Origin of the sequence: Oxobacter pfennigii (genome assembly GCF_001317355.1) — a bacterium.
GTDB lineage: Bacteria > Bacillota > Clostridia > Clostridiales > Oxobacteraceae > Oxobacter > Oxobacter pfennigii.
This window is the reverse complement of the sequence record NZ_LKET01000068.1, coordinates 1-230686: the sequence shown is the minus strand read 5'-3', so window position 1 is coordinate 230686 and position 230686 is coordinate 1. Positions and strand designations below refer to the sequence as shown.

The 230686-nt window shown below is 38.0% G+C and carries 234 protein-coding genes, 6 tRNA genes, 1 other RNA gene, 3 pseudogenes, 5 riboswitches and 4 other annotated features (1 of these 253 cut by a window edge); of the genes and pseudogenes, 197 read left to right on the top strand and 47 right to left on the bottom strand.

Annotation, left to right across the window (positions count from 1 at the left end):
• From OXPF_RS20515 to OXPF_RS20420, 20 genes are all read left to right on the top strand, one after another.
• On the top strand, window positions 1-1686 hold the 3' portion of the coding sequence (locus OXPF_RS20515; RefSeq protein WP_160317281.1) for a hypothetical protein. 144 nt of this gene lie to the left of the window's left edge; 1686 of the gene's 1830 nt are visible here — the last part of the coding sequence; the start codon falls outside the window, past its left edge; its stop codon occupies window positions 1684-1686.
• Between the two features lie 165 nt (window positions 1687-1851).
• Window positions 1852-2901 (top strand): S1C family serine protease, encoded by a 1050-nt coding sequence (locus OXPF_RS20510; protein ID WP_054877071.1) that lies wholly within the window; start codon window positions 1852-1854, stop codon window positions 2899-2901.
• 25 nt (window positions 2902-2926) lie between these two features.
• A complete protein-coding gene (locus tag OXPF_RS20505; RefSeq protein ID WP_054877070.1) occupies window positions 2927-4708 on the top strand; it encodes a hypothetical protein in 1782 nt (593 codons plus the stop codon).
• Window positions 4709-4896: 188 nt separating this feature from the next.
• Window positions 4897-5907 (top strand): 3-deoxy-7-phosphoheptulonate synthase, encoded by a 1011-nt coding sequence (aroF, locus tag OXPF_RS20500; RefSeq protein WP_054877069.1) that lies wholly within the window; start codon window positions 4897-4899, stop codon window positions 5905-5907.
• 347 nt (window positions 5908-6254) lie between these two features.
• Complete coding sequence (locus OXPF_RS20495; protein WP_054877068.1) at window positions 6255-7358, top strand: ABC transporter ATP-binding protein; 1104 nt, start codon at window positions 6255-6257, stop codon at window positions 7356-7358.
• Window positions 7355-8221, top strand: coding sequence for an ABC transporter permease (locus OXPF_RS20490; protein WP_054877067.1), 867 nt, complete (start codon window positions 7355-7357; stop codon window positions 8219-8221). The genes OXPF_RS20495 and OXPF_RS20490 overlap by 4 nt, the downstream gene beginning before the upstream one ends.
• Window positions 8218-9012, top strand: coding sequence for an ABC transporter permease (locus tag OXPF_RS23695; RefSeq protein WP_152967821.1), 795 nt, complete (start codon window positions 8218-8220; stop codon window positions 9010-9012). Before OXPF_RS20490 ends, OXPF_RS23695 begins: the two co-directional genes overlap by 4 nt.
• A gap of 67 nt (window positions 9013-9079) precedes the next feature.
• Window positions 9080-10168: an ABC transporter substrate-binding protein gene (locus tag OXPF_RS23690; protein ID WP_201779749.1), complete on the top strand. Its 1089-nt coding sequence runs from the start codon at window positions 9080-9082 to the stop codon at window positions 10166-10168.
• Window positions 10169-10357: 189 nt separating this feature from the next.
• The gene (locus OXPF_RS20475) at window positions 10358-12106 is read left to right on the top strand and encodes a sensor histidine kinase (RefSeq protein ID WP_054877066.1); all 1749 of its coding nucleotides are present in this window, start codon (window positions 10358-10360) and stop codon (window positions 12104-12106) included.
• A 342-nt stretch (window positions 12107-12448) separates the two neighbouring features.
• The gene (locus tag OXPF_RS20470; RefSeq protein WP_242854471.1) at window positions 12449-13405 is read left to right on the top strand and encodes an ABC transporter ATP-binding protein; all 957 of its coding nucleotides are present in this window, start codon (window positions 12449-12451) and stop codon (window positions 13403-13405) included.
• A gap of 1 nt (window position 13406) precedes the next feature.
• The gene (locus OXPF_RS20465; RefSeq protein WP_242854470.1) at window positions 13407-14411 is read left to right on the top strand and encodes an ABC transporter ATP-binding protein; all 1005 of its coding nucleotides are present in this window, start codon (window positions 13407-13409) and stop codon (window positions 14409-14411) included.
• Window positions 14412-14415: 4 nt separating this feature from the next.
• Window positions 14416-15378: an ABC transporter permease gene (locus tag OXPF_RS20460; RefSeq protein ID WP_054877064.1), complete on the top strand. Its 963-nt coding sequence runs from the start codon at window positions 14416-14418 to the stop codon at window positions 15376-15378.
• A 5-nt stretch (window positions 15379-15383) separates the two neighbouring features.
• The gene (locus tag OXPF_RS20455; RefSeq protein ID WP_054877063.1) at window positions 15384-16226 is read left to right on the top strand and encodes an ABC transporter permease; all 843 of its coding nucleotides are present in this window, start codon (window positions 15384-15386) and stop codon (window positions 16224-16226) included.
• Window positions 16227-16238: 12 nt separating this feature from the next.
• Window positions 16239-17843 carry an N-acyl-D-amino-acid deacylase family protein gene (locus OXPF_RS20450; RefSeq protein WP_054877062.1) on the top strand — a complete coding sequence of 535 codons (1605 nt, stop codon included), beginning with the start codon at window positions 16239-16241 and terminating at the stop codon, window positions 17841-17843.
• A 28-nt stretch (window positions 17844-17871) separates the two neighbouring features.
• A complete protein-coding gene (locus OXPF_RS20445) occupies window positions 17872-19506 on the top strand; it encodes an ABC transporter substrate-binding protein (protein WP_054877061.1) in 1635 nt (544 codons plus the stop codon).
• Window positions 19507-19539: 33 nt separating this feature from the next.
• Complete coding sequence (locus tag OXPF_RS20440; protein WP_054877060.1) at window positions 19540-20739, top strand: dipeptidase; 1200 nt, start codon at window positions 19540-19542, stop codon at window positions 20737-20739.
• A 19-nt stretch (window positions 20740-20758) separates the two neighbouring features.
• Window positions 20759-21964, top strand: coding sequence for a dipeptidase (locus tag OXPF_RS20435; RefSeq protein WP_242854469.1), 1206 nt, complete (start codon window positions 20759-20761; stop codon window positions 21962-21964).
• An 83-nt stretch (window positions 21965-22047) separates the two neighbouring features.
• Window positions 22048-23790, top strand: coding sequence for a M28 family peptidase (locus OXPF_RS20430; protein WP_054877059.1), 1743 nt, complete (start codon window positions 22048-22050; stop codon window positions 23788-23790).
• A 64-nt stretch (window positions 23791-23854) separates the two neighbouring features.
• Complete coding sequence (locus OXPF_RS20425; protein WP_054877058.1) at window positions 23855-25930, top strand: sigma-54 interaction domain-containing protein; 2076 nt, start codon at window positions 23855-23857, stop codon at window positions 25928-25930.
• A 27-nt stretch (window positions 25931-25957) separates the two neighbouring features.
• On the top strand, window positions 25958-26521 hold the full coding sequence (locus OXPF_RS20420) for a nitroreductase family protein (protein WP_054877057.1): 564 nt from the start codon (window positions 25958-25960) through the stop codon (window positions 26519-26521).
• 76 nt (window positions 26522-26597) lie between these two features.
• Here OXPF_RS20420 and OXPF_RS20415 read toward each other — a convergent pair whose 3' ends face one another.
• Window positions 26598-27185, bottom strand: a complete 588-nt coding sequence (locus OXPF_RS20415; protein WP_054877056.1) for a TetR/AcrR family transcriptional regulator — start codon at window positions 27183-27185, stop codon at window positions 26598-26600.
• A 279-nt stretch (window positions 27186-27464) separates the two neighbouring features.
• On the opposite strand from OXPF_RS20415, the gene OXPF_RS20410 reads away from it, so the two are divergent.
• Window positions 27465-29282 carry a flavocytochrome c gene (locus OXPF_RS20410; RefSeq protein ID WP_054877055.1) on the top strand — a complete coding sequence of 606 codons (1818 nt, stop codon included), beginning with the start codon at window positions 27465-27467 and terminating at the stop codon, window positions 29280-29282.
• Window positions 29283-29395: 113 nt separating this feature from the next.
• Here OXPF_RS20410 and OXPF_RS20405 read toward each other — a convergent pair whose 3' ends face one another.
• Window positions 29396-30070 (bottom strand): P-II family nitrogen regulator, encoded by a 675-nt coding sequence (locus OXPF_RS20405; RefSeq protein ID WP_242854468.1) that lies wholly within the window; start codon window positions 30068-30070, stop codon window positions 29396-29398.
• Window positions 30054-31550, bottom strand: coding sequence for a DUF1538 domain-containing protein (locus OXPF_RS20400; RefSeq protein WP_054877054.1), 1497 nt, complete (start codon window positions 31548-31550; stop codon window positions 30054-30056). The genes OXPF_RS20405 and OXPF_RS20400 overlap by 17 nt, the downstream gene beginning before the upstream one ends.
• A gap of 479 nt (window positions 31551-32029) precedes the next feature.
• On the opposite strand from OXPF_RS20400, the gene OXPF_RS20395 reads away from it, so the two are divergent.
• The 8 genes from OXPF_RS20395 to OXPF_RS20360 all read left to right on the top strand — a co-directional run bounded on the left by OXPF_RS20395 (window position 32030) and on the right by OXPF_RS20360 (window position 43014).
• Window positions 32030-33091 carry a carbamoyl phosphate synthase small subunit gene (locus tag OXPF_RS20395; RefSeq protein ID WP_054877053.1) on the top strand — a complete coding sequence of 354 codons (1062 nt, stop codon included), beginning with the start codon at window positions 32030-32032 and terminating at the stop codon, window positions 33089-33091.
• Window positions 33091-36288: a carbamoyl-phosphate synthase large subunit gene (carB, locus tag OXPF_RS20390; RefSeq protein ID WP_479724486.1), complete on the top strand. Its 3198-nt coding sequence runs from the start codon at window positions 33091-33093 to the stop codon at window positions 36286-36288. The genes OXPF_RS20395 and carB overlap by 1 nt, the downstream gene beginning before the upstream one ends.
• Window positions 36289-37145: 857 nt before the next feature.
• Complete coding sequence (locus OXPF_RS20385) at window positions 37146-38339, top strand: acetyl-CoA C-acetyltransferase (RefSeq protein WP_054877051.1); 1194 nt, start codon at window positions 37146-37148, stop codon at window positions 38337-38339.
• Window positions 38340-38375: 36 nt separating this feature from the next.
• The gene (locus tag OXPF_RS20380; protein WP_054877050.1) at window positions 38376-39155 is read left to right on the top strand and encodes a short-chain-enoyl-CoA hydratase; all 780 of its coding nucleotides are present in this window, start codon (window positions 38376-38378) and stop codon (window positions 39153-39155) included.
• A gap of 13 nt (window positions 39156-39168) precedes the next feature.
• Window positions 39169-40308, top strand: a complete 1140-nt coding sequence (locus tag OXPF_RS20375) for an acyl-CoA dehydrogenase (protein WP_054877049.1) — start codon at window positions 39169-39171, stop codon at window positions 40306-40308.
• Between the two features lie 15 nt (window positions 40309-40323).
• Window positions 40324-41103: an electron transfer flavoprotein subunit beta/FixA family protein gene (locus OXPF_RS20370; protein WP_054877048.1), complete on the top strand. Its 780-nt coding sequence runs from the start codon at window positions 40324-40326 to the stop codon at window positions 41101-41103.
• Between the two features lie 18 nt (window positions 41104-41121).
• Entirely contained in the window at window positions 41122-42129 is a 1008-nt protein-coding gene (locus OXPF_RS20365) for an electron transfer flavoprotein subunit alpha/FixB family protein (RefSeq protein ID WP_054877047.1), read from the top strand.
• A 33-nt stretch (window positions 42130-42162) separates the two neighbouring features.
• Window positions 42163-43014, top strand: a complete 852-nt coding sequence (locus OXPF_RS20360; RefSeq protein ID WP_054877265.1) for a 3-hydroxybutyryl-CoA dehydrogenase — start codon at window positions 42163-42165, stop codon at window positions 43012-43014.
• Window positions 43015-43120: 106 nt separating this feature from the next.
• Here the strand turns inward: OXPF_RS20360 and OXPF_RS20355 are convergent, their stop codons facing one another.
• Window positions 43121-46555 carry a pyruvate carboxylase gene (locus OXPF_RS20355; protein ID WP_152967830.1) on the bottom strand — a complete coding sequence of 1145 codons (3435 nt, stop codon included), beginning with the start codon at window positions 46553-46555 and terminating at the stop codon, window positions 43121-43123.
• 332 nt (window positions 46556-46887) lie between these two features.
• On the opposite strand from OXPF_RS20355, the gene OXPF_RS20350 reads away from it, so the two are divergent.
• The 4 genes from OXPF_RS20350 to OXPF_RS20335 all read left to right on the top strand — a co-directional run bounded on the left by OXPF_RS20350 (window position 46888) and on the right by OXPF_RS20335 (window position 50938).
• Entirely contained in the window at window positions 46888-47526 is a 639-nt protein-coding gene (locus OXPF_RS20350) for a cobalamin B12-binding domain-containing protein (protein ID WP_054877045.1), read from the top strand.
• Window positions 47526-48890: a uroporphyrinogen decarboxylase/cobalamine-independent methonine synthase family protein gene (locus OXPF_RS20345; protein WP_054877044.1), complete on the top strand. Its 1365-nt coding sequence runs from the start codon at window positions 47526-47528 to the stop codon at window positions 48888-48890. Before OXPF_RS20350 ends, OXPF_RS20345 begins: the two co-directional genes overlap by 1 nt.
• A 222-nt stretch (window positions 48891-49112) precedes the next feature.
• Window positions 49113-50123, top strand: coding sequence for a type I glyceraldehyde-3-phosphate dehydrogenase (gene gap, locus OXPF_RS20340; protein ID WP_054877043.1), 1011 nt, complete (start codon window positions 49113-49115; stop codon window positions 50121-50123).
• 185 nt (window positions 50124-50308) lie between these two features.
• A complete protein-coding gene (locus OXPF_RS20335) occupies window positions 50309-50938 on the top strand; it encodes a DedA family protein (RefSeq protein ID WP_054877042.1) in 630 nt (209 codons plus the stop codon).
• Window positions 50939-51007: 69 nt separating this feature from the next.
• Here OXPF_RS20335 and OXPF_RS20330 read toward each other — a convergent pair whose 3' ends face one another.
• Both OXPF_RS20330 and serC read right to left on the bottom strand, forming a co-directional pair.
• Entirely contained in the window at window positions 51008-52180 is a 1173-nt protein-coding gene (locus OXPF_RS20330) for a 3-phosphoglycerate dehydrogenase family protein (protein ID WP_054877041.1), read from the bottom strand.
• Between the two features lie 11 nt (window positions 52181-52191).
• On the bottom strand, window positions 52192-53268 hold the full coding sequence (gene serC, locus OXPF_RS20325) for a 3-phosphoserine/phosphohydroxythreonine transaminase (RefSeq protein ID WP_054877040.1): 1077 nt from the start codon (window positions 53266-53268) through the stop codon (window positions 52192-52194).
• A 94-nt stretch (window positions 53269-53362) separates the two neighbouring features.
• A riboswitch (glycine riboswitch) is annotated at window positions 53363-53456 on the bottom strand.
• 380 nt (window positions 53457-53836) lie between these two features.
• Between serC and OXPF_RS20320 the strand changes: the two genes are divergently transcribed.
• The 3 genes from OXPF_RS20320 (at window position 53837) to OXPF_RS20310 (ending at window position 57163) form a co-directional block, all read left to right on the top strand.
• Window positions 53837-54745: a DMT family transporter gene (locus tag OXPF_RS20320; protein ID WP_054877039.1), complete on the top strand. Its 909-nt coding sequence runs from the start codon at window positions 53837-53839 to the stop codon at window positions 54743-54745.
• A 19-nt stretch (window positions 54746-54764) separates the two neighbouring features.
• Complete coding sequence (gene greA / locus OXPF_RS20315) at window positions 54765-55247, top strand: transcription elongation factor GreA (RefSeq protein WP_054877264.1); 483 nt, start codon at window positions 54765-54767, stop codon at window positions 55245-55247.
• Between the two features lie 527 nt (window positions 55248-55774).
• Window positions 55775-57163 carry an MFS transporter gene (locus OXPF_RS20310; RefSeq protein WP_054877038.1) on the top strand — a complete coding sequence of 463 codons (1389 nt, stop codon included), beginning with the start codon at window positions 55775-55777 and terminating at the stop codon, window positions 57161-57163.
• 97 nt (window positions 57164-57260) lie between these two features.
• Here the strand turns inward: OXPF_RS20310 and dmpI are convergent, their stop codons facing one another.
• Both dmpI and OXPF_RS20300 read right to left on the bottom strand, forming a co-directional pair.
• Window positions 57261-57455, bottom strand: coding sequence for a 4-oxalocrotonate tautomerase DmpI (gene dmpI / locus OXPF_RS20305; protein ID WP_054877037.1), 195 nt, complete (start codon window positions 57453-57455; stop codon window positions 57261-57263).
• A 288-nt stretch (window positions 57456-57743) separates the two neighbouring features.
• Complete coding sequence (locus tag OXPF_RS20300; RefSeq protein WP_152967820.1) at window positions 57744-59507, bottom strand: FAD-dependent oxidoreductase; 1764 nt, start codon at window positions 59505-59507, stop codon at window positions 57744-57746.
• A gap of 577 nt (window positions 59508-60084) precedes the next feature.
• Here OXPF_RS20300 and OXPF_RS20295 point away from each other — a divergent pair.
• From OXPF_RS20295 to OXPF_RS20240, 12 genes are all read left to right on the top strand, one after another.
• A complete protein-coding gene (locus OXPF_RS20295) occupies window positions 60085-62091 on the top strand; it encodes a sigma-54-dependent Fis family transcriptional regulator (protein ID WP_054877035.1) in 2007 nt (668 codons plus the stop codon).
• A 238-nt stretch (window positions 62092-62329) separates the two neighbouring features.
• Window positions 62330-62803, top strand: a complete 474-nt coding sequence (locus OXPF_RS20290) for a Na+/H+ antiporter subunit E (protein ID WP_054877034.1) — start codon at window positions 62330-62332, stop codon at window positions 62801-62803.
• Entirely contained in the window at window positions 62800-63066 is a 267-nt protein-coding gene (locus tag OXPF_RS20285) for an MrpF/PhaF family protein (RefSeq protein WP_054877033.1), read from the top strand. The genes OXPF_RS20290 and OXPF_RS20285 overlap by 4 nt, the downstream gene beginning before the upstream one ends.
• Entirely contained in the window at window positions 63063-63383 is a 321-nt protein-coding gene (gene mnhG / locus OXPF_RS20280) for a monovalent cation/H(+) antiporter subunit G (RefSeq protein ID WP_054877032.1), read from the top strand. The genes OXPF_RS20285 and mnhG overlap by 4 nt, the downstream gene beginning before the upstream one ends.
• Window positions 63367-63609 carry a hydrogenase subunit MbhD domain-containing protein gene (locus OXPF_RS20275; protein ID WP_341443046.1) on the top strand — a complete coding sequence of 81 codons (243 nt, stop codon included), beginning with the start codon at window positions 63367-63369 and terminating at the stop codon, window positions 63607-63609. The genes mnhG and OXPF_RS20275 overlap by 17 nt, the downstream gene beginning before the upstream one ends.
• Window positions 63606-64316 (top strand): hydrogen gas-evolving membrane-bound hydrogenase subunit E, encoded by a 711-nt coding sequence (gene mbhE / locus OXPF_RS20270; protein ID WP_054877031.1) that lies wholly within the window; start codon window positions 63606-63608, stop codon window positions 64314-64316. The genes OXPF_RS20275 and mbhE overlap by 4 nt, the downstream gene beginning before the upstream one ends.
• Window positions 64316-64678 carry a sodium:proton antiporter gene (locus OXPF_RS20265; RefSeq protein ID WP_278308413.1) on the top strand — a complete coding sequence of 121 codons (363 nt, stop codon included), beginning with the start codon at window positions 64316-64318 and terminating at the stop codon, window positions 64676-64678. Before mbhE ends, OXPF_RS20265 begins: the two co-directional genes overlap by 1 nt.
• Window positions 64679-64680: 2 nt before the next feature.
• Entirely contained in the window at window positions 64681-66150 is a 1470-nt protein-coding gene (locus tag OXPF_RS20260) for a complex I subunit 5 family protein (protein WP_054877030.1), read from the top strand.
• A 9-nt stretch (window positions 66151-66159) separates the two neighbouring features.
• The gene (locus tag OXPF_RS20255; protein ID WP_054877029.1) at window positions 66160-67416 is read left to right on the top strand and encodes a complex I subunit 5 family protein; all 1257 of its coding nucleotides are present in this window, start codon (window positions 66160-66162) and stop codon (window positions 67414-67416) included.
• 15 nt (window positions 67417-67431) lie between these two features.
• Window positions 67432-69390 carry a complex I subunit 5 family protein gene (locus OXPF_RS20250; RefSeq protein WP_054877028.1) on the top strand — a complete coding sequence of 653 codons (1959 nt, stop codon included), beginning with the start codon at window positions 67432-67434 and terminating at the stop codon, window positions 69388-69390.
• Window positions 69391-69481: 91 nt separating this feature from the next.
• Complete coding sequence (locus OXPF_RS20245; RefSeq protein ID WP_054877027.1) at window positions 69482-70186, top strand: DUF8091 domain-containing protein; 705 nt, start codon at window positions 69482-69484, stop codon at window positions 70184-70186.
• A gap of 120 nt (window positions 70187-70306) precedes the next feature.
• Window positions 70307-72589 carry a transglycosylase domain-containing protein gene (locus tag OXPF_RS20240; protein WP_054877026.1) on the top strand — a complete coding sequence of 761 codons (2283 nt, stop codon included), beginning with the start codon at window positions 70307-70309 and terminating at the stop codon, window positions 72587-72589.
• A 242-nt stretch (window positions 72590-72831) separates the two neighbouring features.
• Here the strand turns inward: OXPF_RS20240 and OXPF_RS20235 are convergent, their stop codons facing one another.
• Together OXPF_RS20235 and OXPF_RS20230 are read right to left on the bottom strand one after the other, a co-directional pair.
• The gene (locus tag OXPF_RS20235) at window positions 72832-73908 is read right to left on the bottom strand and encodes an NAD(P)H-dependent flavin oxidoreductase (RefSeq protein WP_054877025.1); all 1077 of its coding nucleotides are present in this window, start codon (window positions 73906-73908) and stop codon (window positions 72832-72834) included.
• A 118-nt stretch (window positions 73909-74026) separates the two neighbouring features.
• Entirely contained in the window at window positions 74027-74707 is a 681-nt protein-coding gene (locus tag OXPF_RS20230; RefSeq protein ID WP_054877024.1) for a YjbE family putative metal transport protein, read from the bottom strand.
• Window positions 74708-75060: 353 nt separating this feature from the next.
• Here OXPF_RS20230 and OXPF_RS20225 point away from each other — a divergent pair, with 353 nt between their 5' ends.
• On the top strand, window positions 75061-76419 hold the full coding sequence (locus OXPF_RS20225) for a citrate/2-methylcitrate synthase (protein WP_054877023.1): 1359 nt from the start codon (window positions 75061-75063) through the stop codon (window positions 76417-76419).
• Between the two features lie 104 nt (window positions 76420-76523).
• Here OXPF_RS20225 and OXPF_RS20220 read toward each other — a convergent pair whose 3' ends face one another.
• The 3 genes from OXPF_RS20220 to OXPF_RS20210 form a co-directional block, all read right to left on the bottom strand.
• Window positions 76524-77513, bottom strand: coding sequence for an O-antigen ligase family protein (locus tag OXPF_RS20220; RefSeq protein WP_160317280.1), 990 nt, complete (start codon window positions 77511-77513; stop codon window positions 76524-76526).
• A gap of 451 nt (window positions 77514-77964) precedes the next feature.
• Window positions 77965-78543, bottom strand: a complete 579-nt coding sequence (locus OXPF_RS20215) for an HD domain-containing protein (protein WP_054877021.1) — start codon at window positions 78541-78543, stop codon at window positions 77965-77967.
• Window positions 78544-78665: 122 nt separating this feature from the next.
• Window positions 78666-79664 (bottom strand): peptidoglycan DD-metalloendopeptidase family protein, encoded by a 999-nt coding sequence (locus OXPF_RS20210; protein WP_054877020.1) that lies wholly within the window; start codon window positions 79662-79664, stop codon window positions 78666-78668.
• 5 nt (window positions 79665-79669) lie between these two features.
• Window positions 79670-79797, bottom strand: a riboswitch (cyclic di-AMP (ydaO/yuaA leader).
• Between the two features lie 230 nt (window positions 79798-80027).
• Between OXPF_RS20210 and ndk the strand changes: the two genes are divergently transcribed.
• The 15 genes and pseudogenes from ndk (at window position 80028) to OXPF_RS20140 (ending at window position 91519) form a co-directional block, all read left to right on the top strand.
• A complete protein-coding gene (gene ndk / locus OXPF_RS20205) occupies window positions 80028-80426 on the top strand; it encodes a nucleoside-diphosphate kinase (RefSeq protein WP_054877019.1) in 399 nt (132 codons plus the stop codon).
• Between the two features lie 214 nt (window positions 80427-80640).
• The gene (locus OXPF_RS20200) at window positions 80641-81051 is read left to right on the top strand and encodes a PspC domain-containing protein (protein ID WP_054877018.1); all 411 of its coding nucleotides are present in this window, start codon (window positions 80641-80643) and stop codon (window positions 81049-81051) included.
• Window positions 81048-81362: a LiaI-LiaF-like domain-containing protein gene (locus tag OXPF_RS20195; RefSeq protein ID WP_054877017.1), complete on the top strand. Its 315-nt coding sequence runs from the start codon at window positions 81048-81050 to the stop codon at window positions 81360-81362. Before OXPF_RS20200 ends, OXPF_RS20195 begins: the two co-directional genes overlap by 4 nt.
• Window positions 81363-81568: 206 nt before the next feature.
• Window positions 81569-83491 carry a PrkA family serine protein kinase gene (locus OXPF_RS20190; RefSeq protein ID WP_054877016.1) on the top strand — a complete coding sequence of 641 codons (1923 nt, stop codon included), beginning with the start codon at window positions 81569-81571 and terminating at the stop codon, window positions 83489-83491.
• 6 nt (window positions 83492-83497) lie between these two features.
• Window positions 83498-84664: a sporulation protein YhbH gene (gene yhbH / locus OXPF_RS20185; RefSeq protein WP_054877015.1), complete on the top strand. Its 1167-nt coding sequence runs from the start codon at window positions 83498-83500 to the stop codon at window positions 84662-84664.
• 1 nt (window position 84665) lies between these two features.
• Window positions 84666-86027, top strand: a complete 1362-nt coding sequence (locus tag OXPF_RS20180; protein WP_054877014.1) for a SpoVR family protein — start codon at window positions 84666-84668, stop codon at window positions 86025-86027.
• 135 nt (window positions 86028-86162) lie between these two features.
• Entirely contained in the window at window positions 86163-86669 is a 507-nt protein-coding gene (locus OXPF_RS20175; RefSeq protein WP_054877013.1) for a flavin reductase family protein, read from the top strand.
• 174 nt (window positions 86670-86843) lie between these two features.
• Window positions 86844-87011 (top strand): annotated as a pseudogene (locus OXPF_RS20170) (zinc-ribbon domain-containing protein); the annotation flags it as partial.
• A gap of 192 nt (window positions 87012-87203) precedes the next feature.
• Window positions 87204-87617 (top strand): DUF6762 family protein, encoded by a 414-nt coding sequence (locus OXPF_RS20165; RefSeq protein WP_054877011.1) that lies wholly within the window; start codon window positions 87204-87206, stop codon window positions 87615-87617.
• Window positions 87618-87649: 32 nt separating this feature from the next.
• The gene (locus tag OXPF_RS20160; RefSeq protein WP_054877010.1) at window positions 87650-87958 is read left to right on the top strand and encodes a hypothetical protein; all 309 of its coding nucleotides are present in this window, start codon (window positions 87650-87652) and stop codon (window positions 87956-87958) included.
• A 76-nt stretch (window positions 87959-88034) separates the two neighbouring features.
• Window positions 88035-88958 (top strand): M15 family metallopeptidase, encoded by a 924-nt coding sequence (locus OXPF_RS20155; RefSeq protein WP_054877009.1) that lies wholly within the window; start codon window positions 88035-88037, stop codon window positions 88956-88958.
• 146 nt (window positions 88959-89104) lie between these two features.
• Window positions 89105-90079 carry an asparaginase gene (locus OXPF_RS20150; RefSeq protein WP_054877008.1) on the top strand — a complete coding sequence of 325 codons (975 nt, stop codon included), beginning with the start codon at window positions 89105-89107 and terminating at the stop codon, window positions 90077-90079.
• A 13-nt stretch (window positions 90080-90092) separates the two neighbouring features.
• On the top strand, window positions 90093-90872 hold the full coding sequence (locus tag OXPF_RS20145) for an HpcH/HpaI aldolase family protein (RefSeq protein ID WP_054877007.1): 780 nt from the start codon (window positions 90093-90095) through the stop codon (window positions 90870-90872).
• An 88-nt stretch (window positions 90873-90960) separates the two neighbouring features.
• Window positions 90961-91138: non-coding RNA, 6S RNA (gene ssrS / locus OXPF_RS21990), on the top strand.
• Window positions 91139-91312: 174 nt separating this feature from the next.
• The gene (locus OXPF_RS20140; protein ID WP_054877006.1) at window positions 91313-91519 is read left to right on the top strand and encodes a DUF378 domain-containing protein; all 207 of its coding nucleotides are present in this window, start codon (window positions 91313-91315) and stop codon (window positions 91517-91519) included.
• 50 nt (window positions 91520-91569) lie between these two features.
• Here OXPF_RS20140 and OXPF_RS20135 read toward each other — a convergent pair whose 3' ends face one another.
• On the bottom strand, window positions 91570-91767 hold the full coding sequence (locus OXPF_RS20135; protein ID WP_054877005.1) for a DUF378 domain-containing protein: 198 nt from the start codon (window positions 91765-91767) through the stop codon (window positions 91570-91572).
• A gap of 306 nt (window positions 91768-92073) precedes the next feature.
• Window positions 92074-92223, top strand: a riboswitch (cyclic di-AMP (ydaO/yuaA leader).
• Window positions 92224-92227: 4 nt separating this feature from the next.
• On the opposite strand from OXPF_RS20135, the gene OXPF_RS20130 reads away from it, so the two are divergent.
• Together OXPF_RS20130 and OXPF_RS20125 are read left to right on the top strand one after the other, a co-directional pair.
• A complete protein-coding gene (locus OXPF_RS20130; protein ID WP_054877004.1) occupies window positions 92228-93091 on the top strand; it encodes a cell wall hydrolase in 864 nt (287 codons plus the stop codon).
• Between the two features lie 115 nt (window positions 93092-93206).
• Window positions 93207-94112 carry a diacylglycerol/lipid kinase family protein gene (locus OXPF_RS20125; RefSeq protein ID WP_054877003.1) on the top strand — a complete coding sequence of 302 codons (906 nt, stop codon included), beginning with the start codon at window positions 93207-93209 and terminating at the stop codon, window positions 94110-94112.
• A gap of 79 nt (window positions 94113-94191) precedes the next feature.
• Here the strand turns inward: OXPF_RS20125 and perR are convergent, their stop codons facing one another.
• Both perR and OXPF_RS20115 read right to left on the bottom strand, forming a co-directional pair.
• Window positions 94192-94620, bottom strand: a complete 429-nt coding sequence (gene perR, locus OXPF_RS20120; protein ID WP_054877002.1) for a transcriptional regulator PerR — start codon at window positions 94618-94620, stop codon at window positions 94192-94194.
• 97 nt (window positions 94621-94717) lie between these two features.
• A complete protein-coding gene (locus tag OXPF_RS20115) occupies window positions 94718-96787 on the bottom strand; it encodes an ATP-dependent helicase (protein WP_054877001.1) in 2070 nt (689 codons plus the stop codon).
• 274 nt (window positions 96788-97061) lie between these two features.
• On the opposite strand from OXPF_RS20115, the gene OXPF_RS20110 reads away from it, so the two are divergent.
• On the top strand, window positions 97062-98138 hold the full coding sequence (locus OXPF_RS20110; RefSeq protein ID WP_054877000.1) for an undecaprenyldiphospho-muramoylpentapeptide beta-N-acetylglucosaminyltransferase: 1077 nt from the start codon (window positions 97062-97064) through the stop codon (window positions 98136-98138).
• A gap of 15 nt (window positions 98139-98153) precedes the next feature.
• Here the strand turns inward: OXPF_RS20110 and asnB are convergent, their stop codons facing one another.
• Window positions 98154-100064 (bottom strand): asparagine synthase (glutamine-hydrolyzing), encoded by a 1911-nt coding sequence (asnB, locus tag OXPF_RS20105; protein WP_054876999.1) that lies wholly within the window; start codon window positions 100062-100064, stop codon window positions 98154-98156.
• Window positions 100065-100366: 302 nt separating this feature from the next.
• Entirely contained in the window at window positions 100367-100933 is a 567-nt protein-coding gene (locus tag OXPF_RS20100; RefSeq protein WP_054876998.1) for a biotin transporter BioY, read from the bottom strand.
• 207 nt (window positions 100934-101140) lie between these two features.
• On the opposite strand from OXPF_RS20100, the gene OXPF_RS20095 reads away from it, so the two are divergent.
• Together OXPF_RS20095 and OXPF_RS20090 are read left to right on the top strand one after the other, a co-directional pair.
• Window positions 101141-102364, top strand: a complete 1224-nt coding sequence (locus OXPF_RS20095) for an arginine deiminase (protein ID WP_054876997.1) — start codon at window positions 101141-101143, stop codon at window positions 102362-102364.
• Window positions 102365-102400: 36 nt separating this feature from the next.
• Window positions 102401-102946 (top strand): hemerythrin domain-containing protein, encoded by a 546-nt coding sequence (locus OXPF_RS20090; protein ID WP_054876996.1) that lies wholly within the window; start codon window positions 102401-102403, stop codon window positions 102944-102946.
• A gap of 45 nt (window positions 102947-102991) precedes the next feature.
• On the opposite strand, the gene OXPF_RS21985 is transcribed toward OXPF_RS20090, so the two are convergent.
• Complete coding sequence (locus OXPF_RS21985) at window positions 102992-103153, bottom strand: MerR family DNA-binding transcriptional regulator (protein WP_242854467.1); 162 nt, start codon at window positions 103151-103153, stop codon at window positions 102992-102994.
• Between the two features lie 346 nt (window positions 103154-103499).
• On the opposite strand from OXPF_RS21985, the gene OXPF_RS20085 reads away from it, so the two are divergent.
• Window positions 103500-103763: a hypothetical protein gene (locus OXPF_RS20085; protein ID WP_054876995.1), complete on the top strand. Its 264-nt coding sequence runs from the start codon at window positions 103500-103502 to the stop codon at window positions 103761-103763.
• Window positions 103764-103777: 14 nt separating this feature from the next.
• Here the strand turns inward: OXPF_RS20085 and OXPF_RS20080 are convergent, their stop codons facing one another.
• The 5 genes from OXPF_RS20080 to OXPF_RS20060 form a co-directional block, all read right to left on the bottom strand.
• Window positions 103778-104551 carry a DUF72 domain-containing protein gene (locus OXPF_RS20080; protein ID WP_278308418.1) on the bottom strand — a complete coding sequence of 258 codons (774 nt, stop codon included), beginning with the start codon at window positions 104549-104551 and terminating at the stop codon, window positions 103778-103780.
• Between the two features lie 34 nt (window positions 104552-104585).
• Entirely contained in the window at window positions 104586-105056 is a 471-nt protein-coding gene (locus tag OXPF_RS20075; RefSeq protein ID WP_054876993.1) for a flavodoxin, read from the bottom strand.
• 755 nt (window positions 105057-105811) lie between these two features.
• Window positions 105812-106123, bottom strand: a complete 312-nt coding sequence (locus OXPF_RS20070) for a hypothetical protein (RefSeq protein ID WP_054876992.1) — start codon at window positions 106121-106123, stop codon at window positions 105812-105814.
• A 287-nt stretch (window positions 106124-106410) separates the two neighbouring features.
• Window positions 106411-106734, bottom strand: coding sequence for a hypothetical protein (locus tag OXPF_RS20065; protein ID WP_054876991.1), 324 nt, complete (start codon window positions 106732-106734; stop codon window positions 106411-106413).
• Between the two features lie 69 nt (window positions 106735-106803).
• Window positions 106804-106890: transfer RNA gene (locus OXPF_RS20060), tRNA-Leu, on the bottom strand.
• Between the two features lie 171 nt (window positions 106891-107061).
• Between OXPF_RS20060 and OXPF_RS20055 the strand changes: the two genes are divergently transcribed.
• The 22 genes from OXPF_RS20055 to OXPF_RS19950 all read left to right on the top strand — a co-directional run bounded on the left by OXPF_RS20055 (window position 107062) and on the right by OXPF_RS19950 (window position 128483).
• Entirely contained in the window at window positions 107062-108003 is a 942-nt protein-coding gene (locus tag OXPF_RS20055; RefSeq protein ID WP_054876990.1) for a metal-dependent hydrolase, read from the top strand.
• A gap of 81 nt (window positions 108004-108084) precedes the next feature.
• Entirely contained in the window at window positions 108085-109221 is a 1137-nt protein-coding gene (aroC, locus tag OXPF_RS20050; protein ID WP_054876989.1) for a chorismate synthase, read from the top strand.
• A gap of 58 nt (window positions 109222-109279) precedes the next feature.
• A complete protein-coding gene (locus OXPF_RS20045; protein WP_054876988.1) occupies window positions 109280-109861 on the top strand; it encodes an RNA polymerase sigma factor in 582 nt (193 codons plus the stop codon).
• Between the two features lie 21 nt (window positions 109862-109882).
• Window positions 109883-110776 (top strand): anti-sigma factor family protein, encoded by an 894-nt coding sequence (locus tag OXPF_RS20040; protein WP_054876987.1) that lies wholly within the window; start codon window positions 109883-109885, stop codon window positions 110774-110776.
• Between the two features lie 92 nt (window positions 110777-110868).
• Window positions 110869-113511 carry a DNA polymerase I gene (gene polA, locus OXPF_RS20035; protein WP_054876986.1) on the top strand — a complete coding sequence of 881 codons (2643 nt, stop codon included), beginning with the start codon at window positions 110869-110871 and terminating at the stop codon, window positions 113509-113511.
• 8 nt (window positions 113512-113519) lie between these two features.
• Window positions 113520-114119 (top strand): dephospho-CoA kinase, encoded by a 600-nt coding sequence (gene coaE / locus OXPF_RS20030; RefSeq protein WP_054876985.1) that lies wholly within the window; start codon window positions 113520-113522, stop codon window positions 114117-114119.
• 12 nt (window positions 114120-114131) lie between these two features.
• Window positions 114132-114734 (top strand): lytic transglycosylase domain-containing protein, encoded by a 603-nt coding sequence (locus tag OXPF_RS20025; protein ID WP_242854465.1) that lies wholly within the window; start codon window positions 114132-114134, stop codon window positions 114732-114734.
• A 128-nt stretch (window positions 114735-114862) separates the two neighbouring features.
• Window positions 114863-115417, top strand: coding sequence for a GNAT family N-acetyltransferase (locus OXPF_RS20020; RefSeq protein WP_160317279.1), 555 nt, complete (start codon window positions 114863-114865; stop codon window positions 115415-115417).
• A gap of 307 nt (window positions 115418-115724) precedes the next feature.
• On the top strand, window positions 115725-116675 hold the full coding sequence (locus OXPF_RS20015) for an SPOR domain-containing protein (protein ID WP_054876983.1): 951 nt from the start codon (window positions 115725-115727) through the stop codon (window positions 116673-116675).
• Between the two features lie 208 nt (window positions 116676-116883).
• Entirely contained in the window at window positions 116884-117141 is a 258-nt protein-coding gene (locus OXPF_RS20010) for a DUF4321 domain-containing protein (protein WP_054876982.1), read from the top strand.
• A gap of 18 nt (window positions 117142-117159) precedes the next feature.
• Window positions 117160-117747 (top strand): Maf family protein, encoded by a 588-nt coding sequence (locus OXPF_RS20005; RefSeq protein ID WP_054876981.1) that lies wholly within the window; start codon window positions 117160-117162, stop codon window positions 117745-117747.
• 1 nt (window position 117748) lies between these two features.
• Complete coding sequence (gene radC, locus OXPF_RS20000; RefSeq protein ID WP_054876980.1) at window positions 117749-118444, top strand: RadC family protein; 696 nt, start codon at window positions 117749-117751, stop codon at window positions 118442-118444.
• A gap of 23 nt (window positions 118445-118467) precedes the next feature.
• On the top strand, window positions 118468-119499 hold the full coding sequence (locus OXPF_RS19995) for a rod shape-determining protein (RefSeq protein WP_054876979.1): 1032 nt from the start codon (window positions 118468-118470) through the stop codon (window positions 119497-119499).
• Between the two features lie 26 nt (window positions 119500-119525).
• A complete protein-coding gene (mreC, locus tag OXPF_RS19990; RefSeq protein ID WP_160317278.1) occupies window positions 119526-120377 on the top strand; it encodes a rod shape-determining protein MreC in 852 nt (283 codons plus the stop codon).
• Window position 120378: 1 nt separating this feature from the next.
• The gene (gene mreD / locus OXPF_RS19985; protein WP_054876977.1) at window positions 120379-120882 is read left to right on the top strand and encodes a rod shape-determining protein MreD; all 504 of its coding nucleotides are present in this window, start codon (window positions 120379-120381) and stop codon (window positions 120880-120882) included.
• Window positions 120883-120898: 16 nt separating this feature from the next.
• A complete protein-coding gene (locus OXPF_RS19980; RefSeq protein ID WP_054876976.1) occupies window positions 120899-123316 on the top strand; it encodes a penicillin-binding transpeptidase domain-containing protein in 2418 nt (805 codons plus the stop codon).
• A 183-nt stretch (window positions 123317-123499) separates the two neighbouring features.
• The gene (locus OXPF_RS19975; RefSeq protein WP_054876975.1) at window positions 123500-124120 is read left to right on the top strand and encodes a septum site-determining protein MinC; all 621 of its coding nucleotides are present in this window, start codon (window positions 123500-123502) and stop codon (window positions 124118-124120) included.
• A 27-nt stretch (window positions 124121-124147) separates the two neighbouring features.
• Entirely contained in the window at window positions 124148-124948 is an 801-nt protein-coding gene (gene minD, locus OXPF_RS19970; RefSeq protein ID WP_054876974.1) for a septum site-determining protein MinD, read from the top strand.
• Between the two features lie 15 nt (window positions 124949-124963).
• Window positions 124964-125239 (top strand): cell division topological specificity factor MinE, encoded by a 276-nt coding sequence (gene minE, locus OXPF_RS19965; RefSeq protein WP_054876973.1) that lies wholly within the window; start codon window positions 124964-124966, stop codon window positions 125237-125239.
• A gap of 224 nt (window positions 125240-125463) precedes the next feature.
• Complete coding sequence (gene rodA / locus OXPF_RS19960) at window positions 125464-126558, top strand: rod shape-determining protein RodA (RefSeq protein WP_201779748.1); 1095 nt, start codon at window positions 125464-125466, stop codon at window positions 126556-126558.
• A 29-nt stretch (window positions 126559-126587) separates the two neighbouring features.
• Window positions 126588-127421, top strand: coding sequence for a DUF5301 domain-containing protein (locus OXPF_RS19955; protein ID WP_054876971.1), 834 nt, complete (start codon window positions 126588-126590; stop codon window positions 127419-127421).
• A 12-nt stretch (window positions 127422-127433) separates the two neighbouring features.
• Window positions 127434-128483, top strand: coding sequence for a DMT family transporter (locus OXPF_RS19950; protein ID WP_054876970.1), 1050 nt, complete (start codon window positions 127434-127436; stop codon window positions 128481-128483).
• Window positions 128484-128511: 28 nt separating this feature from the next.
• On the opposite strand, the gene OXPF_RS19945 is transcribed toward OXPF_RS19950, so the two are convergent.
• From OXPF_RS19945 to OXPF_RS21980, 3 genes and pseudogenes are all read right to left on the bottom strand, one after another.
• Window positions 128512-129477, bottom strand: a complete 966-nt coding sequence (locus OXPF_RS19945) for a type I phosphomannose isomerase catalytic subunit (RefSeq protein WP_054876969.1) — start codon at window positions 129475-129477, stop codon at window positions 128512-128514.
• Window positions 129478-129589: 112 nt separating this feature from the next.
• Window positions 129590-130420, bottom strand: a complete 831-nt coding sequence (locus tag OXPF_RS19940; protein ID WP_054876968.1) for an ABC transporter permease — start codon at window positions 130418-130420, stop codon at window positions 129590-129592.
• Window positions 130410-130598: pseudogene (locus OXPF_RS21980) on the bottom strand (spermidine/putrescine ABC transporter ATP-binding protein); the annotation flags it as partial. The gene OXPF_RS19940 and the pseudogene OXPF_RS21980, both read right to left, overlap by 11 nt.
• A 77-nt stretch (window positions 130599-130675) precedes the next feature.
• Window positions 130676-130803, top strand: a riboswitch (cyclic di-AMP (ydaO/yuaA leader).
• A gap of 3 nt (window positions 130804-130806) precedes the next feature.
• On the opposite strand from OXPF_RS21980, the gene OXPF_RS19935 reads away from it, so the two are divergent.
• From OXPF_RS19935 to OXPF_RS19910, 8 genes are all read left to right on the top strand, one after another.
• On the top strand, window positions 130807-131826 hold the full coding sequence (locus tag OXPF_RS19935; RefSeq protein WP_054876967.1) for a peptidoglycan DD-metalloendopeptidase family protein: 1020 nt from the start codon (window positions 130807-130809) through the stop codon (window positions 131824-131826).
• 95 nt (window positions 131827-131921) lie between these two features.
• Window positions 131922-132476 (top strand): YqaA family protein, encoded by a 555-nt coding sequence (locus OXPF_RS19930; RefSeq protein ID WP_054876964.1) that lies wholly within the window; start codon window positions 131922-131924, stop codon window positions 132474-132476.
• 149 nt (window positions 132477-132625) lie between these two features.
• Window positions 132626-132766 carry a hypothetical protein gene (locus OXPF_RS22705; protein WP_160317277.1) on the top strand — a complete coding sequence of 47 codons (141 nt, stop codon included), beginning with the start codon at window positions 132626-132628 and terminating at the stop codon, window positions 132764-132766.
• 17 nt (window positions 132767-132783) lie between these two features.
• Complete coding sequence (locus OXPF_RS19925; protein ID WP_054876966.1) at window positions 132784-134286, top strand: recombinase family protein; 1503 nt, start codon at window positions 132784-132786, stop codon at window positions 134284-134286.
• A 109-nt stretch (window positions 134287-134395) separates the two neighbouring features.
• Window positions 134396-134523: riboswitch (cyclic di-AMP (ydaO/yuaA leader) on the top strand.
• Between the two features lie 3 nt (window positions 134524-134526).
• On the top strand, window positions 134527-135546 hold the full coding sequence (locus tag OXPF_RS19920; protein WP_054876965.1) for a peptidoglycan DD-metalloendopeptidase family protein: 1020 nt from the start codon (window positions 134527-134529) through the stop codon (window positions 135544-135546).
• 95 nt (window positions 135547-135641) lie between these two features.
• Entirely contained in the window at window positions 135642-136196 is a 555-nt protein-coding gene (locus OXPF_RS19915) for a YqaA family protein (protein ID WP_054876964.1), read from the top strand.
• Between the two features lie 149 nt (window positions 136197-136345).
• The gene (locus OXPF_RS22700) at window positions 136346-136486 is read left to right on the top strand and encodes a hypothetical protein (protein WP_160317277.1); all 141 of its coding nucleotides are present in this window, start codon (window positions 136346-136348) and stop codon (window positions 136484-136486) included.
• A gap of 17 nt (window positions 136487-136503) precedes the next feature.
• The gene (locus OXPF_RS19910) at window positions 136504-138006 is read left to right on the top strand and encodes a recombinase family protein (RefSeq protein WP_054876963.1); all 1503 of its coding nucleotides are present in this window, start codon (window positions 136504-136506) and stop codon (window positions 138004-138006) included.
• A 14-nt stretch (window positions 138007-138020) separates the two neighbouring features.
• Here OXPF_RS19910 and OXPF_RS19905 read toward each other — a convergent pair.
• A pseudogene (locus tag OXPF_RS19905) lies at window positions 138021-138587 on the bottom strand (ABC transporter ATP-binding protein); the annotation flags it as partial.
• 59 nt (window positions 138588-138646) lie between these two features.
• Window positions 138647-139717 (bottom strand): ABC transporter substrate-binding protein, encoded by a 1071-nt coding sequence (locus OXPF_RS19900; protein ID WP_054876962.1) that lies wholly within the window; start codon window positions 139715-139717, stop codon window positions 138647-138649.
• A 152-nt stretch (window positions 139718-139869) separates the two neighbouring features.
• Window positions 139870-140089: a binding site (T-box leader), on the top strand.
• Between the two features lie 296 nt (window positions 140090-140385).
• Between OXPF_RS19900 and OXPF_RS19890 the strand changes: the two genes are divergently transcribed.
• The 6 genes from OXPF_RS19890 (at window position 140386) to OXPF_RS19865 (ending at window position 147384) form a co-directional block, all read left to right on the top strand.
• Window positions 140386-143037, top strand: a complete 2652-nt coding sequence (locus tag OXPF_RS19890; protein ID WP_054876960.1) for a valine--tRNA ligase — start codon at window positions 140386-140388, stop codon at window positions 143035-143037.
• Between the two features lie 58 nt (window positions 143038-143095).
• Window positions 143096-144388, top strand: coding sequence for a bifunctional folylpolyglutamate synthase/dihydrofolate synthase (locus OXPF_RS19885; protein ID WP_054876959.1), 1293 nt, complete (start codon window positions 143096-143098; stop codon window positions 144386-144388).
• 67 nt (window positions 144389-144455) lie between these two features.
• Complete coding sequence (locus OXPF_RS19880) at window positions 144456-144692, top strand: hypothetical protein (RefSeq protein WP_054876958.1); 237 nt, start codon at window positions 144456-144458, stop codon at window positions 144690-144692.
• Between the two features lie 99 nt (window positions 144693-144791).
• Window positions 144792-145655, top strand: coding sequence for an AraC family transcriptional regulator (locus OXPF_RS19875; RefSeq protein ID WP_054876957.1), 864 nt, complete (start codon window positions 144792-144794; stop codon window positions 145653-145655).
• A 283-nt stretch (window positions 145656-145938) separates the two neighbouring features.
• Entirely contained in the window at window positions 145939-146214 is a 276-nt protein-coding gene (locus tag OXPF_RS19870; protein ID WP_054876956.1) for a hypothetical protein, read from the top strand.
• Between the two features lie 219 nt (window positions 146215-146433).
• The gene (locus OXPF_RS19865; RefSeq protein WP_054876955.1) at window positions 146434-147384 is read left to right on the top strand and encodes a YncE family protein; all 951 of its coding nucleotides are present in this window, start codon (window positions 146434-146436) and stop codon (window positions 147382-147384) included.
• 4 nt (window positions 147385-147388) lie between these two features.
• Here the strand turns inward: OXPF_RS19865 and OXPF_RS19860 are convergent, their stop codons facing one another.
• Together OXPF_RS19860 and OXPF_RS19855 are read right to left on the bottom strand one after the other, a co-directional pair.
• Window positions 147389-147919, bottom strand: a complete 531-nt coding sequence (locus OXPF_RS19860; RefSeq protein WP_054876954.1) for a DUF4364 family protein — start codon at window positions 147917-147919, stop codon at window positions 147389-147391.
• A 247-nt stretch (window positions 147920-148166) separates the two neighbouring features.
• Window positions 148167-148409 carry an alpha/beta-type small acid-soluble spore protein gene (locus OXPF_RS19855; RefSeq protein WP_054876953.1) on the bottom strand — a complete coding sequence of 81 codons (243 nt, stop codon included), beginning with the start codon at window positions 148407-148409 and terminating at the stop codon, window positions 148167-148169.
• Window positions 148410-148748: 339 nt separating this feature from the next.
• Here OXPF_RS19855 and OXPF_RS19850 point away from each other — a divergent pair, with 339 nt between their 5' ends.
• The 7 genes from OXPF_RS19850 to OXPF_RS19820 all read left to right on the top strand — a co-directional run bounded on the left by OXPF_RS19850 (window position 148749) and on the right by OXPF_RS19820 (window position 155164).
• A complete protein-coding gene (locus tag OXPF_RS19850; RefSeq protein ID WP_054876952.1) occupies window positions 148749-149456 on the top strand; it encodes a 4Fe-4S double cluster binding domain-containing protein in 708 nt (235 codons plus the stop codon).
• A gap of 240 nt (window positions 149457-149696) precedes the next feature.
• Window positions 149697-150776 (top strand): polysaccharide deacetylase family protein, encoded by a 1080-nt coding sequence (locus OXPF_RS19845; RefSeq protein WP_054876951.1) that lies wholly within the window; start codon window positions 149697-149699, stop codon window positions 150774-150776.
• Window positions 150777-150806: 30 nt separating this feature from the next.
• Window positions 150807-151574, top strand: coding sequence for a prolipoprotein diacylglyceryl transferase (gene lgt, locus OXPF_RS19840; RefSeq protein WP_054876950.1), 768 nt, complete (start codon window positions 150807-150809; stop codon window positions 151572-151574).
• A gap of 69 nt (window positions 151575-151643) precedes the next feature.
• Complete coding sequence (locus OXPF_RS19835) at window positions 151644-152186, top strand: hypothetical protein (protein WP_054876949.1); 543 nt, start codon at window positions 151644-151646, stop codon at window positions 152184-152186.
• Between the two features lie 128 nt (window positions 152187-152314).
• Window positions 152315-153085 carry a polysaccharide deacetylase family protein gene (locus OXPF_RS19830; RefSeq protein ID WP_054876948.1) on the top strand — a complete coding sequence of 257 codons (771 nt, stop codon included), beginning with the start codon at window positions 152315-152317 and terminating at the stop codon, window positions 153083-153085.
• A 167-nt stretch (window positions 153086-153252) separates the two neighbouring features.
• Window positions 153253-154431: a Mur ligase family protein gene (locus tag OXPF_RS19825; RefSeq protein WP_160317276.1), complete on the top strand. Its 1179-nt coding sequence runs from the start codon at window positions 153253-153255 to the stop codon at window positions 154429-154431.
• Window positions 154432-154525: 94 nt separating this feature from the next.
• Window positions 154526-155164 carry a single-stranded DNA-binding protein gene (locus OXPF_RS19820; RefSeq protein WP_054877259.1) on the top strand — a complete coding sequence of 213 codons (639 nt, stop codon included), beginning with the start codon at window positions 154526-154528 and terminating at the stop codon, window positions 155162-155164.
• Between the two features lie 19 nt (window positions 155165-155183).
• Here OXPF_RS19820 and dapD read toward each other — a convergent pair whose 3' ends face one another.
• Entirely contained in the window at window positions 155184-155921 is a 738-nt protein-coding gene (dapD, locus tag OXPF_RS19815) for a 2,3,4,5-tetrahydropyridine-2,6-dicarboxylate N-acetyltransferase (protein ID WP_054876946.1), read from the bottom strand.
• A gap of 174 nt (window positions 155922-156095) precedes the next feature.
• Here dapD and OXPF_RS19810 point away from each other — a divergent pair, with 174 nt between their 5' ends.
• On the top strand, window positions 156096-156632 hold the full coding sequence (locus OXPF_RS19810; protein WP_054876945.1) for a cob(I)yrinic acid a,c-diamide adenosyltransferase: 537 nt from the start codon (window positions 156096-156098) through the stop codon (window positions 156630-156632).
• Between the two features lie 218 nt (window positions 156633-156850).
• On the opposite strand, the gene OXPF_RS19805 is transcribed toward OXPF_RS19810, so the two are convergent.
• The 5 genes from OXPF_RS19805 to OXPF_RS19785 all read right to left on the bottom strand — a co-directional run bounded on the left by OXPF_RS19805 (window position 156851) and on the right by OXPF_RS19785 (window position 161806).
• Entirely contained in the window at window positions 156851-158014 is a 1164-nt protein-coding gene (locus OXPF_RS19805; RefSeq protein WP_054876944.1) for an aminotransferase class I/II-fold pyridoxal phosphate-dependent enzyme, read from the bottom strand.
• An 82-nt stretch (window positions 158015-158096) separates the two neighbouring features.
• Window positions 158097-158858, bottom strand: a complete 762-nt coding sequence (gene dapB, locus OXPF_RS19800; protein ID WP_054876943.1) for a 4-hydroxy-tetrahydrodipicolinate reductase — start codon at window positions 158856-158858, stop codon at window positions 158097-158099.
• A 6-nt stretch (window positions 158859-158864) separates the two neighbouring features.
• Complete coding sequence (dapA, locus tag OXPF_RS19795; RefSeq protein WP_054876942.1) at window positions 158865-159752, bottom strand: 4-hydroxy-tetrahydrodipicolinate synthase; 888 nt, start codon at window positions 159750-159752, stop codon at window positions 158865-158867.
• A 58-nt stretch (window positions 159753-159810) separates the two neighbouring features.
• Window positions 159811-160800 (bottom strand): aspartate-semialdehyde dehydrogenase, encoded by a 990-nt coding sequence (locus tag OXPF_RS19790; protein ID WP_054876941.1) that lies wholly within the window; start codon window positions 160798-160800, stop codon window positions 159811-159813.
• A gap of 238 nt (window positions 160801-161038) precedes the next feature.
• Window positions 161039-161806, bottom strand: coding sequence for a DeoR/GlpR family DNA-binding transcription regulator (locus tag OXPF_RS19785; RefSeq protein ID WP_054876940.1), 768 nt, complete (start codon window positions 161804-161806; stop codon window positions 161039-161041).
• A gap of 236 nt (window positions 161807-162042) precedes the next feature.
• Here OXPF_RS19785 and OXPF_RS19780 point away from each other — a divergent pair, with 236 nt between their 5' ends.
• The 9 genes from OXPF_RS19780 (at window position 162043) to OXPF_RS19740 (ending at window position 165869) form a co-directional block, all read left to right on the top strand.
• Window positions 162043-163191: a M20 metallopeptidase family protein gene (locus OXPF_RS19780; protein ID WP_054876939.1), complete on the top strand. Its 1149-nt coding sequence runs from the start codon at window positions 162043-162045 to the stop codon at window positions 163189-163191.
• A 45-nt stretch (window positions 163192-163236) separates the two neighbouring features.
• Window positions 163237-163524 (top strand): alpha/beta-type small acid-soluble spore protein, encoded by a 288-nt coding sequence (locus OXPF_RS19775; protein WP_054876938.1) that lies wholly within the window; start codon window positions 163237-163239, stop codon window positions 163522-163524.
• Window positions 163525-163662: 138 nt separating this feature from the next.
• Complete coding sequence (locus OXPF_RS19770) at window positions 163663-164397, top strand: class I SAM-dependent DNA methyltransferase (protein ID WP_054876937.1); 735 nt, start codon at window positions 163663-163665, stop codon at window positions 164395-164397.
• A 17-nt stretch (window positions 164398-164414) separates the two neighbouring features.
• Window positions 164415-165302 (top strand): Hsp33 family molecular chaperone HslO, encoded by an 888-nt coding sequence (hslO, locus tag OXPF_RS19765; RefSeq protein ID WP_054876936.1) that lies wholly within the window; start codon window positions 164415-164417, stop codon window positions 165300-165302.
• 127 nt (window positions 165303-165429) lie between these two features.
• A tRNA-Val gene (locus tag OXPF_RS19760) sits at window positions 165430-165505 on the top strand.
• A 5-nt stretch (window positions 165506-165510) separates the two neighbouring features.
• Window positions 165511-165587: transfer RNA gene (locus OXPF_RS19755), tRNA-Asp, on the top strand.
• 3 nt (window positions 165588-165590) lie between these two features.
• Window positions 165591-165666: transfer RNA gene (locus OXPF_RS19750), tRNA-Phe, on the top strand.
• Between the two features lie 49 nt (window positions 165667-165715).
• A tRNA-Gly gene (locus OXPF_RS19745) sits at window positions 165716-165791 on the top strand.
• 3 nt (window positions 165792-165794) lie between these two features.
• Window positions 165795-165869 (top strand) — tRNA-Cys (locus OXPF_RS19740).
• 75 nt (window positions 165870-165944) lie between these two features.
• Here the strand turns inward: OXPF_RS19740 and OXPF_RS19735 are convergent.
• From OXPF_RS19735 to OXPF_RS19725, 3 genes are read right to left on the bottom strand one after another with little or no spacing between them, the layout of a single operon-like run.
• A complete protein-coding gene (locus tag OXPF_RS19735) occupies window positions 165945-167096 on the bottom strand; it encodes a tyrosine-type recombinase/integrase (RefSeq protein WP_054876935.1) in 1152 nt (383 codons plus the stop codon).
• 39 nt (window positions 167097-167135) lie between these two features.
• Window positions 167136-167423, bottom strand: a complete 288-nt coding sequence (locus OXPF_RS19730; RefSeq protein WP_160317275.1) for an ImmA/IrrE family metallo-endopeptidase — start codon at window positions 167421-167423, stop codon at window positions 167136-167138.
• Window positions 167424-167451: 28 nt separating this feature from the next.
• Complete coding sequence (locus tag OXPF_RS19725) at window positions 167452-167829, bottom strand: helix-turn-helix domain-containing protein (RefSeq protein WP_054876933.1); 378 nt, start codon at window positions 167827-167829, stop codon at window positions 167452-167454.
• Window positions 167830-168050: 221 nt separating this feature from the next.
• On the opposite strand from OXPF_RS19725, the gene OXPF_RS19720 reads away from it, so the two are divergent.
• The 5 genes from OXPF_RS19720 (at window position 168051) to OXPF_RS22690 (ending at window position 169406) form a co-directional block, all read left to right on the top strand.
• A complete protein-coding gene (locus tag OXPF_RS19720) occupies window positions 168051-168281 on the top strand; it encodes a helix-turn-helix transcriptional regulator (protein WP_054876932.1) in 231 nt (76 codons plus the stop codon).
• Window positions 168282-168292: 11 nt separating this feature from the next.
• Complete coding sequence (locus OXPF_RS19715; RefSeq protein ID WP_054876931.1) at window positions 168293-168586, top strand: helix-turn-helix domain-containing protein; 294 nt, start codon at window positions 168293-168295, stop codon at window positions 168584-168586.
• Between the two features lie 77 nt (window positions 168587-168663).
• On the top strand, window positions 168664-168825 hold the full coding sequence (locus tag OXPF_RS22695; RefSeq protein WP_160317274.1) for a hypothetical protein: 162 nt from the start codon (window positions 168664-168666) through the stop codon (window positions 168823-168825).
• Window positions 168826-168871: 46 nt separating this feature from the next.
• Entirely contained in the window at window positions 168872-169162 is a 291-nt protein-coding gene (locus tag OXPF_RS19710) for a hypothetical protein (protein ID WP_054876930.1), read from the top strand.
• 82 nt (window positions 169163-169244) lie between these two features.
• On the top strand, window positions 169245-169406 hold the full coding sequence (locus tag OXPF_RS22690; protein ID WP_160317273.1) for a hypothetical protein: 162 nt from the start codon (window positions 169245-169247) through the stop codon (window positions 169404-169406).
• Between the two features lie 35 nt (window positions 169407-169441).
• Here the strand turns inward: OXPF_RS22690 and OXPF_RS19705 are convergent, their stop codons facing one another.
• On the bottom strand, window positions 169442-169630 hold the full coding sequence (locus tag OXPF_RS19705) for a hypothetical protein (protein WP_054876929.1): 189 nt from the start codon (window positions 169628-169630) through the stop codon (window positions 169442-169444).
• 74 nt (window positions 169631-169704) lie between these two features.
• On the opposite strand from OXPF_RS19705, the gene OXPF_RS22685 reads away from it, so the two are divergent.
• Window positions 169705-169878 (top strand): hypothetical protein, encoded by a 174-nt coding sequence (locus OXPF_RS22685; RefSeq protein WP_160317272.1) that lies wholly within the window; start codon window positions 169705-169707, stop codon window positions 169876-169878.
• On the opposite strand, the gene OXPF_RS22680 is transcribed toward OXPF_RS22685, so the two are convergent.
• Window positions 169872-170033 carry a hypothetical protein gene (locus OXPF_RS22680; RefSeq protein WP_160317271.1) on the bottom strand — a complete coding sequence of 54 codons (162 nt, stop codon included), beginning with the start codon at window positions 170031-170033 and terminating at the stop codon, window positions 169872-169874. The genes OXPF_RS22685 and OXPF_RS22680 overlap by 7 nt on opposite strands.
• A gap of 149 nt (window positions 170034-170182) precedes the next feature.
• Here OXPF_RS22680 and OXPF_RS19695 point away from each other — a divergent pair, with 149 nt between their 5' ends.
• The 52 genes from OXPF_RS19695 to OXPF_RS21975 all read left to right on the top strand — a co-directional run bounded on the left by OXPF_RS19695 (window position 170183) and on the right by OXPF_RS21975 (window position 209402).
• Window positions 170183-170452: a hypothetical protein gene (locus OXPF_RS19695; protein ID WP_054876927.1), complete on the top strand. Its 270-nt coding sequence runs from the start codon at window positions 170183-170185 to the stop codon at window positions 170450-170452.
• A 178-nt stretch (window positions 170453-170630) separates the two neighbouring features.
• On the top strand, window positions 170631-170783 hold the full coding sequence (locus tag OXPF_RS22215) for a Lar family restriction alleviation protein (protein WP_152967816.1): 153 nt from the start codon (window positions 170631-170633) through the stop codon (window positions 170781-170783).
• Entirely contained in the window at window positions 170780-173284 is a 2505-nt protein-coding gene (locus OXPF_RS19690) for a DNA methyltransferase (RefSeq protein WP_054876926.1), read from the top strand. Before OXPF_RS22215 ends, OXPF_RS19690 begins: the two co-directional genes overlap by 4 nt.
• A 2-nt stretch (window positions 173285-173286) precedes the next feature.
• The gene (locus tag OXPF_RS19685; protein ID WP_054876925.1) at window positions 173287-173544 is read left to right on the top strand and encodes a hypothetical protein; all 258 of its coding nucleotides are present in this window, start codon (window positions 173287-173289) and stop codon (window positions 173542-173544) included.
• A gap of 12 nt (window positions 173545-173556) precedes the next feature.
• Window positions 173557-175185, top strand: a complete 1629-nt coding sequence (locus OXPF_RS19680) for a DNA cytosine methyltransferase (protein ID WP_054876924.1) — start codon at window positions 173557-173559, stop codon at window positions 175183-175185.
• Window positions 175186-175187: 2 nt separating this feature from the next.
• Complete coding sequence (locus tag OXPF_RS22675; protein WP_160317270.1) at window positions 175188-175364, top strand: hypothetical protein; 177 nt, start codon at window positions 175188-175190, stop codon at window positions 175362-175364.
• Window positions 175357-176316 carry a replication protein gene (locus OXPF_RS19675; protein ID WP_054876923.1) on the top strand — a complete coding sequence of 320 codons (960 nt, stop codon included), beginning with the start codon at window positions 175357-175359 and terminating at the stop codon, window positions 176314-176316. The genes OXPF_RS22675 and OXPF_RS19675 overlap by 8 nt, the downstream gene beginning before the upstream one ends.
• 3 nt (window positions 176317-176319) lie before the next feature.
• Window positions 176320-177633 (top strand): replicative DNA helicase, encoded by a 1314-nt coding sequence (dnaB, locus tag OXPF_RS19670; protein ID WP_054876922.1) that lies wholly within the window; start codon window positions 176320-176322, stop codon window positions 177631-177633.
• On the top strand, window positions 177634-178032 hold the full coding sequence (locus OXPF_RS19665; RefSeq protein WP_054876921.1) for a single-stranded DNA-binding protein: 399 nt from the start codon (window positions 177634-177636) through the stop codon (window positions 178030-178032).
• 19 nt (window positions 178033-178051) lie between these two features.
• Window positions 178052-178411, top strand: a complete 360-nt coding sequence (locus OXPF_RS19660) for a hypothetical protein (RefSeq protein ID WP_054876920.1) — start codon at window positions 178052-178054, stop codon at window positions 178409-178411.
• Between the two features lie 26 nt (window positions 178412-178437).
• Window positions 178438-178776 carry a hypothetical protein gene (locus OXPF_RS19655; protein WP_054876919.1) on the top strand — a complete coding sequence of 113 codons (339 nt, stop codon included), beginning with the start codon at window positions 178438-178440 and terminating at the stop codon, window positions 178774-178776.
• Window positions 178777-178817: 41 nt separating this feature from the next.
• Window positions 178818-179156: a hypothetical protein gene (locus OXPF_RS19650; protein ID WP_054876918.1), complete on the top strand. Its 339-nt coding sequence runs from the start codon at window positions 178818-178820 to the stop codon at window positions 179154-179156.
• Window positions 179157-179187: 31 nt separating this feature from the next.
• Entirely contained in the window at window positions 179188-179415 is a 228-nt protein-coding gene (locus tag OXPF_RS19645) for a hypothetical protein (RefSeq protein ID WP_054876917.1), read from the top strand.
• Window positions 179416-179664, top strand: coding sequence for a hypothetical protein (locus tag OXPF_RS19640; protein ID WP_054876916.1), 249 nt, complete (start codon window positions 179416-179418; stop codon window positions 179662-179664). It abuts the gene before it with no gap.
• Between the two features lie 382 nt (window positions 179665-180046).
• Window positions 180047-180601, top strand: coding sequence for a hypothetical protein (locus OXPF_RS19630; RefSeq protein ID WP_054876914.1), 555 nt, complete (start codon window positions 180047-180049; stop codon window positions 180599-180601).
• A 111-nt stretch (window positions 180602-180712) separates the two neighbouring features.
• Window positions 180713-180901 carry a hypothetical protein gene (locus OXPF_RS19625; RefSeq protein WP_054876913.1) on the top strand — a complete coding sequence of 63 codons (189 nt, stop codon included), beginning with the start codon at window positions 180713-180715 and terminating at the stop codon, window positions 180899-180901.
• Window positions 180898-181446, top strand: a complete 549-nt coding sequence (locus tag OXPF_RS19620) for a site-specific integrase (protein ID WP_054876912.1) — start codon at window positions 180898-180900, stop codon at window positions 181444-181446. Before OXPF_RS19625 ends, OXPF_RS19620 begins: the two co-directional genes overlap by 4 nt.
• Before the next feature lie 293 nt (window positions 181447-181739).
• On the top strand, window positions 181740-182003 hold the full coding sequence (locus OXPF_RS19615) for a hypothetical protein (protein ID WP_054876911.1): 264 nt from the start codon (window positions 181740-181742) through the stop codon (window positions 182001-182003).
• A gap of 39 nt (window positions 182004-182042) precedes the next feature.
• The gene (locus OXPF_RS19610; RefSeq protein ID WP_054876910.1) at window positions 182043-182318 is read left to right on the top strand and encodes a hypothetical protein; all 276 of its coding nucleotides are present in this window, start codon (window positions 182043-182045) and stop codon (window positions 182316-182318) included.
• A gap of 143 nt (window positions 182319-182461) precedes the next feature.
• Window positions 182462-183010: a hypothetical protein gene (locus tag OXPF_RS19605; protein ID WP_054876909.1), complete on the top strand. Its 549-nt coding sequence runs from the start codon at window positions 182462-182464 to the stop codon at window positions 183008-183010.
• A complete protein-coding gene (locus OXPF_RS19600) occupies window positions 182940-184814 on the top strand; it encodes a phage terminase large subunit family protein (protein ID WP_054876908.1) in 1875 nt (624 codons plus the stop codon). Before OXPF_RS19605 ends, OXPF_RS19600 begins: the two co-directional genes overlap by 71 nt.
• Window positions 184811-185011 (top strand): hypothetical protein, encoded by a 201-nt coding sequence (locus tag OXPF_RS19595; protein ID WP_054876907.1) that lies wholly within the window; start codon window positions 184811-184813, stop codon window positions 185009-185011. Before OXPF_RS19600 ends, OXPF_RS19595 begins: the two co-directional genes overlap by 4 nt.
• A 14-nt stretch (window positions 185012-185025) precedes the next feature.
• Window positions 185026-186549, top strand: a complete 1524-nt coding sequence (locus OXPF_RS19590; protein ID WP_083480063.1) for a phage portal protein — start codon at window positions 185026-185028, stop codon at window positions 186547-186549.
• Window positions 186476-187123: a hypothetical protein gene (locus OXPF_RS19585; protein WP_054876906.1), complete on the top strand. Its 648-nt coding sequence runs from the start codon at window positions 186476-186478 to the stop codon at window positions 187121-187123. Before OXPF_RS19590 ends, OXPF_RS19585 begins: the two co-directional genes overlap by 74 nt.
• A gap of 12 nt (window positions 187124-187135) precedes the next feature.
• Entirely contained in the window at window positions 187136-188593 is a 1458-nt protein-coding gene (locus OXPF_RS19580) for a phage major capsid protein (protein ID WP_054876905.1), read from the top strand.
• A 41-nt stretch (window positions 188594-188634) separates the two neighbouring features.
• The gene (locus OXPF_RS19575; protein ID WP_054876904.1) at window positions 188635-188964 is read left to right on the top strand and encodes a DUF2190 family protein; all 330 of its coding nucleotides are present in this window, start codon (window positions 188635-188637) and stop codon (window positions 188962-188964) included.
• Window positions 188964-189275 (top strand): hypothetical protein, encoded by a 312-nt coding sequence (locus tag OXPF_RS19570; RefSeq protein ID WP_054876903.1) that lies wholly within the window; start codon window positions 188964-188966, stop codon window positions 189273-189275. Before OXPF_RS19575 ends, OXPF_RS19570 begins: the two co-directional genes overlap by 1 nt.
• A 5-nt stretch (window positions 189276-189280) precedes the next feature.
• On the top strand, window positions 189281-189904 hold the full coding sequence (locus OXPF_RS19565; RefSeq protein ID WP_083480061.1) for a phage tail protein: 624 nt from the start codon (window positions 189281-189283) through the stop codon (window positions 189902-189904).
• A 3-nt stretch (window positions 189905-189907) separates the two neighbouring features.
• A complete protein-coding gene (locus OXPF_RS19560) occupies window positions 189908-190447 on the top strand; it encodes a hypothetical protein (RefSeq protein WP_054876901.1) in 540 nt (179 codons plus the stop codon).
• A 15-nt stretch (window positions 190448-190462) separates the two neighbouring features.
• Entirely contained in the window at window positions 190463-191920 is a 1458-nt protein-coding gene (locus OXPF_RS19555; RefSeq protein WP_054876900.1) for a phage tail sheath protein, read from the top strand.
• On the top strand, window positions 191917-192426 hold the full coding sequence (locus OXPF_RS19550; protein WP_054876899.1) for a phage major tail tube protein: 510 nt from the start codon (window positions 191917-191919) through the stop codon (window positions 192424-192426). The genes OXPF_RS19555 and OXPF_RS19550 overlap by 4 nt, the downstream gene beginning before the upstream one ends.
• Before the next feature lie 32 nt (window positions 192427-192458).
• Complete coding sequence (locus OXPF_RS19545) at window positions 192459-192806, top strand: hypothetical protein (protein ID WP_054876898.1); 348 nt, start codon at window positions 192459-192461, stop codon at window positions 192804-192806.
• 126 nt (window positions 192807-192932) lie between these two features.
• Window positions 192933-194720: a phage tail tape measure protein gene (locus OXPF_RS19540; RefSeq protein WP_054876897.1), complete on the top strand. Its 1788-nt coding sequence runs from the start codon at window positions 192933-192935 to the stop codon at window positions 194718-194720.
• Entirely contained in the window at window positions 194713-194922 is a 210-nt protein-coding gene (locus OXPF_RS19535; RefSeq protein WP_054876896.1) for a tail protein X, read from the top strand. Before OXPF_RS19540 ends, OXPF_RS19535 begins: the two co-directional genes overlap by 8 nt.
• 4 nt (window positions 194923-194926) lie before the next feature.
• Complete coding sequence (locus OXPF_RS19530) at window positions 194927-195838, top strand: phage late control D family protein (RefSeq protein WP_054876895.1); 912 nt, start codon at window positions 194927-194929, stop codon at window positions 195836-195838.
• Window positions 195838-196029, top strand: coding sequence for a hypothetical protein (locus OXPF_RS19525; protein ID WP_054876894.1), 192 nt, complete (start codon window positions 195838-195840; stop codon window positions 196027-196029). The genes OXPF_RS19530 and OXPF_RS19525 overlap by 1 nt, the downstream gene beginning before the upstream one ends.
• A 12-nt stretch (window positions 196030-196041) precedes the next feature.
• A complete protein-coding gene (locus tag OXPF_RS19520; RefSeq protein WP_054876893.1) occupies window positions 196042-196596 on the top strand; it encodes a phage tail protein in 555 nt (184 codons plus the stop codon).
• Window positions 196597-196607: 11 nt separating this feature from the next.
• Entirely contained in the window at window positions 196608-196910 is a 303-nt protein-coding gene (locus OXPF_RS19515; RefSeq protein WP_054876892.1) for a GPW/gp25 family protein, read from the top strand.
• Window positions 196907-198112, top strand: coding sequence for a baseplate assembly protein (locus OXPF_RS19510; protein ID WP_054876891.1), 1206 nt, complete (start codon window positions 196907-196909; stop codon window positions 198110-198112). The genes OXPF_RS19515 and OXPF_RS19510 overlap by 4 nt, the downstream gene beginning before the upstream one ends.
• Window positions 198112-198777, top strand: coding sequence for a phage tail protein (locus OXPF_RS19505; protein WP_083480060.1), 666 nt, complete (start codon window positions 198112-198114; stop codon window positions 198775-198777). The genes OXPF_RS19510 and OXPF_RS19505 overlap by 1 nt, the downstream gene beginning before the upstream one ends.
• 12 nt (window positions 198778-198789) lie before the next feature.
• Entirely contained in the window at window positions 198790-201186 is a 2397-nt protein-coding gene (locus OXPF_RS19500) for an SGNH/GDSL hydrolase family protein (protein ID WP_054876890.1), read from the top strand.
• Between the two features lie 150 nt (window positions 201187-201336).
• Window positions 201337-201849 (top strand): DUF4365 domain-containing protein, encoded by a 513-nt coding sequence (locus OXPF_RS19495; RefSeq protein ID WP_054876889.1) that lies wholly within the window; start codon window positions 201337-201339, stop codon window positions 201847-201849.
• The gene (locus OXPF_RS19490; protein WP_054876888.1) at window positions 201846-202979 is read left to right on the top strand and encodes a hypothetical protein; all 1134 of its coding nucleotides are present in this window, start codon (window positions 201846-201848) and stop codon (window positions 202977-202979) included. Before OXPF_RS19495 ends, OXPF_RS19490 begins: the two co-directional genes overlap by 4 nt.
• Before the next feature lie 131 nt (window positions 202980-203110).
• A complete protein-coding gene (locus OXPF_RS19485; RefSeq protein ID WP_054876887.1) occupies window positions 203111-203302 on the top strand; it encodes a helix-turn-helix domain-containing protein in 192 nt (63 codons plus the stop codon).
• A 115-nt stretch (window positions 203303-203417) separates the two neighbouring features.
• Window positions 203418-204416, top strand: coding sequence for a site-specific tyrosine recombinase/integron integrase (gene xerA / locus OXPF_RS19480; RefSeq protein WP_054876886.1), 999 nt, complete (start codon window positions 203418-203420; stop codon window positions 204414-204416).
• Window positions 204417-204464: 48 nt separating this feature from the next.
• Window positions 204465-206015 (top strand): autotransporter outer membrane beta-barrel domain-containing protein, encoded by a 1551-nt coding sequence (locus OXPF_RS19475; RefSeq protein ID WP_054876885.1) that lies wholly within the window; start codon window positions 204465-204467, stop codon window positions 206013-206015.
• Window positions 206016-206360, top strand: a complete 345-nt coding sequence (locus OXPF_RS19470; RefSeq protein ID WP_054876884.1) for a hypothetical protein — start codon at window positions 206016-206018, stop codon at window positions 206358-206360.
• 10 nt (window positions 206361-206370) lie between these two features.
• Entirely contained in the window at window positions 206371-207183 is an 813-nt protein-coding gene (locus OXPF_RS19465) for a S8/S53 family peptidase (protein ID WP_054876883.1), read from the top strand.
• Window positions 207184-207201: 18 nt separating this feature from the next.
• Window positions 207202-207477, top strand: a complete 276-nt coding sequence (locus tag OXPF_RS19460; protein WP_054876882.1) for a BhlA/UviB family holin-like peptide — start codon at window positions 207202-207204, stop codon at window positions 207475-207477.
• A 4-nt stretch (window positions 207478-207481) separates the two neighbouring features.
• The gene (locus OXPF_RS19455) at window positions 207482-208273 is read left to right on the top strand and encodes an N-acetylmuramoyl-L-alanine amidase (RefSeq protein WP_054876881.1); all 792 of its coding nucleotides are present in this window, start codon (window positions 207482-207484) and stop codon (window positions 208271-208273) included.
• 14 nt (window positions 208274-208287) lie between these two features.
• Window positions 208288-208602, top strand: a complete 315-nt coding sequence (locus OXPF_RS19450; protein ID WP_054876880.1) for a hypothetical protein — start codon at window positions 208288-208290, stop codon at window positions 208600-208602.
• Window positions 208603-208652: 50 nt separating this feature from the next.
• Window positions 208653-209402: a phage antirepressor KilAC domain-containing protein gene (locus OXPF_RS21975; RefSeq protein ID WP_083480058.1), complete on the top strand. Its 750-nt coding sequence runs from the start codon at window positions 208653-208655 to the stop codon at window positions 209400-209402.
• Between the two features lie 220 nt (window positions 209403-209622).
• Here OXPF_RS21975 and OXPF_RS19440 read toward each other — a convergent pair whose 3' ends face one another.
• The 3 genes from OXPF_RS19440 to OXPF_RS19430 form a co-directional block, all read right to left on the bottom strand.
• Complete coding sequence (locus OXPF_RS19440; protein WP_160317269.1) at window positions 209623-209976, bottom strand: hypothetical protein; 354 nt, start codon at window positions 209974-209976, stop codon at window positions 209623-209625.
• Between the two features lie 149 nt (window positions 209977-210125).
• Window positions 210126-210596, bottom strand: coding sequence for a type I-C CRISPR-associated protein Cas8c/Csd1 (locus OXPF_RS19435; RefSeq protein WP_054876878.1), 471 nt, complete (start codon window positions 210594-210596; stop codon window positions 210126-210128).
• A gap of 21 nt (window positions 210597-210617) precedes the next feature.
• Window positions 210618-210905, bottom strand: coding sequence for a hypothetical protein (locus OXPF_RS19430; protein ID WP_054876877.1), 288 nt, complete (start codon window positions 210903-210905; stop codon window positions 210618-210620).
• Between the two features lie 212 nt (window positions 210906-211117).
• Between OXPF_RS19430 and OXPF_RS19425 the strand changes: the two genes are divergently transcribed.
• Window positions 211118-212353, top strand: a complete 1236-nt coding sequence (locus OXPF_RS19425) for a DNA polymerase Y family protein (protein ID WP_054877258.1) — start codon at window positions 211118-211120, stop codon at window positions 212351-212353.
• Between the two features lie 19 nt (window positions 212354-212372).
• Window positions 212373-212633, top strand: a complete 261-nt coding sequence (locus OXPF_RS19420) for a hypothetical protein (protein ID WP_054876876.1) — start codon at window positions 212373-212375, stop codon at window positions 212631-212633.
• A 120-nt stretch (window positions 212634-212753) separates the two neighbouring features.
• Here the strand turns inward: OXPF_RS19420 and OXPF_RS19415 are convergent, their stop codons facing one another.
• The gene (locus OXPF_RS19415; protein WP_054876875.1) at window positions 212754-213104 is read right to left on the bottom strand and encodes a hypothetical protein; all 351 of its coding nucleotides are present in this window, start codon (window positions 213102-213104) and stop codon (window positions 212754-212756) included.
• Between the two features lie 436 nt (window positions 213105-213540).
• Window positions 213541-213888 (bottom strand): helix-turn-helix domain-containing protein, encoded by a 348-nt coding sequence (locus tag OXPF_RS19410; protein WP_083480056.1) that lies wholly within the window; start codon window positions 213886-213888, stop codon window positions 213541-213543.
• Between the two features lie 561 nt (window positions 213889-214449).
• Between OXPF_RS19410 and OXPF_RS19405 the strand changes: the two genes are divergently transcribed.
• The 14 genes from OXPF_RS19405 to OXPF_RS19340 all read left to right on the top strand — a co-directional run bounded on the left by OXPF_RS19405 (window position 214450) and on the right by OXPF_RS19340 (window position 229862).
• Window positions 214450-215223: a DUF6873 family GME fold protein gene (locus tag OXPF_RS19405; protein WP_054876874.1), complete on the top strand. Its 774-nt coding sequence runs from the start codon at window positions 214450-214452 to the stop codon at window positions 215221-215223.
• A 71-nt stretch (window positions 215224-215294) separates the two neighbouring features.
• Window positions 215295-216206, top strand: coding sequence for a putative sporulation protein YtxC (gene ytxC / locus OXPF_RS19400; RefSeq protein WP_054876873.1), 912 nt, complete (start codon window positions 215295-215297; stop codon window positions 216204-216206).
• 71 nt (window positions 216207-216277) lie between these two features.
• Window positions 216278-216485: a binding site (T-box leader), on the top strand.
• Window positions 216486-216536: 51 nt separating this feature from the next.
• Window positions 216537-218447 (top strand): threonine--tRNA ligase, encoded by a 1911-nt coding sequence (gene thrS / locus OXPF_RS19395; RefSeq protein ID WP_054876872.1) that lies wholly within the window; start codon window positions 216537-216539, stop codon window positions 218445-218447.
• A 53-nt stretch (window positions 218448-218500) separates the two neighbouring features.
• Window positions 218501-218623 (top strand) — a sequence feature (ribosomal protein L20 leader region).
• A 9-nt stretch (window positions 218624-218632) separates the two neighbouring features.
• A complete protein-coding gene (infC, locus tag OXPF_RS19390; RefSeq protein WP_242854463.1) occupies window positions 218633-219160 on the top strand; it encodes a translation initiation factor IF-3 in 528 nt (175 codons plus the stop codon).
• 21 nt (window positions 219161-219181) lie between these two features.
• A complete protein-coding gene (gene rpmI, locus OXPF_RS19385) occupies window positions 219182-219379 on the top strand; it encodes a 50S ribosomal protein L35 (RefSeq protein WP_054876870.1) in 198 nt (65 codons plus the stop codon).
• Between the two features lie 29 nt (window positions 219380-219408).
• Window positions 219409-219768 carry a 50S ribosomal protein L20 gene (gene rplT, locus OXPF_RS19380; RefSeq protein ID WP_054876869.1) on the top strand — a complete coding sequence of 120 codons (360 nt, stop codon included), beginning with the start codon at window positions 219409-219411 and terminating at the stop codon, window positions 219766-219768.
• Between the two features lie 122 nt (window positions 219769-219890).
• Window positions 219891-221249 carry a TrkH family potassium uptake protein gene (locus OXPF_RS19375; RefSeq protein ID WP_083480055.1) on the top strand — a complete coding sequence of 453 codons (1359 nt, stop codon included), beginning with the start codon at window positions 219891-219893 and terminating at the stop codon, window positions 221247-221249.
• A gap of 11 nt (window positions 221250-221260) precedes the next feature.
• Window positions 221261-221923: a potassium channel family protein gene (locus tag OXPF_RS19370; RefSeq protein WP_054876868.1), complete on the top strand. Its 663-nt coding sequence runs from the start codon at window positions 221261-221263 to the stop codon at window positions 221921-221923.
• Window positions 221924-221980: 57 nt separating this feature from the next.
• Window positions 221981-222790, top strand: coding sequence for a 23S rRNA (guanosine(2251)-2'-O)-methyltransferase RlmB (rlmB, locus tag OXPF_RS19365; RefSeq protein ID WP_054876867.1), 810 nt, complete (start codon window positions 221981-221983; stop codon window positions 222788-222790).
• Between the two features lie 49 nt (window positions 222791-222839).
• Window positions 222840-223047 (top strand) — a binding site (T-box leader).
• A 50-nt stretch (window positions 223048-223097) separates the two neighbouring features.
• A complete protein-coding gene (pheS, locus tag OXPF_RS19360; protein ID WP_054876866.1) occupies window positions 223098-224117 on the top strand; it encodes a phenylalanine--tRNA ligase subunit alpha in 1020 nt (339 codons plus the stop codon).
• A 12-nt stretch (window positions 224118-224129) separates the two neighbouring features.
• Window positions 224130-226511 carry a phenylalanine--tRNA ligase subunit beta gene (pheT, locus tag OXPF_RS19355; protein ID WP_054876865.1) on the top strand — a complete coding sequence of 794 codons (2382 nt, stop codon included), beginning with the start codon at window positions 224130-224132 and terminating at the stop codon, window positions 226509-226511.
• Between the two features lie 192 nt (window positions 226512-226703).
• Window positions 226704-226907, top strand: coding sequence for a hypothetical protein (locus OXPF_RS22670; protein ID WP_054876864.1), 204 nt, complete (start codon window positions 226704-226706; stop codon window positions 226905-226907).
• 10 nt (window positions 226908-226917) lie between these two features.
• On the top strand, window positions 226918-229305 hold the full coding sequence (locus tag OXPF_RS19345; RefSeq protein WP_054876863.1) for an RHS repeat domain-containing protein: 2388 nt from the start codon (window positions 226918-226920) through the stop codon (window positions 229303-229305).
• The gene (locus tag OXPF_RS19340; RefSeq protein ID WP_054876862.1) at window positions 229302-229862 is read left to right on the top strand and encodes a hypothetical protein; all 561 of its coding nucleotides are present in this window, start codon (window positions 229302-229304) and stop codon (window positions 229860-229862) included. The genes OXPF_RS19345 and OXPF_RS19340 overlap by 4 nt, the downstream gene beginning before the upstream one ends.
• Window positions 229863-230686: the final 824 nt, after the last annotated feature.

The following is a 230686-nucleotide window of genomic DNA, read 5'->3' as shown; positions in this document are numbered from 1 at the left end:
ATTTTAAATACAATAGGAGCCCTTTTTTTAGGCAATATACTAACAATTATATTTGCAGCCATAATCCTTTTGTTTTTAAAGGATAATATTAAAAAGCTAAATCAAGAAGGATTCCCGGATAAATCGGATGGTGAATATATCCGTTTTGCAACTGGGATTTTGATAGCTATAACGGGGCTTATTAATTTGTCAACTTCCCTTCCTCACTTATATTCTAATACAAAAAGTTTAATTGATTTCATGACATCTGATGTGTGGAGCACGGCGGCATTAATAACATCTATAATCAACTATTCAATTCCCGTAATAGTAACTTTATGCCAGATTGCTTTAGGATTTTACTGGATTAAAATTTTTAAAAATAATCAAGATTCAGAGCCACTATGTATTGCTTTGATGTTCACGGTAATTACAATTTTATTTTCCCTTTTAGATAAAATAATTATATTTATACCTGGAATGAGTGATGGATCTAACAGTTTTTATTTATATATAAGAAATACTTCATGGGCAGCTATGACCGTAATAATTATTGCAGTCTTAATATTAAAAATCAAAAAATCCTATAAAGCAGCTCCTTTAAAAATGCTTAAAAATGAAACTGTCATTATGACAACAGGAATAATTACGGTGATACACGGGCTGATTAGTCTGTCATTGGGATTATTATCTTTTATCAATTACATAATGGTATATTTTCATACACCTGCTTTACAGACAGCATTTGGGAAACTAATACTTTTAAATGTAATTTCCTCAATAATAGTTTTCGGTAAAATATTTTTAGGATTTTGTATGTTTAAACATCATATAACAATCAGCAAGGATAATAAAGTCAAAGTGAAGATAAACAAAACCATACTTGCCTTTTTGGCAGCTTTATTCTTATTATCAGTAAGCTCCGGACTTATGGCTTATCATTTAAAAATCAGCAGCGAAAAGGCACTACAAGAAAACAATGCCTTAATTCAAACCTGGCTTGTAGACAATATACAAAATGTCGGCAGCTATAGGTTGCTTGCAGGCATCTCAAGCCGCTATACCCAAGGTGATAAAGAAAGGCCTCAAAATATACCTCAGGACATAAATTCAGATTATACAATTGATATAATTAAATCCCAAAAGAAAGCCAGGATAGCTGCTCTTGAACCGGTAGTAAATCCCCAAGGTCTGATAAGAAGAATAAATAAAACATACTATTTATCGGTTGAGGGCGCTGAGGTTATAATTTACAGAAGTACTGACAGCGGTTTTATTAAAAAATCTTATAAGGATGAACAATTGGCAGAGGCAGTCAATATGCTGCTTTTTCCAGATGATGTAAGCATTTTTCACGGGGAAGTAGTATCGACTGGTGCTTTTGGTGGGACTTATGAAGGAATAATTGTACAAAGATCTGTTGTTGGTGTGCCTTTCAATCTCAATAATTATTTCGGCATGGAAAATCAAGAACAGGAGAGAAGCACATACTTAAATTTTCATTATAATGTTACACTGCAAACCATGAACACCCTTAATATAGATAATGATAATAGTTCTGTTTATAGGGTATTTTATAATCTTATAGCAGGTGAACAGTATAAGAACATATATACAGAGAATAATTTGAAATATGGACAGAGTCTTCGGATAAGCTTTGCTGAGGTTAAAAAAGCTGAAGATTTTGACCTTCCTCAAGTGGAATAACATAAGCAGCAATAATATACAAAAAGCTTTGTAGATATTTGCAAGGCTTTTTATATATGTTGGATAATTTCTTTCGTGTTAAAATATCAACATAAAAAGATACCATATTTTATATTAATATATTGGGGTTTTAATATGGTAAATATTTTATTGGGGGGATAAAAAATGAGAAAGGCAGGCCTATTAATTGCGGCGGTTATGCTTTTACTGACACTAAAAGCCATTCCGGCTGCTGCTCAGGAAAACATAAATAATAACAGCATAAAAGAAGCTCAGGCGGTGCAAGAGCAATTTGAAAAGGATAAAAAAGAAGTAGCGGATATAATAGAGGAAATCAACCCGACTGTTGTTGCAATCATAGGAAATAATACTAAAATTAATGAGGACGAGCAGATGTATTCAAAATACCCTGCAAATATCCAGTTTGGCTCAGGAGTTATAATAGACAAAGACGGAAGGATACTTACAAACAACCATGTCATAGACGGCCTTGAAGATATTTATGTTGTTACATATGACGGCAATGTATATAAGGCTAATCTTCTTTATACCGACAAGGATATAGATTTGGCCCTTTTAAAAATAAACAGGAGCGGTATGATAGCCATTGAGTTTGCAAAGGATGAGGATTTAAAAGTAGGCAGTGATGTGCTGGCTATAGGCACACCCATGTTCTTCAGCTACAGAAACAGCGCCACAAAGGGCATTATAAGCGGCTTGAACAGGCCGGTAGACGGAATGTATATGTACCTTCAGACAGATGCTTCCATAAACCCCGGAAACAGCGGCGGTCCCCTTATCAATATGGAGGGAAAGCTTGTGGGCATAAATACCTTAGGATATATGTTTTACCAGGGAGTAAATTTCTCCATTCCCGTCGATAACATAAATTATTTCCTTAAGCATTACGAAAACTACGGAAAAATAATGCGCTGCTATACCGGTATAGAATTTGAGGAAAATTGGGCGGCAATGCTGGGCATACCCACCAATCAGGGGCTGAAAGTTGTAGCGGTCAAAAAAGACAGCATTGCCTATGGGAAAATTAAAGAAGGGGATATGCTGGAAGCAATAGATGATAAAAAAACTTCATCCATTGCCCAGTACAATGAAATATTAAAGGATCATCTGCCGGGAGATGAAGTAAAGATGAGCGTTGACAGAGGGGGCAGCAAATTAGAGTTTACAGTAATTTTAAAAGGAATGCCTCAATAATAAAAGGATGAAGGAAGGTGAAGGTTTGAAAAGAGTTTTATATTTCATTGCTTGTATACTTATAACATTAAATATTGTTCCGGCAAGGGCTTTTGCTATAGACGATGACGGAAAAATAGATTTGTATGAGGTGTTTTCAAATAAGGAGGATATGTTAAAGAGCGAGGTGGGGAGCCAGGTATATAAATGGTCAATGTATCTTCCCGATGACGGTATAATTTATAAATCCGACAACGCCAATTTTTTTTATATGTCTACCGCAAGTTACCAATCTGAAATTCTTTTGGAGGTAAGCAAAAATGAGGAGCGCTTATCGCTGGAAGACATGCTCTACAAATTGGAAAACAGCTCCAGGAAGGATAACTATCCGGTATGGGGGGACAGGGAATTATATGTTGACATTGTATCGGATAATTCCGGTCAAAGATATATAAAAATAATAAAGACAAACACCTTTTATGATTATTATACGGTGGAGGGCTCCGGGAATGAATTCAGCGATTATGTGGAAAACAGGATATATATCGAAAATGATTACATATATAATCTATCCGTGCTGATGACAGGGGATTTTTATAAGAGTCATGAGGATATGTTTGACAAGCTTATAAATTCTTTTAAACCTTCCTACGATAATAATACCTATATAAAAGAATTGTCAGATAGGGTGAGTACAAAGAGAGAATATATAAACTCAATCTATGGCTGGAAGATTTCATTAAATCCTTATTGGAGAGCCCAAGGCATTGAAAATGGCCGCAATCAAAATTTTAGGGCCTTATACACTGATGAGGAGCTAAGTAATGAGGTAAAAGCAGAAAATATAGATAATTCTGTTATACAGGAGGGTATATCCGTAAGCCTTATAAGCTCGGCTGATATAGGTGAAAGCGCAAAGGAGTGGGCAGCTTTAGAGATTGAAAGATTAAAGGATAACTATGACAGCAATGTTTATAAAATACTAAAGTATAACCGGGAAAATAGGCGGAATATGGATGCATGGCGTGTGACGGTTACTTTTAATACCATGACAAACAATTCCTATGTTAAAGACAACCTTTATATAATAGGAAACGGTTATAAATATTTGGTATCTGCTACAATAAAGGAAGATAAATATAAGGATTCGGCTAAAAAAAGCAATATAGAAACCATGCTTGAATCCTTCGAACTGGACAGCAATTATTTAAGCAAATATTTAGGCAGAATAGCATCCTCTGAAAGCTTTTATAATTTTGATTCCGTAAAAGAGTTAAGGACGAAAAAGTATGATTTTGCAACCCAAATTACAAAGGCTTTTGACGTTTCAAAGGGCGGCAGTGAATATGAAACTGGTGGAACAAACGATGAAGACAAGGTATCTGCCTACGAACCCATAAGCCATATAAAAATAGATATGACGGCAGGATTTTATGGAAACGAAATAAAAAACACAGTATTAAATTACACGGGAAAATATTCAATTGACGGCGATATAGCAGCAGGACTGGCCCATGTTAAAATAAAATCAGCTGAAGTAAAGGGCGCTGTGATTTATAAAATACAAAAGGAATATGATATAAATGCCGTAAAAGCTTTATCCGGGCCTGCTTTTAATAAGGTTCACAATTTAGAGAGCCTTCTTAATGAATACATATATATAATAAAGGCAGGAAATGATACCTTCATACAGTCAGTTACCATCCCTGCTGCCAATGGAACGGGCAAAAACAAGGACAGGATACAAAAGCTTCAGTCGGATATTACAATCAGGGGCATAAATTATAATACGGATGAATGGACGGAACACGAGATTTCGGGCTTTTAAGCCTTAGATTTATAAATGACAAGGCCGATTAAATTCAATATACCTTAAATCCCTATATATTTAACGGTATATTGACATTTGACTTTCTTCTGGTATAATTAAAACAATTTATGGAAAACAGTATATTTTAAATAACAGGGAGATTCAAAACATGAGTCTTCCTTTTGCATACTTAAGGAGGCAAGGGTATGATAATAACTTTAAAACCAGGTACACCGGCAACTGAAATTGAAAAAATGAAAAACAGATTAGAAGAACTGGGGGTAGCGGTAAATATAATTCAGGGAACCAGTTATTGTGTTTTCGGCCTTGTAGGCGATACAACGAAAATAGACCCAAGCGTAATACAGGCCGACAGAAATGTGGAATCGCTCCTTCGGGTACAGGACCCTTTCAAGCTTGCAAACAGGCTTTTTCATCCCGAGGATACAGAAATATTGGTCAATGAAAGCAAAATAGGCAAAGATACCATGGCGATAATCGCAGGTACCTGCTCCATTGAAAGTGAGGAGCAGATATTGATTCTCTCCAAGCAGGTTAAGGAAATGGGAGCTTCATTTTTGCGGGGAGACGTATTTAAGCCAAGATCCCTTCCCTATAGAACTATTAGTGAAGAAGAAGTAATCGATATATTAAAGCTTGCAAAACATAATACAGGCCTTCCCCTTGTAACCGAAGTCATGTCGGCAAGGAATATTGAAGAAACCTCCCAATATGCCGATGTATTTACCATAGGCTCAAGAAATATGCAAAACTTTGAGCTTTTAAAGGAAGCCGGCAAGTCCGGCAAGCCGGTGATATTAAAAAGAGGCCAGTCCTCCACTTTTCAGGAGTTTTTAATGGCAGCAGAATATATAATGGCAGAAGGGAATAATAATGTAATACTTTGTGAAAGGGGAATAAGGACTTTTGAAACAAGCACAAGGAGCACTTTTGATGTAAGCTCCATACCTGCATTGAAGAAAATGAGCCATCTTCCGGTAATAGTAGACCCCAGCCATGCCTCAGGGGCATGGTGGATGGTGGAGCCATTGTCAAAGGCAGCAGCGGCTGCCGGGGCAGACGGGCTTATGATAGAAGTCCACAATGACCCTTCAAACGCAAAATGCGACGGTGAGCATTCAATACGTCCTGAGACCTTCGGAACCCTTATAAAATCCCTGAAAGAAATTGCAAAAATAAACAATAAATATATTTAAGAAGCATAAAAAAGCCTTGATTGAATTTTAATTCAATCAAGGCTTTTTTTTATGCAATATAAATAATAAATTATTGTCCTTGTTTGAATGTATATTCGACAGCACTTGAAAAAAGAAATTATCTGAAAAAGAAAAGCTAGAATATAAAAAAGATTAGCCATGAAATACTGTATAAATATACACATTTTTTTCGTTTGATTTTGTATTTAAATCCATGAAAAAGTTAAGCTGAAATATTTATTGACAATGAAAATACTAGGGAATATACTATTATTCAGTTAATATTAAATAAATGTATAAGTATGCACAGATAAACTGACAAATTACTGAACTTAGGCGGTGGATTTATGAGCGATTGTATGATTCAACTTATAAATTTAAAAAAAGTTTTTAAAGAACAGAAAACGGTAAATGAACAGGCTGCAGTTAACGATGTATCAATTAAGATTAAAAAAGGTGAATTTATAACGCTCTTAGGCCCCAGCGGCTGCGGAAAGACTACCACCTTAAGGATGATTGCGGGTTTCGAAGAACCTTCAAGCGGAAGCATATTGATCGACGGACAGGACGTGTCGTACAAGCAGCCCCATGAGCGGGATGTAAATACGGTATTTCAAAGCTATGCCCTTTTTCCTCATATGAACGTGTACAGCAATGTTGCATTCGGACTTAAAATTAAAAAGGTTCCCAATGAGGAAATAAAGAAAAAGGTAAGCGAAGTCTTAAAACTGGTGCAGTTAGAGGGATATGATTTAAGGTACCCCAACCAGTTAAGCGGCGGACAAAAACAAAGAGTTGCCATAGCAAGAGCTGTTGTCAACAGTCCGAAGGTCCTTCTTTTGGACGAGCCATTGGGAGCGCTGGATTTAAAATTGAGAAAGCAGATGCAGTTTGAATTAAAGCACCTTCAGCAGAAGCTGGGGATAACATTTATATATGTAACCCATGATCAGGAAGAAGCGCTGACCATGTCGGACAGGATTGCCGTAATGAATAACGGCAAAATCGAGCAGGTGGGAACCCCGGATGAGATATATGAAAAACCTCATACAAAATTCGTGGCGGATTTTATCGGCGAATCCAATATGTTTGAAGCAAAAGTTAAAAATTATCAGGGTGATTTGATTAATTTGGTAATAGAAGACGGGCAGGACATAAGCATAAAGGCTGATGCGGAAAAGAAAGACCTTTGTTCGGGAGAGAACATATTAATTACAATACGGCCTGAAAGAATGAAATTTTCTAAAACACCTGAAAAGGGGAAAAATTCGGTTTGCTGCACGATAAAAGAGAGGGTATATATAGGTTCTATTCAAAAGACCATAGCCCAATTAAAGAACGGAAAAGAAATAACCGTAAGCGAGCCGGCAGGATATGTATTTGATTACAATAACAATAAAGATGCATTTGTCAGCTGGGAATATGAACATGGAGTGGTGATAAAGGGATGAAAAATGAATTAGGGAGAAAAAAAGATGCAGGTCCTTTATGGACACTGTCACCTGTAGTATTGTGGCTGCTGGCTTTTTTAACGGTTCCTTTCATTATAGTAATAATTATGAGCTTTTTAACCAGGGGAGTCTACGGACAGGTTGAATATACATTCAGCGGTGAAGGCTATTTAAGGCTTTTAAACTCTACATATATAAAGATACTTGTAAATTCTCTTAAAATTTCATTGTTCACCACAGCTTTATGCCTTATATTCGGTTATCCCTTTGCTTACTATATTGCAAAGGCTCCGAAGAAATACAGGGCATTGCTTTTAATGCTAATTGTAATACCCTTTTGGACAAATTCTCTTATAAGGACATATGCATGGATAACGCTTTTAAGGACGGAAGGAATTATAAATTCCTACCTTATAAAGCTGGGATTGATATCAAACCCTATACAGATGCTCTATACCGACGGAGTAGTTTTATTAGGGCTTGTTTATACTTTATTCCCATTTATGGTGCTGCCATTGTATGCTTCCATAGATAACGTGGATAAAGCTTATCTTGAAGCTGCCAGCGATCTTGGGGCACCGCCTGTTAAAACATTTTTAAAAGTTACTCTGCCCCTTACCATGCCTGGCATTGTAGCGGGCTGCTTGCTTGTTTACATACCCACTTTGGGATTATTCTTCATACCAGACCTTATGGGAGGCAGCAAGATAATGCTAATAAGCAATCTAATAAAAAATCAGTTTTTAACAGCGAGGGATTGGCCATTTGGTTCGGCAATTTCTATAGTTGTCATTATGATTACCTTTGTATTCATAGGCGTATATTTTAAACTCAGCGGAAACAAGAGGGCCGAGGTGATATGATGAAGCAGAATAAACTGACTAAAAGCACATTTTCAATATATGCAGCTTTTGTTTACATCATATTATATATGCCAATAGTTGTTTTAATAATTTTTTCCTTCAACGATTCAACGATAAATGCGGTATGGCAGGGTTTTACACTGAAATGGTACGTAGGCCTTTTTGATAATAAGGAAGTCTTGGAGGCTATGTGGAATACAATAGTGATAGGAGTGATAAGCTCCCTGATATCAACAATGATAGGAACCCTTGCGGCTGTTGGGATGTATAAATACAATTTCAAGGGAAAGACGGTCTTGGACGGTATGCTGTATGTTCCCATAATAATACCGGAAATAGTAATGGGAATAGCACTTTTGATGTTTTTCTCACAGTTTAAGGCCATATTTCCGTTAGGGACCCTGACCCTTATATTAGCCCATATAACCTTCAGCATATCCTATGTGGTGGTGGTTGTGAGGGCGAGGTTGGAAGGATTTGACAGGTCGCTGGAGGAAGCGGCAATGGATTTGGGGGCAAATCAGTTAGAAACCTTTGTGAAGGTTACTTTGCCCATAATCATGCCGGGAATTGTGGCAGGAGCTCTATTGGCCTTTACATTATCGGTGGACGACGTTATCATAAGCTTCTTTGTATCAGGCCCGGGCTCTACAACACTGCCCCTTAAAATATTCTCCATGGTGAGATTCGGCGTAACTCCTGAGATAAATGCCCTGTCCACCATAATGCTTGTTGTTACCTTGACTATTGCTGTTTTATCCGAAAAAATCAGAATGAAATTCAGTAAATAAATTTTATAATAATATAAAATTATTATTGGATTCTAATATAAATAAAAGTGTATGGGAGGTATTAAAAATGATGTTAAAATTCCTGAAAAAGTTCAGACGAATTATGAGTTTAAGTTTATTGGCCTGCCTTGTTATATCTCTGGCGGCCTGCGGAAATTCTTCACAGCAGAACAATTCCGCATCGAATGAGACCGGCGGAGAAGTAAATGTATTTAACTGGTCCGAATATCTTCCTCAGTCAGTTATCGATAAATTCGAAGAAAAGTATAATATAAAGGTAAATTATACTACATATTCTTCCAATGAAGAAATGCTGGCAAAAATTATGGCGGGCGGTTCACAGTTTGATATTTCCGTTGCTACCGATTACATGGCAGATATTATGATAAAACAGGGATTAGCTGAAGAAATCGATATGAGCAACATCCCTAATTTCAAAAACATAGGCGACCAATTTAAAAATATGGATTATGATCCGGGAAATAAATATACAGTTCCGTATATGTGGGGAAATGCGGTTATTGCCGTTAATACAGGCAAGGTAAAGACAGATGTTAAAGGCTACAGTGATCTCTTTAATGAAGGATTTAAAAATTCACTGGTGGTTTTGGACGACCAGAGAGGAATATTGGGAATAATATTAAAGAAGCTTGGATATTCCTTGAATGAAACAGACCCTGTCAAATTGGAAGAGGCTAAGCAGGAATTCATTAAGCTTAAGGAAAATATAAAAGCTTACGACAGCGACAGCCCAAAAACAATGTTAATAAACGGAGAAGCATTAGCCGGAGTTGTATGGGGTGCTGAAGCAGTACTTGCACAGCAGGAAAATCCCGATATTAAAGCTGTGCTCCCTGAGGAAGGCATGTATTTATGGCAGGATAATTTCATTATCCCCAAGGGTGCTCCCAATAAGAAAAATGCCGAACTCTTTATGAACTTCATACTGGAGCCCGAAATCAGCGCTGAGATTTCAAAGGAATTTCCTTATGCCAATCCTAATCTTGAGGCTCACAAATTAATGGATAAGGAAACCCTCGAAAATGAAGCTATTTATCCTGGTGAAGCAGATATTGAAAAAGGCGAACATTTAAAAGATATCGGTGATGCAATAAAAATCTATGATGCCATATGGACTGATGTTAAAGCCCGGTAAAATATAAATTAGTTGAAAAAAAGGTGCTGTTGAAGATTAAATGCTTTATAACAGCATTTTTTTATGTATGAAGCATATTTATAAAAAATTAATTTTATTGACTGTAAAAATACAAATTCGTGCAGGAATATGCAAATACTTGTCGAAAATTACCAAGGGACTATCTTTGGTTGCCGGGAGATGAAGCATATGAAGAATATCAGCTTGAGGATTAAGATGTTCATTTTGATATGGGTAGCTATTGTACCTGTAGTTATATTGCATTCCATGGTAATTGCCTCCCAGTACAAAAAAGCGATTGACTTCGAACTTAAATCCGGTGAGGATTATGCCAATGCAATCAGTGTGGCTTTTACTAATTTTATTGACAGAATGTGGTATGCCGAGTTGTCAATAGGTTTATCTATACTAGAAAATTCTTCCCATGATCCGGCAAAAATAAAGGAATATCTAATTAACTGCGCTGATTCCGAACCGACAATTTTAGGAATTACATGGGCAAATCCCGATGGAGTAGCAGTTTACTCAAATAATAGCGGAGTTGCAGGCCTAGATTCACCCTTCTGGAGTTTTTACGAAAAGATCAGGAATGGTGAAGATAAGGTGATGTCAAATCTTTTTATAAGTGAGGTTTCCCAAAACCCTACATTTTTAGTTGCCAGGGCGATAAGGGAAAATGGAGTTTTAAAGGGCATAGTAACAGTAGCAATAAACGTGAATGAATTAAGAGGTATATTTCCTCCCAATAGGGTAAGTGAAACCAGCTCATTTGGACTTATAGACGAGAACGGGATGATTGTATATTCCGACAGCGTACCTGATTTGGCTTACAGCAAGAGACAGATAAAGGAAGACGGGCCGGCGTGGAAGTCACTTAAAGGCGAAGTAGTAAAGATAAGTGATTATAAAATAAATGACGGCACAAAACGTTTGATGGTAAGTGTACCTCTGTCAAAATTAAAATGGGCTGCATATGCCTCCATTGATATTGATGAAGTCATAAAAAATCCTTATAATGAAGCCGTATCAAGTGTAGTTATAATGATTTTTATAATTTTATGTTCATTTCTTATGGCTTTGTACTTGATAGTACATATATTAAAACCTGTCAGAATCTTAGAAAAGGCCGCAAATGCCATTTCAAGAAGAGACTATACTGTAAGAACCAATTTTAAAAGAAAAGATGAACTTGGTCAAACAGGCTTAGCCTTCGATCATATGACAGAACATATACAGGAACTGGAAAGCGGACGTCAGCTGTTTTTACAGACCGCAGCTCATGAATTGAGGAACCCCATGACAAGCATAAAAGGAATAGCTTCATTGATCAGCAGAAGAATAAGTGAAGGAAAACCTATAAAGGATACTGCAGAGCTTATCACAACATTGGAAAATGAAGTTAATCGCTTATCAAAGTTATTAAATATGATACTTGAGGCCTTCAAGCTTCAAAGAGATAATATAGAGATAAAAGCCAATATGAGTCCCTTGGATATAAATGATGTAGTGCAAACTGTGATAAAACCATTCATCATGGATACCAGCAATAACAGGAACTTTATTTTGAATGCTTCCCAGCCAGCCATAGTTTTTGGTGATTTTGACAGGCTGGCAGATGTGATCAGGAATTTCATTGACAATGCCATTAAATACTCAAAGGATTTCAGTGAAATAATCATAAACATAGTCATAGAAAGGGACGATGCCATTATATCAGTAAAAGATCAGGGGATGGGTATACCCGAAGACCAACTGGATAAAATATTTAGCAGCTTTTACCGGGTGAAAAATGGCTCGGAAAAGGACCCCGGAGGTATGGGGTTGGGATTATATATATGTAAGGATATTATAATAAGACATGGCGGAAGCATATGGGCGGAAAATAATTTGGATAAAGGAAGTATTTTTTATATAAAGCTGCCTTTATATAAAGAATAAGAGATATACATAAAAAAGATAAGAGAACCATCAGATTTTAATTTGGTGGTTCTTTTATCTTTTTGGTTAATAAATGAGCTTTTGGGTGACTTAATAAAACTTAAAATAACCAAAATAAACTTAAAACAGAAAAAACAAATACTTTGATTTGTAAATAATATTCTGACAAATACATTAATAAAATACAAATTGTTAAAAATTTCTTTGTATGGCGGACAATTATTGTAAAAACAATTGGATTTAGAATTGGCACGAAATTTGCAATATATATTTGCAAATAAACTCTATATATGAGATAAGTTGTTGAACAGGCTGTTTTATTGAATGGAGGGATACTTAAAAGTGGCTAAGCTTTTGGAGTTTAAGAATTACAGTATGGGTTTTAAGGATGATAATGGTACGGTATATAATCTTTTGGATAATATAAATTTCGATATCGAAGAAGGAAAAGCTGTCGGAATCGTAGGAGAATCAGGTTGCGGCAAAAGTATGACAAGCCTCTCCATCATGGGACTTTTACCTAAAAGCGCCGTGGTACAGGGCGGTGAAATAATTTACAAAGGCGGAAAGCTTTTGCAAATAAGTGAAAAGGAGATGCAGGAAATTCGAGGCAGGGAAATCGCCATGATATTTCAGGAGCCCATGACATCTTTAAATCCGGTATTAACTATCGGATTTCAAATATCCGAAGTTTTAAAAAAACATAATCCGGAGATGAGTGACGGGGAGATAAAAGAAAGGGTGATTAAGCAATTAGAACAGGTAGGCATACCCGGTCCGGAAAAAAGGCTTAATCAATATCCCCATCAATTTTCTGGAGGTATGAGGCAGCGTGTAATGATTGCCATGTCCGTAATATTAAAGCCAAACCTTTTAATTGCCGACGAGCCTACTACCGCCCTTGACGTTACAATCCAGGCCCAGGTTCTGGATATAATGCGTAAATTAAAGGAAAAGGATTCCTTGATGCTCATAACTCACAATTTAGGCATAGTTGCAGATATATGTGATGAGGTGGTAGTCATGTATGCCGGCAGGGTTGTTGAGAAAGGCGATATGGAGAAAATATTCGATAATCCATTGCACCCATATACAAAAGGCCTTATGGCAGCTATACCGACTTTATCCTCCGATAAGGAAGAATTATATTCTATACCGGGAAGCGTCCCTGTAAGCCGCAATTTCAATAAAGGCTGCAGATTTGCCGACAGATGCGGGTTTTGTCTTGAAAAGTGCATGGATAATGTACCTCCTGTAAAAGAGTCAGGCAAAAATCACTATGTACAATGCTGGCTTTAATATGAAAGGGTGTGAAAAGTCCATGAATGAAAAAATATTAAAAGTGAGCAATCTTACAAAATACTTTGATATATACAGCGGTATTTTTGGAAAAAAAGGCAGTGTACATGCTGTTGAGGATGTAAGCTTTGATTTGTATAAATCCGAAACTTTAGGGATTGTTGGCGAATCCGGCTCAGGCAAATCCACATTAGGAAGGGTAATATTAAAGCTCATAAGACATACAAAAGGCAAGGTCATATATAAGGGAAAGGACATCTTAAGCCTTAAAGGAAAGGAGTTTAGGGCTATTCGCCGGGAGCTTCAGATGGTTTTCCAGGACCCTTATGCTTCCCTTAATCCTAGGTTTAAAATAGGTGACGCCATTATTGAACCCATGCTGGCAAACAATATTGTAAAAAGCAAAGCAGAAGCCAGGGAAAAGGTAATAAAGATTCTTGAACTGGTAGGGCTTCAAGGAGAAATGTATGACAGATATCCTCATGAGTTTTCAGGAGGGCAGCGGCAGAGAATAAGCATAGCAAGAGCTCTGGCCCTGGAGCCTCTAGTACTCGTGTGTGATGAAGCGGTATCGGCACTGGATGTTTCAGTACAGGCCCAGATACTTAACCTTTTCAATCAGCTTAAGAAAAGGCTGGATTTAACTTATATTTTCATAAGCCATGATTTGGCTGTTATCAAATATATAAGTGACAGGATAATGGTAATGTACTTAGGAGAAGTAATGGAATTAGCACCGACAGAGCAGTTGTTTAAAAAGACATATCATCCTTATACTGAAGCCCTAATATCTGCAATTCCCGAACCTACTACAAAGGCAAAAAAAGAGAGGATTATTCTGGAAGGTGATATCCCCAGCCCCATTGATCCGCCATCAGGATGCAGGTTCAGGACAAGATGTCAAAAATCCATGGAAATATGTACAAAGGAACATCCGGAAATAATAGAAATAGAACCAAATCATTACGTTCGATGTCATATTTATTCCGGGAAAAAAGAGGAGTGAAACTATGGCCAACTATTTAGCTAAAAGGATATTCAAAGGTTTGCTGACAATTTTTGTATCGGTAACCATTACATTTTTCATAATAAGGCTGATGCCTTCCGACCCGGTTACGCTCCTGGTAGATCCTAAAATGAGTCCTGAGGTGCAGCAGGCCATGATGAGGCAGTTTGGGCTGGATAAACCCATAGGTGAACAATATCTGGTATTTATTCAGCAGATGATGACAGGTAATTTGGGCATATCTTTTAAGACCAGAGAGCCTGTTACCGAGGTTATTATGCAAAAGCTGCCCTGGACTTTGTTGTTGCTATTTTTGGTAGTTGTATTGTCATTGGCAATAGGCATACCAATAGGGATGCTGGCGGCAAAAAAGAGAAATTCGGTCTTTGACAAGATAATAAATGTGTTGATAACAACGGGTATATCAATTTTCATACCTTTTTTATCCTTCGCATTGCTGTATATATTCGCATATTATTTAAAGCTGTTCCCAACAGGAGGAGCCTATACGCCTCCGCCGCAAAAAGGCTTTGCATATATAGCCGACGTGGCAAGACACGCAGTATTGCCGGCGCTTACGCTTTTTATAAACAATGTTGCAGCAATAATACTTTATACAAGAAACAGCATGATTGATGTATTAAAAGAGGATTATATAAGGACTGCCTATGCAAAGGGCTGGCATGAAAAATACGTGATAAAAACCCATGCACTTAAAAATGCGTTGATTCCTACAATTACCGTAACGGGGCTTATGGTAGGTTCCATGGTAGGAGGTGCTGTTATGACAGAGACGGTGTATGCCTGGCCGGGTATAGGAAGGCTCATATACGATTCCGTAAGTTCCATGGATTTTCCCGTTCTTCAGGGTGCATTTCTTATTTTGGCCATATCCGTAGTGGTTATGAGCATAGTTACGGATTTAATCGTAGCATGGCTTGACCCGCGTATTAAGTTAGGGGGTTAAAAAATATGAAGAGCAGGACATTTATTAATTCATTTATTAGAAATAGATTAAGCATGCTGGGATTTACGGGAGTTCTTATAATAGTGCTTTTAGGTGTAATGGCACCATTAATCTCAGAATACCCCAAAGGATACGGAAGTGAAGTGCTGCTATCTCCTTCAATGAATCATTTTTTCGGCACCGACGGTTTGGGATTGGATGTTTTCGCACAAGTGGTTTGGGGCGCAAGAACTTCGTTATATGTATCTGTCATGGCGGTTTTGGTAGCAGCACTCATTGGAATTCCCGCAGGCTTGATTTCGGGATATTTTAAAGGTTATACAGGTGCAATTATTGACAGCGTTATAGATATATTTCTTACTCTTCCGGTGCTGCCTTTAATGATTGTCATTGCCGCAATTGTAGGATCATCCATAACAAACGTTGCTGTAGTAATAGGACTCTTTGCCTGGCCTTCACTGGCGCGAGTCACAAGAAACTCAACCATGAAAATCGCTGAAATGCAGTTTATAGAGGCAGCAAAATGTACAGGCATTAAAACGGTGGTTATATTATTCAAACACATATTATTAAACATAGCAGGCCCGGTCCTTGTAAACCTTACTTTGGTTATGGCGACGGCGGTGCTTTCGGAATCAGGCTTAAGCTTTTTAGGCTTAGGGGATCCCACAACCTGGTCTTGGGGTACCATTCTTAAAAAAGCCTGGGATGCAGGAGCGGTAATAGATACTCCCAATCCATGGTGGTGGTGGCTCTTCACAAGCTGTTTTATTATGCTTTATGTAATTTGCTTCAATTTGCTGGGAAACGGCATAAATGAAGCTTTAAATCCAAAATCAAGAGATTAGGAGGCTAAGTAAATGCATGATGTAGTTATCAGAAAAGGTTACATCGTAGACGGAACAGGGGAAAAAGGCTTTATCGGTGATATAGCCATTGACAAAGAGAAAATAAAAAAGATTGCGCCCGAAATTCACGAAAAGGGGGAAAAGGAAATAAATGCCTCAGGGAAGGTGGTAATACCTGGATTTATTGATCCCCATGTACACGAAGAATTTATCACACTTGTAGACAGTACCTTTGAATTATTCCTTCGCCAGGGAGTGACTACCGTTGTAAACGGTAATTGCGGCCATTCCATAGTTCCGGGTCCTAAGAAGAACATTATTGATTATTACTGGGGAAACGGACTTATGAGCACAAGACAGGTAGAGGAATACTCAAAAAGATTTCCCGAATGGTATGACTTTGAAGGGTATTCAAAAGCAGCGGAATCTAAAGGAACCAGCATCAATATGGCTACACTCTTAGGCCATGGAACCATAAGGTGGACTGTAATGGGAGGAGCATATGACAGGCCTCCTACAGAAGAAGAAAATAAAGCCATAGAAGAGATTATAAGGCGCAATATGGAACAAGGTGCCTGGGGAATTTCCTTCGGCCTTGATTATGTACCCAGCAGATATGCAAAAATGGAGGAGCTTGTTGCCGTTACTAGGTTGGTGGGTGAATATGACGGTATTGCTGCTGCCCATTTAAGGCACTCAATTGGTATAAAGGAAGCAACGGATGAATTCATTGAGGTGGGAAGAAAATCAGGCACAAAAATACAAATATCTCATTTAAAGCCAACATGTGTTGAGGCCTTTGAATCCGTTGCAAAAGCAGTTGAACAGGGTGTAAGGGTTTTAGCTGACACAATACCAAGAAGCACAGGACATTGTACAAGTAAGTCTAGGTTGCTGCAATTTGTTATGGCCCTTTCCGATGAGCTTTTTGCTTCAGGAATTGAAGGCGTAAAGGCTGCTTTAAAAACAAAAGACGGCAGAGAAATGATAAAAAAGGATGCCTATATATTTTCCGGAAATAAGTCGGAGGTATTTATCATACTCTCCCAGGATCCGCGCCTTGAGGCAAGATCTGTTGAGGATATAGCAAGAGAGCGTTTGCAGGATGCTGATGAATGCATGCTGGACTTATTAGGAGATGATTTGAATTATGTCTTCTGGCTGGGAGGTCCATCCAGAAGCGATTTTCCAAAATCGGGCCATGATGAAGCAATCGTCAGCAATCCGTACATATGTGTGGGGACCGACGAGATATTGGGAGATCCCGAAGAGCCCTATGACTGGTATGAACTGCAAAGAAGGGGCGGGTTCCCCATATTCATGAATATGTATTTACAAAAAGGAGTGGCTGTTGAAGAAATAGTAAGAAGAAATACCACTATGATTGCAAGGCATTTTGGTATAAATGACCGCGGTGAGTTAAAAGAAGGATATTTTGCAGATATTGCAATTCTTGACCTTGATAAATATTCATTTCCTTCACCTGATGAGATAGATTACACAAAACCATTAACAACGGCTAAGGGCGTTGATACGGTAATAGTAAACGGCAAGCTTGCAATCGAAGGAGAAGAGCTTAAAAGGCCATATTCAGGCAAGATATTAAAAAAAATTTAATATAAATAAAATTTGAGGAGGAGTTAGAATGAAAAGAAACAAATTGTTGGTTTTATCAGTAGTTTTGACATTGGTTATGACGATTCTGGCAGCCTGTACAGGAGGTCAGAGCAATCAGCAGCCGACACAAGGGGCTCAAAGCGGCCCTCAGGTAGGCGGAAGCCTGGTAATAGGAATTACAGGGGACCCCTATAATATAGCAACCTGGTTATCGAATGATTTAAACGCTTCAATGGTTATGAATCTTGCAATGCCGCCTCTTATGGCAACCGATGACAATGGTAACAAAGTTCCGTATATAATTGAAGACTACGATATAAGCGATGACGCAAAGGTTTACACAGTAAAGATACACGACGGTTTAACATGGCATGACGGTAAGCCCTTTACCACCGATGACCTCGCATTTACCTGCGAATATGTCGCAAAGTATAAATTGGGCTACGGTGCCGACATGTACGGCGGTGTTGAAAAGACAGAAATAGTGGACAAGACAACGATCAAATATTATTTGAAACAGCCTCAGGTTAACTTTTTGTCCCAAATAGGCTTCTGGGTGGATGTAATGCCAAAGCACATTTACGAAACTGTCACAGATCCTATGAACTTCCAGTTCAATGGTGTAGGATATGGTCCATATAAACTGGTGGATTACAAAAAAGGTGAATATTATTCCTTTGAAAGGGTTCCAGACTGGCCTTTAGCTAATGACGGAAAAGGCGCTTACATTGAAAATGTAACCTTCCGTATCTTCCCTGACGCCAATGCCCTTATCCTTGCAATGAAAAACGGTGAAGTTCAGGTTTCAGGTTCAGCTCTTCCGGCGGCTGCACAGAACCAGCTGGAATCAACTCCGGATAAGTTCGGAATTATGCGCGTAAATTCCCTTGGCTTTGGCTATATAAGCTTCAACTATAAGAATGAACTATTAAAGGATATTAATGTACGTAAAGCTTTTGCAATGACTGTTGACAGAGATGCACTTGTCACCACAGCCATGCAGGGTGCGGCTATAAAGATGGAGACTCCTGTATCTCCTGTTTATGCTGACCTTGTAAAATCACAGATAAAATTCCCCGGTTTTGATGTGGAAGGTGCAAAAAAAGCCTTAGAAGCTGCTGGTTATACAGATAAGGATAATGACGGAGTAAGGGAATCATCATCAGGCAAAAAATTGGAATTTGAGCTTATTTACCGTACAACTACTGCAAATGCCGATTCGATAGCAAACGTAATAAAAGCAAATGCCGAACAGGCAGGCTTTAAGCTTAATTTAAAACCCGTCGATCCGGCAACTTATACAGACCGTGTCACACAGCAGAAGAGCTATGATATAAACTTCATAGACTGGGGCGTAATAGATGACCCTGACTCATCCTTGAGCACAATTTATGCATCCAATGCAGCTCTTAACTTCATGGGATACAAAAACGACAAGATAGATCAGCTCTTAGCTGCTTCAATGAAAGAACCTTCCTTTGAGGAACGTATAAAGATAATGGATGAATTCCAGAAAGAATTCGTTAATGAACTTCCCACAGTAAATGCATGGGTTAGAGTTAACGCATACGGTTTCTCAAAAGAATATGAAGGCTGGGATTTAACTCCCGGATTATACGGTGTTGTAGATATCAAGGATTTAGTCAAGGTTTATAAAAAATAGTTCATATTATAGGCAAAATAAGGGGGTAAGGTTATGAAAAAAGGTTATAAGGGCTACGTTTCCTATGAGTACCTTGAAAAACAAAAGGACTATAAAAATTTTGAACTGGCACAAGAGATTGACAGGGTGGAGCCTTACCTCATTCCTTTAACAGCGGAAGAAGAAAAAAGAGCAGAAGAGATAATCCATAAAAATTTGATTATATCCCTCCATGACCATCCCAGCATCACCCCACATGATGCTAAAGAATTGATGGATTATGAACGGGAAGGAAGGGAAGCCACGGCCTTTTTAGGCCTGGCCCATTCCTGCCTGGACGCCGTCTTTGACAATATGATGGACGGCACATGCGTAATAGGCTCTAAGGCAGGCTGGAAGTGGAATGACGTAATCCATGACATGGGCGTAAGGTCCTGTGATATAGCACATCAGGACTTTTTGGTAAAAGCTCAAAATGTAAATGATATATATGAAGCAAAGAAAAACGGAAAAATTGCCTGGTTCATATCCTTAGAGAGTTCCACCATGATCGAGAATGAACTTGACAGAATAGAAATACTCTACGGCTTAGGCTGCAGGATGATGGGTATAACCTACAGCGAATCCAACAGCTTGGGATACGGACTTAAGGAAAAAAACGACGGAGGACTGACTTCCTTCGGGCACAGGGCAGTTGAGAGGATGAACAAGGTAGGCATGGCTATAGACGTTTCTCATTGCGGCGATAAGACGGCCATGGATGTAATAAAAATAAGCAAAAAACCGGTTTTTATAACCCATATTGGTGCGAGAAGCCTATGGAATATCAAAAGATTAAAACCTGACGATGTACTGAAAGCATGTGCGGATGCGGGCGGAGTCATAGGAATAGAAGCCGCACCTCATACGACTATAACAAAAAAGAATAAAAGGCATAATATAGAGTCATACATGGAGCATTTTGAATATATAAAAGACCTGACAGGCATTGACAATGTAGCCTTTGGGCCTGATACGCTATTTGGTGACCATGTAGGACTGCACAATCTCTTCAGCAATAATATGTCCATCGAAGAAAACAGGATAGGGGAAGAATATGAGCATGTGGAGTATGTAAAGGGTTTAGAAAATCCTGCTGAAGCATCTTTGAATATTGTAAGGTGGCTTGTGAAGCATAAATATCCCGATGAAGATATTAAAAAAGTATTAGGTGAAAATATAATCCGAGTATTGAGAGAAAATTGGACAACTTAATTTTAAGGAGGAAAATAATATGGTAATGAAAAAAGCCTATAAAGGATATAAAGCCTATGAATATTTGGAAAAGGGCGTAGATTATAAGGAATTCAAAATGCCAAAAGCAATAGGAAGGGTGCCTGAGTACTATGTGCCTCTCACAGATGAGCAAGAAAAGAGACTGCTTGAGGTAGTTGATAAAAGCATAATAATCTCCCTTCATGATCATCCGGTATTTTTTCCTGAGGATATGAGCCAAGTATTTGAATATAACAGAGAAGGAAGACAGATTGCAGCTTATGAGGCATTGTCAAAATCCTACCTGGACGTGGTTTTTGATAACTTTATGGATGGTACATGCACCATAGGTTCAAAGGCAGGCTGGAAATGGAATGACGTCCTTCATGATTTGGGTATGAGATTATGCGATCTCGCTCATCAGGATTTTGTCATCCGTGCCGAAAAAGTAGATGATATAATAAAAGCCTATAAAGAAGGTAAAATTGCACTGGTTCCTACCATAGAAGGTGCTGCAATGCTGGAAAATGAAGTAGAGCGTGTAGAAATACTTTACGGTTTTGGAGTAAGGCTTATGGGTATAACTTACAGTGAAGCTAACTCCCTTGGCTCAGGCCTTAAGGAAAAAAATGACGGCGGACTGACTGCCCTTGGGTATAAGGTTGTTGAGAGAATGAACAAGGTGGGTATGGCCATTGACTGCTCCCATGTGGGAGATAAAACAACAATTGACATTATAAATGCCAGCACAAAACCTGTAATTATATCTCACTGCGGCTCCAGGGATTTGTGGAACAGCAGGAGATTAAAACCCGATGATCTTTTAAAAGCCTGCGCTGATAAAGGAGGAGTAATAGGAATAGAAGCTGCCCCCCACACCACCCTCACACTAAAAAACAGGGAACACACAATTGATTCCTTTATGGAGCATTTTGAACATCTTGTCGATGTAATTGGAATTGATCATTTAGCCTTCGGACCGGATACATTGTACGGAGACCATGTGGGATTGCATCATGCCTTTGCCAGCAACCTTTCAATAAAGAGCTCCCATGAAGGTACGGCGGATTTTGAAGAGGTGGAATATGTAAAGGGTCTCGAGAATCCGACAGAGGCATCAATAAATATTGTAAGGTGGCTTGTTAAGCATAATTATTCCGATGAGGACATAGCCAAAGTATTAGGCGGAAACATTATAAGGGCACTGAAAGACAACTGGTATTAAAAATAGACGCACCTTCATGGAGTGATTCATGTTAATTTAATTACAAAATGAAGGTGTGTTTTTACACAAAAGGGGAGGATATTATGCTTACATCTGAAGAAAAAGCATTACTTAACCAAGTAAATTTTGAAGAAACGGTTCTCCTGTTGAATAAATTCAAGGATTTAAACAGGCAATCAGGGAGTGAGGATGAAAAAAGAGCATCTTATTATATATCCGAAAGACTGAATAACTACGGTATAAAAAATCAGATATTATGGCCGGAAATATACTTAAGCACACCTAGGAATGCAGAGCTAAAAATTATTGGATGCAATATAAATATCCATGCAAAAACCCCCTCATACTCAATGTCCACCGATGGAAAATGGATAGACGGGGAGCTTATATATGCATCTAGCTACCGCCCGCCCTATGCATGGGGGGAATTCGAGTACAAGTTAAAGTTTCAAGGAGATCCTGTTGGGAAAATAGTCATTTGCGAAGGAATACCTTCCCCGGACAAAATAAGAGATATCATAGGCAATGGAGGAATAGCCGCTATTTTTATTCAACCTGGTGAAAATATACATGAAGGTATATGCACCACCACCTGGGGTACTCCCGAACTTGACGATTATGAAAATATGACCAGAATACCGGCAGTATCAATAAACAATCCTGACGGAAAGCTTTTAATTTCCAAGCTGGAAGAAAAAAAGATAAGAGCCGCAGTCCGGACATCATTAGAAGAGGGATGGAAAAAGTGCCCGCTGGTCTTGGCGAAAATAGACGGGTACAAGGAGCCTGAAAAGTTTGTACTGCTTCACAGCCATTTGGATTCCTGGTATAAGGGCATAGGTGATAATGCTTTAGGAAATGCCAGCACCCTCGAAATTGCCAGGATTCTTAACAACAGCCGTGATAAGCTTAAAAGAAGCGTGTGGATTGCCTGGTGGCCGGGGCATTCTACCGGAAGATATGCAGGCTCAACCTGGTTTGCCGACAATTATGCAATGGAGCTTTACGATAACTGTATAGCACATTTGAATTGTGAATCAACAGGATGTATCAATGCGGATTCCTATGAGGATATAATGTGGACTGAAGACGTGGATGATTTTTGCAAAGAGCTTGTACTGGAGGTTACAGGCATAAAATCAGAGTGGGCAAGACCCATAAGGGCAGGAGATTATTCTTTTAACAATATCGGAATAACATCTTACTTTATGGCAAGTTCAACCATAAGCAAAAAGAAAAGGGAAGAACTCGGGTACTATAAGGTATACGGAAGCGGCGGAAATCTTGAGTGGCATACGGAGCTGGATGATTTAAAACTTGTGGATGAAAATAACTTTATAAGAGATACGAGGTTGTATCTTGCGGGAGTATACAGAATGGTAAATGCAGATATTCTGCCCATTGACTGTTTAAAAATGCTGGACTCCATACAAAAACATGCTAACGAATATCAGCTATCCTGCGGTGAGGAATTTGACCTTTCACCCCTGTTTGAGGAGATTCAAATATTAAAGGCATTGATGAAAGATTTCTATAGCAAAATAAAAAAATGCCCGGATGACGATGAAATAAAGGCAGTTATTTGTGATACCATACTGAGGGTGGAAAGGAAGCTCATAAGGATAAGCTATACCAAAAGGGAAGAATTCAAGCATGACCCGGCAGCTATGGTACCCCCTCTTCCTGAAATAGCACCGGTACTAAAAATTCAGAAATTGAGTCAAAATAAAAGAAAGTTTTTGATAACACAGCTTTTAAGAAGCAGAAACAGAGTAATCCATACATTAAAAGAGTGTCAATTATTTATCAAAAAAACAGTATTCTGACAGGAATTTAATTGTCGAATAATATATAATTATGTTTGGATGCTTCGTTTGTGAGGTGTTTTACATGTCAAACAGCAGGATTGCTATAGTGTCAGCCGACGAGAGAATAAGCAGGAATTATAAAAACCAGCTGGAAGGTTTGTTTGATAAAGAAATGGAAATAATCCTTTTAAAACTTGAGGAAGACCCGGAAAAATTCTTAGGTTTTGATCTTATACTTGCAGCCAGTACAGCTATTTTTGATGAAGTCAAAAAGAAGGCTCCCCTAAATGCAAAAATAATCAATGTAATAAGAAATATCAATACATTGGAACTTCACAAAGTATTTAATATAGAATCAGGAAATACGGCCCTTGTGGTCAGCAATTATTTGTTTGCAGCCATAGAAACCGTTGAACTTTTAACCGAGGTAGGGCTTAACCATATAAAATATATTCCTTATTGTCCGGATATAGTAATAGAACAATCAGTTATGGATACAGTTGACCTGGCTATAACAGCCGGAGCGGTTGATTTTGTTCCTCCTCAGGTAAAAAGAGTGGTGGATTTGGGCATAAAAGTCATTGATATATCCACCATTATGGAAATAATTATAAGCCTGGGGCTCCCCTTTGAGAGGGTGAATCTTTTTTCTGTAAGGTACATGAAGGAATTCATTGCATTAAACAGCAGGATAAGCGATTTAAAATCAAAGCTGGTGGCTGTTTTAGACGCCTCTTCCAATGGTATAATGGCCCTTGATGAGGAGGGCAATTTAACATTCAAAAATAATAATATTGAAAAATATCTGCCCTGCGGCAAGGTGATAAACGAAGGCGATAATATATACAAGTATATAAAAAACAGGCAGATGATAGATTTTATAAAAAGATATGACAGCAGGGAAAGTGAAATATTCAAAATAGACAATAAGGATATAATGGTAAATAAAAATTATCTTAAAAGCGGCGATAAAATTAACGGTGCAGTATTAAGCTTCAGCCACGTTTCTGAAATTCAGGATATGGAAAAAGAGATAAGAAGAAAGCTTAACACCAAAGGGAATGTGGCAAAATACGATTTTGCCGATATCATAGGTTTAAGCAAAAATATAAAAACCGTTACGGATATGGCAAAGAAAGCAGCAAAGACAAACCTTTCAGTGCTGTTATTAGGTGAAAACGGCACAGGAAAAGAGCTTTATGCCCAGGCAATGCATAAAAATTCACTAAGAAAGGAAGGCCCCTTTGTGGCTGTCAACTTTGCAGCCCTTCCCGAAAGCCTCATAGAAAGTGAGCTTTTTGGTTATGAAGAAGGAGCTTTTACAGGGGCAAAAAAAGGCGGTAAGCCGGGGTTGTTTGAGCTTGCCCATATGGGTACAATATTTTTAGACGAAATAGGAGACGCTCCTTTAAGCCTGCAAGCAAGGCTTTTACGCGTCATACAGGAAAAAGAAGTTTTAAGAGTGGGCGGGATAAGCCCCATACCTGTTGATGTAAGGATAATAGCTGCAACAAACAGCAATTTAAAAAGGCTTATTCATGATAATTTATTCAGGAGAGATCTTTATTATCGTATTAATACAATAACCATAAGAATACCTCCTTTAAGAGAAAGAAAAGAGGATATCCCTTCAATAATCAGATATTATATGAACATGTACAATTCGGACAAAATCTTTACCGACAGGGCTATAAATAAACTTTTAGAGCATAACTGGCCGGGAAATGTAAGAGAGCTTGAAAACATGATTAATTATGTTGTTAAAATTGTAGACGGAGCCATCGTTGATATAGATGATCTTCCTGTAGACATTTACGAGGATTATGAAGAGGCAAACAAAGTTCAGCAGGAAAGACAAAATGAAGCTGATGATGTTTCTATAAATAAAGGCGATGTCAGGATGTATTCTCTTATATTAAATGAGCTCGAAAATGCTGAGAAATCATATGTAAGAGCAAGCCGAACGTATATTGTGGAAAGATTGGCTCAAAAAGACATTCCCATTACAGACAATATCTTAAGAAGAATATTAAAGGAATTAGAAGAACTTGGGCTTATATCTATAGGCAGCACAAAGCAGGGTACCAGAATAACCCCTAAGGGTAAAACTTCATTAAGGAAAATGATTGGTATTTTAAACGACGATGAAACAGATTAATTCTGTAATTAAAGAGAGGTGAAATATATGGAATTTATGAAAGCCATAGAAGAGAGGATGAGCATAAGATCCTTTAAAGACAAAGATGTTGATGACAAGTTGATAGAAAAAATATTATACTGCGGGAATTGCGCACCTAGTGGAGGGAATCTGCAGCCTTGGGAATTTATAATCATAAAAAATCAGAAAACAAAAAGAAAGATAGTTGATGCAACCTTTATAGGCAACGATTTTGACGGATTAAAACATCAGGAATGGATGATGAGCGCTCCTGTTTTTATTGTGGTATGCGCAGATGTAGAAAGGAGCAGGGCGCGTTACGGCAAAAAAGCAGAGGAGAGTCTTATATATCTGGATTGTTCAGCCTGCATTGAAAATATGCTTTTAGCCATAGTGGATTTAGGCTTGGCCAGCTGTTTCGTAAGCGGATACAGGGAAAAAGAACTTATAAAAGCTCTTAGTCTTCCCGTGGATATAAGACCATTAGCAATCCTTCCCATAGGGCATGCCGATATAATTCCCCAAAAGAGAAAAAAGAAAGAGGTATCTGCCTTCATTCATTATGAGGATTTCGGTAACAAAGGATTATAAAAAAATGCTCCATAACAGTAAGGAGCGTTTTTTTATTTATAAATAAAGCTTCAGGTAAAAGTAAAAATCGCGGAGGTCAGTCCAGTGTTTTAACCATGCGTTTGATATAACTCTCCATAAAATTACTTAAATTGTAACTTCCCCCATGCAAAACCCAGTCGTATACTACTCCTCTGGCAGCTATAAAAAAATACTCTACGATTTCTTCTGAAGGCATGGAAGAGCCTATCTCTCTCAATCTTTGACCCTCTTCAACAATATTTTTTAAGACAGTCTGCATTGGTCTTCCTTTTGTAATAAACAAAGTATTTGGCACAAAATAAAGCTGTTTTACAAAATCAAAGCCTCTGTTGACATTGTATTCCGCATAATATTTGAAAAATTGAATTACCTTATCGTAAGAGCCGTTTATTTTAGCTAAGTCAGGAGAGACTGTATTTAAAAAGTAATCGTCAGCTAACTTATATACTTCATTGAGTATGTCATTTTTAGATTTGAAGCAATTATAAAAAGATCCTACCGATACTCCGGATTTTTGGCATATCTCTTCAACAGTAATATTGTTAAGTCCTTTTTTTTCCATCATTTCAACAGCTGTATTATATATTTTATCCCTGGTATTTTGAGCCTGTATCTGCCTTTTGTTAAGTTTTTTATTTGACATGAATTTCACCATTTCTTCAGTAATTTTATAGTTTATTATAACAATTAGTGCATTATTAAGTAAAGAGCAGATGCATTTTATAAATTTAAATATATTTGTTATTATTTTAACCAAATGATATTGACATAATATTAACAATATTATAAAATGAACTTGCTCAGTGAATGCATTCAATGAAATTAAATATAATAATATAACTAACTTTACGGTTATATTATAAAAGCATATTCATGACCATACCGATTATATTAAATAATAATAGGAGGAGGTTCAAAGTATATGAAGAAAGTCCAAAGATATCTTGCCCTATTGTTAGCTGCATTAATGGTTATTTCCTTTACCGGAGGCTGCGGCAATAAACAAGATGTAAAGACAGATGCACCTGAAAGTTCAGCTTTATTTAAACCAGGTACATATACAGGTGAAGGAGAAGGAATTCACGGGAATATACAGGTAGAAGTTACCGTAGATGAAAATAAAATAACAGCAGTAAAAATCATAAAACATGATGAGACACCCGGAGTAAGCGATGCAGCTATTAAAAAAATACCTGAAGATATAGTAAAATATCAGAGCATAGCCATAGATACGGTGGCCGGCGCTACAGTATCAAGTAATGGAATAATAGCAGCTGTTACTCAGGCTTTGCAAAAATCGGGCGCAGACATTACAAAATTACAGAAAAAGCCGGATAAAGACGATGTTGCTTCGGGTGAGGCTATAGAAAAAGAAGCCGATGTTGTTATAATCGGAGGCGGCGGAGCAGGACTTTCAGCGGCGGTATCAGCACATCAAAACGGAGCAAAGAAGATACTTGTCTTAGAGAAAATGCCTAAAGTAGGCGGAAATACCATAATATCAGGGGCAGCATACAATGCCGTTGACCCCAAAAGGCAAAAGGCTCAGGGCATAGAAGATTCCGTTGAAAAACATTATACCCAGACTTATGAAGGCGGAGATAAGCTTGGTAAACCTGAGCTTGTAAGAACTCTTGTCGAGAATGCATATCCTGGCATAGAATGGCTTGAAAGCATGGGGATGAAATTTCAGGATGAAGTTTTTACAGTCTTGGGAGCTTTATGGCCAAGATCCCATAAACCTGTTGACCCGCTGGGAACCGGTTATATAAAAACCTATATGGAATATATAGAAAAAAACAGCGGAAGTATAGAAATTATGCTGGATACTAAAGCTACGGAAATCATTATGGAAAATGGAAGAGCTGTAGGAGTTAAGGCAACAGGTATTGACGGAGAAGTAGTTGCCAGGGCAAATAACGGAGTAATTATTGCCACCGGCGGCTTCGGGGCTAATGTTGAAATGCGTGATAAATATAACAAAATATGGCCTTCCCTTACAAATATTAAAACCACCAATCATCCGGGGGCTACAGGCGACGGATATATAATGGCTGAAAAGGTAGGGGCAAACCTTATTGGCATGGAGCAAATACAGCTTTTACCTATGGGAGATCCTGAGACGGGAAGCTTAAGCGGAAATATTGAGCAGGGCGTTGAAAACCGTATTTTCGTAAATAAAGACGGCAACAGATTTGTTGATGAAGGCGCCCGCAGGGATGTTATGACAAAAGCCCTTTTTGAGCAAAGAGATGCCTATATGTGGGTAATACTTGATAAGCATTCCTATCCTACAGGGGATACAAAGAATAATTTCAACGAGACCATAGATGAGCTTGTCAACAAGGGAAGAGCATATAAGGCCGATACCCTTGAAGAACTTGCAAAGGAAATAAGTGTAAATCCTGAAAACCTTGTAAAGGCAGTAGAAGAGTTTAATAAAAATGTTGAAACTAAGAGCGCCGATGAATTCGGAAGAACGTTATATAAAGATAAGATAGATACAGCACCATTTTATGCCGGTGCCCGCGTACCTACAGTTCACCATACCATGGGCGGAATAGAAATTAATACTAACGGGCAGGTATTGGATAAGAGCGGCAATATAATCCCCGGACTTTATGCTGCAGGTGAAACCACAGGTGGCATACATGGAGCCAACCGTTTAGGCGGTAATGCGTTAGTGGACACCGTAGTATTTGGAAGGATTGCAGGCAAGAATGCCGCAACAATTAAATAAGCATTAGAAAAAAATAATAAAAAAATGCTCTCCTTATAGTTACTATAAGGAGAGCATTTTTTTATTGTAAAGTAATAAGGTTCCCTTGGATCAGCGGGCAGGTGGGGTTCTTATTATTTGCCGTTAGGAAGACCGGAGGCTTTATTTACATCTATGACAAACATTATGCCATTTCCCGGTTCATCTAAATTAGTGGCCTTTCTTATAGCAAGCATGACATCATCTGTCTTAGACTTTTCTATTAAAGTCATGACAATTTCCTTTTCAGGTTCTATAGTCATATTAAAAAGCATTCCTTTTTCATGGATGCCGGAGCCCCTTGCGTTGATTATGGTACCGCCTTCTGCACCGGCAGACAATGAAGCGTCAACAACGGTTTCAGCTAAGCCTCTTTCAACTATAGTAAAAATCGCCTGATATTCCATTTTATTTATATCCCTACTTTCACTTTGATTATTATATAAACAATTATTTGAACATAAAAAGCTTGAAACAGGTGAGGAAAAAGCAATACCATGATTGGGCTTATCCAAGTGAAACTTGGCAGTCAACCCTTCATGAACCGTGCCTTCAATGCTTTTATCCGCTATCATTAACAATACTTCTTTTCTTATTTCATCAAGGCCTAAAACCTCTAATAGATGATCTTTTGCCGTTCCAGTACCTAATAATATTGTACCTCCCGATACTCCTAAAGTCTTGGCTTCCTTTAAAACCTTGCTTCCCATGCCAAAGTTTACAATTACAAAAAATATAACGTGATTTTTACCGTTAAGATGTTTTTCCAATTGACTGAACTCCTCCTTTATAAGCTTTAAGTTTATAAATAAGCCCTAAGACCTGTATTGCAATCAACGGTGTCAACGCCACCAGAGCTATTATTCCAAAAGCATCAACCAATACATTGGCACCTTCAATGGATTCCGCAGCACCCTGGGCAAAAGCCAGAATGAATGTTGCTGTCATAGGCCCTGAAGCTACCCCCCCCGAGTCAAAAGCAATTCCTACAAATACTTTAGGCACGAAGTAGGACATGATTAAGGATATCAAATAACCGGGCAGCAGATAATGCCAAAGTTTTATCCCGGGCACCATAATTCTTAACATTGAAAGAGCTACTGCAAAAGCAACTCCTATGGATAGGGTTAATAATATGACTTTTCTTTTAATATGCCCGCTTGTAACATTTTCAACCTGTTCTGTTAATACATATACTGCCGGTTCTGCCAGTATTACAACCAAACCTAAAATAAAACCTATGGGTATAATTATCCAATTATATTCAAGAGATGCAACTATATAGCCCACAGCACTGCCTACCTCCATAAAACCGGCATTTACGCCTGTTAAAAACAAGAATAATCCTATGAATGTATACAATAAGCCTTTTAATATTTTAACAAATTTTTTCTTTGGCAGCTTCAAGAAAAAAATTTGAAAGATCACAAACAAAATTAAAAATGGTGTTAACGCCATTGTAACATCAAGCAGGGTTTTAGGTGCTTCATGTATAAAGGGTGCCAAAACTTCATTGGTTGTCATAAAATCATAAGGCAAGCTTCCCGTTAATTGGTACGATTCAGAAAATATGCTCATTAATAATACGGACATGATGGGGCCTATGGATGCTATGGCTACCAGACCGAAGCTGTCCTCTTCGGATCCCTTGCCTGCCTTTATGGAAGATACTCCAAGACCTAGTGCAAGTATGAAGGGTACAGTCATGGCTCCTGTTGTGGCACCTGCAGCGTCAAAGGAGATGGCTAAAAATCCGGGGGACACGAATAATGCCAGTATAAATATTATACCATACAAAACCGTTAAAAACTTGGATAAAGAACCATTGAACACTATCCTCATCAATCCTACCGTCAGAAAAACGCCTACGCCAATTGAAACTACAATCAATATAGTGAGTGATGAAATCATGCCTGAGGTTACACCGCTTATCTGATTGGCTAATATTTGCAAATCCGGTTCTGCGATGGTTATTAAGAATCCGAGGATTAAGCCTGCGGCTCCCACCATCCATATCTTTTTAATCTTTGTGATGGAGGACCCCATAAGAGAACCTATAGGTCCTATTCCTAAATCAGCTCCGAATAAAAATATGGAAAGCCCTATGATTATGAGTATGGCACCAGTTATAAAGCGCAATATCAAGTGTATTTCCAATGGTGCCACAGTAAAGTTAAGTACTAGTACAATAAGGGTAATCGGAAGTACTGCCAATACAACCTCTTTAAATTTGTTGATGAGTACATTCAAATAATACCAGCATCCTTTCTGTATTATATTTTATGAAAAAAATATATTTGACTGAAATTAAATTTAAAAAATAATAAAGATATAAAAGCAATAGCAGATTTAGGTTGTTTTAGATTGATTTTAATGTTATATAACAGTTAATGAGAATTAAACCTTTGTACATCATCAATAATCATTTTATCTCGTTAATAGTCCTTCTTTTAATATATAGTATCATAGATGAGACCTTTTATCAATTTGTATAAATTAATATTTAAAAATATTATTGATGCTGGACAAGAACAAGTATAAATGATAAAATATTATGAAAGAATTCTTTAAGCTAGTCCTGTGAGGCTAGGAAGGAGGCTAATATTATGATGCCATTATTTTGTTATTTAAAATATCAAACAGTTGGTAGATAGTTTATCTATTGGCTGTTTTTTTGTATTCTTTAAACCTGCCCCGGGAGAGACAGGTAAGATAAGGAGGAGACGATTATGAAAGGATATTTGCTATTGGAAGACGGCAATATATTTGAAGGCAAGCTTTTAAATGATTTTGATACAATAGGTGAGGTTGTGTTCAATACCTCCATGACAGGGTATCAGGAAGTACTTACTGATCCTTCCTATTACGGACAGATTGTGGTTATGACATATCCCCAGATAGGAAACTACGGTCTGAATTCGGAATTCAGTCAGTCGGAAAAGCCCCATGTAAAGGGCTTTGTGGTAAGGCATATATCCGATATTGAAAGCAACTGCAAAAGTGAAGACAGCCTTAAGAATTTCCTGAATGAAAGCAATATACCCATGATTTACGACATCGATACAAGGCACGTAGTAAAGCTCATTCGGGAAAAAGGTGTCATGATGGGTGCCATAGTTAAAAATTTTGACGATATAGAAAATTTAAAAGAGAAAATACAAAATTACACCATAGTAAATGCAGTTGAAAGTGTAACCGCAAAGGATATTCATACTATAGGAAGCGGAAAATATCATGTGGGTCTTATGGATTACGGATATAAACAGCACATTTTGAAGAATCTATTGGACAGGGACTGTAAAGTAACTGTTTTTCCCTCAAACACTTCGGCTGACGAAATATTAAAATATAATCTTGACGGATTGATGCTGTCTAACGGCCCGGGAGATCCAAAAGAAAATAACTTCCCCATAGAGCAAATAAGAAAACTTATAGGCAAGTTTCCTATATTCGGAATATGCCTTGGCCACCAGTTAACGGCAATTGCATGCGGCGCCGATACACATAAGCTTAAATACGGCCACAGGGGGGGGAACCACCCGGTAAAGGATTTGACAAAGGATAAATGCTTTATGACCAGCCAGAATCATGGCTACGCTGTGGATTCAGAAAGTCTCAATGATGATATGGAAGTAACCCATATAAACTTAAATGATAATACCATTGAAGGTATAAGATATAAGAATCATGATACATTTACAGTGCAGTTTCATCCTGAAGCCCATGCAGGCCCCCAGGATACGGCATATTTGTTTGACGAATTCATATCTAAGCTGGAGGTGAGAAAATAATGAGGGATGGCGATATAAAAAAGGTGCTGGTTATAGGCTCAGGCCCTATTATAATAGGGCAGGCAGCAGAATTTGACTACGCCGGGGTCCAGGCCTGCAGGACTCTTAAGAGCGAAGGTATTGAAGTTGTCTTGCTAAACTCAAACCCGGCTACCATAATGACGGATAAAGAGATGGCAGACAAGGTATATATAGACCCCATAAACTTGGAAATTGTAGAGCAGATCTTAGATAAAGAAAGGCCGGATTCCATACTTCCTACCCTCGGAGGACAGACAGGCCTTAACCTTGCAATGGAAATGCATGAAAAGGGGCTCCTTGAAAAATACAACGTAAGGCTTTTAGGTACCGGCCCGGACGCCATAAAAAAGGCTGAGGACAGGGATGAATTTAAAAAGACCATGGAGGAAATAGGGGAGCCTATACCTTTAAGCACTGTTGTCAATACAGTTGAAGACGCTGTAAACTTTGTTAATAAAATCGGATATCCGGTAATTGTACGCCCTGCCTATACATTGGGAGGAAGCGGCGGCGGAATTGCATCCAATGAGGAAGAGCTCATAAGGATATGCAGCATAGGCTTAGAAGAAAGCAGGGTGCACCAGGTACTTATTGAGGAGAGTATAGCAGGCTGGAAAGAAATCGAATATGAGGTTATAAGGGATAAAAAAGGCAACACGGTAATAGTATGCAACATGGAGAACTTTGACCCTGTAGGAGTGCATACGGGAGACAGCATAGTAATTGCTCCTTCCCAGACCTTATCGGATATGGAATATCAGATGCTGAGAAACTCTGCAATTAAAATTATATCAGCCTTAAACATTGAGGGCGGATGCAACGTTCAGTATGCATTAAACCCTTTTAAATATGAATATAAGGTAATAGAGGTTAACCCCAGGGTAAGCCGTTCCAGCGCATTGGCTTCAAAAGCAACGGGCTACCCTATAGCCAAAATATCGTCTTTGATAGCAATAGGATATACACTGGATGAAATAAAAAACAGCGTCACCCGCAAAACCGTAGCAATGTTCGAACCGGCGCTGGATTATGTTGTTGTAAAAATACCAAGATGGCCCTTTGATAAATTTGTAAAAGCCGACAGGACATTATGGACTCAGATGAAGGCAACAGGCGAGGTAATGGCAATAGGCGATTCCTTTGAAGCAGCCTTTTTAAAAGCCATAAGATCATTGGAATTGAACATAAATCATCTGGAAACAAAACGTTATGAAGAATTTTTGAGTGAAGCCTTAATGGCAAGGATAAAGATTGCCGATGATGAAAGATATCTTGTAATTGCCGAACTTATAAGAAGGGGAGTAACCATTGACTTAATTTATGAAATAACCATGATAGATAAATGGTTTTTAAAGAAGCTCCAGGATATAATTGAAACAGAAGAGCATTTAAAAACTTTGAATGAAAAGGCCTTTGACAAGGAAATGCTTGTGAAATGCAAAAATATGGGCTTTTCAGATAGTGCAATAGCTTATTTTACAGGCATAGGTGAAGAAAAAATATTGAAAATGAGAGAAGAGTATAACATTTTTGCTTCCTACAGGATGGTTGATACCTGTGCAGGTGAGTTTGAAGCTTATACCCCTTATTATTATTCCGATTATAGGGGCAATAATGAGGCTTTGTGTACAAAAAATAAAAAGGTGCTGGTAGTAGGTTCCGGCCCCATAAGAATAGGCCAGGGAATAGAATTTGACTACTGCACAGTTCACGCTATTCTCGCCTTTAAAGAAAGAGGCTATGAGACAATAGTTATAAACAATAACCCTGAAACTGTAAGCACGGATTTTGATATATCAGACAGGTTGTATTTCGAGCCCTTGACATTTGAGGATGTATACGAAGTTATAAGGAATGAAAGACCGGATGGAGTAGTGCTGCAGTTTGGAGGTCAGACAGCCATAAAGCTTGCTGATAAAATAGGGAAAATGGGCATAAAAGTTTTAGGAACAACTCCTGAATATATAGATAAGGCAGAGGACAGAAAAGAATTCGACGCTATTTTAGAAAAACTTAAGATAAACAGGCCGGAAGGCTACACTGTATTCAATAAAAACGAAGCTCTTGATTGCTCTAAGAAACTTGGCTATCCTGTGCTTGTAAGGCCTTCTTATGTATTAGGCGGCAAAGGAATGGTAATTGCATATTCCGATTATGACATAGAAGAGTATATGGATATAATAGATGAGCAGGGAGAAAATGAGCATCCCATACTCATTGATAAATATATAAACGGCATTGAAGCGGAAGTGGATTTAATATGTGACGGCGAAGACATACTCATACCTGGGATAATGGAGCACATAGAGAAAACGGGAATTCATTCCGGAGACAGTATATCCGTATATCCGGCTTATAATCTTGAAGCCTCCGTAATTAAAAAAATGGTTGATTACAGCCGTGAAATCTCAAGGGCTTTAAATGTAGTAGGCCTTATGAATATACAGTTTATCGTGAAGTACGATGATATATATATAATAGAAGTAAATCCCCGTTCCAGCCGAACTGTTCCTTATCTTTCAAAAGTAACGGAAATACCCATGATAGACATAGCTGTAGGCTGCATGGTGGGGAATAAAATAAAAGATATGGGTTATGCTCCCGGCTTATGTGAGAAGAAGGGTTATTATGCCGTAAAGGTACCTGTATTTTCCTTTGATAAGCTTAAAATGGTAGAGCCGGGATTAGGCCCTGAAATGAAATCCACTGGAGAAGCCTTAGGGCTTGCATATACATTGGATGAAGCTGTGTTAAAAGGCATAGTTGGTGCCGGTATGGTAATAGGCAGTAAAAAGAAAGCTTTTATATCCGTTGCTGATAATGATAAGCAGGATGTCATACCTGTGGCAGATAAGCTGCACTCATTGGGATATAAGCTCTACGGAACATCTAAAACAGCTTATATATTGAATTTTAATCATGTTCCTTGTAATGTAATAGATAAAATAGGAAAGAGCAGCCGTATATTGGATATGATAAAAAACAGGGAGTTTGATATTATAATCAACACACCTACAAAAGGAAGAGAGCCTGAAAGGGACGGGTATAGAATAAGAAGGATGGCTGTGGAAAAGAAGATACCCATGTTGACATCAATCGATACTGCGGCTGCAATAGTGAATGCATTAAAATCAAATATAAAGATGAGTATTTTTGAAGACTTGTTTAAAAAGTAAGTATCAATAAGAATTCAATATATATAATTTTATAAAACATTTTACCTGTATAGCAAAGTTGTGCCGAATATAGTAATCTGAATTGGATTTAGACATAATTCGAATATTAGTTTTAGCTATATAAAGGCTCGAAATATGGAGAAAGTTGAAGAGGAGTGAAAAAATTCACTCCTCTTTTGATTTGCGTTAATAATACATATGAAAATTAAGGAAAAAAACCATATCTAATAATAATTTTTATCTAAATGTCAATGGTTCATATTGTTTTGTATTATTTAATGTTTTAGTACGATTTTTATTCAATTATAGCTGATTATAAAACCCTATGCTATTATAAAAATATCATAATCCATATTGAATAATGGATTTATACAAATCATATTTATCCAAATTGATGAAAATAAAGAGCAATGATATAAAACAGTGAGATAATAAGGTTAGAATGTCATTTATTATCGAAAAAGACTTTTATTGATTATTGTTATTACTTTAACTAATTCACAATGTTAAATATAATTAAAAGGTATGACAAATATTAAACAAATAATGATTTGATTACAATAACAAAGTAATTGATGTATCAAACTTTAAATTTAATATGTTTAATATAAAAAAGACCATTAAAAGCAGATATATCAATAATGTTTCTTAACCCTCATATTGTTATTCCCTAATACTTCTTACAGTAAAATATTTTGTTAATATAAAAAAATAATATCAACGTTGTAAAATATCATTTTTTTTCGCGATAATATGTTATTAATTTAACAATTATAATTTGATATTTCTACTTATTCAAAAAAGCAGAAATATCATGTGTAAATATAATTGCTAATATATCAATAGGAGGTTAAAGAATGAACGAGGTTTATATTTTAAGTGCATGCAGAACGGCTATAGGTTCATTTGGTGGCAGTCTCAAAGATATTCCGGCTGTAAAACTTGGTGAAACCGTAATCAAAGAAGCTATAAAAAGAGCCGGAATCACAGCAGAAATGGTGGATGAGGTTATTATGGGTAATGTGCTTCAGGCAGGTTTGGGGCAAAATCCGGCAAGACAAGCATCTGTTATGGCAGGAATACCTATTGAAAAACCTGCAATGACTATTAATAAAGTGTGCGGCTCCGGTCTTAAGGCCGTCAACCTCGCTGCTCAGCTGATCATGCTGGGTGATGCCGAGTGTGTTGTTGCCGGGGGTATGGAGAATATGTCCCTTGCTCCATATTTAATGAAAAGTTATAGATGGGGCGGAAGAATGGGTAATGGTGAAATAGTGGACGCCATGGTATTTGACGGGCTGACAGATGCATTTAATGGATACCACATGGGAATAACCGCAGAGAATGTAGCAGAAAAGTATGGAATAACAAAAGAGATGCAGGATGAATTTGCATACAGTTCGCAGTACAAAGCATCAAAGGCAAGAGAAGAAGGAAAATTTAAAAATGAAATAGTACCTGTTGCAATACCGCAGAGAAAGGGTGATCCGGTACTATTCGACACTGACGAATATGTAAAATCGGATACCACTGTTGAAAAGCTTACAAAGCTTAAACCTGCTTTTAAAAAGGATGGCACTGTAACTGCCGGAAATGCTTCAGGCATTAATGATGCAGCAGTTGCCTTAATTGTTGTCAGCAGGAGCTTTATAGAAAAACATGGGTTAAAACCTATTGTTAAAGTAACATCTTATGGATCAAAAGGGGTTGATCCGTCAGTTATGGGGCTCGGTCCTGTTCCTTCAGTAAAGGCAGCCCTTGATAAGGCAGGACTTACAATAGATGATATGGGACTTATTGAAGCAAATGAAGCATTTGCAGCTCAAGCAATAGCAGTAGCAAAGGAGCTTAATTTCGATATGGAAAAGGTCAATGTTAATGGAGGGGCTATAGCGCTAGGACATCCTATAGGTGCATCGGGCGCCAGAATCTTAGTTACGCTTATTCATGAAATGATTAAGCAAAATACAAAATATGGCTTGGCTACCCTTTGCATAGGCGGTGGAATGGGTGAGGCTACAATAGTCGAAAGAGACGATCTTTGTAAATAAAATACCCATTAATAGTTTAACTGGGAGGTTAATATTGTGGAAAATATAATAATTGAAAAATCCAACCATATAGGGATAATTACTATTTCCAGGCCACAAGCATTAAATGCTTTAAATTGGCAAACGCTCAGGGAATTGGACGCAGCAGTTGACGCCATAGAAAATGATAAGGATATTTACTGTGTTATCATTGGAGGCGCAGGTGACAAAGCGTTCGTTGCCGGAGCGGATATATCTGAAATGAAAGACATGGATGTGTTTTCAGGAAGTGATTTCGGTGCATTAGGAAACTGGGTTTTCAGAAAAATTGAGCTGTTAGATAAGCCTGTTATTGCAGCCATTGGAGGATACGCCTTAGGAGGGGGCTGTGAGCTGGCATTAAGCTGTGACATAAGGATTGCATCCGACAATGCCAAGTTTGGTCAACCTGAGGTCTCTCTTGGAATAACACCGGGATTTGGGGGTACACAAAGGCTCGCAAGGATAGTTGGTACCGGGAAGGCAAAGGAAATGATATATACAGGAGCCAATATTGATGCTCAGGAAGCTTTGAGAATAGGCCTTGTAAATAAAGTAGTTCCAAAGGAAAGCCTTAATGACGAGGCTATGAAGATGGCAGCAAAGATAGCAGGTAATGCGCCTATAGCTGTAAAACTTTGTAAAGCCGCCATTAACTATGGGATGCAATGTGATATAGACACAGCACTGGCTTATGAATCTTCAGTGTTCGGACAGTGCTTTGCAAGCCAGGATCAAAAGGATGCAATGACTGCATTTGTCGAGAAAAGAAAATTGGAAGGCTTTAATAATAAATAATGGAGGACTAACTATGGAATTAGGATTGTCAAAGGAACAGGAACTAGCTCTGCAAATGTTCAGCGAATTTGTGGAAAATGAAGTAAAACCTATAGCAGCTGAAATTGATGCAACGGAAAGATTCCCCCTGGAGAATGTAAGAAAGATGGGCAAGCTGGGAATGATGGGAATACCCTTTCCTAAGGAATACGGCGGGGCCAATGGAGATTATTTGACATACATTCTTGCTGTGGAAGAATTAGGCAAGGCATGCGGTACAACTTCTGTTATAGTCTCGGCTCATACATCGTTATGCTGCTGGCCAATATATAACTACGGCACAGAAGAACAGAAGCAAAAATATCTTCCCGGACTGTTAAAAGGCGAAAAGATAGGCGCTTTTGGATTGACGGAGCCTAATGCAGGCACTGATGCCTCCGGACAGCAGACAATAGCAAAATTAGAGGGAGATCATTATATCCTTAACGGGAGCAAAGTATTTATTACAAATGCAGCATATGCAGATGTCTTTATAATATTTGCCATGACGGATAAGTCCAAGGGTACAAAGGGTATATCCGCTTTTATCGTGGAAAAGGGCTTTGAAGGCTTCGAGATAGGCAAGTTAGAAGATAAGCTTGGAATAAGAGCATCTTCCACCGGTGAACTGATATTTAAAGATGTAAAGGTACCTAAGGAAAATCTTTTGGGCAAAGAAGGCAAAGGTTTTGGAATTGCCATGTCAACTCTCGACGGAGGAAGAATAGGTATCGGAGCTCAAGCTCTTGGTATAGCCGAGGGAGCCTTTGCAGAAGCGGTCAAGTATATGGGGGAAAGAAAGCAATTCGGAAAGCCCATTTCCTCATTCCAGGGACTCCAATGGTATGCAGCCGAGATGGCTACTGAAATTGAAGCTGCAAAATTACTGCTGTATAAAGCCGCATGGAAGAAAGAAAAAGGAATGCCATACAGTTTAGATGCTGCCATGGCTAAGCTTTATTGTTCCGAAACAGCAATGTCTGTAACGACAAAAGTGGTGCAAATATTCGGCGGATACGGCTACACTAAAGACTATCCGGTTGAAAGAATGATGAGGGACGCCAAAATAACCGAGATATACGAAGGCACCTCAGAAGTACAAAAAATGGTCATTGCAGCAAATGTGCTGAAATAGTGGGGGTGAATTAGTATGAAGATAGTTGTTTGTATCAAGCAGGTTCCGGATACCAATGAAGTTAGGATAGACCCGGTTACAGGGACTCTTATAAGGGAAGGAGTTCCAAGTATAATAAACCCTGATGACATGAATGCGCTGGAAGAGGCTTTAAGGATGAAAGAGACTTTAGGTGCTTATGTCACCGTGCTGACAATGGGGCCTAATCAAGCTGAAAAGGCATTAAGACAGGCACTGGCTATGGGCGCCGATGAGGCCATACTGTTATCAGACAGGGCATTTGCCGGAGCAGATACCTGGGCTACATCTCTTACACTTGCAAAGGCAATTGAAAAAATAGGTTATGATTTAATTTTTGCCGGCCGGCAGGCCATTGACGGAGACACAGCTCAGGTGGGTCCGGAAATTGCCGAGCATTTAGGATTGCCTCAGGTTACTTATGTTCAGAAAGTTGACATTGACGGTGAAATATTAACGGTTCAAAGAGCTCTTGAAGACGGTTATGAGACATTAAAACTATCCTTACCTTGCCTTCTTACGGCAATAAAGGAGCTTAACCAACCAAGATACATGAATATGTATGATATATTTACCTGCTTTGAAAAACAAATAAAATTTATGAGTGCAGATGACCTTGGTATAGACAAATCCAAATTAGGGTTATCAGGTTCACCTACTAAGGTCAGGGCATCCTTCACAAAAAGCCCTAAGACACCGGGAGAAAAAATAGACATGCCTCCTAAAGAGAGCGCAGGGGCTATTGCGGGGAAATTAAAAGAAAGGCAGCTAATATAGCTTAAGGGGGGTGTTGAAATGAGTAAGGAATATAAAGGAGTATGGGTATTTGCCGAACAGAGGGACGGAAAACTTCAAAAAATTGCTTTAGAGCTCACAGGCAAGGGAAGAGAGATAGCCGACAAGCTCGGTGAAAGCCTTACGGCAGTTCTTTTGGGACACAATGTTTCAAATCAGGCTAAATTATTAATTGAAAGCGGCGCTGACAGGGTATTGGTGGCTGACGATCCTCTTCTTAAGGAATATACCACCGACGGATATACAAAGGTCATATGCGATTTGATAAATGAAAGAAAGCCTGAAATTATGTTCATAGGCGCCACATATATAGGGAGAGACTTAGGCCCGAGAGTGGCGGGAAGAATACACACAGGGCTTACGGCAGACTGTACGGCACTTGATATAGATGGTGAAACTAAAAACCTGCTGATGACCAGGCCGGCCTTTGGGGGAAACCTCATGGCCACCATCGAATGCTCAAATTACAGGCCTCAGATGTCAACGGTAAGACCAGGAGTTTTCAGCGTTCCGGACACTAATGCAGGAAGAACCGGAGAGGTCGAAAACGTAAACGTAAATCTTGCCGATAAGGATATAAGGGCTAAGGTTGTTGAGATCGTTAAATCAGTAAAAGAGATAGTGGATATTACAGAGGCACAGATAATCGTGTCAGGAGGAAGGGGTGTCGGTAACCAGGAAGGATTTAGTATACTAAGAGAACTGGCTGAAGCCCTTGGAGGAACGGTAGGAGGTTCCCGTGCTGCCGTTGATTCCGGATGGATTGAAAAGAACTTTCAGGTTGGCCAGACCGGTAAGACAGTAAGGCCTAAGCTCTATATAGCATGCGGAATTTCGGGAGCTATACAGCACCTGGCAGGTATGCAGGAGAGCGATTATATAATAGCCATAAATAAGAACGGCGACGCTCCTATAATGGGCGTGGCAGACTTAGCTGTAGTAGGAGATCTATACAAGGTCGTACCTGAGCTTACAAGAGAGGTTCAGGCATTAAAAGGCATTCGTTAGTTAAATATCTTTTAATAAAAATTGGGAGGGGAAATTATGAAGGTTTGTGTTATCGGCGCAGGAACAATGGGAGCCGGAATTGCCCAGTGCTTTGCAAGCGGCGGATTTGACGTTGTATTGTGCGATGTAAAAGCTGAATTTGTTGACAAGGGATATGGCATCATAGAAAAGTCTCTTTCAAAGCTCGTTTCCAAGGGTAAAATGGAACAGTCCCAGATGGACGCTCTATTAGGAAGAATTAAAAAGACTATAGATAATAAAGACGCTGCCGACTGTGATCTGGTTGTGGAAGCAATTATCGAAAACATGAATGTGAAAAAGGAGCTTTTCAAAAACCTGGATGAAATTTGCAAACCGGAAACCATACTGGCATCCAATACTTCTTCGCTTTCAATAACTGAGATAGCTTCAGCCACTAAAAGACGGGATAAGGTTGTAGGAATGCACTTTTTTAATCCTGCTGCCGTTATGAAGCTTATTGAGATAATAAGGGGCATGGATACATCTAACGAGACTTATGAGAAGATAAAAGAGATATCCGTATCTTTAGGAAAAGACCCTGTTGAAGTAAAAGAGTTCCCGGGATTTGTAGTAAACAGGATACTTATCCCCATGATAAATGAAGCCGTCGGAATATTGGCTGAAGGCATTGCTTCAGCAGAAGATATCGACAAGGCAATGATGCTGGGTGCCAACCATCCCATGGGGCCATTGGCTCTTGCAGACCTAATAGGCAATGATGTAAATCTTGCTATAATGGAAGTTCTGTATACCGAAACCGGAGATTCAAAGTACAGGCCTCATCCTCTTTTAAGAAAGATGGTCAGGGGGGGCTATCTCGGAAGGAAGAGCGGAAAAGGTTTTTTTGACTATAGCGGAAAATAATTAAGATAAAAGTTTAATAAAACAAATATTTAAATAAAATTAAAGCCTTTTCTAATTAAGAGAAAAGGCTTTAATTTTATATTTTTAATCTTTAGTTTGGAGCTATTTATTTAAGTTTTATAAGCAGCTCGCAGGATTTTACTATTTGTCCTTCCGAGACAAATACGGTATCAATAACTCCGGCAGCTGGTGCAGATACGATAGTCTCCATCTTCATGGCTTCTATAACCAAAAGAGGTTGATGTTCCTTAACTTCATCTCCTTGTGCAGCTAAAAGCTTCAAGACGGTACCGGGTATACTGGCACCTACCTCTTTATTGTTTGAAGGGTCTGCCATCTTTGTGGCTTCAACAGCGCTCTTTGAACTTGATGCCGCTGCTTTATCCTTTATCTTTACTTCTCTCCTGTTGCCATCCACTTCAAAGACTAAGGTTCTTTTGCCTTCATTATCTAATTTTCCAATCTCCAACAGCTGTATTATCAATATCTTTCCTTCGGCAATTTCGGCCTCACATGTTTCGCCTTCTACCAATCCGTGGAAGAATATATCGCTTCCCAACCTGCTTAAATCGCCGTGTTCAATCCTGAAATTGAGGTAATCTTCATATACATCAGGATACAATACGTAACTTAAGCGGTGTTTCATGGAGGCGCTTAAGTTATATCTTTCCTTCAAGAAGCGGCCAACTTCCTCAAAATCCTCAGGAGGCAAAAGTTCTCCGGGGCGCACGGTAATTGGTTTATCACCCTTTAAAACCAATGCCTGCAGTGCTTCGGGGAAACCGCCCATGGGCTGGCCCATCATACCTTTGAAATAGGAAACTGCCGAATCAGGGAAGGACAGGTTCTTTCCTTTTTCTAAAATGTTTTCAGGCGTCAAGTTGTTCTTTACCATGAATATGGCCATATCGCCTACCATTTTTGAAGAGGGTGTTACTTTAACTATGTCGCCTACCATAAAGTTAACAGACCTGAACATTTCCTTTACTTCCGTAAATCTGTGGCCTAATCCGAAGCTTTCAACCTGGGGTTTTAAATTTGAGTACTGGCCTCCGGGTATTTCATAGCTGTATATCTCGGCAGAGCCTGATTTCATGTCCGATTCAAACTCTGAGTAAACGGGGCGTACTGCTTCCCAGTAATCAGATATGGTCTGAAGTTCATTTACATTCATACCTGTATCTCTTTTGGTGTTCTTAAGAGCAGCCACTATGGAGTTTAAGGCAGGCTGGCTGGTTAATCCCGACATGCTGTTAAATGCCGTATCTGCAATGTCGACTCCGGCATCTGCCGCCATCAATACTGTAGCAACTCCGTTTCCTGTTGTATCATGGGTGTGGAGGTGAATTGGTATTGATATTTCCTCTTTTAAAGTCTTAATAAGCTTATAAGCTGCGTGTGGCTTTAAGAGGGCTGACATATCTTTTATTGCCAGTATGTGAGCTCCGGTTTTTTCTATTTCTTTAGCCATATCCACATAGTATTTTAAATTGTATTTTTCTCTTTTATCATCAAGGATGTCACCGGTATAGCAAATACAAGCCTCGGCAATTTTACCCTGCTTTAATACTTCTTCAATGGATAATTTCATGCCTTCCAGCCAGTTTAGAGAATCAAAAATTCTGAATACGTCAATACCTGAAATGGCAGACTGTTTAATAAATTCCTTTATTACATTGTCAGGATAATTCTTGTATCCTACAGCGTTGGCACCCCTAAATAACATCTGGAATAGTATATTTGGTATTCTCTTTCTTAATTCCTCAAGCCTTGCCCAGGGGGATTCACCGAGGAATCTGTAAGCAACGTCAAAGGTGGCTCCGCCCCACATTTCAAGGGAAAACAAATCCTTTCCCACTACAGATAATTCCTTTGCTATTTTAATCATGTCCCTGGTTCTCATTCTTGTAGCTATCAAGGACTGATGGGCATCACGCATGGTAGTGTCGGATATAAGGAGCTTGTTTTGAGCTTTAATCCAGTCAACTAAACCTTTAGGTCCCTTTTCATCTAAAATGTTTTTAGTTCCGTATAATTTTTCGGGCATATTAATTGGCGGAACGGGAGGAACATCAAAATCCCTTTTTTCCCCTCGTGTTTTATTGACAACGGTTTCACCTATAAAGGTCAATACCTTAAGCTCGGTATCCGTTCTAGGGGTTACATTAAAGAGGTCGGGGTTATCTCCTATAAAACCAGTGTCGCATTCACCCTTTAAAAATTTTTCGTGATTTAATACATTTATAAGGAAATCTATATTGGTTTTGACGCCTGATATGGTCATTTCCTTGATGGAACGTACTGATTTTCTCACGGCATCATCAAAGGTTCTGGAGGTAGCGGATATTTTAACTAAAAGGCTGTCATAATAAGGGCTTATTACAGCACCTGCAAAGCCGTTTCCTCCATCCAGCCTTATACCGTAGCCCGAGCCTGAGCGGTATACATCTATTTTTCCGGTATCCGGGGCAAAATTATTTGAAGGGTCTTCAGTTGTCACCCTGCACTGTATCGAGTAACCTCTCGGAACTATATCGGCCTGGGATTTTATATCTATTTCCCTGGAATCCAAGGAATAGCCCTGTGCTATCAATATCTGATTCTGAACTATATCTATTCCTGTTACGTTTTCAGTAACGGTATGCTCAACCTGAATTCTGGGATTCATTTCAATGAAATAATGATTTCCATGGGCATCCACCAAGAATTCCAAAGTGCCTGCGCTTCTATAATTAACGGATTTTGCCAATTTAATTGCATCATTGCATATATCATCTCTCTTCTCTTGTGAGAGGGAAAAGGCAGGCGTGAATTCTATTACCTTCTGGTGCCTTCTTTGTATTGAACAGTCCCTTTCATGGAGATGAACAATATTTCCGTATTTATCCCCTAAGACCTGCACCTCAATATGTTTGGGACGTTCAAGATATTTTTCAATGAATATGTCATCAATTCCAAAGGCTTTCCTGGCTTCATTTTTTGCACTTTCATAAGCCTGGGCAAGCTCTTCTTCATTATTTACAATTCTCATACCTCTTCCGCCTCCTCCGGCAGAAGCCTTAAGCATTACGGGATAACCGCAGAATTTAGCATATTCCTTTGCTTCCTCAATAGAAGTTGCAGGTTTATCTACTCCAGGAATTGTAGGGACATTTACACTTTTCGCCGCGATTTTTGATTTTATTTTATCGCCCAGTTTTTCCATCATTTCTGGAGCAGGTCCAATAAACTCTATCCCTGCTTCTATACATTTTCTTGCAAATTCAGGATTTTCAGCCAAGAAACCATAGCCGGGGTGAATTGCATCCACTCCTTTTTTAACTGCCAGGCTTATGATTTCTTCAATATTTAAATATGCTTCAATTGGTCCGAGACCTTTGCCGATAAGATAAGATTCGTCTGCTTTTGTGCGGAAAAGTGAGCGTTTATCTTCACTGGAGTAAATTGCTACGGTACGAATACCCAGTTCATGACATGCCCTGAATATCCTTATAGCGATTTCTCCCCTATTTGCAGCCATTACTCTTTTAAACTTTTTAATCAATTTTGCAACTCCTTTCTCTGTTTCTTTCAATCTTCAATAATGCTATCGATAACGATATATATTAGAATATTATATCCTATGAAGTGGCAGAACACAATGATATTATGTGCTTTACTTATAAAAATTTCATTAATCCCAACAATAAATTTTAAAATATTATATATATATATTCTGCAAATTTCTTGAATATTTCCTGCATAATTTTCATGGATAAAATAGAAAGTATTGGTAATATATGATAAGTTCATTATGTAATAAAACTAGGATCAATTAGAGATAATTAAATTATATACAAAATGCGTAAAATTTACTTTCTGGAGGTTGTTATAATGGTAGACTTAAAGGCGTTAACAGATTCGGTAGGTGAACTTGATGAAGAGCGAGTGCTTAATGTGCTGGAAGATTTTGTAGCAAGCAGCCCATCTGAAGAAGAGGCACAAAAAGTTGTTGCGGCGTGTCAAAGCGGTATGGCAATAGTTGGTGATCTCTATGAAAAAGGCGAATATTTTGTAGGAGACCTTATATTTGCAGGAGAGCTTTTGACAAACGCTATCAATACATTAAAGCCTGTTTTAGGAAGCTCAAGCTCACAAAAGGCAGGAAAAATAATAATAGGCACCGTAGCAGGAGATTTGCACGATATAGGGAAAAATATATTCAAAAGCATGTCTGAGGCTGCAGGCTTTGAAGTTATTGACTTAGGAATTGATCAGCCGGCAAGCGCCTTTGTGGAAAAGGTGAAGCAAGTAAAGCCGGACATTGTAGGTATGAGCGGAGTATTGACACTGGCACTGGAGGCTATGAAAGAAACAGTTGATGCATTAAAGGAAGCAGGGCTTCGGGACAGCATTAAGGTTATCATAGGCGGAAACCCTGTTACAAAGGAAGCCTGTGAGCAAATCGGAGCCGATGCATTTACCACCAATGCCGCAGAAGGAGTAAAAATTATTCAGGGGTGGGTGAAATAATGAGTGATGCAAAAGCACTGCAGCAGGAGAGAACGGAAATATTTCAGGATGTATACGACAATAAAATCCCCAAAAGGGTTCCCATTAATATAGCCATGGGCTTAGAACCTACTGCACAGTTTGGCGGAATTGATATGACCTCAGCCCAGTGGAAGCCATCAATGGTGGCAGAAGCCGCCGATAAGCTCTGCCAGACTGTTTTCAGCGACGTATGCGTATTCAGCGGGTCTTTAAGGCTTCCATCCTTTTATCAGAGCGTTGATTCCCAATCTTTTGTAATGGGTTCAAATGGCTTCATTCAGCACCCGGAAGTAATAGGAATGGATCCCGAGGATTATGATTATTTGATAGAAAAACCCTATGATTGTTTGTTAGAAAGGGTAATACCAAGACAATATAAAGCCCTTGATATAAATGATCCCATAAGGATGGCAATAAACCTGACTAAATCATTCACGGCATATAATAATGATATGATGGAACTGGGTATGATAAGAAATAAGCTGGTAGAAAAATATGGATACTATCCCGGCGGCCCCATAACAGCCGGAGGATTTACAGAAGCCGCCTTTGACTTTCTGGCTGACCAGCTGAGAAGCTTCAGAGGAGTCAGTATGGACGTAAGAAGGATGAGGGATAAAGTTAAAGCTGCCTGTGAAGCCTTATATCCCATAGTGTTTAAAAAAGGACTGCCATCATCGGTATCAAATTATACCCACGTATTCTTCCCGCTGCACATGCCTACATTCATGAGGGAAAAGGATTTTGCCGAACTATGGTGGCCGACATTTAAGAGGCATTTGGAGGAATATGCTTCCCTTGGAGTCCACAGCAGGATATTTTGCGAGGATAACTGGGACAGATATGTAGATTATCTCTATGAATTGCCGACGGATACCTATCTGTATTTCGAATATGGTACTCCAAAATTAATCAAGGAGAAGCTGGGCAAGAAATTCATACTATCCGGATTTTACCCTGTAGGGCTTTTGAAAACAGGAACAAAACAACAGGTAATAGATAAAGCAAAGGAAATAATAGATATCATGGCGCCGGGAGGAAAGTATATTTTCACTTGGGATAAGAATCCATTGACCATAAACGATATCAACATTGATAACCTGGTGGCTTTGACGGATTTTGTCAGGGATTATGCCGTATATCAAAATCCCGGCCAAAAAGCAGGGATGGAATTTAACACGGAAGATTATAAAATTGCACCATCTAAAAAGCTTGAAAGCAAATATTTCACCACCTGGGATCAGTTTAAATCATCCCATCCCGAGGTATCGGATTTGGGAGAGCCTAAGCTGCAGGGATTGGAAGAGAGAGTATTCCAATTTTTAATGTATTTGCTGCTGTAAAAACAAAGGTACTTCAATTTGAAGTACCCTTTTTCATTTTATATAATATTAATAATATATAAAATTATTGATTTTGCGATTATTTGTTATACACTATTGTATATATATACTATACTATATATTGACATTTTAAACAATTCATACGTATAATATATTATGTTAGCTGTATTTAATGGAAGATTTTTAATATAAATCTTAATTATTCTTTAAGGGGGATTTGTCATGCCAATAAGGATAGCTATGAATGGATTCGGAAGAGTCGGAAGGGTACTCATGAGAATAGCAAAGGAGCAGTTGAATGATGATATTGAAATCGTCGCTATAAATGCCAGGTCATCTGTTGAAACCCTGGGACATCTTCTTAAATTTGATTCCAGTTACGGGCATTTCAACGGTACCATCGAATATGAAGAAAACGCACTTATAATTGATAACAGGAAAATAAGAGTTTTTTCAAGCAGTGATCCTAAGGAACTGCCGTATAAAGAATTAGGTGTTGATATAGCTGTTGACACAACAGGCGCTTTCACCAAGAGAAGCAAGGCTATGTCACATATAGAAGCCGGTGCAAAGAAGGTTATTATAACTGCCCCTGGAACAGATGAAGACATAACAATTGTAATGGGTGTCAATGAAGGTCAATATGAATCACCGAATCATCATATTATATCCAACGCTTCTTGTACAACCAACTGTCTGGCTCCCGTGGCTAAGGTCTTAGATGAAAACTTCGGTATAGTAAAAGGTTTAATGACTACAGTACACGCATATACCAATGATCAGGAAATTCTTGATAAAAGTCATAAGGATTTAAGAAGGGCAAGGGCTGCGGCTGTATCGATAATTCCTACTACCACCGGTGCTGCAAAGGCAGTAGGCAAGGTATTGCCCAGCTTAAACGGAAAAATTAACGGTTTTGCACTTCGCGTGCCTACCCCTACAGTCTCAATAACTGACTTTGTGTGCGAGCTTAAAAAAGAAGTTACAGAGAAGGAAATAAATGAAGCCTTAAAAAATGCATCACAAGGGAGCTTAAAAGGCATACTGGGATATTCCGACGAGCCTCTTGTTTCAGTGGACTACAAAGGGGATCCAAGATCATCAATAGTTGACGGACTCTCCACCATGGTTACGGGAAAAAATATGGCTAAAGTGGTTTCCTGGTATGATAATGAATGGGGATATACCTGCAGGGTTGCAGATCTTATAAATTATGTAGCAGAAAGATTATAATATTAAGGCAGGATTATTATGAAGCCTTCATACATTTGAGTATGAAGGCTTCATAATTTTATGTTATTAATTAAGAAAAAAACCTATTTTATGGGCTTATTTATGATATTATAGATATGAATTGTAATTGGGTAAAAGCTTATAAATTTACATGAGAATGAACAGTAAAAAACAGGAGGAATAGTATGCAAAATTGGATAACGGAATTTATGGGGCAGTTTGGATATCTAGGCATCTTTCTTTTGATTGCAATAGAAAATATTTTTCCTCCCATACCTTCGGAGATAATACTTACCTTCGGCGGATTTATGACTACATATACGAAAATGACGTTTTCAGGAGTAGTCCTATATTCGACGGCGGGTTCAGTAGGCGGTGCCATAGTGCTGTATAAAATAGGCCATTTGTATGACGGAAATAAAATGGAAAAAATAATAGACCGCTATGGACATATACTTAAGGTAAAAAATGATGATATCAACAAAGCCTCTTCCTGGTTCAGAAGATATGGCAACCAGGCAGTTTTTTTCTGCAGGATGGTTCCTTTAATCAGAAGCTTAATATCCATTCCTGCCGGTATGTCAAAAATGAAATTTACACCTTTTTTGTTATTTACCGTGGCAGGAAGCTTGATCTGGAATATATTACTGGTAGGCGCCGGCGCACTGTTAGGAGAAAACTGGCATAAAATTGTTGAGTTCATGGACATTTATTCAAATATTACATATTTTTTATTGGGAGCCGCAGGCATCATTATTATAGCTTTATGGGCATATAGAAGGAGAAGGATTAAGCTTAGAAAAGAACAGGAGTAATTACAGGCATATGAAAAGAGCTTTGCCGATATCAATATGGATAGCAGTAAAGCTCTTTATTAATATTAATTATGGATTGCAAAGAACTCTGACCATTCTTAAGCCTTCTATTTTTTTGATTCTTTCCACGACATCTGCACTTAAAGCAGCATCGATATCTATTATGCTGTATGCCAGCTCTTCTTTTTGATGAGTGAGCATGTTTGCTATATTTATTTTATTCTGAGCCAGTATGGTTGTAATCTGGCCTATCATGTTGGGTATATTGCTGTGGACTGTTGTGAGGCGTAAATTTCCGGAATGCTCAAGCTCACAGTCGGGGAAGTTTATAGAGTTTCTTACAGTGCCGTTTTCTAGAAAATCTTTTACCTGTAAAGCTGCCATTATAGCGCAGTTTTCCTCAGATTCGGGAGTAGAAGCACCGAGATGAGGGATGTTTATGACTCCTTCATGCTTCAAGAGCTCTTCACAAGGGAAGTCTGTTACATAGCAGGATAAAATACCCTTATCCAAAGCCTCCAAAACATCACAGGTTTCCACCAATTCGCCTCTTGCAAGGTTTATAAGGCGGGCACCTTTTTTCATTATGTTAAATTTATCCTTGTTAAACATGCCCTTGGTTTTTGAACTTAAGGGAATGTGTATTGATATATAATCCGACGTTGCAATGAGGTTATCCAGACTGGAAGCTCTTATTACATTACAGGATAATCCCCAGGCTGAGCTTATGGAAATAAAGGGGTCATATCCTATTACATCCATGCCTAAAGCCAAAGCGTCATTTGCCACCATTACGCCGACAGCCCCAAGGCCGATTACGCCGATTCTCTTGCCTTTTATTTCCGGGCCTTCAAATTGGGATTTCCCCTTTTCAACCAGCTTGCCTACCTCATCCCCCTTGCCGATTAGAGTCTTTGCCCAATTCATGCCCTGATATATGTGCCTTGACGAAAGAAAAAGGGCAGTCAGTACAAGCTCTTTAACGGCGTTTGCATTGGCTCCGGGAGTATTGAATACTATAATTCCTTTTTCGCTGCACTTGTCGATTGGGATATTATTGACTCCGGCTCCTGCACGGGCTATGGCTTTAAGGTTTGAAGGCAGCTCCATGTCAAGCATGTTGGCACTTCTAACTATAATTGCATCGGGATTTTCAACGTTTTCCGATACAGTATATTTATCTGATGGTAAAAGATCGAGTCCCATCTTTGATATATTATTAAGGGTTTTAACTGTATACATTCAAAGTCCTCCTATATATTTTCCTTTTCAAATTTCCTTATAAATTCCGCCAGCTTCTTTACTCCATCAATAGGCATAGCATTATAAATGCTGGCTCTTAAACCGCCTACGGAAGCATGGCCTCCAAGTGTTGTCAAACCCATCACTTCGGCTTCAGAGATAAATTTCTTGTTCAACTCATCGGTAGGTGCCATAAATGGTATATTCATTAATGACCTATCCTTTTTATTGACAGGGGAGGTAAATAATTTTGATTCCTCCAATGCACTATATAAAATTTCCGCTTTCTCCATATTTATCTTCTCCATTGCTTTTACACCGCCTAATTGGAGCAGCCATTCAAATACCAAGCCGGCAATATATATGCTGTAACAGGGAGGGGTGTTATACAGAGATTTACCCTTTGCCTGTACGTCATATCTTAGCATGGAGGGCGTGTTCTCAAAATGCTTACCTAGAAGGTCATTTCTTATTATTACCACTGTAAGGCCGGCAGGACCCATGTTCTTTTGAGCACCTGCGTATATGAGCCCGAATTTTGTGACATCAATTTCTTCAGATAAAATACTGCTGGAGTAATCGGCAACCAGAGGTACGTCGCCGGTATCCGGAAGGGTAGTAAAACGGGTTCCTTCGATTGTATTATTTCCGGTGATATGCACATAGTCTATATCTTTTGATATTGTATAATTTTCAGGAATATATGAGAACTTCTTATCTTCGGAAGAGGCAATAACATTGACATTACCGAATAATTTGGCTTCAGTCATGGCTTTTTTAGACCAGGAGCCGGTATTTATATAATCAGCGCTTTTATATTTACACATAAAATTCATAGGAACCATGGCAAACTGAGTAGAGGCACCGCCCTGTAAAAAAAGCACTGAATAACTTTCAGGTATATTCATAAGCTTGCGAAGGCTTGTTTCAGCATTCTCAATGATGGAAGCAAATGCTTTTGACCTGTGACTCATTTCCATAACAGACATTCCGCTTCCTTTATAATCAAGCATTTCTTCAGATGCTCTATTAAGTACCCATTCAGGAAGCATGGAGGGACCGGCAGAAAAATTATATACTCTCTTCATATGAATTCTCCTCATATAATAAATTTTTATAAAATAAAAAAGGGCAAACTGATGGTAAACCCCTGGGAATGTATAGTAAATAAGCATATAGATATGCATTATCTCTGTCCTTTTGCCTGAGAGATTATTTCTAAAAAAAGAAATTTGCCCCTTCGGCGCCAATCAATGGTCTCTCCAGAGGTTCGTCCTGTTGAAGTCTTTTTAACCCGTGAGTTTCACTCCTTTGGTGAGCTGCCAGTGTCATTTACGCGCAGCTGCTCTTCCTCAACAATCATCCGAATATATTGAATTGTATGTAATATATTAAGCTTAATTATAGTTTTGACAAGTAAAAGTGTCAAGGAATAGTTTGTTGTTTATTTGTAATATTTGTACACTTAGCCAGTATTGACTAAACTAAATCCATATTGTGAAAATATTGATTTGTTTACAAGCTATATGATATCATAAAATTTATATAGCAAATTTCATAAGCAATGATTTCAAATGGTATAGCCATTCGAAATATTATATTATTTAACTCATATTTGGTCTTTCACAGTAAAAGACGTAAAAAGGAGACTATAAAATGAAGGCACAGAAATTAAAATCCAATTTGTTTTTGCTGGCGGCAGCCCTCATATGGGGATTTGCGTTTGTGGCGCAGCGATTAAGCGTAGATTATATAGAACCCTTTACCTTTAACAGCATAAGGTTTATATTAGGAAGCATTTCTCTTTTGCCTCTTATTTTTTTTATGAGAAAGAAAAAAAACCATGAGCCTGACAATGAAAAGGGCAAGAAGAATCCGCTGTTTGCAGGAATCCTTGCCGGCAGCGTACTTTTTATAGGTGCATCATTGCAGCAAATAGGGCTTATTGAGACTACGGCAGGAAAGGCTGCATTTATCACCGGGCTGTACATTGTCATCGTTCCGATTTTAGGTATATTCTTAAAGCAATACGTGCGCTTGAGCACATGGATGGGTGTTTTGGTTGCTATAGCCGGACTTTACCTTTTATGCGTAATGGAGGACTTTACAATATCAAGAGGAGATCTATTCGAGCTCTTTGGAGCTTTCTTCTGGGCACTACATATAATTATAATTGACCGTTTCAGTGGGGAGGTAGATTCTCTGCTGCTCTCGTGTTTTCAGTTTCTAACTTGTGCGATGCTTAGCGGAGCTGCTGCTTTACTATTTGAAGACATAACCATTGAGGGGATAGTGGGCGCCGGAGTGCCCATTTTATATGGAGGTATTTGCTCAGTGGGAATAGCCTATACCTTACAGGTTATGGGTCAAAAGCATGCCGAGCCATCCCATGCGGCCATAATACTCAGCATGGAAACGGTTTTTGCAAGTCTTGGAGGGTTTATAATACTAAATGAAAATTTAGGCGCGAGGGGCTATATGGGATGCGCATTAATGCTTTTAGGTATGCTTTTGTCCCAGATGCAGAATTTCACCAGGAAGGAATCTATTGCTGTTAACTCTTAGCAGGAAGAAGGTTTTTTATATGCACAATTATCTTACTCAGGAAGCTATAAACAAGCTAAAGGAAGAAATAGAATATAGGAAAGTCGTATTAAGATACAAGATACTTGAGGACGTCAAAGAAGCAAGAGCCCATGGTGACTTAAGTGAAAACTTCGAATATAAGGCCGCTAAAAGGGAGAGGGGGAAAAACGAAAGCAGGATACGTTATTTGGAAAGAATGATAAGAACGGCTACTATAATAGAAGATAAGACCTCAATTGATGAAGTGGGCATAGGAAAGACCATAACCTTAAGATTTATTGAGGATGATGAAGTAGAAGAATATCATCTGGTTACAACTGTAGAGGTGGATCCTTTAAAAAATATAATCAGTATTGAATCCCCCCTTGGAAAGGCAATATATGGGCACAAGGCCGGAGATGAAATTAAGATACAATCTTTAAACGGAGAATATACTGTAAGAATTGAGAAGATCGCAATAACGGAGGGCAAAGATATTTAAGGAGGGGGCCCCCCTAACTGTTCCGATAACTGAAAGAGCTTTGATTTCGTTGATAAATGCTGGGAGACAGAGACATGAGAATTGGATAAGTCACGTTTCTCTCCCAGCATTTATTTGTTTTTTCTGTGTTGAAATTTGTAATATTTCTGTATATAATAAATGTCAGGCTAAAAGAAATAATACAAACGATAATAAAATAATTAAAAAACTGCAAAAGGTATTAACAACTTGTCGAATTTATGCTAGTATATAAATGCTTATATAAATAAAATAATAAACAAGATATTGCAAATGTAAAAGCAATGTTCGATAAGTGTTATTATTATATAAAGCATATTAAAATTTAATATTATTCCAGAAGCTTATTTTTCCATCCTTCTATATTAGGTGGAAAGTTAATTTAATTATAACAATTATTGCAGATTATTTTTAGAAAGGAGTTGAGTTTCTGGTTATTCCGTGAAGGATCGGGTTTAATAAGCAATTACAGCATTCATAATCTATTTTCTTAAGGAGAGTGTAATTAGATGAAAAAACCACTAAGTAAAGCCATAAAGACGTTCTATGGTGTTGGTGATCTTGGTTTCTCACTGATGACCAGCGTAGAACTCTATTTATTCGTATTCTTTCTAACAAATGTTGCAAAGTTTTCGCTGCCAATGGTTGCTCTTATAGGTTCCGTAACAAGTATAGTTGATGCAGTTTTATCTCCCTTCTATGGCGCTATAATAAGTGGTACCAAGCCTATGAAATGGGGACGTAACCGTTCCTGGATGCTTATTGCACCACCTGCGGTTGTAGTTCTGTATATGTTCCAGTATACAAAAATTGGACCGGAGCCAGTAGCTGCATTTTTAGTTTGTGCCGGATTTATTTTAAGTCATATTATTTGGAATATAGCTTGGGTTGGAAATGTATCTTTAATTTCAGTTTTGGCGAATAACCCTGAAGAACGTGGTCTTCTTGCATCAAGACGTGCAACTTACTCCGCTTTAGCTGGTGTGTTCTATTCATATATAGGTTCACCTTTGGCACAATGGCTGGGAGTTGTTACAGGTAATGAGGTATTAGGATATTCATTATTAGCAGGAATAATGGCCGCTACAATGTTAATTGGTTATTGGACAGTATTTAAAATCACTGATGGATATGAAGTAGAAGAAAATACAGCAAAAAGCTCGGCAGCTCCAAAAGCTGAAAAAGTATCCGGTGGAGTTATGTTAAAGATGGTGTTCCAGAATCCTCCGCTTCTCGTATTGTTATTAGGAGACTTCTTCAGATATATGGTTAACTTCATAATGACTGCAGCAGCAGCATATTACTTCACATACGTTGCGCAGAACATGGCTCTTCTTCCTGTATATCTCCTTATTGGAGCTATAGCGCAGGTTATAGGCTCATATGCAAGCGGACCCGTTGCAAAAGCATTATCTTCAAGGAATGCAACGGTGGTTGGACTTTTTGGTCTTGCTGCCTCATTGATTTTGTGCAAATTCGTAGCAATGAACGTAACTATGTTCTTCGTAGTAGTATCTGTTGTAAGGTTCTTCCTTGGAGTATTAACAGCAGTAATGGTTGCTCTTTACTCTGATGTTTCAGTATACGGAGAATGGAAGACCGGTAAAAATGCTACTCCGTTCATAATGGGATTAATGAACTTATCCCTTAAATCAGCTGTTATAGCAAGGGGTACAATAATTCCTATAGTATTGTCAGCGGCAGGCTTTGTTGCAGGAGCTGACCCGGCAACAGCATCATTAGAGCTTAAGAATGCCGTTATAAACGTATTCTTGTTCATACCTGGTATATTTGCTTTAATATCTGCCTTAATCTTGGCTATTGGCTACAGATTGACAAAAGAAAAGCTTGCAGGATACCAGGCAGAAATTGATAAGAGAAAAGCTCAGGCAGCTTAATAAATACTTCAATAAATATTATAAAGCCTCATGGACAGTTTACACTGCTCCGTGAGGCTTTTCTTTTGCATGCTAGAGTGTTAAAATATATTGTGTCTTATCCCTGTTTGTGGCGTTCGGATAAAAGCACTCCGCCCACACCTATGCTGTCAGCATCGTATTCGTTTATGTATATTGAAAAGGACTGCTTTGGTATGTTGGTCACTTCATGCATGGTTTGTGTGACCTTCTCTATTATCTCCTGTTTCTTTTCCTTAGTTTGCTTTGTCATTTCAATTTTAATAGTTGGCATTAAATCCACCTCCTTAATTTAATTTCAGTGTAAAGGATTATAGTATAAAAGGCAATATAAGGCAGGGAGTAATATAAAAAAAGTTGCTACGCAACTTATTGAAAGGGACATAGGCCCCCCTTCGACGTAAAAACGCCGAGGCATTTTACTGAGAACTCCCACTTGACAGCAAGGACGTCCCGTCCTTTTCAATCCTCGTTTTTATATATAGGAAAGAGAGCTTTCCTATATATAAAAAAATACTGCCGGAATTTTTCCGGCAGTATTTAAAATTATATCTATTCTTTATTACGCAGCTTTTCGTTTACCGAACCAATATCGGGACAGCAGTTTCTGAAGCCACGGCATTACGAAGTAATCAAGTCCTAAAGTTCTTCCGGCGCCGCCCATTAAAGCGATTCCGGCTGCTATAAACCATACTATTTCAAGTCCGGCCATAGCGGAGATTATGAAGTTTAAGCAGAGGAATACTGAAGCCGCACTGGCAAGGAATGTGAACAATCCGGCCAATAATGCAAGTCCGATAGCTATTTCCATACATACAATCATAATCTGGAAATAGAAGCCAAAAGGCTTTAATATTTCCATAAAGGCTGTAAAGAAAGCCGGTGGAGAGCTTATCAAAGGCACAACAGTGCTTGTTGATTCAGCAGCGGCTGAAGCACTTGAAGTCGCATCTAAAAACATTGGAATCTTAACTTCCTTAAACCATCCTTCGTTAACCTTGACCAGACCTTCATGGAGCCACATAGCCCCTGTAAATACTCTTAAGAAGAACAACCATAATGCGTTTACTTTAGCAGATAAATGACCGCCTAAGAATGATCTCTTGTCCTTCATATTGAAGAATTCGTGACGGAGATATTTAATGATTAAATAGAATCCGCCTACTCCGAAGAGGTAATGTAAGTTTACAAGGTGTTTAGTTGCCATTGCAAAGAATCCTGACATTTTCATTCCGCCAACATTGGCTACACAATAGTGGCTGCCAACTGAAACCATGAAACCGTGATAGTTTGATTTGAATGGTTTCTTTGTCCCCATTTCCATGTCAGCTATTATATTATGTGCTGCAGTTTCAGCTGTCTGAACAGCAGCTTCAACTATCTGAGGAAGACTTTTGGCCTGTCCTTCCTCAACCCAAGCACAGTCACCAACAAGGTAAACATTTGGTTTTTCGAGGGATTGCATATATTCGTTTGCATTCAATCTGTTTCTGTTGTTTACAGGAATACCGAATTCCTTAGCGAATCCGCACCCCTGGATACCGCAAGTCCAGATGAGAGTCTTTGTATCAATAACCTTGCCATCTTTTAATGTGATATTATCAGGTGTAACTTCAGTTATTGGGGAGTTTAACATAAGGTCAACGCCGTGCTTTGTAAGCCAGTTTGCAACCTTTTGAGCTCCGCCTTCATCCAGCATGTTAAGAATCCTGCCTACTGCTTCAACGTTAATAAGCTTGATTTCTTTAGGATCGATGTCATATTTTTTAGCTAATACCTTTGAGTGGTCAACGAGTTCACCAATCATTTCTATACCTGTGAAACCAGCACCTGCAACGATGAATGTAAGCATTGCACGCCTTTTCTTTTCATCTTTTTCATAACGTGCTTTATCAAACATATTTTCAATATGATGCCTGATTTTTAAAGCATCCTTCAAGGACCAAAGAGAGAAACCATGCTCCTTAACTCCGGGAGTTCCAAAGTATGCAGGTTCACTTCCTGTACCTATAATCAGATAATCATACTTATATTCTCCGTTAAGAGTAGTTACTACATTGCTGTCAGTGTCAACTTTTGTGATTTCGTCTATTACAAGATTGACTCTTGATTTATTAAAAATCTTAAATAAGTCCACCTGTACTGAATCAGCTTCAACTCTGCCGCCGGCAACTTCATGAAGCTCAGTCATAAGAGTGTGGAAGGGATTTCTGTCAATCAAAGTAATTTTAACACTGTGATACTTCTTATACTTCTTGCTGAGCAATTTGGCCGCATGTACGCCGCCATAACCAGCGCCCAGAATGACAATGTGTTTTGATGTCATTTCCATCATCCTTTCTTTTATTGTATAATTAATAAATTAACGTATAGTAAAATCACACTTTATTTTAACAAAAAATTAAAAAAAATTCTACTCAAATCTGTATTTTTCTTAACGAAATTCAAAATAAATATTAATATTTATAATTTTTGATTATAGTGAAAATGATTTTATATAGGATTCAATTTTAACACCGTATTTTATATTAAAATATGATATTAAATTAAATAGATATAATATCTTAACATAATAATTTTTGCCAATTTTCCTGGTGGGAAATAAAGCTCAATTAATATGTCGGCAAATTAGTGTTTATTTACTATCCCTTTTATTGATAATATATTATTTATCATTTGTCAACTGGACTATTTATATTCATATAAAACAGTATTTTGCCAACTATAAAATTTCACAGCTAATTTCATGATATAATGATTTCAATGGCGCAGCCATTTGAAATGATCTCGCATGAATTTTACGAGTAAAATTCATGATATAATTATACTATATCAGGTTTTTATGTCGCATACATTGGGTAAGCTCAAAATCTTACTGAAATCATTGGGATGGAGGGATGAAATTGACTTATAAAAGGCTGCTGAATAAAAATCAGGAAGTTATAAAAAAGTGGGAGCTCTTTGTAAGGGAAAATATATTGGATGCAGGAAGCATAAGGAGCGTAATTGCGGAATCCTGGGTAAGGTGCAAAGGCTATGCAATTGACCCGTATGACGGAAGCAAGCTGGTTCAGCTGACAGAACAGGAACTTAAGAAGAAGTATGATGAATTTATGCCTCTTCTTGTCACCGCAAAGCCATTTATGGGGAGCTTATATAAAATAATAGAGAATTCGGAATTCGTAATCCGTCTTACAGACAGAGAAGGATACGTTTTAGAGCATATAGGAGAAGAACATTTGATCAAAATATACAATCCACTAAGCTTGGGAGACGGCTATAACATAAGAGAAGAAATAACAGGTACCAATGCCATAGGCATATCCCTTATAACAGGTGAACCTATACAGGTTGTGGGAGGAGAGCATTATATCAAGCAATATCATGAATGGACTTCGTCTGCATGCCCAATTAAGGATGAGCAGGGGAATATTTTAGGGGTTTTAAGCATAACAGGAAGCTATGAACAGGTTCATCCTCACACCTTAGGAATGGTGGTGGCAGCTGCCGAAGCCATTGAAAAGGAGCTTAAATTAGAAAACTCCAATAGGAGGCTTAAGCTTATTAATGAACGGTTTTATCAAATAACCGAATCCATATCGGAAGGAATTGTAGCCATTGACCAAAGCGGCATGATAATAAATATGAACAGGTTTGCGAGAAAACTTTTAGGTTACGGCGAAAAAGAGGCAGCAGGCAAATATATAAAGGATATAATTGCTGAGGGAAACAAAGAGAACATAATTAATGACATAAGTCACGGTATAAAGTATGAAGAAGAGGAAATAAACTTAAAGGGTAAAAACGGCAGAAAGAAAATATGCATTGCAAACATAACTCCCATAAAGATAATATCAAATAAAGAATTAATTGGATGTGTCATAACCTTCAGGGAAAAAAGAGTAGTTCACAGTCTGGTTAATAAAATAGTCGGGGCAAATGCCAGGTTTACCTTTGATGATATATTAGGAAAGAGCCAGGCAATAAGACATGCTAAAAGGATGGCAAAGATTGCGGCTACCATGGATGCCACTATACTTCTTTTAGGGGAGAGCGGTACCGGTAAAGAGATGTTTGCCCAAGCCATTCATAACGACAGCAAAAGAAGGGATTACCCCTTTGTGTTCTTAAATTGCGGTGCCATACCAAGGGATTTGGTGTCAAGCGAATTATTCGGCTATGAGGAAGGGGCATTTACAGGCTCCATAAAAGGGGGAAGGGCAGGAAAATTTGAACTGGCTGACGGAGGAACAATATTTTTAGATGAGATAGGAGATATGCCTCTTGATTCACAGGCACATCTTTTAAGAGTATTAGAGGATCACAAGGTTGTGAGAATAGGAGGACATGATATAATTCCTGTCGATGTAAGGGTCATTGCCGCCACAAATAAAGATTTATCCAGGGAAGTGGAGATTGGCAATTTCAGGCGGGATTTATATTACAGGCTTAACGTTATGCCTATAAGCACTCCTAATTTAAGAGACAGAAAAGAAGATATAGACCTTTTGGTGGATTACTTCATAAAAAAATTCTGCGTCACAACAGGAAAGAGCATTAAAAAAATAAGCGACAGCTTTTACGGAGTCATGAACAGCTATGACTGGCCGGGAAATGTGAGGGAGCTTCAAAATGCAATTCAGCTTATATTAAATATTGCAGAGGACAACAGCACTTTGACAGATAATGATATACCCAATAATTATAAATACTCAATAAAGACCGACGGCTTTAAAATAAAGGGGCGGCTTTTAACATTGGATGAAATAGAGAAACAGGCCATAGAGAAAACCATTGAAGAAACAGAGGGCAATTTGAGGATGACGGCAAAAATACTGGGAATTGGACGCAGTACATTGTACAGAAAGATGAAGAAATACAATATAAATATAGAATATGTATTGACATGATACACATGATTCAAAATGAAACACATAAATCCTTTATCATTTAAAATTGTGTGCCGTAATGAAACACAATAAAAAAACATCAGCAGATAACTGCCGATGTTTTTTTATTGTGTTATTAAAGGCCCGCCTTAAAAGCCGCAGGAAGCCAGCTTAAATATGAAATATTTGTAAAATTCTTAATTGGCATAAAAATTGCTTTGAATATAATAAACTAAATTTTAAATTGGGGGAGATAAACTTGGGCTATTCAATTTTGATTTTCCTTCTCTACTGGATTGTATTATCCGAAAGATTTACCCTTGAAGGAATTTTAACCGGAAGCTTCATTGCCATGTTTGTTATTTTTATAAACAAGGCATTGAGAGAGGATTACAAACCCGGAATTAATTTTAACCTAAAAAAAATGACTTATGGAATCAAATATATTCTCATCCTGATTAAAGAAGTGATAATTGCCAATATAAATGTGGCAAAGGTAATTTTAAGCCCTGCTTTAAAAATATCTCCCGTCATGATAAAAATAAAAACGGATATAAAATCCGAATTTCTAAAAACTCTCTATTGCAATTCCATTACCTTAACCCCTGGAACCATAACTGTAATGACTGATAAAGATACATTGCTCATTCATTGCCTCAAAGAAGATTATGCAAAAGGACTTCAAAATTCAGAAATGAAAAATATTATTGCTAGGCTGGAGGGGAATATATGATAATGCTTTATGTTTCGATATTTCTTCTGTCCTTTACTATAGTGCTTTTGATAATAAGGGCAATAACAGGACCTAAGATCGGAGACAGGCTTATTGCTATAAATGCCATAAGCACAAAAATAATAATGCTTTTATTGATTATTTCATTTTTATTTAATGAGACTTATTTTGTGGATGTTGCCTTTATCTATTCTTCAATAGGCTTTTTAGCCTCCATTGTCATTTCCAAATACAATGAGTTTTTATCAAGGAGGGCCATATGAAAACTATAATTTCAAGCTTGTTCATAACGGCCGGCCTCTTTTATTTTTTTGTGGGAGCATTAGGGATTTTAAGGCTTCCGGACATTTTCACAAGAGCCCACAGCGCTTCATTATGCGATACTTTAGGTGCATTATCGCTGATAGTCGGCCTTATAATTTATTGCGGATTTAATTTTGTCAGCCTGAAAATGCTTTTAATAATCATCTTCATATGGCTGCTAAGCCCAACAGCCACACACCATATAATAAAGGCGGAATACTTAAAAGAGCCCTATAAACACAGGGAAATAGGAGGGACAGATGTTGAAGCTGTTTAATATAATAATGCTTTTGATTTTAATTATTGCTTCTGTTTCCATATCATTTTTAAAAAATTTAAACTTTGCTGTCATTGTATTTGCAGCAGCAAGCCTTATAATGGCAATTCTGTGGCAGCAGTTAAAAGCCCCTGATCTTGCCATAACAGAAGCTGCCGTAGGTGCGGGAATATCCACCATTTTATTGGTGCTCACACTTAAAAGAATAAACGGGGTAAAAAAATGAAAAGAATAATTGCAATTATAACGGCATTTATATTGATCTGCATACTTTTGACAGGTATTTATGAACTTCCCTCCTTTGGAAATAAAGATAATCCCTCCAATAATGAAACAATGAAATATTATATTGAAAATGTAGTTTTAGATACAGGAGCGATAAATATTGTCACCGGAATAATACTCGATTACCGTGCTTTTGATACCTTCGTGGAAGCCAGTGTTTTATTTACTTCTGCTTCAATTGTAATTATGCTCTTGAAGGGGGGAAGCAAGGGCTATTTTAAAGATGCCGAATTTAAAGGCATAATATTAAAGGAAATAAGTGCAATCGTAATTCCCCTTATACAGATTTTCGGATTATATGTTATATTTTTCGGCCATTTAGGCCCGGGAGGAGGCTTTTCAGGAGGTACCATATTAGGAGCCAGTCTTATATTGATTCAGCTTGCCTTTAAGAAAGATAAGATAAATGACAAAGCATATAATGTTTTTTTAAGGCTGTTAAGCGGCGCCGCCATTTTATACGGAGTTATGAAGGGATATTCCTTCATAGCAGGAGGAAGCCATTTGCCTTGGTGGAAACCCTCCTTAGGCACTCCCGGAGATATTTTAAGCGGAGGATATATTCTGCCATTAAATATTATCGTAGGTATTATCGTATCAATTACAATGTATTTCTTTTATATGCTCTTTGACAGGGGTGATGTTTAGTGGATGTCTTTTTTAATAATTATTTCGAGACGGCGGCTATGATACTTTTTGGAATAGGGTTTACCACCCTTTTATTAAACAGCAACCTCATAAAGAAAATCATTGGCTTTAATATAATGGATATGGCAATTTTTCTCTTCTTTATAGCAAGGGGATATATTGAAGGAAGGGATTCTCCTATTATAGTCAAAGTATTTAAGGGAGCAGAAGGTTATATAAACCCCGTTCCTTCGGCATTAATACTTACAGGTATTGTGGTTTCTGTCAGCACCACCGCTTTTGCCCTGGCACTGACCTTGAAGCTTCATGAACAATACGGAACTGTTGATATAGATGAAATATCAAATGTAGGGGAGGAATAATCTTGGACATAATAAAGAGCTTTCCGTTACTTATTGTGCTTACACTTTTCATTTCGTCCTTTATTCTGCTTTTAATTAAAAAAGCAAAGGCGGCAAAAACAATAAGCCTGCTTTCATTATCATTTGCCCTGCTTTTATCAGCTATCCATATGGTATTCGTGTTAAGGGGGGGGTCTTATTATTACAGCATAGGTTATTTCAAGTCACCCTTTGGAATAGAGTTTTATATTACTTCTATAGAAGGGATAATGTTTCTTTTATTCTCCTTTGTATCCCTGATGGTAATTTGGTATTCGGCTTACAGTATCGACAAGGATATAAAGGAAACCCATATACCTTTGTATTATCTTTTAATAAATATATTGATAGGCTCTCTTTTGGGAGTGGTATTTACAAACGACATTTTCAACAGCTATGTTTTCATAGAGGTGGGGACCCTGGCGGCCTGCGGTATTATTGTGGTTAAGGATAAGAAGGAAAACATAAAAGCCACATTAAAATATTTATTTATGAGCTGCTTAGGCTCAGGACTCATACTCATGGGGATAGCCTTCCTATATACCATGACGGGACAACTCAATATGAGCTATATTCATCAATCCATTATAAATGTTCAGGAGGATTATAAAAGGACAATTCTTATAACCCTGAGCCTTTTCACTGTGGGATTGGGAGTAAAAAGCGCCATGTTTCCCATGCATAACTGGCTTCCGGATGCCCACTCCAGTGCTCCCGCACCTTCAAGTGCCATATTGTCTTCACTGGTTGTCAAAGCCTATGCCATACTTTTGATAAAGGTACTGTACAGGATATTCGGCTTAGATATAATAAACCAATTCCCCGTATTAAGGATAATACTCATATTAGGAAGTGCAGGCATGATAATGGGATCTGTCATGGCTATTTTTCAGAAGGAAATAAAAAGGGTGATTGCCTATTCTACCGTCGCCCAGATGGGCTATATATTCATGGGAGTAGGTATGGGTACTGAACTTGGTATCTCTATTGCATATTTTCACATAATAGGCCACGCCATCACAAAAGCAGCTTTATTTTTGACGGTGGGCTTTATGATTGAGCATACGGGAAATAAAAAGATAAAAGACTTTCACGGTATAGGAAAAAGGCTGCCTTTAACTTTAAGCCTTTTTACAGCAGGTGCTTTATCCATGGTAGGGATTCCTCTCTTGCCCGGATTTGCAAGCAAGTGGAATTTTGCCCTGGCTTCCATTCACAAGGGGGAATTGACTTTAATAGGTGTAATATTGATAAGCAGTTTGCTTAATGCTGTATATTATCTTCCCATAGCTATAAATGGATTTTTCGGAGAAGAGCAGGAAAGCGAAAAAGAAATTATAAAAGGCATTTTTTTAAAGGAGCTTTTGCCTGTTGTGATACTTTCCTTATGTATGGTGTATTTAGGTGCCGCATCGGAAGGAATCATCGAATTAATAAATATGGGGCTTATATAGGTGGAAAATATGAGTATATATTTTAAAGTAGATAAATTAGGGATATTATTTTCCTTGCTGGTAACCATCCTCTTTATATTAACCTTTATTTATTCCCTGGAATATATGAAAAAGGAAGGAAATATAAAAAGATTTCTATTCTATCTTTTATTAACAGAAGCTGTGGTTTTAGGAATTGCTTTTTCAGGTAATTTAATGACTCTATATGTATTTTATGAAATATTGGCATTAGTTACCTTTCCTCTTATAATTCACAAGGGAAATGGTGAATCAAAATATAACGGCAAGAAGTATCTTTTTTATTCCTTTGGAGGTGCGGCATTAATCTTATTTGGAATGATTGTGCTCTACAGCCTGACGAAAAGTACAGAATTTGCACCTTCGGGAATTGTTAACAATCTGCCATCAAACAACAGGGAGCTTTATATCATAAGCTATATATCCATGTTTTTAGGCTTTGGTGTAAAAGCAGCATTAGTACCCTTTCATTCCTGGCTTCCGGCAGTAATGGTGGCCCCCATTCCGGCCAGTGCATTTTTGGATGCCGCAGCAGTTGTGAAATCAGGAGTTTTTGCAATCATAAGAATGAGCTATTTTATATTCGGAGCTGAAGTTATATCGGATTTTTCAACAAACAGCATATTTTATATTTTTATTTTACTGTCCATAATCTTGGGCTCTTTTTTGGCACTACACCAGAAAAATATTCAACGACGTCTGGCTTATTCCACCATAAGTCATTTAGGATATATACTTTTAGGTATTGTAATGATAAATGAAGACGCTTTGATGGGAAGCCTTCTTCATATGGTCAACCATGCATTTATTAAAATAAATCTTTTCTTATGCACAGGCGCCATCATCTACATGACAAATAAAACCCGTACAGAAGAGATAAGGGGAATAGGGAAAAAGATGCCGGTGACCATGGGCTGCTTTACCGCATCAGCCATTTCCTTGATAGGCATTCCGCCGGCCAATGGTTTTGTCAGCAAGTGGTATCTGGCTTTAGGCGGACTTAGCTTGGGAAGGTGGATTTTTCCTCTGATACTCCTTTTAAGCGCTCTTTTGACAGCCTTGTATATACTGCCAATCATCACACAAGCTTTCTTTAAAAAAGGAAATGATGCTGTCATTGACATAGGAGAAGCTCCGCCAATGATTTTACTGCCAATTATGATAATCACTGCCATAATAATAGTTTTGGGGCTGTTCCCAAATACCCTGATAGAATTTATCGAAAAAATACTGTTGCCATTATTCTAAAAAGGAGGCAGAACTTTGGAAAATATCATGCTTTTTTCCGTACTCATACTTCCCTTTTTAGGTTCATTTGCAGGATATCTCTTGGGGAAGAAAAGCGAAAAGTGCAGAAATTTATTTTACATTATAATATCGGGTGCAATCCTTATTCTTTTGGTTATGCTTTACAGATATGTATACGCCGAAGCCATCGATATTTCAATCCGACATATAATGGGCACAGGTCTTCACTTAAGACTTGATTTATTCAGATATGTATTTTTGCTTCTGGCCTCTTTTCTATGGTTTTTAGCCCTTTTGTATTCCTTGAAATATCTCATAGGCTACAAAAACAGAAACAGAAACAGGTATTATTTTTACTTCATGCTTACCTTGGGAAGCACCATAGGTTTTTTTATTTCCGAAAATCTATTAAATCTCTTTACCTTCTTTGAGGTGATGTCCTTTACCTCTTATGTCCTTATAATTCACGATGAGGATGATTATTCCCATGATGCAGGAAACACTTACATGGTTACGGCAATAATAGGTGGATTGACCCTTTTAATGGGATTGTTCCTCTTGTATAATTATACCCAAACACTGGATATCAGCTTGCTTCATGAAGCCGTAAAAGACATGGGCAGTATAAAATATGTCATTTCAGCTCTTATGATAATAGGCTTTGGAGTAAAGGCAGGGATGATTCCTCTTCATACCTGGCTTCCAAAAGCTCATCCTGCCGCACCGGCACCTGCCAGTGCAGTTTTATCCGGAGTGCTTTTAAAGGCAGGGATTTTCGGTATAATACTGACCGCAGATATAATGCTTAAAGAGGATTTTTATGTTTCCATGGTCATATTTTGTGCAGGACTTATTAATATGTTTTTAGGCGGCCTCTTGGCCATGCTTCAAAGGAATATAAAGAGAATACTGGCTTACAGCAGTATAAGCCAGATTGGATATATACTGGTTGGTGTTGGCCTTACAGGCATTTTAAAAGAACATAATGCCATTGCCGTATACGGAACCCTTTTTCACATAATAAACCATGGTATTTTCAAAGTGATGCTCTTTATGAGCGCAGGCATAATATACATGGTGCTGCACGAATTGAGTATAAATGAAATAGGAGGCTTCGGAAGAAATAAAAACATACTTAAAGCCGTATTTTTAATAGGTATGTTTGCCATAACCGGCATGCCGGGCTTTAATGGATATGTGAGCAAAACCCTTATTCACCATGCACTGACGGAGGCTTACCATATATATCACAATTTTATTTTTAAGGCGGCGGAAATGGTATTTATATTAAGCAGCAGTTTTACAACAGCCTATCTTTTGAAAATCTTCATGGCAGTTTTCGTAGATAAGGGAAAAAGGGATTATAAGGGTGTAGCATATAACGCTTCTAAAATCATTTACCTTCCCTTGATTACTTTGTGTGTAGCTATAATATATATCGGCATATGGCCTAAAGATATATTATATTTAATAGGCGGAGCGGCAAAAACCTTTGGCGTTAAGGAAATAGAGGTTCATTTTTATGCCATGAAATCGGTCTTGGATTCACTTTTAATTAATTTCCTTGGAGGTGCAATTTATTTCTTATTTGTAAGGAAGCTTTTAAGAGAGGGAGAAGGGAATTTCAAATATTATATCAATCCTGCATTAAACTGGTTCAGTATTGAAAGGGATTTTTACATTCCGGCAGGCAAAATACTTTTTTTCCTGGGCTCCCATGTGTTTAAATTTATTGATGATGCCATTTTGAATTTAGCCCTTTTTTTTGTCAAAGCCTTTCATGCATTAAAAAAGCTTAATGAGGAAAGCCTTAAAAATTATATACATATGATAAAGGAGAGGTCATACACATATTTTGAGGGGATGAAACCCAAGGCAATTGCTTTGGCTCGTAAATTAAACGGCATTACAAGCTCCGTATATATATTTGCCTATGTACTAGTATTATTTTTATTGATTTTGATAATTTTTTAAAGCATTGGAAGACCAATGCTTTTTTATATACTATAAGTTTGTTAAAATATTAAAGGTTTTAAAATTTAGACAAGCAGTAAGGATGATATAAATGAGTGATAAACTTAAAGAAGATTTAATAATGGAAGTAAGCAGCATAAATATAGAAAATGAAAAGTCCCTCCATGCCGGCTTAAAACGCTGGTATTCAAAAGCTGGAGACAGGTTTGAGGTCAAGGTAGACGGATGTATTATAGATATTTTACGGGATGATTTGCTAATTGAAATTCAAACAAAAAACTTTTCAGCAATAAGCAATAAATTGAGAAAACTTGTTAAAAATCATAAGGTAAGGCTTATATACCCAATACCTGCAAAAAAATATATAGTTACAATAGATGAAAAAAAGACTGTAAGGCGAAAATCCCCTAAAAAAGGGAGTATATATGATGTTTTCAAAGAGCTTATAAGAATTACGGATTTAATTGCCAATGAAAATTTTGAAGCAGAGATACTCTTAATAGAGGAAGAGGAGATAAGAGTAAATGACGGAAAGGGAAGCTGGAGGAGAAAGGGCATAAGCATTGATGATAGAAAGCTTGTTAATGTCAGGGAAAGTATTATTTTATGCGGCAAAGATAATTATAAAAATCTTCTGCCCCTTGACTTAGGAGAGCCCTTTACTAACAAAAGCCTTTCTAAAAAGCTTAAAATTTCCATATCCAATGCTCAAAAAATGACTTACTGCTTAAGAAAGGCAGGAGTTTTACATATTTTGGGAAAGAACGGAAATGAATTGCTTTTTGAATTAGACTAGATAGCACAAAAATTTTTTTCATATACGTATATTTCTTTGCAGTATGTTATAGAATTCTTTAAGAGGGCTTGTACATAAAATTTACTGCGTATAAAATAAGGCCGTGTAAAGGAGGTAAGTATGGAAAAAAAGGATGGCACTAAATTTAGAAATCCCAATATATATAAAAAAACCATCACTGTTTTACTCATCATAATCATAATGCCCATGTCTGCTGCATTTGGCATTGTAGCTGCTTACATAAGCGATGCATCCTATGTTGATACAGCCAATTTTATGGGCAATTTGAAGCTCACAACATATATTTACGATAAGGACGGAAATTTTATAGAAAGCCTTCATGGCGTTGAAAACAGGGAATACATAAACATAAAAAATATACAAAAACATACCCGAAATGCCTTTATCGCCATTGAAGATGAGCGCTTTTTGAAGCATTCCGGAATAGACATAAGGCGTATTTTCGGAGCCCTTTATGCGGATTTGAAATCCGGAAGGTATGACCAGGGTGCATCCACCATAACCCAGCAATTAATAAAAAATACCATATTAACGAGAAAAAAAGAGATGAAAAGAAAAATCCAGGAAGCTTATCTGGCATTGAAGATAGAAAGTGAGCTTTCAAAAGACGAGATACTGGAATATTATCTAAACACCATTTATCTAGGTGGAAATGCCTATGGACTTCAGGCAGCCTCCCAGTATTATTTCAGCAAGGATGCATCAGAGCTCTCTTTAGCTGAAAGCGCATTGATTGCAGGTTTAACTCAAAGCCCCTCAAAGTACAATCCATATCTTAATGGAGACAGTCCAGAAGTTTATAAAAACAGGCAATTGACGGTGCTTTCAAAAATGCTGGAGCTTGAAATGATTACTCAGGAGGAGTATGAAAAGGCAAAATTAGAAGAGCTTAATTTTAAAAAAAGGGACAGCAATTCAAAGATAAAATATCCCTGGTTTATGGATGCGGTAATAAGGAGCATAACTACTGACTTAAAAGCAGAGTACAGATATGAGGAGGATGAGATAATACAGCTTATATACGGCGGCGGCCTTAAGATATATACAACACTGGACCCGAAAGTTCAGGACATTGTAGATAAATCAGTAGATGATCCTAAATATTATCCCCAGCTTAAAAAGGATGTGGCTGTGTGGGGAAAGGATGCCATAATTCAGCCCCAGGCGGCAGTTGTCATAAACGATTATAAGACAGGACAAGTGAGGGCTGTTTCTGGAGGCAGGGGAGAACAGCCCTTCAGGTCACAGAACAGGGCAACGGACCCTACCTTTGCAAGGCAGCCGGGATCTGCCATGAAACCTATCGCGGTATACGGTCCTGCCTTTGACTTGGGATATTCAACAGGAAGTGTAATCGATGATTCTCCTTTTAATTCCTATGAGGCATCATTGGCAGCTGGATGGCCCAAAGAAGGTCCTAAAAACCATGATGGCAGGTACAGAGGCTTAACCACCATAAGAGAAGGGGTAAAATGGTCCTCCAATGTCATGGCTGCAAAGCTAATATTGGAAATTGGAAATGATGCCAGCACGGAATACATAGAAAAATTCGGAATATCAACCCTTGTTCTATCGGGAAGCAGCAACGATTTAGGTCCTGCAAAAGCTTTAGGAGGCTTAACAAAAGGAGTTACACCCCTTGAAATGTCTGGGGCTTATGGTGTTTTCGGAAATGGAGGTACATATATTGAGCCTATTTTATACACCAGGGTGGAGGACAGCGACGGCAATATTTTGCTTCAAAAGGAACAGCAAAAGCATGAGGTAATATCTCCCCAGGCGGCTTATATGACCATTGACGTTTTAAAGGAAGTTGTTAATGGCGGAACGGGTTCGGCTGTAAAAAGCAAGGGAAACTTCACCTCATCGGCATCAGCAGGAAAAACAGGTACTACAGAAAAAGGGGCGGATGCATATTTTGCAGGACTGACTCCCTATTATTGCGGTGTCATATGGATGGGGCACGACAAGCCCAGTATAAGCATAAATGCAAAAAGCACCGAGACAGCATGGATGTGGGGAGACATCATGAGGCAGATACATACAGGCTTGGAGACCAAGGATTTTGAAATGCCGGAAGGATTGGTAACGGTTAAGGTGTGCAGGGACTCGGGAAAACTTCCTACGGAATTATGTCTTAAGGACCCCAGAGGAAGCAGGGTAATAGAAGAACTGTTTACAGAGGATAACGTGCCTTACGATACCTGCAAAACCCATGTTTCAATCAAAGTGGATATGTTTACCGGCAGGCCGGTCAATGAATTTTTTTATCCTTTCTTTACAGAAGAGAAAATTTATATTAAAAGATACCAGCCGGTGGATGACAGGGTTGAGGATTATGAATACCAGATACCCAATGAGCTTAATGATATGGGATATTAAGAAGAAAAAGACGGAATAATGAAGGGGCTGTTGCGTTTTAAACAACGTAATGAGCATTGTGAGAGTTCTTTAAAAGTTCTTGGTGACGCTGCCGCAGAAAATACTTAGAATTTTAGATTGTTTGAGCATAACGAGTTATCAAAATTCTTGTGTTTTCAAGGCAGGGAGCCTTAAAACTTGCAGAACTCGAACATAGCGAATGCAGTGTTTAAACGCAACAGCCCTAACTTTGTATCCTCAATTTATGTCATACTGGCCTCTGCTTCACTGATTAGCTGTTTTATAAGCTCTTTTACAGTAGTCATTTTATTTAATTTATAGGAGTTGATTCCGGTAAATATGAGGCCTTCGCTGATATTGCCACGAACAGCTTCAATTAAGGCCTTTGATATGCAATAGGGGGTTGTTGCCGGATTACAGGGATGAAGGCAGCTGTAACATTTTTTTACTGGCTTTATGCCTTCTTCCAGGGATTTTATGAAACTGTTTCTAATAGCTCGTCCCGGCATTCCTACAGGGCTTTTAACCAGTTGTATATCATCCTCACTTGCATTTAAGTATGCGGTTTTAAAATTGATATCGGCATCACATTCCTCTGTCACTACAAATCTTGTTGCCATCTGAACGCCGGAGGCGCCTATGGAAATATATTTTGCTATATCTTCTCCTGAAAATATGCCGCCTGCCGCAATTACGGGGATGAGCTTGTTGTACTTTTCTCTGTAAGGCTTTATTGCTTCTAGTACATCCTTGACTATATTTGATAATACCGGTTTTTTTTCGTTTTGAAGCTCTTCAACGGAAAAGCCTAAATGCCCGCCGGCATCAGGGCCTTCAACTATTACCATGTCCGGTGCGTAATTATATCTTTTATCCCATAATTTCGATATAAGATAGGCTGCCTTTCCCGAGGAAACGATGGGGGCTATCTTAGTTTTTGTGCCTTTTATGAATTCGGGAAGTTCTTTTGGAAGACCGGCGCCGGATACTATAAGGTCAATTTTTTCTTCGATGGCGGCTTTGACCATTTCCTTATAATTGTTCATGGCTACCAGAAAATTGACGCCTAATATGCCGCCGGGGCTTAAATGCCTGGCCTTATTTATCTCTTTTCTTAAGGCACGGAGGTTGGCCTCCTTGTTGTTGGTTTCAAAATCAGGCTCATTAAAGCCTATCTGAACTCCTGAAATAACGCCTATGCCGCCTTCATTTGCCACAGCCGAAGCTAATTTTGAAAGGGAGACGCCGACACCCATGGCACCCTGTATTATGGGTACCTTTGCCACCAGATTATCTATTTGTAAAGAGGGCAATTTCATATGATCAACTCCTTGGAAACTTAAGCTATTAATCAGATTATATATATAATACTAAAGCATGTCAATAAATCTTAGTACCAGGTAATAAAAACATTAAAATTATTTTATGCTATATGCACTACCTTTTTTTATTTTCAAGTTTGATTGATATCATACCGTATACTATCAAAAGAAATCCCGATAATAGGGGTATGACTTCCTTAAATAAAGGAGTGGTGTATAGGGATACCAGTTTATCATTAAGCATCATTTCCAGAGCAGTTTTTACAAGTACCCCTGCACCTAAGTAAATGGTCAGCGTATATTTATTTATAAGCTTAAGTACAATTTTTGTTCCCCAAAACAATATGGGAATATTAAAAAGCAGGCCAAATATTATAAGGCTGATATCGCCTCTGGCTATGCCGGCTATGGCAAGTACATTATCTATGCTCATTGTTATGTCGGCAGCTATTATGTTATATATTGCCTTTATAAAGCTTTTTTCAGGCTTTGCATAAGTTGTGCTGCCGCCTTCCTTTTGATTTATAAGGTCATAGGTTATTGATAACAGCAATAACCCTCCTAACAGTTTTATGGGCAGCCATTCTATGGCTATGAGAATTGTGGCTATAGAAGCAAATATTATTCTCATTAAAACTGCGCCTAAAATGCCTGTAATATTTGCAATTTCGGCATATTTAGGAGGTAGCCTGCGAACCGATAAAGCAATAACGCTTATATTATCTCCGGATAATACAATATCAATCAAGGTTATCTGCGCTGCGGAAAGAAGAAAAGAAAATAAATCATCACTCATATTCAATCTCCATTATATGTAAATCTACCGTTATAAAAACATATAAATGACATCGGTTATTTATGCATTAAATCTTGTCCAAAATCCTATAATACTTATACTAAAAATAAAAAAGAGATATACTATTAATAAATTTATCTTAAAATGCTTAACTTGTGGGTTAATCAAAAATACATTATAATGAATTTGTATTATTGTATACAATCGTACATTTTTTAACGGATCTCTATTTACAAAGGCAGTTCAATGGAGTATACTTGTATACAATAAAAATAAATGCAATTTATTGAAATTAAAATTGCATTTTATTTTATAATACGGCATTTATCAGGCAATCTATGGGGGTTAATTTTATGGTTAAGGAATATGGTTTTGATATAAGCATTCTAGATAAATATTCCGGTTTAGCAGAAAAAAACAACAAAATAGAAGCTGAATATTATTCAATGTACAACGTTAAAAGGGGATTGAGAAACAGCAATGGAACGGGAGTCCTTGTGGGATTGACAAAAGTGGGAGATGTAACAGGCTATATAATTGAGAATGACGTTAAGGTTCCCACTGAAGGAAAGCTCATATACCGAGGCATTGATGTGGAAAAAATAGTGGAAGGGTTTCAGCAGGAAAAGCGTTTTGGCTTTGAGGAAGTAAGCTATCTTTTGTTATTCGGAGAATTGCCCTGTAAAAAGGAGCTGCAGGAATTTAAAGAACTTTTAGGCAGCTGCAGGACATTGCCCGAAGGTTTTTTGGAAGATATGATATTGAGAGCCCCAAGCAAGGATATAATGAACAAACTCGAAAGAAGCGTCCTTGTAAGCTATTCCTATGACCCTAATCCTGACGATATCAGCATTAATAACGTATTAAGGCAGAGCATCGAATTAATGTCAAGATTTCCTGCTATGATAGCTTACGGCTATCAGGCAAAGGCCCATTATTACAGTGGTAAAAGCCTTTTTATCCATAGTCCATTACCTGAGTTATCCACTGCTGAAAATATACTTCATATGATACGAAATGATAATGGCTATACAAGCACCGAGGCTGAAATACTGGACTTATCGATGGTGCTGCATGCGGAACATGGGGGAGGCAATAATTCCACTTTTGCAACTCATGTGGTTTCTTCAACGGGTACAGACACATATTCTGCAATAGCTGCAGCCGTAGGTGCTCTAAAGGGGCCAAAGCACGGCGGCGCTAATATTAAAGTAATGGAAATGATAGCGGATATAAAAGATAATATCCGTAAATGGGATAATCGCGAAGAGCTTGAAAATTATCTTCGAAAAATATTGAGAAAAGATGCATTTGACGGTTCGGGGCTTATATATGGTATGGGCCACGCCGTTTATACAATATCAGACCCAAGGGCGGAGCTTCTTAAGAAAAAAGCAAAGGAACTGGCCGCCGAAAAGAATAGGATGGAAGAATATGAGCTCTACAGAAGCATAGAAGAGATAACAAAATGCATATTTGCAGAGGCAGAGGCAAACAGAAAAATTGCTGCTAACGTAGATTTTTATTCCGGCTTTGTATATGATATGCTGAACATTCCCCAGGAGCTCTATACTCCTCTTTTTGCTACGGCAAGAATCCCGGGCTGGTGCGCACACAGAATAGAGCAGCTGGCCAGCGAACCTAAAATTATAAGGCCGGCTTATAGGAGCGTAAAAGAGGAAGAGCATTATTGCGAGCTTGATAAGAGATAAAGAGCATAAAGAATCATGGGTAACCCCATGATTCTTTCATTTTAGCCTTATAAGCCTGTTGAGCGCGCAACGCGCGCGAAACAATAAGCCTACAGGTGGTAATATTACGCCGTTCTTTTGGTAGTAAACCAGGGTGAAAAAATATATATGCCTTCATTGTAATTGCTGTATTGAAGAACCAGTGAATTTATAATGGATAAGCTCCCTAAATACAGCATGCCTATTTGGGGTACCATTATGGTAAAGTCCACCAGGCCATGACCTAATATTATAACCTGTATACCTGCAAGAAGAGGAGCTAAGTCACACTTTTCCCTGCTTAAGAAGTATAACCCTTCTGCTATATATTTTTTAATAAAAAGATATATGCCCAGTCCCACAATACCAAGGGTGGCTGCCAAGGTAATTATGATATTGTGGCCGTGGAGGGTTCTGTGATACTGATGAAAAATATTCTTGCTTGCAGAATATATGCCAAGCAACCCATAGCCCGTTAAAGGCTTGTATTTAAACATGTTAAGGCATCCTTGCCATATGGCTTCCCGACTGCTTATGGAATTATTGACAGCATGTATCATGGGGCTGTTTGCGCTGTGAATTTGGGGCATTAAAGCCGGGGTGACGAACATTACACCTGCTATGATAATAAAAATTACAAATGTAAGATTATAAGTCCATTTATCCTTTTTCATAAGTCCGTAAACTATTAAAGCGGGCAGAAGTCCAAGGACGGCTCCTCTGGAGCCTGTAAGTATAAATACACAGGTGAAAAAACAGACAGCCCAAAAAAACAGTGCTTTTTTAAAGCCTTTATGCTTGCCGAAAAAATAAAGTGATATCAATATGACTGCAGCAAACCAGGTTCCGGCTATATTAGGGTTTCCAAAAGTGGAATACACCCTGTAGCCGTCATAGGTTATAAACTGCTTTGGTATACCAAATATTTGTCCCCATCCTACATACTTATAAAAAGCAGCTGTACATTTTTCTATAATGGCTATCACAGCTGAAACTCCGGAAAAAATCAGTATGTAATACATAAGGCTCTCAATTTTTTCTGTTTCAGTGAAATAATTATGAAGATATATACCCATTAAAAAATAAATTAAAATTAAAAGGGCAGCCGCTGTAGATAAAGGGCTTTCATTTATTATTCCGACAATGAGAGACCATATAAAAAGAAGAAACATCCCTGTATTAAAGGGACTTTTTGGTATAAAACAATTATTGACAACCGCTTTATAAGCAGCATATAACAAGGGTAATATGGATGTATAGGGTGAAATAACAAAAAATAATGTGGCTAAAGTAAGCATTGTTTTTGACACTCCTTTAAATCCTGTTCAGTATTAAATATACCCACAACATTAGATAATAAACTATATATAGTAAAAATTCAAATGATTTAAAACGCATGGCTTCAAGAAAGGCTTAACTTAATGGTTTTAAATTAAATAAAAGCCCAGTTTTTAAAGCAAAACTCTAAATTATCGAGAAATTTGAAATAAAAAAGATAAAGAATCGAATTCTTTATCTTTAGGTTATTTATAATTCACCTTTTAAGCCGATAGCTTCTGCGGATTTTCTCATGCCCTTTATTGTTTCTTCGATAATGTAGTCAAGGCTTAAATCCAGCATGCCTGCGCCATTTTCTATTACTTCTCTGTTGGCGCCGGCAGCAAAGCCTTTTTGGTTCCATTTCTTTTTCACAGACTTTGTTTCGGTATCCATTATGCTTTTGCTGGGTCTCATTAAGGCTGTGGCAGCGATAAGCCCTGTCAATTCATCTATAGTGTATAAAACTTTTTCCATTCTTTCAACTGGTTCAACGTCGCAGCATAGCCCGTAACCGTGACTTTCTATAGCATGTATGTATTCTTCGGGCCAATTGCTGCCAGATAATATTTCCCTTACTTTCTTACAGTGTTCCTCAGGATACATTTCATAGTCCAGATCATGCATTAAGCCTATGGTACCCCATTTTTCAGGGTCTTCATTAAAAATTTCCGCAAAATGCCTCATAACAGCTTCTACTGAAAGAGCATGTTTTATAAGGCGGTCATTTTTATTATACTCTAATAACAGGGCAAATGCCTCTTCTCTTTCCGGTATGTTTTTTTCCATAGTAAACCTTCTTTCATCAGAAACCTTAGTTTTATGCTTTTTTATTATTTTAAAGATTTATGAAATTATTGTCAATGACAAAGTAAAAAAGGACCGGATTAACCGATCCTTTTATTATATGGTCAATTCAAGTAATTCAATGGATTTACAGCCTTATCATTAATCCTTACTTCAAAATGCAAGTGATTGCCTGTAGCATCGCCGCTTCTGCCCATATCAGCTATGTGCTGCCCTTGCTCTACGCGTTCTCCCACGCCTACTAAGAGTTTGGAGCAATGCCCGTAATAGGTTTTCATACCATCTCCATGGTCTATGATAACCAGACGGCCGTATCCGCCGTCCCAGGCACTGAATATGACTTGGCCGCTATTATAGGCAAATATGTCTGTTCCGGATGGTGCTGCTATATCAACACCTTTGTGAAACTCGCTGCCTCTGTACCCAAACCTCGAGTATATTACTCCTGCAGCCGGCCATCCACCGGCTATGTTTGGGGTTCTGGCAGCCTGAGCACCGCTTCTTGATGCCAAAGTAACCGCTGAAGCTTTGGATTTATTTACTGCTGCTTTTACTTTTTTGGTTTCGGGCTTTTTAGCCGATATTTTTTCGATGTCTTTAACAGTCTCATTTAAAAGCTGTTCTTCCTTGACGGGAAGCTTAATTTCCTGGCCGATTTTGAGACTATTGGGCTTTTTTATGTCATTTAATTTGATTAATTCATCTAGATCTACATCATATGTAGATGCTAAACCCCATAGTGTATCACCGCTTTTAATTTTTATGACTTTCTCTTTTGGTGAAGGAACTTTTGCATTGGCTCCGTCTTTTTTGTAATAGGCTAAATTTATGACCTGCGGCTCATCAAAAAGTTCTTCGTAACTGTTGTCATCAGAAGTCAATGAGGCACCTGATGCATTAAGGCCAGTATCATTTTTCAATGTTCTATCGATATAAACTGCATTTGATGATTTGTATGTCCCGCTGTTAAATGATTTTTGATCCACCCCGGATCCCGGGACTGTAATTGCGATGGAAACTCCGGAAATAAAAACAGTGAAAAGAATCAGCCAGGCAGCCAGGTACTTTAGTCTGTTGGTAAAAAGACCCTTTAGCCTGTTCATATGGATTTTCCCCCTCTATGTGCTTACGAGGTTAGTTGACGGGTTAGGCCATAGAGTAGCCCTCTTTTTAATAGATTCACCCCAATAGATATATCCCCCGTTCCGGATAAACCGGATTCAGCTTACATGTATACTATTATATGCAATAAGGTAAAAATTGTAAAGGCCCATTATTCAGTAAATAGCAGCATTCTGGCATGATATGGCAATTTACAAATGTAATATATATCATTTATTTACAAATGCTAATATTGAATGATATTTAAGGCTATAAAAAGGTTAAATATACTAAAGATATTGAAATATTTATTGTATTTCTGCTATAATACATTGGGAATCTAAAACATAATACGGAGGAAAAACATGGAACGTACTTTTGCTATGATCAAGCCTGACGGAGTATCCCGCGGACTTACAGGAGAAATTATTAAAAGATATGAACAGAAAGGTTTAAAAATTGCCGCCTTGAAAATGATGAATGCAGACAAGGCTACAGTGGAGGAACACTATATAGAACATAAGGAAAAAAGCTTTTATGGCGAGCTTTTAGACTATATATTAAGCGGACCTGTAGTTGCCATGGTTATTGAAGGGCATTCAGCCATAACCTTGGTACGCAAATTAAACGGCGCTACGAAGGTTGAAGACGCCCAGCCCGGCACAATAAGGGGAGATTTCGCAGCTTCCACAACAAATAATATAGTACATTCCTCAGATAGCATCGAATCCGCTGAAAGAGAAATAAAATTGTGGTTTAAATAAAAAATGCAGGTAAACAGCCGTGTTCAAGCCAGTATATGCTGATTTGTACACGGCTTTTATATAATGAATTTCTTTGAAATTCATTGCGACATGAAATTTCCCATGGAAATTTCATGATATAATATTTTTTTAGTTTTATCAGACTTTTAAAAAATCCACGCGTATTATATAGTGAAAATAAATTTACTAACATGCTAGAAAAGGGGAATATAAAGTGGGAAAGCAGTTATTCAGATCCAGAAATAACAAAATGATAGCAGGGGTGTGCGGAGGCATAGCTGAATACTTTGCGATAGACCCGACAATTGTGCGGCTTGTATGGGTGCTTATCACATTGACCTACGGTATTGGGCTTATAGCTTACATCATAGCTGCCATTGTAATACCCGATAATATGTATCAAAGTTATGAAAATTATGAGCAAAAATCTAATGAGGAATATGCAAAACCAGCGGTAAGCAGCGATAAAACAAACTTAATCATTGGATGCATATTGGTACTTATCGGTGCTTTTGCAGTTTTAAAGCGTTTCTTTTACTGGTTTGATTTCAGCTTGTTATGGCCGGTGCTCTTGATAGCTGTCGGAGCTATAATATTATACAACGGTTGGAGGAAGCCCAGATGAAGAAGGAAAGTATCGGAGCCGGAATTTTTTTAGTATCTTTAGGACTTTTATTTCTTCTGATAAATTTTGGTGTGCTGGATTGGTCGATTTTTGAAGCTTTTTTCGACCTGTGGCCGGGAATATTAATAGTTATTGGCTTAAACATCATATTTAACAATAACAGGATAATAAAGATAATTACCTGGCTTATTTTTCTTGCCGCCGTCATAGCTTACGGATATTATGACAACAACATTTTAAGCCAGCCGGGAATAAATTGGAAGGATATCGTTATATTTAAGGATATAATATTTACGAAGAAAATGGTGTAAAGTAAATGATTGCAAAGAAGCGACAAGCTCTTTGCAATCATTTGCATGTTTGAAAAACCATGGCTTGTTACAGGTTAAAATTTTTTAACCTGTTTTTTGTTTGTTTATTGCACCTTTTTGGTTTTGAAATTCATAAAATACTCATATAAATATCTACTAAGATAGTATTAAGCTTGAGAAAATCCCATTAAAAAGGAGGGATTTATGTGGAATTCAAAGAGCTGATTGAGAAGGATAGGGAAGCTAGAAAATCTCAAGAATTTGAGGGTACATTCCTCGATTATCTTGATATTGTGAGTAAAGACCCTGACTTAGTGAAGTTTTCCCATAAGAGGCTTCACGACATCATTATCGAAAAAGGGTTTGAAGTACTGAAGCCGGAGGATGATCCCAAAATTAAAAAGATACATGGAAATGAAGTAATTAGAAAATACAATTTTTTCCGAGATAATTTCTTCGGCATAGATAAGACCCTTATGAAAATAGTGAGCTATTTCCATGCTTCATCCATGAGAGGTGAAGAGTCAAGGCAGGTATTGTATCTGGTAGGTCCCGTAGGATCGGGAAAATCCTCAATAGTGGAAACGCTAAAGAGCGCATTGGAACAAAGCCCGGCGGTGTATGTCCTTAAGGGCTGCCCTATGAGAGAAGAGCCGCTTCATTTAATTCCCAAGCACTTGAGAAAAGATATGGAAAAAATGCTGGATGTTCAGATAGAAGGAGATTTATGCCCTATATGCAGATATAGGCTGAAGGAAGAATATAATGGGGAATATGAGAAATTCCCTGTTGTAACCAGCAATTTTTCAATAAGGTCAAGGAAGGGAATAGGAGTAGTTCCGCCAGTGGATCCCAATAACCAGGATACATCTGTACTTACAGGTAGTGTGGATATATCAAAATTGGATTTATACCCTGAAGATGATCCAAGGGTGCTATCACTAAACGGTGCTTTCAATGTGGGCAACAGAGGAATGGTAGAATTCATTGAGGTATTTAAAAACGACGTGGAATATTTGCATACCATTATAACTGCTACTCAGGAAAAAGCCATACCATCACCGGGAAAGGGCTCCATGATCTATTTTGACGGTATAATTATAGCCCATTCCAATGAAGCTGAATGGAATAAATTCAAATCTGACCATACAAATGAAGCAATACTTGACAGAATAGTAAAGGTAGAAGTTCCGTATTGTCTTGAAATGAGTGAAGAAGTGAAGATATATCAAAAGATTTTAAAGAGCAGCAACTTCAAAGCTCATATTGCACCTCATACAATTGAGACGGCAGCTATGTTTGCTATTTTATCAAGGCTTTCACCTTCTGCAAAGGTGGACCCTCTCACCAAGCTTAAAATATATAACGGCGAGGAAATAGTGGAGAAGGGAACAACCAAGAAAATAGATATCATTGAATTAAGAGATGAAGCCGGTTTAAGAGAAGGCTTCAGCGGAATATCCACAAGATTCATAATAAAATCCATAGACAATGCCTTATCTAACTCTGAAAATGGCTGTATCAATCCATTAAGCGTAATGGAGAGCATGATTAAATCCGTTAAGGAAATAGATATCGCAGAGGACGATAAAAAGAGATATCTTGCATTCCTTCAAGATACCATACGCAAGGAATACAATAAAATATTGGAAAAGGAAATCACAAAGGCCTTTATTGTAAGCTTCAGGGAGCAGGCGGAAAGCTTATTTAACAATTATCTTGACCATGCAGAATCCTATGTAAACCGGACTAAAATTAAAGATAAGGCAACAGGTGAGCTTTTGGAGGCAGACGAAAAATTCATGAGATCCATAGAAGAGCAAATAGGAATATCCGAGGGTTCTGCAAAAGGCTTCAGGCTGGATGTTACTGCATATATGTTCTATCTCATGCGTAAAGGCGGAAAAATTGATTATACCTCCTATGAGCCCTTAAAGGAAGCAATAGAGAAAAAGTTGACGGTATCTGTGAAAGAGCTCTCCAGGGTCATAACAAAATCAAAGGTAAGGGATAAGGAGCAGGATGAAAAATATAATTCAATGGTTGAAGAAATGAAAGCTAACGGTTACTGTGACCATTGCTGCGATGTTATATTAAAATATGCGGCTAATAACCTATGGAAGGATTGAGAATAAATGTCTATATTCAGGCAATTCAATCCTATCAGCCATGACAGAGCAGCAGAAGATAAAAGAAGGCACAGGCAGCTGGTGGAAGACTCTATAAAAAAGAATCTAAGCGACATTATATCAGAGGAAAGCATAATAGGCCAAAGCAGTGACAAGAAAATAAAGATTCCCATAAGAGGATTAAAGGAATATCAGTTTATATACGGCAAAAATTCGCCGGGGGTAGGAAGCGGTGACGGAAGCGAAAAAAGATGGGATAAGATAGGGAGCGACAGGGGCCAGGGCCAAGGGAGTCAGGGAGCTGGTAATGATGAGGGTGACGATATATATGAAACTGAAGTCACCATTGAGGACGTAATTAATTATCTCTTCGAGGATCTTAATCTGCCCTATCTGGATAGAAAGAGGTTTTCTGAAATATTATCCCAGAGTTCCACTAAAAGATCAGGTTATCAAAGAAACGGCATACCTCCCAGGTTTGCTAAAAAGCGTACCGTGGTTGAAAAATTAAAACGAAAACAGGGCATGAAAAGAGCAATGGTAGAAAAGGGCGAGGAGGGGGAAATCGAAAGGTTCCCGTTTAAAGAGGATGATTTAAGATTCTACAGAGTTAAACAGAATAAGAGAAGAGAATCAAATGCAGTTGTCATTTGCATAATGGATACTTCGGGTTCCATGGACCAGACCAAGAAGTATCTTGCCCGTTCCTTTTTCTTTCTGCTTTATCAATTTGTAAAGATGAAATATCTCAATGTAGAAGTAGTCTTTGTAGCTCATTCAACTGTGGGAAAAGAAGTTACGGAAAATGAATTCTTTCACAAGGTGGAATCGGGAGGAACTTATATTTCCAGCGGATATGAAAAAGCCTTGGAAATAATACACAGCCGTTATAATCCTGAACTGTGGAATATATATGCTTTTCATGCTAGTGATGGTGACAACTGGAGTGAAGACGACAACAAGGCTGTTGAGACTGCCCGGAAAATGTGTGAAGTTTGCAACCTATTCGGATATGCGGAAATAACTTCAAAATACTATATAACGAATATAAAGAAAAAATACATTGAAAGTATAAGCAACAAGAATTTCGCCATTGTGACAATAGATAAAAAGGAAGACATCTGGCCTGCCTTTAAAAGCATTTTAAAGAATGATACCGTGGAGGTCGGATAATATGGATTATGTAATAAAGGATTTGGAAAAGTGGGGAGAAATAATAGAAGAAACGGCAATTAAAGCAGGTCTTGATTTTTATCCTCAGGAGTTTGAAATAATAAATTATAACGATATGCTTGCTTATGAAGCCTACATCGGTATGCCTTCCCGGTATCCCCACTGGAGCTTCGGCAAGGCCTATGAAAAATTGCAGACCTTATACAGCTATAACCTTTCCGGTCTTCCTTATGAGATGGTTATTAATTCTAATCCCTGCATAGCTTATCTCATGAAGGATAACACCCTGCTTTTGCAGATACTGACAATAGCCCATGTATATGGACATAATGACTTTTTTAAGAACAACCGGCTGTTTAAGGAAGCCACCGATGCAAACTATGTGGTGGAAATGTTTAAAAACCATGCTGATATAATAAGAGAATATATAAACGATCCCAGCATCGGTTATGAGGAAGTGGAGCGAATTTTAGACGCTGCACATACCATAAAATTGCAGACTGTAAGGTCCTTCGGAATGAAAGTATTAGACGACGAAAAGTATAAAAAAGATTTGATGTCCGATTACAAAGACAAAGCCAGCAAATACGACCCCATATCACCTAGAATTCTTCCAAATCTTCCGGACTTAACCAAAATACCCTTAGAGCCGGAAGAGGACTTGCTGCATTTCATTATGAAATACGGCGAATTATACGAATGGGAGAAAAATGTTTTAGGTATTGTCCGGGAAGAAACAAAGTATTTTATCCCCCAGATTGAGACTAAAATAATGAATGAAGGCTGGGCTAGTTACTGGCATTACAATATTCTAAAAAGGCTGGAGCTTCCTCAGAATTTTTACATTGAATTCATTAAGCGCCACAATGATGTTGTGGCTCCCTTAAAAGGAAGCCTCAATCCATATTATCTAGGTTTTGAGATATATAAAGATTTGGCAGGCAAATACGGTGAGGAAAAAATATTTGAAGTAAGGGCATTGGAGCGAGATGAATCCTTTTTAAGAAGATATCTTACAAAGGAGCTTTGCGTTAAGCTCAATCTCTTTGAATACAGGAAAAAGGACAGCGATTATATAATATATGAAATATCCGATGACGAAGGCTGGGAGGAAATAAGAAATACTCTGTGCTGCTCGGTAGGCATGGGTGGTGTTCCCATAATTAAAATAGTTGATATGTCTCGAAATGACAGAACCTTAACCCTCGAACACATATACGACGGAAGGGAATTAAACAGGGTTTATGCAGAAGAGACACTGAAAAATATCAACATCCTATGGGGTCACAGGGTGGTATTAAACACAGTATCCGGCGGAAAGCCTATATCCTTTAAATGTGAAGACAAAAAGATCATACCTTAAAATATATTGAAAGATTTATAAAAATCATTATCCGCTTTTAAAGCGGATAATGATTTTTTGTTAATCTATGGGTAAACCTAGGCAAGTTATGATAAAATAAATAATAAATATTGTTTTGCAATAGGGAGGTATATTATGTACAGGCAAATAAAGCATAGCGAATATTCCAAAGAAATTCTGGAGCAATTGCAAAGGGGTGCTTTTCTTACTGTTAAGAGCGGCGATAAGGTAAACACCATGACAATAGGCTGGGGTGCGTTGAGCGTTATATGGGGCAAGCCTGTTTTTACAGTATTGGTAAGAAAATCAAGATATACATATGAAATCATTGAAGAAAGCCATGAATTTACTGTAAGCCTGCCAATTAAAGGACAGCTAAAGGAAGCTTTGGGCTTTTGCGGAAGCAAGTCAGGAAGAAATACAGATAAGTTCAAGGAATGCAATTTAACATTAAAAGACGGGCAAAAAGTGAATGTACCGGTTATAGATGAATGCGATATTCAGATAGAATGCAAAATAGTATACAAGCAGGATATGGATGAGAACTGTCTTGATGCTGATATCAAAAGCAGGGCTTATGCTAAAGGAGATTATCACACAATTTATTATGGTGAGATCGTTTCTATTTATATAAAAGAATAATGCCTGTATTGAACAACAACATGAATATGCATAATTTGCAAACAGAGTTGTAAAAATTATACAATTGTGCTATAATTACAGTGTTCATTTAATACAAATATGATATCCCCCTGTTCCGGAGGAAATGATATAGGGTTAAATGAAAGTTATTAAAAAGAATGGGGGGTGCTCAAAATGGCAGATAAGACAATTATATGCAAAGATTGCGGGAAAGAGTTTGTCTTTACGGAAGGTGAACAGCAGTTTTATGCCGAAAAGGGTTTTGCAAACGAACCAACAAGATGCAAGGATTGCAGAGCTGCAAAAAAAGCCAGGTTTAATAATGATGAAGGGGATAACAGAAGGCCTAAGACCAACAGCTTTAATTCACCTAGAGTTTCAAAATATTAATGCAATTTTAAGAGGTTGTGAAATACACAGCCTCTTTTATATTGTTTAGATATGAAAAGTTAAAAATGTATAAAATACAGATAATATTATGTATAATGTATAAAGAATAGATTAAAGAAATTATTGGCAAGTCAGGAGGAACTTATGGATAAAACAGCTGTTGTAATAATGGAAAAGAACAAGGACACAGGTTTTTTGGAAAAAGAGCTTGGAAGCTACTCGGTAAATCATGATATGAACCACATAGATAAAATATATGCCATGGAAGAAGATGGAGAGATTATAGTAAATCTTCACTTAACGGTGGCAGGAGATTTTGAGGACTGGGAATTCAATGCTATACTGGATAATTATGCGTTAGAGCTTTATGATAATGTGGCAGTTTCTATAGAGGAGGATGAAGAAGGATATAATCCGACATGGCATTTGAAATTCAAATTTGAAGCAAATGACAGCGATGTAGAAAGAAAATTAAATGGGATAATGGACATACATGACAGGGAATTAAAAAGAGTACTTGAGGCAATTAAGGATTTAGAAAGCGAATACAAGAGTTAAATATATAAGTATATTTATGAGGTGAAACCTAAATGCCAAAGAAAACTGCCAGAAACAGCGAAATTCTCAAAAGTTCCAAGATAAAAACTTCACCTAAGCTGTATCCGCTGCTGGTGGAGCTGGTTAATGATGATAAAGAAGAGCTGGCGGAAGCGGTGTTAAAAACCGATTATTTATTGGAATATGCCAGTTCCTGCATAAGGCAAAGGGATTATAACGAGGCAAAAACAGCCTTAAATAAAGCAAAGGACAGAATAGACTCTCTTAAAGAAAATGACGTGGATGTTGATTATCTTTTGTATTTATTTGAGGGCATATCGAAGAAAGTAAAGATTAAATAAAAGTTAAATACACATACTATAAGAATAAAGGGCAAGATTACCCTTAAATTTTTACAGACAAAAGGACGGGGCATAAATGAAGAAATCATTGCTATGTGTATTGCTTTTCATTTCAGTTATATGCTTAGGCTGCAAAAGCATTGTTCTCTCTTCTTTAAATCAGCTTGAAGATGACTATGAGATTATCATGAAAAGGGACATACTATGCCTTATGATGGCATATCCGGATTATATTACCGGAGCAGAAAAAATGGAAAATGAAAGCGTTTTTATTATAATGAAATCAGGAAAGCGTGTTTTATATGATGATAAGAGGCAAAAAACATTTGAAATGAAAATGAGCAACCCCGATATTCAGGATATGATGGAAGTAATATATCCTATTAATGATATAAAGGCCCTCATGCCCCTTGAATGTGATCCCGGCCGCATAAGGGTATACTCCATTTTAAAAGAGGTATACGGCAGCACAAAGGAAAAGATACAGTCAAACTTAACAGGTGTGAAATTTGGATATAAAAGCTTAAGCTTTAATAAAAACAACAATGCAGCATGTGCATTGACCGAGGTCTCAAAGGAACTTATACCCCTTGCCTACAATAAAAGCAAAATTTATTCTTGCTTATTTCCCCCAAGCGGTACCTTTAATTACAGGAATATATCCGGAACTAATCTTTTAAGCCCCCACTCCTTTGGAATTGCCATTGACCTGTCAAAGGACAAAAGGGATTACTGGAAATGGACTAATAGGGAAACAGGTGAGAAAAGGATGCTGTCTTACCCCAGGGAAATAGTAAAGATATTTGAAAAAAACAATTTTATTTGGGGGGGCAAATGGGGGCATTTTGATATACTTCATTTTGAGTACCGTCCTGAGATAATTTATAAGGCATTGTATTTTTCAAAAGCACCGGATAAAGATTCTCCCTGGTATTCCGGTCTTGATAAGAGGGATGATAATATCAGAAAATACATTGAAACCATCGATAACGCACTTTAATTTACTTAAGGAGGAACAGTATAACCCTTGCTCCTAAGAAATTAGACAAAGTCTTTTAAAGCAGTGAACTTCACTGCTTTTTTCATGCTATAATTAAAATATAAGTATTTTGAATACAATACCAATATAAACGAAAGGGGATAGATATGAAGAAAATTGCCTTAATATTCAATGGCGGCACTATTACAATGAAGGTGGACGAAAGGATAAAAGCTGCGGTACCTACCTTATCCGGTGAGGAAATAGTGGCAATGATTACCGGCATTGAAGAATTTGCGAAAATTGAAATAGATACATTTTCAAATTTGCCGGGACCTCATATTACCCCTGAAAAAATGCTGGAGCTTTCAAAATATGTGCAGAAGGTTTTAGACAGAAAAGAAATAGATGGTGTTGTTATAACCCATGGCACTGATACCCTGGAAGAAACAGCTTATTTTTTAGACCTGACAATAAAGAGCCATAAGCCCGTCGTTGTAACCGGTTCCATGCGAAACAGCTCGGAGCTTGGCTATGACGGTCCGGCCAATTTGTCGGCTTCCATATGTACGGCAATAGCAGATGAGGCAAATAACAGGGGAGTACTGGTAGTTTTAAACGGCGAGGTTAACTGTGCCAGTGAGGTTACAAAAACAAATACCATGAGTCTTGATACATTTAAAAGCCCGGAGTTCGGGCCCATAGGCATAGTGGATAATAACGAGGCTCTTTTTTTTAGAAACAGGATTAACAGGCACAATATAGAAATACGGTCTTTAGAAACAAGGGTGGAGCTTATAAAATGCGCGGCGGGTATGGATACCAAATTCATCGATTACTGCATCGAGAAGGGAAGCCGGGGAATTGTAATTGAAGCATTAGGCAGAGGGAACTTGCCGCCACAAATGGCCAAGGGTGTAAAGGGCGCTATAGATAAAGGAATAGCCGTTGTGATGGTATCCCGCTGCTTTGAAGGAAGGGTTTTAGCAACCTATGGCTATGAGGGAGGCGGAAAGGAATTAAAGGATATGGGAGTTATTTTCGGTGAATATCTACCCGGCCAAAAAGCCCGCATAAAGCTTATGATTGCTCTAAGCTATACCGATAATATAGAAGACATAAGAAAGATATTTGAAAAGTAATTGGAGGTTTAATATGAACAGTATAATTAAAAAAATGGAAGGTAAAAAAACAGTCATAGGTCCTTTTGCTGCTGTTTGCGCCACTGAAACAATTGAAATGCTGGGTTTGGCGGGTTTTGATTTTTGCATAGTAGACGGAGAACATGGGCCGGGAACGTTTTTAACCCTTCAGAATGCTTGTATTGCAGGGGATAATAAGGATCTTGACATATCAATAGTTTATAGGGTGCCTGAAAACACTAACGCAGCTATTGGACATGCATTAGACATTGGGGCGGCCGGGGTGGTAGTTCCCCATGTAGATGATGTGGAGTCGGCAAAAAGGGCGGTTAAGGCAGCAAAATTTTATCCACTAGGGGATAGGGGAATGCATGGGGTGGTAAGAGCCGCAAGATACGGAAACATAAATATGGATGAATACATAAAAAAGTCAAATGAAGATACCATGCTCATGATCCAAATAGAAGGAATGGAAGGCTATAATAATCTGGATGATATCTTAGAAGTTAAAGGTATTGATGGTATATTCATAGGACCATATGATCTTTCCCAATCCATGGGAGTACCTGGGCAGGTAAACCATCCGGAAGTCATTGAGAGGATAGAAGAGATTATTGAAAGGATAAAAGCTAAAAAAGAAGATATGTTCATCGGAATTTTCACAACGGATGTTGAATCATCAAAAAAATGGGCGGACATGGGAGTTCAGTTTATTGCATATCAGATTGATACAATGATATTTTCGGCTGCTGCCAAAGCTGCAGTAAATAGTCTGAGAGACAAAATAAAGTAATGTCACCCCCATAAATTACCGCAGTCTTAGTCCTTGAAAGAGGGTAAGGGCGGTGTTATAATATGAGTGAACAAACAAAGAGCATAAAGTCTTCCTGAGGTGCTCGAGTAACCTTGTATGTTCAACCGACAGAATGAATACGGGAGTTCGGAGTTTTGTATATTATGTCACGCCTGCTTGTACAGGAAGACAGAGGATATGAACAGGACACCCACCTGCTGTAAGGCGGGTATGAACATGCAGGAAATCGGCATCATGGGACTAAAAGGTATATAGAACCTTACCTTATGGGTAAGGTTTTTTTTATTTTCTGAGAAATCCTTAATATATAAAAAATTATGAATAGAAACATTAAGCATCAAATATATTTAGAATGAAATGGCAAACTTAAGTTATGTAGAATGGATGTTGCCAATACATATATTTGGAGGGAGGATTTTATGAAGCTTGATCTGTTTGATTGGCTGGCACTTATTTTAGTAGTTATAGGAGCTATTAACTGGGGACTTTTAGGATTGCTTAATGTGGATTTGGTTGCGCTTATCTTCGGAGGGCAGATGGAATTTGTGAGCAAGGTAATATACAGCATTATTGGACTTGCCGGGGCTTATATGATTTATATGCTTACCAAGCTAAAGAGAGCGTAAAAAATCCCATCTTAAAACTCCGGTTTTGAGATGGGATTTTTTAACGGTATCTATCTGACAGGCTTGCGCTCTTTAAACAGCAATGAAATGGAATAAACTCCGGCGGCTCCTATAAGAGTATATAGAGCTCTGCTTATAATTGAGCCCTGGTCTCCGAAAAGGGCGGACGCAAGGTCAAACTGAAATAAACCAATTAAGCCGTAGTTCACCGCCCCAATTATCATTAATATTAACGCCAATCTATCCATTTGCTCACTCCTTAGTGCTTATTTGTTTACTCATTGCAATGTCTACATTATATTTTGCATTAGTTTTTAATTATATGCATTTCTGTTTTAGGCTATAAGCTGCAATAGAATGATTGGAAAATTATTGTTAGCTATATTTGGTATGACACAATATTTAAGAGGATAATTGGACATGCGTGTGTTATGAGCCTGTCTTTTAAAAACATCAAAGGTCATGAAAGATATAACCACAAAAACGGCTTTGCCCCAAATCCCTTTTTTTTATATAATGTCCATAGCCTTAAAATAAGTTAGGGCCAGCTTGCTAATACATTTACGCTGAATCCCGCATTGCGGGTACGGAGGAACCAGTTTTGGGGTTAATCGGCATTAATATTTAAGCTTGTATTAATGCAGTAGGGAACCTTTCATCCCGAACCCGTCAGCTAACTTCGGAAGCAAATAGAAAGGGGAAACACAAATGAACATAATAAAAAAGGCGTCAATGTCCATGATGATTGCATTGGCATTGACGGCACCTGTGCTGTTTAATGGGCATGCATTTGCTGCATCAACTTTGGCAGTTAAAAGCACAGGGGCGGAAGTCTTAAAGCTTCAGGAGAATCTTAAGGCATTGGGGTACTTTAACGGAAGCAATCCTACAGGAAATTACGGAACCCTGACAAGATTTTCAGTAATGAAATTTCAGGCAGCCAACGGTTTAAGCACTGACGGTATTGCAGGGCCGGCAACATTATCCAAAGTTGATACACTAATTGGCGGAAAGTCACAAGACCTGTATACCGTAAATGAAGGGGATACTCTGTGGATTATATCCCAAAAATATGGGACAACCTCTGACAGGCTCAAAATTATAAATTCTTTAGCTGGTGATACAATTTATCCTGGTCAGAAATTAAGTACTTTAGATGAGGCAAAGACAGTATCTGAGGCAGCTTCAGTAACTGCAGAAGTCTCAGAGGAAAATATTTACTGGCTGGCAAGAATAATAGAGTCCGAAGCTTCAGGAGAACCATATTTAGGAAAGGTAGCCGTAGGAAATGTTATTTTAAACAGAATGGAATCAAAGGACTTCCCTGATACAATAAAAGAAGTTATCTTTGATGACTACAAGGGTATACCTCAGTTCAGCCCTGTAGCAGACGGAACCATATACAATACTCCAGGTACCGACAGTATCAAGGCCGCAAAAGAAGCATTAAGCGGTTCAAGACCAGTAGGAAATGCCACGTATTTCTTTAATCCTGACAAGTCGGCGGGAGAGTGGATAGTAAAGAATAAAACATATCTTACAAGAATCGGAGAACATGTGTTTTATCAATAATAAATAAAGCTCCCTTATTAAGGGAGCTTTATTTATTATTGATATTATCTTTATAAAGGCTTTTGACATGTGTAAAATATAATTATCTTGGAATTATACATCGGGGGTATTGTTGATGAAGGTTCTTTTTATAATAAATCCCGCTGCCGGAAAAGGCAGGGCGTTAAAGGAAGCTCCTGTTATTAAAGCAGTGATGGAAAAGTGGGAAAAAATAGAATATGATATAGCATATACCGAAAGAATAGGACATGCTGTTGATATTGCAAAAGCCGGTTGTAAAAATGGATATAAAATAATTTTCGCCGTAGGAGGGGACGGGACGGTAAATGAGGTGGTAAACGGTACTGCAAATACAAATACTGCCCTTGCCATACTGCCCTACGGTTCCGGAAATGACTTTTTTCGCAGCCTTGGAATAAAGGGAGATACGGAAAAAATAATAAACGACACCTTAAATGGACAAATAAAAAATATGGATATAGGTATTGTGAATGGCAGGTATTTTATCAATATTTCAAGCGTAGGATTTGATGCAGAGGTGGTATTGGCCACAAACAAAGCAAAAAAATTCCTTTCAGGAAGCATAGCTTATATTGCAGCACTCATAACAACTATATTTAAAAGAAAATCCGAAAATATAAAGATGCTTATTGACGAAGGGGAAGTTGAAAAAAAGGTTCTACTGGCTGCCGTAGCAAACGGAAGGTTTTATGGCGGAGGGATGGAGGCAGCGCCATATGCAGTCTTAGATGATGGACTATTTGATATTTGTTTTATAGAAAATATGCCTAAATTTAAAATGCTGGTATTATTTCCTCAGTTTATGAAAGGAAAACATGAAAAATTTAAGGAAGTTAAATTTTACAGGTCAAAAAAGGTATATATAGAATGTGACAGACCGCTGCCGTTAAATATCGACGGAGAAGTATACAAAGAGAAAAGCATCCGCTTTGAGATAATAAATAAAGGTTTTCTTTTGGCTGCGCCGTTACAGGAAGCCATGTCTTCTGTTATGGATTAAAATAATTTTCCGGTTAATCTGGTCCTTTTAAAATATACATAAAAAATACGCCAAAGATCTAGTCCCCGGCGTAATAAATTTAATTACTGCTTTCATCTGAGGTTTTGCATTCGGGACAAATTCCATAAAAGTAAACTTTACTTGACAATACTGTGTATTCTGTGTGTTTCTTTACAGCTTCATTAATATGGGACAAATCAGCATCTTCAATATCATCGACTTTTCCGCATTTATTGCAAACAATATGGGAATGGGGTTGAGTATTGGAATCATATCTGAAATTTCCCTCACCTACGTTAAGCTCCATTACAAGTCCGATTTCCTCGAGAGTTTTCAGTGTTTTATAAACTGTTGCCAAACTCATGGTTGGATATTGTTCCTTTATGGTATTGTATATTGTTTCAGCAGATGGATGGGCTTTTGTATTTTTTAACATTTCATATACAGCTATTCTTTGAGGAGTAAGTTTTAAACTTTTAGGCTTGAAAGCAGCTGCTAAATTATTCATATTGATCACCCTTAAACAATAATTATTATTTCTTGAATATTATTATATATATTGTAAAATAATATTTCAAATAAGTCAATAAAGTAATGATATTAATCTAAGATTTTTCAATAAGTTTATTGTCAACACAGGTTTCTATGTCCAAATCCTTCAATCCCTTCCTATTATAAAAGAGCACTGAAATAAGGTCTTTTTTGACGCTCATTATCTTTCCCGTTCCAAAGATTTTATGGCTTATTAAATCACCGGAATTTAATGAAAAGGATTTATGTCTAAGAGGCTCTTTTTGATTGGAGGAGGCCTCCATCAAAAACCTGGATGCAGCTTGCTTTGCACCGTTTCGGCTCTGAGGAGCACAGATGAACAAATTATTTTTAGCTCTTGTCACTGCAACATAGAACAATCGTCTTTCTTCGTCAATATGTTCCCCGGTTTTGATGCATTTCTTGTGAGGAAAGAATCCTTCAACTGCACCTATCAAAAATACATTTGAAAATTCCAGCCCTTTGGCGCTATGTACCGTTGATAAGGTAATACTATCCTTTATAAAAGCTTTATTTTGAGTACTTTCCTTTAATTTAAGGGACATTTCATGTATATGAGATAAAAACTCATACGCGTTGAGAAAACCGGCTGAAGAGGATTCGTATTCATCGAGAATATCAAAAAGCTGTTCAAAATCTATATTTGATTCCATACAATAATTTCTTATATAGTTATCATAACCTATTATTTTCCGTATATAATTAACGGCTGCAGGAGGCCTCATTAATTTAAGGGATTCTATATTCTTAGAAAGCTCCTTAATTTTTGTATTCTGAAATTCTTTGATGCCGCAAGCCTCAAAGGCTTTAAAAACATTATAGCCTTCTTTGGCACAAAGATAAGATACCCTGTCCGTGATTTCCCTTGTTATATACCTTACCGGGCGGTTTATTATCTGTGCGAGGCTAAAAGCATCGCTGCCGTTTATGCAAAGCTTTAGGTAACAGGTTATGTCACGACATATCCAATGCTCATAAAAATTGTTAAGGCCGTCTTTTATGTTAAAGTGTATACCCCTTTTAATGAGTGCGTCTATGATATGGCGGCTTTGAATATTAGTCCTGTAGAGCACGGCAAAATCCTTGTAGGAATATCCTTTATTTTTGAGATCCTCAATAGTATCGGCAACAAATGCGCCTTCCAAATCCTCATTCTGGGGGAAGGAAATTTTAGGGCTGCCTCCCTCTTCCCTTAAGGATTTTAAATTTTTACTCATCCTGCTGCTGTTATTAATTATAACCTTGGCTGCAAAATCCACAATTTCCTGTGTTGATCTGTAATTTATATCAAGGATTACGGTTTTACAGGAGGAGAAAGTCTTCTTAAAATTTATAAGGCAGTCAGGCATACCCCCCCTGAAGCTGTAAATGGACTGGTCATCATCTCCCACAACACACAAATTATTTAAAGGATGGGACAACATTTTCACGATTTCATACTGAATTTGGTTTGTATCCTGAAATTCATCAATGAGAATATATTTAAATTTTTGCCTGTAGAAATTTAAGGCTTTATCATCGGTTTCAAATACCTTCTTGCACATAATCATCATATCATCAAAGTCTATGCAATTAACGGAATGCTTAAAGCTCTCATATTCCTTCAATACCCTTTTTAATTTTGACAATGATATGCTCTGAGGCTTGAAATCAGTAGTTAGGATTGATGTACGTACTATTGATATATCGTTTATGGTGTTTTGAACTATTTCATCGTCAACGGGCTCGTTCAATGCTTTTAATATATTTTTTACAGCAGAAAAGCCTTTTTTCTGGTCCAATACAGGAAGATGCCTTCCGTAATAAGAATTAAGTATTTTATAGAAGGTGGAATGGAAGGTGCCAAACTCAGTTTTGCTGTAATGATCCTGTGTTATGCCGGGAAAATCCTTAAATCTTGACTTCATTTCATTGGCTGCCGCCCTGGTGAAGGTTATTACCAGAATATTCGAAGGTGTTATTCCCTTGTATATCAAATGGGCAGCTCTGGCGGTAATAACGCTGGTCTTTCCTGAACCCGGACCGGCAACAACTAAAAGAGGGCCTTCTACATGAGTTATAGCATCCTGCTGACTGTTGTTATAATGTAATCCTTTTGCTTGTATCGACTTAAAAAAATCCATGGCTGACCTCACTTCAGTATTCGGCGTACTTTGTAATTATATCATGAAATTTGCATGTCAAATGAATCAAAGATTCATTATAGCATAAGTTGCTTATCATTGATTTTATCCAGCTGAGATTTTAATAATCATTTCTATAAAATGTATAATATTTCCAGGGAAATGTAATAAATATAAATGCATAATATTTCATGTACAATGGTTTTGAAAATTTATTTCCGGAAGCATTAATGCTATAATGATAAATGAGAACTGGAGTAAATGAGGGGACAAGATGAAAAAAATCGTTTTAACAGGCGGCGGCTCCGCCGGTCATGTAACACCTAATTTAGCACTTATTTCCCAGCTTAAAAAAGAAGGTTGGGAAATACATTATATAGGAACGGAAGATGGGATTGAAAAATCCATTATATCAAAAGTTGATGTGACTTATCATTCAATACATGCAGGAAAGCTTAGAAGGTATTTAAGTCTTGAAAACATCACCGATCCATTCAGGGTTGTAAAGGGCATGCTAGAGGCCTTTTCCATTATAAAAAAATTGACTCCCAATGTTATATTTTCAAAAGGAGGATTTGTAACAGTTCCAGTTGTTTTGGCAGGGTGGATGAACAGAATTCCGGTAATCATACATGAGTCGGATATGACCCCTGGCCTTGCAAATAAGCTGTCCAGCCCTTTTGCAACGGCAATATGCACAAATTTTCCTGAAGCCGCCAAGAACTTGCCAAAGAACAAGGCTTTTTATACCGGTACTCCCATACGAAGGGAACTTTTAATGGGTGATTTTGATAAGGGTTTGAATATTACTGATTTTGTAAAGGATAAACCTGTCATAATGGTTATGGGCGGAAGCTTGGGCTCTAAGAATTTAAACCGTATTATTCGGGAAATACTCCCAAAGCTTTTAGAGGATTTTCAGGTGGTTCATATATGCGGCAAGGGAAATGTTGATACATCCCTTAAAGCTTTGAAAGGATACAAGCAATTTGAATATGTGAATGAAGAGCAGCCCCATATTTTCAAAATAGCCAATGTTGTTGTATCCAGAGCAGGTGCAAATTCGATATCCGAATTCTTAGTATTAAAGCTTCCCAACATATTAATCCCTCTGTCAACTAAAGCCAGCCGGGGAGACCAGATATTAAATGCAAAATCTTTTGAAAAGCAAGGCTTCAGCAAGATGCTGATTGAAGAAGAAATCGACGGCAAGAAATTATATGATAACATAATTGAAATTTATAAAAACCGTAAAATATACATTGACAACATGGGAAAAGAGAAGGTACCTGACGGTACCACGGAAATAATGAAACTTATAAGGAAATATGAAGAACAACCCTCAGCATAGCCGAGGGTTGTTCCTTTACATCACTGCCACTTGATTTTCTATTTCTAGAAAGTTTAAGTTTTCTGATATACTGAACCTATTTTCCGCAAAAATCTGATGCCACAGCATAAAAATGAGGATGGTCCACAGCTTGCGGCTGTAATCCAATGGGCCCTTGCGATGCTCTTCTAACATTGAAAGCACCATATTCTTTTGTATATATTGTTCAGTCTCACTTTCATTTATAAGGTTTACAGCCCAGGAATACATTTCATCTTTAAGCCAATGCCTTATGGGCACCGGGAATCCCAACTTTTTTCTTGTGGTAACGGCGTCGGGAATTACCCCTCTGAAAGCTTCTCTGAGCGCGTATTTTGTTGTGGAATTACCGATTTTATCATCCAAAGTTAATTTTGACGCTGCTTTAAATACTTCCATGTCAAGAAAGGGTACTCGAAGCTCAAGGGAATGAGCCATGGTCATACGGTCGGCCTTTACAAGGATATCGCCTCTTAACCATGTGTTTATATCGATGTACTGCATTTTTGTTACGTCATCATAATCCTTGGCTTGCCTGTAATAAGGTTCTGTCACCTTTTGGTAGGAATAATCCTTGGAATAATCCTTTAAATATATGGATTTCTCGGATTGCTGAAATATTTTAGCATTGCCTACGTATCTTTCTTCAATAGAGGTGCAGCCTCTCTCCAAAAAGCTTTTTCCTTTGACACCGTCAGGAAGAAGAGAGGATGAAAATCTGATCAATTTTTTTGCAAAATCAGGTATGCGTGAAAAGGCTTTTAACGATAAAGGTTCGCGATATATATTATATCCGCCGAAAAGCTCATCGGAGCCTTCGCCTGAAAGTACAACAGTAACATGCTTGCGGGCTTCTTTGGCAACGAAATACAATGGAACAGCCGCCGGATCTGCCATGGGCTCATCCATGTGCCATATAATTTTGGGGAGTTCGTTTATAAATTCTTCAGCGCTTATAATTTTGCTGATGTTTTCAACGCCCAATTTGTCGGCGGTTTCCTTTGCCAGGTCGATTTCGCTGAAACCTTCCCGTTCAAAGCCAACGGTAAAGGTTTTTATGTCGGGCTTTAATTTTGCGCATAAGGCTACTATTATTGTTGAGTCAATACCTCCCGAAAGAAATGCTCCTACGGGTACATCGCTGCGCATATGTACTTTTACGGAATCTTCAAGGGCATTTTTTATTTCTTTTAACCTTTCCCCAAAGGGCGCAGGGGATGGGTTGAAAATGACAGACCAATACCTGTTTATAACAGGCTTTTGCCCCAGCTCTTTTTCAATTGTAGTACCCGGTTCCAATATCAAAACATCGGATAATATGGTATTGGGCTCCGGAACAAACTGGAATGTTAAATAATGATGAAGGGATTCCAAGTTTATTTTTGTCGATACTTCATCACTAAAAAGGAGGCTTTTCTTTTCCGATGCACAGTAAAGATAGTCTTCACCGAAAGCATAATAAAAAGGCTTTATGCCAAAGGGATCCCTTGCTCCGAAAATTTTCTGAGTTTGCCTGTCCCAAATAACAAAAGCAAACATACCTCTAAGAAGCTTAACGGACTCCGGTCCCATATGCTTATATAGTGCAAGTATTACTTCTGTATCCGAATGAGTGGAAAAGGGGAGGCCTTCTTTAATGAGCATTTCCCTGAGCTCTATATAGTTGTATATTTCACCATTGAAAACCATTTGATATCTCCCATCGTCGTATGGGAAAGGCTGGCTGCCGTTTTCCAAATCTATTATGCTTAAACGGCGGAAGCCAAGGCATATATGTTCATCAGTAAAAGTACCTTCCTGATCGGGACCTCTGTGCTTGATTATAGAAGTCATCTTTGCCATTATATCTGCTGTATTGTTGTCTTCGGGTAGGGGCTGGTCCTTAAATATAGTTACAAAACCGCACAAGAGCTATCCACTCCTTTCATATATGGGGTCTTTAATAGATAAAAGTTATCTATAAATTAACAAGTGTTGTGGGTTTTTTATAATATTTGGAAATATTCAATCTGGGCATTTAACTTATATAGATTATATCCCACAGGAGCTTTTCTATACCTGAATCAATGCGCAGACCTATCCATATTTGAAGTATAAAACACTTAAACATACCCTGTCAATGTGAAGGGCAAGTGAATTTAGTTCATGGCGGTTGAATTTACGGGAATTTAATATATATAATTTGTTATATCAAAAGCCGCAGCGTTAAATCAACCGATGCTTTTTCGTAGCTGGAGATTTATTCTTTTGTACATGTTTGCCGAAAGAGCAGAAATGAGAAATCCCATTAATACATCCTTTATTATTGAGGGTGCCACACCCAAAGCTATGGCATTTAATATGGTCATAGGCTTATTTAAGTATACATTCATGAGAAAGTACATATAAGTTACACCTATAACATATATACAAATAAGTCCCAGAGCATTTGCAGCCATGAAGGTGACAATGCTTTTTTTAGTTGATTTTTCAATAACCAGGCCTATAACATAGGCAGCAGCCACAAAACCTATCAAATATCCAAAGGAGGGTGTTATGATGTATGCAGGACCTGAAAGGGGCTTTGAAAACACGGGAATGCCTATAAGCCCTAATAAAACATATACAACCTGGCTTAACAATGCCGTCTTTCGCCCCAAGAGGCTTCCTGCCATCATAACTACCACCGGCTGAAGGGTAATGGGTATTTCGGGAAGTAAAAGATTTACTTTGGCGCCTATTATAGTAAGTCCTGCGAATAATGCTGCAAGTATCATTTCTCTTGTTGAAAACTTCATTTTATAGTCCTCCTAATCGTAAACTAAATATAATATAATAAGTTAACAATTATATTATATCAATTATTATAAAGTGTCAAGGCAGTCAACAAAGAAAATATAAGGAAGCAACAGGTTTTTCAAGTTTATCAGTTACAATGCAAAAACAAGTATTTTTTATGACTTTGGGAATAATACATTTGAATATTGACCATAGAGGTGTTTGTTTTGATAAATGAAATCAAGGTTAGTTCAGAAATAGGAAAGCTGAAAGCCGTGTTAGTACACAGGCCGGGACCAGAGCTTGATCATTTGGTACCACGATATCTTGAAAATCTTCTCTTTGATGAAATACCCTGGTTAAAGAGAGCAAGGGAAGAACATGATGATTTTGTAGAAGCCTTAGGCACATTGGGGGCACAAGTATATTATACTGAAAAATTAGTTGAGGAAATAATTGAAGATAAAAGTTTAAAGGAAGAATTGATAAATGAGCATTTAAAGTTCAGCACTCTTTTTGATAAAGAAGTTAAAAGAATAGTCCATGATTACATAATGGGCCTTGATAATAAGACTGCGGTGGAAACTATAATTGCCGGTCTGTCAAAGGATACCGTAAGGGATTTGAAATCCGAGACGTCCTTCAGTGATTTGACCATGAAAAGCTATCCTTTTTATTTAGACCCTATGCCCAGTATGTATTTTACAAGGGATCACGGAACAGTCATAAACAAGGGGCTTTTAGTCAGCCAGATGTTTAATTTTGCAAGGCGGCGGGAAACCATTTTTTTAAGGTTCCTTCACAAAAATCACCCTCTTTTTAAAAATTTGAATACTCCTTTGTGGTTTGAAGGTGAAATACCCACAGGGATAGAAGGAGGAGATGTCCTTGTATTAAATAAAGACACTTTAATAATAGGCTTCAGCGAAAGGACAACTGAGTCTGCTATAGAATCGGTAGCACATATGCTTTTGATAGAAAAAGAAGAGCTAAAGCAGATCATAGTTATTGAAATACCTGCAAAGAGGGCTTATATGCACTTGGATACCGTGTTTACCGTAATTGACTATGACAAGTTTATCATTTATCCCGGCATAAAAAACAGCATCCATACCTACAGATTGTATCCTGGAAAAAATGGAAATGTGAGGGCAAAAGCAGAAGAGAGCTTGGAACATACTCTCTCAGACTGCTTAGGTCTCTCAAGTGTAAAAATAATAAATTCCGGAGGAGATAATTCAATAACAGCAGCCCGGGAACAGTGGAGCGACAGCACCAACACCTTTGTCATTGCTCCGGGCAGCATCATCACATACAACAGAAACGAAGAGACAAATAAAATATTAAGGAATTTAGGCCTTAATGTCATAGAAGTTGAAGCCTCGGAGCTTGTAAGAGGAAGGGGCGGTCCTCACTGCATGACAATGCCCCTTTTGAGAGAGGATATATAGTTGTATTTAAAAATAAAATCATGAGGTGAATTATAAGTGGACGCCATAGATATATTGATAAATGAGCATGTTTATATTAAAAAAGTACTGTCAGCGATAGAGGATGATTGCATAAAGTTATCTGAAGGCAAGGACGCCGACCCTCAATTTTACAGGAAGGTGATTGAATTTGTACGAGGATATGCGGATAAATACCATCACCAGAAAGAAGAAAAAAAGCTTTTTAATATTTTGGCTGAAGCCGATGATAATTTAAAAAGAGGCCCGGTAATGGGGATGCTGTTGGAGCATGATTTGGGCAGAAGTTATATAAGCAGCCTGGAAATAGCGGTGGAGGACTATGAAAAGGGAGATAAAAGTAAAAAAGCATATATTATCGCCAATGCCCTTATATATGCGGAAATGCTTAAAAAACATATAGAAAAGGAAGATAGCAACATTTACATGTTATCCAGAAGAATTATAGACAGTGAAACACAAAAAGATCTTAAAAATGAGTTTGACGAAATTGAAGAAGATGAGGCCAACAAAAAGATAAGAGAAAAATACACAGCTTTTGCAGACAGCTTGATAAAATCATAATATTTCATAATAAAAGACCGTAGGAAACGGTCTTTTATTATGAACCTAATCCTTACTTTTTAATGGGAATCTGTATTTCTTAAAGAGCTGATCCGTTGCGTAATAATGATAACCGTTTTCTTCATTTACGTAGGCCGGGGTAAGCAATCCGACTTCATCGTAATACCGCAGCGTTTTAATGGTGGTTTTGCCGAGTTTGGAAAACATTCCAATGCGATACATCAACAATCACTTCCTTCCTAAAACAATCCTATATTCTCCTGCAGCAGGAGAGTCAAGGGTATATTTAAACATTTTATCCAATTTTAAATATACTGTGTTCATATTAATAATTCAACGGATATTGAAAAATGGTGAAATATGTTTCTTGATAAAAGAACGCATGTTCGCATATAATAATATTATATTGATGCTAATTCAGTATATTTAAACTTGGGAAATAATATAGAGTTCAGCAGGAAAATAGCCCAGACCTGAGGAAGATATTCTTGGTTATAGAGGCGGTATAAAGTCAAGGCAGTGGATACATCATTAATTAAAGGTGTGGATAGAGTTGAAAGTATTATCAAAGCCGATACAAATGCTGGCATGGTTTAATGAACAGGGATATCCAAATCCCATTAGGTTCAGATTTGAAAGTGGAAGTGAATCCTTTACTGTAATAAAGGTGGATAAAATACTCAAAAAAGACATTGAGAAGATAGGTGGGAATGATACCGTGGTATTTAAGTGTCAAAGCCTCATAAACGGACTGGAGAAGGTCTTTGAAATAAAATACGAGTTAAGGACCATGAAGTGGGTATTGTTCAAAATATGAAAGAAAAAAGGCTTTTAGATAAGAGAATCTAGAAGCCTTTGAAGCATTCTGGCATTTACAGCTGCCTGAGCTTTAAAGTGATTGTTGAAGGCTATAAATGTAAAATCAGTGTTGTCATTTATAAAATTTATCCTGGAAACCCAATCCTTCAAGGTATCTTCGCCATATAAATAGTCATATCGCTCGTAAGCTTCCTTGTGATTGTACCATTTCTCACAGTTGCGGCCATGAAACCTTACATATCCTATATTTGATGTAACAACGCTTATGGGTTTTACAAGTCCCTTTATATCCGGCTCATCCACACAGACATAGCCAATCTGCTCCTGAGACAGCTTTTTATAAATATCGGCATTATTCCATTCCTGATTTCGAAATTCAATGCAAAGGGGTATATCCAGAATATTTTCCTTAATCTTTGATATATAATGAATATTTTCCGGGGTATAATGGAAGGAGTAAGGGAACTGAGCAACCACACAGCCCAATTTTCCGTTATCTGTAATGGGTTTTAAGGCTTCGTTAAATTTCATGTAGTCATCCTTTGACGCAGTTTTTTCGTGAGTCATTGAGTCATGAAGCTTTACGGAAAACCTGAAATTATCCGGCGTCTTCTTTGACAGATTAAAAAACATGAATATATTGGGCATTTTATAATATGTGGAATTAATTTCGGTGAAATTAAATTCCCTTGAATAAAATTCAAGCATATTGCTTCTATCTGTTTTTTCATGGTAAAAAGGGCCTTTCCAGTCTTCGTAACTGTAACCTGAAGTTCCTACATATATAATTTTTTTTTACCTCCTTCAAATTGGATTTTTGTCACTCATACCCAATAGTCCCAAGCCAATTTTCAACCTCCCCCGGTGCAACAGTGCCATTTATGGCAATGCCAGGCAAAATTTTGGATTTTGGGCACTCCTTAGCTATATCATTTTCAATTTGGCAAAATCCGCCGCCTCCGTGAGTACAAAAAGGGATGACCGTTTTGTCCGTAAAATCGTGCTGTATTAGAAAACTCCTAACCGGCGGGGCTATCGTTTTAAACCAGTTGGGCGTACCTATAAATATAGTTTGGTACACATCTATGGGCTCATTTCCGGATATCAGCTTCGGGCAAAATCCGCGGGAGATTTGATTTCTCACTTCTTTGGCGGCTGTATTGTAGTCAAAGGAGTAATTTTTATCAGGGATTAATTCTCTTAGAGTGCCGCCCGTTTGTTTTGCTATTTTCAACGCTAAATTCTTTGTATTTTGAAAAAGCGAATAATAGACAATCAGTGTGTTGTTCATATATGGTATCTCCGTTCATAAAATTTCTGGTTACCGCTATTATAGCTTGTCAGAGGGCAAAAATAAACAGACATCTATTGTTGTGCTTTACCTGTAAAATGCTCAATTTGAATTTTTATCACTTTTGTAGCGTTATCACTTTTGCTAATATATTGTATACCTGTTTCCATAAAGTCCTTTGAATATTTTTCCATGAAGTGCTATTAAGGTTTCTCTTTTTCTGAATCAAAAACTTCTGCTGCTTTGCCAAATAGAGACATGCTGCTATAATTGGTATCAAAGGTTTCACATCTACTGCCGTACAAAGATCTTGTTATTGCACTCTATATTTTCAAGCTTTAAGCCTTGTCTGGCAGAGCACAAAGACATTTCTCCTGCTAAGCGGAAGCAGTTGCCCATCTTCAATAATTTCGGGCGCTTTCATCGGATTCAAAGTGGGAGAATGCGAGACGAAAATATGATGCTTCTTATTCCGTAAAGGATTCAGCGCAAAGTAAAACGGCTGATGATATGAACATACCAGAAAAAATGTTCATATCACCAACCGTCGTTCATTATGGTGCCGGTGGACCGGTATAGTGCACCCTATTGTCAAGATAAATATTTTATACGGCTTTAATATAAAAAAGAATGGGCGAAAATGCAAATTAAGTCGTGCCACTTCTCTTCCACCTGAGCTGATTATTACGGTAGAAAAAAGCCTTGCCCGTCACTGCATTGCCGGAGAAGATCGCAGCTCGGCCATAACCATTTAATTACATTATTAGGAGTGAGCTAAGTAATGTAAACGCTATTAACACGATTGATATTATACGTCCTAATCCTGAACCAAGGTCACCTTTGAATTTATAACTCAAAGTCAATGCTGGGATATAAAATATTAATGAATAAAAAATAGTGTAATGAATTCCTGTATTTATATTGGACCACGTCTTTAATCCCAGTGAATTAAGGATTGAATCACCTATTGAAATATTTTTACCAAATGAGAAAGAGAATAAAGCTCCTATTATAACTAAGACTAACGATACTGTGCCAATACCGATCTTAGACATTTTATCATTCATTTAATAAAAACTCCTTTTTTAAAAGTCTGGAAATGCTTATTAAATTTTACTACAGTTCATACTATTATATACTTGAGTTAATTTCATAATTTCTATCCCTTGAAAACAGGCAAGCAGTGTCCGTTAGGAAATACGGAAATTGTTACTTCCTTACCCGGTAGATATTCTTCCATCATCATTTTATAACCATAGAGGCCGCTATCCAATGCCTTTTAAGTTCCATATAAAACTCATTCGGCTATTGGAGCCGGATGGCCTGATAAACAACAGCAATTTTCATTATGTATTTACAACTTATGCGATAGTTTTATATTTTTTCTATAAATCCAATATCCACAAATAAGATAAAAAATTAAGACTACAATACCTATTGATGCCTCACTGATAATTTGCCCTGTTTCCTGCGTTCCCATATAAACTAAATGAATTGCCGGCAATGTACCCAACAAACTACCCCAAAAATAATTTTTATTAAGAAGAAAGCCGCTAATAAACCATAAGAGTAACCAAATCGCAACAACAGGCGAAATAACACTAAAACCACTAAGTGCTACTATTCCATAAAAAAGTATGAACATAATAGCTGGTATATAGAATAATAATTTTTTCATTATTACCCCCATAATATAAAATTTGAGACAAAACAAATGCTATCTTGCATTTGTTTTGTCTCAAATTTTTGGTGCCGGTGGCCGGAGTCGAACCGGCACGGTGTTGCCACCGGCGGATTTTGAGTCCGCTACGTCTGCCAATTCCATCACACCGGCATGTAATTGTGACAATGATTATCTTATCACAGTAATTTTAAAAAATCAATACCGCCTAATAAATTATTCCTTTAATTATTATTGCCATTACTGTAACTATATACATAAGATTTTATATTATATAAGGTGATATAATTTTAGATAGGTTACTTAAGGGGGAATGAATTAAATATGGATCCTATTACACATGGGTTAATTGGAATGGCTGTATCCGCTGCAGGGCAGAACACCTTCTCAATACTTAGTCCCATAACAGTTGCTACAGTTACCGGTTCAATACTTCCGGACGGTGACATTGTTATGAGAACTTTAGGAAATGCAGCTTACTTAAAGCATCACAGAGGGGGATCCCATTCCCTTATAGGCATTGCATTAGAAGCAATGGCAGCCGGGGGCGTATTAAAATTATTTTATCCCGAGACTTCTGTATTTACTCTTATGCTATGGGTATTTATCGGAACATTAACCCACATATTATCGGATTTATTAAATTCATACGGGGCAAAGATATTATGGCCTCTTTCAAATAAGAAGTATACCTTGTGCATGCTTACAATCACCGACCCAATAATTTTAGGACTTGCTGCTATATCCACCATATCCTCTTATAAGAATTTAGGATATAACAAGTATATTATTGCAATATTTATCCTTTACATTATGAGCAAAGTCTTTATGCATGTATACGGAAGCATCCTTTTAAGAAGGGAGTTTTGCGATATATGCCATATTAGAAAGATTCACCTGCTGCCTTCTATGATAGCCTTTTATAAGTTTCAATATATAATAGAAGGTTCAATGTCAAAAATAGTGGGCGATATAAATTTTCTCTATCATAGAGTAAGGGTTTTCGATATTTTTAAAGGCCAGGATGATGGTATAGAAGAACATGTGTTAAAGTCCAGAACAGCTAAGTATTTCAAAGAATTCACTCCAATTTTTCATATAGATTTTGAAAAGATAAACGACGGCTACAAGGCGCTTCTGACGGATTTGCGTTACATTTTAAAAGGAGAATTCCTGCATCACGCAACCATAATATACGATGAAAAAATGAATATATTGGAAGAGAAGTTTAATCCCTATAATATAAACAAAAATATTGATGTATAGTCAAAAAATCCTGAATTTCAGGATTTTTTACTTTAATTTAGTGACAATATACATTAACATATAGTAAGGAGGTGCATTAATATGAGATATTTAGATGCAGGAGAATCCCATGGAGAAATGTTCGTTGCTGTAGTGGAAGGTATGCCTTCGAATTTAATAATAGATGAAGATTTGATTAATTACGAATTGGAAAAGCGCCAGGGCGGTTACGGCCGGGGTGGAAGGATGAAAATTGAGAAAGATAAGATAAATATAGTGACGGGAGTAAGGCAGGGCAAAACCACAGGTGCACCCATAACCCTTATAATCCGAAACAAGGATTACGAAAACTGGAAAGAAAAATTAAATGACCCTTTAAATGAGAAAATACAAAGACCCAGACCGGGTCATGCAGACTTAAACGGTATTATAAAATACGATCTTGATGATATAAGGGATATTATAGAAAGATCAAGTGCCAGACAAACTTCCATAAGAACATCCGTAGGGGCACTTGCAACTGTTTTTTTGAAGAATTTTAATATAAAAGTACACAGCCGTGTTGTTCAAATAGGAAGTGCTATTGACAATTCTCCCGTAACTGAAGAAGGCATTAAAATTGCGGAGGCCTCTGATTTAATGTGCTCAAGCAAAGAATGCGAGGAGAAAATGATTGAGGAAATTACCTTAGCTCAGGAAAAAGGAGATACCTTAGGGGGAAAAATTGAAATTATAATTAAAAATGTTCCTGCGGGATTGGGCAGCCACGTACAATGGGATAAAAAATTAGATGCCAGATTGGCCGGAGCTATGATGAGCATACAGGGAATAAAAGCCGTTGAAATAGGAATGGGAAGTGAAGTTGCTAATCTTCATGGTTCAAAGGTTCACGATGAAATATATTATTCTAAAGATAAGGGCTATTACAGAGGAACAAACAATGCTGGCGGTATTGAAGGCGGAATGTCAAACGGAGAAGATATTATAATAAGGGTAAGCATGAAACCCATACCCACACTTAGAGTCCCTCTGAGCAGCGTGGATATAAGCACTAAGGAAGCCTGTAAGGCAGTTTTTGAACGCTCGGATGTATGTGCTGTTCCTGCTGCCGGTGTGGTAGCAAGAAATGCGGCTATGTGGGAAATTGCCTGCGCCGTCATGGAGAAATTCGGCGGTGACAGCATGAAAGAAACCACGAACAATTTCAATTCCTACAAGGAGCAAGTACTTAAAAAGTAGTTTTAAATACATGGAGTAAAAGCAACCGGAGAAAACTTTTGTCAAGGGGGTGTGAAGTTTGAGCTATCCGGAAAAAGAGCTTGTTGACAGAAGCAAAAGAGGAGATATAGAAGCTTTTGAAGAGCTTATATTGGCTTATGAAAAGAAGATTTATAATATAGCCTACAGAATGACAAACAACAGGGAAGATGCCAGTGACATCGCTCAGGAAGTATGCATAAAGATATATAAATCCATAAATTCCTTTAAAGAGAACTCAACCTTCAGCACTTGGGTATACAGAATTGCCACCAATGTCTGCATAGACGAATTAAGAAAGAGAAAAAATGTTGTTTCTTTAATTGCGTCAAATGAAAATGATGAAGAATTCGAAATACCGCTAACAAGTAAAGAGCGGCTGCCTGAGGAAATTGTTGAGGAAAAGGAAACTCTGGGAACTATTAAAAGATATATAATGGAGCTTTCCCCCGAATACAGAATGATGATTGTCCTTAGAGATATTCGGGGTCACAGTTATGAAGAAATTTCTCAGGTGTTAGATATAAATATAGGTACGGTAAAATCCAGATTGAACAGGGCGAGGAATATGCTTAAAGAAAAGCTTAAGGACAAGGAACCTTTTATAAGGAAGTCCGTCTAAAAAGTGAAGGGAGGGTTATGCATGGAATGTAGTAAAGCAATGGACTTAATGTCGGAATATGTTGATGGCATACTTGAGGACAATGACGCACAAGAGTTTCAAGAACATTTAAAAACATGTGAGAATTGCAGAGATGAATATAATATGTTAAAGAGCATTGTTGACGATTGCCATCAGTTGATTGATATTGACCTTCCTGATGATTTTCATCAGAAACTTCATGATAGGCTTGAAGCTGAAGCAGGAAGAAGTAAAAAAAGAATTTTCAAAAAACATTATTCAGTAGCAGCGGCAGCAATCATTCTTGCTGTTTCGATAAGCATGGCCATGAATTCCGGAATAATAAATTTTCGTATTAAAAATCAAGCTTCATCAACAGCTAAGGATATGTACATCCAAAGCGCTAAAGCACCCACAGCCGGGGGTGCTCAATCCAAAGCTGAAAATGAAACGGATGAATCAATAAACAACCCTTCTCTTAAAATGGCAGTACCTGAAACGGCCATGAGGGCATCGCAGGATAACGGGGAGATGAACAATGCATCAAATGCAGCACCTGAAACTTACGGCATTCAGATGTATGAAGATTCTCTGGAAGATGAGGCGTCTGTGACGGTTATAAATGTAAACCTTGAAGCGGAGGAATACGATAAATTTTATAAGCAGATAATTTCGGATATAGGGGTTTTAAAGGGAGTATCTGACATTGAAGAAAGCGTTGAATATACGATACCAAAAGAAAATATGGATTCTTTTGTACAGAAGTTAACGGGTGAATATAAAATAGATGATGTTTCAATATCACAGAGGGATATTGAAGAATCGCAAAGGAATATGACAGGAGAAAGTTCGGATTCGGAAACAGAAGTGAAGGGCAAAGCAAGCTATATAATTGTTGTCCTTAATAGAAAATAACCAATTTGGAAAAAATACATGGAAACATGTATTTTTTTATGTCTATTATCAGTTATAATTATTAGGTAAATTATAAAAAGGGGAGATTTTTAATGAAAAGGGAAAAAATTATTGTAATTGACGGGAACAGCTTGCTTAACAGGGCTTTTTATGCTCTGCCCCCTTTGACCAATTCCGAAGGTTTGCATACCAACGCCGTATATGGATTTACAAATATGCTCATTAAAATAATAAATGATGAACAGCCTGATTACATAGCAACAGCCTTTGACAGAAAGGCTCCTACATTCAGGCATACGGAGTACTCGGATTACAAGGCTGGAAGGAAGAAAATGCCTGTTGAATTGGAAGTCCAGTTTCCGCTGGTTAAAGATATTTTAAAGGCTTTCAAAATAGGTATTTTTGAGCTGGACGGCTTTGAGGCTGACGATATAATAGGCACCGTATCAAAAATATGCGAAGATAAGGGCATGGATGTTTTAATTTATACCGGTGATAAGGATGCCCTGCAGCTTGTCACAGACAACATAAAGGTTGCCATAAGCAGAAGAGGCATAACCGAAATTGATGTATATGATATATCGGCCTTTGAAGAAAAGTATGAAGTTAAGCCTATAAGCTTCATAGATATAAAAGGATTAATGGGAGACCAGTCAGATAATATACCCGGTGTGCCGGGCATAGGTGAAAAGACTGCCATAAAGCTTATAAAGGAATTCGGATCAATTGAAAATTTAATAGAAAATCATGAAAAAATAAGCGGGAAAAAAGTAAAGGAGCTCGTAGAAGAATACAGAGAACAGGCTCTATTCAGCAAAAAGCTTGCTACCATCTGCCTTGATACCCCCATTGAATTTGAACTTGAAGAAATCAAAAACAAATACCCTGACAAGGAAGCCCTGATATCCCTATTTAAAAGGCTGGAATTTAAAACTTTAATAAATAAAATTCCTTCACAGGATAAGGAGGATAAAGGTACAGGCTTTGAAATAAAGGAATACCCGAAAGTTTCCCTTTCGGTGTTAGACGACTTAATAAGATCCATAAAGGATAAAAAGAAAATATCTTTAGTTTTCAATTTAAGGGGGAGCGATTTTTACAATACCGAAATAGAAGGCATGGCCATATCCTTAGACGGAGAAAATGCGGTGTACATACCGGCAGATAAGAAACTTATATTAGGGTTGAAAGAAATCCTTGAAGACGAAAGCATTAAAAAGCTATGCCACAATGCCAAGGACGGCTATGTAAGCTTACATAAATTTGATGTGACATTGAAGGGAATGGAGTTTGACGCTGCCATTGCAGCCTATCTTTTAAATCCGTCGGAAAGTACATATAATACAGATGATTTAGTCAGAATTTATTTAAAGGAAGACATACCGTCTGAAAAAGAAATTTCAGACATGATAAAGGGCGGAAATATAAAGGTAAAGTCAAATTATTTATGTACAAAGGCAATTTATATATATAATTTGGAAGACATATTGAAAGAACAGCTTGAAGCAAACGCCATGTATGAGCTCTACAATAAGGTTGAACATCCTCTTATTGAGGTTTTAGCCTCCATGGAGATACTTGGCTTTGCCGTTGATGAGGATATATTAAATGTCTTATCCGGAGAATTCGGCGATGAAATAGACCGTTTAACAAAAGAGATATACGAAAGTGCCGGAGAAATCTTTAATATAAATTCACCAAAGCAGTTGGGCGCCATTTTATTCGATAAATTAAACCTTCCTGTAATCAAAAAGACAAAGACGGGCTATTCTACCGATGCAGAGGTATTGGAAAAGCTTGCACCTCAGCATGAGATTGTAAGTAAGATACTTGAATACAGGCAGATTGCAAAATTAAAATCCACATATGTAGACGGTCTTCTAAATATAATAAAAGAAGATAAAAAGATACATTCCAATTTCAACCAGACGGTGACGGCCACAGGAAGGATAAGCAGCACCGAGCCCAATCTTCAGAATATCCCGGTAAAGGTTTTAATGGGCAAAAAAATCAGAAAGGCTTTTGTGGCCTCAAGTGATGAATATCTTATTTTATCTGCGGATTATTCCCAGATTGAATTAAGGGTTCTTGCCCATATATCAAGAGATGAAAACCTTATTGATGCATTTCATCACAAGCTGGATATACATAAGAAGACGGCATCAGAAGTATTCAATGTACCTTTAGACGAAGTTACTCCCTTTATGAGAAGCAGTGCTAAAGCAGTTAACTTTGGGATAGTGTACGGTATAAGCGATTACGGATTGTCCGTTAATCTTAATATTTCAAGAAAAGAAGCTAAAAGCTATATAGATAATTATTTGAACAAGTATGAAGGTGTAAAAAATTATATGGATAATATAATAGCCTTTGCAAAGAAAAACGGCTATGTAACAACAGAGCTTAAGAGAAAAAGGTATATTCCCGAGATAAATTCAACTAATTTTAACATAAGATCCTTAGGAGAGAGGCTGGCCATGAATACCCCAATCCAGGGAACGGCAGCGGATATCATAAAGATTGCCATGGTTAAGGTATACAGCGAGCTTCAAAATAGAAATTTAAAATCCAGGCTGATACTGCAGGTTCATGACGAACTTATAATAGAAGTCCATAAGGATGAGATAGAAGAAGTGAAGTCTATTTTGAAAAATAACATGGAAAATGCCATGCAGCTTAATGTTCCCTTGGAAGTGGACATCAACATGGGAAAAAGCTGGTTTGATGCGAAATAGGAGGTAGTATGAAAATTATAGGCCTTACAGGAGGTATTGCAAGCGGAAAAAGCCTTGTATCTTCAATTTTAAAAGAATTTGGCGCTAAAATTATTGACGGCGATATAGTTGCCAGAATGGTCGTGGAGCCGGGCGAGAGAGCCTTAGATTTAATTGCAAATCGTTTTGGAAGAGGAATTTTAAATAATGATGGTACCTTAAACAGAACAGCACTGGGCGCAATTGTATTTAATGATGTAAAGAGCTTAGAAAATTTAAATGAAATAACCCATCCCGAAATCAAGGAAAAGATGTTAAAAATGATTAATGAAATAAAGGCTGAAGACCCTGATGCCGTTGTTGTAATCGATGCTGCCCTTTTAATAGAAGCGGAAATGGCCGATATGGTCGATGAAGTCTGGCTTGTATACATAGATTATGATACTCAGATAAAAAGGCTTGTAAAGAGGGACAATTTTGATATCAAGGCCGCAGAAAAAAGGATTAAATCCCAAATGCCCTTTGAGGGAAAAGAGAGGTTTTCAGATAAAATAATTGATAACAGCAGGGGAATGGAATACACAAGACAGCAGGTTGAAAGGCTGTGGAATGATATAGTAGTAAGATGAGGTGTGGTCCTATTGCATAAAAAACGAAGAAAAAAATCTATATTGCGCCCCTTGATATTTTCAGCCGTCATAGTCATTTTAATTTTCAAGTTTGATGTTTTGATGGGACACTTTTTCCCTTTGAAATATACCGATTTGCTGCTTAAATATGCACAGATGTACGATTTAGACCCTTACCTTGTGGCTGCCGTCATAAATGTTGAAAGCAAGTATGACATATCAGCCCAATCCCACAAGGATGCAAAAGGGCTTATGCAGGTTACCCCGACAACAGGAAATTGGGCGGCGCAAATGATGGGGTTGACGGATTTTAATGAGGAGCTCTTATTTAATCCTGAGATCAACATAAAAATAGGGTGCTGGTATCTTAATAATTTAAGGCAGGAATTTGATTCAGAGGACTTAAAGGTTGAGACGGAGTTGATGCTTGCGGCTTATAACGGCGGAAGCGGCAATGTGAGAAAGTGGCTGCAGGATGAAAATTACAGCAAAGATGGTACTGCGCTGGATGATATACCTTTTAGGGAAACCCGCCAGTATGTATCAAAGGTATTAAGACATCAGAAAATTTATAAATTTTTATACCCGGATTTATCATATAAAAAAAGTGAATAGTTTTAGCACAATTTTTTTATGTTTAATTTTTAGGAAGGAAAAAAAATATTTTTATAGAACTAAATAATGAGGAAAAATGGTTAGGATTTCAAAACCGGATGCAAATTTTATTAGAAAATGGTGATTTTATGTTGTCATTATTTATTAAAGATGGAAATCTGACTATTAAAGATATTGAGAAGAAGCAGCTTTCGGTGATAGCACAATGGCTCAATGGCAGCAATATACAATATAAATATTCTATGGGTATAAACAAGCCCATAACCCTTGAAGAAGTGAATGAAAATTATCTTGAAACCCTGATAAACGCCCATGAGTTTTTCTTAAGCATCAATATAAACGAACAATTTATAGGCTTTGTAAAAGGGCGTATAGATTACAGAGATGAAGGAGAAGTATGGATAATGTCCCTGCTTATAGACAGGCCATACCAGAACAACGGGCTGGGAAAGAAAATCCTTGATCTTTTGACCAAGGAATTCAACGACAAGCTGGATATTAAAAACTTTTATGCCTGTATTGTAAATGACAGTATCCATGTAAAATATTTCTGGGAGAAAAACGGTTTCAACGTCCACAGAGTTACCAAAGGATATTTTACAATCGATGATAAAAACTATGACTTAGTCATTTTGCATAAGCAATATAAAAAGCAGTACTACAGACAGAAGATGGTGCTGTAATTAAATAAGCATACAAACTTTAGAATATTTCATTTATATTCAACAAGAATATAAATGAAATATTTTTTTTATAAAGATAATTGAGAAACCTAATATATGGTTACTGTAAACGAGCCAACAGTGTTTAGAATCAATAAAAAAAGCCAAACAAGCAAGAGGTTGATAAGAATCTGCATCCCTTTTATTTTCTTTAAAATAATTTATTGTAAAATAATACCATATTTTACTCGTAGATGTTAAAATGATTAATAAGCCGGAATATATATATTAAAAAGCAGCATAAATCAAAGGAATGGGGTGAAATGATATGAAGTATACCAGGTTTGAGTTTATATTGAGAAAGAAAGCCCGAAAAAGCATTATGACAGGCAGCATTGTTTTATTGATACCTGTAATAGGTCTTTTTTTCGGTTATCTGATTTCGCAATTTATAATCACGCCTTATTTTTCACGAGCAGCTAAAAATGAAACTACGGTATATCTTAATGAAGATATAAAGGAACCCATAAAAGAAAATGTACAAGCATCAACAGAGATTAATGGAGAGGCTGTGCCGGAAGTTTCTGAAGCAGCAAAGGAAGAAGTCAAGGAAGGGGTAAAAGAGGAAGTTAATAAAGATATAAAAGAGACGGAAGCTTTAAAATATATGGATATAAAACAAAGAAGATACATAACGATCCAGGCGGGTGCCTTTGCATCCCAGGAAAATGCCAATGCATTGGCGAACATGCTAAATAAAAAGAATCTGCCTTCTTACATATTGAATGAGGACGAATACAGCCGTGTTATAGTCGGAATCGGAGTTGATAATGTCTTTGCTCAAAAAAGAGTTTCTGATTTGAAAGAGGAGGGCTATACTTGTCTCATTAAGGAAATGGGAATAGAACCAAAAGAAATATCCCAGGACATGAAGGACAGGAAAGAATTCATAATTCTTAGCAATACAATAAACAGTATAGGAGATTCACTGGATGAGGCCTTGAATGTATTGAGCGGTATTGAGGATTTTGGGTCTGAAAATGTACAGGTCAAAGAAAATATAAAAGAGTTAGGAGTAAAAATCACCGGGTATTTGGATAATACGCAAGGGATAGAGGCAAATGCCGGTGAAGGATTAAAAGAGATAGTTTTAAATTTCAATAAAATAAAAACAATATTTTCGAGCGAATTAGATAATATTCGTCAAATCGAAGAAGAAATTGTAAAATGTGTATTTATATATAGAGATATAATTGAGCAATATAACAATCTTATTTAAATAAAATATTTTCCTTAAAAGGTATTAAATGCCTTATGATAGGCTATCTTCGCAGAAATTTAATAGCCTCTTACTTTACATAAAAAATTTACAACACTTGTTTGAAAATAAATAAAATGTTAAACTATTATGAGGATAGACGACATATTTTTTACTCTATATTTTTGGGAATATAGTGGAATAATTATCTTTTAAGGGGGAAAAATCATTGGTAGGAAGGGTACAAAAGAATGCAGCAAGTCTTTTCATACTGCTTGTAGCCTGCTGTATCATTGGGAGTTTTATCGGATACATATTAGATCCTTATATTCCCGGAATGTTAACAAAGAGTTTCAGTATAGGTGCGGGGCCTATGCTTATAAATCTAAAAGTAGTTACATTTACTTTGGGGTTCAGCATAAGCATAAATTTTTTCTCCGTAATAGGCCTCATTATAGGATTGATTATATTTGTCAAACGTTTCTAAAATATTGGAGGCATTGTAATGAGGATTATCCTTGCATCGAAATCTCCGAGAAGAAAAGAGATATTGCAAAACATCCGGTTAAACTTTGAGGTTGTGGAAAGCAATTATGAAGAGGAAAACAGTTTATCTTTAAGGCCGGAAAAGCTTGTGATGCACCTTGCATATAGGAAAGCTCTTGATGTGGCAGAAAGAATAAGCGATGAAGCATTGGTAATAGGTGCAGATACAATTGTTGTCCATAACGGTATAATCATGGGAAAGCCGAAGGATAATGAAGATTCCTTTGACATGTTAAAAAAGCTGTCGGGAAACTATCATCACGTTTTCAGCGGCATATGCATCATAGATGTAAAAGGAAACAGGCACTCAGTTAACTATGAAAGCACAAAAGTAAAAATAAAGAAATTAACAGATGAAGAGATAATTCAATACATAAGCACCAAAGAGCCTGCAGATAAAGCAGGCAGCTATGGCATACAGGGAATAGGCAGTTTAATTGTTGAAAAGATTGAAGGATGCTATTTTAACGTAATGGGCCTTCCGGTATATAAATTGTCTGTTCTGATGCGTGATTTTGGTGTTAACCTGTTAAAACCGGGAGTTTAGTATGAATAACCAAAGCAAAGCTTTTACTATAAAAGATATGCCAAATCAGGAGAGGCCAAGGGAAAGAATGGCCAAATACGGTCCGGAAGCCTTATCAAATACAGAGCTTCTTGCCATAATATTGAGATCAGGAACAAAAAATGATTCTGCAATGAACCTTGCAAGCAAAATTTTAAAGAATGAACACGGGCTAAAGTTTCTATATGATTCAAGCTTTGAAGAACTGCAAAGCATAAAAGGAATAGGCATTGCAAAAGCATCTCAGATAAAAGCTTCACTTGAATTGGGGAGAAGATTCAAATCCTTTAAGGATATGGATCCTATATATATAAAAACTCCGGAAGACGCAGCTGACCTTGTTATGGAGGATATGCGCTATCTTAAAAAAGAGTTTTTGAAGATTATACTTTTAAATACCAAAAACATGGTCATAAATGTGAAGAGCATTTCCATCGGAAGCCTTAATTCGTCAATAGTTCATCCGAGGGAAATATTTGTGGAAGCCATAAAAGCTTCCTCTGCTTCAGTTATAATATGCCATAATCATCCTTCAGGCGATCCATCCCCCAGCCAGGAGGACATAAACATTACAAGAAGAGTATTCGAGGCTGGTAAAATAATCGGCATCGAATTAGTTGACCATATAATAATAGGCGACGGAAAATATATTAGTCTTAAGGAAAAAAATATTATATAGATACATAGGAAAGGGGACACATCATGTTTGGCTTTTCAAAGGACATGGGAATAGATTTAGGAACAGCAAATACTTTAATATATATAAAAGGGAAGGGAATAGTCATTAGGGAGCCTTCCGTTGTTGCAATTAAAAACGATACTACAAGACAGCCCTTGGCTGTTGGAAATGAAGCAAAGCAAATGATAGGAAGAACTCCGGGAAACATCATTGCAATTCGACCGCTTAAGGACGGTGTTATTGCAGATTTTGATGTGACCCAGACCATGCTTAAATACTTTATTAAAAAGGTGCTTAATAAAGGTACCTTCGTAAGGCCGAGAATAGTTGTATGCTATCCTTCAGGAGTTACACAGGTGGAGAAAAATGCCATAGAACAGGCGACAAGGCAGGCGGGTGCCAAGGAAGTACATCTTCTTCCCGAACCCATGGCTGCTGCAATTGGAGCCGGCCTTCCTGTGGATGAACCTACAGGAAGCATGGTCGTTGATATCGGCGGAGGAACAACGGATGTTGCCGTTATTTCATTAGGCGGAATTGTAACCAGCAAGTCATTGCGTATTGCAGGAGATGAGTTTGATCAGGCCATCGTATCATATGTTAAGCGTGAGTACAGCATCATGATAGGCGAGAGGACTGCAGAGCAGATAAAAATTGAAATAGGTTCAGCTTTCCCTCTGGATTCTGAGAAGACAATGGATATAAGAGGAAGAGATTTGGTTACAGGCCTTCCAAAGACACTAACCATAACATCTTCAGAAATTCGCACAGCCTTAAGCGAGCCGGTTAACGCCATAATCGATGCAATTAAATCGACCTTGGAGAAAACACCTCCCGAGCTTGCAGCCGATATAATGGATAAAGGCATAATGCTGACAGGCGGGGGAGCACTTTTACAAGGCTTTGACAAGCTTATAATGGAAGAGACAGATATGCCGGTGAACATTGCTGAAGATCCCTTGGATTGTGTGGCAATCGGTGCAGGAAAGGCATTGGATAACATAGATAAATTAGGTTCCATGAGTTCTTTGACCCTTTCAAAGAAATATAGATAGGAAGTGGTATACTCATGCGCCGTATTTTGCAGAACAAGTTACTTGTCGTTGTAATTATGTTAAGCGTGGTTTTTATAGTCTTTATAGGAATGACAGCCTCAAGAAGAGACAGGGTAAGTATTTTTGAAGGGGTTGTAGGCAACGTGCTAAACCCGGTGCAGAAATATTTATATAAAGGCGGACAGAGTATAAGCAATATGTTCAGCTTTATCACCAACATTTCAAACATAAAAGAGGAAAATGACAGGCTCGAGGCTGAAAATCTTGAGCTTGAAAATAAAGTGGTTGATTATGAAACGGTAAAGGCTGAAAATGAGAGGCTTCGGGGCATGCTGGATTTCAAAAGTAATTTTGCCCAGTATACATATTTAGGAGCCAATGTAACAGGAAAAGGCACGGGAAACTGGTACGATGTCTTTATAATCGATAAAGGCGCCAATCAGGGGGTTAAAAAGTATTATCCTGTTGTAACCAGCCAGGGACTTGTTGGACAAGTCATGGAAGTAGGCCCTAACTGGTCTAAGGTTTTATCTATTATAGATGAGAAAAGCAGGGTAAGCGGTGCATTGAGCAGAACACAGGACCAGGGGATGATCCAGGGAATTGCCGGCTTTAACGGTGAAAAAAACTGCAGGATGATGTATCTGCCGGCAGACTCCACTGTTGCCGTAGGTGATTATGTGGTCACCTCGGGTATAAGCAAGTATTTTCCTAAAAATATAAAGATTGGTGAAGTAATCGAAGTGGCTGATGACGCAACACAATTTGTTAAATCAGCTGTTGTCAGGCCGTATGTTGATTTTACAAAGCTGGAAGAGGTTTTTGTAATAACTAATGCAATAAGTGAGGATGATTATCCGGTAGAAGAGGAGAATTGATGTGAAAAAATTTGCTATACCGCTTTTACTTTTGATTTTAACAGCGCTTCAAAACAGCCTCTTTGAATATATAAAAGTGTTCGGAGTCAAGCCGAATATAGTTTTGGTTTTCGTTATATGCATTACTTTGATAAAAGGTAATCCCCTGGGGACAATAGTAGGTATTGGGGGAGGTATTCTGGAAGATATTTTCTTTCAGGGTGCCTTTGGTATAAATTCCATATCCTGTATGCTTGCTGCTTTTATTATTGGAAGCGTAGAGGGGAAAATATACAAAGATAATGTCATTGTCCCGGGGTTTTTTGTTTTTGCCGGAACGGTAATAAAAGAGATGATTGTATATCTGTTTTTATATCTCATCAGGACAGAGCTTGATATAATGACAGCTCTTACCAGCAAAATAATTCCCGAGGCAATATACAATACAATTCTGGCATTTCTCTTTTACAGATATATTGTGAAATTCGTAAACAAGATTTTTGCTGAACAAGCCTGGAAATATTAGTTTAAAAGGTGGTCATATGGAGAATAAAAAAGTATTTACAAGATATACTTTTGTAACTATTGCTCTTGTTATAGCCTTTGCAGCCATATTGCTTAGACTGGCGGACATACAGATAGTTCAGGGTGATGATTACAGAAGGCTCGCCCAGGATAAAAGTATAAGAACGGTGGATGATGATGCTCCCAGAGGCAAAATAACTGACAGGAACGGCTTTGAGCTTGCAACAAACAATCAGAGCTATACCATATTTATGATGAAGCCTCAGGATCAGAAGGAAGAGGAAAAACTTATGCTTGTTATCGAGAGGCTTGTTGACATTTTAAATAAAAACAATGAAAAGATAACCGACGACTTTAATATAGCAATTGAACCCTTAGATGGGGGAGAATATAATTTCAAGTTTTATTTTCCCAACAACTATGAGGATGAAGTTAAAAAACAGGAATACATAGATAAGCAATCAGCAAGATGGAAAAAAGACAACGGGATTCCCGACAGCTATGATGCAAAACAGTCCTTTGAATATTTGGTTGAAAAGTATAGTATACTGCCCGTTGAAGAGGAGCATAAGAACATACCCTTTATAAGGCAGATGATGGTTATCCGCCAGATGATTAAAGACAAGGGCTATATGGCATATAAGCCTGTTGAAATTGCGTATGTAAATAGGGATACTGCCTTTGAAATAATGGAAAAAGGCCTTTATCTTCCCGGCGTGGACTATAAATTAAAACCGGTGAGGACTTATCCCTCTGGAGAGCTAGCTTCTCTGGTTTTAGGAAGCTTAAGAAAAATTCCGGCTGAAAAAGCTCAGGAATATAAGGATAAACAATATGACGTAAGTGTGGATTTAATAGGAAGGGACGGAATTGAAGCCTATGCAGAGGATGATTTGAGGGGTGAAAAGGGCGGAAGAACCGTCAAAGTTGATGCTTATGGAAGGATAGTTGAGGAATTGGGTAAAAGGGACCCAATCCCCGGAAACAATATTGTCTTGACCCTTGATAAAAACCTTCAGGCCGTTGCAGAAAATGCCCTTGATGATATAATGCAAAAGCTCAGAAACGGCGAACTGGGGAAGAAGGCGTATCCTTATGCCACCAGAGGGGCAGCTGTAGTTATAGATGTTAAAACAGGAGAAGTACTGGCTATGGCAAGCAGGCCGGGAGGATATAACCCAAACATAATGGCGGTTACCGGAAGCTTTAACGAGGAAGTAAGAAAGATACTAATACCTCAGAATAGCGAGCATCCCGGAGTAGACCCTGAGAGAATAATAAAGCCAATGTTCAATTACGCCACCATGGGAGCAGTGCCTCCGGGTTCCACCTTTAAAATGGTTTCTGCCATAGCAGGATTGGAGACAGGTGAGATAACGCCGTCAACCATAATTAACGATACAGGCCAGTACAGGGTGGTACCTGGTTTTTACGGAAACTGCTGGATATGGAACTACTACCAGTTAGGAGGCCATGGACGTTTAAATGTTACCGATGCCCTTAAGGTTTCCTGCAATTACTTTTTCTTTGAAGTAGGAAGAAGGATAGGCCTTGATAATTTATCAAAATATGCAAAATCCTTTGGACTGGCCAGCGAACCCAGCGGTATAGAAATTTATGAATCCCCGGGAGACGTGGCAAACAAGGAAGCTGTGAGAAAGAGAGCTGAAGCCTATTCATATTTTATAGTATTGAAGGAAATAAGCGAGCCCAATTATGATCCCAAGCTTGGCACCTTCACTCCGACGGATGAGCAAAAAGAATTGATAAAATACATGATTGAAAATAATGACAGAGACAGCGCAAAGCTAAAGGATGCAGGAATTACAAGCTATAAAATGAGAAGCAGAATACTTCAGGCAGTAAGGGATACCTACAATGAGTATTCGAGGGCCGGTTTGGTATTGAATGCCTCCATTGGCCAGGGTGAAAACAGATTTACACCCCTGCAGATTGCAAGTTATATTGCAACAATTGCAAACGGCGGAACAAGATACAGGCCCCACCTTATAAAGGAAATTACAAAGGCTGACGGTACAATAGTAAAAGAAATACAGCCCGAAGTATTATCAAAAATAGAATTTAAGCCGGATACTCTATCGACTATAATAGCCGGTATGGACGCCGTAACCGGTGAAGGCGGTACCGCAGGAGCTATATTTCGTAACTTCCCAGTAAAAACCGCAGGTAAGACAGGTACGGCACAGGCTTCAGGCAGCAGGGATGATTATGCATGGTTCGCAGGCTTTGCTCCCGCAGAAAACCCTGAAATTGCAGTAGCTGTTGTAATTTACGAAAGCGGCGGATACGGCGCTTCCAACGTTGCAAAGGCAATATACGAAGAATACTTCAAATTAAACGCAGCACAGCCGGTAACAAATGAAATACAGACAGCACCGGATAATACACTGCCGGCAGTTAATGTAACCAATTAATTTTTAAACAGCCTTATAAACTACGTGTTTTATAGGGCTGTTTTTATGGTTAAGTTCATCTAGTTTTTAATTAATTATATAAAACCCTATTTTAAGGAGATAAACAAAATTTACAACTTCATGCAGGAATTATAACTTTTGTGAAGAAATTTATTTAGTAGATGCAGCAGTGGAGGTATGCTAATGGAGAACGAGAACGTAGTATTTAAAGGGACAAAGGACGGTGTAATTGTCAAAGTAAAGGGACAATGTGATTTAAATTCTATCGTTAAAGCCATAGGAGTAAAACTTGATAATTCCAAGGATTTTTTCAGAAGCGGGAATATATTTTTGGATATGGATGGTTTTTATGCAGACGAAATAGAAGAAATAGAAATCAAGAAGCGGATTTACGAAAGCTACGGAGTAAAAGTCAAAGAAATTGAAAGAAGCAAGCCAAGGGTTTTTGACGGCATCAATGAAGGAAATACAAAGTTCATCGTAAATACAATACGTTCGGGTCAAAACATTGAGTCTTCCGAGAATATCGTGATTATAGGTGACGTTAATGCCGGTGCCCATATTAAGGCAGCTGGAAATATTATAATCCTTGGTACTTTAAGGGGAGTAGTCCATGCTGGAGCCACCGGAAATGAAAAGGCCATAATTGCTGCATTTTCTTTGCAACCCGTTCAGTTAAGAATAGCGGACTTAATATCAAGGCACCCCGATGGCGAGGTTATTAAACCAAAATGTCCTGAACTGGCATGCGTCAGGGACAGTATGATAATAATCGAACCATATGTTGCCGGTAAATTTATATAGGTACATTAAGATTTTGGAGGGATTTTTATGGGTTTAGCATATGTAGTAACATCCGGAAAAGGCGGGGTAGGCAAAACAACAACCACAGCAAATTTAGGTACAGCTCTTGCAAATATGGGCAAGAAGGTGGTAGTGGTGGATGCCGATACCGGCCTGAGAAACCTTGACGTTGTTATGGGGCTTGAAAACAGGGTGGTATATGACCTTGTGGATGTAGTGGAAGGGCTGTGCAGAGTCAAGCAAGCCTTGATAAGGGACAAGAGGTTTGAAGGTTTGTATCTTCTTCCTACAGCTCAGACAAAGGATAAAACAGCAGTCAAGCCTGACCAGATGAGAAAAATAGTAAAAGAACTTAAGGAAGAATTTGAATTTGTTTTGATTGATTGCCCTGCGGGAATTGAGCGGGGATTTGAAAATGCCATAGCGGGAGCCGACAAAGCAATTGTAGTAACGGTACCCGAGGTTTCTGCCGTAAGAGATGCGGACAGAATCATAGGCCTTTTGGTTTCAAAGGGAATGGAAGCAAAAGAAATCAGGCTTATTATAAACAGGCTTAAGATTGATATGACAAAGCGGGGAGACATGTTAAACATCGAGGATATGGTTGACATACTTGCCATTGAAATGTTAGGTGTAATTCCCGATGATGAAAAGATTATAGTGTCAACAAACAGGGGAGAGCCTGTCGTAACTTATGATAACGCCCCTTCAGGATTGGCATATAGAAACATTGCAAGGAGAATATTAGGAGAAGAGGTTCCTTTTATGAACCTTGAACAGAACAGGAACGTTTTCAAAGGATTTATAAAAAAGATTTTGAATCTTTAATAGGAGGATGATAATGTGGATGTACTAAAAGTTTTTAATAAAGTTGCCAACGCCAGCAAGGATGTTGCAAAAGAAAGATTAAAGCTAATTTTAATACATGACAGATCGAATATACCTCCTCAATTCATCAATATGATAAAGGGAGATCTTATAAAGGTAATATCCGATTATGTTGAAATAGAAGAAGAAAACATAGAAATAACATTGAGCAACGGAGAGGGAAGGAATGAAAATATTTCAGCCCTGACAGCCAACATACCCATAAAAAAAGTGCGAAGCATAGGAAAATAACTTCTGAATTTATAAGGCATTCTATTATATAGGACGCATTAGACAGTTTAATCATGACTTATGAAAATTTGCGTTTTATATAAGAAAATGCCTTTTATTCTGCAGTTCAAGGCTTCAATACTTAATTTTCCACTTCTTAAGTTATAGAAGGGAACACTATTATATGCTATAATTCATATGAATTGTTAAAAGAGGTGTTTTCTGTGCTTATCAATAAGAAAATATTGAGGAATTTTGATTTCGGATTGGTTATAAATATATTACTAATATGTATAATAGGAATTGTTACAATTGCTTCTGCCACTCAGGCCTTCAGTGGAGGCACCAACAGGTATTTCATACAGCAGATTGTATGGGTATTGTTTGGACTTTGTTTGCTGGTTGTAACAACTGCAATAGATTACAATACCTATAGGATGTATCATAAAGTAATATACTTCGGTAATGTTATTATGCTTTTATTAGTTGTATTAGTCGGCAAGGTCACCAACGGTGCCACCAGCTGGTTTGGCATAGGATCCTTTGGTATACAGCCTTCGGAATTTATGAAAATTTCCATGATTATTATGCTGGCAAAAAAAATTGAAGAATTCGAAGATGGAATAAACAACCCCGGAAACCTGTTTAAGCTGTTTTTGTACGCAGCGCTCCCCCTGGGGCTTATTATGCTTCAGCCGGATTTGGGTACTGCTATGGTTCTGGTTTTTATAGTAATAGGCATGCTTTTCATGGCAGGGCTGAATTTGAAGATATTTTTTACAGGGCTGTGTGCGGCGGCAGTATCCGTTCTAGCCGTTTGGTTTTCTCCTGTGCCTATTCTAAAGCCTTATCAGAAGGACAGGCTTTTAGTGTTTTTAAATCCCGAAAACGACCAGTTAGGCTCGGGATATCAAATAGTACAGTCAAAAATAGCCATAGGCTCAGGGCAGTTATTCGGCATGGGCTTTGGAAATGGAATACAAAACGAGGGAGGTTTTTTACCCGAATCCCATACAGACTTTATTTTCTCAGTATTAGGTGAAGAATTCGGATTCATTGGGGCCTTAATCTTAGTGGCATTATATGCTTATCTTATATTCACCTGCTTCAGCAAAGCTAAAATTGCCAAGGATAAATTCGCCCAGATGATTGCCGTAGGCATATCTTCTATGTTTTTGTTCCAGATGTTTCAAAACGTCGGTATGACCATAGGGCTTATGCCCATAACAGGTATAACTTTACCCTTTGTGAGCTATGGCGGAAGCTCCATGTGGACCAGTATGATTTCAATAGGGCTTATTTTAAATATAGGTATGCGAAGGCATAAAATTAACTTTTAGAAATACCATGGGTATAGGAGGCTAAAATTATGAATCTCAAAAAGCCTTCATTATGGATTCTTACAACAGTCGTTATAGTCTTTGTCGTCATAGCCGTATTTTTTATGACAGTACTAATGAAAAAACTGGAACTGCCTGATTCATCAGATGTTATTTCTATGAAGCTGGAGCAGTTTAATGATGGTGAAACCATCGGGGGAACTGTTATAACAGATAAAGAGGATATTGAAACTGTTTTAGCTGCATTCTCAGGTGCAAAAAAGACAATGAGGTATTCTGTTAATGATTATCCAACGGTAAATGATTATCTTATTATAAGGTTTAACTTAAAGGGAACGTCAAGAACCTTGTGCCTGTATAATGAGTGGAATGATTACCTCATTGAAGAACCTTATATCGGAATATATAAATATAAGGGAGATAAGGAAAAAGTTGAAAGTATATATGGGGTGTATACCCGCAATATTGCAGTTGGAAATTTATCAGTCAATTATGATGGAATAATAGCAGTTTCAGGCAATAAACAGGTACCTGTGATTGTATACCAAAGCCCACTGGATGTTTCGCTTTCGGATATCAAGGATACAATTTATTATCTTGGAATTGATACGGGTACCCAGTTCATACCTTTCAGGGTCTTTACAGACGGCCGCGAGCAATTCGGAAGTTATCGCCTATACGATGCCGAAACACTCGAAAGCATCGACTTTCCAGTTACTTCAGGACTGGCTCCTCAAGCATACATATTATCAAAAGCACAAAGTGATCATGCATATATAGTCACACTTGCAATAGGTGAGTGGAACGAGGAGGGCACAGAGGTCATCGGAGACACATTGGTATTTGGTATAAAATTGCTTTAGGAGGTGTTAATTATGAATTCAAGAATAAAATCTGCCATACTGTATGCTGTCTTGGCGGCTGTATGCTATGGGGTGAGTTCTCCTATATCAAAGATATTGTTGGCTGAAATTCCGCCTGCATTTATGGCATCTTTACTATATTTAGGCGCAGGTTTTGGTATATCTGTTATTATTGTTTCGAGAAGTATAAAGCACAAAGAGCAAAATGAGGCCAAGATGACCAAAAAGGAACTGCCCTATATCCTTGGGATGATTACATTGGATATTGCAGCTCCGATTTTGCTTATGTTAGGGCTTACCATGACAACCCCTGCAAACGCATCCCTTTTAAATAATTTTGAAATTGTATCAACGTCCCTGATTGCCTTGCTCGTGTTTAAAGAAGCCATAGGCAAGCGAATGTGGATTGCAATTTCGCTGATTACCATATCCAGCATTATTCTTTCTTTTGAGGATATCAGCAGCTTCTCTTTTTCATTGGGGTCTATTTTTGTGGTTGCTGCCTGCCTGTGCTGGGGTCTTGAAAACAACTGCACGAGGACGCTTTCTTTAAAGGACCCGCTTCAAATTGTTATGGTAAAAGGCTTAGGTTCCGGCTCGGGAGCCCTTATTATCGCTTTAATTACAAGGGAGTTATCCCTAAATATTTTTTATATTGTTTTAGCCCTTGCCCTTGGATTTTTTGCATATGGCTTAAGTATTTATTTTTATATCCTTGCACAAAGGGAGCTTGGCGCGGCACGTACCAGCGCATATTATGCAATTGCCCCGTTTATCGGAGTAGGTCTGTCCTTGGTTGTATATAACCAGCCAATAACTATCTCCTTTGCTGCGGCTTTTGCCATCATGATTTTAGGTTCATATTTTGCCGCAGTGGAACACCATGTTCACCAGCATACTCATGAAGTTGCAGAACATGAACACAGGCACAGCCACACGGACGGCCATCATAATCACACGCATGATTTTTCTGTAAAAGAGCACAGCCATGCTCACAGGCATGAAGCTTTCACTCATGCCCACTCCCATACTCCGGATACACACCATGCACATGTGCATTAAGCATAAAAATTACTTCGAAATTATTATATCATATATATATTTTCAAGGCCTTTAAATTGCCCTTTATTTCATAAAAACCCAAACTTGCCGGGATAAGTACTGTATCACCGGCATTTATTTCTATATAACCATCAAAGTAATTGATAATTCCCCTGCCACTTAAGGACATGTATATATAAAATTTGGAACCGTCGGTCGTATTAGAATAGCTTTTCTTTATATCCATCTCTTCAACGGAAAAGTAGGGGCTGTTAACCAGGGTTTTCATGCAATAGGAACTGCATTCATAAGAAGATAGAACATTTAAATCTTCATTTTCAGAAAAACATATGACATCTAAGGCTCTTTCTATATGAAGCTCTCTTAATTGTCCGTTTTTATCCACCCTGTTCCAGTCATACAGCCTGTATGTCGTATTGCTGTTTTGCTGGATTTCAGCAATGAGTATACCTTCCAGTATGGCATGAACCATACCTGCCGGTATATAAAATATATCCCCGGGTTTTACAGCCACTTCATTTAATATAGGCTCAACATTTCTTTTTTCCAGAGCATTTTTTAAATCTTCTTTTTTGACATTTTTTTTAAGCCCGTAAATAAGCCTGGCACCAGGTTTGGCATCGATGACGTACCACATCTCCGTCTTACCGCTGCCTTCATTATTCATCCTGGCATATTTATCATCGGGATGAACCTGAACGGATAATTTGTCATTGGCATCAATAAGTTTGATAAGAAGGGGAAAGGTATTTTTATGATTTTCAAATATGTCTGTACCTAAAAGCTTGTCTTCGTATTGGTTTATTAAAAAGTCAAGGCCTTGGTTTTGATGCTTTCCGTTTTCTATAATGCTCATACCCTCATCATGGCAGCATACTTCCCAGCTCTCGCCTATACTGCCCTCAGGCAGGCAGCGCTTATAATGCTTTTCTATGTTTCTTCCGCCCCATAGTATGTTCTTATAAACCGGTTTGAATTTAAGTGGATAAAGCATAATAACCTCCAAATAATCGGCAGCATATCTAAATTAATATCATTATAGTTTAAAAATGAAAATTTGTATAATTTATATAAAGATAAATAAAGCAATAAGGCCCAAATTAGCCTTATTGCTTCCATTTCATATAGTATTTTTCAATGTAGGATACGATTATATACATCATATAAGCGGCTATAGACAGGATAATAATACTCATCATGACCATATCCAATTGTGCTACCTGGCCGCCGTATACTATTAAAAATCCGAGCCCTTCCCTTGCTACCAGAAATTCTCCTACTATAACGCCTACCCAGGATAATCCTACATTAATCTTTAGCGTGGAGATTATATTCGGAACACTAGAGGGCAAAATAACTTTATGGAGTATCTGAAGTTTTGTGGCACCAAAAACATACAAAAGCTTTTTTTTATCTTCGTCGACTTCCTGAAAGCCAATGAGTACGCTCATTATTGTAACAACTACCGAGACAAAAATGGCAGTAGTTATAATGGCAGGCTGACCATTGCCAATCCAGAAAATCAATACGGGTATTAAAGCTGTTTTAGGTAAGCTGTTTAAGACAACTAAATAGGGGTCCAATACCTTGCAAATGAATTCTGACCACCATAATATTATGGCGATTGCGGTTCCAAGCAGGGTTCCCGCCACAAAGCCAACGACAGTTTCCATACAAGTCACCCAGATATGGTGAAAAAGGGTCCCTTCATTATAAAGCTTAAAAAGGACTTTCACCATACGCGTAGGCTGGCTTATTAAAAATGGGTCAATCCATTTCATAAGACCTGCAATTTCCCATAGTACTAAGAAAAATATGAGGAGCAGCACTCTTGTAACTGTAATCAGAGTATTTCTGTTATGGATTTTCTTCAAGTAATTCCTGTGTTCTGTTGATATATTATCTTTAGAAGTTAAACCTGAGTATTTATTTAACATGGACATCAAGCTCCTTCCATATGTCGTTGAAATAGTGCCTGAATTCAGGAGCTTCACGGCATTTTATAGGAGTTCTTACTTCACATGTAAGGTTTATGTCGTATATATTTTTTATACTTGCAGGACGCATGGATAATACCACAACTCGGTCTGCCATGGATATCGCTTCTGATAAATCCTGTTTATAGAACCAAAAAATGAGGCATAATGTTAATAATTACCATTGGAATATCAGAATAAGTTTTATATAATAAATTATATGTTCAGCTGAGTCCGGTGGTACCGGAGCGGGGGAGAAACTTAATTGGGGTGTATCTTATTAAAGAGGGCTACTCTATGGCCTAACCCGACAACTAACCTCGTAAGCGGGATAGAGGAGGTTACATATGGACAAAAGAAAAAAGTATGCTATATTGATAGCATGCTTGGCGGTAACGATTATTTCCGTTGTTGTGATACTGTTATCTCAGAATACACAGGATGTTACATCACAACAAAAGATGGAAGTAACTCAGACCGTTGACGATACACAGGTTTTAGCTGCCGCTGATTCTTCACAGGTCAATGAGGAACAAACTAATGAGACTGCACTGGAGAGTACCGAAGAAACAGATGAAGCTGCAGAGAACAGCGAAGAGCCAAAGAAGCCTGAGATTTTAACCTACACTGTAAAATCAGGTGATACACTGGGTGCCATATCAAATGAATATGGCGTGACTGCAAATTCAATAGCAAGTTCCAGTAACATTTCTGTCAACTCAACTTTGAAAATCGGTCAGCAATTAAGGTTCCCGTCAATAAAGGGAATACTTTATAAGATCAAAAGCGGTGATACCCTTTCAAGTATTTCTAAGTTATATGACATAAAATTTGACGATATAGTAAAAACCAATGGTATGGAATCTGCTAATAAATTGAATATCGGTCAGGAGATAATATTGCCGGGCGTAGATCAGGTAAAAACCGTAGTTGTCGCATCAAAAACCGCTGCCGTTGCATCAAGAGGTTCATCAGTCTCCGCTGCAGCCAGCGCAGTTGCTTCAATAAGCATGTGGCCTGTAAGAGGCACGCTGACATCCTTGTTTGGCCCAAGATGGGGTACAACTCACAAAGGAATAGACATAGCAGCGCCCACTGGTACAAATGTAAGTGCGTTTTTAGACGGTAAGGTTGTACATAGCGGATGGGAAGGCGGATACGGTTATCTCGTTATAATTGATCACGGCAACGGACTTAGAAGCTATTATGGACACAACTCCAAATTGTTGGTTAGTGTAGGACAGCAGGTCAGCAAAGGAGATATAATAGCTAAAGTCGGAAGCACGGGAGATTCGACAGGCCCTCATTGCCATTTTGAAATCAGAAAAAATGGCACGGCTGTAAATCCTCTCAATTATTTGAAGTAACATAGGACGCATTTAAATTTGCGGAATCTATTAAAGCACTAATTTTTTAGTGCTTTTTTTATAGTAAAAGCTTTTGGATTTAAGAGGTAAGATAAATGGAAAACTTAATTACTTTTCTATCAAAATACGGTATATTCGGTGTGCTTTTAGCCGCTTTCTTCGAGCCCATAATTTTCCCGCCTCCCGTTGAGATAGTTTTGCTTCCGGTTATGCTTAGCAACCAGGATAAAGCAATATTAATAAGCTTAGTTACAGTTTGTGTCTCATTTATAGGAGGGATGGTCGGGTATAATCTGGGCAAAATTGCAGGAAGGCCATTGATTATAAAGATGTTTGGAAATGATGCACTGAATAAGGTAGAGGAAATATATAATAAATACGGAATTTTTGCAGTCATGACTTCGTCCTTTACACCTATACCTTATGAGGTATATACATTGTCTGCCGGGGCTTTTAGGATGAACTTTTATCGTTATTTGATTGCCACTTGTCTTTGCAGATTGCTAAGATATGTGCCAGAAGGTATACTGATACAGCTCTTTGGCCATGCAATGTCTAAAAAAACTTTTGAATCCGTAACCTTTGTTGCAATAGCCTTGATTGCAGTGTTCATCATATACATAATAATTAAAAGATACGCTAGAAAATAATTTAAGTCTGCCGGTGTCAAAATTGATGCCGGTATTTTTTTTATAAATAAATTCAAAAAATCAAGTAATAGGACAAATTGTCCGATTAATAATTATAATAAGGACAATTTAAGATCCGTTATAGTTAATTTATTGTAGGAGGGATATTAATGAAAACAATCAGGGTTCCTAAATTCGTTAAACCTATTTACAGCGGCAAAGATAAATTAAATGAACTAATACAAAAATATATAGTAATTAAAATATCTGCATTGACAACTACAATAAAAAATAAGTTCAAAAAAGCATAACATTAGGAGGTATTGACTTGCAGTGGGTAGCAGGGCTTTACGGAAGAATTTCAACAGACCACGAAGAACAGCACGAGTCTATCCTGGTCCAGCGTGAGGCGCTTATAAAGTATGCCCAGGATAACGGCTTTGAAATCAACGGATATTATTTTGATGAGGGATATTCCGGAACAAGCTATGAACGGCCCCAGATAATTAGGCTTAAAAAAGATATATTAAATGGCAGCATAAATGTTGTTGTTGTAAAAGACCTTTCAAGATTAGGGAGAAACAATCCCCTTACCTTATTGTTCTTAGAGTACTTATCCGAAAATGGAATCAGGCTTGTATCAATAAATGACGGATATGACAGCTTTAAGGATGAAGATGATTATATCGGGATAAAGACCTGGTTTAATGAAAGGTATTCAAAGGAATTATCGCACAAGATAAAATTTGCTCTCAAGCATAAAAAAAGCAAAGGGGAATACTTGGCGGCCTTTGCACCCTATGGATACAGAAAATCCAAAACAGAAAAAAACAAATTAGAAATAGACCCATATGCCGCTTTAATTGTAAAGGAGATATTCAACTTATATATTAAAGGCTATGGGTTTTTAGGCATTGCAAATATCCTCCAAGAAAGAGGAGTATTAAACCCCTCAAGTTATAATTCATATTCAAAAGTGTCCAAAAACTGGGATTGGACTACAATTAAAAGGATAATAAAGAACAGGGTATATCTGGGTCATTCCATACAGAATAAAAGCAAAAAGAAAAGCTACAAAAGCAAAACCTTAATCTCAGTACCCCAGAAGGATTGGATAGTGGTAAAGAATACCCATGAAGCAATAATTGATGAAGAAACCTTCAATACCTGCCAGAATATATTAAGCAGCAGAAAAACGAAAGGAAACTACAGATGCGGTGCAGCGGGGCCTCACTTATTTTCATCCTACCTGTTTTGTCATGATTGCGGTAAGCACATGTATTATAAAAATATAAAAGGAAAAGGCTATTACAGGAGCGGTGGGTATGTTAAATACGGCAGGTCATATTGCACCAGTCACCAGGTTTCAGAAGAGGAACTTGTAAACATATTGGCATCAGAGCTTAAAAAATTAATGGATGAAAATATATCTATAAATGATTTGGTAGATGAAATATATAAGGGTATGAATATTGACGCCGGATGGTCTGATGAATTAGTTGCGATAGAAGAAGAACTAAAAAAGAACAGAATAAAAATTGATATTATGTACAGGGATAGATTGGAAGGCATAATAGATGGGCGATCATTTGAACGGCTGTCAGGGGAATATTCAAAAATAATTTTTAAGCTGGAAGAGATAAAAAATCAGCTGATTGTAAAAATTATTTCAGAAAAAAATGACGAGGAAGTGAAAATCCAATTATTAAATGAAATTAAAGCTTTGCTAAATTTAGATTCCTTTGACAGAGAGCTTATAGAATTTATACTTAAGCGAATGGAAATTTGCGAGGAGGAAATTTTAATAGAATTTAATTTTGAAAAACCCTGATTCTACGAACTATATATCACATCTGATAAATCCTGTTTATAGAACCAAAAAATGAGGCATAATGTTAATAATTACCATTGGAATATCAGAATAAGTTTTATATAATAAATTATATGTTCAGCTGAGTCCGGTGGTACCGGAGCGGGGGAGAAACTTAATTGGGGTGTATCTTATTAAAGAGGGCTACTCTATGGCCTAACCCGACAACTAACCTCGTAAGCGGGATAGAGGAGGTTACATATGGACAAAAGAAAAAAGTATGCTATATTGATAGCATGCTTGGCGGTAACGATTATTTCCGTTGTTGTGATACTGTTATCTCAGAATACACAGGATGTTACATCACAACAAAAGATGGAAGTAACTCAGACCGTTGACGATACACAGGTTTTAGCTGCCGCTGATTCTTCACAGGTCAATGAGGAACAAACTAATGAGACTGCACTGGAGAGTACCGAAGAAACAGATGAAGCTGAAGAGAACAGCGAAGAGCCAAAGAAGCCTGAGATTTTAACCTACACTGTAAAATCAGGTGATACACTGGGTGCCATATCAAATGAATATGGCGTGACTGCAAATTCAATAGCAAGTTCCAGTAACATTTCTGTCAACTCAACTTTGAAAATCGGTCAGCAATTAAGGTTCCCGTCAATAAAGGGAATACTTTATAAGATCAAAAGCGGTGATACCCTTTCAAGTATTTCTAAGTTATATGACATAAAAGTTGACGATATAGTAAAAACCAATGGTATGGAATCTGCTAATAAATTGAATATCGGTCAGGAGATAATATTGCCGGGCGTAGATCAGGTAAAAACCGTAGTTGTCGCATCAAAAACCGCTGCCGTTGCATCAAGAGGTTCATCAGTCTCCGCTGCAGCCAGCGCAGTTGCTTCAATAAGCATGTGGCCTGTAAGAGGCACGCTGACATCCTTGTTTGGCCCAAGATGGGGTACAACTCACAAAGGAATAGACATAGCAGCGCCCACTGGTACAAATGTAAGTGCGTTTTTAGACGGTAAGGTTGTACATAGCGGATGGGAAGGCGGATACGGTTATCTCGTTATAATTGATCACGGCAACGGACTTAGAAGCTATTATGGACACAACTCCAAATTGTTGGTTAGTGTAGGACAGCAGGTCAGCAAAGGAGATATAATAGCTAAAGTCGGAAGCACGGGAGATTCGACAGGCCCTCATTGCCATTTTGAAATCAGAAAAAATGGCACGGCTGTAAATCCTCTCAATTATTTGAAGTAACATAGGACGCATTTAAATTTGCGGAATCTATTAAAGCACTAATTTTTTAGTGCTTTTTTTATAGTAAAAGCTTTTGGATTTAAGAGGTAAGATAAATGGAAAACTTAATTACTTTTCTATCAAAATACGGTATATTCGGTGTGCTTTTAGCCGCTTTCTTCGAGCCCATAATTTTCCCGCCTCCCGTTGAGATAGTTTTGCTTCCGGTTATGCTTAGCAACCAGGATAAAGCAATATTAATAAGCTTAGTTACAGTTTGTGTCTCATTTATAGGAGGGATGGTCGGGTATAATCTGGGCAAAATTGCAGGAAGGCCATTGATTATAAAGATGTTTGGAAATGATGCACTGAATAAGGTAGAGGAAATATATAATAAATACGGAATTTTTGCAGTCATGACTTCGTCCTTTACACCTATACCTTATGAGGTATATACATTGTCTGCCGGGGCTTTTAGGATGAACTTTTATCGTTATTTGATTGCCACTTGTCTTTGCAGATTGCTAAGATATGTGCCAGAAGGTATACTGATACAGCTCTTTGGCCATGCAATGTCTAAAAAAACTTTTGAATCCGTAACCTTTGTTGCAATAGCCTTGATTGCAGTGTTCATCATATACATAATAATTAAAAGATACGCTAGAAAATAATTTAAGTCTGCCGGTGTCAAAATTGATGCCGGTATTTTTTTTATAAATAAATTCAAAAAATCAAGTAATAGGACAAATTGTCCGATTAATAATTATAATAAGGACAATTTAAGATCCGTTATAGTTAATTTATTGTAGGAGGGATATTAATGAAAACAATCAGGGTTCCTAAATTCGTTAAACCTATTTACAGCGGCAAAGATAAATTAAATGAACTAATACAAAAATATATAGTAATTAAAATATCTGCATTGACAACTACAATAAAAAATAAGTTCAAAAAAGCATAACATTAGGAGGTATTGACTTGCAGTGGGTAGCAGGGCTTTACGGAAGAATTTCAACAGACCACGAAGAACAGCACGAGTCTATCCTGGTCCAGCGTGAGGCGCTTATAAAGTATGCCCAGGATAACGGCTTTGAAATCAACGGATATTATTTTGATGAGGGATATTCCGGAACAAGCTATGAACGGCCCCAGATAATTAGGCTTAAAAAAGATATATTAAATGGCAGCATAAATGTTGTTGTTGTAAAAGACCTTTCAAGATTAGGGAGAAACAATCCCCTTACCTTATTGTTCTTAGAGTACTTATCCGAAAATGGAATCAGGCTTGTATCAATAAATGACGGATATGACAGCTTTAAGGATGAAGATGATTATATCGGGATAAAGACCTGGTTTAATGAAAGGTATTCAAAGGAATTATCGCACAAGATAAAATTTGCTCTCAAGCATAAAAAAAGCAAAGGGGAATACTTGGCGGCCTTTGCACCCTATGGATACAGAAAATCCAAAACAGAAAAAAACAAATTAGAAATAGACCCATATGCCGCTTTAATTGTAAAGGAGATATTCAACTTATATATTAAAGGCTATGGGTTTTTAGGCATTGCAAATATCCTCCAAGAAAGAGGAGTATTAAACCCCTCAAGTTATAATTCATATTCAAAAGTGTCCAAAAACTGGGATTGGACTACAATTAAAAGGATAATAAAGAACAGGGTATATCTGGGTCATTCCATACAGAATAAAAGCAAAAAGAAAAGCTACAAAAGCAAAACCTTAATCTCAGTACCCCAGAAGGATTGGATAGTGGTAAAGAATACCCATGAAGCAATAATTGATGAAGAAACCTTCAATACCTGCCAGAATATATTAAGCAGCAGAAAAACGAAAGGAAACTACAGATGCGGTGCAGCGGGGCCTCACTTATTTTCATCCTACCTGTTTTGTCATGATTGCGGTAAGCCCATGTATTATAAAAATATAAAAGGAAAAGGCTATTACAGGTGCGGTGGGTATGTTAAATACGGCAGGTCATATTGCACCAGTCACCAGGTTTCAGAAGAGGAACTTGTAAACATATTGGCATCAGAGCTTAAAAAATTAATGGATGAAAATATATCTATAAATGATTTGGTAGATGAAATATATAAGGGTATGAATATTGACGCCGGATGGTCTGATGAATTAGTTGCGATAGAAGAAGAACTAAAAAAGAACAGAATAAAAATTGATATTATGTACAGGGATAGATTGGAAGGCATAATAGATGGGCGATCATTTGAACGGCTGTCAGGGGAATATTCAAAAATAATTTTTAAGCTGGAAGAGATAAAAAATCAGCTGATTGTAAAAATTATTTCAGAAAAAAATGACGAGGAAGTGAAAATCCAATTATTAAATGAAATTAAAGCTTTGCTAAATTTAGATTCCTTTGACAGAGAGCTTATAGAATTTATACTTAAGCGAATGGAAATTTGCGAGGAGGAAATTTTAATAGAATTTAATTTTGAAAAACCCTGATTCTACGAACTATATATCACATCTGAGATATCATGGGTAACCAAAACAGCGGTTTTTTGCTCCTGTTTCAAAATTGTGCTTATTTCATCTGATACCGCAAGTCTGGTTTGATAATCAAGGGCGGAAAATGGTTCATCTAAAAGCAGCAAATCGGGATTGGTGGCCAGCGTTCTGATTAATGCCACACGCTGGCGCATTCCTCCTGAAAGCTGACGGGGGTAATAGTTTTTAAAGCTTAAAAGCCCATATTTCTCCAACATATCATATACTAAGGTTTTTTGTTCCGGTGTAGTCTGATGCTGAATTTCAAGGCCCAACATGACATTTTGTTCTATGGTCCTCCATTCAAATAAAACATCTTTTTGAAATACGTAGCCTATTTTGCTGGTTGTTCCTGTAATCGGCATTCCATCAAGAAATATTTTACCGGAGGATGGTTTTAACAAACCTGATATCATAGATAAAATGGTGGATTTTCCGCAGCCGCTGGGTCCAACAATGCTTATGAACTCACCTTCATCCACGATGAGAGAAAAATCATGCACAGCTTCTGTTTCGCCGGACAGGGTATGATATTTCATGGAAACATTGATTATTTCAAGCTTGGGATTTGGCACTATTATCCCCCCCTTTACATTACTTAGTTTTTACCGGCTTGTATTGCAAATTTATTGTCTACAACATTTTCAAATGGAGGTATCTGAGGCAGCAAATCTGCTTTGTAGGTCTTTATAACATCGCAAAGCCTGTTTAAGGATTCTTCGGATAGTATAAGGTCCTTTGACCAGGCATCCTGATCCTTGTATCTTTTTACAACCTTTGCAAGCTGGGCAGCATCGGAACCTGGAAAGAAAGATTTAACTGAGTCTGCTATTTCTTCGGGAGTATGGCTTTCAACCCAGAGCATTCCCTTATATAGAGCATTGGTGAATTTTTGTATAGTCTCAGGATTACTCTCCATATAGGATTTTGTAGCAAAGAAACAGGTGTAGGGAATTTCTCCCGAGTCTTTACCTATTGATGCTACTATCGAACCTGCACCCTGGTCTTCTAATACGGTGGCTGTAGGTTCAAATAATGCTACATAATCCCCCATGCCGCTTCTGAATGCGGAATGTGTAGCTGTGAAATCAAGATTTGTTATGAATTCAACGTCTTTTAATGGATCAAGTCCATGCTGCCTTATGACATACTCTAAAGTCATTTGGGGAACACCGCCCGGCCTTCCGCCTATCAATGTTTTTCCTTTAAGGCTCTCCCATTTAAAATCCGTTTCGGGGGTTCTTCCTACCAGGAATGATCCATCTCTCTTTGTGAGTTGTGCAAAAACAACTGTATAGTCTTCTCTTCCTTGATTGTAAAGGTAAATTACCTGCTCCGGTCCGCAAAAACCTATGTCAGCATTCTTTGAAAGAACTTGCTGCATTGTCTTATCTGCGCCTTGTCCGGTTGAGAGTTCGATTTCAAAGCCTTCCTCTTCAAAGAAACCTTCGTTTATAGCCGCATACATGGGAGCATAGAATATGGACCTTACAACTTCATTTAATCTTATTTTTGTGAGCTTCACAGGTTCAGATGTTGGACTCTTTGCAACTGTAGGTGTTGGCGTTGTATCACCTTTGTTTTGTTCTGCTTTAGTGCATCCGCTGAACAATGAAACAATTAATGTAATTATGATTAAAATAATCGCTGTCAGTTTGATTTTACGCAAAACTACCCCTCCAGGTATAAATATTATCAGTCTATACTATTCCTTAACTCCAATATAGGTTACTTGCAGGTGAAAGAATATTTTTAAAATTAATGTTGACATTTCTTAAAATATGGGTATATTATAAACTATGAAACATCTTTAAATATTGTTAAAATGCTATGATGAAGAGGAGTAAACTAAAACTTCCGTCAGAGAGGGAGGCTCATAGGCTGAAAGGTTTTCCGGGTTTATGTTTTTAGTTGAAGGTAGCTTCTGAGCATCCGGGCTGAATTTAAAGTAAGCTCTGACGGTTTCAACCGTTATGTATTGAGAGCCGGTGTTAGCCGGAATTAAGGTGGTACCACGGAAATATATCCTTTCGTCCTTTCTAAGACGGAAGGGTTTTTTTATTTTAATTAGGGGCCGCTGCATTTTGAACACGATCTTTGCTATGTTCAAGTTCCACAAGTTCTAAGGTTCCCTGCTCTGAAAATGCAAGAATTTTTAAACTTCTTATCGCTCAAACAATCTAAAATTCTAAGCATTTTCTGCATCAGCGTTACCAAGAACTTGTTAAGGAACTCTCACAATTCATTTACGTTGTTCAAAATGCAACAGTTCCAATAGCAAAATTAAGGAAAGGGGGCACTACTAAAGTTTTGTCCCCAACTAAGGGAGGAACCATTATGGATGAGACAAAAAATCTTGCGAAAACCTATAATCCCAAAGAATTTGAGGAAAGATTATACGATAAATGGATGGAAAAAGGGTATTTTACACCTGAGGTGGATAAAGATAAAGAGCCCTATACAATAGTTATACCTCCGCCAAACATCACAGGACAGCTTCATATGGGCCATGCGCTGGACAATACAATACAGGATGTCCTTATCAGGTGGAAGCGGATGCAGGGCTATTCAACCCTTTGGGTTCCCGGTGAAGACCATGCAAGTATTGCAACGGAGGTTAAGGTTGAAGAAGAGCTTAAAAAACAGGGAATTATAAAAAAGGAAATAGGAAGAGATGAATTCTTAGACAAGGTTTGGGACTGGACTCATAAATACAGGGCAAGGATAAGAGAGCAGCTTCAGAAATTAGGCTCCTCCTGTGATTGGTCAAGGGAACGCTTTACTATGGATGCAGGTCTTAATGAAGCTGTTAAAAAGGTCTTCATCGATTTATATGAAAAGGGACTTATATATCGCGGAAGCAGGATCATAAACTGGTGCCCGAGATGCAAAACGGCACTTTCAGATGCGGAAGTTGAATATACAGAACAGCAGGGACATTTCTGGCACATCATGTATCCCGTTAAAGGCGGCGCGGAATATGTTGTCGTTGCCACTACCAGGCCGGAAACCATGCTAGGAGATACAGCCGTTGCAGTACATCCGGAAGATGAAAGATACAAGCATTTAATAGGCAAAATGCTGATACTCCCCATAATGAACAGGGAAATTCCAGTCATAGCCGATTCCTATGTTGATAAGGACTTTGGAACAGGCTGCGTTAAAATTACACCTGCCCATGACCCTAATGACTTTGAAGTAGGTCAAAGACACAATTTAGAGCAGATAAGGGTAATGAATGACGACGGTACCATGAACGAAAAGGCAGGAAAATATGACGGCCTTGACAGATACGAAGCAAGAAAGCAGATAGTAGAGGATTTAACCTCATTAGGTCTTTTGGTTAAAACAGAAGAGCATGACCACAATGTAGGAGAATGCTACAGGTGCAGCACAACAGTTGAGCCCATACTTTCAAAGCAGTGGTTTGTAAATATGAAGCCCCTTGCAGAACCTGCCATTGAAGCAGTTAAAAATGGGAGCATAGAATTTGTACCCGACAGGTTCTCAAAGGTATACTTTAACTGGATGGAAAATATTCAGGATTGGTGTATATCAAGGCAGTTATGGTGGGGTCACAGAATCCCCGTTTGGTATTGCAAGGACTGCGGTGAAATAATAGTAGCTAAGGATATACCTCAAAATTGCGGCAAATGCCAATCCACCAACTTAATGCAGGATGAGGATGTCTTAGATACCTGGTTCAGCTCCGCCCTATGGCCTTTCTCAACATTAGGCTGGCCGGAAAACACTGAGGATTTGAAGTATTTTTATCCCACAAGCGTTTTGGTTACCGGCTATGACATCATATTCTTCTGGGTTGCCAGGATGATATTTTCAGGCCTTGAATCCATGAAGGAAATACCTTTTAATCATGTATTCATACACGGTATAGTAAGGGATTCAGAGGGAAGAAAAATGAGCAAGTCCTTAGGAAACGGCATTGATCCTCTTGAAATAATAGACCGTTACGGTGCCGATGCTTTGCGTTTCATGCTCATGACAGGCAATACTCCCGGAAACGATATGAGATTTTATATGGAAAGGGTGGAGGCCTCCCGTAATTTTGCAAACAAGATATGGAATGCATCAAGATTTGTTATGATGAACCTTGATGAAGACAAATATAAATTTGAAGACGTAAAGGAAAATTTATCAATTGAAGATAAGTGGATTTTAAGCAGATTCAACAAGGTAACTTCAGAGGTTACCGAAAATTTGGACCGCTTTGAATTGGGTATAGCAGCGCAAAAGATATACGATTTCTCCTGGAACGAATATTGCGACTGGTATATCGAGCTTATAAAAACCAGGCTTTACGGGGAAAATAATGATTCCAGGAAAGCAGCCATTTACACAGTTTCTTTTGTACTTGAAGGAATGCTCAAATTATTGCACCCATTTATGCCCTTTATAACAGAGGAGATATTTACCCATCTTAAAGGTGATGATTCTTCAATAGTGATATCAGAGTGGCCTAAAAATGACGAGGTCTTCAAGGATGAAGATGCCGAGGAAAAATTAAATCTTATAATAGAAGCCATTACAAGCATCAGAAACGTCAGGGCACAAATGAATGTACCGCCTTCTAAAAAAGCAAGGGTTATGCTTGTAGCTTCAAATCAAAAGGCGCAAAGCGCAATAGAAGTTGGCAGGGTATTTTTCGAAAGGCTGGCTTCTGCCGGTGCCGTTGATATAATGAAGGATAAAAAAGACATCCCTGATGATGCCGTAAGTGCCATAACTCATGGAGTGGAAATCTACATGCCTTTAGAGGATCTGGTTGATAAGCAAAAAGAAATCGACAGGCTTACAAAGGAAAAGGAAAAGCTTGAAGGTGAAATTGCAAGGGTAGAGAGCAAGCTTTCCAATGAGAAATTTATTTCAAAAGCACCTCTTAATCTAGTAGACGAAGAAAGAGCAAAGGGTGTAAAATATAAGGAAATGCTTAGTAAAGTCATAGAGAGACTTGAAAGCTTAAAAAAATAAATATTTTTTAATAATTTGCCGGGGCCAAGGCTCCGGCTTTAGAATGGAAGTGAAATATATGAATTTTAATGAGGCCATGGACTATATAGAAAACACTACAAAATTCGGTATGAATCTGGGACTTCAGAGGATAAACAAATTACTGGAGTACATGGGCAATCCTGAAAAGGAATTAAAATGCATACATATTGCCGGCACAAACGGGAAGGGCTCGATTACCACTATGATTTCAGATATTTTAGCTGAGTGCGGTTACAGGGTAGGTGTGTATACTTCACCTTATCTTCAGCGATTTTCTGAAAGGATCAGAATAAATGAAGCTGAGATAACAAATGAGGATATTGCACGGCTTACCACTGAAATAGCACCTATAGTCGACAGGATAATAAGCGAAGGACTGGAGCACCCCACGGAATTTGAGATTATAACAGCCATGATGTTTAAATACTTTAAGGAAAAAAATGTTGATTATGCTGTTCTTGAAGTAGGATTAGGCGGCAGATTGGATTCAACCAATGTAATAAATCCTGTGCTGGCGGTTATAACATCCATTGATTTTGACCACATGTCGGTACTTGGGAATACCTTAGGTGAGATAGCAGGTGAAAAGGCAGGAATTATTAAAGAAAATGGAACTGTAGTTATATACCCTCAGCAAAAAGAAGCCCACGATGTAATTAAGAAGACCTGCATCGATAAAAATGCCCGCTTAATAGAAGTAAAGGAAGAGGGTATAAATTTAAAGAGTTATTCAATGGACGGACAGGTATTTGACACAGAATTTGAGGATGAAACATTAAAAGATATACATATAAACCTTCTTGGCGAATATCAGCTTTTAAATGCAAAGACTGCCATAGCTTCGGCAAAGGCGTTGCAGGAATTGGGAATAAATATTTCAAAGGAATGCATATACAATGGATTAAGGAAGTCAAAATGGCCGGGAAGGCTGGAGGTTATGAAAAAAAGCCCTATTATATTATTGGATGGAGCTCACAACCTTCAAGGCATAAAGAGCCTTGAAAAAGCAGTACGCAAATATTTTGACTATAAAAGGCTCATTGCCGTGATGGGTATATTAAGTGATAAACAGGTTGAAGATATGTGTGAGGTCTTTATGCCCTTGGCTGATGTAATAGTCACCGTTACGCCTGACAGCGACAGAGCTCTTCCTGCAGAGGAATTAAGCAAAATTGCCCGTAAATATTGCGACACCGTCATAACAGGAGAAAGCATTGAAGCTGCTTTTAAAAAAGTAATGGCAATGGCACAGCCCGACGATATGGTGGTATTTTGCGGGTCTCTTTATATGATAGGACACGTCCGCACACTGGTAGAAAATTTTAGGTAATATATAAAACCCAAGAGGAATATAAATTACTATGTTTAACTAGAAGTTTTAATTTATATTCCGGGGGATGATAGAGATTACAAGTAGCTGGGATAGACTCGATACAAAAGTAAAGCAAAAAGTAAAAGAGGATATTTTTAAGGCTCAAAGACTATACTATCTTTATCAAAAGCTGGGCAAAAGAGCGCCCCGTAATCTCAATGAGTTTTGTAAAAACAATCTCAATAATTATATCAAGCTGGCAAAGCAGCTGGATATAAGCCTGACTCCGGAAGAATTATACAACCGGCTTTTCAAAAAATGAGAGGGAAAATCCCTCTCATTCGATATTTTTTGTATTAAAAAAGTCGAGCATTGCAAAAATAGCTTTGGTATCATGTAGATATGGAAGGGGGGAGAGATAATGCTAAAGGAATTAAATCATGTAATTGACTATATTGAAGAGCATTTAACGGATGATCTGCCTCTTGAAATAATTTCCGAATATGCCGGGGTTTCTGACTATCACTTCAAAAAGATATTCTTTTATCTTTCTGGATTTACCCTTAATGAATACATCAAAAATAGGAAACTGTCGGAAGCAAATAAGGATTTATTAAATGGAGAAAGAGTAACGGATGTTGCTTTTAAATATGGCTATCAGTCAGTGGACGGCTTTACCCGGGCATTCAAAAAATGGAGTGGTTTTTTGCCTTCAGATGTAATAAAAAAAGGCATAAGTAAATCCTTCCCCAAACTTTCATTCATAATAACCGTAAGAGGAGGAATTAATATGGAATTTAGAATTGAAGACAAACCGGCTTTTAATTTAGTCGGTGTAAGTAAACGTGTCCCTATGCAATTTGAAGGCGTTAATAACGAGATTGTGAAGCTTGCACAAAGCATAACGGATGAACAGAAAAAAGAAATGCATTCTCTTCAAAATATAGCGCCTTATGAAATTGTCAATGCTTCTTATGATGCTGACGCTAATTTCTTAAAAGAAGAAGGAGATTTGACTCACCTGATAGGTGTTTTAACGACAGAAAATCAAGTAAGCGGCCTTTTAGATAAAGTGCCGGTGGAAGCCTGCACTTGGGCCATATTTCCAAATGAAGGACCATTTCCGTCAACGCTGCAGGAGACAATGGCAAGAACATATTCAGAGTGGCTTCCTTCTTCCGATTACGAAGTAATCAATGCTCCTTCTTTTTCTTTTACTAAAATGGATGAGCATAAAAAGGATTACGCTTATAGTGAAGTCTGGATTCCTGTTAGGAAGAAATAAAAAGTAAAAATATATTATTGTATTGGGCGCAATTTTATATTTTATTGCTGGCTGTTGAGAATTACGAAGACTAGCAAGAGAGGATATATAGACTTTTAACTGATAAAGGATATACTAATTTTTATTGTAAACATGTTTAATAGAGGTATTAAAGTTCCCTGATACTCATATTTTAAACCTCCATCGGTAGTTTTTGATTAAATCAAAAAACTACCGATACTTTAATTTTGAAAGGTTATCACATATGATAAAGGAAAACTATAATAAAAAAAGGAGGAGGCATGTGGCTAATATCATAGGTAAAGATCTAATAATAAGGGAATTAGGCAAGTGGTTTCCGATGGGATGCAGAGTTGTAAATATTACGTTTATATCCAATAGCTTTAATGATAAATCTAGTCTAGAACTTACTATTATTCCATATGTAAATCAAAGTAAAAAGATAACATTGCATTTTAGCGGTGTAGATAAAATTTCAATTCTGAAAATTAAATCTGACGGTATAAATTGTGCCTTATTGAAATATTTGATTATACAAATAATCAATGGGAAGAGATAAATTGATGGGTTGGCGATTTTAAAACAGACTCAATTAATTTTTATGCTGAAAATGCTAGATTAGCTTCAATTACAGATGTCAATGTCTAAATCTATAGTTTAGTTTATTTACATTAAAACAATAAATAAGTTGCCCATTAAAATAGAAGTATTTTTAATTTTGTAACTAATATCCTAGCCAATCATACTATGTAGTATGATTTGGTGAGGAGGAGAAGGAATGCCTGATAGCTGTAAAGATGGGGCGCTGCTGTTCGTTTCAAATATAGGGGAGGATACAATATCAGTTGTAGACATAGGTACAAGCATGGAAATAAAAAGAATACGATTGCATTCTAAAAACAAAATGCTTTTTAGAACTAAAAAACCTGTTATGGGTCCTCACAGCCTGAGGATGGATGGAAGCAAGAGTATTATATACAGCGTAAACTGCTATGATGATAGCATATGCGAAATTGATAAAAAAGAGCTTGATGTTAAGGAATGCTATTTTGCAGGAAGCCATCCAAATGATATAGCTATAAACAAAGATGAATGCTACGCTTATATTACAAACGGAGATTCGGACGCCGTTTCCATAATTGAACTTAGCAGCAAGAAAATCATCGGACAGACTTCGGCAGGTTCATTCCCTCACGGAATATGCATGAGCAATGACGGTGAATACATTTACATTGCCAATATGGATGGCAACAACATAACCATAATAGATACATGGAGCAACTCAAAGGTATCCAGCATAACTGTAGGCAGCCGGCCTTTGGATATTATATCATCAAGGAACGGAAAATATTTATATGTAACCTGCAGCAATTTAGGTTATGATTCAAAGGGTTCAGTTGCAATAATTGAGACGGGCAGCTACAAAGTAATGAAGAATATTGAAGTAGGTAAAATACCCGTTCAAATTGAGCTATCTGAAGAAGGTCATTCATTGTATGTCACCAATTTAGGAAGCAATGATGTATATATAATAGATTTAAACAGATTCAAGGTAAAAGACAGAATAAAAGTAGGCAAAATGCCAAGGGGTATTATAAGTCATGGAGGATATATCTATATAACCAACAGCGAAGATAACAATATATCCGTTATCGATATAAAAAGCAATGAAATAATTAAAAATATTGATGTTGGAATTGAGCCTACATCAATATTAATAGTTCAATAAATATTTATTTGCTTAACAAAATATCCAGTATTTTTTTACGGTTTTTTTTGGCGCTGGAATTCCAGTTAGAGCATACTTTCTTTGCTTCTTCTATGGATTTTATGCTTATTTTAAGCTCGAAAATATCAGAGGCGGTGTTATCAATCATATTGAGGGTCACCAAATATGAATCATCATCATGTTTGGCATAGCCGGCAGTGAATTTTATATCGTTTTTTAACTGCTCATTATGCTTTGAAAGATAGAGATCCACAGATTCTTTTTTTGAATCTGCAATGCGGTTTTCAAAATATTCCAGGGTATTTTTGCCTTTGGAAGAGAGCTCATAGAGAACTCTTTTTCCATCCTTGTATACATTCAATAATTCAGAGGACGCCAGTTCGCTCAAATATTGCTGTAGATGAAAGTAGTTCATAAATCCGTTTTCCAGCACAATTTCAGTAATAGAAGAGTTGGATACCGTCTGCTTTATGGTTTTAAATATATAAAGTAGCAGCAATTTGCTTTCTGCTAATTCGTATGTATCTCCAAACATAAAATTCCTTCCTTTTCATGTTAATAGCTTAGTAATATTATATCTTGTCGCAATGATTCCAAATGGCTATGCCATTTGAAATTATTATATCATGAAATTTACTATGCAAATTTCGTGGCGAATGAATTCAGGTAATATCATCATCACTTGAATTCATTATATCATTAAGATGGAAATGGAAAACAGTTATTGTGAAATAAAAAAGAAGAAGCAATAAAATTTTTGCTTCCTCTTTTTTTATGTTCATTTAGATTTTCTCCAGCGACTTTCCATTAAGTAATTCTTTTTCTGCCAGGGCTATCATCCTTTTTACCATGATACCGCCCACTTTACCGCAATCTCTGGAGGTTATATTTCCCCAGTAGTCTTCGGAGCCTTGATATACGGGAATGCTTAATTCAGAAGCAATTTCGTACTTAATGTTATCAAGAGTATGATGAACATCGGGAACCAGCTGTGTTCTTCCTGAAGAATTTTGACCTAATGCCATAAACTCTCCTCCTTTTATAATTTTAGTATTTATTATAATAATTTTGATTCGTTATTAATTTATCCCATAGGAGAAAATTTATGAAAGTTATATTGTGCTGTAAATGCATAATATATTTAGGTCTTACATATAAATATATTTTAGTAATTTTTTTCAATATTATGCTTTTTATAGTGAAACATGCAAAGTTGTTTCAAAGAATAAAAATTGCTCAATAAAATTTATTGGGTAAATTTCATGATATAATGAATTCTGAAAGAATTCATTCGACATGAAAATTATGAAATAAATTTCATGATATAATGGTACTATATTTAAAACAATTCAAGGAGAAAGTTTATGGCTTCCAATGCTGAAATACTGAAGGAAAAAATCATTGAGTGGGGGGCTTCAAAAGTCGCCTTTGCCAATGCAGGAGATTATTTGCCGGCATATTTTAAGAATTTGAAATATGCGGTATCAATTGCGGTGAGACTTTCTGATGCAATTATTGATGAAATAAAGGATGCTCCGACTCATACATATTTTCATCATTATAAGGCGGTAAATGCACTTATTGATAATATAACCTTAAGGGCATCTCTTTTAATTCAGGACTGGGGGTATTTAGCCGCGGCCATTCCTGCATCCCAGACGGTAAAAACTTCAGAGGATTTGTATACGGGCATATTTCAGCATAAGACAGCCGCTAATTTAAGCGGCTTGGGTTGGATAGGGAAAAGCGGTTTATTGATAACTCCCGAATACGGGCCAAGAGTAAGGCTGGGCACAATACTAACCGACATGGAGCTTCCCGGAACAGAAGATATACATAATACTGACTGCAAGGGCTGCAATATATGTAAAATCGCCTGTCCTGCAATGGCTATTACGGGGAAGAACTGGTACAAGGGGGTACAGCGTTCTGAAATAATAGATGCAGAAGCTTGCAGCAAGTACATGAATACAAATTTCAAACACATAGGCAGGGGTTCGGTTTGCGGTATATGCATGAATGTGTGTCCCCATGGCAAAAACATCAATAAAAGAAAAATGGAAAGAGTCTGATATCACTCTATCCATCTTTTGGTAACTGGTAATTTTATCTTTTGTTTCTTAAAATATTTAATCTTATGTTAAATGGCAATATATCTTTAATAAAGATATACCATTTTTATTATCTCCGATTTTCAAATTAATATGCATAATCTATGAAAAAAACAAAAAAATTAACATTGATGATGTAAAATTATAAGTAACGATGATTACCTGGCGGCGTTCAAAGTAACACTTAAGGAGGAGAATTACATGAGATTAAGGATTTTGACTGCAGTGCTTGCAGTACTGCTCATTGTAACAGGCTGCAGCAGAGAAGTAAAAATTCCTGAAGAAAATAAGGTTGAAGTTAAAACAGAACAAAACAAAAATGAGGATATAAAAAAGGAAGAAATAGGGAATATATCCCAAGAGGAAAAAAGCATTGATTATAATAAAATAGAAGCAAACGAAGCCGGCAAAATAATGATTCTCATGTATCATGGAGTAGGGGACACTGAAAGCGAATGGGTAAGGACACGGGAAAACTTCCGAAAGGATTTGGATATACTTTATCAAAAAGGCTACAGAACTATAAGCTTGAATGATTATATAAACAACAACATAAATACGCCGGCAGGATATACGCCGGTTGTAATCACTTTTGACGATGGACTTAAAAATCAGTTTAATTATATAGAAAATAACGGCAAGTATGAGATAGATGGAAAATGCGCAGTATCTATTATGATGGACTTTGCCAAAGACAAACCCGAGTTCGGAAACAAAGCTACTTTTTATGTTTATTATCCAGTTCCCTTTCGTCAAAGGGAATTGATTAAAGATAAGTATGAATACCTTGTCAAAAATGGCTTCGATATAGGAAACCACAGTTATACCCATGAGATGTTAGGAAAGATGGATGCAGAGGGGATACAAAAACAGATTGCCTTAAATATAAAAGCAACTGCTGAGTATCTGCCCGGCTATAACGTAAACAGCCTTGCACTGCCTTATGGAAGCAGGCCTAAAGATGAAACATTGCGGGGATTAATTGCAGCCGGTGAATATGAGGGCACGAAATACAAAAATGATGCCGTGCTTTTAGTAGGCTCTAATCCTGCACCGGCCCCCAATAACAGTGATTTTACCCCCCAGGCTCTTCCAAGGGTCAGAGCCAGCGAGATGAATACCTCAGGGACGGGTATGTATGATTGGTTAAAGCATTTTGATACACACCCCGAAGAGAGATATATAAGTGATGGAAATCCTAAGACCATTGCACTGCCTAAAGATAATAAGGAAAAAGTTAATCTTGACTCAGTAAAAGACAAAGAACTGATATTATATTAGAAACAACAATATGAAGTTAGGAGGATTTTTATGGATCCGGTTGCATTCAGTATTAACGGTTTGGAAATAAGATGGTATGGTGTAATTATTGCATCAGGTATGTTTATAGGAACAATACTGGCTATAATTGAGAGCCGCAGGGTTAAATTTGATGAAAACATTATCTATGATATAGTGCTTTTATGTGTGCCTTCGGCAATTGTAGGGGCCAGACTGTATTATGTTATTTTTGAATGGAATTATTATAAGGACAAATTATTGGAGGCAATAGATATAAGGCAGGGAGGCTTGGCTATACATGGAGGAATAATTGCTGCCGTCCTCGCTGCCATAATCTATACCAGAATAAAAAAAGCGGACTTTTTCAAAGCCGCCGATATATGCGCCCCAAGTATGATTTTAGGCCAGGCCATAGGGAGATGGGGAAACTTTTTTAATCAGGAAGCCCATGGCGGTGCCGTAAGCAAGGAATTCATAAGCCGCTTTCCTCAATTCATACAGGAACAGATGTATATAAACGGAGTTTATTATCATCCCACTTTCCTTTATGAATCTTTATGGAATTTTGCGATTTTTATAATACTTTTATTTTACAGAAGAAAGAGCAAAGTCACAGGCGAAACATTTATGCTGTACATAATATTTTACTCCGTAGGAAGATTTTTCATCGAAGGTTTACGGACGGACAGCCTTATGATAGGAAGCTTCAGGACTGCTCAAATCACCAGCATAGTACTCATTCTTTTAGGTATAACGGGTATTGTCATTCTGCGGAAAGTCCAATTAAGAAAAATTTAATGCTATTTTAGGCAATTTTATTGGAAACTTATGTTATAATTCTTTATAGGTTATAAAGGGGTGTGAAACATGAGAATAAATAAGTTTTTGTTCTATACATTGCTCGTACTGTTTTTAATAAGTACTTCTTTTTCAACGATTATTGCCGTTTCTCCTGCAATGGCAGTAAAATATGTTCCGGATATACCCATAGTAAAAGAGCTTATCAAGTTCAGTCAGGAGAACGATGAACTTAAAGACAAGCTTGAGGTAAATGCCGATGCAATTGAAGAATATAAGGATACCCTGACAGAGGATGAAAGAAATGAAATTGCCAATCTTGTTCTTAATTTCATAAGGGCTCAGTATTCAGGAGATTTGGATACCCTGTATTCTTATTGTTCAGAACAATTTATTGAAGTGCTAAAAGACGACCCGTTTTTGGTACAAGCTCGTGATAATGAGCCGGCTCTAAAATTCGTATTGATAAGCAATATAGCAAAAGAGGATGGTAATTATATGGCTTTTATAAGGCTGGAGGATGAGGGAATGGATTCCCAGTACCAGCTGAACTTTTATCTGATTAAAGATAAGGATAGCTTTTTAATAGATAATATAGAAAAGGATATCTAGAATAAAGACAGATGCGGAAAATTAATTCTGCATCTTTTTTATTGTAATTAAGAGGCGATAGTTGATGTTATAAAAGTAGACTGCCGGCAATATACATATACCAAATCAAGGAAAGTGGAGGAATGTTTTTGCAGGTTTTATATATCAGAAAAAAGTATATGACAGCTTTGATTATGGCATTTGTCTTGGCGGCAGCAGCTTTTTTTTACGCTAAGGGTCCGGGAAAAGAGGATATAGGAGCATTCATAAACAATGAAAAAAATATGCCTATATACAGCGTGGATGTGCCTGACAAGAGAGTAGCTTTGACCTTTAATGTGGCATGGGGTGCAGAATATACTCAGGAAGTCATCGATATTCTTAAAAGGTATAATATTAAAGCAACTTTTTTTCTGACCGGCGCTTGGATAAGCAAGTATCCGGATGAGGCGGAATATATTTATAAATATGGTCATGATATAGGCAACCATACAACAACAAATGTAGCATTGACTAATTTATCAAAGAGCAGCATAATCAAGGAAATTAAAGACACGGAAGATAGGATATTAAAAGTGACGGGAATAAAGACTTCCTTACTTCGTGTGCCTTATGGTGAATATAATGAAAGGGTGATATTAACAGCAAATGAATTGGGATATAACACCATACAATGGGATGTTGACTCCTTTGATTGGACGGGTATTTTACATAAGGATATCCATGAAAGGGTTATAAAAAACATTGGCAGCGGCTCCATATTATTGTTTCATTGTGAAAGCAAAAATACAGTGGAGGCATTGCCTTCTATAATAGAGGATTTAAGAAAACAGGGTTACAAATTTATTACCGTAACAGAGCTTCTCTTAAAAGATAATTATTATATAGACAATTCAGGGAGGCAAAGGTCCCTGAAATAAAATCTCCACCGTTAAAGCATCAAAGATTGCTAGCTTATCCCGGAGATCTAGGTTTGTGCAACAATAAAACAAGGGCTTCTTTTCAAGGAGCTCTTGCTTTACCGTGGAATAAAAAAATACATACTGTATACTCTAATAATATCAAGACTGCAAGGGGAGTGCTTATATTGTCTTTGAATACTAATAAGAGAATTATAACTATAGGAATTTTTGGATCTAATGGAAAAACTTCGACATGTAACCTGCTTTCCAGAATATTTAATAGTACGGGAGTATCAATAGCAACAATAAATGACAAGAAACAGGCAAGCTCTCAAAGAATCATGACGAATATTGAATTATATAAAAGGTTAATAAAATTGGAATATAATGATATTATTATACTTGAGATTAACGATGAGCTTTTAAAATGCCATGAAATTTATGATATCAGGTTTGATATACTTATAAACTGTGGTATATCCGAAGATTCATACGAATACAGTGCCGAAGGAATGGACAAAATCAAAAGACTTATAAATTCATTGCATAATTCTAAAATACTCATTTTAAACACAGATGATGACATATGGAAAAACAATATGTTCTTCAATGATACATATCTCATCACCTATGGATTGGGAAGCAAATCTACCGTTACCGCCTCCAGCATAGACTATGGCGACAAGCTTGAATTTTGTTATTGTCTGCAAAGATCCATTTCCACTCTTAACGGCAAAGAAATAGAACCTATGGAGATTCCCGTTACATTAAAAGCAGTAGGGCAGCACAACGTATACAACGGGATGGCTGCTGTAACATCAGCTCTTTTTTGCGGAATAAGTCCGGATAATATACGGAGCATCATGGATGGCAACTTGAAAATCACAAGCGGGGTAAGGACAATATACAGCAACAATGATTTTAAAGTAGTGGATAATTTATGCGATACACTCTTGGGTTTTGAAACAGGCTTTGAGGCTATCCAGAATATCTCATATGAAAAAATGCACTTATGTTTTAATTTCAATTCCGAAAATAATGCCCCTAAAGAGAAATTGCTGGGATCAATAGGAGCGTGGATTCAGACATTGAAAATTAAGAACATAAGCATTTTTAAATACAATTTAGACTCAGATGATTTAGACCTAATTAAACTATGGGGAGAGAGTTTTTTAAAAAACGATGTTGATATTTTGCTATGGGAAGCCACAGAATACAGTATCGAAAAAATAATTGGACTTTTAGAAACTAATGATTTGCTAGCCTTTTTTTGCAGTAATCATCTTGACGTACTAAGGGAAAAATTAACGGAAATCTTGGATAAACGTATTCTGGACAGAAATTCCTTAATCAAGAACTTATAAAATATTTTAAAAACCCTCATAAAAGAAGAGAAATGTGAATAAGTATATCTTAGATTTATTAACGTAGAAATACGAAGGGAGAGAGAGGGTTATGGTGGATAATGTTATAACCTCAAACAAGGCATATGTAGAAGGGAGTATAGCATCGGAACCGGAGTTTAGCCATGAAATGTATGGAGAGGGATTCTACAATTTTAATATCAATGTTGGCCGTTTAAGTGACGTGGCAGACCTACTACCAATTACAATATCCGAGAGGCTCATCGATGGTGTTGAACTTACTATCGGGAAATATGTCATAGTTGAGGGACAGTTAAGATCCTATAACAAGTATACCGACGGAGGTAACAGGCTCATCCTTACTATATTTGCCAGGGATGTAAGCTTTGATGGAGAGAGGACAAAAAATCCCAATCAAATTTATCTCGATGGATTCATATGTAAAAAACCTGTCTATAGAACTACCCCCTTTGGAAGAGAAATCACTGATATGCTCGTAGCAGTCAATAGGCCTTATAATAAGTCAGATTACATACCGGCAATTGCATGGGGAAGAAATGCAAGATTTTCGGAAAAATTAAATGTTGGCGATCATGTTAGAATATGGGGAAGAATCCAAAGCAGGGAATATCAAAAGAAATTAGGGGAGGCAGAAGTAATAACCAAGACAGCTTACGAAGTCTCCATATCAAAAATGGAAAAGGTTGAAGAAGAAATACAACCGGCAGAATAACTGCCGGTTTTTCACATTACTATTTGCGTAAATCATCAAGCAATTTAGTTTTATCCTTGGTCTTATCATCAACGAATTTAATTACCTTGGCAGGAGCACCTGCAACTACAGTTCCGGACTCAACATCCTTTGTTACCACGGCACCGGCTGCAATAACCGCACCTTCGCCTATATGGACGCCCTCTAATATTACCGCATTTGCACCAATTAGTACATTATCTTCTATTATAACAGGAGTGCGGCTGGGTGGCTCTAGTACGCCTGCCACTACGGCACCTGCGCCTAAGTGTACGTTTTTGCCCAGCTTTCCTCTGGCGCCGACTACGGCATTCATATCAACCATTGTTCCGTCGCCTATATCAGCACCTATATTTATAACTGCACCCATCATTATTACCGCATTGTTTCCTATCTTAACCTTATCTCTTATAACAGCACCAGGTTCAATACGTGCATTAACCTTTTTAAGATCAAGCAGGGGAATAGCTGAGTTTCTTCTGTCATTTTCTATGGTGTATTTTTTTATTTTGTCTTTATTAGATTCAATTATGGATGCTACAGTGTCGCTTTCGCCGAATAGTATCCAAAAATTATTATTACCGTATACTTCTAAATCCTTAAGGTCAATTCCATTAAGAGCACCATCAACGTAAGCCTTAACCGGAGTTGATTTTTTAGCTTCCTTTATGTACCGTGCAATTTCATAAGGATCTGTTAAGTCGTATTTTTCGTCGATATTAGAGTTTAAATTATCCATTGCAATTGCTCCTTTGCCTTTATACAGCTTATGTTTTATTTTTTGATTATAATAACATTGTATTGTAATAATGTCAATTATATAAAATATATACAGAATAATAATTTTATTGTATTATATATTTGATTATTATAAGGAATAAGAGCAAAAGAGCAACTTAAAAGGAGGAAAGTTATGGAACTTAAGCAGGGGCTCGTTCAGGTTTATACAGGTTCAGGAAAAGGTAAGACAACTGCTGCATTAGGACAGGCATTTAGAGCTGCAGGAAACGGACTTAAGGTATACATGGTTCAGTTTTTAAAATCAGGGACTACTGGCGAACTGACTTCTGTTAAAAAAATGTCTCCGGATTTTCAGATATTCAGATTTGAAAAACCGGCAGGTTTTTTCTATACTTTAAGTGATGAAGAAAAAGCTCAATTGAAGAAAGAAATTGAAAAGGCTTTTGAATTCTGTAAGGATGTAATTAAAAAGCAGGAATGTGATGTTTTAATCTTAGATGAGATAATGGGAGTTTTAGGAAATAAGCTGTTAAATGTAGAAGAAGTTTTGGAATTTATAAAAAGCAAACCCGAGAAGATGGAATTGATAATGACAGGACGCAATGTTCCTGATGAAATAGCAGCTGCCGCAGATTTAGTAACCGAGATGCGGGAGATAAAACATTATTACAGCAAGGGAATACCGGCAAGAAAAGGTATAGAGTTTTAATAGCAAGGGTCTGTTGCCTTTTAAACATTACATTCGCTATGTTCGAGTTCTGCAAGTTCTAAGGCTCCCTGCCTTGAAAACACAAGAATTTTTAAACTTCCTACCGCTCAAACAATCAAAAATTCTAAGTATTTTCTGCGGCAGCGTCACCAAGAACTTACAGAGAACTCCCACAATGCTCATTACGTTGTTTGAAAGGCAACAGACCCAATTTTTTATCAAAGTTTTGATATGAATTTCTGGAGGCGGTTTAAACCATCCTCAAGAATATCCATGGAATAGGCATATGATATTCTTAAGTGACCTTCTCCGTATCCGCCGAAGGCCGAGCCGGGAACTACAGCTAATTTTCCTTCGTATAAAAGGCGGGTGCAGAATTCCTCGGAAGACAGGTTGAATTTTTTAATCTCGGGGAAAAGGTAAAAGGCACCTAAAGGCTCAAAGCAGTCAAGATCCATGGATTTTAACCTGTTGTGACAGTAAGTCCTTCTTTTATCGTACTCGGTTACCATTTCCTTTATGTTTTTATCGCAGCTTCTTATGGCCTCAATTCCTGCCGCTTGGCTTACCGAGGGTGCACAGGAAACATTGTATTGATGTACCTTTACAATATGCTCCATTATTTTTTTAGGGGCAAGTATATAACCAAGTCTCCAGCCTGTCATCGAGTATGCCTTGGAAAATCCGTTTATGACAATAGTTCTCTCCTTCATATCATCAATGGAAGCTATGGAGAAATGCTTTTTGCCGTAGGTAAGCTCGCTGTATATTTCATCTGAAATTATTGCAACGTGGGTGCCCTTTATAACTTCACTTAATTTTATCAAATCATCCTCATCCATTACCGCTCCTGTAGGATTGGAGGGGTAGGAGAGGAGCAAGGCTTTGGTTTTTGGTGTAATGTATTCTTTAAGGGTTTGTGCTTTTAATTTAAAGCCATCCTCGGGCTTTAAAGGAACGAATACCGGTTTGCCTCCTGAAAGGCTTATGCAAGCTTCATATGCCACATATCCTGGAGAAGGGATTAATATCTCATCACCGGGATTGATGATGGTTCTTAATATGACATCAATAGCCTGGCTGGCTCCTACCGTTACGGTAATTTCATCAGCAGGATCATAGTGGAGGTTGTAATTGTTTTTTACAAGCTTAGAAATCTCTTTTCTTAAATCCATATATCCCTGATTGGCGGTATAGGTTGTCATATCATTTTTTATGGCTTGTATACCTGCATTTTTAACTTCTTCGGGAGTGCTGAAATCAGGCTGTCCGATGGTTAGGGTCAAAGCACCGGGCACATTATTAACCATATTTGAGAAACGTCGGATGGGGGATAGTTTTATAGCTGATACTTTATCTGATACTAAATTTCCAATATCCATATTAATCATCCTCTTTGAATTAATAAAAATTGAGGGAGTGTTTGCTCCCCCAAATTATACTTAAATTTCATATATAAAGCAATTACTTATTGATGATGACATCGTCCATGTTATAAAATCCGGGCTTCTTATTATATAGGTATTTTACCGCCCTTATGGCACCTACGGCAAATACATCCCGGGATAACGCCGAGTGGTTAACTTCAATAACTTCTCCTGCACCTGCAAATATTACCGAATGGTCTCCTACGATATTTCCGCCTCTTATTGAGTGTATTCCGAGCTCCTGAAAGGTTCTCTTGCCCGTCTTTGAATGCCTGCCATATACATATTCCTTTTTTTCTTTTAATGCATTGTTAATTGTATCTGCAATAATCAAAGCAGTACCGCTTGGGGAATCTATCTTTTGATTGTGATGCTTCTCGATTATCTCTATGTCAAAGTTTTCTTCCAATGCCTTTGCAGCCTGCTTAACAAGGTTCAATAAAAGATTTACGCCAAGGGACATATTGGCTGAGGTCAATATGGCAACCTTTTCTGATGCCGATTTAATATTTTCCTTATCTTCAGGGCTATGGCCGGTTGTGCATATGACCATGGGAATTTTCTTTTCTATACCATATGCCAATAATATAGGCAAGCCCTTTGGGTTTGAAAAATCAACTATAACATCCGCTTTTTCTTTTACCGTATTTAAGGCCGAATACACGGAATAATCGTTTGTAAACCTGTCAGGAGTGGTATCTACACCTGCAGCTATGGTTATACCCTCATCATCTTTAACCATCCCTGATACCACCTGGCCCATTCTTCCGTTACACCCGTTCAATAATATCCTTATCATTTATAATCACCTCTGGATGCCGATTCCGTAAGCTATCATTTCCTTCTTTAATATTTCAAGATTCTTTTCCGACATATTCACAAGGGGGAGTCTAAGCCCGCCTACATTTTTGCCCATAAGGTTAAGTGCCTCTTTTACCGGTATGGGATTTATCTCTATGAACAATGCCTTAATAACATCAAACATCTTAAGCTGTAAGTCTAATGAGCCTTTTAAGTCGCCTTCGAAGTATTTTGCCACCATATCATGAGTGTCTTTTGGCAGGATATTTGCAACTACGGATATTACGCCCTTTCCTCCGATAGACAGTATGGGAACAATCTGGTCATCGTTTCCCGAATATATGTCAAGCTTATCGCCGCAAAGCTGGGCAATCCTTGTGATCTGAACTATATCGGAGCTGGCTTCTTTTACAGCCGCTATATTTGGCACTGATACGAGCTCGAATAAAGTCTCGGGAAGTATATTCAAGCCAGTACGGGAAGGTACATTGTATATTATTATGGGCTTTGTAACTTCCTTTGCTATTGCTTTGAAGTGTTCAATACAGCCCCGCTGAGTTGTTTTATTGTAATAGGGGGTTATGACCAAAAGCCCGTCAGCGCCATTTTCATCCGCCCATTTGCTCATTTCAACGGAAGCTTTTGTGTTGTTTGTGCCGGTACCTGCGATAACAGGTATTCTTTTATTTATAACATCTATTGTGAATTTTATTGCTGCTTTTCTTTCATCCAAGCTCATGGTGGAGGCTTCGCCTGTAGTACCGCATACTATTATGGCGTCAGTCTTCTCGGCTACATGCCATTCCAAAAGCTCTTCTAATTTTTTAAAGTCAACTCCATCTTCTGTAAAGGGGGTTATTATGGCTACTCCGGAACCGGTAAAAAGACTCATAAATTCCATCCTTTCGATTTTTAATAAAGTTACTGTTTAATCACGTATTTTTACGTGATTATCTATTTAAGAGAAGCTGGGCTATCTGAACTGCATTTGTGGCAGCGCCTTTTCTAATGTTGTCTGCAACTACCCACATGTTCAAACCATAGTCTAAGCTTTCATCCCTTCTAATCCTGCCAACATATACTTCGTCTTTATCCGCAGTGTAAAGGGGCGTTGGGTATTGGTTATTTTCAGGGTCATCCTGAAGAACAATTCCAGGACTCCTCCTTAAAAGCTCTTTAACTTCATTAACTGAAAAGTCTTTATTTAATTCAACGTTTATTGATTCGCTGTGGCTGTAGAATACAGGGACCCTTACAGTTGTAGCAGTTATCCTCAAGCTGTCATCGTGAAGGATTTTCTTGGTTTCATTTACCATCTTCATTTCTTCTTTTGTATATCCGTTTTCTAAAAAGCTGTCTATATGAGGCAGGCAGTTTCCGGCAATTGGATACAAGAATTTCTTTGGCGCATCGCCTTTGTAGCCGTTCTCTAAATCAGAATATCCCGAAACTCCGGCTCCCGATACTGATTGGTATGTTGAATATACAATCCTTTTTATTCCGTAGGAATTGTGAAGGGGTTTTAATGCCACAACTGCCTGTATTGTTGAACAGTTGGGGTTTGCTATTATTCCCTTGTTCCAGTTTATATCCTCTGGGTTTACTTCGGGAACTACCAAAGGAACACTTTCATCCATCCTCCAGGCACTGCTGTTATCTATTACTACAGTTCCCTTTGAAGCAGCAATGGGCGCAAACTGAAGGCTTGTGGAGCCGCCTGCAGAAAACAGTGCTATATCAATACCTCTGTCAAAGGAGGTCTCGGTTAATTCCTCCACTGTGTATTCCTTGCCGCAGTATACTATTTTCTGACCGGCAGATTTCTTTGATGAAAACATGTACAGATTTTCTATGGGGAAATCCCTTTCCTCCAAAACCTGAAGCATCTTTCTTCCTACCATTCCTGTTGCTCCTACCACGGCAACATTAACTTTTTTCATTCCCTTACCTCCTTCTATTTTCTGTAAATGCATTTAAACTTTATCTGGTGTACTTATTAAAGGCAGTAGAACATTGCGGAAAGTCTGTGTACTTGTCAGCTGAATATCACCAACTTATGGCGAGCGCGGCCGTCAAAACCAGGACGGCTTTGGGGCCGGCAAGCTCTTTGCAATCAGATACCAAAACCACAGGTACTAGGACTTGTAGCAGTTCGGAGGCCTTTGAATAAGTACGTTATTAAAACGTTTCAACAATATCTATACTGACACCGGTTCTGGCTATTTCATCAAGCTCATTTTTGTCGGCTTTATTATCTGTAATAAGGCGCTGTATCTGATCAATATTGCAGATTTTTGAAAAGGTTATACGTCCTATTTTTCTGTAATCGGTGATGAGAATATTTTCATCCGATGCCTTAATTACCGCTCTTGTAAAATCAGCAGTATCGATGGTGGATGTGGTTATGCCTTTTTTTGCCTGGACACCGGCACAGGGGATAAAGGCTTTATCCAGACTGTATTTTTCCATTTCGTAAACAGCACTGCTTCCTAAAATATTTCCTTTATAATTTTTGATTTTACCGCCGATTATAATGGTTTCGATATTTTCATAGCTGCATATAATCTTTGCCACATCAAGGGAGTTAGTGACCACAGTCAATCTCATATCGCATATTAAAGGTACCATTGCATGGGATATGGTGCTTCCCATTAAAAAAATGGTATCTCCATCCTCTATGTATTTCGAGGCTCTCATTGCTATGGCTTTTTTCTCGGCTGCTGCTTCCTTCATGCCTTCTTCAACAGTTGGGAGCCACATTGCTTTTTCCACCTTAACGGCACCGCCGTGGGTTTTTTTAAGCAGGCCTTTCTTTTCTAAGTCCGCCAAATCCCTTCGTATTGTATAAATTGAAACATCAAAATTATCGGCAAGGCTTTGAATCTGGACAATGCCGTCGTTATCAATCATTTGCAGTATTTTCTTTTTCCTCTCTTCAGTCAGCATTTCCATCACCTCCCTATATAGTATATTCGCTATTATGCAAAAGTGATTACAAATTTATGCTAATAATCTGCTAATAATTTGCTCATATTAACAATAACAGTTTGAAAAGCGGATGTCAATAAAGATGCTCGGGATATATTAATTTATGTGAATTTTCATTGAATTGACACCAAATAATAGGCTATGCTACTATTGTGGTATATTTATTATGGCAGAAAAGCCAGGAGATGGAATTAATGAGAGACGATATACTTTTAAAGGAAATAACAGATATAAGAAGGCATATCCATATGAACCCAGAAATGGGCTTTGAGGAATATGAAACATCAAAATACATAAAAGAATATTTATTAAAACTTGGTATAGAAGTTATAGAAGGCATTGCTAAGACCGGTATTATAGGCGTTATCAAAGGTAAGAAAGGTAATTCCTCAGTCGCAGTCAGAGCGGATATGGACTGCCTGGAAGTGAAGGAAGAAAATGATTTGGCCTATTGCTCAAAGATTCCCGGGTTAATGCATGCATGCGGCCATGACGGCCACGTGGCGTCATTGTTGGGGCTGGCTTATACAATAGTAAATTCAAAAATGAGCTTGGATAATTCCGTTATATTGATATTTCAGCCTGCAGAAGAAGGACCGGGAGGAGCGGAGGTAATTTTAAAGAGCAAGGTACTTGATAAATTCAACATAAAGGCAGTACTTAGCATGCACATTTATCCTGAAATAGAGCAGGGGAAAATAGGCTGCTGTATTGGGCCAATCACCGCAAGGAACGGAGAAATAGATATTCATGTAAAAGGAAAATCAGGCCACGGGGCACTTCCTCATACGGGGATAGATTCTGTTATTGCTGCATCCCAGGTAATACAGGCGGTGCAGACAGTAATTTCAAGAAAGATAGACCCAAGGGAAAATGCAGTTATAACTTTAGGGAAAATATACGGGGGAGAGGCAAGGAACATACTTGCGGGCAAAGTAACCTTAGAGGGTACAATCAGAGCTTTTTCCAAAGATGTATACAGTACCATAAAGGATAGCATAAACATGTTCTGCGATGGTTTGGCAAAGGCAAACGACTGCACAATAGAAACAGAGATTCGGGATATGTATCCTGAAGTCAAAAATGATGCCAGGCTGTTTGATATGTTAATTAAGGCCGCTGGAGAGGAGAATGTGGAAGTTGTAAAACCTCTAATGATATCCGAGGATTTTTCATATTATAGGGAAATTGCTCCCCAGCTCTTCTTCCTTTTGGGAAGCAGAAATGAAGATGAGGGTTTTACCCATCCTCTTCATAACAGCAAGTTCAATTTTGATGAAAGAATATTGCTGAATGCCATTGATATATTCAGCTCAATACTAGAGATGCTTGATAAAGAATAAAATTAGCATAATTCCATATACTACTCATTTAGAGGGGGTAGTATAATGAGATACTACGATTTCCTGGATGCCAAGCTTGTAAAGAAGACACCTTTTAAAAAGGTAATTAAGGCAAAGATAAAGTCAAACAGGCCTCTGTCCGAAGAAGAAATAGCCAGAGAAAAGCAAAAGTATGAAATTGCAAAGGAACTGGGACTTGACGATAAGGTAAGGCAATTAGGCTGGAGCGGCTTGACGGCAAGCGAGACAGGAAGGATAGGAGGAATTATGACTAGGCGCAATAAGGAAAGAAGAGACGATGACATGAAAAGCGGCAATATACCTACCTGGTAGAGGTAGGTATATTTTTTAAGATATGCTATAATGATTCCTGAATATTATGCGGCATTGCCGCAAGGTAGGAATCATTAAAACATGCTTCAACGCAGTTCGCATGCTATAATGATAGTGGATTTCAGGGGGTGGAAACGCGTGCAATATGAGGATTTTGCCTTAATTTATGACATGCTGATGAGCGATATTGATTATGAAGGCTGGAGCAGCCACATCCATGGCAGGATAAAAAGCAATAATTCAGAAGCTGAAAAAATACTTGAGATGGCCTGCGGCACAGGAAGTATATCTGTAAATATGGCGCAATTAGGGTATAATGTTACTGCTTTTGATTTATCAGATGAAATGCTCTCAATAGCATACAAAAAAGCACTGGATGCAGGGCTGAAAATAAGATTTCTTAATCAGGATATGAGAAGCATCAATGTAGAAGATGAGTTTGATGCCGTCATATGCTTGTGTGACAGCATCAACTACATAACTAATAAAGAAGATCTAATTCAAATTTTTAAATGGGTATATAATCATTTAAGCCATACTGGCATTTTTATATTTGATATAAATTCTTCTTATAAACTAAAAAACATAATCGGCAATAATACCTTTACTTATAACGAAGAAGATGCGGCATATATTTGGGAAAATAATTTAACCGATGAAAAAACAGTGGAATTTTTTATTACCTTTTTTATAAGGGAAGGCATATTATATAGGAGGTTTGAAGAATTTCATACTGAAAAGATATATGAAAGCAATGAAATACAAGGAATGCTTAAAGAAGCAGGATTTGCTTCCATAGAAATGAACGAAGCTTACACATACTATAGGGCAAAGGATGATTCCGAAAGGATTTCCTTTTGCTGCAAGAAATAATAGATGGAGGGTACATAATGAAAGACAGGATAATAAGAGGGACTGCTGCGGGTGGAGAATTAAGATTCTTTGCTGCCATAACCACACAGATAGTTGAGGAAGCCAGAAAAATACATAATACCACCCCCGTGGCGTCGGCAGCTTTAGGTAGAATGATGACTGCAGCATCCATGATGGGAACAATGCTTAAAAATGACAGGGACAGATTAACGGTGCAGATAAACGGCGGAGGAGAAGCCGGCCAAATCGTTACAGTAAGCGATAACAAAGGCAATGTAAAAGGATATATATCAAATCCTAATATAGCACGTCCCCTTAATGCGGAAGGAAAGCTGGATGTAGGCGGAGCTGTAGGTACAGACGGGCGCTTGACAGTTATTCGGGATTTGGGGTTAAAAGAGCCTTATGTAGGTTATGTGCCCATAATTTCAGGAGAAATAGCCGAAGATATAACATATTATTTTGCTTCTTCCGAGCAGGTGCCTTCTGCCGTAGCATTAGGAGTCTTAGTTGATACCGACAATTCTGTTGTTGCTGCCGGAGGATTCATGATCCAGGCTATGCCTGAGGCCAGCGAATTTACTAGAGACATATTGGAGTTCCGCTTAGATGAAATACCTCCCGTAACACAGATGATAAAGGATGGCGGAAAGGCGGAGGATATTATAGCTGAGCTTTTGGATGGAATGGACCCCAAAATTCAGGAGGAATATGAGCCTGAATTCATATGCGACTGCAGCAAGAAAAAGGTTGAAAGGCTTCTTTTAAGCCTGGGGCATGAGGAGCTTGAAAGCATGGAAAAAGAAGAAAAAGAAACAGAAGTGGTTTGCCATTTCTGCAATACAAAATATCATTTCTCGCAAAAGGATATTCGCGAGCTTAAGGAATCGGGTCTTAACCAATAAATGTACTAAAATCCAGGGGTTAGGGGATACTTATTTTAATAAAATATTTTGCTATAAAAGTTGTTGACTTTGCTAACTAGATATTATATACTAATTTATGTCGCTGAAACAAATGTATGCGATATGTGGGAGCATAGCTCAGCTGGGAGAGCATCTGCCTTACAAGCAGAGGGTCATAGGTTCGAGCCCTATTGTTCCCACCACATATGGCCCAGTAGCTCAGTTGGTTAGAGTGCCGGCCTGTCACGCCGGAGGTCGAGGGTTCGAGCCCCTTCTGGGTCGCCATATGGCCAGATAGCTCAGTCGGTAGAGCAGTGGACTGAAAATCCACGTGTCGTTGGTTCGATTCCGACTCTGGCCACCATTTTAATGATAGAGGAAGCATATTACATAATGTATCCCTATCCTAATATGCGGGAATAGCTCAGTTGATAGAGCGTCGCCTTGCCAAGGCGAAGGTCGCGGGTTTGAGCCCCGTTTCCCGCTCCATGTGGCGACATAGCCAAGTGGTAAGGCAGAGGTCTGCAAAACCTTTATTCCCCAGTTCAAATCTGGGTGTCGCCTCCAGAGAAGCCCTGAAACATCAAATGTTTCGGGGATTTTTTATTTTGAGAAATTATTGCTCAAAAATGCAAATCTGTCCTAAATCTGTCCAATCTTAAAAATCTGTCCTAACTTATCTGCCGCAGCTCTCTCTGCATCCTTTTTAATGTGGATATAAATATCATCTGTTACAGATGTCCGGGCATGACCAAGCCTTTTAGATATTACATTGCTTGTTTCTTTGATATCATACAGCAGACTTGCATGTGTATGTCTTAAACCGTGGAATGTAATTGTCTTTACTTTATCGCTGCAGGACTGAACACACTTTGAAAATGTCTTTGTTATATATTGAGGTCTTAATGGCCTGCCATCTTCCCAGCAGCAAACATATTCATAGTCTATATGATTTACCTTTGATGCATCCTCCTGAGCAGCTTTCAATTTATTTAGCCATTCCATAGTTACGGTGTCGATTGGTATATTTCTCTTGGAATTTTTAGTTTTTGGTGTTTCAGGCACTAAAACACCGCCCTTTTTTTCAACCATGCTATGCTTTACTTTTATAATTTGACTATTGAAGTCCACTGCATCCCATTTAAGAGCGGATATCTCGGCTTCTCTCATGCCGGTACTATATGCCAAAGTAACTGCATTAAAAAATTTTGCATTATCCTTGATAAAATCCATAAAAATTTTTATTTCATTCAGTGACCAAACTTCTATTTCTCTCTTATCGTCACTAGGAGGCGAAACATTATCTGTAGGGTTAATACGTATCATCTGCCAGATTACAGCCCATTTTAGGGCTAAATGGAGCATTTTATGGGTTTTTAAAACGGTACCTTGAGCATATCTGTTAATTACAGTACCGTTTTTTAATTTTTTAGTTTCCCCCAACAGATTATTATAAAACTGCTGTATTATTGGCGGTGCTAATTTATCAATTTTTATATGCCCTATATGATTTTTAATGCAGTTACAAAATGTAGTATATCTGGTTTGAGTTTGATAGGCACATTGCACCAATACATAAGATTTATACCAATAATCGAGGTAATCACTGAGCGTCATTTTGCTTCCGTACTCTATTTCTCCATTTGCACTCATCGTCAGCCATTTAGCTTCAAAAGCTTTAGCCTCCTTAGAGGTTTTACATGTTTTTGTTTTTCGCTTCTTTTTTCCGGTTAAAGGATCCTTTCCAAGATAAACCTCAACATAGTATCCTTCTTCTATTTTACGTATTGACATTTTACCCTCCTTCCAGGACAGATTCAGGACAGAAATAAATTACCAAGCATTTCTACATTCGGATAAAACTTCGGGTGAGTATTCTAAAGCATATTTACTAAATTCAACAGCCTCCTTCTCTATTACTTCCATATCGCCTTCTTCCATGTCATGGGAATATAGATGTTTCGATTCGTGCCATATGGTTTCGAGTTGTTTTTCGGGTGATAAATTTGAATTAATAACAATAAGATATTTATCGTTAAGACCTTTATAAAGCAATCCATAAATACTATCTAACTTTTCAAAAGTAATTCTGATAGAATTATCTTCTTCCAAGCGTCTCATAAAACAAGCTACTTCATAAATAATCGTTTTATTCATTGTTCTCCTTTTCAAATATATCAATCATTTTTAATATTTTTTGCCTATCGCTTGATGAAAGCTTTTTTATTTTGTGAAACATTAATTTAAATTCCTGCTCTAACTGATTTATTTCATCGTCATCTGTTATAGAGAAAGAACGGAAATCATCCTCATCAAAATAATTTTGCGGCAATCCACATATTTCTATTATTTTATTTAAAACTTCTTTTGGGGCAGGTGAGCGGCCAGCTTCTATATCCCCAATATAGCTCCTAGACAGACCAAGTTCATTAGCCAACATAAGCCCTGTGAACTTATAACCAATTTTTTCACTCTTAATTTCTCTAGCTTGTTTTACTTTTTTTCCAATTTCCTTCTTATCAAACATAACTACCACCTATTAATCGTAATAAAGTAATTATACGTAAATAACGTTAAATAGTCAAGAAAATTGCGTAATTTTATGATAAATAATGAAATCAATGCAGTAATTTCTTTAAATGACACAATATGACGTAATATTACGTATGTGTATTGTTGTAATTACGTAATTAATTACGTAAAATAAAACTAAGCTAAATAAAGCAAATTAAAAGAGGTGATAAAAAAATGAATGAACTATTTATGGGATTAGCCTGGAATAAAAAACTTGAAATATTAAGGACCATTAAAGGATGGTCCCAGATAGAAGCAGCGGAACAATGCCAAACAAATCAGAAGGCATACTGGAATTGGGAAAAAGGCAAAGTATGCCCCAGGAGAGACAGTCAGAAGGTAATAGCTGCTGCTTTTGGGGTGGACATAAAGGAGATATTTGGCAATGAATATAAAAGTGCATAGGCGGTGATGATGTGGACTTCAAATATTATACAGCTAAAGAACTTGCTGCAATGTTTAATGTAACCACTGTAACTATAAAAAAAGAATTTGAGAGGAAAAAATTAAATGGTTTCCTCGTCGGCAACGAACTAAGGTGCTCCCAAAGGGATGTAGATGAGTATACCAATTTTTTAAAGTATGGCAAAACATCAAAGGAAATTGAGCTCGAGGGGGAAGTTGAAAATCTTACTAAAAAGATGGACATACTTAAAAAGTTGCTTAAAGACGTACATAAAACTTTCTTAGAAGCAGATGCTGCTTTATAAAAATGTACAAGCAGTATGAATAATATGTAGCAAATAATAACATCCTAATCTTCAAATATGAGTGAAAGGGAGAGACCATGGCAATAAAAGTAATTTTTGAATATCCGGATAATCCGGATGCAATGGCAGAAATTGAGGACACACAAGCCAGGATTACACTCGACATCCTCAAAAGAATGCTAACGCCAATACAGTTAGAAGCCTTGATGAACAAACTAAGAAGCGAAAGAAAGGCGTAAGGCCTTAATAAGCTAACTATGTACAAGCCTAGAAGGAGGTGAAAGAATGGCTGAACAGCAGAAACAGGAAGAAACCTTAACCATTGATGAAATTAAAGAAAATATTGAAAAATACGGCATGCCAAAAATCCGTCTATCAACAAGAAAAGGATGCGTAATTGCTTATCCTGACAGCGTTGAAGTAAATAATGGTTACTTAGATTTTTTTAAAGGAGAACGATTAGTAGCCTACACTAGCAGTAATCCAGAAATTGTTATAATTGACTATTTAGATAATACTAAGGCCGCATATGAAATAGGAGACTTGATTTTATCTTGGCCAAAGGAGGGCATCTAAATGACCACGCGTTGCACAAACTGTAAAAAGTCTTGGAATGTAAGCCTTTACCGGTGTACAAGCCATTTAAGGAGGTGAGGGAATGGACCATAAAACAGTGATAGATGAGCAAATTAAAGTTTTACAGAACTTGCAGTCAGATAATGTAAATGCCAACATTCAGATTGAATTAAAAGTAAATAATGCGATTAACATAGTAAATCAGATCTGCAATCTTATAAATTGTGTAATACGTTCAAAATAGAAGATGCCGTCAGCTGCTACTAACGGCACCAGTAATTATTCTGACAAATATTTGATGATTGCATTTTTAAAGTCGGTCAAAGCGTTTGCTATTTCTAACTTTAAATTTTCTAGGTTTTGCTTATCAATAGGAGCATTGTAAGCAGAATTTGTTGATACGTTAGTATGTTTTAAATTATTTATTATTGATATTAACTCATAATCTAACTTATTTATATCTTTCAATTGTACACCTCCCTTAATATAGATTTTACCATTTGAGGGAGTTAAGAAACAGAGAAATGTAGGAGGTGATGAGAGTGGAAAAAATAAATGAAAAAATTGAGGCTTTTATACTTACCTATCTTGATTATGTACAAGAATCACTTGAAAAAGTTAAAAGTGGAGAAACAGTTGATACAGTAGCAATCTATGCTTTAGGCGATGCGATAAGGATAATGCATCATATAAGGAAAATATCGGATAATCAGTAAAGTTTTTTAACCCATCCGTTTATATCATCAGGCACATTATATACTTCACCATCCAGCATATCCCATTCGTCACAACTAGTGGTATGAATATATACATCATCTGCAGTTGCTTTAGCTGAGTGATAAGTGCCGTAACAAACGTTATTAATAATCAAAATGAATCTGTTTGTTACTTTATCTAGATTTATTTGCATTAAACCAATTTTACTATTATAAAAATACACATTAAACACCATCCTTTTAAAAATATTACCATCAATGATAAGAATGGACAAGTATATAAAATTCAAAGGAGGTACTCAATATGACCGCACGCTGTACATGCTGTAAAAAGCACTGGAATATAAGCATATATCAGCAGGTCCCTAAATCCGGTTATGTCTGCCCAAGGTGCAGGAGCAGAAAAAAAGAAAGTGTGAAAGGCGGTGATAAAGTGGAATGGGTTAATGTGGACCATGCAGTGTTATATATTCTACGCTCCTTTTCGGGAGAGAGTCTGGTTAAAGCCTTAGTAAGATTGCTTGGCAAAAAAACAGTGCAGGAGATAGTTGATAAATGCGAGGCGGTGATTTGATTGAGCATAAGAGCGTTAAAAGCTTACATTGACTTTTGCAGTGCATCAGGCCGGGAGCCGACATGGGAAGGCTTAAGAGCAATAAAAAAGGCCCCATCTAAGAGGGCTATGTAAAGAGTTCAAAATTATTATAAATCAAAAGTTTTAAAAAATCAAACTTTTTAGAGGAATAAGACTTATGGATACAGATTTAAAACCGTGCCCATGCTGTGGAGCTCCTGCAGAACTTAACGAGTGGGGCTATGTGATATGCCCCGAATGTGGGTTATCAAGTGCCATAAAGGAGACAGTTGAGGAATCAATAGCAGCATGGAATAGGAGGGCAGAATGAATTATATTGAATTTTTACAATCAAAAATAGATATAGCTAAGGATACAGGCTTTGAAATATCACCGGATGAAGTAAATCCGATACTTAAGCCACATCAAAAGGATGCAGTTATATGGGCTGTAAAGGGCGGCAAAAGAGGACTGTTTGAAGCTTTCGGCTTAGGTAAAACAGCTCAGGAGCTGGAGTGGTGCCGCATTATTGTTAAACGTATGGGGGGGCAGGCTCTTATAATCTTACCGCTTGGAGTAAAGCAGGAATTTACACACGATGCAGTACACCTTTTAAGGATTGACCCTCCTGTGTATGTCCGTACAATGGCAGAGGTTAAATCCACAGATGCACCTATACTTATGACAAACTATGAGCGCGTAAGGGATGGGGACATTGACCCAAAATACTTTACGGCTGTATCCCTGGATGAAGCATCCGTATTACGGAGCTATGGCAGCAAGACATATCAGACTTTTCTAAATAAATTTAAAGGTGTGCCTTTTAAGCTTGTATCAACGGCAACACCTTCACCAAATAAAATCAAAGAGCTTATTCATTATGCAGGGTTCCTTGAAATCATGGATACCGGGCAAGCCTTAACACGGTTCTTTCAGCGTGATAGCACCAAGGCCAATAATTTAACCCTATATCCGCACAAGGAAAACGAATTCTGGCTATGGGTGAGTAGCTGGGCGTTATTTATAACCAAGCCGTCAGATTTAGGATACTCAGATGAGGGATATGACTTGCCTCCACTTAATATAAGATACCATGAAATACCTGTGGATCATACAACGGCAGGTACCGATAAAGACGGTCAGGTAAAGCTTATAAGAGATGCGGCTTTATCCTTGCAAGATGAAGCAAGGGAGAAAAGGGAAAGCATAGGCTCCAGAGTGGCTAAAATGGCGGAGATAGTAAATGCCAATCCGGATGAACATTTTATACTTTGGCATGACCTGGAGGCTGAACGACATGCTATAAAAAAGGCTCTGCCTGAGGCTGTGGAGGTTTACGGCAGCTTGGATTACGACATACGAGAGAAAAGAGTAATTGACTTTTCAAACGGCAAAACAAAGCTGCTTGCTACTAAAAAAGAAATATCCGGCCAAGGCTGTAACTTCCAACGGCATTGTCACAGGGCAATATTTGCAGGCATAGACTATGAGTTTAATGACTTTATACAGGCCATACACAGGATATACCGATTTTTACAAACTGAGCAGGTCATCATAGATATCATATCCACCGAGAGTGAGCGGCAAATCCTGCAGGCTTTGCTTAAAAAGTGGGAGCAACATGATTACCTGACAGCTAAGATGACGGAGATTATCCGTAAATATGGCTTATCAAATACAAACTTAATTGAAAAATTGAAAAGAACAATGGGGGTGAAAAGAACGGAAGTTAAAGGCAAACATTTTATGGCCGTGAATAATGATTGCATCCTTGAAATGCAGCAAGTACCGGATAATTATTTCGGCCTGATACATACATCAATACCCTTTGGTAACCATTATGAGTATACTGCAAGCTACAATGACTTTGGACATAATCCGGGAAATGATAACTTTTTTAAGCAAATGGATTATTTAACTCCGGAGTGTTACAGGACCTTAAAGCCGGGCAGGATAGCAGCCATACATGTAAAAGATAGGATACTCTTTGGCAATGCCACAGGTGACGGTATGCCGACATTAGACCCATTCAGCGACTTAACAGTTTTCCACTTTATCAAGCATGGTTTTAGGTATATGGGGCGCATTACAGTATTAACAGATGTTGTGAGGGAGAATAACCAGACATACCGCTTGGGATGGAGTGAGCAATGCAAGGATGGTTCTAAAATGGGTGTTGGATGCCCGGAATATATCCTGCTTTTCCGCAAGCTCCCAAGCGACACATCAAAGGCCTATGCGGATGAGCCTGTAACGAAAACAAAAGAAGAATACACCAGGGCACAATGGCAGATAGATGCTCACTCTTTTTACAGGACATCCGGAGACAGGCTGCTAACAAAAGCAGAATTAGAGGCTATGCCGGTTGATAAACTGCAGGCTGCATACCGCAAATATAGCCGGGGGACAGTATATAACTATAAAGAGCATGTGGAACTTGCAAAAAAACTTGATTTTGATGGGAAACTTCCTGCATCCTTTATGGTAGTCGCTCCGGGCAGCTGGGATGATACTATCTGGGATGATATTAACAGGATGAAAACACTTAACACATCCCAGAGCCAAAAGAGACTGCAAATGCATGTATGCCCACTACAGATAGATATAGTTGAGAGGATTATAAACCGTTACTCCAACAAGGAGGACATTGTATGTGACCCATTCGGCGGACTTATGACAGTACCTGTTACGGCCGTGAAAATGGGCAGGGAGGGTTATGGTATAGAGTTAAATACAGATTATTTCAGGGACGGCGTAGGGTACCTTAAGGCTGCCGACATGGAAGTGGACATGCCTACATTGTTTGATTTTTTAAACTTAAAGGAGGCTTAGTAATGGCTAAAAGAACAACTGAAGAACTTAATAAACTGGCAGAACTACCCTTGGCGGCAGAAATCCATCCAGAAAAAAAGAAATTTGAAAAATTATCAGCCATCTATGAAGGCGAAGACTTTAAATACAAAATCAGTAAAGATTGTGTACAGATAATAAAGGAGCATAATAAATATCTTACCATTCAAAATTCAGAGTTAGAAAATTTAATAGCAGGTCTGACGAAAGTCTATACAATAGTTAAGGCAAATGAAGTATAAAGGCGGGATAATATGCAGGAAATCATAGTAGATAATTTTGCTGGCGGTGGTGGAGCATCCAAGGGAGCAGAGATGGCGACAGGCCGTCCGGTAGACATAGCAATAAACCATGACCCTTATGCTATAGCAATGCATAAAGTTAACCATCCCAACACAAAGCATTACTGTGAGAATGTGTGGGAGGTTGACCCAGTTGAAGCCTGTGCAGGCAGGCCTGTAGGATTGGCTTGGTTTAGCCCTGATTGCAAACATTTTTCAAAAGCTAAAGGCGGCAAGCCAGTAGATAAAAACATCAGGGGGCTTGCCTGGGTAGTTATAAAGTGGGCTAAGTTAGTAAGGCCAAGAGTAATAATGCTAGAAAATGTAGAGGAATTTAAGACATGGGGGCCGCTGGTAGACAATTACCCAGATCCAAAGCGTAAAGGGGAGACGTTTAACTTATTTATAAAGGCTCTTAAGAAATATGGCTATAAAGTTGATTGGCGGGAACTCAGAGCATGTGATTACGGAGCTCCTACCATACGCAAAAGATTGTTTTTAATAGCCAGATGTGATGGTAAAAAGATTGTTTGGCCAGAGCCGACCCATGGAGTCCCTGACTCTCTGGAAGTATATGCAGGATTATTAAAACCATTGAGGACGGCAGCGGAGATAATAGACTGGTCCCTTCCTTGCCCAAGTATATTTGAGAGGAAGAAGCCACTTGCAGAAAATACCCTGCGGAGAATAGCCAAAGGAATACAAAAGTTTGTAATTGATAATCCGGAGCCTTTTATAGTGCAGGTTAATCATTCAGGGGCGAAACATCATTATTGTAACTCCATCAATGCCCCTTTGCCAACTATCACAGCAAAGCATGGATTTGGAATAGTAACGCCGGTTATAACACAGCTGGGGCATACAGGCGGAGGAGATAGGCTCCACGGAATTGAGGACCCATTGTCAACAATAGTGTCAAAGGCAGAGCATATGCTTGTAACCCCATTTTTAACTCAATATCACAGCTATGATGACAATGTGAGAGGACAAACATTAGACAGGCCATTGCTTACACAGGACACCTCAAATAGATATGCGCTTACATGCGCTTTCCTGACAAAATACTATGGCGGTAATTATAAAGGTGACGGAGCTCCTCTCAATGCACCTGTCCATACAATAACAGCTAAGGACCATCATGCACTTGTCACAAGCCATCTTATACAAATGAATAATAACTGTGACGGTACACCCTTAAATAAGCCACTTAATACTATCGTTGCAGGCCCCGGGCATATAGGAGAGGTCAGAACCTTTTTAATGAGCTATTACGGTAATGATAAGGATATAGGCCAAAGAATAGATGCTCCTTTGAGGACCATAACAGCGAAAGACAGATTCGGAATTATAACTGTAAAAGGTAAGGATTATCAGATTGTTGATATAGGAATGAGGATGCTAGAGCCACATGAGTTATTTGCAGCTCAAGGCTTCCCAAGTGACTACATAATAGACAGGGATGATAAAGGTAATCCATATCCTAAAACACAGCAGGTTGCAAGATGCGGTAACTCCGTTTCGCCGGTGATACCTGAAGCATTAATAAGGGCAAATCTACCGGAATTATGTACAGGCACTACTGATGCGGTAAAGGAGGCATAACCATGACAAAGCTATCAAAGCAGCAGTTTATATCTGCTTTTAGACGGGATAAGACAGTTAAAGCTAAGGCCCAGAGGGATGCAGATGCTTACGAGATGGACAGGTTTGCTCAAATTAATCATCGGTGCAGAAACATTACGGTTAAGGGAGCCCGACAGAGACGATACAACTATGAATAGTAAAGCAGAATTGATACACAAGGTAGGTGATAATTTGGATAATGTGCAGTTAGAGAACGGTTATACAGCTATAGCGAATGAGATACTTGAGAAAATAGCGCAAATAAAAATCAGTCCTACTCAATACAGATTAATATTTGTAATTTGGCGCTATACATATGGATTTAAACGAAAAGAACACGAATTATCACTTACCTTTCTGGCTGAGGCCACCGGATGCGATAAACGTAACATCCAGCGGGAGCTAAAAGACCTAACCGACAGAAAAATAATATATAAAAACATAAAAGGCAGTAAAAGGATAATCGGATTTAATAAACATTACACTGAGTGGATGGATTATCCCCCTACTGAAAATGTTATACCTATTGGCAAAATAACCAACGGCAAAACTGCCATTGGCGAAATAGACAACGGCGAAAGTAACAACAAAGGGGTTGGCGAAACTGCCAACGGTACAGTTGGCGAAATCGCCAACCAAGAAATAAAAAATAAAACAAAATATAAAGAAAATATATATAGTGCGGTTGAAAGTGAAATTTTAAATTACTGGAAATCAAAATGTTTAAAACAACATAAACCCACTCCGGATTTAAAAACAAAAATTAATGCCGCTCTGAAAAAGCACGGTAAGGATTTAATAATCCAAGCCATAAGCAACTATGCAACGATATATGACGATGACGGTTATTATTATAAGCATCCTTGGGATTTAGGTAAATTTTTAAAGCAAAAGAATGGCTTGCCAGAGTTTGTGGACGAAGGTGACCAGTGGATTAGTTACAATCTACAACTCAAAACCAGAGCAAGCCCAACTAAAAAGGGAGATAACATACCCAATGCCGGCTCCTTGAAAAAAGAAGGTGAATATATATGCCCCTTCTGTAAGGATACAGGCTGGGTGAAAGAGGATGGAAAAGAAGAATACAGATGCAAATGCCAAGGAGGGTAGCCTATGGAATACAAAGTACCTCCGCATAATTTAGAAGCGGAACAGAGCATTTTAAGCAATATCCTTATAGACCAAAACTGCATTAATGATGTCATAGGTATTATAAAGCCTGATGACTTTTATGACAGCAAAAACCGTATTATATACAATACCATGCTTAAAATGTATCAGGATGATATAAATATCGACGTTGTAACTCTTGGGGAGCAGTTGCAGCCCAGACTAAAAGATATCGGTGGGATGCTTTACCTTGGGGAACTCTTTAAGGGCGGTGTCCGTGTAAATGTAAAGGATTATGCAACTATAGTCAAAGAAAAATCTAACAAGAGGAGCATCAGTAATATAGCATATGACCTTTATAATGCTGCCTTTGATGATAATCAGAGTTCCAGGGATGTAATGATAAACACTGAGGATAAGCTTTTTAGTCTAAGCGTAAACCGAGATAAAAAGCTTGCAACAGCCGAAGAAGCCATAAACAGCACATTGGAGCAGATTGAGAAAAACTATAAAAACGGCGGCGGCATAGTTGGTATTAAGACTGGATTTTATGATATAGACAAGTCCATAAATGGTTTACTCAGGGGAGATTATATTGTCATAGCAGCCAGGCCAAGCATGGGAAAGACTGCATTAGCCTTGAGGATAGCTGCAAATGTATCCGAAGATTATTCAGCCGCTTTCTTCTCTCTTGAAATGAAAAAAGAGAAATTGATGCAACGAATATTGTCTACGGATACCATGATAAGGCTTGAAAATATTAAGCAAGGCAGGCTCAGTGATGATAGCTTTACAAAGATAGTCGGGGCATCGGCTGAAATATCCAGAAGAAAATTGATGATTGATGATACATCCGAAATATCTATTCAGGAAATTAAAGCCGAATGTAAAAAGTTGAAAATAAAACAGGGCCTTGATGTAGTTGTAGTGGACCATATAGGCCTTATCGAAAGCGGCGAAAGGACAAACAGCAGGGAGCAGGAATTAAGCAAAATATCCCGGCAACTTAAAAAAATGGCCAATGAATTGGATATATCGGTAATTATACTTTGTCAGCTTAACAGAGGACCGGAAGCCAGAGACAATAAGAGGCCCAGGCTTTCAGACCTCCGGGAGAGCGGAGCAGTGGAGCAGGATGCAGATGTAGTGCTTATGCTATATAGGGATGATTATTATAATGCCGACAGCAGTAAGAAAGGTATTGTAGAGTGCATTATAAATAAAAACAGAGACGGTGCCGTCGGTACTGTTGAGCTTGGCTGGTTGGCAGAGTTCCAGAAATTCAGGAATTTAGATAATGGGCGAAGGGATGATTAAATGAATAAGGTATTTTTAATCGGCAGACTGACACAAGATCCAGAGCTCCGTTTTACACCGAGCGGTAAAGCGGTTACTAGATTTACACTTGCTGTTAATCGAAATTTTAAGGATAGCAACGGAGAAAAAAAGGCTGATTTTATAAGCATTGTGGTATGGGGCAAGTTGGCTGATAATGTTGCAAATTATCTTATAAAAGGTAGACAAGCTGCTGTATCCGGACGGATTGAAACTAGGAGTTATGAGGATAGCAATAGACAGAGAAGATATGTAACTGAGGTAGTTGCTGATGAGGTGCAATTTTTGGGCGGTGGAAAAGCTGAAAATAAGCCTACAGGTGCTTTGGAGGAAAATGATTTTACTCCGGTGGATATGAGCGAAGTTGATATTCCATTTTAAAAGGGAAAGGTGAGGAAAAATGAAAGTAAAATGTGACATTGATGTTTGTAAATATTATAAAGAAGGTGAATGTGTAACCGAAGAATTGAAAATCAATGAAGAAGGTGAATGCGATTGTTTTGAATATCCAGATAAGTTTTTTAAACATATTAAAAATCCGGCTGGGAAATATGAATGGATTGAAGCGATGGGTAAAAAAACTGAGGTTTTGGGCAGGGAAATGTTCGTATGTTACGGCTATATAACAGATGGTAGGACAGGTGCTGTACTGTGTGACGCAGACTTCAAGGAAAAAGCAGAAAGCAAAAAAGAAGAGATACTTAAAAAAGCGGCTGAGCTTGAAGAAAAATATGGTATAAGCCCATTATATCAGGCTTGAGTACACAATCTGTAAAGGAGATTACTATGAAAACATTAAAATTTTACGGTTATTCAGATGATACTTTCGGAGAATATGCAATTACCAATGAGGATGTTGATAATTGTAGCAATAACAAACCTATACAATGCCTAATAACTTCGAGTGAAGGCAATCTATTCGTAATTGGACACTACTATATACATCCTAATGACGGTTGCTGGACAATTGGCATATCCCCGCATGGAGAAGGTTCAAAAATACCAAATTGGCCAATGCGTATATCAGCATGCGATGTTCCTTATTCTTGTTGTTTGGAAATTGATGTTCCTGACGATTTTAAACTAAATTGGTTTTCAAATGGAAGACCAGCAGATATAGATTAATTCACAATCTGTAATTAATGCGTACTAATGGAGGTGTAGAATTGGGCGAAAATGATTATAAAAAATTATGGAGTAGCGGTAGTAATGTACTTTATTATGCCGATAACTCTGCAACTATATTAAAAGCATTAAATGATGCTATACATGGATTGTATTACCTTGGCGGAGAACATAGTTATATAATCCATACTTTAAACACTACAACATACGTAGAAGAAGAATATAAAAGGCTGTTAAGTGGCATTATTGAAAATCAAGACCTTTCCGATATTGCAAACAAGTTAGAAATGGTAAGAAGTTTGTTGTTCGGGGATTGCTTTAATTGGGATTATATATGCGAAGAACTTGAAAAAATTCCACCAAAGGGGGAAGCAAAGTGAAAAATATGAAGTGGATACCGATAAGTAAGGATTGCCGCCAGTAGGTAATTGTGTAATCGTAACCGTAAAAGAACACTACAGAAAACAATTAGAACTCAGATATCCAGTATGGTATATGAAAAAGATTTATGGTCAAGGGTATGCTTTTTATTTTGGCGAAATAGGGAATGTGTTAATGCCTGATATAAGTGAAGTAATTGCATGGATGCCAATGCCAGCACCTTATGAACCAAAGGATTTAGATTGGAGTGATATATAAATGAAAATAGAGATTGAAATTGACGAAAAATATATTGCGGAATTGGTCTCACAGGAAATTGCAAGGCTTATTGTAGCAGAACATAAATACGAAAACAGAGAAGCAAGATACGGTATAAGAGAAGGGGTAGACAAAGCTATAAAGCAATATATCTACACAAAAAAGGATGAAATAATTGAAAGGGTTGTAGATAGAGCAGCAGTTGAGATTGTGAAAAAAGGCATACCAAAATTAATAGAAAAGTTATAAGGTAGTACGCATTTCAAGGAAATTATGAAGTAGAGGAGAGAAAGTAAATTGGATAACAAAGATAATGTATATGCACTTATATATGCAATCTTGACACCCGAGGTAGTGCCTATAGATAAGATACTTAGAAAGTTTAATTTACTTCCTCCTCAAACTCGTAAGCCTAAGACAAGAACATTTACCCAGGGTGAGTTAGCAAATATACGTCGGCTAAGGGAGCAGGGGATTATTTATCAAGATATAGCCAATACGTACGGCGTAAGTTTGTATTGTATATGGTTAAAGTTTAATAAGCGGAAAGGTGCCAATTAGGAGTAAAGGATGAAATAGAATCAGTTATTTTAACTTAATCAAAATTTTCCCTCCTGAAAAAAGGTAGGGAATGCAACAAATAAATAACCCACATGTAGACAAGGAAAAGGAACAAAGGGCAATCTGGATGCTGCCTGGGTACAAGCCCTGTATCTGGGCGGCGAGGAGGTTGAAAAGAGAGGTGATTATATTGAGTGAGCTGCATTATATAGAAAATTATAAGGACATACTAACCCAAATAAAAATTCACCAATTAATAATAGAGAATGCAAAAATAGAACAAAAATATTACTTAAAACAATTTCATTCTTCAGGACCAGGAGATATTTCATCCATCACTATAGATGGTATGCCAAAATCAAATTTTGTGTCATTACCATTTGATAAAATAATAGAAAACCTCAATAGGTTAGATAATATGCTGTTCATCGAAGAGGGTATATTGAATCAATTACATAGGACAAAAGAAGAATTAGATATGAGAATTAGCTCACTCGAAGGAATACATTTCAAAGTTGCATGGATGAAGATAATTGAAAATAAATCTTTGCAACAAATTGCAGATGAGCTAGGATATTCATTAGACTGGATTAAGAGAATTAGTGCTGAAATATCTAATCGATAAAATACTACACTTTTTATACACTGACAAACTCAAAAACACGAGTTATGATAGTATCATAAGAGTCCTGTATACAAGCAGGGCTTTTTATATTGCACTAAAGAGGTGAGGTGTTTGAAAATAGGAGATATACTCCGGAGCCAACAACCTAATGAATATATAAAATTAAATAATAAAAGGAAAAAGAAGGAGAGGGCACCCAAGAAGGAGCACCTCTCCTTTTATGATATTCGAAATTTAATGCAGCATGACAGCCATAAAAGACGTAAAGGAGCGATAGTGCAAAGGAGCTGGGGTAAGTGAATTATGTAGAGCCAATAAGGGACCCGATTATACTTGAAAATATAGCAAATGATTTAAAAAAATCTAATATGAGAGATTATGTAATGTTTATGTATGGTATTTATACCGGCCGTAGAATCAGCGACATTATAAAACTCCGGGTTAATGACCTTAAAGGCAAGGAATATATAAACCTCCGGGAGACAAAAACAGGGAAGCAAGTCATTCTTCCCATCAATAAGGTATTAAAAAAAATTCTGGATGAATACCTGAAAGATATGTCACCGGAAGAATATGTATTCAAGTCCAGTCAGAAGAAGAATAAACCAATTGATAGGACAACAGCATATAAGATTTTAAAGAATGCCGGTAATAAATATGGATTGGAGAATATTGGTACACATACCTTACGTAAAACCTTTGGTTATCATTTTTATATGCAAAAAAAAGATGTAGTCATGTTGATGGAAATTCTTAACCATTGCGACCCCGGAATAACCCTTAGATATATAGGATTAATACAGGAATCAATTAATGATGCGGTTAAAAAATTCAAAATATTTTAGCGTATGGTCAACATAAACAAAAAACTGTGAATAGCCTAATATTGTAAATACGAAAAGTGTTGATATATAAAGGGTTACAGATACGTTTTGAGGATACACACAATAATAAGATATGTTGAATTGTCAAATGTAGAGGGGTAATGTGCAAATGTAGAGGGGTATTTTCGCCTTTATTTAGGGAGGGTAACAATTGACTTGCCCTCAGGCCTTGAAAAACCTAGAAAGTTATCAAAAGTTAATGGAAATTGTGTCATCTTATGAAACAATTCTGAAAATTTAAAGGAGTGAAAAATATGATTTATGTATTAATCAGTTTATTTTTATGGATATTTGCTGCTATGAATTTAAAATCTTCAATAAAACCTTCCAGAAATTCAAATGTAATTATAAAAACATGTGATTCGGATTATGATCCACTACGAAATTTTAAATTTCGGTTATGGATAGAAAATACATTTAATCCTGACCATATAGGTGTATACCTTGGTAATATAGATGACCTGAAATATTTTGGTATCAAAACAAAGATTTCCCCTCCTAAAAATACAACAATTTAATACCCCATATATAGATAAAAAATCAGAAAGGGAATTAATATGCCTTACGTTTTTAATAAACCTAATTTACCTCCACCTGTAAAAGATAAGAAAACCTGTGGAAATCCATATACTGATTTGTGGGTGACCCTTAAATTTACTTTAGAAATGAGCGACTATTGTAAAGATATTCGAGAAGAAGATACATCGCCAGCATTCCATTCTGCACTTTGTGATAAGTGTATTAAAAAGAAATGTAGGTTTATATACATATGTGCAGAACTAATAAATTTAAAGACTAAGGAAGATGAAGACGAAAGCAATACAAACCCTTGATGTAAGCAGCTTTATAGACATGTTTTATAAGCCGCGTTATAATTTTGGGTCCTTCCCAGGCCCCCGGGGAGGTGCGGGTCTGGCGAACCCCGGGAATTTCGTCAGTACAAAAAATTTTATCAGGGTAACAAAGGTGGTTTGACATGGAAAATTTAAAGGATAGATACAAGGAAATTGATGGTAAATTGTGCGCAACAACCGAGGAAGTATGTGAGCAATTAAATATAGCCCGTAAAACTTTAAGTGAGTGGGAGGAAAAAGGATGTCCCAAAGCTGCCCGAGGTTGGTGGCCGATATGGGACATTTTACGTTGGAGGGGTTTAGTTGGTACCGGCATTAAAACTGAAGAAGATCTGGAGAATATGTCCCTTGCATCCCAGAAATTGAAATGGGAAGCCGAATATAAGATGTACAAAGCCGAGGAGGCTGAATTTAATAATGCAGTTGCCCGTGGAGAATATGTAACTAAGGAGAGTGTATCCTCTGAACTGCAAAGATTTTTCGTAGTGCTAAAAAGGTCACTTATGGCTATCAGCCGTAAAGTGTCAAATGAGGTGGGAGCTTATGTTGATAATATTACAGTCAGAAAAATTGAAAAAATGGTTACGGAGTTGCTTATAGATGCCCTTGGACAATTATCTATCGACGGCGTATATTCGGCGACCAAGAAGAAAAAGAAAGAAGAAGCATGAATGGCCTGACTGGTTAAGCAGCTCCCTTAATGTACTAAGACCACCGGAAGACCTCACAGTTTCCCAATGGGCAGATAAAAACAGAATACTGGATGCAAAAACTTCATCTGAGCCAGGAAGATGGAAAACAGACAGAACCCCATACTTAAGGGAAATTATGGACTCATTTAATGACCCGGAAATAGAAGAAAGCGTAATTTGCAAGTCAACGCAAATAGGCGGAACAGAAGGCGCTAACAACATGGTGGGATATATTATAGAACAGGATCCTAGCCCGACCATGATTGTATATCCGACTATTGACCTTGCAGAGTGGACCAGTAAAAACAGGCTGAAACCAATGGTCGACTTATGCCCCAAGTTAAAAGAAAGATATCACGAAGGGGAGAGTAAGTTACTTGAACTTCAATTTGATGGTATGTTTATTGCGCTTTCTGGAGCGAATTCACCTTCGTCACTTGCTTCAAAGCCCGTGAGATTTGTAATAATGGATGAATTGGATAAATTTCCTCTCAGTTCCGGTAAAGAAGCAGACCCCCGAAAGTTGGCGATTGAACGTACAAGGACTTACCCGACAAGTAAGAAAATAATAAAAATTTCAACCCCCACAAGGAAAGCCAATCCTATATGGCAGGAGTGGGAGAGTGCGGATGACCAGCGCCGCTATTATGTGCCTTGCCCTCATTGCGGCCATCATCAGACCTTTAAGTTTAAGCAGATTAAATGGCCAAAGGAATCAACAGCTGAAGAAGCCCAGGCAACGGCATACTATGAATGTGAAGAATGTAAGGGCATGATTATGGACAGCCATAAGCAGACCATGATAATCTCCGGGAAATGGATATCAGAGAGAAAAACAGGCACAAGGAAAACAGCATTCCATATAAATGCAATTTATTCCCCCTGGCTGAAATTCGGGGATATAGCTTATGAATTCTTAAAGTCAAAAGACTTCCCTGAGCTACTCATGAACTTTGTAAACTCATGGTTAGCGGAACCATGGGAGCAGACAGATGTAAAATTAAATTCAGACTTGGTGTTAGAGCGGCAATCTGAATATGATGAGGGTGTAGTCCCGGACGGCACACAGCTTATAACAGCTGGTGTTGACGTACAAAGGGGCTATTTTTATTACACAATAAGAGCCTGGGGAACATCCATGACCAGCTGGAATATTGCACATGGCCAGGCTGAAACCTGGGACCAGATAGAAAGCATTATGAATTATCCATTCGAGGACAGATACGGAAATCAATATCAGGTCAATTTATGTGCCGTTGACTCCGGAGACAGAACAGATGAAGTATATGAATTTTGTGTAATAAATCAGGAATGGGCAGTACCTGTTAAAGGTTCCTCCCGGCCTTTACAGTCCAGATACTCTATGAGCACCATTGAAAAGGTAGACAGTAAAGCTTATGGTATGCGCCTTTATATGGTTGATGGCGGACAATATAAGGATATGATCGCCGGAAGGCTTAACCGTCCTAATGGTACAGGCTCATGGATGGTGTATAAAGGCTGTGACAGGGACTATGCGGAGCAGATATGCGCTGAAGAAAAAGTTATAGAAAAAAAAGGCGGTATTGAGGTTGAAGTATGGAGACCAAAATCTTCCCATGCTGCTAACCACTATTTGGATTCCGAGGTTTATGCCGCACTTGCAGCTGACCTTTTGCATGTAAGATATCTGCAATTTAATAATAAAGAGCAGCAGGAGCAGAGGCCAAAGCCTCAGCCGCAAAGTAATTTTATAAAGCAGGAGAGCAGTTGGATACAGCAAAGAGGGAGGTGGTTAAGATGACGACACAGGAGCAGTTAAACCAGATTAATAATGCAGTAGCTGCCATTGAAAACGGCGCCCAGGAATACAGGATAGGCAGCAGGATGGTACGTAAAGCAGATCTCTCTGTACTGTATCAGGAAAGACGGCGGTTACAGCAGCAATTAAATGAGGAAAACAGCGGCAGTACCTTTGTAGCCAAGTTTGACCGGCGCTGAAAGGGGGTGACAAATTGAATTGGATTGATAAAACCATAGCTTTTTTTAGTCCTTCATGGGGTTATAGGCGCGTGGCCTGGCGAAATGCTTTAAGAGGCTTTTATGATTCCGGCGGCATGGATAGGCTTAATTCCGGATGGACTGCTGTTAATGTTACGGCAGAGCAGTCTGACCAAGGTCAAAGGGATGTTATAAGAGCCAGGTCAAGGGACCTTGAAAGGAACAGCGATATAGCCGAGGCTATAATCGGCCCCTATGAAAGAAATGTTGTAGGTACCGGAATTAAGGTGCAAGCAAAAATAATCAAGGACGATGGCAAAGAGGATGATGGATTAAACCAGAAAATTGAGGATTTATTCAAAGAGTGGTGCCGTCCCCGAAACTGTGACATTACCGGACAGCAATCCTTTCAGGAGATGCAGGCCATGGCTGAGCGCCGTTTGTTGGTTGACGGCGGGATAATATTTCAAAAGGTATATACAAACGAGGGAATTGTCCCTTTCAGCTTGCAGGCCAGAGAAGTAGATGATTTGGATTCATCTTTCAACAGCCTGCCGGGAGTAAATAAAAACAGAGTTGCCGGCGGAATAGAATTTAACCAATATAATAAGCCTGTTGCATATTATTTAAAAAAATTCACTCCTGATGGATACTGGACAGGCCAGAGTGAACGGATAGCCGCAAAAGATATAATTTTTCTCTGGAAGAAAAACAGGCCAACGCAGATAAGGGAAATGTCACCTCTTGCTAAAACGCTGCCAAGGGTAAGAGATATCAATGAGTTTGTAGAGGCTATATCCGTAAAAGAAAGAATACTTGCTTGTTTAGCTGTTTTTATCACGAAAATAAATCCAAGCGGCAGCTTAGGCCGTGGGATAAAAACAGACCCTGACAGCGGGTACAAGGAAAGAACCATATCGCCGGGTATGATACAGGAATTGCAGCCGGGAGAAGCAATAGCATCGGTTAACCCATCCGGACAAAGCAGCAATGCAAGGGAATTTATATCCTCTCAGCAGAGGCTTGCCGGCAGCGGACAGGGATTATCTTATGAAGCAGTATCCCGTGATATGTCGCAGGTTAATTACAGCAGCGCAAGGCAGGGCTTATTAGAGGACCAGCGGACATACACAATGGCACAGCAATTTTTAATTGAACATTTCTGCCATGAGGTATATACCGAATTTGTAATATCAGCCGTAATATCCGGAAAAATCAATATCCCGGACTTTTGGAGCAATAAATTGAAATATCTGAAACATGAATGGATAGCTCCGGGGTGGAGTTGGATTGACCCCCTTAAAGAGGTTAAGGCAAATGATACGGCAATAAAGAGCGGTATGGATACCCTAGCCAGGATATGTGCCGAAAGGGGCATGGATTGGAAAGATGTATTAAAGCAGAGGGCTAGGGAAATAGAGTTTGCCAATTCTTTAGGAATTTCAATGGTAGGAGGTGAAATAAATGACGAAGCAGACGAAACCACAGGCGGGGATGCAGCAGATGAGGACGATAGCGGCACAGATACGGGCAGTTAATGATGAATCCCGTACCATGGAACTCTCTTTTTCATCTGAGTTGGCATATGACAGGTGGTATGGACCTGAAATATTGCTGCATGATGAGACAGCTGTTGACTTAAAGCGGCTCACCGAAGTGGGAACCGTACTTTTTACCCATGGCAGGGATCCTAAATTCGGCAGATTGCCTATAGCAAAAATTGAAAAAGTATGGATTGACGCCAGTGAGCGCAAATGTAAAGCTCTTGTAACCTTTGACGACGATGAAGAAAGCGATAAAATCTATCAGAAAGTAAAAAAAGATATGCTCAAGGGTGTATCCGTAGGATATGCAGTAAGCAGCTGGGAGGAAGTTTCAGCCGGAAAAACATCATCCAATGGCAGATTTACGGGTCCATGCTACATTGCATTGAAATGGGAGCCTTTAGAAATATCACTGGAGCCTACACCTGCAGATCCATCGGTAGGATTGGGACGAAACATGGACGAGCCTCCGGAGGTTAACCCAAAAGAGAGGTCAAATTCGCAAGCGCTTGCTAATTTAAGCCTTTATGAAAGGCAAATTCAAATAAATCAAAATATTTTATCTTAAGGAGGAATGAAAATGAAGAAAAATCAGCGCAGTGAAAAAATATTAAAGCAGCAGGAGATTGTTAATGCTGCCAGAGCAGCCGGAAGGGAGTTAACTTCCGAGGAGCAGGCTGAATTTGATAGTCTGCAAAGAGAAATTGACACCTTAACTGCAGAAATAGCAGAAGAGGAAAGGGCTGCTGAGACACAGACGGCAGAGCAGAGGGCAATACAGGCAGAAAGACAGCGTGTGACGGAAATAAGCACTATGTGCAGAGACTTTGAAATGGATCCAAGCGAATTTATACGGGATGGACTTTCTATTGAGCAGGTAAGAGGCAAAATTCTTGAAAAAATCAAAAGCGAAAGGGCGCCATCTCCTGCTGCCATTGAAGTCGTGAGAGCAGAAGAAGAAAAAATAAGGACGGCGGCATCTGATGCCCTGTTAATGAGAAGCGGAATTTCAATTGACAAGCCTGCAGAAGGCGCAAGGGATTTAATGGGTATGAGGCTTCGTGACATAGCAATTGATGTATTAAAAAGAGCCGGCAATCATAATGCCCATAGACTGGATGCCGAAAAGCTTTTAAGAGCTGCACTCACACCTGACAGTCAGTTTGTAAGCATACTGTCAGATTCGGTTAATAAGTCCATGGCGACAGCATACAAAGCCCAGAATACCACTTATCAAGCGTGGACAAGAAAGGGCAGCAATCCTGATTTTAAAGAGGCAGCTGTTTATCAGATTTCTGAGGCCGGTGAACTTGTAAAAATGACACAGGGCGGGGAATTCAAATTTGATGAAATGAAAGACAGCAAAGCAAAAAAATCTATAGCAACATTTGGACGTTCATTTGGGTTGACCAGGGAAGCATTTGTCAATGATGATATAGACGTCCTTACAAGAGTACCCGCAGCTTATGTAAGGGCAGCAGGAAGAGGTATAAATAAGCTTGTATATAAGACTCTTGCAAGTAATCCTACAATATATGATAACAAAACTCTTTTCCATGCAGACCATGGCAATTTAGCTTCATCCGGAGCAGTTATAAATACTATATCCATCGGTGAAGGCCGTAGAGCTATGAGGGTACAGAAAAATTTAAGAGGTAAAGAGGTGCTGAATATAGGACCATCTTTCCTCATAGTACCTTCATCCTTGGAAACTGCTGCACAGCAGTTCCTTACTTCCCTTGCTGACCCTGCAGGAGCACATGCGGGAGTAGCAAATGTATTCCGTAATTCTTACAGCCTTGTAGTTGATGCTGAGCTTGATGATTACAGTGAGATAGCTCATTATCTGGCAGCTTCACCGGCTGACATAGATACCATTGAAGTAACTTACCTTAATGGCGATGAGATGCCGAAGCTCGAAAGCAGGGTAGGCTTCGACTTCTTGGGAATGGAATGGAGAATTTACATTGATTATGGTGTAAATGTCCTCGATTACAGAGGTTTATATAAGAATCCGGGAGCATCAGCAGGAGAATAATCTCCTGCTGAAATATTTTAAATCGAAAGGAGATAAAAAGCATGGCTAAAGGAGCATATATACAGAGAGGCGATACATTAGATTTTACAAATTCATCAGGGTCAGATATAGCATACGGAGACGTTGTCCCTATAACCAGCAGGATAGGCATAGCAGGAGAAAATATTAAAAACGGAGCTACCGGCTCCCTGAAAATTGTTGGGGTGTTTGAACTCCCAGCAGACAATACTGCAGCTTTCGCTGTCGGTGATGTAGTGTATTGGGATGCAGAAAATTCTATCGTAGAAAAAACTGCCGGAGCCTATAAAGCGGGTGTGGTTGTCGAAGCAAAAGCTCAGGCAGGAACATTAGCAAAGGTAAAAATAGACTAATGAATCTTAAAGATATAATAGAAAATGATGTCCAAAACTTATTTTTCAACCTTAATGAATTTGCTGAGCTGCATAATATAAATAACCGTGAGCTGGTCGTTGTTGTTGATAATGACCAGCTCATTAAGCGCTCTAAAAAGGAATATGACGGAATAAGCGTAGGAGAAATTTTATACTTTGTCAGAGCCGCTGACTATGGGAATCCTCCAAAGGTTGATGAAATACAGATATTTGATAACCAGTCTATGTTGGTGTTTGATGTGCGGATAAGTGACGGTGTATATGAAATAATCCTTAAAAGGAATGAGTGATAACCATGGCAAAGGAAAGAATATTTGTTGACACAAAGCAAATAAACAAGCTTGCAATTGAACTTAAAAACCTTGAAAAGGAAATGCCGGGAGCTGCTGTATCTGCCATTAACAGGACTGTTGATACCATAGCAACCAGAATAGGCAGAATTACTGTAAAGGAATATGCCATTAAACAAAAGGAAGTCAAGGATTCTATAAAAAAGAATAAGGCATCCGGAAAAACCATAAATGCAAGTTTAGAATCAAAAGGATATACTTTATCTTTTGCCCATTTTCCGCATTCTCCGGCTACCAGGATGATAGCACTCACATTAGGCTCAAACCATCCAAAAGCCCGGGTTAAAGTTAAAATAAAAAAGGCTAATGGCAGTGTACCGTCTCAAACAGGTTTTATTGCACCAACAGGAGCAAAGTCGGCTGATAAGGTGCAGTTTAATGTTTTTCACAGACTGGGAAAGGCAAGATATCCTATTGCTCCTATACGCACTTTGTCGGTACCTCAGATGATTGGCAATGCAAAAGTAGAGGATGAAATCCAGAAGGTAGCCCAGGAAACGCTGGAAAAACGTATTGAACATGAGATAAATTACCGGCTTGACAAGGCAAGCAAGAGGATAGGGGGTTAAATTATGGCGGATATATTTGTACTTGAAGCTATACAGAAGTTTTTGCAGGATAATGTGACATCAAAATTCAAGTTGCAGCAGAAAACCAACAACATAAATAATTATGCTTTAATTACTCCCTCTGTCCACATCGGATGGATTCCCCCGAAACTGCCGGAAGGATGGACAACAGAGGAGCAGGTACCTGATATCCCATGTGCAATTATCGGCATGGATGAGGGGGAGGACAGCGGAGATGAGGCGGGGATAAATATAAGAATAACCTTTGTGGTATACAGCCCCGGACTGCATGAGCCTAAAGAGAGCGGAGGCCTGAAATTTACACCTGATTTTATAGGCTATGAAGACTTATTGAATTTTATAAATCGCACAAAGTTAGAAATAGCACGAAAGCAAATAATTGGCATTACAACTTTGCAAGGTCCCTTTAAATGGGGAATGTATCAGGAGCAGCCGTACCCATATTGGTACGGCTGGCTTACTTTCCGGGCACGAACAAAACCAAGCCAATACGTGCCCGGAATAATAGACCAATATTTATAAGAGAGGTGAAATAATATGCCATATAAACATGGTGCCTACGGTGATTTGCTGCCTACCCAGGACGCTTTACCACCGGAGGGTGTGGCGACACTGCCGGTATATTTCGGCAGGTTGCCTGTACATCAGCTAATGGAGTATGAGGATAAGGTAAATAAGCCTATATTGCTCCAAAGCTTTGCTGATGCAGTCAGCAAGGTGGGATATAGTGACAACAACTGGGCAGATTTTGACCTTTGTGAAGCCATATATGCACATTTTAAAAACAGCATACAGGCAATAGGCCCCATTGTAGTAATAAACGTCCTTGACCCGGAAGAAATGAGAGGGGAAGAATCGGAATCAGCCAGCGTTACTCTTGTCAACGGCCAGGGGTACATAAACAGCGATAAAGTAATACTTAATACGGTAGCCATTGCCGGGAAGGTGCTTGGTACTGATTTTACTGCCGAATATACCCCGGACGGTGAAAAAGTGCTAATCAGGGACTTAACCGGGGCTATGGTATCGCCGGTTACAGTAACCCATTATAAAGTTGACCCGGATTTGGTAGCTTATACTGATATTGTTGGAGGTTCTACTCCTGAGGGGGTTAAAAGCGGCATATCTACAGTTGACTTGGTGTACAGGACACATAATATTATACCAACAATCCTTGATGCTCCCGGATGGAGCCATATTCCGGCTGTAGATGCTGCTTTAAAGGCGGCAGCACAGAAAATAAACGGTCATTGGTATGCATGGGTTAACAGCAATCTTGCTGCCGATGAAAATGTGGAAACAATAGCCGAGGCCAAGACTTGGAAAACTACAAACGGATATACCGGAGCCGGTGAAGCTCCATGCTGGCCAATGGCTAAAAAAGGAGACCGGAAATTTCATTTGTCCACCCTTACCACAGCAACGATGCAAATGGTGGATTATAATAATGACAATGTGCCATATGAAACCCCTTCCAATAAGCAAATTGACATTACAGGTGTAATCCTTGAGGACGGCACCGAACTATTCTATGACCAGGAACAGGCTAATGATTTAAACAGCAAAGGCATAAGGACTGCTATGTACTGGGGCGGCAGATGGGTTTTATGGGGACCGCATACCGGAGCCTATGAATATGGTGCGGATATGGATTCCAGAGATAAATTTGATTCAAATGTGAGGATGCTGTATTACATTCTAAATACATTCCAGAGCAGATATGGCATTGACGTTGATAAGCCAATGAACAGGGCAAGAATAGACACTGTACTAAATGACTTCCAGGAGTGGATGGATAATTTTATATCCGACGGCAGGCTTTTGTATGCCAGGATTGAATTTAACGAAACCAGCAATCCTGTAAGCGATATTGTTGAGGGTGACTTTGATTTTGATATCGCAACAACTACAACTCCTCCCGGCAAAAGCCTTAATGCAAAGCTTCAATATACCACGCAGGGCATTAATATATTATTTGGAGGTGAGCAGGCATGATAATATCCGGTACTGTAATTGCACATAAACTGTTGACTGACGGATTAGAGATTGATGATAATGTATCAGTACAGCTGCCAAGTATAGAGACTCAGACTGGCGAACTAAAAGGAGCAGGTATTATGGGTACTATAGATATGCCTGCAAGCGGCCAGATAGGCAGCTTGGTATTTACGGTTAATTTAAGATCCATGAACAAAAATTCCGGAGAATTGATGCGGCCGGGAATCCGTAATATTGAGCTGAGGTTTGTAAGGGACGTAATGACAACTGACGGCAGCATGATTCCGGAGGGAACAAAGATTTTTATAACCGGAATCAATAAAAAATACGACCCCGGGAAAGTGGAAATCAATGCTACAATGGACGGCGCTGCCGACTTTGAAGTATTGAGGTACAGGCAGGTAGTGGCCGGAAAAGAAACGCTTTTGATTGATAAGCGTAATTTTATTTTTAAAATAAACGGCAGAGATTATATGCAGGATATCAGGTCAGCCCTTGGTTAAGGGCTGACTTTTATCATTCAGGAGGTAAAGAAATGATAGAAAAGCTTAAATTAAAAGTGCCAATAGATATAAATGGCGAAACAGTAAATGAAATTCCCTATGATTTTGACGTCCTGACGGCTAAAGACAAGATAAATGTGGGAAAAAAATTTAAGGCTGCAGGTTTTACAGGAAGTGTCCAGGAATTAGACCCGGATTATCACCTTTTTATATTTGCAGAAGCTGTTATAAAGGCAGATAAGAATATAACAGAGCAGGACGTGATGAGGATGTCAATGAAAGATACAATAACAGCCTCATCTTTGGTCAGAAACTATTTTTTCTTAGATTCGGAGGAATTCTACCGGACGATTACCTCCGAAGAGGAATCACCCAAATAACAATGCATACTTCCACGCCTTTAAATCAATGCTTTGAAATGACACTTACAGACTTTGTACAATATTTTGAAGATTTATGTGACGAAGCCGATAGAGTTACAAAATCTCTGGAAGGGAAGGTGAAGCATGGCAAGTAAAAAGGAACTGAGAGCGCTTATAACTTTAGCCGGAAAAATAGACCCGTCCCTTTCAGCGGCCATGGCTAAAGCCTCAAAGCTTAATAGTAATATGGCAAAAGAATCTACTAAATCAGCCGGGGTAATGTCAAAGACCTGGGATATTGCTAAAGGTGTGCTTGTTGGTAACATACTGACAAAGGGAGTATCTATGGTTGTAAGCGGATTAAAGACTGTAGGAACTCAGGGAATACAATTAGCCTCGGATTTAACAGAAGTACAGAACGTTGTAGATACAACCTTTGGAGAAAATGGCTCAAAGATGATAAATTCATGGGCTCAGAATGCTCTTAATGCCTTCGGTCTGTCTGAAATGCAGGCTAAGAAATTTAACGGTACCATGGGAGCATTACTAAAAAGCAGTGGCATAACAGGCCAAAGCCTTGTGGGAATGTCAGAGAATCTTACAGGCCTTGCAGGTGATATGGCCAGCTTTTATAATTTAGACCATGAAGAAGCTTTTACAAAAATAAGAGCCGGAATATCGGGAGAAACTGAGCCTCTAAAAGCACTGGGTATTAACATGTCCGTTGCCAATTTGGAGGCTTTTGCTTTAAGCAAGGGTATAAAAACAGCATATAAAAATATGGACCAGGCATCACAGGTGGCTTTAAGATACGGGTATCTTATGGAGAAATCTAAAGATGCTCAGGGAGATTTTGCGAAAACTCTTGACACAAGCTATGCAAATCAGAAAAGGCTTCTGGCGACTAATTTTAATCAAAAGATAGCACAACTGGCAACAAAGTCACTTCCCATCCTTACAAGAGGTACAAAGGTGCTAAATGATATATTGGCTAAAATAGACGCTGAAAAGCTTGGTAATATGCTTGCAGGTTTTGCAGATAAAGCCTTTGAGGTTGGTGAGAGGTACATGCCATTAATCATTGAGGGTGCTTCAAAAATTCCTCCCATTTTGGCAGATGTATATAATATGGGAAAAGGAGCAGCAGACCTTATTATAAACTATTGGCCTTTGGTTGAGCCTGTATTATGGGGTATGGCAGCCGGATTGACGGCCAGTAAGCTGGCCATGCTTGGGCTTACGGCAGCAGAAAAAGGCGGGATGATAATATCCGGACTTAGCAAAGCATGGGCTATAGGCTCAGGAGCATTACATATGCTTATGAATGGTGCCAGATTATCTACTGTTGCGCAATGGGCATTAAATGCGGCATCAATCGCATTCCCTGGTGTGTGGGTGGTTGCAGCTATAGCAGGAGTTGCTACGGCAGGATATATGCTATGGAAAAATTGGGATAAGGTTTCAGTCAAACTGGCCGAGATTTGGGAAAATATTAAGGGTGCGTTTAAGGCGGGCGTTGATTGGGTTGTGGATAAGATTAATAAAATACCGCTTGTAAATATACCTATGGCAACAACCTTAGACCCTAAAGCTCCTGCAGTATCATCATTGTCATATATTTCAAGCCCAATGCCAATGTTTGCAGAAGGTGGTTTTACAAATAAACCTTCCATATTCGGCGAAGATGGACCTGAGGCAGCCATACCTATAAAGTACCGTAACCCAAGGAGTATTTCCATACTCAATCAGACTGCTAAAGCTATAGGAGCAACATCAGGCGGCAGGCATCTGCCAATGATAAATATAAATATTACTGTAGCAGGAAGCACACCACAGGAGCAGGTTACTAATATAGCATCATCTGTAAAGCAGGCGTTAATGGATGTCCTGGAAGAATTCCAAAGGGATGAAGAGAGGGTTGCATATGGCTGATTATTTTGAATATACAACCATGCAGGGTGACACTTTCGATATATTAGCTTTAGACGCATACAACGATGAGTTTAAAGCACATTTGATTATACAGGCTAATCCGGAACATGCTTCTACGGTAATTTTCAGCGAAGGGGTTAGGCTTAAAATACCTATAATATCGGAAGAAGCAGCATATACCCTGCCTCCGTGGAAGAGGTGATAATATGCAACTTATGTATGAGGACAGTAATATATTAGGTGCTGTTGAACTTAATAAGGCCGATATAACCGATTCAGCCGGAGGCAGGGCTGACAGCATGGAATTAATCTTTAATGATTCCGATACTTGGAGCCGGTGGAACCCTAAAAAAAATGACAGAATACAGATAATAGATTCCGGATTTGATACAGGGGTAATGTATGCCGATGAGCTGGAACAAAGGAGCGGTTTATTCATAATCCGTGCATTGCCTTTCCCTCAGTCAGTTAAGGAAAGAAATACTAAAGGCTGGGAAAATGTAAGGTTTACCGAAATTGTCAGAGAAATTACAAATAAACATGGCTTTAAGCTTCAGGCTTTCGGCATTGAGGACCATTTTTACAATCGAATAGACCAAAACGAGCAGGCAGATTTAAAATTTCTGTCCTTCAGATGTATTTTAGAGGGTTATGTTTTAAAAATCAGCGCCGGGAAGGTCATTATATATAACGAAAGCTACATGGAGAATCAGGCAAGTGCCAGAACCATAAATAAGAACGAATTTGACGGCAGATATAAGTTTTTAAGCACATCAACCCATATTTATGCAGGTTGCAGGCTGACCTATGGCAATTACAAATCAAATTATATGCCTGCAAATGCCCCGGCAGGACCTATTTTAAAATTAAGCAATATACAGGTAACTTCCCAGACCGAAGCGGACAGATATGCTAGGAATCTTCTGAGGTTTTATAACAAGCATGAGTATACAGGCAGTTTTACTATTAAAAAAGATGCAGGACTTGCAGCAGGGGTAAATACTAATATAACTGGACTGGGTATGTCAGACGGCAAATATTTTTTAAGCAGCGTAGTCCATAGGCTTGTGGAAGGTAAGACAAGCATTAATGCCAGAAGAGTATTGGAGGGGTATTGATGAATCTTAAAGGTAAAGTATCAAGTATTGAAGCAGAGGGTGTACGAGTAATTTTAATTGACAGGGATAATATGGTTACACCACCGCTTAAAAAGGGTGTACATATCGGCACCCTTGCAATAGGGGATGATGTGGCAGTCATGTTATTTTCAGAAAATATTGCAGATGCGATAATAGCAGCAGCATTTTAGGCAGGTGAGAATATGCCGATAGCCAGTTTTGCGAACAAAACTTTTCAAACCGATACAGAAAAAATATATACCTTTGGCGATTATCAATATAATTCAAATTTTCAGACGGAAAAGCAGGATGCCCAGGGAGTAAAGCCGTCCACGTATAATAAAGGTCCTGATTTGGACAACATGAGCTTTAAGATAGTGCTTGATGCAGAGTTGGGTATTAATCCCCGCAGAGAATGGGAAGAATGGCGCCAGATAATGCATCAGGGTATACCTTATCCCTTCATCTTGGGAAATAAGCCATTAAGTGAAAATAAATTTTTACTTATTAATATAGGTAAAAGCAATGTGAGGATTGATAATTACGGTAATATCCTATACATGGAACTAAATCTGCAGTTTGATGAGTATGTAAGGCCAGGGAGCCAAAAGAGTACATCATCAGCTGCAAATTCTCCAGGGCTTGCTAATAATATACTTGAAATGTTAGACCCTGAGCTATTGGGATTACTTAATAAATCAAGCCAAAAAAGAACTAATACCCAGATGAATTTAGCAATGCTTAACAGGGTTGATTAAGAGGTGATGCTATGGTTTATACAATAGATACTACAAAAGCAGAGTTGAATTGGGCTGCCAGAGGAGCGGAAAGGATACTGCAGAATGTGCAGAATCTTATTTCCACCTTTAAGTATGAGGTTGCATATAAGCGCACCATGGGAATTGACCCTGACATAATTGACCTTCCCATTGAAAAATTAAAGGCAAGGTATGCAGAGGCTGTATACCAGCTTATCCTGGATTATGAGCCAAGAGCAACCGTAAAAAATGTTAGATTCATTGATATAGATAAGGAAGGCCATGTTAATTTTGCGGTGGAGGTTGAAATATGAGCGAAATAAATTTTGTTGAAGTGGATTCCAAAGAAATTAATAAAAATCTTGTAAATAGATTTAGTACGGCACTTAATGATACCTTGTATCCGGGAGACGAGCGCCGTATATTTTTAGACCAGGAAACATCGGTAATTGTCGGTTTAAAGAACGATATAAATTTAACTGGCAGGCAGAACCTTTTAAAATATGCAAAAGGGGCGGTATTGGATGCCTTAGGTGAGAGGGTTAATACTCCAAGGCTGCAGGCAGAAAAAGCTGTTACAACCCTAAGATATACACTGTCACAAGCACAGGAAATTCCATATATGATTGTTTCGGGACAGCGTGCAACACCGGATGGAGCTTTGTTTTTTATAACAATTGATGATTTGACCATACCGGCTGGTGAAACACAGGGAACAGTAAAAGCTCAGGCAATAGAAACCGGAGAGAAGTATAACGGATTTGTACCCGGCCAGATAAATAAGATTGTGGATCCCATCCCTTATGTAGCAGCAGTAGAAAATACAGAAGAAAGCAGCGGAGGGACAGAAACTGAACCTGATGATGACGGTATAAACGTATGGAGCGGGTACAGGGAGAGAATAAGGAAAGCTCCCGGGGGATTTTCAACAGCAGGTCCTAAGGATGCATATATTTATCATGCTATGTCAGCAGATGCAAATATTCAGGATGTATCTGTAGATACTGATACCCTTAAAATATTTGATATAGAAGCCTTTGAGGCTGCTTATCCGAGTGTTGACCCGACTCCTTTTTATACAGAGCGGCCGGGAGCAGAAGTAACTATTGTAGCACTCATGAAAGATGGGGAGATGCCGACTCAGACTGTATTGGATAAAATCAGTGCCAAGGTTAACGACAAGAAGGTACGGCCGTTAACAGACCATGTTACAGTATCGGCACCGGATGAAGTGGAATATGACATTGAGTTGACTTATTACATTTCCGCTGACAGAGCAGCAGAGGAAGAAAATATCAGGAGTGAAATTGAGGATACTGGCGGAGCTATTGATATATATGTGCTCTGGCAGAAAAGCAAGCTTAAAAGGGCAATCAATCCGGATTACTTAAGGCAGCTCATGTATGCTGCAGGAGTTTATAAGATTGATATTACTTATCCTGTATATACAGAGATAGAAAAAGACCAGGTTGCGATATGCAATGATATAAATATAACCTATGGAGGGTTGTTATAATGGACCTTCAAAATCTTGATTTATTAAAATTGCAGACAAAGCATATGCAGCAAGACCCTACAACTATTGCAATGTGTGAGGCTCTTACTCCTCAATTGCAGGTAATATCTGACGAGGTGATTTATTGCCTTATATTGGCCAGAGTAGATGCCCTTCCGGAAAATATTTTGGATGAGCTGGCTGTGGAGCTACATATAGAATGGTATGATGCCACAGCATCTATAGATATTAAACGCTCTTTAGTAAAAAACTCCGATAAAGTCCATATGTATATGGGCACACCCTATGCCTTAGAACAGGTAATACAAGACTATTTCGGAGAAGGTGAAGTCCTGGAATGGTTTGATTATTCAGGACTGCCTTATGGATTTAAAGTAGTCAGCAATGGCAGAATAAGCGGCGAAGAATCATTAAATAAATTTATCGAAAAGATTAATATGTTAAAAAATGAGCGTTCCAGGCTTGAAGGTTTGATTATCAATAGTAAAAATGATAATCCTTTATACTCAGCTATGATTGTTAATACCAAAGATTATCAGACAACCGAAATGGAGCTCATTGAAGCTCTAACGTGGGAAGAAAGAGATGCATATGGATATACATGGACACAATGGGGCACTGAAATTGATACTTTCGTGGAATGGCAATATTATAATGTATTATAAGGAGGACTATAAATGCCTAGTGCAAATAAAACAACTTTTTTAAACTTAAATGATTGGGCAGCCAGTGATACTCCAGTCTATTCAGATTTTAAGTCAGACAATCAAAAAATAGATGCAAAAATGCAAGTGCATGAAAATACTTTGGAAGAGCATACGACGCAATTGGCAGATACTACGGCACAATTAAGCTTACTTGATGATGTAAAGGCTGATAAAACAGATGTTAACTCACTTGCAACGGCAAAAGCGGATATCACTTACGTAAATACTCAAGTGGCAAGCGTGGCAAGTGGATCACCAAAAGGTACATATGCTGATGTATCAGCGTTAACAGCGGCAATTCCCGCAGGCGATACTAATATTTACATAACTCTTGACAACGGAAACTGGAATTATTGGAACGGTTCTGCGTGGACAGGTGGAGGTATATATCAGTCAAGTGGATTACCTGATGAAAGCATAGAAAGGATAAAACTAGCGAGAGGGTCGGTTACGGATAGTGCTATAAATAGCTCAAATCCGGGTAAAAATTTATTCGATAAAGATAAAGTTACATATGGATATTATATAAGCTATACCACCGGATTGCCCGTTGTAGAAGCCCCAAGTTTTCCGAGTTGTTACAGTGACTTCATAGTGGTCGAACCCGAAACAGCATATTCACAAAATTATAATCATCAGATGGCTTTTTATAATGCGGCGAAGACATTTATAGTTGGTTACAATACGCAGAATTTTACATCTCCTTCAGGGGCGTATTATGCAAGAGTATCTTGCAGAAATGATAGGATTAATACGAACCAATTTGAAAAAGGAACTGTAAGTACCGACTATGAATCATATGGATATTCAATTGAAAAGCTTCGAGTGGTGAATGACAACATACTAGAAAAAAATGTGTCTGCGGATAAAATGTCGTTTGTATTACCAGAGGTTATTGTAGGGAAAAACCTATTTGATAAAAGCAAAGCAATACACGGATATTATGTTAATTACTTGAATGGAAAATTAGTTGCTGAAAACCCGATGTACCCGACATCTGTGAGTGATTATACAAAGATAAATGAATCTACTCAGTATGTTTTAAGTAACACCGCACAGGTAGCCTTTTACGATAAGGATTTAAAGTACATAAGCGGAGTAAACAAAGGAACAAACCCTTTTATGTCTCCAAGCGGTGCGGTATGGGCAAGATACAATATGGATGCTGACCAAATTAATACTCAACAGTTAGAAGTAGGGGATACAGCAACACGCTATGAGCCATATCAGATTAGAATAAAAAGTCTAAACCGGCGTACAGATTTTAATCCAAATACTATTGTGTTGTTGGGAGACAGTATAACAGCGGATAATAATGATGCTTTAACGGATCATGGATTTTTTTCATGGGCTAACATATTTTTAGGACAAAGATTTAAGGTTGTTAAATATGCGGGTGTGCCTGGGGAAACATCGACAGAAATTTATGACAGAATAGAAAATGATGTACTTCCTTATAATCCTGCATATTGCATGATTTTAGCAGGTGCAAACGATTTGAGACAGGCAGAACTTTCGGCAGAAGAAATAATTGCAAATTTGAAATTAATATACAATACTTTGAGTGACAGTGGTATAAATATCATAACATCTACTTTAGTGGCAGATTCTACGCTTAATGCTCCCGAAATACAAAAAAGGTATGAGGTTAATGAATGGATTAGGAACTACTGCCAACAAGAGAATATATTTTTAGTAGATTTGCCAAGAAGGATAACAGATCCCAACACAGGGTTGCCATTGGCTAATACTACTAGGGATGGGGAAATACATTTTTCGGCTAAGGGAGCATTTCTGGCGGGAAAAGAACTTGCAAACAAGATAGGTGGATTTATAAAACCTTTAGATATGTTCACTTTTGACAATGCAGACCCATCAATATTAAATGATAATCCTACAATGTTAGGCGATAACGGAGGTATGGCAACTGGATATCTCAAAACTGGAGGAAGTGCAACAGCTTCAAAGGTAACAAGGACAGACGAAATAGGAGGAGAATGGCAACAACTTGTAAGTGAAGCATCAGACACTACAGTGTCATTCACCAGTGACTATATTACTGTTTCTCCTGGAGATATATTAACTGCCCAAGTTGAGGTTGCTATTAATACGGTAGAGAGCTTGAAAAAAGTTGAACTTTATCTCTCTTACTATAATTCGTCTAACGTGTACCAAAGCCTTTACCGAACGATGGCACACAATGATGCTTACCCCAATATCGACATAGGTAATTGGAGTGGTGTTTTAAAGACTAACGCTTCTGCTGTACCTGAGGGAGTGGCTAAATTAAAGATAAAGGTAGACATAAACTTCGTGGGAACTGCAAGGATTGGCAGGGTAGAATTACGAAAAGTTAATTCGTATTAGGATAATATTGCGTATTAAGAAACTGATAGTATTTATCAGTAAAATAACCCATAATATAGAATAAAAGAGGCCCAAGTCATTGCTTTTGCATTCCTTTTCTCCATGTGATGTAGTATAATATTTATACTTTACATTAAAGGTGGTTGGGGAATGACTGAGGAGCATATCAAAGAGCAAATAAGTCGGGCATATGCTAAAGCCATTGCCGCACGCGCTGGTATTGTATTAAGAGAATATGAAGGGTTAGATTATGGTTTAGACGGTAGGTTTTCTGATGTTCAGTATGATACGGGGCGCAAGAGATATGTTGAAAGCGGTTTTGGGATTGACTTTCAGATTAAGGCCACGACAAACATCTTACCCAAAGGTAATAAATTATTTTATGATTTAGAAGTAAAGAATTACAAAGACTTAATCAAGACTAAAATTGGCACTCCCCGTATATTAATCATATATTCTATGCCTAAGCAATCAGAAAAATGGATAACAGTGTCGGATGAAGATACTGTTCTAAAGCGGTGCGCGTGGTGGTGTTCATTAAAAGGGCGAGATGATACCGAAAACGAAAAAAAGAAGCGTATTGAGTTTCCTGTTTCGCAAAAACTTACACCTGATGAATTACGGCGGTTAATCGAATGTGTGAAAGCGGGTGCTGACCTATGATTGAGCCAAAAATAAATAAACTGCATGGGATTACAGCAGCTTCTATCGAAAGATATTTGTTGTTAAAAGGATGGTTGCGCGACTACAATTTCAAGAACAAAAATCTTATGGTATTTAATTACCCGAACTCGGAAAAGCGTATTGCTTTTCCGGCGAATGAAAACTATGATGATTTTTTTATCAATCTAAACGAGTTGCTTCAAACTATCTCTGTCTTTGAACAAAGAAGCATTGAGAAAATTGTCAAAGAGATACTAACTGTCTACTTTGATAGGATGGAGTTTAGGATTGTATCTACATTATCTCAGGACGGAAAGCTGCCTCTTGACTATGCAGTAGATTGTATTGAGGGATTGAAAGAGCTTATATTGTATTCAGCTTGTGCAGAACAGAAAGCTCAACCTATTTGCTTTAGAGCAACCAATATTGCTAAGGATTATTTAGAAAGCTTTAAACTCGCACAGACAGAAGTTGGAAGTTTCGTGATTAATATCGATATACAAGTAATTGATGAACAGGCAGAACAAATGACCATCGCAGACTATCCCCCGTCATCGCCATTTGAGCATAAAATTGTTGAACGGATTTATACTGCCATTAGCCAAGTAAATAACGCTGTAGAACAAAAACAAAGTATAAGTGATATGGCTACTGTTGCATACGAAACTGGTATTACCGCAAATATGTGTGATGCGTTGATGAAAATGAAACCGGCTTCAGGGAGTGCAGAAATTGACACAACTATTCGCTATGCCTCTGCTCTTACGCAAACGGTAGGACAAGAAAATCATGTTACTATTAAAGACCATCATTTTTATGTTATCGATGAACTTGCCAAGATTTATCGTGACAAAGTTCTATATCAAGATGTTATTATCAGCGGTATAGTAAAATCCTTATCTAAGCGTGATGTGGAGGATACCACTGAAAAAACGATTAGGCTGCTGACAAAGATTGATGGGCAATATCGTACAATAATAATGGAACTCTCCGAAGAAGATTATCGAATAGCCTGTGATGCTCATAGGGATGAACAAGAGGTGGAGGTTGCAGGAGAACTTGATATGAACAATCGTATGTGGGTTTTGACAAAAATTGAGTATTTTAGGATAGTTAACAAAGACAAATAAAATTAACTCCAAAGGAGCCCGGTTAAAGGCTCCTTTTATATGTCCCCTTACCATATATTACCTCTATCAATTTCACGTATATGTGATAAAATAATAATATAATCACGCATGCGTGAAAGGAGTAAAGATGTTTGGAAAATGAGTTATACAATGTTTTAACCTTTCCTGAAGCTACTCAGATGTGGAATCTATCTGAAAGTACTCTAAGAAAAGCTATAGGAACCGCAAAAAGGCTTGAAGAGGGTGTCGATTACAGAAAAAGCGGTTCAGTATGGCTGATTAGGAAGTCATCTATGGAAAGGGTTTACGGAAAGCTCAAATAAAAAAGAGAGCCTCTGCCTGGTAAGCTTATCAGCTCTCTTTTAAAAACATCTCATATAAGAGACATCCTCATTATATCATGTTGTCTCTTGTATGACAATATGATGGAGGTGGACTATGTATAAAGAAGAGGTTGTAATAAAGATACTCAGTAAAACAATTATTGAATTTCCGGATATTGAGCAACTAACCTTGAGAAACATCATCGAAGAAGTGCTTTATAATTATGAAATACAGCCTGCTTGCACTGCTCTTGTGCCAACAAATGATATGCATGAAAAGATAGCCTTATATCTTGCATGTAAAAAACTTGACGGGTTAAGCATGAATACCCTGCATGGATATGGGAGACAGCTTTTGAGATTGGCCACATTTTTAAATAAAAATACAGTTGATATAACCGCTATGGATATCCGGATGTATTTAGCTCATGTCACAAAGCATAAGAATTTAAAGAATACAACGCTGGAAACCATAAAATCACAGATTAAAAGCTTTTTTAGCTGGCTTGAGACAGAAGACTATATTAATAAAAGTCCTGCCAGAAAAATTAAACCGACCAAAACGGAAAAACTTTTGGTTGAGGCCCTGACAATAGAAGAGCTTGAAATGCTCAGAGAAGGATGTACTGCCTTAAGGGAACGTGCATTGGTAGAAGTTATGTATGCTACCGGCTGCCGCTTAAGTGAAATAGTGCAAATGGATAAGGGCGACATTGATTATGTTAATTGCTGTGCGAAGGTATATGGGAAAGGTAAAAAAGAGAGGATTGTATATTTTAGCTCAAAGGCCATGTATCACCTAAAAAAATATTTATTATCCCGGACAGATGATGACGAAGCTTTATTTACAACCATTAGACAACCATATAGAAGACTAAAAAGCAGAGCGATACAAAAGGAAATTTCTAAAATAGCCGAGAGGACCGAAATTACAAAGAATGTACATCCACATGTATTAAGGCATACTCTAGCAACTTTAATGCTAAATAACGGAGCAGATATAACAAGTGTCCAGGACATCCTAGGACATAAAGACCCGGCAACTACCCAGAGATATGCCAGCCTTACAGAAGAAAATAAAAAACAGACTTATAAGAAACATCTTGTTCAATAAGGAAGCTTAAATGCTTCCTTTTATTTTGCATAAAAAAGGAGGGTTTTAATGGCTGGATTTATAACCATGAAATTAACTCAAAACGGACGCAATCTATTTGCAAAAAGTTTGACCGGAACTCAAATAGAATTTACTAAAATGCAGGGTGGCAGCGGTCAATTGGCCCCTGGGCAGGACCCAACATTATTAACTGCCTTAATAGACCCTGAATTTGATATAGACATAGTGAGTGTCGCAATATCTGCTTATAATATAGCCCAGGTAAAAGGCACAAAGAATAATGTAGGATTTACCGACCCGGTATATCTAAGTGAATTAGGACTATTTGCTGATGATCCGGATGAAGGCGAGATACTTTATGGGTACACATATGTAGGTGATGGTCAGACGGATTATATTCCACCTATAGCCAAAGGACTATTTACAAGACAATATACTGTGCAAGCAGCCGTTTCAGACGCTGTAAACGTGACTATTGTAACGCCTACAGAAACTTATGTACTGGTTGAGGACTTCCAGGAAATTATAGACGGCATTAACCAAGATATAGAGGGGTTAAGCATTGAAATAAACAATATAAATGGAGAGATTAACACAATTACCGGAGATATAAATGATATTACTGCAGGTATAGAGGACATTAATGGAGACATAAGTACCACAAATGGAAATTTAACATCTCATATAAACGCAGTTGCAGCCCATGGGGTTACTGGTACAGTAGTTGGCACAACAGATGTACAGACATTAACTAACAAAACGCTGACAAGGCCAAGGATTGCGAATGGTGGAAGTATAGATGACGGTAACGGTAACGAAGTACTTAAATTTACCCAAACTGCAAATGCTGTTAATGAAATAAACTTTAAAAATAATTCTGCCGGCAACGCTCCTGAAATACAGGCAACAGGTAATGATACAAATATAGATATAAATCTTGTTCCTAAAGGCACCGGAGGCATAAAGCGAAATGGTAATAAAATATGGGATGAAGGTAACGATGGAGCAGGAAGCGGACTTGATGCTGACTTGTTAGGTGGAATAGCCTCTGATGAGTATAATCGAAAGCCCGCATCAGCAACAGCTGGTCATATAGCATTATTTGACGGAAATAGAAATGTTTATGATGGGGGGAATATATGGGAAAAAATATATGAAATCACTATAGCGTCTGGTGGTGGTTCCCCCACAATAACTCTTCCAAGTGAATATAAATATTACCGCTTACTAGTAAATGGGAGATTTAGCGGACAAGATGTAAACATCCAATTAAACGGTAATGGTGAGGACCACGATTGGGCAGCCCAGAGATTATCTTATGCCACACCTCCAATACAAGTTCTTTCAGGCCATATAGACGACGCTCCGCAATTGGGGCTTATATATACTGTTAATCAAGACTTTTCAATAGAAATGATAATTGTTAGGGCTGATGCCAATTCTGGAGCTCGATTCCATGGCATAGTGATTGGACGTGAATCTTCAATATATTTTTCAGGCAGATATTATGGAGGAGTAATAAGCTCTATTCATTTATTTACAGATGACGATCCTGAATTTAATTCGGGTACTAATTTTCAATTATGGGGGTGCAAATAGATGGTTGAGTATATCGATAACGACGGTAAGTGGAGCGTTGACGTTGATACAGATGAAAATGGGAATTGGATAGAGAAACCTAAATTCAAAATTCTCATGGAACCTTCACAGGCTTATATTGATAGAAAAAAACAACGCATGGCCCCAACAAAAGAAAAGATAAATAATCAAGTCAGAGAAAAAATAGCTGAAAGATATGATGTAATAAAAGAAATACAGATGCTAAATCAACGCAATTATCCCATTGATAGCTTAGAATATGCAGAATATCTCGAATACCAGGAATATAGAGAAGAGTGTTTAGCTTGGGGGCAAGCAGAAAAGGCCCAATATGGGTTTGAATAAGGAGGGTAAAATGCTAAGTCAAAATAAAAAAACATTTGATTATGGACGCATATCAGACTGGCATAAGGCTGGATATACCGGCAAGGGTGTAAATATAGCTGTCCTGGATGATAAATATTTACCTCATGTACATACAAAGGCTATATGCCCGCTTAATGACAGCGTACCTATACAGTCAGGTAAGGACTTCCACAAGCCGAATTCCTGTTCAGTTAACCGTGAAGTGGCTCCGGAGGCAAGCATCTACGCTTTCAACTGGTTCGGCAATGCAGAGGCTACTACCGAGTGGCTGATAGAGCATAAAGACATGATAGATGTGGTAAACTGCAGCTTTGAGAGCCCGAAAGACACAAAGAAGAACTTACTGGAGCAGTTACTTGAACTTGATATACCTTTTGTATTTAGCACCGGCAACTCTGGCGGTAAAACTCCTAAGTATCCTGCAAGCATGGATGGCACAATCAAAATAGGAGCATACAACTATATTACAAAGGAGATACCTGACTATTCAAACGGCGGTGAGGATGCTCTTGGCCTGACTTATATCTACATACCTAATAGCAAAAAAATTCCCTTTGCCTTCGAGGGCACCAGTGCAGCAGCTTCAGTGGTTGCAGCCATGTTAGGGATGTACTGCCAGTTGCGAAAAGAAAATGGCAAACCGAAATTAACAACCGATATAGCAAGGGAGTTTATAAGGATTAACTCCAAGTCTGTGGATGGCCATAGACTTTTTTTAATGCCCCGAGCTGAAGAGATAGGCTGGAAAAATGAGAAGGGTCAAAACTCCTACCTACTGGATGAGGATGTATGGCTGAAATAATTGAATTGGAGGCATGCCATGGAAACAGAAGTATTAAAAAGTATAGCGTCCTACGGAGTGTTTGCAATACTCTTTTTTTATATGTTTTGGGACTCACAAAAGGAAAAAAAGCAGGATAAAAAAGATGCCAGAGAACGAGAAGATAAGCTAATGGAACATATAGAAAAATCTGACGCTCATATACAAAAGAGTGATGAAACTCTAAAAGATATAGCAGGGAAATTTTCCACTGTTGACGATATAAAAAGAGATGTGAGCTATATCAAAGAAGAAATTAAAGAATTGAGAAGGTGATAATTTGAACCTTGGCAAAGTAGTTTTTGACCCTGGGCATATAAATGGCGTAAATATAGACCCTAAATATCCGGATTACAGCGAAGGTACTGCAATGTTTGAATTGGCTACTATGCTTAATAATGATACGGGCTCTCCACTTACTAGGGGAGCCTATGAACGTCCTCCCCTTGAAGATCGTGCAGCAATAGCCAAAAGATACGGAGCCAATACATTAATATCTTTGCATACAAATTATCCTACACTTGGGACCATTATATATTACAGTGTAAAAAGGCCACAGGATAAAGCTATTGCAGAGCAACTGGGGCAGGCTATTGCCGACGCGCTTGGAATTAAGTTTAGAGGTGCTGTAACATATCCCGGAAAAAACGATAACGATTATTATGGTATTATCCGTTATGGGGTAGAGCAGGGAATAGAGCATGCATTTTTGGTTGAGCATGGAGCTCATGCCGAGCTGGCCATAGACACGAAAAACAAACTTAAAAAGATTGCACAAGTATACAAATCTTTATTATTTATGGAGGAAAGTGAAATGAAAATAAAAGTGGTACCGTCAAATCCCCCTGATACATGGCTTGCAATGGGGATTGCAAGATATATTGATGGAGAATTATCATATGTGCCTGATGTCAAACCAAACGATATATGTGTGCAGCTTGGGGGATTAGGTGAGCATGGTAAATTGGCCACTCCTACAGCAAAACTTATTGTCGGAACCAACATGATTGACACTGCAGAGCAGGCCATAGCGTGGGCAAAACAATATAAAAAGACAGGTAAAATATATTAAGGAGGAAAATATTAATGAATGAATTTTTTACATTGGAATATTTAGCGACATTTGCGGGGATGACAGTAGCAGTTAATTTAATTGTGCAGGCTATAAAGGGATTCTTTGGGCTTCAGACAAAATGGCTTGTGCTAATGGTAGCCCTGGTAGTGCAATTCGGGGTGTTATTCTTCACCGGGCGGTTGATACCGGAGCAGGCATTCTTAGGATTGTTTAATGCCCTACTTATCGCCATGACGGCCGTAGGCAATTTTAGTTTTATAACAGATAAGCGGCAAAACACAGAAAAGGTTAATCCTTCAGCAGAAGAAGCTGCACATGATAAATAATAATGAAGCCCCGGTGTGATGCCGGGGCTTCATTATATGGAGGTGTCGGAATGAGCGAATTACAGATATTTAATAATAAAGAATTTGGGCAAGTAAGAGTAATACAAAAGGATGGGGAACCTTGGTTTATAGGAAAAGACATTGCTGAGGTTTTGGGATATAAAGATACATCTGATGCACTTAAAAAGCATGTTGATGAAGATGATAAGCTAACCCTGCAAATCGCCGACTCAGGTCAAAACAGAAATATGATAGGTATAAATGAAAGTGGCTTATACAGTTTGATATTGAGATCCAATCTTCCGGATGCAAAACAATTTAAAAGATGGGTAACAAGTGAAGTCCTTCCCAGCATCCGAAAAACTGGCGGTTATGTGTCAAATGAAGATTTGTTTATTAATACTTACTTGCCATATGCAGATGAAAATACAAAGGCTATGTTTAAAAATACTCTTGAGGTAGTACGACAACAGACAGAGCAGATTAAGACCATGAAGCCTAAAGCTGAATTTTTCGATGCAGTAGCAGACAGTAAGACAGCTATAGAAATGTCCAAGGCTGCAAAGGTCCTTAATTTTGGCAAAGGCAGGAATACTTTATTTGCTATACTGAGAGCTGAAGGTATCTTAAGGGATAATAATGAGCCATATCAAGAATATATTGATCGCGGATACTTTAGAGTTATTGAACAGAAATATTCAAAGCCTGATGGCAGCACAAATATAAGTATTAAAACTCTTGTATATCAAAAAGGCCTGGACTATATCAGAAAAATATTGAATAAACAAAAAGTAAGCTAAGCCCTGGTATAAAATCTGGGCTTTTTTTATTTTAGTTGACGATTTTATATTAAAAGTATTGAATAATTGACAAAATATATTATAGGCATAAACCCTTGAAAAGACTGCTTTTACAACGTGCCATTTAAACGTCCTGTAAGGCCTTTAATTTTGCTTAGCCATACTATAACACTACCAAAAACGGTGTAGAGCCTTCTGTGAGGGCGAATTTAAGGGAATTTTACTGACCCCAGTCTAATAATTTCCATCCCTTCCACTGATAACTTTTAAATTTCCGCTTCCCTTGCATGGAATACTTTATTTTGGTAATACCATCCCATGCTTGTCTTACCGTACCGTCTATCATATCCTGATGCTCATCAAGCCATAATTTTAGATTGCGACATTTATAAATTTCACCATCCGGAGCCTGTATCACCCAGGACTTAGCATGCATATGCGTTTCAAAATGACCAGTAAGCGGGCTTGTTTTAGCTGCTTCATGAGCCTTTTCGAGAGTGCCATTATAGACACCCTGCTCATGGAGATTCTGCCTGTATACTCGAGAGCATCCGGGGCTGCATGTTTTTGTCATATTACTGTGAGGGTCATTAAACATTTTGCCACATACAGCACATTTTTTATATTGCATTTTATACTTTGCATAACAAGCCCTGGAGCATGTATGTTTATTCCGGCCCGAATATTCTCTGCCGCATACTTTACAAAGTTTAATCATAATATTTACCCGTTTTGTCTTATTTGCTGTATAAATGCCTGGACCTGCTCATATTCTTCATCGGTAACATAAATGTTTTTCTTCTTCCTGCCTGTAGATGGTCTGCCGGCGCCCTCACGATAACCACCCCAGCTCTTTATATCCATAGACTGTTGACTATAACCTAAAGTATAGCTTGGTTCAAGAGGCTCAGCACTCATAAAATCATCAGGATTTATAATCTCTGATACAATATAAGTTATCTCGTCTTCGACGGTGGTCTTTGCTTTGTAGACCTTATCCGATACCCTTGTGGACAGGACTCTTGCATGCACATCATGCCATTTAATTGGGTATTTTACAATATTACTCCACTCTTGGTCTATAAGAGTGCGCCCCTCTTTTGCTATTGGGGGCACATTTAATTCTAAAAATTGTGTAAGGGCCATTAAGCGGCCGAAGCAATATGACCTGTCTTTTATAGTATTATCAACCATTGTAATTCCTCCTGTATTATACTAACCGTTAAATACTGCTTTTTTAATTTTTTGTATATATGCGTTTGCTATTCCTTTATGCTCAATCCACCATGATGCATAAATATGAGTAGTGTCATTCTTGATTTCATCTAAGGCCTTGCTGACTCTTGCCGTGTAAGTCTTTACCTTTTCATCATTAGCATACCATTCATCACGGCTGCTTCTGTCTGCTATAGCTTCAAGTTCTCTCTCTATTACTCTTATGTTATCATTCTTGATGTCATTTGCCCATTTAACTTGGTTTTCAGTGCCTATTAATTCTACCATTTGTTTATCCCCTCTCAATTTTCTATCTTGATTTAAGTATACTATAATCAAGTATGATTTACAACCCCCAATATCAAATAATTAAGAAAAACTTTTCGACAAATGATTACCATAATTTCTCGGTTGTATAAGAACTTATGTTCGCATATAATAAATACAAATGCAGAAAAGAAGGGTTAATCTTGACAAGCAAAAGCAAACAACGACTTATAATGCATATTGATGTAAATAGCGCTTACCTTTCCTGGGAGGCAGCGTACCGGATGCAGCAGGGAAGCAGTCTTGACTTAAGAGATATACCGTCAGTCATAGGAGGGGATGTCGAGAGCAGGCATGGAATCGTTCTCGCGAAGTCCATCCCGGCAAAGAAGTATAACATCCAGACGGGGGAGACACTATTTTCTGCCCGGCAGAAATGTCCTGAGCTTATAGTTATACCCCCGCATTATGAATTGTATATGATGGCCAGCAATGCGATGATTGACATATTAAATGATTATACACCGGCAATCCAGCGGTTTTCCGTGGATGAAATGTTTCTGGATTTTACGAGTATGGAATATCATTACCCCGACCCTATTGAGCTTGCTTATAGCATTAAGGACCGTATAAAACATGAACTGGGTTTTACGGTTAGTATAGGTATATCTAACAATAAGCTTCTGGCCAAGATGGGCTCCGATTTAAAAAAGCCAGATGCAGTGACTACACTGTATCCTGATGAAATAAGTAAAAAAATGTGGCCTCTGCCGGTGGAAGATTTGTTTATGGTAGGGCGAGCGACAGCACCGAAGCTACATAAGCTAAATATATTTACGATAGGTGATCTGGCTGCCTATGACTCAGATATACTAAAATCCAAATTAAAGAGTCACGGAATAGTAATATGGAATTTTGCGAATGGAAATGAAAATTCGGATGTCCGGAAGAGCAACGTCATTGATGTTAAAGGTATAGGCAATTCTACTACAATTTCCTTTGATGTAACGGACCGTAAAGAAGCACATTTAATATTATTATCTCTATGTGAAATGGTAGGTATGAGGTTAAGGCACCAGGAGAGCTGCTGCAATCTGGTTGCAATAAGCATTAAAAGCCATGATTTTATAAGTTACTCCCGGCAGCGTAAACTTTATTACCCTATAGATTCAACTGCAAAAATCTGGAGAGTAGCTGCTGCATTGTTTGACGAAGTCTGGAAAGGTGAGCCTGTGCGTAATCTTGGTGTGAGAGCATCCGAGTTATGTACTAATGAATTTATACAGACAACCATGTTTGATGATAAGGATATAGAAAAAACAAGAGATTTAGATAACACAATCGATAAGGTAAGATTGAAATATGGAACCGCTGCTATTATTAGAGGCTCTTTCCTTCATTCCGGCCTTAGCCCCATAAACGGAGGAATAGGGGAAGAAAGTTATCCGGTCATGACAAGTATATTATAAATAAAAGGTGTGAATAGGGTTGAAGGTAATAGTAAAACCCATAGAGATGGTTGCATGGTTTACGAAAGACGGCAGTCCCACTCCGGTAAGATTTAGATTAGAAACTCCTGAAGGATATACAGTAATAAAAATAGATAAAATCCTGCAGAAGGATATTGAAAAACTAGCCGGGAATAATACCCTGGTGTATAAATGCCAGAGTCTTATAAACGGATTAGAGAGGGTGTTTGAGATAAAATACGAACTCAGGACCTGTAAATGGGTCTTATTTAAAATATGATGTTATAATCATCAATAAAATGGCCATAATTATAATACTTTTTCATACAATACTCCATTAAAAAAGGCTTGCACTTTAGCTGTGCAGCCTTTTTTATATCAAAATTATACCAACCGCTTTTTAGAAGCAGTTTTTAACTATATTTTTATAAATTTTATCATCTACCTCAATTAAACTTTTCTTCCCGTCTTTGAAGTTGATTGCTAAAGTGTATACCCCCTTATTCTTGGCAGATAGGCCTCCTGCTAATAATCCGACAGGACCGAGTAATGCACCACCTATTAACCCTCTGGCAACACCGCTTGCAGCACTTTTTCTGTGTTCATCAGTAACTACTTCGTAGCCCTCGACAGTTCTCTTATCAAGATAAAGGTTTTTACCAAAAGAAATACCAATTGCCGTCATACCTAGAGTAGTCATTATGTTACCACCAACATAGTCACCAGCTATAACTTTATTTTTAGCTCCCATATTTAATACTCCTTTCACATTTGTATAAAACACACCTTAATTTTACGTTTTCTTTGGTTATATTTTACAATATATACGTAGTCTGTACAATCTTTTGTTAAATTAAAATACGGCAGTAAAAATTGACATTACTATGTAAGATTCCTTATAATAAAAATATCCAGTTAATACTGGCTATGGAGAATTGAAATTACATCTGATAAAAGTCAGATGGAGGCTACAAATTATAGTCTTTAAGAAGATGAAGGAGTTTGCAAATTTTACTTTCAAAATTTGGGGCTCTTTTTTTTGTTTTTTATAAAAGGAGCCATAGGGGGGAGATATAAGTAGGTAATTATTAAAAAGGTAAAGGTTACGTACTAATTTATAAAGGGAGATATCTAGGTTATTTTAAAGGATATATAAACTCAATGTTATATGACTTTAAGGTACTAAATTATACATCCTTATTTTCATCAAATGCTTTAAGAATAGAATGTATAAAGGGGATCTTATCAATATTATTTATAATAATTTTAATTATAAGGTCAAAGTATTTAGCTTCACTTTTTGTTTTGATTGCATTAATTGTATAAGGCGGAGTAGTTAAGTCGGTTCTACCCAGCAGGTAATCAAGAGAAACATTAAAGTAGTTTGCTATCCGTGTTAATATATCTAAAGATGGTTCACGATCACCAGTTTCATATTTACTTATGGTATTACCTGATACGCCGACCATATCTCCTAATTCTTCTTGTGTTAATTTACTTTCTATTCTTATTTCCTTTAATCTTTCTCCAAACATATTCATCCCTCCGTTAAATTAGTATATCATGAGAAAAAATCCAAATGTTGTAATGTGTCGATATGTATGATAATATAAAAATTACAGTACATAATGGCAATATAAAGGGGGAATACAATGGACAAAAATAAAGAAGCTACAGAAAACTTACTAGAGGAAAATAAGTTATTAAAAGAAGAAAATGAAAGATTAAAAATTCTATTAAGAAGTATTAAAGATTGCATTAATAATGCATGATTTATTTTACTGTTATACATAAAAACGAGCCCAAGAGGGCTCATTTTTTTCTGTCCTAAAACTGTCCTAATTTGTTTAATATACATAATTTTATTTATTTACATTTAATTTATCTTGCGTTAAAATGGCTTGAAGGCTTAAAGGTGTTTAAAATAAATATAGGATTATAGGAATATTTTAATGCAGAATAGAACTGCAAAACCTTTATTCCCCAGTTCAAATCTGGGTGTCGCCTCCAGACGGAATCCTGTAATCTTAATCGATTGCAGGTTTTACTTTTTTTTGTTACAGCAGTTCAAACAAATCGTATAAAGGATGATATGTATGGATGCTTTTATAAAGAGCCCTAATTTACCCGAAGATAAAGTGACGCTGGCGGTGGTGGACGGACGGGTGAGAAAAAGCATAATAGAAGAGATGGGGCGTATGGGTATTGAGGTAATAAAGGCTGATGTTTGTAAAGATCTTTATGAGGCTGTGCAGGGCCATGCCGATATGTTTATGCATCATTTGCGAGGAAAGGACATAGTTATTGCTCCCAATGCCCCCATCGGCACTAGAAATGCGCTGTCAAAACATGGCTTTAATTTAATCGAGGGAGACAGGGTCATAACTAGAAAATATCCCGGTGACATTGCATATAATGTAGCAAGAGCTGCAAACTATGCTATATGCAATAAGCGATATACAGATACCAAGCTTCTTCAATGCTTGCATGACCTTGATATAAAGATTATAGACATAAGCCAGGGATATGCCAAATGCTCCATTTGCATTGTCAATGGCGATGCATTCATAACTTCCGATGAAGGTATATATAAAACGCTTATTAAAGAAGGTCTTGATGCCCTGAAAATAAGTCCCGGAAATATCGAGCTTAAAGGACTTGATTATGGATTTATCGGAGGTGCCTCCGGATTCATATCCGGTGACACTCTCGCATTTACAGGGCATTTAAAAAGGCATCCTGATTATGCAGCAATAAAAAATTTTTTAGAAAAGCATAACAAAAAAATAAAAAATTTGGATGAATATGAACTTATGGATACGGGAACAATAATTCCCTTAAAAGAACAAAAAGGTGAAGAAAACTGCTAATACATAAATTTATTACCTGTATATGACTGCATGATACACACATACTATAAAAAAGAAGGGAGTGAGTTTTAATGCTGCTATTATCTCTGGGGTTTACCTCGGATAAATGTGATGTATATGAAAAGATAAACCGGTTATCTTCAGGTTTTAAAGATAAGGGTATCAATATAAAGTTTGTTGAAAATGATGACGGCCGTATGCATTTTATAAAATGCTTTGTAAAAGACGAAGATTCTTTAAGCTGCGATTTGAAGGATGTAAAAAGGCGTTTTGATGTTCATGCAGCCAACCTGATATATGAGATTATTATCGATAACTATCAGATGGATATAATCAACAGAATCATAAAGAACAACTATTATTATCTTAAGGCAACGGAGATCGGAGAAATATCAAAAAAATGTGCCGATGTTTTAACAGGAGCAAATCTTAATACAAACGAAAACTATATGGCTTTTATAAGCATGAAGAACACAATAATTAACAAGGTTCATGAATATTTAAGCGAAAACACTGATATAATGATAGATGGATTCTTAAGGTTCAGGCTTAAGGATATAAATATGGAGGTTAATGAGATAGTCGACAGGGTGGTTGAGGAGTATCTCATTGAGAAGGAATACAATGAGTTTATAAAGCTCTTAAAATATTTTGTTGAGATCCAGGAAAGCAGGATTGAAATAGTAAATATTGTAATCAATATAGATGGAAGCTACAGCATGTATGATGACAATCTTAACAGGATTTCCGGTGAGGCGTTAAAAGAACTCATCGGTGACGGTTTAGACGGGGAACAGAATTTGGACGATTTGCTTGTAAGTTCTCTCATAACCATGGCTCCCATGTTTATAATAATCCATAATGCCGCCAATATACGCAACAAGGAGATAATTGAAACTATAAAAAGCGTTTTTTCAGACAGGGTGAAAATATGCTCAGGATGCGATTTATGCTTAAAAAGGAATCCGGCACACAAATTCTAAGGTAATTTATATATCTGTTTACAATATATAGTATAAAAAGTTGACATCAGTATAAAATAATCATATAATATAAAAAAGCAATGATGAGGATGAGTAAGTTAATTACAGCCATAAGAGAGGAGTGCCAGGCGGTGTAAGCATTCCGGGCTAGTGTTTTCTGAATACCACCTCTGAGCTCGCATCTGAATTAAGTAAGAATGCGCGTTGACTGCGTTAAAGTTTTAAGTGGGTTTTTATCAATTTGGGTGGAACCACGGGAATAATACTCTCGTCCCTGCGTGTGGGACAGGAGTTTTTTTATTTTTATAGATTTGAAAGGAGTTAAACAAGATGGTAAAGGTAACATTAAAAGACGGTTCGGTAAAGGAATATGATTCAGAAGTAACCATATTAAAAATTGCAGAAAGCATAAGCGCCGGCCTGGCAAGGGCAGCACTGGGAGGAAGGATAGATAAAGAAGTGGCTGAATTAAACGATACGGTTGATAAGGATTCAAATGTCAGCATACTTACTTTTGATGATGAAGATGGAAAGAAGATTTTCAGACACACTACCTCCCATATATTAGCCCAAGCTGCAAAAAGGCTGTATCCTGACATAAAGCTGGCAATAGGACCGGCGATAGACAACGGATATTATTATGATTTCGATGCGGATTTTTCATTTACACCGGAGATACTTGAAAAGTTAGAAAATGAAATGAAAAATATCGTCAAGGAAGATTTAAAGCTTGAGAAATTCATACTTCCTCGGAGTGAAGCCATAAAGCTCATGGAGGAAAAAGGCGAACCATATAAAGTGGAGTTAATCAAAGACCTCCCTGAGGACTCAGTTATTTCATTCTATAAACAGGGCGATTTTGTTGACCTTTGCGCAGGCCCTCATCTTCCTTCAACAGGAAGGGTAAAGGCCTTTAAGCTTTTATCCGTTGCCGGTGCGTACTGGAGGGGCGATGAAAAGAATAAAATGCTTCAGAGGATTTATGGCACTTCCTTTGCTAAAAAATCCGACCTGGATGATTATTTAAATATGCTGGAGGAAGCAAAAAAGAGAGATCACAGGAAATTGGGAAAGGAGCTTGATTTGTTTAGCATCCAGGAAGAAGGCCCCGGTTTTCCTTTCTTCCATCCTAAGGGCATGGTTTTAAGAAACGAGCTTGAAAATTTCTGGAAGAAGCTTCACGTTAAAAACGGTTACAGTGAGATAAAGACACCTATAATACTTTGCGAGGATTTATGGCATCAGTCGGGGCACTGGGATCATTACAAGGATAATATGTATTTTACTAAGATTGACGGAGCAGATTATGCAATAAAACCCATGAACTGCCCAGGGGGTATATTGGTTTATAAAACTCAGTTGCACAGCTACAGGGATTTGCCTTTAAGGATGGGAGAGCTTGGTCTTGTCCACAGGCATGAATTATCCGGCGCACTCCACGGACTTATGAGGGTAAGAAACTTCACGCAGGACGACGCTCATATATATATGACCCCCGAACAGATAACAGATGAGGTCATAGGTGTAATAAATCTTGATGATTATATATATAAGCTCTTTGGTTTCAAATACAATGTAGAATTGTCAACAAGGCCGGAAAAATCCATGGGAAGCGATGAAGACTGGGAAAGGGCGACGGAAGCGCTAAGAGAAGCCTTGGAAGCTGTAAACCTTCCATATAAGATAAACGAAGGAGACGGAGCTTTCTACGGTCCTAAAATAGACTTTCATCTTCAGGATGCATTGGGACGTACATGGCAGTGCGGTACAATACAGTTGGACTTCCAGATGCCCGAAAGGTTTGATTTGACTTATGTAGGCCCGGACGGTGAAAAGCACAGGCCGGTCATGATTCACAGGACAATTTTTGGAAGCATTGAAAGATTTATCGGTATTTTAACGGAGCACTTTGCCGGTGCATTTCCTGTATGGTTAGCCCCTGTTCAGGTAAAAATAATGGGTATAACCGATAATCAGAAGGAATATGTTAAGAAAATTGAGAAATTGTTATTAGATGCGGATGTCAGAGCCGAGGTTGATTTAAGGAATGAAAAGATAGGCTTTAAAATAAGGGAAGCACAGCTTCAGAAAATTCCTTACATGCTGGTGGTAGGCGATAAGGAAATGCTGAACAATGAAGTGGCTGTAAGGGACAGGAAGCAAGGCGATATGGGAACAATGAGCATAGAAGCATTTGCTGAAATGATAAAGGGAAAGATCAGGGATAAATCCATTGATTAATGTCATATAATAAAAGTTGACAAAATAAAACTATGGTGATAAACTAAGCTAGTAAAACAAAGCAGAAGTTCCGCTTCTCACCTTGCGACAGGGTCAGTAAGGTTAATATGCAGGTATTTTAAATTTCTTGTATATCTATGCGGATAGGCTTGCTCTATCCGCTTTTATTTTTACTTACTTATTTCATGGAGGTGAAAATTATTAGCAAAGAACAGTTAATTAATGAGGAGATTAGGGATAAGGAAATTCGCCTAATCGATTCAAACGGTGAACAACTCGGTATAGTGCCTACCAAGAAGGCCCTTGAGCTTGCAGAAAGCAAGCAGCTTGATCTTGTGATGATAGCAGAACAGGCAAAGCCGCCGGTATGCAAAATCATGGATTACAGAAAGTATTTATACGAAATCTCCAAGAAGGAGAAGGAAGCCAGAAAAAATCAGAAAGTAATCAATATTAAGGAAATTAGATTCAGTCCTAATATTGAAGAGCATGACATCAGTGTCAAGGCTAAAAATGCTGAAAAATTCCTTAAAGATGGAGACAAAGTAAAAGTTACTGTAAGATTCAGAGGCAGGGAAACCGATTATTCACACATCGGACAGAATCTTCTCAAAGGATTCTATGAACGATTAAGTTCTGTCGGGGACATTGAAAAAGAAGCCAAGATGGAAGGTAGAAATCTTATTATGATTTTAAAACCAAAGAAATCATAAATCTATAAGGAGGAAATAATAATGCCAAAAATGAAAACCCACAGGGGTGCTGCAAAAAGATACAAAGTTACCGGAAGCGGTAGGATAAAAAGGGCTAAGGCTTTCAAAAGCCACATATTGACTAAAAAAAGTTCCAAGAGAAAACGGAATTTAAGAAAGACAGCATATATAAGTGAACAGGAAGCAAAAGTAGTTAAGAAATTAATCCCTTATATCTAATAGAGAAATACTTAGAGGAGGTAATAAAAATGGCTAGAGTAAAAAGAGCTGTACATTCAAAAAAGAGACATAAGAAGATATTAAGGCTTGCCAAGGGTTTCTTCGGAGCAAAAAGCAAGCTGTTTAAAGCTGCTAATGAAGCAGTAATGAGATCATTAAGAAGTGCATATGTAGGAAGAAAACTCAAGAAAAGAGATTTCAGACAGTTATGGATTACAAGAATTAACGCTGCCACAAGAGCAAACGGTTTATCATATTCAAAATTTATGAACGGACTTAAAATTGCAGGAGTTCAAATGAATAGAAAAATGCTTGCAGACCTTGCAGTAAACGACAGCGCAGCATTTACAGAGCTCGTAGACCTTGCTAAACAACAGCTGGGAGCATAGACAAAAGGCCTATTAAATAGGTCTTTATCCTTTTTTGTAGATATGTCTATACATTAAGGTTTATATTTATGGAATAATATAAGCAAAACGCAATTTTTGATTTAAAGACAGGGGATGAAATTATGGAAAAGAGTAAAAGTATGTCAGTATTTAAAAGGCTGAAACCGGTACAAATTCTCTCAATAGGATTTGCATTGCTTATTCTTTTAGGCGCTGTACTTTTGACTCTTCCCGTTTCTTCTGCAAAGGGAGAAAGCACTTCCTTTCTTACGGCATTGTTTACTGCAACGTCGGCCGTATGCGTTACAGGACTTGTTGTTGTGGATACGGGTACATATTGGAGTGTTTTCGGACAGATAGTTATATTGCTTTTAATACAGATTGGGGGCTTAGGGTTTATGTCCTTTGCAACCCTCATCGCTTTTATTGTAGGTAAAAAAATTACTTTGAAAGAAAGGCTGGTCATGCAGGAGGCTATGAATTCCTTTTCCATACAGGGACTGGTTAAGCTGGCAAGATACGTGCTTATTTTTACTTTCACAATAGAAGGAATAGGAGCACTACTTCTGGCAGTTAAATTTATACCCGTATATGGATTGGGAAAAGGAATATATTTCAGTATTTTTCATTCTATTTCTGCTTATTGCAATGCCGGTTTTGACCTCATAGGCAATTTTCAAAGCCTAGTCCCTTTTCAAGGGAGTATAATTATTAATTTTACAATTATGAGTCTTATTATTATAGGTGGTATGGGGTTTGTAGTTCACTCAGATATATATAGGAAAAAGGAATTTAAAAAGTTCTCCCTACATTCCAAGGTAGTACTTTTGACTACCCTCGTATTGTTTGTCCTCGGCACCATTATATTTTTTCTGCTGGAATACAATAATCCCGGTACATTAGGGTCAATGTCATTTATGAAAAAGATTATAGCTGCTTTGTTTTCTGCTGTAACGCCCAGAACTGCAGGATTTAATACTATAGATCTTGCATCCATGACAACCGCATCCAAGTTTATAACCATAATACTTATGTTTATCGGAGCATCACCGGGTTCTACAGGCGGAGGAATAAAAACTACGACTGCAGCCGCTATAATTCTTACTATAATATCTGTCATAAAAGGCAGGGAGGATACCGAAATATTCGGAAAGAGGTTGTCCAGGGCAATAGTTTTAAGAGCCCTTGCAATTGCAGTAATAAGCCTTGCACTGGTTGTATTTAATGTTATAATACTTTCTATAACGGAAAAGGGCGCGGAATTTATGGAAATAATCTATGAATCTGTTTCTGCCTTTGGTACAGTAGGATTATCATTGGGTTTAACACCTGAGCTCACTGCCATCGGCAAGATTATAATACTGCTTACTATGTATGCAGGCAGAGTCGGTCCACTCACCTTGACATTGGCACTGGCCAAAAAACAGCTTAAAAATGCTGCAGCTGTTAAATATCCTGAGGATAGAGTACTTGTAGGATAGGAGGAATTAAAATGAGTTCAAAACAGTATGTTGTCATTGGATTAGGACGATTTGGAACCAGTGTTGCAAAAACATTGTATGCACTTGGCAATGATGTTTTAGCCATAGACCAGTCCGAGGATAATGTGCAGAGTATTTCAGACAGTGTGACCCATGCCGTTCAGGCAGACGCTACGGATGAAAACGCTCTAAGAGCCCTTGGAATAAGAAATTTTGATGTTGCGGTCATAGCAATCGGAGTAGATATACAGTCAAGCATAATGATTACCCTTCTAGCAAAAGAACTGGGTGTCAAATATGTTATTGCAAAAGCACAAAATGAGCTTCATGCAAAGGTCTTATACAGGATTGGCGCCGACAGGGTGGTATTTCCCGAAAGGGACATGGGAGTCCGTGTTGCACATAATCTGGTATCATCCAATATACTTGATTACATAGAATTATCGCCGGATTACAGTATAGTTGAAATTGCCGTAATATCTCAATGGGTTGGCAAAACTCTAAAAGAACTTAATATGCGGGCTAACTATGGTATAAACGTAATGGCGATAAAAAGAGGTTCCGAGATAAATATATCGCCTTCTGCCGAGGATATAATAAATGACGGCGATATTTTGGTGGTAATAGGCGGAACAGAAGAATTGAATAAAATCGAGAAAGTAAAAACAGAATAGGGTGTGATATACACTCTATTTTTCTATAATCATGATTTTCCGGAAGGATGAGTTATTATGGAAATCATAAAAAGCAAGGATAATCAGATTTTAAAATATATAAGAAAGCTTAAAAATAAAAAGACCCGCCTGGAAAATGGCGAATTTCTCATAGAAGGCATACGGTTTATTGAAGAGGCCTTAATTTCCAATGCCGATATAAAATACTGCATATGCTCCCATGAATTAAAAGGGGACAGGGCTGAAATTTTAATAAAAAACCTGAAGGATAAAGGAATAACAGTATATGCAGCAGAGGATAAATTAATGAAGGACATATGCGATACCGAGACTCCCCAGGGCATAGCTGCGGTTGTAAAGCAAAAGCATTATGATGAAGACTTGCTTTTTTTAAATTCAAATTATACAATTGTTGCCGACAGAATTCAGGACCCTGGCAATATGGGTACTATAATAAGAACTGCTGATGCCGCCGGAGCTGACTTAATAGTTTTATCCAATGGAAGCGTTGACCCCTATTCACCAAAGGTGCTGCGTTCCACCATGGGCTCAATATTTCATATTCCGATAATCCTATCAAATGATATTAACGGGGCAGCAGAACGGATGAAAAAATCAGGCTTTTTAATATATGCAACAAGCCTTGATGCAAAGTCTTTTTATTATGATGAAAACTACAGAGGAAAAACGGCTGTAATAATAGGCAATGAAGCAAATGGAGTGGAAGCAGTCTTATTGAATAAAGCAGATAAATTAATTAAAATTCCCATGCCGGGCCGGGCAGAATCGCTGAATGCGTCGGTGTCTGCCGGCATAGTTATGTTTGAAATAGCACGCCAGAGGATGGATATTGACAAAAATGGTTAAAATGTTATAATAAGCATATTCTTAGAAGAATTCATATAATTTCATATATTCTGCAGTGATGACGGAGAAGAGTAATATTTTTCTTTCTACAGGGAATAGATGCCATGGATTGAGAGCATCTTAAGAATAAGGGGATATGAAAGTTCGCTCCTGAACTTCGGGCTTGAAATTAAGTAGAGCCTGACGGGTTTTCCGTTAAAGATTTAAGTGGGTTTTACCAAATTGGGTGGTACCGCGGATTAACCTCCGTCCCTTTAGTGGACGGAGGTTTTATTTATTTTATTTAGAAACCGGAAAGGAGTTTATCATGAGAGAACAACTGATGCAAATAAAAAATGAAGCAGCAGCAGATATAAAAACTGCATCGAACACTGCTGAATTAGATTCCGTAAGAGTTAAATACTTAGGAAAAAAGGGCAGTTTAACTTCAATATTAAGGGGGATGGGCTCCCTGTCCAATGAGGAGCGCCCAATTATAGGCAAGCTGGCAAACGAAGTAAGGGTTGATATAGAGGCACTTTTGGATCAGGCCTTTGATGCCCTTAAGACTAAAGAAAAAAATGAAAAGATGAAAAGCGAAATTATAGATATATCCATGCCGGGAAGAGTAAGAACCATGGGTTCAAAGCATCCTCTCACGCTGGTCTTGGATGAGGTTAAGGATATATTCAACGGCATGGGCTTTTCAATAGTTGAAGGCCCTGAGGTAGAATTGGATTATTATAATTTCGAAGCTATGAATATTCCTAAAAACCATCCTGCAAGGGATGTACAGGATACCTTCTATATAAATGACGATGTGGTTTTAAGGACTCATACTTCACCAATGCAGGCAAGGCATATGGAAAAGCATAAGCCGCCAATTAGAATAATAGTCCCTGGAAGGGTTTATCGTTCCGACACCCCCGATGCCTCCCATTCACCGGTATTTAACCAGATTGAAGGCCTTGTTGTAGATGAGGGAATAACTATGGGAGACTTAAAAGGTACCCTGGATGTATTTGCCAAAAAGCTCTTTGGTGAAGACACCAGGACCAAGTTCAGGCCTCACCATTTTAATTTTACGGAGCCCAGCGCAGAGGTGGACGTAAGCTGTGTACTGTGCAAGGGAAGGGGCTGCAGGTTGTGTAAAGGAACAGGCTGGATTGAGATATTGGGTTCCGGCATGGTTCATGTGAAGGTACTTGAAAACTGCGGCATCGATTCTAAAAAATACACCGGCTTTGCCTTCGGTGTGGGGTTGGAAAGAATAGCCCTTATTAAATACGGTATTGATGATATAAGGCTATTCTACGAAAATGATGTGAGATTTTTAAAACAGTTTTAAGGAGGGTTACTGATGCTTGTACCATTAAAATGGCTCAACAGCTATGTTAAGATAAATGACATAAACCCGGAGGTTTTTGCAGATGAAATGACCATGTCGGGTTCAAAGGTTGAAGAAGTAATAGAAACAGGAAAAGAAATAACCAATGTTGTTACGGCGAAGGTATTGAAAGTTGACAGGCACCCCGATGCCGACAAGCTGGTGGTCTGCCAGCTAAACGCAGGCGGTGAAAGTATACAGATTGTAACAGGCGCCGATAACATGAAGGAGGGGGATATTGTTCCCGTTGCCCTTCACGGTTCAACTTTGCCCGGCGGAGTAAAAATCAAAAAAGGCAAGCTAAGGGGCGTTGAATCCAACGGCATGATGTGTTCTGCCACAGAATTAGGACTTGAAATAAAGGATGCCGTTCACGGGATACACATACTCCCTGAAAATACTCCCCTCGGAGTGGATATAAAGGAAATCCTAGGCTTAAACAGCGTAATTATAGATTTTGAAATAACATCCAACAGGCCGGACTGCTTAAGTATTATCGGTATGGCAAGGGAGGCCTCGGCAACCTTTAACAGGGAGTTAAAAATACCTGAGATTAAGGTTACTGAAAACAGCGGGGATATAAACAAATATATCGAAATTGAAGTTGCCGATAAAGACCTATGTCCAAGATATGTTGCAAGGCTGGTTAAAAACGTAAAAATAAAAGAGTCTCCCGAATGGCTTAAGGAAAGGCTTATTGAAGCGGGAGTAAGGCCTATAAGCAATATAGTTGATATCACAAACTACGTAATGCTGGAATACGGCCAGCCCCTTCATGCCTTCGATTATGATACCATTGAAGGCAAAAAGATTATCGTAAGAAGGGCAAAAAAGGGAGAAAAGATAACAACTCTTGACGGAAAAGAAAAGACTCTTGATGATTCAATGCTTTTAATTACAGATGCTAAAAAAGCCTTAGGCGTTGCCGGAGTAATGGGAGGAGAAAATTCCGAAGTTAAAGATAGCACTACTTCCATTCTCTTTGAAGCAGCAAATTTCAACGGTACCTCCATAAGATTAACGGCCAAGACACTAGGCTTCAGGACAGAGGCTTCATCAAGGTTTGAAAAGGGCATAGATCCCAATGTTGCAATAAGCGCCGTAAACAGGGCGGTAGAGCTGGTTGCAGAACTGGACGCAGGAGAAGTTGTAGGAGGCGCAATCGATAAATATGACAATAAATTAGAGCCCTGGACAATAGATATTAGCATTGAGAGGATTAATAAATTCCTGGGTACCGATATATCCGGCGATGATATGATAAAAATCCTTCATTCCCTTGACATTGAAGTCATTCCAGGAGATGTTCTGAAGGCTAAAATACCAACATTCAGAAGCGATCTGGAGCTTGAGGTTGACATCGCCGAAGAGATTGCAAGGATTTATGGTTATGATAATATCAAGACCACCCTTATAAGAGGTGAAACTACCCAGGGCGGCAAAAACGAAGAGCAGAAAATTGAAGACAGGACAAAGACTGTTTTAGCAGCTGCCGGACTTTATGAGGCAATAACCTATTCCTTTGTCAGCGAAACCAATTTTGATAAAGTTAATATACCAGAAGACAGCAGCTTGAGGAATGTGGTCCGCATATTAAACCCATTAGGCGAAGAAATGAGCATAATGAGGACTACAGTAATTCCCAGCATGATGGAAGTTATAAGCAGAAACTACAGCAGGAAGATTGAAAACGGGCAGTTCTTTGAAATAGGAAGAGTCTACTTGCCCCTTGAAGACAAAACTGCAAAGCTTCCCAATGAAAAGAAGATGCTTTGCATGGGTATGTACGGCAGCGTTGATTTCTACGACATAAAGGGAGTAATAGAGCTTCTCTTTAAAGAGCTTGGCATAAGCAAATACGATTTTGTAAGGGAATCCGAAAATCCCACCTTCCATTCGGGAAAGACAGCGAAGATTCTCATAAAGAACAAGGAAGTTGGAGTCGTAGGCGAAATCCACCCGGATATTCAGGAAAGATACGATATACCTGTCAGCGTATATATATGCGAACTGGATTACGATATGATATTAGCCAATTGCGAGCTTGAAAGGAAGTTCAAGTCACTGCCTAAATATCCTGCCGTCGAAAGGGATATGGCGCTTTTAATCCCTGACGAAGTGATGGTAGGTCAGATTGAGGAAATAGTTAAAGCAAAAGGCGGAGAGCTAGTTGAAAGCATAAAGCTCTTTGACGTATACAAGGGCAAGCAGATTCCCGAAAATAAAAAGAGCGTGGCATACTCTATTACTTACAGGTCGGAAAACAAAACCCTTACCGACGACGAAGTAAACAAAGTCCACGACCAGATTATAAAGACAATTGAACAAAAGCTGGGTGGCCAGCTCAGAATGTAGCTAACGGGGCAGATTTTTATCTGCCTCTTTTTTTTACTGTCTGCTGCAAGGGGAGTATATGGAGATTACCATATTAAGGATGTCAGACCATCCATTCCCGCTTGAAATGGGTTTATATGGCTGATATATTAAAACTAAAACTCGTTAGACAGATTAAGTAAAAACTATGGATGGAAGTGAGGTATCGAGTAAATGAGCAATCAGAAATATCAATGCTGCTTTTGTGGGGACAAAATAGAATCTAATCAAATTGATATTACAGCACTTCTTGTAGTATCAAATTGGGATAAAGAACGAGATTTACAGCAGGAACAACAGTTGTTCTGTCATATGGAATGCTTACAGAACAAATTAGCGGATAATGTTCCACTGTATATCGCAGATATTATTGATTAGTGTTACGAACATGGATCACACAGCTCCGGCTGTTGTGACCTTCCTTACTATTGAGAAAACTTATGTGCAAAAGGTCATTGACTCCGATACGTCAAACATCACAAAGGTGGAGTATGACAAAGAGGGGAATATTGAAAACATAAAGAAGGGGCTGAACAGCTGGAATGATTCTGATTACTCGGAAGAAACATATGCGTACGATGAATTAGGAAGGCTTGAGCTGACAAAGGACCCTGAAGTCAGAGAGACCTTGTATGAATATGACAACAACGGCAACCTGGTTTCAGAAACGGACAGGAACGGCGTTGTAACTTCATACAGATATGACGGGCTAAACAGGGTTATATATAAGGAAAACAGCAAGGACGGCAAAGAAAATGCGGTACAGGTAACATATGATCTCCTTGGTAACAGGGTAAAGATGTCGGATTCTTCTGGTACAACAGTTAATGAGTATGACTCTTTAGGCAGGCTTGTGCAGACAAAATATGAAGGCAGCATTAACCAGTACTACGAGTACGACAGTACCGACAGGATAACAGGAATAAAGGTCTTACAGGGAAGCCTTGAGCACGTAAATATCCAAAATGGATATGATAAAAACGGGAGATTAATCCGGGTAAATGAAAAGGGCAGAAACTATAGCTACAGGTACGATGCCATAGGCAGGCTGGTTGAAGAGCATGACGGCATTACCGGCATAAGTACAGACTACAGCTACTATAATTCCGGCAGCATAAAAAGCATGAGCCATGTATCCGGAGATACCATCCTTGACTCATTCAGATACTCCTACGACCAAAGGGGCAACCAGGTTGAAAAGGATGAAAACGGTGTTGTAACAAAATATTATTACGACCCCCTATCCAGGCTTAAGACTGTTTTACTTTCTGATGACGGAGTGATAGATTATAGGTATGACGACTTAAGCAACATATCAGGGGCTGTTGAAGTAAAGGGCAATAAAATATCGGAAACTTCCTATTTATATGACAGGAACAGCAGGCTTCTTTTAACGGAGACCGCAGAGGGTGACCGGAATGTAGAGCAAAGATTCTCCTATGACCTTGAAGGAAATCTAAAAACAAAAGAAGAAGCAGTAAAGCATAGCGGAAACCTTGCTGCAAATAAAAAGTTCGAGTATATATTCAACGGATATAACCAGCTTGAGAAGGTTATAACCCCTGATGACAGAATTGCTGAGTATATATACAACGGTGATGGTTTAAGGGCAGCAAAGGGTTTTGACGACGAGGTTATAAGCTATTACTATGACCGCGGGAATATATTGCTCGAAACAAGCAATAACGAAGTCACTGCAAAGAATATCAGGGGAAACAGGCTGATATATAGGGAAACGGATGCCGGAATTTATAGCTACCTTCATAATACCCATGGGGATGTAGTGAAGCTGCTCAATGAAAACAGTGATGTAATCAAGGATTACACCTATGACCCATATGGCATGGAAGAGGTAAATAGCAGCAATTCCTTCGGCAACAGCAGATTCACCGACGTATGGCAGCAGGAAGTTGAGAAAGTAGATAATCCCTTCCGTTATGCCGGTGAGTATCTTGACGATGAAACAGGCTTGTATTATCTCAGGGCCAGGTATTATGACCCGAATATTGGACGCTTTATTTCAGAAGATAGTTATCCCGGAGAAGCAAAAGACCCATTGAGTCTTAACCTCTACGTGTACTGCTATAATAATCCTATTAACTTTTTTGACCCAAGTGGACATATTCCAACACCAATAGAAGCTGCGTTTATGGCTGAAAATATTTATACTGCCGAAAAAGGAAAAGAATACATACTTTCGGGCGGGTGGAAATTTGAAGATATAATAACAGACGGAGATAACATGAAAATGGGAGTTTATTCAAGGGTAAAGGATGATGGAACAACTGAGTATGCACTGGTTAATAAAGGTACAACGCCTACTAATGTGAGTGACTGGAAAAATAATTTTCAACAGCTATTTGGTTTATCAGCTGATATGAAAGTATCAATTAAAAAATCGAATGAATTTGTTGATAATCATTCAGGCTATGAGATAACTATGGTTGGACACTCGAAAGGAGGAGCAGAAGCAGCTGCAAATGCATTATCAAGAAACAAAAATAGTATCATATTCAATCCTGCAACCGTTAATCCGAGCGCATACGGGCTAGATTCTTCGAATTATACTGCCAACATGACTGCATTCATTGTAAAAGGCGATGCATTAAATGCCACAGAGGGAGGGTTCAGTAAACCCATAGGCAAGGCGGTGTATTTACCTCAACAGTACGGGGGAAATTGGTATCAGCTTTGGCAAACAAACAAAATTCAAAGGATAATGAATCATATGATGAGCGCAGTCAAAGAAGCGCTTAAGGAGGCAGGGTATAATTGAAGAAAAACACTTTTTCAGTTGTTGTTATTATAATGTTGATAGCTATTGTTGTAATAATAGCAAGCATTACTGTTTTGCCTTGGGTTATGATAGGTTTGGGGATTTCCTTGTTGCCAAATCCGCCTAAACCTGAAATCATATACAGCGAATTTCCATTTCGCCTAGTTTATGAGATTAACGGGGAAAAGAAAGTAATTGAAGACACTTTGATTTGTAAATATGACGGAGTTGGAATGGATGAGGGACGGGGGAAATATCGCGAATGGAAGGAGCATTTAGCTAGCGGAAATCAAAAAATACTGTTGTTGAAAGTTGATGATAAAAAAGAAATATATTATTACCCGGGTTCTGCTCAATATTATATGGGCGATATGAATGAAGGAGTAACATATACACATAGTTTTCCCAATGCAAGATATTTTGAAAAATATGCTGATGGAAGTATCAGGGATGGTATTATACGGGCAGACGAATTGTTTAATAAATACCATATCAAATTGTTAAGTTGGGATTACACTCAACCAATAAAGAATAATTTTCCTGGGACCAAAAAGTAAGGGATTGAGTTTAAAAGTCATTCAGGGGTTTTACTTTTTCTCAGTGCATAACAAAAAGGGAAAACAAAAAACTTGGTAAGAATTGAAATAGCCTATGTCCCATGCAACTAAATAAGGTATAGGCTATTTATAAAAACTACAGTTGATATACAACTGATACATATGTCCCCTATGTAACCCTTGGTAATGCAGTAATCTGCAAATCATAACCCCAACTCCATTGTTGCAAATCCGACGCCGACTACGATACCTATATGCTTTCAGCCCGCATTGCGGGCTGATGTAATCCGAGGGGTGGTCGTTTGCGACCACCCCTTTTTAACGTGTGCCCGGCATAGGCGGTGACTCGGCGGTGAAAGTCCGCTACAGGCTTGGTATCATTATCATTTGGATTAAGCGGGAATGGCAAATAAATACGATAAACCTTTAGTTATACAGCTTATCAAGGCTCCATAGCAGAATAATTGAGGACGTGCCTATTTTTACACATTTCAATTAAAAATCATAGGGGTCAGCAATGGCCCCTATGAAACCTTGATACGGGTATTCTATAAGTGCATGCTTCCGAACTTAAGATTGTGTATAAAGGTGCAAATGGGAAACAATATGTGCAAGAATCTCATTATGCATATACTCTAAATGATGATAAGTTAACTGAATTAAAATATAAAGCAGCGACGATGGTCGCTGTTTTATAGTAAACGGTAAACCATACGTACTTATATAAATATAGCCGTCATTTCTGATGGCTAAAAAGGTTTATTGATTCTGTTTTTTACATTCAATCGGGAGTTTTTCTGACCAGGGCAAAAGGTCATCTAAGA

Excerpts from the sequence above, each read along its gene's own strand:
- OXPF_RS20510 (WP_054877071.1), top strand. The coding sequence starts at position 1,852 with ATGAGAAAGGCAGGCCTATTAATTGCGGCGGTTATGCTTTTACTGACA.
- aroF (WP_054877069.1), top strand. The coding sequence starts at position 4,897 with ATGATAATAACTTTAAAACCAGGTACACCGGCAACTGAAATTGAAAAA.
- OXPF_RS20495 (WP_054877068.1), top strand. The coding sequence starts at position 6,255 with ATGAGCGATTGTATGATTCAACTTATAAATTTAAAAAAAGTTTTTAAA.
- OXPF_RS20490 (WP_054877067.1), top strand. The coding sequence starts at position 7,355 with ATGAAAAATGAATTAGGGAGAAAAAAAGATGCAGGTCCTTTATGGACA.
- OXPF_RS23695 (WP_152967821.1), top strand. The coding sequence starts at position 8,218 with ATGATGAAGCAGAATAAACTGACTAAAAGCACATTTTCAATATATGCA.
- OXPF_RS23690 (WP_201779749.1), top strand. The coding sequence starts at position 9,080 with ATGATGTTAAAATTCCTGAAAAAGTTCAGACGAATTATGAGTTTAAGT.
- OXPF_RS20475 (WP_054877066.1), top strand. The coding sequence starts at position 10,358 with ATGAAGAATATCAGCTTGAGGATTAAGATGTTCATTTTGATATGGGTA.
- OXPF_RS20465 (WP_242854470.1), top strand. The coding sequence starts at position 13,407 with ATGAAAGGGTGTGAAAAGTCCATGAATGAAAAAATATTAAAAGTGAGC.
- OXPF_RS20460 (WP_054877064.1), top strand. The coding sequence starts at position 14,416 with ATGGCCAACTATTTAGCTAAAAGGATATTCAAAGGTTTGCTGACAATT.
- OXPF_RS20455 (WP_054877063.1), top strand. The coding sequence starts at position 15,384 with ATGAAGAGCAGGACATTTATTAATTCATTTATTAGAAATAGATTAAGC.
- OXPF_RS20450 (WP_054877062.1), top strand. The coding sequence starts at position 16,239 with ATGCATGATGTAGTTATCAGAAAAGGTTACATCGTAGACGGAACAGGG.
- OXPF_RS20445 (WP_054877061.1), top strand. The coding sequence starts at position 17,872 with ATGAAAAGAAACAAATTGTTGGTTTTATCAGTAGTTTTGACATTGGTT.
- OXPF_RS20440 (WP_054877060.1), top strand. The coding sequence starts at position 19,540 with ATGAAAAAAGGTTATAAGGGCTACGTTTCCTATGAGTACCTTGAAAAA.
- OXPF_RS20435 (WP_242854469.1), top strand. The coding sequence starts at position 20,759 with ATGGTAATGAAAAAAGCCTATAAAGGATATAAAGCCTATGAATATTTG.
- OXPF_RS20430 (WP_054877059.1), top strand. The coding sequence starts at position 22,048 with ATGCTTACATCTGAAGAAAAAGCATTACTTAACCAAGTAAATTTTGAA.
- OXPF_RS20425 (WP_054877058.1), top strand. The coding sequence starts at position 23,855 with ATGTCAAACAGCAGGATTGCTATAGTGTCAGCCGACGAGAGAATAAGC.
- OXPF_RS20420 (WP_054877057.1), top strand. The coding sequence starts at position 25,958 with ATGGAATTTATGAAAGCCATAGAAGAGAGGATGAGCATAAGATCCTTT.
- OXPF_RS20415 (WP_054877056.1), bottom strand. The coding sequence starts at position 27,185 with ATGTCAAATAAAAAACTTAACAAAAGGCAGATACAGGCTCAAAATACC.
- OXPF_RS20410 (WP_054877055.1), top strand. The coding sequence starts at position 27,465 with ATGAAGAAAGTCCAAAGATATCTTGCCCTATTGTTAGCTGCATTAATG.
- OXPF_RS20395 (WP_054877053.1), top strand. The coding sequence starts at position 32,030 with ATGAAAGGATATTTGCTATTGGAAGACGGCAATATATTTGAAGGCAAG.
- carB (WP_479724486.1), top strand. The coding sequence starts at position 33,091 with ATGAGGGATGGCGATATAAAAAAGGTGCTGGTTATAGGCTCAGGCCCT.
- OXPF_RS20385 (WP_054877051.1), top strand. The coding sequence starts at position 37,146 with ATGAACGAGGTTTATATTTTAAGTGCATGCAGAACGGCTATAGGTTCA.
- OXPF_RS20375 (WP_054877049.1), top strand. The coding sequence starts at position 39,169 with ATGGAATTAGGATTGTCAAAGGAACAGGAACTAGCTCTGCAAATGTTC.
- OXPF_RS20370 (WP_054877048.1), top strand. The coding sequence starts at position 40,324 with ATGAAGATAGTTGTTTGTATCAAGCAGGTTCCGGATACCAATGAAGTT.
- OXPF_RS20365 (WP_054877047.1), top strand. The coding sequence starts at position 41,122 with ATGAGTAAGGAATATAAAGGAGTATGGGTATTTGCCGAACAGAGGGAC.
- OXPF_RS20350 (WP_054877045.1), top strand. The coding sequence starts at position 46,888 with ATGGTAGACTTAAAGGCGTTAACAGATTCGGTAGGTGAACTTGATGAA.
- OXPF_RS20345 (WP_054877044.1), top strand. The coding sequence starts at position 47,526 with ATGAGTGATGCAAAAGCACTGCAGCAGGAGAGAACGGAAATATTTCAG.
- gap (WP_054877043.1), top strand. The coding sequence starts at position 49,113 with ATGCCAATAAGGATAGCTATGAATGGATTCGGAAGAGTCGGAAGGGTA.
- OXPF_RS20335 (WP_054877042.1), top strand. The coding sequence starts at position 50,309 with ATGCAAAATTGGATAACGGAATTTATGGGGCAGTTTGGATATCTAGGC.
- OXPF_RS20330 (WP_054877041.1), bottom strand. The coding sequence starts at position 52,180 with ATGTATACAGTTAAAACCCTTAATAATATATCAAAGATGGGACTCGAT.
- serC (WP_054877040.1), bottom strand. The coding sequence starts at position 53,268 with ATGAAGAGAGTATATAATTTTTCTGCCGGTCCCTCCATGCTTCCTGAA.
- OXPF_RS20320 (WP_054877039.1), top strand. The coding sequence starts at position 53,837 with ATGAAGGCACAGAAATTAAAATCCAATTTGTTTTTGCTGGCGGCAGCC.
- greA (WP_054877264.1), top strand. The coding sequence starts at position 54,765 with ATGCACAATTATCTTACTCAGGAAGCTATAAACAAGCTAAAGGAAGAA.
- OXPF_RS20310 (WP_054877038.1), top strand. The coding sequence starts at position 55,775 with ATGAAAAAACCACTAAGTAAAGCCATAAAGACGTTCTATGGTGTTGGT.
- dmpI (WP_054877037.1), bottom strand. The coding sequence starts at position 57,455 with ATGCCAACTATTAAAATTGAAATGACAAAGCAAACTAAGGAAAAGAAA.
- OXPF_RS20300 (WP_152967820.1), bottom strand. The coding sequence starts at position 59,507 with ATGACATCAAAACACATTGTCATTCTGGGCGCTGGTTATGGCGGCGTA.
- OXPF_RS20285 (WP_054877033.1), top strand. The coding sequence starts at position 62,800 with ATGATAATGCTTTATGTTTCGATATTTCTTCTGTCCTTTACTATAGTG.
- mnhG (WP_054877032.1), top strand. The coding sequence starts at position 63,063 with ATGAAAACTATAATTTCAAGCTTGTTCATAACGGCCGGCCTCTTTTAT.
- OXPF_RS20275 (WP_341443046.1), top strand. The coding sequence starts at position 63,367 with ATGTTGAAGCTGTTTAATATAATAATGCTTTTGATTTTAATTATTGCT.
- mbhE (WP_054877031.1), top strand. The coding sequence starts at position 63,606 with ATGAAAAGAATAATTGCAATTATAACGGCATTTATATTGATCTGCATA.
- OXPF_RS20255 (WP_054877029.1), top strand. The coding sequence starts at position 66,160 with ATGAGTATATATTTTAAAGTAGATAAATTAGGGATATTATTTTCCTTG.
- OXPF_RS20245 (WP_054877027.1), top strand. The coding sequence starts at position 69,482 with ATGAGTGATAAACTTAAAGAAGATTTAATAATGGAAGTAAGCAGCATA.
- OXPF_RS20240 (WP_054877026.1), top strand. The coding sequence starts at position 70,307 with ATGGAAAAAAAGGATGGCACTAAATTTAGAAATCCCAATATATATAAA.
- OXPF_RS20235 (WP_054877025.1), bottom strand. The coding sequence starts at position 73,908 with ATGAAATTGCCCTCTTTACAAATAGATAATCTGGTGGCAAAGGTACCC.
- OXPF_RS20230 (WP_054877024.1), bottom strand. The coding sequence starts at position 74,707 with ATGAGTGATGATTTATTTTCTTTTCTTCTTTCCGCAGCGCAGATAACC.
- OXPF_RS20225 (WP_054877023.1), top strand. The coding sequence starts at position 75,061 with ATGGTTAAGGAATATGGTTTTGATATAAGCATTCTAGATAAATATTCC.
- OXPF_RS20220 (WP_160317280.1), bottom strand. The coding sequence starts at position 77,513 with ATGGGTATATATCTTCATAATTATTTCACTGAAACAGAAAAAATTGAG.
- OXPF_RS20215 (WP_054877021.1), bottom strand. The coding sequence starts at position 78,543 with ATGGAAAAAAACATACCGGAAAGAGAAGAGGCATTTGCCCTGTTATTA.
- OXPF_RS20210 (WP_054877020.1), bottom strand. The coding sequence starts at position 79,664 with ATGAACAGGCTAAAGGGTCTTTTTACCAACAGACTAAAGTACCTGGCT.
- ndk (WP_054877019.1), top strand. The coding sequence starts at position 80,028 with ATGGAACGTACTTTTGCTATGATCAAGCCTGACGGAGTATCCCGCGGA.
- OXPF_RS20195 (WP_054877017.1), top strand. The coding sequence starts at position 81,048 with ATGAAGAAGGAAAGTATCGGAGCCGGAATTTTTTTAGTATCTTTAGGA.
- yhbH (WP_054877015.1), top strand. The coding sequence starts at position 83,498 with ATGTCTATATTCAGGCAATTCAATCCTATCAGCCATGACAGAGCAGCA.
- OXPF_RS20180 (WP_054877014.1), top strand. The coding sequence starts at position 84,666 with ATGGATTATGTAATAAAGGATTTGGAAAAGTGGGGAGAAATAATAGAA.
- OXPF_RS20175 (WP_054877013.1), top strand. The coding sequence starts at position 86,163 with ATGTACAGGCAAATAAAGCATAGCGAATATTCCAAAGAAATTCTGGAG.
- OXPF_RS20165 (WP_054877011.1), top strand. The coding sequence starts at position 87,204 with ATGGATAAAACAGCTGTTGTAATAATGGAAAAGAACAAGGACACAGGT.
- OXPF_RS20160 (WP_054877010.1), top strand. The coding sequence starts at position 87,650 with ATGCCAAAGAAAACTGCCAGAAACAGCGAAATTCTCAAAAGTTCCAAG.
- OXPF_RS20155 (WP_054877009.1), top strand. The coding sequence starts at position 88,035 with ATGAAGAAATCATTGCTATGTGTATTGCTTTTCATTTCAGTTATATGC.
- OXPF_RS20150 (WP_054877008.1), top strand. The coding sequence starts at position 89,105 with ATGAAGAAAATTGCCTTAATATTCAATGGCGGCACTATTACAATGAAG.
- OXPF_RS20145 (WP_054877007.1), top strand. The coding sequence starts at position 90,093 with ATGAACAGTATAATTAAAAAAATGGAAGGTAAAAAAACAGTCATAGGT.
- OXPF_RS20140 (WP_054877006.1), top strand. The coding sequence starts at position 91,313 with ATGAAGCTTGATCTGTTTGATTGGCTGGCACTTATTTTAGTAGTTATA.
- OXPF_RS20135 (WP_054877005.1), bottom strand. The coding sequence starts at position 91,767 with ATGGATAGATTGGCGTTAATATTAATGATAATTGGGGCGGTGAACTAC.
- OXPF_RS20130 (WP_054877004.1), top strand. The coding sequence starts at position 92,228 with ATGAACATAATAAAAAAGGCGTCAATGTCCATGATGATTGCATTGGCA.
- OXPF_RS20125 (WP_054877003.1), top strand. The coding sequence starts at position 93,207 with ATGAAGGTTCTTTTTATAATAAATCCCGCTGCCGGAAAAGGCAGGGCG.
- perR (WP_054877002.1), bottom strand. The coding sequence starts at position 94,620 with ATGAATAATTTAGCAGCTGCTTTCAAGCCTAAAAGTTTAAAACTTACT.
- OXPF_RS20115 (WP_054877001.1), bottom strand. The coding sequence starts at position 96,787 with ATGGATTTTTTTAAGTCGATACAAGCAAAAGGATTACATTATAACAAC.
- OXPF_RS20110 (WP_054877000.1), top strand. The coding sequence starts at position 97,062 with ATGAAAAAAATCGTTTTAACAGGCGGCGGCTCCGCCGGTCATGTAACA.
- OXPF_RS20100 (WP_054876998.1), bottom strand. The coding sequence starts at position 100,933 with ATGAAGTTTTCAACAAGAGAAATGATACTTGCAGCATTATTCGCAGGA.
- OXPF_RS21985 (WP_242854467.1), bottom strand. The coding sequence starts at position 103,153 with ATGTTTTCCAAACTCGGCAAAACCACCATTAAAACGCTGCGGTATTAC.
- OXPF_RS20075 (WP_054876993.1), bottom strand. The coding sequence starts at position 105,056 with ATGAACAACACACTGATTGTCTATTATTCGCTTTTTCAAAATACAAAG.
- OXPF_RS20070 (WP_054876992.1), bottom strand. The coding sequence starts at position 106,123 with ATGAATGATAAAATGTCTAAGATCGGTATTGGCACAGTATCGTTAGTC.
- OXPF_RS20065 (WP_054876991.1), bottom strand. The coding sequence starts at position 106,734 with ATGAAAAAATTATTATTCTATATACCAGCTATTATGTTCATACTTTTT.
- OXPF_RS20055 (WP_054876990.1), top strand. The coding sequence starts at position 107,062 with ATGGATCCTATTACACATGGGTTAATTGGAATGGCTGTATCCGCTGCA.
- aroC (WP_054876989.1), top strand. The coding sequence starts at position 108,085 with ATGAGATATTTAGATGCAGGAGAATCCCATGGAGAAATGTTCGTTGCT.
- OXPF_RS20040 (WP_054876987.1), top strand. The coding sequence starts at position 109,883 with ATGGAATGTAGTAAAGCAATGGACTTAATGTCGGAATATGTTGATGGC.
- polA (WP_054876986.1), top strand. The coding sequence starts at position 110,869 with ATGAAAAGGGAAAAAATTATTGTAATTGACGGGAACAGCTTGCTTAAC.
- coaE (WP_054876985.1), top strand. The coding sequence starts at position 113,520 with ATGAAAATTATAGGCCTTACAGGAGGTATTGCAAGCGGAAAAAGCCTT.
- OXPF_RS20020 (WP_160317279.1), top strand. The coding sequence starts at position 114,863 with ATGTTGTCATTATTTATTAAAGATGGAAATCTGACTATTAAAGATATT.
- OXPF_RS20015 (WP_054876983.1), top strand. The coding sequence starts at position 115,725 with ATGAAGTATACCAGGTTTGAGTTTATATTGAGAAAGAAAGCCCGAAAA.
- OXPF_RS20005 (WP_054876981.1), top strand. The coding sequence starts at position 117,160 with ATGAGGATTATCCTTGCATCGAAATCTCCGAGAAGAAAAGAGATATTG.
- radC (WP_054876980.1), top strand. The coding sequence starts at position 117,749 with ATGAATAACCAAAGCAAAGCTTTTACTATAAAAGATATGCCAAATCAG.
- OXPF_RS19995 (WP_054876979.1), top strand. The coding sequence starts at position 118,468 with ATGTTTGGCTTTTCAAAGGACATGGGAATAGATTTAGGAACAGCAAAT.
- OXPF_RS19980 (WP_054876976.1), top strand. The coding sequence starts at position 120,899 with ATGGAGAATAAAAAAGTATTTACAAGATATACTTTTGTAACTATTGCT.
- OXPF_RS19975 (WP_054876975.1), top strand. The coding sequence starts at position 123,500 with ATGGAGAACGAGAACGTAGTATTTAAAGGGACAAAGGACGGTGTAATT.
- minD (WP_054876974.1), top strand. The coding sequence starts at position 124,148 with ATGGGTTTAGCATATGTAGTAACATCCGGAAAAGGCGGGGTAGGCAAA.
- OXPF_RS19955 (WP_054876971.1), top strand. The coding sequence starts at position 126,588 with ATGAATCTCAAAAAGCCTTCATTATGGATTCTTACAACAGTCGTTATA.
- OXPF_RS19950 (WP_054876970.1), top strand. The coding sequence starts at position 127,434 with ATGAATTCAAGAATAAAATCTGCCATACTGTATGCTGTCTTGGCGGCT.
- OXPF_RS19945 (WP_054876969.1), bottom strand. The coding sequence starts at position 129,477 with ATGCTTTATCCACTTAAATTCAAACCGGTTTATAAGAACATACTATGG.
- OXPF_RS19940 (WP_054876968.1), bottom strand. The coding sequence starts at position 130,420 with ATGTTAAATAAATACTCAGGTTTAACTTCTAAAGATAATATATCAACA.
- OXPF_RS19935 (WP_054876967.1), top strand. The coding sequence starts at position 130,807 with ATGGACAAAAGAAAAAAGTATGCTATATTGATAGCATGCTTGGCGGTA.
- OXPF_RS19930 (WP_054876964.1), top strand. The coding sequence starts at position 131,922 with ATGGAAAACTTAATTACTTTTCTATCAAAATACGGTATATTCGGTGTG.
- OXPF_RS22705 (WP_160317277.1), top strand. The coding sequence starts at position 132,626 with ATGAAAACAATCAGGGTTCCTAAATTCGTTAAACCTATTTACAGCGGC.
- OXPF_RS19920 (WP_054876965.1), top strand. The coding sequence starts at position 134,527 with ATGGACAAAAGAAAAAAGTATGCTATATTGATAGCATGCTTGGCGGTA.
- OXPF_RS19915 (WP_054876964.1), top strand. The coding sequence starts at position 135,642 with ATGGAAAACTTAATTACTTTTCTATCAAAATACGGTATATTCGGTGTG.
- OXPF_RS22700 (WP_160317277.1), top strand. The coding sequence starts at position 136,346 with ATGAAAACAATCAGGGTTCCTAAATTCGTTAAACCTATTTACAGCGGC.
- OXPF_RS19890 (WP_054876960.1), top strand. The coding sequence starts at position 140,386 with ATGGATGAGACAAAAAATCTTGCGAAAACCTATAATCCCAAAGAATTT.
- OXPF_RS19885 (WP_054876959.1), top strand. The coding sequence starts at position 143,096 with ATGAATTTTAATGAGGCCATGGACTATATAGAAAACACTACAAAATTC.
- OXPF_RS19880 (WP_054876958.1), top strand. The coding sequence starts at position 144,456 with ATGATAGAGATTACAAGTAGCTGGGATAGACTCGATACAAAAGTAAAG.
- OXPF_RS19875 (WP_054876957.1), top strand. The coding sequence starts at position 144,792 with ATGCTAAAGGAATTAAATCATGTAATTGACTATATTGAAGAGCATTTA.
- OXPF_RS19865 (WP_054876955.1), top strand. The coding sequence starts at position 146,434 with ATGCCTGATAGCTGTAAAGATGGGGCGCTGCTGTTCGTTTCAAATATA.
- OXPF_RS19860 (WP_054876954.1), bottom strand. The coding sequence starts at position 147,919 with ATGTTTGGAGATACATACGAATTAGCAGAAAGCAAATTGCTGCTACTT.
- OXPF_RS19855 (WP_054876953.1), bottom strand. The coding sequence starts at position 148,409 with ATGGCATTAGGTCAAAATTCTTCAGGAAGAACACAGCTGGTTCCCGAT.
- OXPF_RS19850 (WP_054876952.1), top strand. The coding sequence starts at position 148,749 with ATGGCTTCCAATGCTGAAATACTGAAGGAAAAAATCATTGAGTGGGGG.
- OXPF_RS19845 (WP_054876951.1), top strand. The coding sequence starts at position 149,697 with ATGAGATTAAGGATTTTGACTGCAGTGCTTGCAGTACTGCTCATTGTA.
- lgt (WP_054876950.1), top strand. The coding sequence starts at position 150,807 with ATGGATCCGGTTGCATTCAGTATTAACGGTTTGGAAATAAGATGGTAT.
- OXPF_RS19835 (WP_054876949.1), top strand. The coding sequence starts at position 151,644 with ATGAGAATAAATAAGTTTTTGTTCTATACATTGCTCGTACTGTTTTTA.
- dapD (WP_054876946.1), bottom strand. The coding sequence starts at position 155,921 with ATGGATAATTTAAACTCTAATATCGACGAAAAATACGACTTAACAGAT.
- OXPF_RS19810 (WP_054876945.1), top strand. The coding sequence starts at position 156,096 with ATGGAACTTAAGCAGGGGCTCGTTCAGGTTTATACAGGTTCAGGAAAA.
- OXPF_RS19805 (WP_054876944.1), bottom strand. The coding sequence starts at position 158,014 with ATGGATATTGGAAATTTAGTATCAGATAAAGTATCAGCTATAAAACTA.
- dapB (WP_054876943.1), bottom strand. The coding sequence starts at position 158,858 with ATGATAAGGATATTATTGAACGGGTGTAACGGAAGAATGGGCCAGGTG.
- dapA (WP_054876942.1), bottom strand. The coding sequence starts at position 159,752 with ATGAGTCTTTTTACCGGTTCCGGAGTAGCCATAATAACCCCCTTTACA.
- OXPF_RS19790 (WP_054876941.1), bottom strand. The coding sequence starts at position 160,800 with ATGAAAAAAGTTAATGTTGCCGTGGTAGGAGCAACAGGAATGGTAGGA.
- OXPF_RS19785 (WP_054876940.1), bottom strand. The coding sequence starts at position 161,806 with ATGCTGACTGAAGAGAGGAAAAAGAAAATACTGCAAATGATTGATAAC.
- OXPF_RS19780 (WP_054876939.1), top strand. The coding sequence starts at position 162,043 with ATGAGAGACGATATACTTTTAAAGGAAATAACAGATATAAGAAGGCAT.
- OXPF_RS19775 (WP_054876938.1), top strand. The coding sequence starts at position 163,237 with ATGAGATACTACGATTTCCTGGATGCCAAGCTTGTAAAGAAGACACCT.
- hslO (WP_054876936.1), top strand. The coding sequence starts at position 164,415 with ATGAAAGACAGGATAATAAGAGGGACTGCTGCGGGTGGAGAATTAAGA.
- OXPF_RS19735 (WP_054876935.1), bottom strand. The coding sequence starts at position 167,096 with ATGTCAATACGTAAAATAGAAGAAGGATACTATGTTGAGGTTTATCTT.
- OXPF_RS19730 (WP_160317275.1), bottom strand. The coding sequence starts at position 167,423 with ATGAGACGCTTGGAAGAAGATAATTCTATCAGAATTACTTTTGAAAAG.
- OXPF_RS19725 (WP_054876933.1), bottom strand. The coding sequence starts at position 167,829 with ATGTTTGATAAGAAGGAAATTGGAAAAAAAGTAAAACAAGCTAGAGAA.
- OXPF_RS19720 (WP_054876932.1), top strand. The coding sequence starts at position 168,051 with ATGAATGAACTATTTATGGGATTAGCCTGGAATAAAAAACTTGAAATA.
- OXPF_RS22695 (WP_160317274.1), top strand. The coding sequence starts at position 168,664 with ATGGCAATAAAAGTAATTTTTGAATATCCGGATAATCCGGATGCAATG.
- OXPF_RS19710 (WP_054876930.1), top strand. The coding sequence starts at position 168,872 with ATGGCTGAACAGCAGAAACAGGAAGAAACCTTAACCATTGATGAAATT.
- OXPF_RS22690 (WP_160317273.1), top strand. The coding sequence starts at position 169,245 with ATGGACCATAAAACAGTGATAGATGAGCAAATTAAAGTTTTACAGAAC.
- OXPF_RS19695 (WP_054876927.1), top strand. The coding sequence starts at position 170,183 with ATGACCGCACGCTGTACATGCTGTAAAAAGCACTGGAATATAAGCATA.
- OXPF_RS22215 (WP_152967816.1), top strand. The coding sequence starts at position 170,631 with ATGGATACAGATTTAAAACCGTGCCCATGCTGTGGAGCTCCTGCAGAA.
- OXPF_RS19690 (WP_054876926.1), top strand. The coding sequence starts at position 170,780 with ATGAATTATATTGAATTTTTACAATCAAAAATAGATATAGCTAAGGAT.
- OXPF_RS19685 (WP_054876925.1), top strand. The coding sequence starts at position 173,287 with ATGGCTAAAAGAACAACTGAAGAACTTAATAAACTGGCAGAACTACCC.
- OXPF_RS19680 (WP_054876924.1), top strand. The coding sequence starts at position 173,557 with ATGCAGGAAATCATAGTAGATAATTTTGCTGGCGGTGGTGGAGCATCC.
- OXPF_RS22675 (WP_160317270.1), top strand. The coding sequence starts at position 175,188 with ATGACAAAGCTATCAAAGCAGCAGTTTATATCTGCTTTTAGACGGGAT.
- OXPF_RS19675 (WP_054876923.1), top strand. The coding sequence starts at position 175,357 with ATGAATAGTAAAGCAGAATTGATACACAAGGTAGGTGATAATTTGGAT.
- dnaB (WP_054876922.1), top strand. The coding sequence starts at position 176,320 with ATGGAATACAAAGTACCTCCGCATAATTTAGAAGCGGAACAGAGCATT.
- OXPF_RS19665 (WP_054876921.1), top strand. The coding sequence starts at position 177,634 with ATGAATAAGGTATTTTTAATCGGCAGACTGACACAAGATCCAGAGCTC.
- OXPF_RS19660 (WP_054876920.1), top strand. The coding sequence starts at position 178,052 with ATGAAAGTAAAATGTGACATTGATGTTTGTAAATATTATAAAGAAGGT.
- OXPF_RS19655 (WP_054876919.1), top strand. The coding sequence starts at position 178,438 with ATGAAAACATTAAAATTTTACGGTTATTCAGATGATACTTTCGGAGAA.
- OXPF_RS19640 (WP_054876916.1), top strand. The coding sequence starts at position 179,416 with ATGAAAATAGAGATTGAAATTGACGAAAAATATATTGCGGAATTGGTC.
- OXPF_RS19630 (WP_054876914.1), top strand. The coding sequence starts at position 180,047 with ATGCAACAAATAAATAACCCACATGTAGACAAGGAAAAGGAACAAAGG.
- OXPF_RS19615 (WP_054876911.1), top strand. The coding sequence starts at position 181,740 with ATGATTTATGTATTAATCAGTTTATTTTTATGGATATTTGCTGCTATG.
- OXPF_RS19610 (WP_054876910.1), top strand. The coding sequence starts at position 182,043 with ATGCCTTACGTTTTTAATAAACCTAATTTACCTCCACCTGTAAAAGAT.
- OXPF_RS19605 (WP_054876909.1), top strand. The coding sequence starts at position 182,462 with ATGGAAAATTTAAAGGATAGATACAAGGAAATTGATGGTAAATTGTGC.
- OXPF_RS19600 (WP_054876908.1), top strand. The coding sequence starts at position 182,940 with ATGCCCTTGGACAATTATCTATCGACGGCGTATATTCGGCGACCAAGA.
- OXPF_RS19595 (WP_054876907.1), top strand. The coding sequence starts at position 184,811 with ATGACGACACAGGAGCAGTTAAACCAGATTAATAATGCAGTAGCTGCC.
- OXPF_RS19585 (WP_054876906.1), top strand. The coding sequence starts at position 186,476 with ATGACGAAGCAGACGAAACCACAGGCGGGGATGCAGCAGATGAGGACG.
- OXPF_RS19580 (WP_054876905.1), top strand. The coding sequence starts at position 187,136 with ATGAAGAAAAATCAGCGCAGTGAAAAAATATTAAAGCAGCAGGAGATT.
- OXPF_RS19575 (WP_054876904.1), top strand. The coding sequence starts at position 188,635 with ATGGCTAAAGGAGCATATATACAGAGAGGCGATACATTAGATTTTACA.
- OXPF_RS19570 (WP_054876903.1), top strand. The coding sequence starts at position 188,964 with ATGAATCTTAAAGATATAATAGAAAATGATGTCCAAAACTTATTTTTC.
- OXPF_RS19565 (WP_083480061.1), top strand. The coding sequence starts at position 189,281 with ATGGCAAAGGAAAGAATATTTGTTGACACAAAGCAAATAAACAAGCTT.
- OXPF_RS19560 (WP_054876901.1), top strand. The coding sequence starts at position 189,908 with ATGGCGGATATATTTGTACTTGAAGCTATACAGAAGTTTTTGCAGGAT.
- OXPF_RS19555 (WP_054876900.1), top strand. The coding sequence starts at position 190,463 with ATGCCATATAAACATGGTGCCTACGGTGATTTGCTGCCTACCCAGGAC.
- OXPF_RS19550 (WP_054876899.1), top strand. The coding sequence starts at position 191,917 with ATGATAATATCCGGTACTGTAATTGCACATAAACTGTTGACTGACGGA.
- OXPF_RS19545 (WP_054876898.1), top strand. The coding sequence starts at position 192,459 with ATGATAGAAAAGCTTAAATTAAAAGTGCCAATAGATATAAATGGCGAA.
- OXPF_RS19540 (WP_054876897.1), top strand. The coding sequence starts at position 192,933 with ATGGCAAGTAAAAAGGAACTGAGAGCGCTTATAACTTTAGCCGGAAAA.
- OXPF_RS19535 (WP_054876896.1), top strand. The coding sequence starts at position 194,713 with ATGGCTGATTATTTTGAATATACAACCATGCAGGGTGACACTTTCGAT.
- OXPF_RS19530 (WP_054876895.1), top strand. The coding sequence starts at position 194,927 with ATGCAACTTATGTATGAGGACAGTAATATATTAGGTGCTGTTGAACTT.
- OXPF_RS19525 (WP_054876894.1), top strand. The coding sequence starts at position 195,838 with ATGAATCTTAAAGGTAAAGTATCAAGTATTGAAGCAGAGGGTGTACGA.
- OXPF_RS19520 (WP_054876893.1), top strand. The coding sequence starts at position 196,042 with ATGCCGATAGCCAGTTTTGCGAACAAAACTTTTCAAACCGATACAGAA.
- OXPF_RS19515 (WP_054876892.1), top strand. The coding sequence starts at position 196,608 with ATGGTTTATACAATAGATACTACAAAAGCAGAGTTGAATTGGGCTGCC.
- OXPF_RS19510 (WP_054876891.1), top strand. The coding sequence starts at position 196,907 with ATGAGCGAAATAAATTTTGTTGAAGTGGATTCCAAAGAAATTAATAAA.
- OXPF_RS19505 (WP_083480060.1), top strand. The coding sequence starts at position 198,112 with ATGGACCTTCAAAATCTTGATTTATTAAAATTGCAGACAAAGCATATG.
- OXPF_RS19500 (WP_054876890.1), top strand. The coding sequence starts at position 198,790 with ATGCCTAGTGCAAATAAAACAACTTTTTTAAACTTAAATGATTGGGCA.
- OXPF_RS19495 (WP_054876889.1), top strand. The coding sequence starts at position 201,337 with ATGACTGAGGAGCATATCAAAGAGCAAATAAGTCGGGCATATGCTAAA.
- OXPF_RS19490 (WP_054876888.1), top strand. The coding sequence starts at position 201,846 with ATGATTGAGCCAAAAATAAATAAACTGCATGGGATTACAGCAGCTTCT.
- xerA (WP_054876886.1), top strand. The coding sequence starts at position 203,418 with ATGTATAAAGAAGAGGTTGTAATAAAGATACTCAGTAAAACAATTATT.
- OXPF_RS19475 (WP_054876885.1), top strand. The coding sequence starts at position 204,465 with ATGGCTGGATTTATAACCATGAAATTAACTCAAAACGGACGCAATCTA.
- OXPF_RS19470 (WP_054876884.1), top strand. The coding sequence starts at position 206,016 with ATGGTTGAGTATATCGATAACGACGGTAAGTGGAGCGTTGACGTTGAT.
- OXPF_RS19465 (WP_054876883.1), top strand. The coding sequence starts at position 206,371 with ATGCTAAGTCAAAATAAAAAAACATTTGATTATGGACGCATATCAGAC.
- OXPF_RS19460 (WP_054876882.1), top strand. The coding sequence starts at position 207,202 with ATGGAAACAGAAGTATTAAAAAGTATAGCGTCCTACGGAGTGTTTGCA.
- OXPF_RS19450 (WP_054876880.1), top strand. The coding sequence starts at position 208,288 with ATGAATGAATTTTTTACATTGGAATATTTAGCGACATTTGCGGGGATG.
- OXPF_RS21975 (WP_083480058.1), top strand. The coding sequence starts at position 208,653 with ATGAGCGAATTACAGATATTTAATAATAAAGAATTTGGGCAAGTAAGA.
- OXPF_RS19440 (WP_160317269.1), bottom strand. The coding sequence starts at position 209,976 with ATGACAAAAACATGCAGCCCCGGATGCTCTCGAGTATACAGGCAGAAT.
- OXPF_RS19435 (WP_054876878.1), bottom strand. The coding sequence starts at position 210,596 with ATGGTTGATAATACTATAAAAGACAGGTCATATTGCTTCGGCCGCTTA.
- OXPF_RS19430 (WP_054876877.1), bottom strand. The coding sequence starts at position 210,905 with ATGGTAGAATTAATAGGCACTGAAAACCAAGTTAAATGGGCAAATGAC.
- OXPF_RS19425 (WP_054877258.1), top strand. The coding sequence starts at position 211,118 with ATGCATATTGATGTAAATAGCGCTTACCTTTCCTGGGAGGCAGCGTAC.
- OXPF_RS19415 (WP_054876875.1), bottom strand. The coding sequence starts at position 213,104 with ATGGGAGCTAAAAATAAAGTTATAGCTGGTGACTATGTTGGTGGTAAC.
- OXPF_RS19410 (WP_083480056.1), bottom strand. The coding sequence starts at position 213,888 with ATGTTTGGAGAAAGATTAAAGGAAATAAGAATAGAAAGTAAATTAACA.
- OXPF_RS19405 (WP_054876874.1), top strand. The coding sequence starts at position 214,450 with ATGGATGCTTTTATAAAGAGCCCTAATTTACCCGAAGATAAAGTGACG.
- ytxC (WP_054876873.1), top strand. The coding sequence starts at position 215,295 with ATGCTGCTATTATCTCTGGGGTTTACCTCGGATAAATGTGATGTATAT.
- thrS (WP_054876872.1), top strand. The coding sequence starts at position 216,537 with ATGGTAAAGGTAACATTAAAAGACGGTTCGGTAAAGGAATATGATTCA.
- infC (WP_242854463.1), top strand. The coding sequence starts at position 218,633 with ATGGAGGTGAAAATTATTAGCAAAGAACAGTTAATTAATGAGGAGATT.
- rpmI (WP_054876870.1), top strand. The coding sequence starts at position 219,182 with ATGCCAAAAATGAAAACCCACAGGGGTGCTGCAAAAAGATACAAAGTT.
- rplT (WP_054876869.1), top strand. The coding sequence starts at position 219,409 with ATGGCTAGAGTAAAAAGAGCTGTACATTCAAAAAAGAGACATAAGAAG.
- OXPF_RS19375 (WP_083480055.1), top strand. The coding sequence starts at position 219,891 with ATGGAAAAGAGTAAAAGTATGTCAGTATTTAAAAGGCTGAAACCGGTA.
- OXPF_RS19370 (WP_054876868.1), top strand. The coding sequence starts at position 221,261 with ATGAGTTCAAAACAGTATGTTGTCATTGGATTAGGACGATTTGGAACC.
- rlmB (WP_054876867.1), top strand. The coding sequence starts at position 221,981 with ATGGAAATCATAAAAAGCAAGGATAATCAGATTTTAAAATATATAAGA.
- pheS (WP_054876866.1), top strand. The coding sequence starts at position 223,098 with ATGAGAGAACAACTGATGCAAATAAAAAATGAAGCAGCAGCAGATATA.
- pheT (WP_054876865.1), top strand. The coding sequence starts at position 224,130 with ATGCTTGTACCATTAAAATGGCTCAACAGCTATGTTAAGATAAATGAC.
- OXPF_RS22670 (WP_054876864.1), top strand. The coding sequence starts at position 226,704 with ATGAGCAATCAGAAATATCAATGCTGCTTTTGTGGGGACAAAATAGAA.
- OXPF_RS19345 (WP_054876863.1), top strand. The coding sequence starts at position 226,918 with ATGGATCACACAGCTCCGGCTGTTGTGACCTTCCTTACTATTGAGAAA.